This window comes from Streptomyces sp. ADI95-16, assembly GCF_003721495.1.
In the GTDB taxonomy this organism is placed as follows: Bacteria; Actinomycetota; Actinomycetes; order Streptomycetales; family Streptomycetaceae; genus Streptomyces; species Streptomyces goshikiensis.
Map to the genome: position 1 here is coordinate 3,632,293 of NZ_CP033581.1, position 227,839 is coordinate 3,860,131.

The following is a 227,839-nucleotide window of genomic DNA, read 5'->3' on the forward strand; positions in this document are numbered from 1 at the left end:
GCGGCGATCGTGTTCAGCAGGGCGGTGCCGATCGCGCCGCCCACCTGCTGCGAGGTGTTGACCATCGCGGAGGCCACACCGGCGTCGGCCGGGTTCACCCCGTGCGTGGCCAGGGACATGGCCGGCATGAAGGCCGTACCCATGCCGAGGCCGAGCAGCAGCTGCGCCGGCAGGATCAGCGCCGGGTAGGAGGATCCGACCTCCAGCTGGGTCAGCAGCAGCATGCCGACCGCGGCGAGCAGGAAGCCCGGGCCCATCAGCAGCCGCGGCGCGACCCGGGTCATCAGCCGGGCGCCGATCTGGGTGGAGCCCGTGATCATGCCCGCGATCATCGGCAGGAAGGCGAAGCCGGTCTTGACGGGCGAGAAGCCCTTCACGACCTGGAGGTAGTACGTGAGGAAGAGGAACAGGCCGAACATCGCGATGACGGCCAGACCCAGCGAGAGGTAGACACCACCGCGGTTGCGCTCCAGCAGGACGCGCAGCGGCAGCAGCGGGGACTTCACGCGGGACTCGACGAACACGAACGCCGCGAGCAGCACGGCGGAGGCGACGAACATGCCCACCGTGACCGCGTCGGACCAGCCGGCCGACTCGGCGCGGGTGAAGCCGTAGACCAGCGCGACGAGGCCGAGCGTGGACAGGACCACGCCGGGGATGTCCAGCGGCGCGCGGTTGCGGCCGCCGGCGGGCTCACGGATGACCAGCCAGGCACCCACGGCCGCGACGATCGCGAACGGGATGTTGACGAAGAAGGTCCAGCGCCAGTTCAGGTACTCGGTGAGGAAACCGCCGAGGATCAGGCCGACCGCGCCACCGCCACCGGCGATCGCGCCGTAGATGCCGAACGCCTTGGCGCGCTCCGCGGCGTCGGTGAACATGACGGCCAGCAGGGAGAGCGCGGCCGGGGCGAGCAGCGCGCCGAAGGCGCCCTGGAGGCCACGGGCACCGAGCATCATCGCCTCGCCGTTCGCGGCACCGCCGAGCGCGGAGGCCAGGGCGAAGCCGATGAGGCCGACGATGAAGGCGTTCTTGCGGCCCCACTTGTCGGCGATGCGGCCGCCGAAGAGGAGCAGTCCGCCGAAGGCCAGCGCGTACGCGGTGATGACCCACTGGCGGTTGCCGTCCGAGATGCCCAGATCGCTCTGGGCGGACGGCAGGGCGATGTTCACGATGGTCGCGTCGAGCACGACCATCAGCTGGGCCAGGGCTATGAAGACGAGTGCCTTCCAGCGGCTGGGGTCGGCAGCCAGCGGCGAGGTCGCGGCTGTTTTTGGCATGGGAATACCCACTCACTGTGCGGAATGACTGAAAGATCAGGTTTAGGGAAGGTTTTCGACGCTAGCGGGCGCGACCCGGGGCGTCACATGGTTTTCCGTCTCAGGACGTCGAGCGTGACCGCCTCGCCGGGCAGTTCCGAGCGGCCCGGGGCCCGCAACCCGTCGAGGAACAGCCCGAGGTGACGGTGTACGAAGCGGTCCACCTGCGGGCACGCCGTGCCGGGCAGCGGGCGGCTGAGCTGGGACAGCGCCATCATCAGGTCGCCGACGCCGATGTCGGCGCGGACCAGCCCGCTGTCCTGGCCGGCGGCCAGCAGCGCCTGGACCGCCTCTTCCAAGGCGTCGCGGGACGCGAGGAGTTCGGGGTGCTCGCGGTCGAAGTCGTCGGCGAGCATGGGACACAGGGCGCCGATCCGCTCGTCCGCCGCGGCGTGCGTGAAGCGGCGCAGCGCGGCGAAGGCGTCGGGCTCCTCGGCCAGGGCCCGCTCGGCGTGGGCGCTGACCCGGTCCGTCACGAAGAGCACGACGTGGTGGACGAGGGCCGCCCGGTCGGGGAAGTGCCGGTAGAGGGTGGCGTTGCCGACCCCGGCCCGGCGGGCGATCTCGTCGAGCGGGGCCTCGACACCGGACTCCACGAGCATCTCGCGGGCCGCGACCAGGATCCGCTCGCGGTTGCGGACGGCGTCGGCGCGCGGCTTGGGAACGGCGAGGACAGGAGCCGCCGGTGTGGTGGTGGGGCTCTTCATTCCGCAGGCCTCCTGGCTCTGGGTCGGGCGCTGGCGCTGGTGTCCGTACGGCCCGCGTCCGGGCGGTCGGCCCCAAACGGGGAGCCGGTCCCCGGTTCGTGGGACTCTGATGCAAACGGGGATTCCATCCCCGGTTATTTCACCCTCCCGTGTGAGCCGGCTCACAGCCCACTTCCCGTTCGGCCCCACTCGACGCGCGGGCGCGTCGCAGCCGACGGAGGGTGAGCCCACGGAGTGCAGACCGGGCCCGGCCGGCTGCCGCGGACCCCGAAGGCGATCTCCATGCCGCAGACCCGCCGCCGGATACGCAGACCACGCCGCACCCGCGCGTGCGTAGGCCTCACCGTGCTCGTCCTCGGCGTCACCGCGACCGCGAGCACCGGAATATCCACCCGGAGCCACTCCGCCGCGGGACCGGTGGCGGCGACCGCCGAATCGGCACTCGCGCCCTGCCGGATCGCCGGCACGATGGGCGTCCAGATGTCCGAGGGCCTGCCGACCCCGCCCGGGTACTCCCGGTCCACCGGCGAGGTCCGGGCGCTGAACCTGATGATCGACTTCCCGGACGCCAAGGGCGAGGGCACGGCCGCCGACCGGCTGGCCGAGTTCTTCCCGCAGACCTCCGACTGGTTCAGGACCAGCTCCTACGGGCGGCTGACCTACCGGTCCGAGGCCCCCATACGGGACTGGCTGCGGATGCCGATGCCGTTCGCGGCGTACGGGATCGAGCGCGGGTCCGCCTACGAGCCGGGCTACCGGCAGCTCGTCGAGCACATCGTGAAGGCCGCCGACCCCGAGGTGGACTTCAGCCGGTACGACCTGGTCAACATCCTGGTCACGCCGAACGCCGGGCCCTCCGCGCTGGACACCGTCCTGTCGGTGACCTTCTCCGGGAACGCCGAGGCGCCGGTCGCCGACGGGGTGCCGCTCGCCAACACGTCCTTCATCTACAGCCGGCAGGACGACGGCTCGGGCTCCTACCGGGAGACCGGCTTCCGGGTGCTCCCCCACGAGAACGGGCACGTCTTCGGACTGCCGGACCTGTACACCGCCGAGGGCGGCGGCGCGGTCGGGCACTGGGACATCATGAGCGAGGACTGGGGCGCCAACAACGACCTGCTGGGCTGGCACAAGTGGAAGCTGGGCTGGCTGGACAGCACGCAGATCAGCTGCGCCGCGAAGTCGGGCGTCAGCGACCACACCCTGTCGCCGCTGGCGGCGGGGGGCGGCATGAAGCTGGCCTTCATACCGCTGTCGGAGAGCGCCGGGTACGCGGTGGAGGTGCGGACCCAGGCCGGGAACGACCAGGCCGTGTGCGAGCCGGGCGTGCTCATCTACAAGGTGGACTCGGACGTGGACACCGGGCGCGGCCCGGTGATCGTGTCGGACAGCGCGAACACCAGCGGCGGCTGTACGCGGCGGCCCAATGTGCACGCGGAACTGTCGGACGCGCCCTTCAGGCCGGGCGAGACCTTCACCGACGAGAAGGCGGGCATCAGCGTCTCGGTCGTCGGCGAGCTGCGCAACGGGAGCTACCAGGTCCGGGTCACCCGGCCGTGACGCGGAGCCGCTCCCGGGCTCCCGCTCAGAAGCGGAACGAGGCCGCCACCGGGAGGTGGTCGCTCGACGTCGCCGGCAGGGTCCAGGCGGACACCGGCGACAGGCCGCGGAACAGGATCTGGTCGATCCGGGCCACCGGGAACGCGGCCGGCCAGCTGAACCCGAGCCCCGCGCCGGCCGCCTCCTGGGCCGGGCGCAGCCCGTTGCCGCCGAGCAGCGGGGCCACGGCGTCGTCGCGGGTGCTGCTGTTGAGGTCGCCGAGCAGCAGGGCCCGCCCGGGCGGGCCCGTACGCACCTCCTCGGCGAGGCGCAGCGCCGCCGCGTTGCGCCGGCCCGCGGTGAAGCCGGCCGCGCGCACGCGGACGGAGGGCAGGTGCGCCACGTACACCGTGACGGGGCCCTGCGGGGTCTCGGCGGTGGCGCGCAGGGCGCGGGGCAGCGGCATGACCGGGAGCGGCCGGGTGCCGGTCAGCGGGTAGCGGCTCCAGAGCCCGACGGTGCCGTGGGCGTAGTGGTACGGGTACCGCTCGGCGAGCACCCGCTCGTACGTGGAGGCCGCGGGCTCGACTAGCTCCTCGACGGCGATGAGCTGGGCCCCCGAGGCGGCGAGGGCGCGGGCGGTGCCGGCGGGGTCGGGGTTGTCGTCGTCGGCGTTGTGCGTGACGGCGGTGAGGTCGGCGGCCGCTCCGGCGGGCGCGCGGTGGTCGGCGACGAGGGCGGGACCGAACAGGGCGGCCCAGACGAGCGCGGGCACCAGGACGGCAGCCCGCGCCACCCGGGACCGCCGCACCAGCGCGGCGGCCAGCAGCGGCGCCACCGCCAGGCCGGTCCAGGGCAGCAGCGTCTGGACGAGGCTGCCGAGGTTCCCGGGCCGGTTGGGGATCCAGGCGTGCAGCAGCATCACCGCCGCCAGGCCGACGGCCGCGGCGGGGGTGAACCGCCCCCGGCCCTGGTCGCGCATCACGTTCCGGATCATGCCCTGTGGACGCCCCGCGGCGGGGTTCCCGGTTCCCGCCGCCGCGGGCCGGGCCCGGAGCGGGCGGGACGACGGGAGATGGCGGGGGTGTCGGCGTAGCCTGAGGTGGCGGCGCGAAGAGGGAGGCGGCGCATGACCGATCCGTTCGGGTTCATGAAGATCCCGCGGCGTCCGGTGCCCGCCCGTCCCGTCGAGGCCCGGCTGGGGGACTGGCGCGAGGTGTACGCGGGTCAGGCGCTGCTGCCGCTCGTCTCCGAGCAGGCCAACCGGTGCATGGACTGCGGTCTGCCCTTCTGCCACAGCGGCTGCCCGCTGGGGAACCTGATCCCCGAGTGGAACGCGTACGCGGCCCGCGGCAACTGGCGCGCCGCGTACGACCGGCTGCACGCCACCAACAACTTCCCCGAGGTGACCGGCCGGCTCTGCCCGGCCCCCTGCGAGGACGCCTGCGTGCTGGCCATCAACGACGACCCGGTGACGATCAAGAACGTCGAGCAGGCCATCGCCGACGAGGGCCTGCGCCGCGGCTACCTCGCGCCGCGCCCCCCGGAGCGGCTCAGCGGCAAGACCGTGGCCGTCATCGGCTCCGGCCCGGCCGGACTCGCCGCGGCGCAGCAGCTGACGCGCGCCGGGCACACCGTCGCCGTGTACGAGCGCTCCGACCGGCTCGGCGGGCTGCTGCGCTACGGGATACCGGAGTTCAAGCTGGAGAAGGAGCAGGTGGAGCTGCGGCTCGGCCAGATGCGGGAGGAGGGGACGGTCTTCCGTACGGGGGTGCACGTCGGCGGCCCGGCGGGCGGAGCGGGAGCCGGATCGGGAGGCGGCCCGGCGGGCGGAGCGGGAGCCGGAGCGGGCGCCGTGTCCCTCGACGCGGCGCACCTGCGGCGGCGGTTCGACGCCGTCGTCGTCGCGGTCGGCGCCCTGGAGGGCCGGGAGCTGCCCGTCCCCGGCCGCGAGCTGTACGGCATCCACCAGGCGATGGAGTACCTGACCTGCGCCAACCGGGTCCGCGAGGGCGACTACCCGGTGTCCCCGGTCAGCGCCGAGGGCCGGCACGTGATCATCGTCGGCGGCGGGGACACCGGCTCCGACTGTCTGGGCACCGCGCTGCGGCAGGGCGCGCTCTCGGTGGTCCAGCTGGACATCAACCCGCTGCCCGGCGAGACCCGGCCGGAGCACCAGCCCTGGCCGGTGTACCCCAAGGTCTACCGGATCTCCCACGCCCACGAGGAGGCGCGCGGCCGGGCCGGCACCGACCCCCGGCTCTTCGCCAGCGCCACCCTTCGCTTCGAGGGCGACGCCGAGGGCCGCGTCCGGGCCCTGCGCCTGACCGCCGTGGAACCGGTGGCCCGGCGGCCGGTCGGCGACAGCGAGCGCGTCCTGCCGGCCGAGCTGGTCCTGCTGGCGCTCGGATTCCACGGCCCGGAGCGGACCGGGGGCCTGCCCGACGGGCTCGGCCTGACCTGGGACGCCCGCGGCACCTTCGCCCGCGACGCGGCCTTCGCCGCGCTCGGCGGTCCGCGGGCATCCGGGGTCTTCGTCGCCGGGGACGCGGGGCGGGGGCAGTCGCTGGTGGTGTGGGCCATCGCCGAGGGCCGGTCGGCGGCCGCCGCCGTCGACCGCTACCTGACCGGCTCGACCGAACTGCCCGTGCCGGTCTCGGCGTACGACGTTCCGCTGACGGCCTGACGCCTGACGCCTGACGGGCTGACGGGCTGACGGGCTGACGGGCTGACGGGCCGTCGGCCTGACGGGCTGACGGGCGGGCTCCGGGGCGTTGATCGGGCGTCGATCCCGCGTCGAACGCACGTCGTTCCGGGCTTCGTACGGTTCTCACATGCCGCCGGGGACAAGCCCGGAGGACGCCGCCGGAGACGGGGGCACACCGCAATCAAGGAGACGTCATGACCAACGTCAACGAGCTGTTCGAGCTGGACATCATCGAGATCGCCGCCCCCGTCGAGGACGAGCAGGCCGACGCCCAGGCCGCGACCGGCTCCTGGCCGTTCTACTGCAAGACCACCATCTAAGGGTCGGTCCTGCAGAAGCACTAGTAGAGGCGGCCCTCCCCCGGGCCGCCTCTCTTGTTCCCCCGCTCTTTCCTGGAGGCTCCCCGTGGCGGCACCCGCTCCCCACCCGGGCGGTGACACCCCCGTTCCGTCGGCGTTCCGCTGCTCGGACACCCTGCTGTTCCGGGCCGCGCCCCGGCCGCCGGAGCCGCCCGGCACCGAGCACGACGAGGACGGCGCTCCCGACGGGCCCGGCGCCACGGAGGCGGACCTGCGGGCCCGTCTCCGCCGCGCCGCGGCCGACGCCCGGCTCCGGGAGGCGGTCTCGCTGGCGAGCCCGTCACTGAGCCGCACCCTCGACGCGGTGCTCGCCGGGGAGCCGGTCCGCGTCAAGCAACTGCGGCGCGCGGTACGGGCGCTGGCCCGCTACCGGCTGCGGATGTCCGGGCGGGCCACGCCCTTCGGCACCATGGCCGGGGTCGCCGCCATCGGCTTCGGCGAGGCGCCCAAGGCCGGCTGGGGCGAGCGGCACCGCAAGGCCGTCCGGCCCGACATGGGCTGGCTGACCGAGGTGGTGGCCGGCCTGGAGCGGGAGCCCGGCGTCCTGCGGCCGCTGCGCGTCACCGCCAACGACCTGTGCTTCGTACGGGGCGACCGGCTGGTCGTCCCGTACGTTCCCGCGCCCGGCGCGGGTTCCCGGCCGGCCGCCCAGGAGGTCTCGGTGCGGGCGAGCGAGGTGGTGCTGCGCCTGATCCGGCGCGCCGCCACCCCCGTCCGGTTCGCCGACCTGGTCCCCGAACTCGTCGCCGCCTACCCCGGGGTGGCCGCCGCGACCGTGGAGCGGCTCCTCGTCGACCTCATCGGCTCCGAGGTGCTCCTGACCGAGCTGCGGCCGCCGCTGGACGGTCCCGATCCGCTCGGCCACGTACTGGCCCTGCTGGCGCGGGGCGCCGGGGCGGGAGCGGAGGCGGAGGAGCTGCCCGAGGACGTGACCCGGACCGTCGCCGAAATGGCCGCGATCCAGCGCGAGTTGACCGCGTACGCGGTGGCCCCGCTGGGCTGCGGGCTCGACGCCCGGGACTCCGCGCGCCGCCGGATGACCGCCCTGCACCCCTGCGACCAGCTGCTCCAGGTGGATCTGGGCCTCGACGTGGACATCCGGCTGCCGGAGGCCGTGCGCGCCGAGGTGGAAGCGGCCGCCGAGGCGCTGTGGCGGCTGGCCTCCGCCCGGCCGGGCCCGGCCCATCTGCGCCAGTACCACGAGGACTTCCTCGAACGCTACGGCGCCGGGCGCTCCGTACCGCTCAAGGAACTCCTCGATCCGGACAGCGGCCTCGGCGGTCCGGCCGGGTACCGGCTGCCCGCCACCGCGCGGACCTTGCGCGGCACACCGGCGGACCCGCGCGGGCCGCAGGACCAGGACCGGCTGCTGACCGAGCTCGCCCAGGAGGCCTCCCTGGGCGGCGAGCGGGAGATCGTGCTGGACGACGTACTCCTGGAGCGGCTGGCCGGGGGCGCCCCGGACGCGCGCTCGGCGCCCCCGCCGCCCCTGCCGCCGTCGTTCGAGATCCTCGCGCAACTGCTCGCCGCCACCCCCGAGGCGCTCGCCGACGGGGACTTCAGGCTGGTCGTCACCGGTGGGGCGCGCACCGCAGGGGCGCACGCCGGGCGGTTCGGGTTCGTACTCGGCGCCGACGACGCCCGGGTCACCGAGCTGGTCCGGCAGGTGCCCGGGGCCGCGCCGGGCGCCGTCACCGCGCAGCTGAGGTTCCCGCCGCCGCGCGGCGCGACCGCCAACGTGGCGCTGGTGCCTCGGCGCCTGGAACACACCATCACCCTGGGCGCGTTCGCCGACCGCTCGGACGGGGCCGAGGGCGCCGAGGGCACCGACCGCGCCGACGGCACCGACCGCACCGACCTCGGCGCGTCCGACCTGGCCGTCGTCGCCGACGTGCACCGGCTCGCGGTGGTCGCGCCGCGGCTGGGCCGCGAGGTCGTACCCGTCGTCCCCAGCATGCTCGCGACGGTCTGGCACGCGCCGAACGCCGCCCGGTTCCTGCACGAGGTGACCGAGAACGGGCTCCCGGCCTGGCCGCGCTGGCGCTGGGGCACCGCCGACGCCCTGCCGTACCTGCCGAGGGTCCGGCGCGGCCGTACCGTGCTCTCCCCGGCCCGCTGGCGCCCGACCGACCCGGCGCTCCAGGACCGGGCCACCGACCCGGGCGCGTGGGAGCGGCTCTTCGACGCCTGGCGCTCCCGCTGGCGGGTGCCCGACCGGGTGGAGAGCGTCAGCGGCGACAACCGCATCGCCCTCGACCTGCGCCGACCCTTCCACCGGGGGCTGCTGCGCGACGAGTGGCTGCGGCGGCCCGGCGGCGTCCTCCAGGAGCTGCCGACGAGCTGCGGGTACGGGACGGGCTGGCTGGCCGAGGGGCCGGAGGGGGAGGGGCCGGAGGGCCCGGGCCGGGTCAACGAGATCGCGTTCCCGCTGGTCCGGCGGGAGCCCCCGACGGCCGCGCCGGTACGGGGATCCGCCGTCCGGCCGGTGGCCGCCGTGCCCGCGCCCCGGCGCGTCCGTACCGCGTACGGTCCCGGCTCGCGGTGGCTGTACGCCAAGGTGTACGGCTCGGCCGAGCGCCAGGACGAGCTCCTCGCCCACCGGCTGCCGAGCCTGCTGGAGGGGCTGCCCGGCGCGGTCGACCGCTGGTTCTACCTGCGCTACCGCGACCCCGACTCCCACCTGCGGCTGCGCTTCCACGGCGACCCGGCCGCGCTCACCGGGGACCTGCTGCCCCGCCTCGCCGCCTGGTCGGACCGGCTCGCCGCCGACGGGCTCGGGGGCCGGCTGGTCCTGGACACCTACGAGCCCGAACTCGAACGCTACGGGGGCCCCGCCGCGGCGGCCGCCGCCGAACGCGCCTTCCACGCCGACAGCGTCGCCTGCCTGGAGCAGGCCGCGCTGCTGGAGCGCCGCGAACTGGCGCTGGACCGCACCGTGCTGACGGCCCTCGGGTACGTCGACCTGGCCTGCCGGACCGTCGGCACCACGGAGGGCGTCCGGCACCTGATCGACCGCGCGGCGCCGCCGGGGGCCGCCGAGCCGGCCCGCGCCGCCAAGGACCTGGCGCGGGAGCTGGTCGACCCGGCCGGCGGCTGGCGGCACCTGCGCACGCTGCCCGGCGGCCCGGCGCTGCTCGCCTGCTGGGAGCGGCGCGCGCCGGCGCTGGACGCGTACGGGACGCTGCTGCGGGAACTCGGCGCCGGCCCGGGTCCGTTGGACGCGCTGCTGCACATGCACCACAACCGCCTCACCGGCATCGACCGCCCCGCGGAGGAGCGCTCCTTCGCCCTGGCCGCCGTGGCGCTGCGCAGCCGCCTCGACCGTACGAGGGCCGAAGCGTGAGCGCGCGGGAGCACGAGGCCCTGCGCGCGCGGGCCGCCGCCGCCGTGACGGCCGTCGCCCGACGCCTCGCGGACCCCGCCGCCGCGGACCACCCGACGCCGGGCGTCTCCCCGTTCCGCGCGGCCAGCCTCAGCGACGGCGCCCCGGGCATCGCCCTGCTCCACGCGGAACTCGGCGCCGTGGCGGGGGGCGATCCGGCGCACCGGGACGCCGCTCTGCGGTGGGTCCGGCGGGCCGCCGCGCTCACCGCGCTCGCCGGGAAGACGCCGGCCCCCGGGCCGCAGGGACTGTACGGGCCGCTGGCCGCGCTGTCGTTCGCCCTGCACCGGACGGCCGACGGCCCGGGCGCGCAGAGCGCGGCCCGCTCCCACCTCCGGGAACAGGTGGCGGAGCTCGCATCCGCCCGCGCCGCCCGCGAGGAACGCCGCCTCGCCGAACACCCCAACCCGGGCCCAGCCTCCGGCCCAGGCTCGGGCCCCGGCCCCGGCCCCGGCTCCGGCTCCGGCTCCGGCTCCGGCTCCGGCTCCGGCTCCGGCTTCACTACGTTCACCGCGTACGACGTGATCAGTGGGCAGACCGGGCTCGGTGCGCATCTGCTGGAGCTCGGCCGGCCGGCCGAGGCCGCCCTGGCACGGGTGCTGCGGGCGCTGGTCGGGCTCAGCCGACCGGTCCGGACCCACGACCGCGGCCTGCCCGGCTGGTGGGTGGCGCTGGACGGCGCCTCGTACCAGCCGGTGGCTCCGGCGCGCGGGCACGCCAACCTGGGCATGGCCCACGGCATGCCCGGCCCGCTGGCGCTGCTGGCCATCGCCTGGCGGGAGGGGGTCCGGGTGCCGGGCCAGCGGGCCGCCGTCACCGACCTCGCGCAGTGGCTCCTCGCGCGGCGGTGCGCGGACGCCGCGGGCCCCTGGTGGCCCGGCCAGCTGTCGCTGGGGCCCGCGCAGCCGGAACCCGGCCGCCCCTCCTGGTGCTACGGCACCCCCGGCATCGCCCGGGCCCTCCAGCTGGCGGGCCTGGCCCTGGAGGTGCCGCAGTGGCAGGAGGCCGGCGTCGAGGCCCTGCGGGCCGCGCTGGTCCGGGCCGACCCGGACGGCCCGGCCCGGGCCGGCGGGACGGCCGAGGCCGGGCTCTGCCACGGGCTGGCGGGGCTGCTCCAGATCACCTGGCGCGCCGCCCGCGACAGCGGCGATCCCGAACTCGCCGAGCGGGTCCCGCAGCTGGCGGCCCGGCTGATGGAACTCCTCGACGAGGACGCGCCGTTCGGCTTCGCCGCCGCCCCCGGCGTACGACCGCCCGAGGAGCATCCGGGCGGCTTCCTCACCGGCGCGGCCGGGGCGGCGCTCGCCCTGCACACCTTCGCCCGCGACGCCGAGCCGGCCACGCGCTGGGACCGCGCGCTGCTGCTGGCCTGACCTGCCCCCTGCCCGGCCCGGCCCGGCCCCGGCCACCTGACCCACGTACTCGACACAGAGAAGAGACCCCATGCACCGGGACGAACTCACCCGCTGGGTGGGCGACACGGACGCCTTCCTCGACGGCCACTGGCGCACCGCGCCCGCCGTCTTCCGGCCCGGCACCGGCACCAACGCCGCCGGACCCGCCGCTCCGCTCTCCCTGGAGGAGATCGACGCCGCCGTCGCGGGCGGCCTGCTGCGCGTACCGCACCTCGAACTCGCCCGGGCCGGCGACCCGGTGCACTCCTCCCGCTACACCCGGTCCCGCACCGTCGCCGGGGTCACCACCCCCGGGTACGCCGATCCGCACCGGATACGGGAGCTGCTCGCCGAGGGCGCCACGCTGGTGCTGCGCAACGTCGAGCACTGGCACCCGGCCACGCGGGCGCTGACCGGCCGGCTGGAGGGCGAACTCGGCCGCCGCGTCGAGGCGTTCTTCTTCGTCACCCCGCCGGGGGCACAGGGCCTGGACCTGCACCGCGACGACGCCGACGTACTGCTGCTCCAGGGCACCGGCAGCAAGCGCTGGACGGTGCGCGGCGGCCCCGCCGGCCCCGACTGGGGCCCCGGCGAGGTCGCCGACGCCGGCCCGGCCCTGCTCTCGGACACCCTGCGCCCCGGGGAGGTGCTGTACATCCCGCGGGGTTTCGCCCACGAGGCGGTGGGCGGCGAGGGGCTCTCCTCGCACCTCTCGCTCACGATCCGGGAGGCGGGCACGCAGCAGCTGTTCGCCTCGTTGCAGCGGCTGCTGCTGGACGGGCTGCCGCTGCCGGCCCGCCCGCTGGACGACACCGCCCTGCACGCGGCCGCCGAGCTGCTGCTGGAGCGGTTCCGGACACGGCTGCCGGAGCTGACCGCCGAGGCCCTGCTGGACCACGCGCGCCGGGCGCAGCTCGCCGAGGGCGCGGTGCCCGGGCTCGGCGCGGACCCGGGTATCGCGGCGCTGGCCGCACGGCTCGACGCACCCCGGGACCCGGCGGCGAACGCCGCGTGACCGGCGCCGCCGAAGCCCTGCTCGGCACACCGCAGGCGGGGCGCACGACCCCCGCGCCCGAGCCCGTACCCGACCTCGACCCCGACCCCACGCCCACGCCCGCTCCCTCCGGGCTGCGGCTGCTGCTGACGCGGCATCTGCGGCCCCACCGGGGGCGGCTCGTGGCGGGGGCCGGGCTCGGGCTGGCCGGCGGGCTCGCCGGGCTCGCCGAGCCGATGGCCGCCAAGGCCCTCATCGACCGGCTGGTCGCGGGCGGCTCGCCCACCGCCTCCGCGATCGGGCTGGGCGCCCTGGTGCTGGCCTCCGTACTGATCACGGCGGCCGGCTCGTACCTGCTGGAGCGGACCGCCGAGGGCGTGGTCCGCACCACCCGCGAGCGGCTCGCCGCCCGGGTGCTGCGGCTGCCGGTGGCCGACATGGACCGCCAGCGCCCCGGCGACCTGGTCGCCCGGCTGACCTCCGACACCGGCCAGCTGCGGGCGGCGGCCGGGCAGGCCCTCGCGGTCTGCGCCACCTCCACGCTGATGGTGCTCGGGGGCCTGGCCGCGATGTTCCTGCTGGACCCGGTGCTGGCGGGCGCCACCGTCGGCGTGATCGGCACCGTCTGCGGGCTCGGTTCGCTCACCCTGCCCCGGATCGGCCGGGCGGCCCGCCGCTCCCAGCAGGTCACCGGTGAGCTCGGGGCCACGCTGGAACGGGCGCTCGGCGCCTTCCGTACCGTCAAGGCGAACGGCCTGGAGCGGCGGGAGACCGAGGCCGCCCGCGAGGCCGCCCACCGAGCCTGGCGCAGCGGGGTGCGGGCCGTCGGCTGGGAGGCCGCCGTCGAGGTCGCCTCCGGGCTCTCCGTACGGCTGGCGTTCCTCACCGTGCTGGGCTTCGGCGGGACCCGGGTGGCCACCGGGCAGATGACCATGTCGGCGCTGGTCGCCTTCCTCTTCTACGTCCTGTTCATCGGCCCGCTGCTCACCCAGCTCGCCGGGAGCGCGGGGCTGGTGCAGCGGGGCTCGGCCGCGGCCCTGCGCATCCACGAGATCGAGTGCCTGGCCATCGAGCCGGTAGCGGACGCGGAGCCGTCTGCGGACCCGTCTGCGAACCCGTCTGCGGACCCGTCTGCGGACCCTGCCGCGGCCCCCGCCGCGGGGCGGGCCGCGCCGCTCGCGCTGGAGCTGCGCGGCGTCCGCTTCGGGTACCCGGGGCGGGACACCACCGTCCTCGACGGCCTGTCGCTCGACGTCCCGGCGGGCGGGCTCACCGCGCTCGTCGGCCCGTCAGGCGCCGGCAAGAGCACCGTGTTCGCGCTGCTGGAGCGGTTCTACGAGCCCACCTCGGGCCGGATCCTGCTCGACGGCCGCGACGTACGGGACTGGCCGCTGACCGGCCTGCGCGCCACCATCGGGTACGTGGAGCAGGACGCCCCGGTGCTGTCCGGCACCCTGCGGGACAACCTGCTGCGGTCGGCGCCCCGGGCCTCGCCCGAGGAGCTGCGGGCGGTCCTCGCGCTGACCCGGCTGGACGGGCTCGTGGAGCGGCTGCCCGCCGGCCTGGACACCGAACTCGGGCACCGCGGCACGGCCCTGTCGGGCGGTCAGCGCCAGCGCGTGGCCATCGCGCGCGCCCTGCTGCGCCGGCCCAGGCTGCTGCTGCTGGACGAGGCGACCTCGCAGCTGGACGCCGAGAACGAGCGGGCGCTGCGCGACGCGGTCGCGGACATCGCCCGGGAGACGACGGTCGTGGTGATCGCACACCGGCTGTCCACCGTCACCGACGCCCGCCGGATCGTGGTCCTGGAGGACGGGCGGGCGCGCGCGACCGGGACGCACCGGGAGCTGCTCGCCTCGGACGAGCTGTACGCGCGGCTGGTGCGCACGCAGCTGCTGGACCGCCCGTGACCCCGGACTCCAAGACGTTGATCCGGCATCGATCCGGGATTGACCCACGCTTCGGATACTGGTCCCGACCACGCTCCTCCGACGAAGGACTGATCGACATGACCGGTACGCAGAAGCCCACCACCGCCCCCTCCTCCCGCGTCCGGCGGGCCGCCGCCGCCCTCGTGACGGGCGGCCTGGCCCTGGGCCTCGTACTGGGCGGGGCCGCCGCGGCGAGCGCCGACGTACCGCCGCCGCCCGCGCCGTACGTCGGCGCCGAACTCGGCGACCTGGCACCCCCGCACGGCCTCCAGGAGGGGAACTGGAACAGCACGGGCTCCTGACGCGGGGCGGCGGCTCAGGCGGGCAGCCCCGCCAGGAGTTCCTCGACGTCCGCCACGTCCGGCAGGCCGAGCTTGGCGAACAGCGCCGACGCGCTGAGCAGCCGGCTCCTGGCCTCCTCGGCGCGGCCGCACTCGGCCAGCGTCCGGCCGAGCACCACCAGCGCGTGCCCGCTGTCCCGGTCGGAGCCGAGGTCGCGGCACAGCGACAGCGCCGCCTCCGCCTGCTCCTGGGCTTCCGCGTGCCGGCCCACCGCGCGCAGCGTGTCGGCCATCCGGTACCGGGCGTGCGCCACCCGCTGGCGGATTCCGGCGGGCCCGGCGACGGCCAGGCAGTCCCCGTACCGCGCGATCGCCTCCTCGTACCGGCCCGTGGCGTGCAGCGCCAGCCCGAGGACGTACAGGGCGTAACAGATGCCGTGCCGGTCGTCCATCTCCCGCAGCCCCGGCAGTACGGCCTCGCAGGCCGGGACGGCCTCGTGGGCGCGGCCGCTGCGGACCCGGGCGAGGGCCGCGTTGACGGTGGTGGCGTACTCGCCGGAGCGGTGGTCGAGTTCCCTGGCGAGCGCGATGGCCTCGTCGAAGCACGCGATGGCCTCGTCGAAGCGGCGCAGGAACTGGGCGACCAGGCCGAGGTCGTTGAGGGCCTGGCGCAGCACCACGGTGTCACCGGCCTCGCGGCAGGCCAGTACGGCGAGCCGCGCCTCGGTCTCGGCCTCCGCGAGCCGGGTGTCCTTGAGCGCGATCGTCCCGCACAGGAAGCGGGCGCGCCCCTCGGCCTTGCGGTCGCCGTGCCGGGCGGCGGCCTCGGCGAGCAGCAGGCCGGTGGGGGCGAGCTGGCCGTAGCGGGTGTCCTGGTGGAAGGGGCTCAGGGCGATCAGCAGGTCGATGGCGGCGCGCAGCCGCCCGCGCCAGGCGGGGTGGCCGGGCCGGGCGCAGGCCGCGATCTGCGCCGCCAGCGCGAGGGCCGTCTCCGATTCGGTCAGCGCCCAGGTCCGGGCGGGCTCCAGCCCGGCGAAGGACAGCGGTTGCGCGTGCAGCGGGCCGAGCGCCCCCGCGACGGGGTCGCCGGGTACGGCGTGCCGGAACGCCGCGCAGGCGGTGGCGAGGAGGTGGTCGAGGAGCCCGTCGAGGGCGCCCGCCAGCTCGGCGCGGTCGACGCCGGCGCCGGCGTCGGCACCGGCACCGGCTCCCGCTCCGGCACCGGCTCCGGCACCCGCGCACTGGCGGCCGAAGGTGCGCAGCAGGTCGTGGAAGCGGTACCGGCCGGGCGTCGGGGACTCCAGCATCGCCACGTCCACCAGGGATTCCAGTACCTCCTCCACATGGAACTCATCGGCCCCCAGTGCCGCCGCGGCGGAGGTCAGGCCGATGCCGGGGCCGTCGAGGCAGGCCAGCACCCGGAAGGCGCGCGCCTGTTCGGCGGAGAGCTGGCGGTAGCCGAGCTCGAAGACTGGGGCGATGGCCAGGTCGCCGACGCGCAGCTCGTTGAGGCGGCGGCGCTCGTCGGCCAGCCGGGCGGTGAGCAGGGCGACCGTCCAGCTGGGGCGGGCGGCGAGCCGGGCGGCCACGATCCGGACGGCCAGGGGCAGGAACCCGCAGGTGGCGACGAGCTCGCGGGCGGTGTCGGGTTCGGCGTCCAGCCGGTCGCGGCCGATCACCCGGCCGAACAGCTCCAGCGCCTCGGGGAGCTCGAAGACGTCCAGGTCGGCCTGGTGCCGGGCGGGCAGCCCCGCCAGCCGGGGCCTGCTGGTGACCAGGACGGCGCACCGGCCGGGGCCGGGCAGCAGCGGGCGCACCTGGGCGGCGTCGCGCGCGTTGTCGAGCACGACCAGCATCCGGCGGCCGGCGGTCATCGACCGGAACAGCGCCGCCCGGCCCTCGACGTCGGCGGGCAGGGCCTCGGCGGTGACCCCGAGCGCGGCGAGGAAGCCGACCAGGACGTGGCCGGGGTCGCAGGGGTCGTGGGCGTCGGTGCCGCGCAGGTCGGCGTACAGCTGGCCGTCGGGGAAGCGGTCCCGTACCCGGTCGGCGGTGTGGAGGGCGAGGGCGGTCTTGCCGACGCCGCCCATGCCGGAGATCAGCGCGACGGCCGGCCCGCTGTCGCCGGCCGGGGTCAGGGCCTCGGCGAGGCGTCGTACGAGGGCGGCCCGGCCGGTGAAGTCACCGGGTGCGCTGGGCGTCTGCGCGGGCACGGGCGGCGCCTCCGGCTCGGGCTCCGGCCCGCCCCCGCCCTCCGCCACGGCGGCGGCAGCGACACCGGCGGCGGCAGCGGCCGGCGCGAGCCCGCCCGTCAGGACGACGGCGCCGCCCCGGCGCCCGCCGTCCTCAGCCCCGGCGAGTTCCTGGTCGCCGCTCAGGATGCGCTGGTGCAGCGACACCAGCTCCGGTCCGGGCTCCAGGCCGATCTCGCTGATCAGGCCCTGGCGGGCGGTACGGAACAGGTTCAGGGCGTCGGCCTGGCGGCCCGTCCGGCACAGGGCCCGCATCAGGAGCGCCACGGGGCGCTCCCGCAGCGGGTGTTCGGAGGTCAGCAGCCGCAGGTCGGGCACGGCCGCGGCCTCGCCGCCCGCCTCGATGTCCAGCTCCAGGCGGTCCTCCAGGAGGCGCAGCCGCAGCTCCTCCAGACGGGACCGCTGGCGCTCCGCGTACGGCCCCGGCAGCGCGGCCAGCGGCTCCCCCTGCCACAGCCCGAGCGCCTCCCGCAGCAGCTTCGCGGCCGCCTCGCGCCGCCCCGCGCCCCGCTCGACGGCGGCCCGGGCGGCCAGCTCCTCGGCCTCCTGCACGTCGAGGCACGGCTTCTCCAGCACGAGCCGGTACCCGTCCCCGACGGAGACGAGCACCCCGGGCTCCGCCAGCACCTTCCGCCACCGCCAGGCGTACGTCCGCAGGGTGGTCACGGCCGCGTGCGGCGGCTCCTCACCCCACAGCGCGTCGATGAGCTCCCCGAGCCCGGCCCCGTGCCCGGACCGCAGCAACAACACGGCCAGCATGGCCTGCTGCTGCGGCGTCCCCGTCCCGAGCCGCTCGTCCCCCCGATGGGCCCGCATCGGCCCCAGCAGCTCGAACCGCAACCCTGCCGTCATTCCGCCCCCTGTAGTCGCCTGCTCCCCCGGCGTGATCCCCGATCATGTCAAGCGCCCGTCCGACCCGGCCCAACCCAGGACGCCTTGACCACAACCCCACCCCAAACCCCCGCAAACCCACACACCCCACCGCCGACCCCGAAACCCCCCGCCGCCCATCAGGAGGGCCCAAACCCCCATCGGGTTGCCTACACCCCCCAACCACTCCCGCCCCGAGGCCCCGTCGGGCGGCTCGGTGACGTCACGGAGCAGGCGAGTGTCACGCATCCAGCACGTCGTCACCGGAGCAGTGGCGAATGGCGTTGGGATAGGCGGTGCGCTCCCGATACATCACCACGCGTCCCCTGAGTGCGCTGATCTGCCAGGAACCACCGAGGTTCCGCGCAAGGAGCCGGAAGGCCGCGTCAGCGGTCAGCGCACCTTGGGGCGCCTCGAAGAGGGCCGCCTCGGAATACACGGAGTCCAATTCACCTGCGGGCGGCTGCTGAGGCTGATCCCTCGTACTCGGTTTCCACGCCCCCAGACCTCGCGCAGGCCCGGTACGCGGCTCCCATCGCGCACCAGGCCGGTGGTGTCGCCACCGAGACGCAGTCAGGCCTGTTCCCACGGTGCGGGATTCGGGCGGCGGTGCCACCACCAGCCGAGCGGCGTCTGCTCTGCGGCGCCGCCGGTCAGCTCTCTGCGGAGACTCCCTGACGGGTCATCCTCCGTCGCAGCGGTAAACCGCTTGTCCAGCTGCTCCAATGCCTCGTCGAGCAGGGCGATGACCTTCTCCCAAGCCACCAGGTTGCCCTTCGCGGTCCACACGGGGCTGCCGGTGCCGTCGTCGAGGGAAAGCCTCGCGAGGCCCGAGGCAGCCTGCCGCACCTTTGTTCGTGAAGCCTCGGCTGCAAGGCGCTCGGTGAGCTCAGCGCCATCTGGCTCGAGATCGCCCTGGGCCGTCCGCTGCTCGCGGCGTACGCCGAAGGCGTCACCTCCATACAGGCCGGTCCGGGCGCCGACGAGGCCAAAACGACTGCGCGGCATCAAGGCCCGCCAAAGCCGCTCGGCGGTCCTGGTCACCGACACCGCGTCGCCTCCTGAAGTGGCCAAGCTTCACGCCGCCTTCGGCAAGGCCCATCGCGAGGATCCGGGCGCGACAACTGGGGCCGAGCAAGGCGATCGACCGCCTGCGGCCAAGCTGCTCGGCAACACCCGGCAGAGGCTCCGCCTGGGCGAGCTGGGAATCGAGCACCAGCGAGTGCCTACTACCTGCCACTCATCCCTGGGGGTGGTGGAGAATAATCTCCCGCACATCCATCAACCATTGACGCAGCCGCACACCCTGCGGCGGGAGAATACTGAGCCCCAGCGTAGCCGCCGACTTCTTGAGCAGTTGATCCGATTCATTCAGGATCAGGAAATCTTTGATCTCGCCCGCCACCTGCCAGAGGTCACTCTCCTCAGCGCCTGAAACATAGTCGTCCAGAGCCTCTCCGTGCGATGAGTACTCCAGCGAGAAATCTTGATGGAAATACGCTGCCAACAAGTGCGAGAGCTCAGGAAAGCGTTCCCTCCATTCCCACTTGGTCTGAGGAGGCAACCCAGAGGGGGACACCGGCTCCGCAAGGAACCGACGGAGGTGCCCGCCGATTACGGCAAGGCACCCCTCCACCGTCCCCCCGCGGGGAGGGCGGATGTGAGGCAAGAGATCGACGTCATCCGCGATCTCATCATTGAACAGGCCAGTCTCTAGGAGATCGTCGATTTCCGCTGCCGCCTCGGCTGCACGCGCGGGATCGCGCGTGGCTTGCCTGAGGTAGGCACTGAGCGCAACTCCACTACGCTTCTCCGTGTCATCGAAGACATAACCAGTCTCTTCATAAGAGGACAGGAGCTCACGCAGCTCACGAAAACGGTCGTTCGAAGGTGTCACCTGTTCGTGCCTTACTCTCGCGCTACGGAATGGGATATGAAGTGAGAACTCGGTAGCCGCTCGCAGCGGATGGATCACGTTTCAGGACCACCTGCACGCCGTTCACCCATTGCGCGGCGGTTCCGCGCTTAAAGTTCTCTCGGGTGAGAACCATGCCGGTGGCGTCGTCGAAACGCATAGAGAAATCTACCTTCGTACTCTTGGGTTTAGCGAGCCATTCTTCGATTTTCCTCTGGTGTCTCAGCACCGCAGCATCAGTGAATCTCTGGGCCGAATCCTCGCCTATGTACCTTGACGCCGCATCCATCTTTGGGTTTAGTCGAAGGCGCGTACGCAGGTCACGCGTAGTCATCTTCACGTGCCGCTCAATGGTATGCGAGCCGTTGATCCCTTCGTCACCCGGGACATCGGCACGATATTTGGGATTGACTGGTCCCTTGCGTTTGTTACGAGGCCACGCGTTCGGCTCTCCGTCGCGCAGGAGCATGCCGAGATCGCCCGCTTCGGCCCCGAGCCCGCTAGGAAACGCAAATTCCGGGGTGTAGCCCGGCAGGCGTACACCGCCCAGAAGACTGCCCCAGCCGCCTCCCTCCCTTGCGAGCTGGAACGCCTTCCCGGCTCCGCCGAAGGCTCCGCCGGCGAAGGCTCCGTAGACTCCGGCATCCTGCGCCTCGTCAAGGTTGAAGCCGGTCTGGAGTCCCGTGGCTATCTTGAGCGGTTGGGCGACGGCGAGGTCGACGGTGACGGACTCGATGCCCGCGATGGCCGCAGTCGCAAAGACGGTGCCGGCGATGGCGGCAACCTCGGTCGTGAGGGCTACGCCCACGGTTGCGGCCAGCTCGACGATGGTGGCGGTGGCTGCCGCCGCGGCGACTTCGGTGGCACCAAGGGTGAAGAACGCCAGGGCCGTGCCGGCGACGATGACAGCGCCGGCGATCTCCAGTTCGCGGTCGAGCTTCTTCTTCGCGTCGGCTACGGCATCGGCGTACTGGTCGATCCCGTCTGCCAGGGAGCGGGGGCCGTCGACGAGGTCCTGGAGCCACCCCTTCTTGTCCCGGTAGTAGCGGGCCCAGAAGGGGTCGGCGAAGGCGGAAATGGCCTCGCCGGTGTTGTTGTGAATCAGCGTCTGCGCCGCCTTGTTGGCGGCTGCCGCGACGTCTTCCATGTCGTCAGCGAAGGTCCGCCAGGCGTTCGCGATGGCGCGCAGCTTGCCGACGTTGGCGGCGGGCCACTCGATTCCGGTGACGTCGGTGACGATCTCCCGGACCTTGTCACCGGTACTCACTGCTGGTGGCCCGGGCCGTCGGATCCCCCGTGGGGCGCGGGGGCGACCTTGCGGAAGATGGCCCCGACCAGGGCATCGTTCTCTATATGGCCATCTGCCATGTCGGTCATCGCCGTATGGATGCTCGCCAAGCCCTCCTGGATGATGCCTGCAGACTTCTCGATCCGGGCGGCGATGGGCCCGTACTTCTCGTGGAACTCCTTGCCTGGGCCGTCGTCTCCCCACGCGGCCCCCGCCTTCGCCAGCGACGCGGCAAGCGTGCCCAGCGCCGTGCCGAGCGCCTTGCTCTGATCGTGAAACACCGGCGCTGTCGCCTTCAGATCAGCCGTCTTGATGTCGAGGATCTCACCCTCGTCCCCCACCGCGTCCCCTCTCGTTGCAATCGCAGCCATACGACCCTAGCCGCGACCGATCGTTCGCAACTGCGGACAACTCAAAGAGCGAGCAAAGATCCACTTGTCCTGCTCAGGGGAAAGCGAGGTGGAACCGCATCAGCCGGTCCAACCGCCATCCTCGTCTGGACCCGGCGCCGAGCGATGCGTCCGAGAGGTCCGTCAGGCCAGCCCATGGACGACGAGCCGGTTCCGCTCTCCCTCAAAGATGCCGGTCAGGATGTTGGCCTCCTGCCAGTGCCCGCCGAAGAGACCCCGCTGATCGACGGCTTGCTTCCGTCATCGCAGCAGACCAACCAGCCCCGCCACGAGTCACTCACTGGCCAAGGAGAGGGCTCTAGCCGTATCGCCCTGCGCTGGCCGCCGTGTGCGTCGGGTGGCATGGTGCCCTCGGCCCGGTGGGGTCTTGCCCGCAGCCAAGATCACCCACAGAGTCGGGGCCTGAGCCAGCGCGCACCTGTCTCCGCCTACGGATCATGCACCACCCGCTACACTGACCGCGGTGGCCCGGCCTCACAGCCAGGCGTCCACGCCTCGCCTTCGTGGGATCTGTGGGAAATCAGATCGCCGCAGAACAGGGTGAATGCGCTGGCAGGCCACCAAACGCGCCAGGGCATTTTTCCCAACGAGCTTCCGGGTTCGCGCAGGTCACGCCAGGCCCCACGTCCTCCACGGGCTGCCACTTGGAGCGCTGGCTGGAGCACCTCAGCCCGACCCCCTGGACACGTCAGCTCACCCATCTGGCACCGCAGGGATTGCTACTCAAATAGCAGTACGTGAGGCTTGGGACGTGACACCACACGCCGCCCCTTGGGTGCCCTGGCCCCGCTTCGATCGCCGCGCATATCTCCTCCTGCTGGACGACCAGCGCAGGCTCCTGCTGTGCGGTGGATGCTGCGGCGGCTGGACCGTCCCGCAGGTCCGCATGACGAGCGGAACACAGTTCGTGGAGTCGGCTGTCCGATTCCTGGACGAGCAATTCGGATTGACGAATCCACGCTTCGGCTCCGTCTACGGAGTCCGACAGTCGCGCGCCGGCGACAACTGGGAGTTCGATCGCGTGACGGCGGCACGCGTCTTCATCGTCCGCATCAGCGACGCCGAGGGGGCGGCAATCGAACAGAGATCGCCCGCACACGCTCGATGGGGTGTCGCGGACCTACGAAGGCGGAGGCGGGAGATCCACCCTGAGGGCATCGTCCTGCTGACCACCGGATACGTCGAGGGGTGGATTCCCGGCGGCCCCATCTCTCTTTGTTGAGCTCCTGCGAGTTGTACCCCTGGTTGCCGGGGCCAGCACTTCACCGGGGCGTCAGAACCCGCCCTGCACGAAGAGGATGTCCGAGGGCGAGCCAGTGACCAGCTCCACCTGGTCACGCCAAATGGTCTCGACGATGTCCCTCATCCGACCACCGCGCGACCGCTGGAGCTCCCGCAGGTGGTGCTCATGTGCGCCCTCCCTGGGATGCAGCTGAGCGATGCCCGACCACCACCGCGCCGAGCTGCCGGTCGCCCCCTTCCGATGGCGGCAGGACGCGGCCGCCTTGGAGGACAGCTCCATCATGCAATCATGCACACCGGCCGCGGAGGCGAGGGGGCGCAGCCGACTCCGCAGACACCCCGCCGGGGGCATGGGCCGGCGGCCATCACTTACATGGTGCTGGCCTGGGGGTCATCGTCCCGGTCGGTCGCCAGTGCCGCCGGCAACGGCAGCCCGTACTTGTCGCACAGGAACCGGGTCTGGCAGTACCGCTGGGCGTCGGCGGCCACGCTTCCGAGGACCGCCGAATTCATGCCGGCACCGACGAGAATGCCCACGAACGGCACGACCTTGGCGACGTTCTTGACGGGCACCCTGGAGCCGGCCGGGCCCAGCTGCTGCATCAACTTCTCAAGGCTGGCCAGGAGACGGTGGTCCTGGCGGAGCTTTTGCGACCAGTTCACGCGCCCCTTGACCGCGTCCGCTGCCCGTGCGACGTCACGCAACGGCTTGGCTTTAGCCGCCTGTGCCATGAAGGACCGCTGTACAAGGCGTTCAATGAAGTCCTGCTCCTTGGGGTCCTTGGCGTCGTAGCCGTAGGAGTACGCGATGCGCGCCGCTATCGACGTGCTCAGAACCTGGATGACGAGGATGTCCGCGGTCATCGCGGCGGGGATACCGGCTACGGGGACCATGGCCAGCAGGCCCATGGCTCCGCCTTCGAATGCGCCGGCGGTCCGCCACTTGAGGGTGTTGCGGGTCAGTAGCCGGTCGCAGACCTGGAGGTCCTGCTGCCGCAGTTCGGAGAAACTGTCGATTTCGAAGCCGTGCTTGCGGGCGAGTTCCTCAACGTTCTTCGGGTTGTTGAGATCCATGGCCCAGTCGTTGACCAGCTCGAGCAATGCTGCCGCGCCTGCGAGCGCCGGCCGCAGGGCCGTGTCGGCGACCGCGTCGCCTGCGCGACGGATCGGTTCCGTGACCGCCTCCGGCACAGCGCCCTTGACCCGTCTTACGGCGTTTCCCGCGACCTCACCGGTACGACCGAGCGCGGCGCTTGCCCAGTTCGGCAGACCACGGCGGTCGTTACGGCGCTGCCAGTGCTCATTGAGCGTGTCCCATACCTGCCCCTCGTACGCGGTCATCGGGGTTGCACCGTCGACCAGTGGGTCGGCGTAAGTGCTCATTGAGGTTCTCCATTTCGACTGTGATCGCTGGGGTCCACGATGTCTTGCCAGCCGACACGTGGGTGAAGCCGCAGCAGTGCGGGGGAGGTGTCCGACGTCGACTGCACAGGCCACCTGCGGGTTGGTAATTCACCTCTACCGCCAGGCAACGGTCAGCCTTGGTGATCCTGGTCCCCTTGGGGCAAGAACAGGCCCTGGGTCTTGTTGAGGTGTCTGTACACCGTCGACCAAGGCAGATGAGGGCTCTTGTCGTCGAGCCCTCCGTACGCCTCGGAGCGGGCCTGTGCCTCGGCCTGATTGGCGATGACGTCCTTACCGCTCGCCGAGGCGGTGGCCGCCGAGGTGCCGCTCAGTTCAGCCAGTTCCGTGGTGTAGCAGTCGTATGCGTGGTCCACCGCCCGCTGCTCGCCGGCGAGGATCTCGTCCCGAGTGGTGGTGCTCATGTGCGTCCTCTCTGCGGTGCCGGGGGACACCGCCGCGAGCATGTGCCCGTACCCCGCTGAAACAACTATCAGAAACCGGACGGTGACGAACGGTCAGTGGCTCAGTTCTCGGACGAGGCCGTCGGCCTCGGTCCGCCAGGCCCGCACTTGGTCGTACGTAGGCCCGAGCTCGTACAGGTGGTAGTGGCATCCCAGACTCAGCTGGGACCAGAGCGCCTTCGCCCGCCGGGCCGTCTCGGCCGGCGCGACGGAGTACAGGAGGAGCAGCTTGGCGCGCCCCGTGGTCCGGGACAGACCGGGCGTCGCGGCTTCCAGCACCCGGTCGACGCAGAGCTCCAGCGCGGTCCGCAGCGCGAGGCAGGCGCCGCGGTGCCGACCGGCGGTAGTGGCGTCGGCGAGTTCGCCGTCGAGGAGGCGGTCGGCCGTCAGCAGCAGACCTTCGACGGAAGCAGGGGCAGGGGTGGTCATGCGGTCACCTCCGGCTTGCGGATCTTCTGCGCCAGAGCCTCGACGTCCGTGACGAAGCGGTGGGGGTTGGGGATCGAGCTGCCGTCGGGGTGGGCTCCCTTCTGGCACTGGTGGATCAGGGTGCACGCCGGGCTCCCGTAGCGGCGGCGCACCTCCTCCCTGACGTCGCTACCGCGCTCCACGTCGCCGAAGAGGGCGAAGGCCGCGACCTCGTGGAACCTCTCCGCGCTGTCGATCGCGGCCTGGAGGTCGTGTTCCGATCCGCCGGTGCGGTGGTGTCGGATCCACGCGGCCTCCAGGAAGGCGTTCTCCAGGGCGATCCGGCACAGGCCGGGCAGCACGTGGCTGTACGTCTCGGGGGGAAGGCCCCGGGTGGCGGCGATGGCCCGGGCGTCGCCGATGGCCTGCGCGACCGGGTCGTCGATGCGGTCGACCTTCACCCGAGACCTCTCGCCACGCGTCACCTGGAAGACCGTGACCGGCAGCTCCTGGTCGGTGAACGCCTTCTGCAGACGGGGGTCGTGGGTGAAGACGACGATCTGCCGGTGCCTGCCGATCTCGTGCAGCACCTGGGCGAGTCCGTGCACCTTGGTCGGGTCCATGGACTGCACGGGGTCGTCGATGACGAGGAAGCCGAACGGGCTGTCCGCGGTCGTGGCCCTCGGCAGGAAGAGGGAGAGAGCGAGGGAGTGCAGCTCCCCCTGGCTCATGACGTCGAGCGCGGGGGCGTCCTGGCCGTCGACGGAGGCCGCCATGACGAGCTTGCGGACGTTCGCCTTCTCGCTGCCCTTCAGGCTCACGGCCGTGAGGTCGACGTTGCTTTCCTGCCGCAGGCGCTCCCAAATAGCCTGCGTGGCATCGGTGAAGCGCTCCATGCGCTGCTCCCGCAGCTCGGTGGAGAGGTCCTTGAGCCACTTCACTGCCTTGCGGAGGTTGCTCAGCAGGGGCTTGTCCCGTTCGGTCTCGCGGGCTTTGTCCGCCCAGGCGGCAAGCCGGATGACGAGCGCGCGCCACCGCTCGTCGCGCTCCTCCAGCTCGCGGACTGCGTGCGTCCTCACCGTGTCGCAGGTGTTGGCGAGGACCGTGGCGGCCTCCTCGGCTCTCCGGGCGAGCTCGGCGGGGTCGGTGATCTGCCGGCAGTCGGTCCACGCCTTCCACGGGCCGGCCAGGGCCGCGGGGATCCGCTGGGGGTGCTCGATGAGGTTCTGGAGGTTCCGCGCACCCGTCCGTACGGCGGCGCGCGCGTCGTCGGCGGTCTTCGCCTCGCGGCGCAGCTCCGCCACCTGCCGGGAGGCACGGTCGCACCACTCACGTCCGAGGACCCGTTCCGTTCCGCACGCCGGGCAGACATCGTCGTCGGGGTGCCGGTCTGCGTGGGCGAGGGCCTTCTCCAGCAGGTCGGCGCGCAGCCAGGCGTTCTCGGCGTCGGTGCCGTGGAGGTCCTCCACGTCGGCGAGGGCGATCCGCAGTCGCCGGACGGCTTCCTCGACTTCCGCCAGGTCGGGCCCCTGCACCCCGGCCTCGCTCCGAAGCTCGGCGAGCCGGCTGTCGTCGGCCGGGGGAAGACCGGCGGCGAGCGCGTCGATGGTGTCGAGGTCCAGGGCGCCCGGGGTGTCCACGGCAAGCAGGGCCTGTACGGCGCGGTCGTCGTCCTCCAGCGCGTAGAGGGCGTCCCTCAGGCCGGGCAGGGCCTCCCTCGTCTCCTTCGCGACGGCAGCGAGGGCCTTCTCCCGCGCGCTCAGCCGGTTGGTCGCGGTGGAGAGCAGCTCCATGCCGAGGATGGTGGCGATCGCGTCGTACCGCTCGGACGGCTTGCCGGTGAGCATGAGGTCGAGGTCGGTGTACGAGAGGAACGGCCGGTGGTCGGCGAGGGCCGTGTCCCAGCCCGCCTCGATCAGGGGGACGGTTCCGTGGCCCGGGCGCTTGAAGGTGGCCGCGGAGCTGCCGAACTCCTCGCTCGTCCAGGTGCGGATGAGGGTGCTGTTGCCGGTGTCGCCCTCGATCGCGAGTTTGAGCTCGATCTTGGGGCTGTCGGCGTTGTGGAGGTTGTACCAGTGGCCGCCGCGCGTCGCGTCCTGGCCAGGCCGGTGGACCCGGGTGCCGGTGAAGCCGACCTCAATGGCTTCGGCGAGGCTGGACTTGCCGGAACCGTTGCGACCCACGACGAGGTTGACGCCCGGGCGGGGGGTGAGGCTCAGCCGGGCACGAGGGCCGATGCCGCGGAATCCGTTGACGGCGAGGGAGTCGAGGTAGACGCGCCCCGAGGCGGCGGACGACGTGGTGGTGCCGGCGTCGGCGGTGCCGCTGCCGAGCGCGTCGCGGAGCAGGGCCTTGACGGGGTCGGTGAGAGCCGACTCGGCCAGGCGCGTCGCCACCGTCTCGGCGAGGGGAAGCGCGGTCTGCTGGTGCTGTTCCGTCTCGGTCACGAAGGGCCTCCTGCGCGGTGTGGCGGGATGGGGCGGTGTCGTGCACCACCTGCTGACAGGACGGAACGTTAGAGAGATGGCGAGACTTATCCTCAACGACTGACTGGTAATCGGGGTTATCAACTTTCCCTTCCAGGAACGAAGTTGAGATCCGCCGCCGCCTCCTTCACACTCCTTGGCGTGACGAGGCCCTGGCGCCGGGAAGCTCGGTCGGAGCCGCAGTCGTCCGGCCCGTGCCGTCGTTCAGTCATCACACGAGGGTGAACGTGAGCCCTCCGGAACGCAGTTCGTCCTCGGTTTGGGTGAGGCCACCGCGGTGGGACACCTCCACCGTGTAGAACTTCGAGCCCTGAGGTATCCCCTCGATCGTGAACGGGAACTCGCATCCCAGCGCGGCCTTCTTCCCGCCTTCCAGTTCGCCGGTGGCGACGAGAGTGCCGTCTGCACCGGTGACGTTGACCTGCGCACCGCGCTGGATGTCCGAGTAGCCGTCCAGCCCGGTGCAGCCCTCTCCCTCCTCAAGGAAGGAGAGGGAGGAATCGGCGAGGGTGAGCGTGCCGCTCGTCCCGAAGGTCTTCTCGGCGGAGGCAGCGGCGCCGCCGGACAGGGAGACGATCAGCCAGCAGCCACCCGTGACCGCGGCGCCGAGGGCCAGGCCGACGGCGAGGATCGCAGGGCGGGATAGCCGGGACCAACGCAAGGCGTCCGCCGGGGCGTTGCGAGCGGGGGCCGGCCCTTCGCCCCCGGACACGGGCGGTTGCGGAGGCGGCGGGATGCTCGGGGGCTGTTCGGGAGGAGTGGCCATTCGGACGGTCCTTCCATCGGGGGCGCGGCGGGGGCATCGGTGGCGAGGACTACAAGCCCGGGCGCGCCCTTGGTCACCTGGTCGGTGACGATCCCCAGCCGGCCACGGGACGCGGGGCGGGGCGTCCAGGGCAAGGGGAGAACGGCGGCCCACGGTTCCTCCGGTTCGGGACGAGGGGAGCGATCGCTTCGGGCCGGAGCGAGGCAGAAGCCCGGATCGGTGGCCGGGGGCTCGTGTGCGCGCGTGGTCTCCGCGGCCCGGGAGGGCGTGGTGACCGTGGGCGCGTGCCGCTCCCGGCCGGCCTTGTCCTCGGTGGCGTCGAGGCTGCCGATCGCCACGCCGACGATCAGGGCGACGAACGCCGTCACGCCGTGGGTCAGCCACGCCTTCGCCCGGGACGGCCTGCGTGGGGGGCAGGCAGCATCGGCGGCGGCACGGGGCCCCAGCCGGGGCCGGAGTGACGGGGGCCAGACTGCATTGGGAATGTGCCGGTCATGACGGGGCTCCCTGCTTCCGGGGATCGCGTGGTCGTCACGCAATCGGCCTGGGAATGAGGGGAACCTGCCACTCCACGCGAAGGAGGCGCCTCCGTCATCTCGATAAGAGGGGTTACCAGGCAGTCGATGGATCTTTTCTTGATCGACGGTAGGCTTTCTGTCGTCCGTCGCCGACGGCTCCTGGAGCCGTCACGGCGGACGCGATTCCGCGGAGCTCCGTGGACGTCCGCGAAAGCCCACGGCACGGAGGAGGACCAATGAGCAGCCCGACGCCTGTCGACGACTCCCCCATCCTGCCGGGCCCGCTCTCCTGGCGTATCGGTTACGCCGAGATCGCCGCCCTCGCCCAGGTAAAGCGGCCCGTCCCCACCACCTGGAGCCGGCGCCACTCCGACTTCCCCGCACCGGTGACCCGCGAGAGCGGCAGCCCGCTCTTCGATGCCCGGGAGGTCGTCGACTGGCTGATCCGGACCGGCCGCGGCAACGCCGAGCCCCGCCGCCTGCGAGCCGAGGCGGCCCTGCACACCCTCTCTGCCTGGCGGTCCTCCGGCCTCTCCGCCCCCGTTCTGGTGGGTGCACTGACGGCCTTGATCTGCCTGCGCCAGCAGTACGACGCTCCCGTCAGCGAGCACGCCTGGGGCGACCTCCTCGATCAGGCCGCCGACCTCGACGCTGAGGACACCTTCCTCCTCTCCGAGCTGCGGGCCGTCCCCGACCCGGACCACCTGGGCCCGGCCCTGGGGGCGCTCGCCGACGAGCTAACCGAGGCCGCCTACACCCCCGCCGAAGCCTTCGGCTGGGTTCTGGATGCCCGCCGTCGCCTCGGCTCCCACGACCTCGCCGCCGACGAACCCACCCCTGTGGTGGCCCGCGCCCTCGCGGCCCTGGCCGGCGTCGACACCCTGACCGACGAGGCCGTCCTCGCCACCCCGTACGCCCGCAGCGGCGACCTGCTCGCCGCCCTGCACACGACGGCGCCAGAGGACTCCGGCCACACCTACCTCGCGGCGGAACCCGACTCGGCGCTCGCCCGCCTCGTCCGGCGCCGGATGCTCGTCCGGGGCGTCTTCGAGTTCTTGCTCGACGTCACCGAGGGCGAGAAGCTGTCCACGGACGACTGGGGCGACCCCGACGTACTGGTCTGCGTCCTCCCGTACGAGGCGAGCGAGACCCGCAGCGCCCGCCGGACCCTGGAGCGGATCCAGGACCTCACCGACTACCTCGGCGACAGCTCGACGGCGGTCGTCCTCGGCCCGGCCGACGCGCTCGTCCGCTCGCTGCCCCGGCACAGCGACGCGGACCGGCTGCGTCGCTCCTTCCTGGGCGAGGGCCTTCTCAAGGCGGCGATCAGCCTGCCCGACGGAGCGTTCGCCTACCGCCCCGGCTACCGCACCGCTGTCTGGATCCTCGCCCGCACCCCCGAGGACGAGCGCGCGGGCCGTGTCCTCCTCGCCGACTACTCCGCCCAGCCGCTCACCGAGCCGGTCCTCGACGTGCTCGCCGAGGACATCGCCATCTGGCGAGCCTCCGCATGGCGTGGCGACCGCCGCCACGAGTTCCGCCATGCGGTCGTCGTGCCGGCGAAGGATCTCGACGACCGGCCGGGCTCTGCCTTCACACCCCAGCACCGCTCACCCGAATCCCGGTACACCAGGGCCGTCGTAGAACGCCCCGCCCGCATCGCCGACGTGGAGCGGCACCTCGCCGAACTCGACGAGCGGGCGACGCGCCGGGCCGGCATCGACGGCCCTCTTAAGACCGGGGCCGTACTACGCCCCGAAGACCAGCCGGCCCGTCGCACGACCGTCCGTCGTCTCCTCAAGGACCGCCGCCTGCGCCGCCGCCCCGGCCACCGCATCGCCCCCGAGCACCTCGCGGCCGACGGGCACTACGCGGTGATCGGGCCGGAGGAGATCCTCGGCGCCTCGCGGTTCGGCAGCCGCCGCATCGACCGGGGCCTGGTCCTCACGGCGTACGAGCACGTCCAGTTCACCGAGCCGGGCGACCTCGTCGTCACCACCAGCCCGCGCTTCGGCGTCCACGTCGACACCGAGGGCCTGTCGGTCGTCGTCGCCCCCGCCCGCATCCTGCGCGTCCATCCCGACGCCGACCCCCCGGTGCGGCCCCGGGTCCTGGCGGCACTGCTGCGGGCTTCCGCCTACGACCACGGCCGCACCAGCGGGGCCGTACGCGCGTCGCGCGGCATCGAAGACCTGAGCGTCCCGGACCTGGGGCGCGAGGAGCTGGAACGGTACGAGGCCGTGCTCGCCGAGATCGAGCGTCGGGCGGAGCTGCTGCGACAACAGTCCGAGGAGCTCGACGACCTGGCCCGCATCACGGCCGCCGGCATGGCCGACGGCACCTTGACCATCCAGAACCTGCCCGAACTTCCCGGAACCGACGACTGAAGGAGACGGCCCACCTCATGCCCCCGCGCAAGAAGAAGCCCACCGAGCAGGAGGAGCTGTTCAGCGCCTCCACGCCCAAGGAGATCCAGGCGATCCTGTGGAAGGCCGCCGACAAGCTGCGCGGCTCCATGGACGCCGCGCAGTACAAGGAATTCGTCCTCGGCCTGATCTTCCTGAAGTATGTCTCCGACGCCTTCGAGGAGCGCCGCAACGAGCTGGCCAAGGAGCTCGCCGAGGACGGCATCTCCGAGGACCAGATCGGCGACTTCTTGGAGGACCGCGACGAGTACACCGGCGCCCACGTCTTCTGGGTCCCGGAGACCGCCCGCTGGTCCTGGATCGCAGCCAACGCCAAGAGCCAGGGCGTCGGTGAACTCCTCGACGGGGCGATGGACGCAGTCATGCGGGAGAACGCCGCCCTGACCGGCGTGCTCCCGAAGATCTTCAACCGCGACAACGTCGACCAGAAGCGCCTGGCCGAACTCGTCGGCCTCATCAGCGACGCGCGCTTCGGCGGCACCGAGGACAAGCCGGCGCAGGACGTGCTTGGCGAGGTTTACGAGTACTTCCTCGGCAACTTCGCTCGTGCGGAGGGCAAGCGAGGCGGCGAGTTCTACACCCCGCAGTCTGTGGTCCGGCTGATCGTGGAAATTCTGGAGCCGTACGAGGGTCGTGTCTACGACCCGGCGTGCGGCTCGGGCGGCATGTTCGTCCAGGCGAGCAAGTTCATCTATGCGCACCGGGGGCGCGGCCACAAGGCCGACATCGCGGTCTACGGACAGGAGCTCAACGAGCGCACCTGGCGCCTGGCCAAGATGAACCTCGCCATCCACGGCATCGACGGCAACCTGGCTGCCCGTTGGGGCGACACCTTCGCCGATGACAAGCACCCAGACCTCAAAGCCGACTTCGTGATGGCCAACCCCCCGTTCAACATCAAGGACTGGGCCCGGGACGAGAGCGACGCCCGCTGGAAGTACGGCGTCCCGCCTCGGAACAACGCCAACTACGCCTGGCTCCAGCACATGGTCTCCAAGCTGGGCGAGCGCGGCACGGCCGGCATCGTCCTGGCGAACGGTTCTGTGAGCTCGCAGCAGAACGGCGAGGGAGAGATCCGCCAGGCGATGGTGGAAGCTGACCTGGTGGCCTGCATGGTCGCGCTGCCGGCCCAGCTGTTCCGTACAACGCAGATCCCGGCGTGTCTTTGGTTCCTGGCGAAGGACAAGTCGCCGCAGGGTGAGAAGCAACTGGAAGACCGGCGGGGACAGATCCTGCTCATCGATGCCCGAGGGATGGGCGAGATGGTGGACCGGACAGAGCGCGCACTGACGGAGGCCGACCTCGCGAAGATCTCTGGCACCTACCACGCGTGGCGGGGCACAGCTTCGGCGCGGGACGAGGGGCTGACGTACGAGGACGAGTCGGGCTTCTGCTTCTCGGCGAGCCTGGAGACCGTGCGTGAGCACGGGTACGTGCTCACGCCGGGGCGGTACGTAGGGGCGGTCGAGGCGGAGGAAGAGGACGCGGAAGTGGTGGCGGCACGGATCGCCACGCTAACGAAGGAGCTGTTCGGGCTGTTCGAGCAGTCGGCGGAGCTGGAAAAGACCGTTCGCGGCCAGCTTATGGGAGTTCGCAATGGCGAATGAGCCTGCTCCCCTTCAAGAGATTCGGCGAATCCCTGGGGGCATGGATGGGGTGCCGGTAGATTGGAAATGGGCACATCTGGACACGGTATGCTTCGGCATTTTCGACTGCCCGCATTCGACGCCAAATTTGACTACGGATGGCCCTTACGTGGCCAGAACCCAGGACGTCATCACGGGAATTTTTAGGGCGGACAAAGCGGCCCACGTCTCTCCCGAAACCTATCAAGATCGCATTAGGCGGGCTGAGCCGAAGCATGGTGATCTACTATACAGCCGCGAAGGGACATACTTCGGCATCGCTGCCGAGGTTCCGGCTGACGTACAAGTCTGCCTCGGGCAAAGAATGGTCCTCATCAGGCCGAACCCGGAGAAGGTCCACTTTCGCTTCTTGCGGTACTGGTTGAACTCCCCCGTAATGGCGGCGCACGTCCACGGCCACCGGGACGGCTCCGTTGCCGAGCGCCTCAATCTCCCAACGATTCGATCCCTACCGGTAATTCTTCCCGGAGTGGCCGAGCAAGCCGCGGTTGCCTCCACTCTCGGAGCTCTGGATGACAAGATCGCCCTCAACAAGCGCATCGCGGCCGTGGCTGATGACCTCGCAATGACTCTCGTATCCGGTGGGCTTTGGCGGGAGCGTGTCCGTCTCGATGAGATCTGCAAGCTTCAGAAGGACCAGGTTGCACCACAGGGAATCACGGATGAGACCGTTGATCACTACAGCCTTCCAGCATTCGACACTGGAAAGCTTCCCGAGCGCGTATCCCCTGAATCGATCAAGAGTGGAAAGTTCACGGTAACCGAGCCGTCTGTCCTGCTCTCCAAGCTGAACCCGGATATTCCCCGGGTCTGGAACGTCACCCCGAATCCTGGAGTCCCCTCGCTGGCTTCGACCGAATTCTTGGTCCTGACTCCCCGTGGCGCCCTGTCTACTCATGAGCTGTGGTCGGTCATTGGTCAGCGGAGCTTCCTAGAGGATATTGCCTCGAAGGTGACCGGGACCTCAAAGAGCCACCAGCGTGTCCGCCCTACGGAGGTCATGACGACGGAGGTCGTTGATCCTCGCCAGTTTGGTGAAACAGGAGCACAGATCAGGAGCCTGGCCAGCCGGGCGGTAGCGGCACGGGAGGAGTCTCAGACCCTCGCCGCCCTCCGCGACACGCTTCTCCCCCAGCTCATGTCCGGCCTGCTTCGCGTCAAGGACGCCGAGAAGATTGTCGAGGACCACGCATGACGCACCCCGACAACGATGGACAGAACCACCGCCCCCACGAGTCCGACTGGGAGTTGCTCGCCCTTGATGAGCTGGGCGAGCTTGCCTGGGAGCCCGCCCCCGGCAACGAGTTCGCGCCTGGCTCCGGGCACCGGAAGTCATGGGACGACCTGATCCTGTACCCGGACCTCCGGGAGGCGGTGGAACGGCTCAACCCGGACCTGCCGCCGGACGCCGTCCGGGACGCGGTCGGTGTCGCCACGACGCCCGGCTCGCAGGACACGTACGAGGAGAACCGCACCGCGCACGGTCACCTGACCGCCGGCATCCGGTCCGTCACCTACACCGACGCGTTCGGGGCCGAGCACAACCCCACCATTCGGCTCGTCGACCTCGACGAACCGGCCGGAAACGTGTACCGCGTCCTCAACCAGGTCACCGTCATCGACGGCGAGAAGCGCCGCCGCTTCGACGTCGTGCTGTACGTGAACGGGCTCCCGCTAGCCGTGCTGGAGCTCAAGCGTGCCGGTGACGAGGACGCCACCCTCCAGGACGCGCACTCCCAGGTCACCCGCTACGTCGAGGAGTTCCCGACGGCGTTCCGGTACAACGCGGTCGTCCTCGTCTCGGACGGCATCACCGCGAAGTACGGCACACCGTTCACGCCGTACGAGCACTTCGCGCCCTGGAACACGGACGAGCTCGGCGAGCGTGTCGACCCGTTCTCCGCCGAGGGCATATGGGACTCGGGCCAGAACCTGGCCCTGCACGGCCTGTTCGCCCAGGACCGGTTCCTCTCTCTGATCAAGTCCTTCGTCAACTTCGTGCCGTCGAAGCGGATGAAGCGGATCGCGAAGCCACACCAGTACCACGCGGTGACCCGTGCCTCCGAAGCCGTGCGAGTTGCGGCTGCGAGCGACGGGAAGGCCGGCGTCGTCTGGCACACACAGGGCTCGGGCAAGTCCGAGGAGATGGTCCTCACCACCACCCTGGTGATGAAGGACCCGGCGCTCCTAAACCCGACCGTCGTCGTCATCACGGACCGCACGGACCTCGACGACCAGCTGTACTCGGTGTTCCTGGAGAGCGAGATCCTCCCGGAAACGCCGAAGCAGGTCCTCACCCGCGCTGAGCTGCGCGAGGAGCTGGCGGCGAAGCGAGTCGGCGGCATCCTCTTCACGACGCTACAAAAGTTCGGTCGTACCAAGGAGGAGAAGGAGTCCGGAGCGGACCACCCGCTCCTCTCCGACCGCCGGAACATCATCGTCGTCGTCGACGAGGCGCACCGCAGCCACTACGACAACCTCGACGGCTACGCCCGTCACCTGCGCGACGCGCTCCCGCACGCCACACTCCTCGCCTTCACCGGTACGCCGATCTCCGAGGCCGACCGCAACACTCGCGAGGTGTTCGGCGACTACATCGACGTGTACGACCTCAAGCGGGCCGCAGACGACGGCGCGACGGTCAAGGTCTTCCACGAGAGCCGGGTCATCCAGCTCGTCATGGACCGGGACGTCGACCCGACGTCGATCGACGAGGAGGCCGACCGGATCACCGACGGTCTCGACGACGTCGAGCGCACCCGTGTCGAGCAGGCCGTCGCCACGATGAACGCGCTGTACGGCGCGCCCGCCCGCATCCGGGACCTCGCCGCCGATCTCGTCCAGCACTGGGAGACACGCCGGACGGCGATGCAGCCGTTCGTCGGCGTCTCCGAGGCGGACGGCGCGACCGGCAAGGCGATGATCGTGTGCGCGACCCGCGAGATCTGCGTCAGGGTGTACGACGCCCTGCGCGAACTGCGGCCCGAATGGCACAGCGACGAGTTCGACAAGGGCGCGATCAAGATCGTGTTCTCGTCGAACACGCGTAAGGACGACCCCCCGCTCCTCGCCCACGCCTTGAGCGACAGCCGCCGCAAGGCCGTCATCAACCGGGCCAAGGCCCCGGAGGACGAACTGCAGCTGCTCATCGTCAACAACATGCTGCTGACGGGTTTCGATGCTCCGCCCGTCCACACCATGTACCTGGACCGGCCGCTCAAGGGCGCCGGCCTGATGCAGGCCCTGGCCCGCGTCAACCGGCGCTTCCGGGGCAAGGAGGACGGCCTCCTCGTCGGGTACGCGCCACTCACTGAGAACCTCCAGCGCGCGATCGCCGAGTACACCGACGCCGACCAGAAGGACCGGACGCTCGGCCAGGATCTCGACCGGGCGCTGGACGAGCTGCGCAACCAGTACGACATCCTCAACGACCTCCTCCGCGGCCTCAACTGGCGGGCCCGTCTGGACATGCCCTCCAAGACGGCGTTCATCGATGCCGCGCTCCGGGCCGCCAACTACCTCCTCGACCCGGCCACCGCGGGCAACAACCCGGAGACCCTCGACGATCCCCGTCAGACGCTCGGCCGCCGATACCGCGAGGAGGCTCACCGGCTGGAGCGCTTCTACGCGCTCTGCGGCAGCTCCACCGACATCGGCGAACGCTTCCCGGACCACCCGGCCTGGCGGCGGGACATCCAGTTCTTCGTCGAGGTCCGCGCCTACATGGCGAAGATCGACGCGATGAACCGCGAGGCCCGTGGCCTCCCCATCGCCCGCGACGTCGAGCTGTACCTGGCGCAGCTGACGTCCTCGGTCGTGGAGACCGGCGGGGTGACCGACCTGCTCGCCGAGGCAGGTCTGGAGACCGCCGACCTGACGCACCTCAACGACGCGCTCGTCGCGAAGCTGCAGAGCAGCGAGACCCCCCACCTGGCGGCAGAGGCCCTGCGGCGGCTCATCGAGCGCAAGATGCGCGAGGTGACCCGGCATAACATCGTCCGGCGCACGACCTTTTCCGAGCGCCTGCAGGACCTCATGGTCCGGTACATGCGGCAGCAGTGCACGAGCGCGGAGCTCATCGCCAAGCTCGTGGAGATGGCCAAGGAAGTCATGGAGGACGCCCGGCGCGGCGAGAAGTTCGAGCCGCCGCTGGACTGGCGCGAGCTCGCCTTCTACGACGCGGTCGCCGACCACGGCACGGCCCGCTCGGTCATGGGCGACGAGGTGCTGGCCGGCATTGCCCGCGAATTGGTCGCGGAGGTCCGCAGCAAGCTCAAGCCGGACTGGATCGCCCGCGAGCCAGTCCGCGCCCGCCTCCGCAGCGCCATCAAGCGTCTCCTGGCCCGCCGCAACTACCCGCCGGACGGGACACCGGAGGCCATCGACCTGGTCCTGAAGCAGATGGAGCACTTCGCCAACGAGTGGTCCACGAACGGCACTGGGGAGAGCTGAGCCAAGATGCGAACGCGGGCCGCTGCGAGTCAGAAGAACCATTTCGCACCGGCCCGCGCCATCCCTTGCAGCGGGGGAACTCTCGGCAATGCCTTGTGGCTTCGTGGACGAACTCCTATGGTGAGCATCCATGTGGAGTCGTCCACGAAGTCGCAACTGGGGGAGTTCGCCATGGAGCATGCGACCACGCGCGCGGCGGTTGTCGCCGCGCTCGTCGACGTCGAAGCGCTGCGCGACAAGCTGAACGGACTGCTTGCCGATATCGACGGAACCGAGACTGCTATCGACCTCGGTCGCCAAGGTCTGTGGACCAAGGCTCAGGTCTCGCTGCTGTGGAGCAGGGTGAACCATCTCCCCGGCGTCCGAGCCCTGTTCGAGGTCACTGCCGAGCGCCCCGACGAGAAGATCACCTTCACGGAGGTCCTTCAGTGCTCCGGACTTCTGGAACGTCAGCAGAGCAACGAACACGCGGCTCTCAGCCGAATCTCCGGCCAGCTGTTCAAGGAGAAGCGCTGGCCGATCGAGAACAGTCAGGGCGGCTCCGACAGCACGACGGGCAAGGCCGAAATGCTCTATTGGATGGACAGCCGCGTCGCCGCGTGGTGGCGGGACATCGCGAAGTAGCGGTTCTGGCTGGGGCCTGGTCGGGGGAGGCGGCCCGCAGGACTCAGCGGCGGTCATCGCCCAGGCCTTCTGATCACCGTAGACAGGCACTGCCGAAAGCAGCGCTCGGTAGGGGTGGGAAATGAACAGACCTCTGTCGTCGGACAGCGCGTCCGATGGGGCATCGGGTGGGGTACCGGCCGATGACGACATGGCGATACTCCAGTACCGGCCATGGGCAGAGTCGAGCCTTTGCAAGGAGACCCTGAGTCAGACGATCGAGGTCTTCTACGACACGTCGGAAGCTGCTGACCGGCTTGGCCTGCCGCACATGCGCAAGGTTTCGGAGGCGGCCTTCCGACAGGGCCAGGACCTGCCTGCGGGGCTGTACCTGTTCGAGTCACGGCGGTCTGGCGGCCGTACCGCGGCCCTTGCCCTGTACGACGGCAGCGCACCGGTGCCTACTCAACGCAAGCGGCTGCGCGACGTCGAGGATAGTCACCTGCTGCATCGCGCCCTCCTGCTGTACCGCGCGTGCCGGACTCAGCTCGAGATGCCCAAGCCCGAGGTGTCGTCGGTCGAGCCCATTCACGCCGTCGGTGACGTCGTGCGGGTCACGGGCCGGGGCAGCGCCTACACCGTCGTCCGTGCGCGCGCAGTGGGTGGGAAAGTCGTCCAGTACACCCTGCGGGGTGTCGACGGGCGATCGATCAAGGTCTTCGAGGAAGACCTCGAAGCCGTCGCCGCAGTGTGTGACGACCCCGAACAGTGGATACTCGGATCACCTGCCTCGGCGGCTGAAACCGCGCTGACGCTGACCCTGGCCAAGCTCAGCACTCCGCTCACGGACACCGTGTACTCCTTCCAGTCGAGCCGCACTGTGTTCCGCCCCTACCAGTTCCGCCCCGTTCTCAAGCTGATGAACTCGGATCGTCAGCGGCTTCTGATCGCGGACGAGGTCGGTCTCGGAAAGACCATCGAGGCAGGACTGATCTGGAACGAGCTGGAGCAGCGCACCCATCTGACGAGGCGAGCCGCACGGCGCGCCGGCACACACTTCCGAGGACTGGTCATCTGTCCGGCCGCGCTCGTCCAGAAGTGGCAGGACGAGATGGAACAGCGCTTCGATCGACGGCTGCGCCTCCTCGACAACAACGGCATGGAGGAGCTCCTCAAGACGCTGCGCCGAGGCGACGACGAGGAGCCCTTCGCCGGGGTGATCTCCTTGGAGCGCCTTCGCAGGGTGGGCCAATTGGACGAGCTCATCGAGCTCCAACCGCGCTTCGACCTGGTGATCGTCGACGAGGCCCACTACGTGCGCAATGCGCAGACCAGCAGCCATGCGGCGGTCAGCAGACTGGCCGACTGGGCAGACGCCCTTATCTTCCTATCCGCGACCCCGTTGAACCTCGGAAACCAGGATCTCTACAACCTGGTCCACCTGCTCGATCCGGGCTCCTTCCCCGATCCCCGCGTCTTCGAAGCGCAGCTGGAGCCGAATCGACACCTCAACACCGTTGCGGCCCGACTGGCCGGTGGGGTCGGCTCCACCCCTGGCGGCGCGAGCGGTCTGCTGCCTACGCTGGACCGCGTGTCGGGATCCACTTTCGGCAGATTGGTTGCGAAGCGGCCGGAGTTCACGCGTCTGCGCCGGATCCTGACGACTTCGACGCCCCTCTCGGCGCACCAGCTCTCCGAAACCAGGCGGAACATTGCGGAGCTGAATGCCCTGGCGGGCATCGTAAGCCGCACGCGCAAGGCTGACACGCCCGACGCCAAGGCTGTACGCGTGCCCGAGGACGTGAGGGTGACCTGGACCGCAGCGGAGCGTGATTTCTACGATCAACTCCACGACTGGTGCCTACGACGTGCCGCCCGCAGCGGGACGGCGTCCGCGTTCGCCGCGCAGATGTGGCTCCGGCAGGCCGCGAGCTGTATCCCCGCCATGCAGCAGAGGCTGAGAGAGCGATTCTCCGGGACGTCCGCTGGTCCAGGCACACGCGAGGCTCCCACGAACCGCCCCGGATTCCTTGATGAGGAGACGGCTCTCCTTGACGACGCTGAGGCTGAAGTCGCGCCCGAGGAGGTCAAGCAGGCTGCCGATCAGGACGGCGAGGAGCTCGCCGTCCTGCCGGGGCTGCTGCGACCGCTGGCCCAGGACAGCAAGTTCGAGGCGTTCGTCGGCATGCTGCGCGAGGCCCAGGCCAAGGGGCTGCGCCAGGCCATGGTGTTCTCCTTCTTCAAACGCACTCTGGAGTACCTGAAGGAGCGGCTCGGTAACGAATTCCGGGTGCGGGTGATGCACGGCGGGGTGCCACCGCAGGAACGTACTGCCATCATGGCTGACTTCCGCGCGGGGAAGTTCGACCTTCTCCTGGTGAGCGAGGTCGGAAGCGAGGGCCTCGACTTCGAGTTCTGCAATGTGCTGGTCAACTATGACCTGCCGTGGAACCCCATGCGCGTCGAGCAGCGCATCGGTCGGCTCGATCGGTTCGGGCAGAAGCACGAAAAGATCTTCATCTTCAACATGCAGGTGCCCGGCACCATCGAGACGGACATCTTCCAGCGCCTCTATCAGCGCATCGGCGTCTTTCAGGACTCCATCGGTGAGCTGGAGCCGATTCTCCACGGCCAGCTACGCGAACTCCATCGCGTGGTGCTGAACCCCCATCTGACCCAGAAGGAGCGCCAGCGCCAGATCGACCGCATCGATGTCGCCCGCGTCGACCGGGACAAGGACATCGCGTCGCTCGAGAAGGCCCGGGAGTACCTCACGGGCCTGGACGACCTGCTCGTGGAGGGCTTCGACCAACACACCCCCGGGCGGGGCCGATACCTGGGACCGCGGGAGATCCGCGGGCTCCTCGACGCGTTCCTCCACCAGAGCGGCGTCGGCCGGATGGATCCGGTCCCGTCCGCCGACGACCTGATGGACATCACCGGCAGCGGCCTACTGCGCCAGATCATGTACGAAGCTCAGGACGCCGGGGTCTTCGCCCTCTCCCGGGGCAGCGATCTGATGGCGAGTCTCGCGGATCGTCGTCGGTCGCTGCGCGCCTGCTTCACCGCCCAGACCTCCACGGAGACTGGTGCCCCCTTGCTCAGCGTGAGGCATCCGCTGGTGCGCACCGCCCACTGGTGGTTCGCCGAACGAACCGAGTCCACCAGTCGTTACGGAAGGGTGAGGGTGCCCGGCCTCCCGCCGGGGTCCCGATACCTGGTCGAAGTCAGACTGGCGCAGGTGGACGGTGCCCGGCCTCGACGTGAGCTTTGGACCACGGCCGTCGACACCGCGACCCTCCAGGAGGTGCCAGGGGTGGGCACCGCGCTCCTGACTTGTCTCGCCGATGGCGGGCTCGGAGGGGCGACGGAGCCGCTTCCTGCCCGGATCTCGAAACTTCTCCCGGATGTATTCGACACTGTGCAGGATCTGGCGGCAGAGAGGGAGTTCTCTGCCAAACAGACCTACCAGGCGGAGAACGTGGCCCTCGCGGCAGGTCGGCGTGCGACTGTGGAGGACACCTACCGTCACAAGATCGAGCAGGCCCGCCGGCTCGCGCAGGAGGTGGACAGTACCTCCATCCGCCGTCTCCACGCCGCCCGGGTGGGACTCCTGGAAGGTCAGCGAGACGCCCGTCTCGCTCAGATGGACCGCGACTCCCGGTTCAGCCTGTCCACCGAGACGGTTGCCCTTGTGGTGATCGAAGGCTGAGCCGGGAGGCGGGGAGCGAGCGTGGCAGCGGACTCCACCTCACGCCTACTGGTGAGGGTGCGAGTACAGATCGGTGAACTTGACGGCCCGTTGATCCGGGAGCACGTTGTGCACGGTACTCAGGCTCACGGAGTCACGCTGTCCGGCTCGCAGAATCGGCCACCGCTCCACCCGGAAGCGCGATTCCCGGTAGGCGCAGTCCTTGACGTAGATCTCTCCGGAGACCTTCAGCGTGAACGTGAAGTTGGCGAACCGTCGGAGACTGATCGGAAGATGAGGTGTCGGAACGCCATCCACGACGAAGTCGAGGGCCTTGCCGTCGACTGAGACGGCGCGGAGCGCGGCGGTGGTGTCTCCTGTAAGCCCAGGTACCTGGCTGTCGTACCGGTGGGCTAGGTCGCTCTCCCTCCGGAAGACCTGGTCGGCGGAGTAGAGCGGCTTGAACGCCGGATACAGGAGCTCACGATACGTCCTGCCGTCCCTGCCTTGCCATTCGAGCACCAGATCGAACCCTGGTCTTGGGAGATTGAGCCGGTGATACCGATCGGAGCGCACCACGAGCCCCGTCGCCACCGACTCCTCCGGAGTTTCCAGTGACTGGTCGTACTCCACCTGAGCCTGCGGGAAGAAGCGCAAGAACTCCTCACGGATCAGGGGGATCTGGGACATCCCGCCGGCCAGGAGTACGTAGTCGACGTCTCCGGCAAGCTCCTCCAATGGCATCCGGGCGAGAGCGGTCAGATCTGGCGCATTCTGACGACGCAGCCGTGCCTCGCACAGGGCGGCTCGCACGAACTCCAGAGCCCGGTTCAGCTGCGGACGGAAGGCGTTCTCCAGACGCTGCCGCGTGTACTCCAGCATGGGGAAGGAGGTGAAACCACCACCGATCGGTACGCCTTGCCTATCGAAACGGGTATCGGAAAGCAGGACCTTGAGACGGCGGGCCGCCAGCAGCAGCAGTGCTCGTACGGTCCGAGGGTCCGGCAGGCGATCGACGCGCATGCCGAGTGCCTCCAGATCCCGCTCCAGGTCAGCCGCGATCCGTCGGTCCAGCGCGTCGCCGGCCTCCGGAACGCCGCGTGCCGAGAGGACCGTCAACTCCGGTTCCAGGTCGTCCAGGTCCTCCGTCACGGACATCAGGGCGATGTCCAGCGTTCCCCCGCCGTAGTCGAAGACCAGAACGGTGCCCTCGGGCGGACGGCCGTCGCGCTCGTGGCACCCCTCCGACCAGGCCAGACCTGCCGCGATCGGTTCGTCGACGATGTCGGCGACCGTCACGGGGATGCCCGCCTCCGTGGCCAGCCGGGCCAGCCGCCTCCGGCGAGGCCCGTCCCAGATCGCGGGACAGGCCAGGCGGAACTCCGCGTCGTCGGTGTCGGCCTCGTTGGCCTTGGCCAGTAGGAGCACATGCCGGAGCAGGGAAGCGATCAGCCGGTCCGGGGTGAACTCCCACGTGCCGAGCGACAGGGGTCCGTGCATGTCGTCGGTGATGTACTGCTTGACGGACCGCACGGCGGCGGCACCACCGATCGCCTCTGCGGGCTCTCCAAAGACAAGCTCTCCCCTGGTCGTGGCGGCGACCACGCTGGGGATCCAGGAGGTACTGATTCCGATCGGCACGGTCTCGGCGAAGCCGTACGCCAGCCTCTGTGTCACCAGTGTGGTGGCCGTACCGAAATCTATGCCCACCAGGGGCCTTCCCTCACCCACGCATGTTCCCCTCCCCGCGGAGGCCCCCAGGAGACGGCGCCCCTCCGCCAATATCGAGAATTTGCTTATGCCTACTGCTCGGCGGCTCGAACCGACGCCGGCACCAGGACGACCTCCTGTGGCGTTCCGGGCTGCCACGCGAACCCTGGCCGCTCCACGACGACCCGCGCGGCGGATCCGGTCGTGGTGAACCGATGGCGCACAGGATCGAAGCCTGTCTCCTCGCCGACGACGCCGATATCCGCGACATTCGCCGCCGCAGCCTGGGTCAGGACCCGGCGGTACAAAGCATCGGCAGCAGCGGATCCGCTCATGTCCGCCGCGTGAACCACATGGTCCGCGACCTCGGCCAACACGGCTGCGAGCACCCGCAGCCCGTCCATCCGAGCCTGCCGCAACTGGGACTGCGAGACGGCTCTTCCCGCCTGACGTACTTGGCGCAGCTCCTCTTCCCTCCGCTGCACCTTGTCGGCAAGGGCCTCAGCTCGCCGATCGGCCTCCACCAGCGTCGAGGAGACGTCCGCGAACTGCTGCCTCAGAATGCCGGCCTGCTCGTCGGACCGGTTGCACTCGGCCTGCAGATCGGAGACGCGGAGACGCAACCGGTCCCGTTCCGCCCGGAGCTCTTCTGCGGCGGCTTCCTGTCGCCTCAGCGCGGCTGCATACTGATCGCGCTCGTCAGACGATAGGCCCAAGCTAGCCTCGGACAGCTCATGGATATCCGTGTGATGGCCCTCGGCCTCCTCCACCGGGCCGCCCGGAAGTACCCGGGCCTGAGAGGGTTGTTCGTCCAGAAGGCCGACGGCGCACTCCGTCCCGCCCGGTTCCGCCGCAAGCGAGGACATCGGGCTTTCCGGAGCGCTGCCCGAGCAGGGCTCTGTCTTCACCGCTGCCTCGACGTCATCGTGCTCAGCCGTGGCAACCGCGATAGACGGCATGTGCTCCTGAGGCAGGCGATCCGCCGGGAGCAGTTTCCACTGCGTTCCTCCCCTCACCTTGGTGACACGAGGATCCGTGTCCAGCTCTTTGCGCACGTTGCCCCACCAAGTGTTGTCGTATCCCCCCGCAAGCTCGAACTCACCAATCCACCGGCGCAGGTCACCGAAGGACGCGGTGCCGCCCCGCTCTCCGAGGAGGGTCACCAGGACGGAGACCGGACATTCGGCGAACTCCCGTTGAAGGGCCTCGGCGTCTCGTAGCGAGCGATGCCGTAGGGAGCCGGCAGGCGCCACCTCGATGTCGGAGGGGGCAGGGAGCGGAATCTCTGTTCGCTGACCGTCTGACCACTCCACGACCACGCGTGCGTCTCCTACGAGGCATACGATTCCGATGCCAGCTTCATCCGTACCGTCGTTCGGTCGGCTTATGACCAGGTCTCCGCTCTTCACGGCGGGCACACTACAGGTCCCTCCTCATCTGCCTGCCGCGCATCCGAGAGTGGGCCGACGGCTCGGGGGCCCAGAGGTGCAGCCTCCAGCGGCCTGCTTTAGGGGAGGCGGTAGCCAGGTGCCTTTGGGTCGCGCTTCAGAGGGTTGCCGGGGCACGCCTTCCGGTACGGCCCGCCCTTCGTAACCCAACACGCCCCCAAGGTCCGGAGTTGGGTAAAGAGGCAGGTCGTACGGCTGTCAACCCCTGACCAACGTGTCTCGACAGGGCCCCGAGAACCTCCGCCGGTGGGGGCCGGTCGCTTGACTTATCAGGCGACCGACCACCCCTGCCCGTCACTGCCTGCCTGTGCCCCGGCGCCAGTCCTCCATGACCATCCAGAAGTCACGGGGCCACGACATGGTCATCGGGTCGAAGGAGTAGTTCTCGGCCGACGTGTCCCGCCACAGGGTCTGGGCGTGTTGCACCTCGTCCGCGAGAAGTCTCGCAGTTGCCAGGTGCTCCCGGGCACAGGCGTAGTCCCTCTCCTCCGCGGCGCTCACGAACGCAGGCCACAGTTCCCACACCAGGTGATTCCAGAGTTCCCTCAGATGATCGCCTGCCTTCTGACAGAGCGCCGCTCCCACCGTCTGGTCGACTTCGTGCAATTGGTGATCGAGTTCATCAGACGGGTCGTCGTCCCAGCCGTGCTTCTCCACGAGCCCCTTCCAGACCAACCAGGAGCGCTCCGCCTCGGTCCGCGCAAACTGTTCCAGCTCCCGCCGGGAAAGCATCGGGAAGTCCTGACCCGCCGCCGCATTCGAGGGAGCTTCGTCCGGTGCCGGGTCCACCTCGCTGCCGTACCTGACGCGAGTGAGAACCTCCAGCAGGCGGAGTGCGGATTCGACATCTTCGTCACGAACCAGTCCGCAGATATCCGCCACGTCCTGGGAGACTCCCTCCCAGTCGCTCTCGGCAAGGTGATTGTCGAGCTCGTCAGCCAGCCAATCGGCTGACCCGCGACTCCGAAGGCCTCCCAGAATCTCCTCGACCTCGGACTCGAGCCGGCCCACCACGGCTTCCGGCGTCTCCCGGGCTCGCTGGGCCTCTGCTTCCCCCTGAGCCCGTTCGGCTGCTTCACGCTGTCGGTCCCGCGCCACCTGGACTGTCGGAAGACGTGTCTGACTGGCACGCATCTTCTCGGCCGCCACGATGTCGATCTCGTCCAACTCCCGGATGGCCTGCATGCGATGCCCAGCCTGGATGAGCGGGTCCGATGCGAGGCAGCACAGCAGGCTCACCGCTTCCTTGGGAGCACGTTGTGCAACGGCCACTGCCAGGGCAAGTCGGTCCGCACTCGCGGCGGCCGGGTCTGCTACCAGCTGCTCCACGGCCGAAGGTACGTAAGAGCCCGGGTACTCATACTCAGCGAGAGCGAGACCTACCCTCATACGGGTCTTCATCGGGGCGGTCTCGTCTTCGGCGAAGAGGCTCGCGGTCCACACTGCCCACCCCTCGCGCACCGCATCCGCCAACCAGCCCCATCCGTTCCGGGGCAGCAGATATCGGGCTTCCGCGTAACCCACATCACGCCCACGATCCACTAGGGCATCAGCGGCCCTGTGACGAATGCCCTTCGGCAGACCCTTGGTTCCCGCGACATAGCAGAGGCCGACGACGTATTCGGCAGAGGAATAGGAAGGCCGGTCGACACCAACCCCGGACAGGCGCAGGATGCGCTGCAAGTCCTCGTTCCAAGGTCCCGGCGTCTTGACCACGAACGACGCTGCCGCCAGTGCCGCCCCGCCACGGATCTCACACGCCCGCAGACTCGAAGTCCGCCAGTTCTCGCCGAGCGAGTCGTCAGCCAACCGGACGAGACAGGTCTGGACGACATCGTCAGGCTGTCTGAAGCGAGCAGGCACGTCGCAGTCCGGTAGCAGCTCGGGCCTTTCAACATCCCCCATGGCGCGTCCCCTTGATCGATGGCCACTAGCAGCATCCTAGTTTCGCAGCACCGGGAGGAAGCGCTCTTCGGTCCTTGCCACGGGCTGCTTGCTCTTGGCCGAGGACGAGGCTGGAGATCTCGCCGACCTCGCCACCAGATCATTTCTCTGGCCGGCGAGGCGTCGACACCCTCCTCATGAGCGAGCTTCATATCCTTGGCCTGCGTACTACCCCCGGCACATGCGGATTGGACGTATACAGACCGCAATAGCAGCCCGGTTGCCCGGGCCCTAGACAAGGCCCTGGAGTTCACAGAGGTTGACGGGAAAAGTGCCTATCGTGTGGTGACAGGTACAGGGTGAAGGCTGGTCCAAGCCACGGCGGAAGTGCGCCGCGATCAACGTGACTTCGCCATCGGAATGGGCTGTGCGTGCCCGCCCGACGGATCCTCACCAAAGGCGCGTCCCGCACCCTAGCCTCGGCAGGAGTGGCGGCGTTCCCTGCGGACACGATTCTGATTTCCCCGACGCAGTACGCACACCTCCCTGGACCTGCACCCACCTGACCGAGGATCTGGTGACTGCGCCACGCTGGGGTTGGATCCCCACACCTCCCGTCGAGCGCTGGGTGGGCGGTGTACCCGTTGGAGGCGGCGTGCATCATGGCGATCACACCCGAGCGCGATGCGGCAGTCACGGGAATCATCCGCACCACGCCTGGAACCCAGTTCAAGGCTGCATCCCAGCCCTTGGCCGGGTCGTAGGCCAACGGCACCTTCAGCTCCGCACGCGGCTTCGCCTTATAGCCCGGCTGAGGGATCCCGTTCTTGTCCTGGGCTCGGCTGTCACCATTGCCGCCGCTACTACAGCAGGCCAGCACGACCCCGCGTACCGACCTGGCCACACGCATGTTCTCTCGCTCTTCGCCCCGGTGGCCCCCATCAAGGGCGCCCGTGATCAAGCGTTTGGCGACGCTACCAGGGCTGACTACACACCCATTGCCGAAGATCATTCTCTGCTGGCGACCAGCAGCACATTCACCTGGTCATCTGGCTGGCTACGTGAAGGCGGCGTCGGTGCGCCCGGCGTAGAAGCCACGCACAGGTTGGCTGATACGAGCCGCTGTGTGGCGGGGAGCTGACCTTGACCAGGGTCCGTGAGAGCTGGTCCGCTTATGCGCGATAGGGCGTCGGATTCGGGGGTTGCGTTCGTGACCAGAGCTACAGCTGGAAGGCCGTGCCGCGCCACAGGCGGCCAGCCCGAACGGACCAATCCCTGCTCCGTCAAGACGACCCACGTATGAGGCTCCGGCGGGGGATTTCCGTCGCCGTCGTGGCCGCCGGCGGAGCCGTTACGACCATGCTCGTGGGCCTCGTCACCAACGCCGTGTCCGAGTCGCAGTGGCCCGGGTGGCTGGGGTGGTTGCAGCGGCATGGCTGGTTCTCGTTCGCTTTGCTCGGCGGGGCCATGGTCGGGCTGGCGGTGCTGCTTGCCGCGCTGTCGGAGTCGGGGGCGCCGGAACGCCGCGCTGCGCCGACGCCCCAGCCAGAGGAAGGGGCGGTGCCTCCGGGTGCTGCCCTCGTGCTGCGGTCCCTGCCGCGCGACACCACCGCGTTCACCGACCGGACCGCGGAGCTCGAGGCGCTGGTGCGGTCCGTACGGAACTCGCAGGAGAGCGGCGAGGCGCTGCCTGTGCATGTGATCGACGGAATGCCAGGAGTCGGGAAGACGACGTTCGCCGTACACGCAGGACATGTGCTGTCGGAGCGGTTCCCGGACGGCCAGCTCTTCGTGAATCTCAACGGGCACACGACAGGAAGGCCCCCCGTACAGGCCACGGAAGCGCTCGCATCGTTGCTGGCGGCGACCGGAGTGCCGGCGCAGCGGATCCCTGTCGGCGACGACCTGGGTGCGGTCACCGAGGCGAGGGCGGCCATGTGGCGGAGCCAGCTAGCGAACAAGAAGGCACTGCTCATCCTCGACAACGCGTCCAGCTATCGCCAGCTGGAGCCCCTGCTTCCCGGCGGGAGCGACTGTCTCGTGCTGGTGACGAGCCGGAAGCGGTTGGCTGCGTACGAGGAGGTGGTCCTGCCAGTGGAGGCGTTGCCGGCGGAGCATGCGGTCGACCTGTTCGTACGCCTCAGCGGGCGGTCGCCGGAGTCGCTCGATCGGTCCGTCCTCGAGCAGTTGGTGGAGCTGTGCGGGTACCTGCCACTGGGGGTGTCGTTGCTCGCCGCGCGGCTGCGCCATCGCCCGTCGTGGAGCGCCGAGGATCTCCGTGCGCGTCTGGTCACCGCCGGGGACCGGCTGGGAGAGCTCCGAGCTGGGGAGCGCGCGGTCGCCGCGACGTTCAGTCTGTCCTACCAGGACCTCACACCTGAGCGGCAGCACTTCTTCCGGTGTCTCGGCCTCTACCCTGGAACCGAGCTCGATGCCTTCTCCGGGGCCGCGCTCGGCTCGGTCTCGGTGGTGGCGGCACGCGAGGGACTCGACACGCTCTACGACGCCCATTTGATCGAGGAACACCCGGGAAGCCGGTTCCGGCTTCACGACCTTCTACGCGACTATGCCCGCGGTCTCGCCGACGAGGGAGGCAGCATGACCCCTGTTCATGCCGTTCAGCGCGTGTGCTCCTACTACCTGGCCGTCCTCGCTGTCGCGAACAGACACATTGCCCGCAACGGCGCCTCTACACCGAATTCTCTGGATGGCGCCGCCCAGGTCGAGACCCCTCCCATTGATTCACGTACGGCGGCTCTCGGCTGGCTGGAGGACGAGCGGGCCAACGTCCTGGCCTGCATCCGAAGGGCAAACGATCTCGCGCTGCACGAGTTGGTGATCCACATGGCTGCGGCGATGGCGCCCTTCCTGCGGCAGGCCGGGCCCTGGGACCAAGCCGTTGGCCTCCACCGGACCGCCGCCGAGGCCGCCCGGCACACCGGCGACCGGCGGGCGCTGGCCAACGCGCTGGCCGAGCTCGGAGTCGTCCGGCGCTTCATGGCGGCCTACCCCGAGGCCATCGAGGCACTGAACGAGGCGGTGACGGAGTACGAGGCGGTCGGCGAGAAGCGAGGCAAGGCCGACGCTCTGAACCAGGTGGGCATCGTCTGGTACATGACCGCGGACAACGACGCCTCTGCCCAGGCGCAGACCGAGGCCCTCGCGCTCTATCGGGAAGTCGGCGACCGTCTCGGCCAGGCGAACGCGCTCGCGGACCTCGGCATGGTGCGCCGCCAGACCAGCCGGTTCGACACAGCGGTGGCGGCGCAGACCGAAGCGCTGGCGCTCTACCGGGAGCTGGGCGACCAATACGGGGAGGCCAACTCACTGCGGGACCTTGGCGTCGTGCACTGTCTCCTGGGCGAGTATCAGCTGGCTGCCCAGCGTCACCGTGAGGCATTCGACATCTACCAGGAGCTCGACGACCGGGTCCACCAGGCGTACGCCCTCAACGAGCTCGGAGTCGTACGGCGCCTGACCGGCGATCCCACCGGAGCGCGGGAGGCTCACACCCGGGCGCTGGAGTACTTCACCGAGCTCGGTGAACGGTTCGGCCGCACGAACAGCGTTCGCTACCTCGGGGTACTGGGCCGCATGGACGGGAACGTCACGGAGGCGATCCGGCTGTTGGATGACGCCCTGGGCTCGTACCGCGATCTCGGCAGCCGTGGTGGCGAAGCCGCCGCTCTGGGCGAGCTGGGTGCGGCGCGCGGGGTCGCCGGCGAGCGGGACGGTGCCGTCGAGTCGTTCAGGCGGAGTCTGGACATCCTCCGAGACCTCGGCGACCGGTGCGGTGAGGCGGAGGTCCTGAACCACTGGGGGACGCTGCTGCACTCCTCCGGTGACTGGGCTGCCGCCCGCGGACTCTTCGAGCAGGCGCTGGGGCTGGCCCGCGACATCCGCTGCCCGCTTGAGGAGGCACGGGCTTTGGAGGGGATCGGCCGTTGCGACTGGACGGCCGGCGAACGGGCGCGGGGCGAAGGGGCGCTGCGTGAAGCGCGCGATGTGTACCGACGGTTGGGTGTGGGCGGGGCGGCAGATGTCGTCGAGCGGCTACTTGCGCCGCGGGCCGAGTAGCGGGGCAGGTGGCCGGATTCGATATGTTGCCGAGGGTAGCGGCGCTGCTACCTTGCGGGCTGGTCTGCCACCTCAATCACCGTTGCACTGCCCCGAGGAGCGTCGAATGCCGTCACGTACGCCCGTTCCCGCACCGCAGGCTCCGGCGCCTGTCGTCGCGGAGTCCATCAACGGTTCGGTCGTCCTGGATCGTGTCGCCGTCCGCGTACGGCGGCGGCTGGCGGCCGAGCAGACGGCGTCGAACCACGCCGGCGAGGGTGGTCACCACGCTTCGCTGATCTGGACCTGGCCTCTTTGAGCCGTTCCGCTCGATGACACCTCGCGCGGACGTTGCCCCCTTTCGGTCGTTCATCCTCAAGGTTGCCAATCGCTGCAACATCGACTGCGACTACTGCTACGTCTTCAACTCCGCTGACCAGGCGTGGCGGCACCTGCCTGCTCGGATGAGTGCGGACGTGGCCCGGGCGGCTGGGCTGCGAATCGGTGAGCACGCAGCGGTGCACGGCCTGGGGAGCGTGCACGTCGTGCTGCACGGTGGTGAGCCGTTGCTCACCGGCCCCCGGCACATGGCGGACCTGCTCGGCGCCGTACGGGAGGGTGTTCCGGCCGGTGTGGCGGTCCGTTTCGAGCTCCAGACTGAGGTTCCCCCGAGATGCGGGAAGTGGTGACAGGGGGTCAGATGGGTCTCATGAGAGGAGTCCAGACGATGCCTGCACCGAGGAAATATCCGTTGGAGTTGCGTGAGCGTGCGGTCCGGATGTATCGGACCACCGAGCCGAAGCCGGTGATCCGTCGTATGGCCGAGGAACTCGGTGTGCACCACGAGGCCCTGCGGAACTGGATCCGGCAGGCCGAGGCCGACGCCGGCGATCGAGGCGATCTCCTCACGACCGCCGAGCGCGAGGAACTGACGGCTCTGCGGAAGGAGAATGTCCAGCTCAAGCGGGCGAACGAGGTCCTGCGGACGGCCTCGGCTTTTTTCGCGGCCCAGCTCGACCCGACCCGGCCCAGGTGACGGCGCTCCTCGATGCGCACCCGCACCTGGGGGTCGAGCACGTACTCCGGGAACTGAACATTCCCTCCTCCACCTACTACCGGTGGCGCCGGGCCGAGTCCGAGCCGTGCGAGCGCCGCCGCCGGGACGCCGAGCTGACGGACCGGATCCGCAAGGTCCACGACGAGTCCGGCGGGATCTACGGTTCACCGCGCGTGCACGCCGTCCTCAAGCGCGAGGACGTCCACGTCGGCCGCAAGCGCGTCGAACGGCTCATGCGCCAGGCGGGCCTCGCCGGGATCAGCCCCCGCCGGGGCAAGGGCTTCACCCGCCGCGACCCGGACGCCGAACTGGCCCCTGACCTGGTGCAACGCGACTTCACCGCGGCCGGTCCGAACCGGCTGTGGGTCACCGACCTGACCATGATCGCGACACTGGAGGGCCCGCTGTGGCTGTCCGCGATCCGCGACGCGTTCTCCCGCCGGGTCGTGGCCTGGGAAACCTCCGCCCGCGCGGACGCCGACCTGGTCCTGACCACCCTCGAGTACGCCCTCGCCTCCCGCGAACCCGCCGCCGACGAGCTCATTCACCATGCCGACCACGGCTGCCAATACACGTCCGTGAAGCTCACAACGCGCCTGGTCAGAGCCGGGATCCAGGCGTCCATGGGATCGGTCGGCGACTCGTTCGACAACGCTCTCGCGGAGAACCTGTGGATGCTCATCAAGACCGAGTGCGTCCGCGGCCGCGTCTTCGCCACACGTGCCGAGGCGAACCTCGCGCTCTTCCAATACCTCGACGGCTTCTACAACCCACGCCGCATCCAGAAGCGCCTCGGATACCTCAGCCCGATCGAGTACGAGGAGAAGCACTACGCCACCCAGGCAGCCACCGAACAAGTGAACCTGAAACCACGTCAACCTATCCTGACCAGCTAGTCAGCACCTCCCGCACAGCGGGGGAACCTCAGACCAACGGGACACTCCTCACCCAGCCGTGGCTGGACCTCTTCGAGCGGTACGAGGTCGTCGTGGGCGTCAGCCTCGACGGACCGCCGACTGCGAATGACCGGCACCGGCTGACACACGCCTCGCGATCGAGCGCCGCCTCGGCCGTACGAGGCATCGAACTCCTGCGGTCTCGGCCGCACCTGTTCGCAGGGCTGCTCGCCGTCGTCCACCTGGCCAACGACCCGGTCGAGGTCCACGACTACCTGGCGTCGTTCGAGCCGCCTGTGATCGACTTCGGACTGCCGCACGGGACTCACGACGAGCCACCACATCGCGACGACCCGAGTGTGCCCGAGTACGGGTTGTGGATGACCCGCGTCTACGACGCCTGGCTCGCCCGGCCGGAGCAGCGGCACAGTGTGCGCATGCTGGAGGACATCGTGGCGCTGAACTCCGGGGTGCACAGCTCGGTGGAGTCCCTCGGCCTGGCCCCGCCGACGAGCATCGTGATCGAGTCGGACGGCACGATCGAGGGCGTGGACACCCTGCGGTCCGTCGAGGAAGGCGCCTCCTGGCTGGGACGCGACGTCTTCAGCCAGTCCTTCAATGAGGTCCTTCACCATCCGAAGCTCCTGCACCGGCAGAACGGGAAGGCCGCGCTCGCCGATCAGTGCCAGAGCTGTCCTCTGGTGGAGGTGTGCGGTGGGGGCTATCTACCGCACCGCTTCAGCACCGACCGCGGCTACCGAAACCCCTCGGTCTACTGCGCGGATCTGGAGTACCTCATCCGGCATGTTCAGGACTCCCTGCGCCAGCACGGCTGGGCTCCTCAGGCACTGACGCCCCCGTAGCCACGAGCCGTGCCGCCACGCCAGGATCACGTATTGAAACGAACGAGTGAAGCGATGAAAGAGCGACAGGAGATGTCGATGACCGTGACGATCCGCCCCGCCGAAAGGCGCGACACCGCGGCAGTGGCCGATCTGATCGAGGAGATCGAACGGTTCTACGGATCGACCGAGATCCAGCCGCTCGAGGAGCGCCGCTCCCAGGTGGAGGAGGCGCTCTTCGGCTCCCCGCCATTGGCGTCCGCTCTCTTGGTCGAGGACGAGGCTGGTGATCTCGTCGGGCTGGCCGCCTACTCGTTCCTCTGGCCGGCGGCTGGCTCCTCACACTCTCTGTTCCTGAAAGAGCTCTATGTCCGCGGCACCCTCCGTCGCCAGGGCATCGGCGCGCGCCTCATGGACGAGCTCCGTGCCCTGGCCGTCGCGCGTCCGGGATGCAGTCGGGTCGAGTGGATGACGGACCGCGACAACCCCGGCGCGCGTGCCTTCTACAAGTCGTTGGGGTTCGCGGAGTTCGACGGGAAGATCGTCTACCGCGTGGACACCTAATACGACGTGAGGGTGGGCTTGTGAGGTGAAACCTCCGACCGGCCTCTGGGACCGGTTTGAGCAGCAGCTACCAGGCGACCGCGACAGAGGGAAATACCGTGCGACAGACGGTGCGGCGGTGCGAGGAGTGCCAGACGATGCTGGCGTGATGTGAGCTGCCCGACGCAGATACGGTTGATCCCCTTGGGCTTGCCAGGCGAGCAGTCTGGGCGGGGCTCTCATCACCCACTACCGCCACATCCGACCGTCAATAGCGATCTGGCGCCGTTGCTTACCCAACGCCATCCGATGCGCTCGAGCCTGCGGAAGACGACCCATCCACTACATCGTTGTAGCCCTCGGGAGCCTCGCCAGGCGCAGGAATGCGCCACTCCACGTGAACGGGCCACAGCATCACGCCCAGCGCGCCCTCCAGATCGACCACGGTCAGCATGTCCGGCCAGACCGTGCCGTTGAGGACGTTCGCGATCACCTGGCGGTTGACGCCACTTTTGCGGGCGAGCGCGTTGGCGCTCATACCCCGTTCCGCCATGGCCTCGGAAAGCGCGCGGGCGATGGCCTGGGCGACGAGGGCTCCACGGTGCGCCTGCATCACGGCATGCGGCCACTCGCCGCCGCCCACGAACTCGTTCGGCCTCTTCGCACGTCTCGTTCCTCCAGGCACCTGACAAGTGTGGCGGAGTCACGCTCGCAATGCGTACCCACCCCACCCATGCTACTGATGTAGCACCCCCTGGTGAAGGGAACCAGCGAAAGGACTGCGCATGATTTCGTGTACCGATTCCCTCCCCGCCATGAAAAGCTCCGAGTCGCAAGCAGTCCACAGGCCGCCCGCTGCCCATGCAGTGGATGCGTCCGGCCGGGCATCGCGCAGCGCACGCCATGCGGCGTGGAGCCATGACCCCAACCCGGACGCAGCATGCAGGTGCACTGCCAGGGCTCAGCCGAACCGGCCCGGGATCCTGGCGCTAGAAGACGGGCAGCACGCTCCTACTGCCAGCGTGATACAGATGCCCCTCTCGCCCTGCATCTCCTCGGCCGACTACCGGACAAGCCTCAGCCGACCCGGACCACAGCACGACCCTCAGAGCCACTGCAGAGATCGCCAGCATTCACGATCGCTGCATGGTCGTTAACTACCGTTGACACATGAACCCTTGCTTCCACCTTCGTCCGGCTGCGCTGCCGGAGCCGAGGACGCGCTGGTCAACTGGCCCGTAAACAGGCAGCTTTGCGATGCCATGCAAGATCGACAGTTTTCCTGCGGAGGAAGACTGCGGTGGCTTACGCTGCGCAAGCGCCGCCCACGCGCATGTCCCAGGAGGAACCCGTGCCCACCGCCAGCAGTCGTTCGGCAGCTTCCGAACCAGCCAAACCACTGCCTCACTTCAGGGTTCCGGTGAACAGGCAGATCGCGATCATCAAGACCATCGGGTCCATGCCCCAGCCCTGCCATGTCAGAGACATCCAGGAGCGCACGAACATCGGCTCGTGGCAGGTCGGAATCGCCATGAAGTTCCTGCTGGATTGCGAACTGGCCGAGCGCGTCCCCCCTCGTGGTACCTACCGTGCCACGAAGAAGGGTGTCGCTGTCGCGCGCGCCTGGTCAGTGAGCCCGGACGAAGGCCAGCGGGCACTGCACGACGCCTGGAAGGGACTCTGGTTCGTCCGCTCCGCCCGCGAACGCCTCGCGGACGGCGCCGGGCTGCGCGCCGGACTACGGCTCCAGTTCCTCAGGCAGGTCAAGACAGCAGGCCACGAGCAGGGCGTCGACCGGCTCCTGGACCTGATGACCGCAACCGGCTTTCTCCTGGAGGAAGCCGACGGGTACATCAGGTGGCACGCAGACGCGGCAGAGCCCGCCTCCAGGGCCGAGGACGGTCAACCCGAAGCGCAGCTGGAACCGGAACAAGCCGAGACTCGGCAGGACGTTCTCGAGGCGGGCGAGCAGACACCCGCCTCGGATGCGGATGACTCCTCGACGAACCACACGGAGTACGAATCCGGGGCCGGCCAGGACGAGCGCTGCTCCGGCCATGGGGAAGACAAGCACGCGGAGACGAGCACCGGCGTTCCCGGTCCTCGCCGCGCCGCCGATAGCAGCTCAGGGCAGCCGTACCACGACCACGATGCGGGGAAGCTCCTGGCCGGGCAGCTCGACCTGGGTGACGTGTGTCATCTGACCCCCGAAGAAGCGGCTGCCCTGCACGACCACCTCACTGGACTGCTCACCACTCTGTCGGCGATGCGGACCCGTTTCCTGAAGCACGACGAGGTCCTGAACGCCGCACTCCTGACCCCCTGGAACCTGGCTGACATCGCCGCCATGGACCGGGCTGAATGGCTCAACACGCAGTATCTGGCCCGCCAGATGAGCACTGCCGCGCCCCTGAGGAGGCAGTCAACGAACGTCTAAAGACTGGGTCCGGAGGCGTCCTGCTCCTTGGCCGGTACAGACGCCTCCGGACCCCCACCGCAACCCGACACTTCCCCGCGAGGCATACGCCCGCGAGAGAGGGGGCTTTGGCGTGCCCTCACCCAAGGCGAGAGCCATCAACCACCGTAGCGCGACTGAACCGCGCTCCCCATACTTTTCCGCGAATACCGTGATCATGAGTACGTCGTGGTCAGGGCCCGGCCACCCCGCTGGAGGCCCGCATGGCTAGGGCCACCCTCCGCTCCGCCCTCCGTAAAGTCGTCCACGAATGGGACCTGCGAACACGGGCCGGCACCCTCAGCCCCCAGACGGCCGAGTCCTACATCACCACCTCTGAACGGCTCCTGCTGTACGCCACGGCCCTTGCGCTCACCCGCCTGGACGACATCAGCGACAACGTCGCTCAGGGGTTCATCGACGCCCCCGGCCACGACCGCCACGGACGGATGGTTCCCGTCCCGGCCGAAAGCACGCGGCGGGTCCGAAAAACTGGCATCGACGCCCTCTTCGTGGAAGCACGCCGGCTCGGCCTGACCACCCGGGCCCCGCTGCTCGACCTGCCGCCCATCCCCCGTTCCGCACTACGTCCCACCGGCATCCTGTCCGACAGCGACATCGACGCGCTGCGCTTCCACTCCGAACGGGGCATGCCTCAAACACGGCACGCCGCCGTCCTCGGGCTCCTTCTGTCCGGACTGCACACCAGCGAGATCGGTTTCACCAGCACCACTGACCTCGACTTTGGGCACACCCGAGTGTGGGCACTGGGTGCCACGCACGTCACCGCCCGCTACTGCCCCCTCGATGATGACTGGGCTCGCGAAGTACTGCGTCTGCGCTCGGACTTCATCAGCGGACTGGCCGCGCACCGTGGCGCCCCACGCTCCCTGGCCACGATCGCCGATTCCCCCGCCTACCGCAGGCAGGCCAGTGTCTGCACGGCGTTCGGTGAGATCGTTCGCAGCAGCGGAACCGCTCCCGATGGCAAATCCGCAAGACCTCGCGACGTCTCCAGCTGGCTCGCCGGGAAGGTCCTCGACGCTACCGGCCAGATCGCTGATGTCGCGCTGCGCTTCGGACTGTCGTCCCTTGACCGGGCCGCGCAACTCGCCGACTACCAGTGGCGCCCCCTCACCACCGAGGACGGCATCCTGTGAAACCTGCGGCCCCCAGTCGGCGCATGCCGGCCAATGCTTCCAAGCGCGCCCGGACCAATCCGGGGAGGGAGGGAAAGCCGAGGAAGAAGGAACCGGACTGGATCCTCGGCGCCGTCCCGCAGGATGCACTCAGTCCCGTCGGCTTCCGGCCCGAGCCCAAAGGAGCCGAGGCGCGCAACATCCCGGACCTCGAGCGTCTGGCGTTCCTCGTGGCCAACCCAGCCCTATACGAGGTGGCCGCGGAGGTCTTCCCGCGGAAGACCCCTGGCAACGCTGGCCGGCCTGCGCACTACCCGCCGTACATCTACCTCATCTTCGTTGCCGCCATCTCGATCTTCAGCAGTGCCCGCTCTGTCGAGGCGAATTTTCGCCTCGACTCCGTGTGGAAAATCGTCGTCGAAGGTGTGCGCCACTGCCTGGGGGACAAGGAGGCCGACTTGCTTCCCGAAACCGGGCCCGAGCGCCACCACTGGATGGACTTCCAGCCGAAGATGATCCGAGCTTTGCCTCGGCTCCGGGAAATCTCAAGGGACACGTGGATCCGCCAAGCGATCGCACAGGGACTCCTTTCCGAGGAGAGACCCCGTGGAAGCTGGCTTCGCCCTGATCGAAGCCAAGTCATCAACGGCGACGGCACCGTAGTCCGTCCCCCTTCCGACCAGACCGAAGAGTTCAGCGTCGACAAAAAGACCGGAGAAATCCGTAGGCATCGCGTTGACCCGGACGCTGGGATCCAGACAGAAGGAGACGGAAACAGCATCTACGGTAAGAAGCTGGTCGCCTTCTCCACCCGCGTCGCCGGGAAGCCCCACAGTCGCTGGTTCCTGAACGTCGACAGCGCACGCCACCGTTCTCCCGAAGAAGATCCGGACAGGGAGGAGGAGGCCTCCGTAGCCCTCCGTCTCGCCCACGAGATCATCGACCGCGCCCCTGGCGTCATCGCCGCCAGCTTCGACACCGCATGGCGAGGCGTCCACCGGACCGGACTCGTCCGCCGGGGAATCATCGTCTTCACCAGACAGCACGATGGCATCAAGCCGCACCCGCTCGAGCGATTCCGCTACCAGGACTGCACCCATGACATCTACGCCACATCCGGCCGTGCCTGCGAGCGGCAGATCACCGTCAACGGGAAAACGATGTACTCGCCGCTACCCGTCCGGGAACTCGAAGTGCGCGCCGGAAATACCTGGCGCTTCTACCACAGAGTAGAAATCCCCTGCCGCCACGGAGCGCACACCGAGCGCATCCCCGTATACGAAACACAGGAAGACCAGAGGATCGACCCCAGAACCAAACGAAAGAAGTTCAACAGGACCGAGCATCTGCGCCAAGTACCCCCGAACACCGACTACGGCGACAGGCTCCTCGGTTTCCGTCAGGACAGCGAATCGGGGAACTGCACTCTCGACTACTCGCACCGCGACAATCGTGTCCCCGCGTACGGAGCGCAGGCAGCCCTCCTCGTCTACCTCGGCTTCGCCTGGATGATCAACTCCATCTCCCTCGCCACGGCTGCGGGCCCATCCGCCTGACCGCGCTGCGGCCGGCGCGGTCCCGCCAGCGGAGCTCGCTGCGGGCCCCGGGCCTCACCGCGCCGCCGCAAGATCACATCCCTCTAATCCGACAGCAACCTACGGCCCCCACCCGCTACACTGGCGCCGGTGCGCAGCCCTGGCTGCGCACCGCGCAAGATCCTGGGACGACGTGTCTGACATCGCGGGGTTCACCCCGATTTCCTACACGTTTTCCCACAGATCCCCGCCTTCGTAGCTCAGGGGATAGAGCACCGCTCTCCTAAAGCGGGTGTCGCAGGTTCGAATCCTGCCGGGGGCACGTGGCAGAAGACCCTCAGCCGATCTTGGCTGGGGGTCTTTGACGTCTCCGGCCGGCATCGGCCGTCAGACGGCCATGGCACAGTCGCACCATGGGAGACACGCAGGAAGCAGCGGCCAGGGAACGGCTGTTGCGGACGCTCCGGAGCATGAAGGCCTACGACCCTGCGGGCGACTACTACGCCCTGACGCTTGGAGCCAACCGGCGAGGGGGGCTGTCCTGGTCAGCGCAGACGCACTGGGTGGGCTTCTCCGAACGGAACCCGCGCTGGGAGATCCGCGCCGCGCGCCTCGTCAACCCCGAATTCATCCTCAACGCCTGGACCGCCATGAAGCAGGCCTGGGTGTCGGTGCACGATGACGCCAGCCTGGCCGTCTACCTGCGACTCGGTGGGAACGCCCTGGTCGGCAGGCAGATCGCCGAAGACCGCCTGTCCAGCGTGATCGCCCCCAAGGAGTGCGTGCACGACGGCTCGGCCGAGTTCGGCGGATTCGGATTCCTCGTCACGCAACACCTTCCCGACGACGCCGTCGAGCGCCGGGCGCCCACCCGGAAGCTGCGCATGCAGGTACTCAAGCGGGACGGTTTCCGATGTGTGGTCTGCGGTCGCAGGGCGAGCGATCACACGGACATCGAGCTGCACCTCCATCACCTCGTGCCCTGGCGGATGGCCGGACCGACGGCCGAGGAGAACCTGGTCACGCTCTGCGGCACGTGCCACAAGGGCCTGGACCCGGACTTCGAACCGACGCTGCGAGAGCTTGCGGGGCTGCCCGGCCCGGCCGCGGGCCTGGACATGGACAATGCCGAGTTCGACGAAGAGGTCACCCGCTATCGCGCGCTCGCCGGGGAGGTGCTCGCTCACGTGCGTTCCGAGACGGCGAGCCGGGCGGACGAGCCGGGCTGCCGCTGAACCCGGGCCGGGAGAAGCGCGGCTGCGTCAAGTCCCCTGCGGCGGTGTGGTTTTATGGCCGGGTACCACGTGGGGCCGTCCACTGAGATGTGGGCCGGGCGGTCGCCGGGTGAGTACCCGTACGTGAAGGACCGGGTCATGGGCGTGTTCGCCACCGGCTACGGGTGAGTTCCGCGGTTGTTCCGCTGCCGTCATGCATGCGCAAACACCGCGAGAGGACCGTCACCGCGTCATGTCGTTCAACCAAGCCGTCATAGAGGAATTCCGAGCCAACGCCGGTCGGGTCGGCGGGCCCTTCGAAGGGGCCGGGCTCATCCTGCTCACCACCACCGGGGCGCGCTCCGGGCGGGAGCACACCACCCCGCTGGGGTGTCCGCGCGGGCCGGGCGGACAGGGGATGTACGTCGTCGGGTCCGCCGGCGGCTCCGACCGGCACCCGGACTGGTACCGCAACCTGCTCGCGCGACCCCTCGTACGGGTGGAGACCGGGACCGAGGTTTACGAGGCCGTGGCGGTGCCCGCCGAGGGGGCGCGGCGGGAGGAGCTGTTCGCGCACATCGTGCGGGAGGAGCCCGGGTACGGGGAGTACCAGAGGAACACCGGGCGCGTGATACCCGTCGTGGAGCTCCAGCGCACCCACGAGGCCGAGAGCGCCGAGAGCGCCGAGGACGGGGTCGCGGGCATGCTGACGCGGGTCCACGGGTGGCTGCGGGCACAGATCGCCGAGCTGCTGCGGCTGCCCGCCGGGGAGAGCGCGCCGGTCGGGATGCAGCTGCGCCAGCACTGCCTGGCCTTCTGCCAGACCCTGGAGGCTCACCACACCGGGGAGGACGCCGGGCTGTTTCCCTGGCTGGCGGAGCGGCACCCGCAGCTCGCCGGGTTCTTCCGGAGGCTGGAGGAGGAGCACCGGGAGATCGGGCGGACGCAGACGCGGATCGCCGGGCTCACCCGCAGCGGCGGCGACCAGGCCGCCGTCCGGGCGGAGTTGGAGGAGCTGAGCCGGGAGCTGCTGGCGCACCTGGACCGCGAGGAGGCCGAGCTCCTGCCGGTGCTGCGGGCGCTGACGGCGTGAGCCGGGCCGCCGGGGGCCGCAGCCGTGACCCCGTTCGTCGTACGGGCGCGGACGGCTCCGGCCGGGTCCCGGGCCGGGCGGCCGGCGGCCTCGGCGTGCGGGCTCGTGCCCTCGGCCCGCGCCCCGGGGCCCAGCGCGGGCCGAGGGCCTGCCGCGCCGGTGGCCCGGGGCTGGGCACGGCCCGGGTCACCGGCGACCGCCGGGGGGGGCGGAAGGGTCAGCTCAGGCCCCTGGTGCGTTCTCCGATGCGGTCACCCTGCGGGGTTCCCGAGCGCTTGAGCTCCGCCTTCGTGTGCGCACCGCCCTTGACCTTGCTCCGCACCGGACCCTCGAAGCCGTGCCCCTGGGCGCGCCGCGCCTGGTTCGACTCCAGCCCCTTCGCGACAGCCGTCCGGTAATCCTGCTTCTGCTCTTTGCTCATCCCGCCGTCAACTCCCTCGGGAAGCACCCAATCGGACTACTGGGATCGTATGCAGATATGCGGACCAATGCACCCGGACCGGACGTAAAGAATGTTGGATCAAGGTGGGAGCGAACGGGGAGCCAGGAGGTTTAGGGGCGGGGGGACGGGGTGGGGCGTCCCCGGGGGCCCACCGTCTGCGTGACCAGTTCCTCCGGGCAGGGCGTCCCCCGCGGGAGCTGGTACTTCGCCGCCACCCGGTACTCCCCGGGCGCCGGTGCCAGCAGCTCCGTCCACACGTCGCCGTCCACGTCCGGAACCGCCTTGAACAGGCACCCGGCCGTGTTCGGCTGCTTCCCCTGCGGCGGCGCCACCGGCTTGCCCGCCCCGTCCACCAGCCCCAGCCACGGCGAATGCGGGACCCGCACCAGCACCCGCCCGGCCTGCTTCACGTCGATGACCAGCTGGTCGGCGCTCGCCCGCACCACCGTCGCGGGCCCGGAGACCAGGTCCGTCGGCTCGTGGACCTTGAACAGCCGCCAGTTCTTGTCGCCCCACACCTGCTGGAGGTACGGGAGCCCCGCGGCCACCAGCTTCGCCTCCTCCTCGCCGCCCGAATCGGGTTTGTCGGCGGGCAGCACCACGTAGTGCACGGCCCAGCGGTCCAGCCAGGCCCGGTACGTCGTCGCGCTGAGGGTGTCGTCGTAGAAGAGCGGGTTCCGCTCCAGGTCGGCCTGCCGGTTCCAGCCGCGCGCGAGGTTCACGTACGAGGGGAAGGCCGAGGATTCGCGGTGGCTGCTGGCCGGGACCACCTCGACGCGCCCCCGGTCGGCGCCCGCCTTCTGGAGCTGGTCGACGAGCGGGGCGAGCTCCCGGTTCCAGGCCGCCACCGGGGTGGTGCGGACGATGTCCGTGACGCTGTTGGAGGTGATCCAGACGTTCAGCCCGGCGAAGGCGAGCAGCAGCCCGTACCACTGCCGCGAGCGCGGCCGCGCGTACGGGAGGGCCGCGAGGGCCACGGCCGCCCCGAACAGCATGATCATCCGGGTGACGTTCGAACCGACCTGGGAATCGATCAGCCAGGTCAGCAGCACCCCGAAGGCGTACACGCCCGAGGCGATCCGGACCGTCTTCCACCCCTTCGGCACCAGGAACAGCAACGCCACCGCGAACACGAACGGCGGCGCGGCCGAGCCCAGCTTCATCGGCTGCGTGCCGGAGAACGGGAACAGCCAGGCCGACAGCCCGACCACCGCCGCCGGCGCCAGCCCCAGCGCGTACGCGCCCGGACGCCGCCCGCTCAGGAACAGCGCGGCCGCGATCACCCCGAGGAACAGCCCGGCGACCGGGCTGGCGGCGGTGGCGAGGGCGGCCAGCGGGGCCGCCACGGCGGCCTTCGCCCAGCGGCGCTCGGCCCACTTGCGGGGCCAGCAGAAGACGGCGGCGACCGCGCCGAGCGCGAACACCACCCCGAGCCCGAAGGTGACCCGGCCCGACAGGGCGTTGCACAGCAGCCCGTACACCCCGGCGAGGGCCGGCCACAGCGGCTGCCGCACGACCCCGCGGCAGCGCGTCAGGATCAGCGCGAACAGCCCCGCCGACAGCGTCCCCGCGATCATCATCGTGGTGCGGACGCCGATCATGTACATCACGTACGGCGAGACCACGCTGTACGAGACCGGGTGCATGCCCCCGTACCAGGCGAGGTTGTACGCCGAGTCGGGGTGGCGGCCGACGAACTCGGCCCAGGCGTCCTGCGCGGCCAGGTCACCGCCGCTGTTGGCGAAGCTGAAGAACCAGACGACGTGCAGGACCGCGGCGACGGCGGAGGCGACGGCGACCGGATGCCGGTGGGCCCAGCCGAGCCCGCCGCGCGCGCGGCCCCGTATGCCGGCGCCGTCCTCGGGCACGTCGGACCCGGCCGACGGGCTCTCCCCCGGGCTGCGCCCCTGCCTCTGCTGCTCAGCGGTGGTCACTGCCGACGCACACTCCCCAACACCTGACGACTTACGAGAACGAACGAGTCCGTGTTCAAGCCCCTGGACGCGCTCCGGCGCCCCGGGGTTGCCCGGGGCGCCGGTCCACGCGGCCACCGGAAGCGGCGCCGGCATCCGCGCCGGTGTCCGCGCCGGCGCGGGCCGACGCGGGTCTGGCCGACGCGGCGCCGGCCGGCGCGGGTCTAGCCGACGCGGGTCAGCTTGCTGCCGACACCCGGTGCGACCAGGTCGCTCTTCAGCGCCACCGGCACCTTCACCTGACTCGCGCCCTCGCCGACGGTCAGCAGGCCGACCTCGGTCCCGGCCCTGGCGGTCTGCGGGAGCTTCGCGCCGTCGTCGCCCAGCTTGACGTTGACGGTGAGCGCCGGCCAGCCGACCGCCTCCACGTCGGCGGTCGCGATCACCGGGGTGTGGCCGCCGAGGCCGTTGTCGACGTACCCGACGACATCGCCCTTCTTCACGACGGGCGCGTTCGTCAGCATCTTCTGCGTGGCCAGCATGATCTGCCGGCTGGCGTCGATGGCGGTGCCGAGGATGGGCACGCCGTGCTGGCCGAGGACCGCGCCGACGACCAGCTGGTTCGTCTTGCCGACCTTCTTCTCCGCGGCGAAGAGCAGGTTGCCGCCCGCCTTCGTGGTGGAGCCGGTCTTGATGCCGAGCGAGCCGTTGAACGGAATCAGGTCGTTGTAGTTCCGCCAGGACTTGCCGGAGGCGTCGGTCCAGTTGGGCAGCCGGGTGATCGCGATCAGCTCCGGCATCTCAACGATCTTCAGACCGAGCTTGACCTGGTCCTCGGCGGTGCTGACCGTGGTCGCGTCCAGACCCGAGGGGTCCGTGTACGTGGTGTTGGTCATGCCGAGTTCCTTGGCGGCGTCGTTCATCTTCTTGACGAACGCCTCCTGGTCCCCGCCCGCGTCCCAGCGCGCGAGGAGCCGCGCGACGTTGTTGGCGGACGGGATCATGATCGCGGCGAGGGCGTCGTACTCCGAGATCTGCCCGCCCTCCTTGAGCGTGTTGACCGTCGACTCGCCCTCGGACTCCTTCTTGCCGTCTTCCACCGCGGCCTTGTCCACGTCGATCATCGCGCCCTTTTCCCCCTTCTTGAGGGGGTGGCCCTTGAGGATCACGTACGCGGTCATCGCCTTGGCGACACTGCCGATCGCGACGGGCTTCTGCTCGCCGAAGCTGCCGACGGTGCCGAGACCGGCCGCCGCCATGTAGGCCTGGCCCTCCTTCGGCCACGGCATCACCGGGGCGCCGCCGTCGAAGGTGTACGTCTTCTTCGCGGTCATCGTGAGCTTCGGCTCGGGCAGCGGGCGGACCAGCTGTACGACGGCGAGGATCACGGCGAGAAGGACGACGACCGGGGCGTAGATCTTGAAACGCCGGACGGCGGTCCGCAGGGGGCTCGGCGGCGGGGGCGGGTTGTTCGTCAGGTCCGCGAGCATGTCGAGCGGCGGCTTCGGCGGCAGCGGCTGCTGCGTGGTCCGCTCACCGGGCTCCAGGGACACCCGGGGCGCCGTTGCCTGCGGCGGGCGGGGCTCGGCGGGGGCCTTCGGCGCGGCGGTGCCGTCGCCGCGCAGCGGCACGAAGGTGCTGCCGCCGGACGTCGCGGGCTTGGCGGGCGCCGGCTTGGCGGGCGCGGCCTTGGCCGCCTCGGCCGCCTTGGCCGCCTTGGCCGCTTCCGCGGGCTTCACGGCCCGGAACACCGCGGTCCGCTCGCTGTCCGCCGGCTCGTCACCGGCGGCCGGCTTGGCCGGGGCGGGCTTCACGACACCGAATGCGGTCGTCCGCTGATCGGCGGCAGCCGGCTTGACGGAAGCGGAATCCCGCTTCTCAGCACCGGAAGCGGCGCCGGACGCGGGCTTGGCGGGAGCAGAAGCGGAAGACTCCGACTTGGCTTCGGGCTTGGCCTCAGGCTTGGCCTCGACGGGCTTCGGCGCACGGAACACAGCCGTCCGCTCGCTGTCCGCAGGCTCCCCCGTGGCGGCCGGCTTCACGACACCGAACGCGGTCGTCCGCTGATCAGCGGCAGCCGGCTTGGCAGAAGCGGAATCCCGCTTCTCGGAGCCGGAGGTGGCGCCGGACGCGGGCTTGGCGGAAGCAGAAGCGGAAGACTCCGGCTTGGCGTCGGCGGGCTTGGCGGGAGCAGAAGCGGAAGACTCCGGCTTGGACTCCGGCTTGGCGTCGGCGGGCTTCGGCGCGCGGAACACGGCCGTGCGCTCGCTGTCCGCAGGCTCCCCGGTGACGGCGGGCTTGACCACCCCGAACGCGGTCGTCCGCTGATCAGCGGCAGCCGGCTTGGCGGAAGCGGAATCCCGCTTCTCGGCGTCAGAAGCGGCACCGGACGCGGGCTTGGCGGAAGCAGAAGCGGAAGACTCCGACTTGGGCTCGGGCTTGGACTCCGGCTTGGCGTCGGCCGGCTTCGGCGCGCGGAACACCGCCGTCCGCTCGCTCTCCGCCGACTCCTCAGCGGCGGCCGGCTTCGCCGGAGCGGAATCCCGCTTCTCGGCGCCGGACGTCGCCTTGGAATCGGCCGGCTTCACGGCGCGGAACACCGCCGTGCGCTCCTCCGCGTCATCGGCAGACGGCTTCGACTCCACCCGACCGGGCGACCCGGAACCGGACACGGCCTCCGCGGCTTCCCCGGATTCCGATTCGGAGTCGGCATCGGAGTCGGGCTCGGCGTCGGAGTCGGACCCCGCCTCCGAGGCGACCCACGCCGCCACCGCTTCCCGCAACGGGTCAACGGCCTCCGGCTCCGGTTCGGGATCCCGCGGCCGGAACACCGACACCCTCGGGTCGCGCCCCTCCCCCACCGCACCTTCATCTACCGACTTGTCGGGGGACTCGCCCGCCACCAGTTCCTCCTCGATCGACGTCCGGCTGCTGTCCGAACCGTCTAACAGTGTCCCGTCTAGGGGGCATCGCTCACCCGCTAGACGAGAACGACATAGCTGCAGGTTCCCCCACAAAGCGGCCAGGCGCTCTCGACAGATGAATGTGAGAGGCGTCACCCTGTCACTCATCCACGCGGGGAGGCATGGATGGGCAGGAGCCGCAGAACAATTCCGGAGGAGCTTCTGCTGCTCGCCTTGGACCCGACCACGGGAACCACGGCGCAGCCGCAGTCGCTCGACCTCGGCCTGGCCGGGGCACAGCTAGTAGAGCTGGCTCTGGCAGGACGGATAGCCCCTGACGGGGATCGTATCGCCGTGGTGATGCCACGGCCGACAGGAGATCCGACTCTGGACTCCGCACTGGAACTGCTGCGCAGACGCGGCAGCCCGGTTCGGGCCGTCCACTGGATCGGCGGACCCCGGCTGGGGCTCCGCCAGATTTACCTCGCTCACCTTGAGCGCTGCGGCATGGTGCATGCCGTCGCGGGACAGATGTGCGGGGTGCTGCCGACGACTCGCTACCAGGCGACCGACACGGCGATCAGCCGGGAGATCCGTGCCCGGCTCGACAGTGCGATCCGCACCGGCGTACCGCCGGACCCGCGGACCGCGGCGCTTGCCGCACTGGCCCACGCGGTCGGACTCGGCAAGCACCTGTACCCCGGCAACGAGGGGCGCTCGTCCAGGTCCCGGCTGCGGGACCTGATCCGGCACGACCCGATGGGCGGTCTCGTGGCGCACGCCGTCATGGACGTCCAGAACGGTGTGGCGGCGCAGCCACGCCGCGACCGCGCACCGGCGGCCCCGCCGGCCGCCCGGGCGACGGCGAGCGGGGTTCCGCTGCAACCCCGCCGGACGGGTGCGATGGCCCGCGCGGCCGCGCACTGATCCGCACCCCGGGGAACACCCCGGTCCGCCGGCAGCACCCGAACAGCAGTGCCGGCACCACTCGCCAGACCGCCTGCCACACCCCTTGACCCGTCGGCAGGCGCCACGCACGACCGCACCGCCAGTACCGCCAGTACCGCACCGAGGTCCCCCAAGATCCGGTCGCGGAACCGCCAGCGCGCGGGGTGACGAGGCCGGTTCGCCGGCCGCGCCACCCCGCGCGTCCGCTTTTCCCGGCCGTTCTCCGGCGCCACCTGGCCCTTCGGTGGCAGTCTGCTGAACATCAGGCACGCAGAGAGAACGACAAGAAGGCGGAGGTGCCGTTCAAGTGGCGTCCAATGTCAATCCCACCGTCCGACGCCGCCGACTGGGCATGGAGTTGCGCAAGCTCCGCGAAGACAAGGGCATGACGGCCGAGCAGGTCGCCGAGCGCCTCCTCGTCTCCCAGTCGAAGATCAGCCGACTTGAGAACGGCCGCCGTTCCATCAGCCAGCGCGACGTCCGCGACCTGTGCGACGTGTACGAGGTCGAGGACCGCAGGCTGGTCGACTCCCTCATGCAGATGGCCAAGGACTCCCGCCAGCAGGGCTGGTGGCACGCCTTCGGCGACATCCCGTACAGCGTCTACATCGGCCTGGAGACGGACGCCGCCAGCCTGCGCACGTACGAGCCCCTGGTGATCCCCGGCCTGCTCCAGACCCCGGAGTACGCCCAGGCCCTGGTCCGCGGCGCGTGGCCCGAAACCGCCCCGGCCGACGTGGACAAGCGCGTCCAGGTCCGCATGCACCGCCAGAAGCGGCTCTCGGAGACCGACAACAACAACCCGGAACTCGGGCCGTTGCGCCTGTGGGCGGTCATCGACGAGGCGGCGCTGCGCCGGCACGTGGGTGACGCCCAACTGATGATCCGGCAGCTGGAGTACTTGATAGAGCAGTCGGAACAGCCGCACGTCACGGTGCAGGTGATGCCGTTCGCGATGGGGGCGCACCCGGGCGTGAACGGCCAGTACGCGATCCTGGAATTCCCGGACGCCTCGGACTCGACGGTGGTCTACATCGAGGGCGTGACGAGCGATCTGTACCTGGAGAAGGCCAACGACGTCCAGAAGTACAGCGTGATGTACGAGCACCTGCGCGCGCAGGCCCTCAACGTCGACCAGACCCGGCAGTTCATCTCGGGGATCATCAATCACTACGCGGGCAAGGAGCAGTAAAACCGGAGGAATCCGGCCAGGTGGGCGAGGGGGGCCGTACGGTACACCGTCGATCCCCGGCCACAGAAGACCTGAATGGAATATGCCACTCGGTCGGGTGAACGCCTCCTTCACCTGCCGAGTGCGGCGGGTAGCGTCGATCACGTCGGCCGGGGAAGTGGCCGGCACGTCACCGGAACTACTCGCTGAACCGGAGAGAAACATGGCTATTCGTCAGGGCGCCACGGAAATCTGGACCAAGTCCTCCTACTCCGCGAACGGTGCGTGCGTCGAGGTCAAGTCCCCCGCCATGGAGGCCATCGCGGTGCGCGACTCGAAGGCGCAGGACGGCCCGTCCCTCACCTTCGCGCCGGGCTCCTGGACCTCCTTCGTCACCGACGTCACCGAGGGTCGGCTGGGACGTCTCGCCTGAACGTCGAGGCGCACGTCCCAGCCATCGCACCACGCAGGATCAGCTCAACCCGCAGTACCCGTAGTACCCGTAGTACCTGCACTACCCGCAGTACTGACTTGAGCCCTCTCGTCCGGCCCGCCGTCCTGGCCGAGGGGGCTCGGCCATGCCCGGGCGGCCGGCGGCCAGCGGCCGGTCACCCCCGCCGCTACCGCCGCTACCGCCGCAGCCGGTCCACGTACCGGTCCGTCCCCGGCACCGTCGGGATGAACGGGGCCACCAGCTCCACCCGCCCCAGCCCCGCCCCGGCGACCTCCGCGTCCAGCCCCTCGAAGCGGTCCCAGCAGGTGCGCGGGTCGGCCTCCAGGAACCAGAGCAGGGTCAGCCGGGTGTCGACCCCCTCGACCTGCTTCACGTAGGTCATCCGGTCGCCCGGCAGCGGCGTCGGCCGGAACGCCGTCACCATCGCCGCCGCGGAGCCCGCCAGCCGCTTCGGCAGGGCCCGCGAGCGCAGCCAGTCCAGCAGCTCCGCCCGCTGCTCGGGCCCGTCGGCATCGACGACTTGGAGCACGAGCCCGGCGTACGGGTGGTCGAGGGCGTGGAAGTCCCGGGGGCCGGCGGCGCCGTCGCGGTAGACCGTCGCCACGTGGTCCTGGAAGGCCGTGAAGACGTGCGTACGGCCCTGGTAGACGCGGCCGTCGCGGCCCAGCCGCTTGTTGATCCCGACGGTCCACTTCATGTGCTCGTCGTAGCGGCCCTCGGTCACCCAGTACGTGGAGAGGTAGCACCCGGCGCCGACCGGCTGCGCGACCGCCGACTTCTCGGGGTAGCGCAGCTCCTGGAGTTCCCGGGTCGCCACCCAGCGGCGCCCGGCGTACATCCAGGGCATGGCCATCGCCCCGGCGTAGTAGTGGTCGTCCTCGTACCAGCGGTTGTACGCGTACTCGTGGCCCGGGTGCGGCTCGACCATGGTGATCAGCGCGTGGCCGGGCCTGACCCCGTACGGCCCCACGGCCGCGAGCTCCGCGTACGCGTCGGCGCGGGTGCCGCCTTCCCGCCCTGCTGTCTCTTCTGTCGCCATGGGACCGGTGTATCTGATGCTGCGTCACTTGGGGAGGGGGCGGACCGGTCGGGCCCCACTTCCTTCCGCCTGCGGGCCCGCCGCTAATGTGCCTCGCACATCACACTCAGGGGGGAAGCGCTTGATGCGCACTGCACTTCTGCGCGGGCTGACCACAGGGCTCGGCCTCGCGATGAGCGGCCTCGGTCTGGCCGCCACCACGGCGACTCCCGCCCAGGCCGCACCGGCCAAGTACGAAGACTGCCCCACCGGCTACTTCTGCGCCTGGACGAACGACAACGCCACCGGGCCCATGCTCAAGGTCAAGACGGACCAGCCGACGCTGGGCGCGTTCGACAACAAGATCCGGGCCACGAGCAATCGCACCGACAAGATCGCGTGCCTCTACTCGGAGCCGAACTACGGTTACGGCTCCTACTGGGCGGACCAGCCCAACGGCCCCGGCGGCGGCTCGTCCGGCCCCGCCGAGAGCGACAAGAGCTCGATCAAGTTCGTGCTCACCGACCGCGAGTGCGGCCTGAACGCCTACCCGAACTGGTACTCCGAGGTCTCGCCCGCCAAGGCCGGCTTCGGCGACCTCAACAACGACCGGCGCGCCGACGTCCTCGTCCGCGACGAGGTCGGCCGGCTCTGGTTCCTGCCCGGCGACGGCACCGGCAAGCAGGTCGGCACCGGCTGGAACGTCATGAGCACCCTGACCCGGCACGGCGACTTCACCCGGGACGGCAAGGAGGACCTCCTCGCGCGCGAGGCGTCCACCGGCAAGCTGTGGGCCTACCCCGGGCGGGGCGACGGCGGGTTCGACGACCGTCGGCTCATCGGCGCCAGCGGCTGGAACGGGATGTCGCTGATCACCGCGTTCGGCGACCTCACGGGCGACGGCCGCAGCGACCTGGTCGCCCGCGAGACCTCGACCGGCAAGCTCTGGCTCTACCCGGGCACCGCCTCGGGCGGCCTGGCCGACCGGATCCTGATCGGCCGCAGCGGCTGGGGCGTCATGGACGCCCTCATCGGCTCGGGCGACATGAACGGCGACGGACGTCCCGACCTGCTCGCCCGCGAGGCCTCCACCGGCAAGCTCTGGCTCTACCCGGGCACCGCCTCGGGCGGCCTGGCCGACCGGATCCTGACGGGCCGCAGCGGCTGGGGCGTCATGGGGAACTTCATCGCGGTCGGCGACTACTCGGGCGACGGCGTCAACGACCTCGCGACGATCACCAACGACAAGTACACGGCCGACGGCTGGTCGAGCCCGGGCCACTGGGGCTGGCTCCTGAGCTACGAGGGCCAGGGCAACGGCAACGGCTACGTAAAGGACCACCGCCAGGTCGACGGCGACTGGTACCGCCTCAACGGCGCGTTCTAGGGGTACGGGGGCGGGTCGGGGCGGTGTGGGGGTGAGCGGGATCCCTGCGGGGCGGGATGGGGACGGCGGCGGCGGTGCCCGTCGGGCGGGGTAGGGCTGTGCGGGATCCACCGGACCGGGATCGGACAGTGCTGGGGACTTCCCGCCAGTCTCACTGTCCTTCCGGTTCGGTCCGCCCTGTCAAGGGCGCTCCCTTCGGTCGCGTCGCTTCGCGATGGCCTTCGGCCACCCTTGACAGCCCGGCCCGCCCCGGAACGCCAAAGACTGTCGGGAACCCCCCAAAGAACGGTCAGGGGGGACCATGACCACCGAGCCGTACTGAGACGCCCGGCCGGAGCCCTGGCCTGGCGGAAACGCCGCCCTCCGGGCGGAAGCCGTTCCCGTGGCCCCGCGCTTCAGCCTCGCCGGCGTTTGAGGCGCGGGGTTCAGGGCGGAGCCCCGAGCGCAGCGAAGGGGGCCCAGCGCGCATCAGATCGCTACCCGCCTACCACTCGGCTCAGCGGCTGCGGACCGGCCGTGGCTGAACACAAGCCGCCCACACTTGCCACGCACTTCTCGCCCCACGCGGCTGCGGCCCGTCTGCGGCTGGACATAAGCCGCCCACGGCCCCGGCATGCTCCTCACCTCACGCGGCTGCGGCTTGTCTGTGGCTGGACATAAGCCGCCCACGGCCCCGGCATGCTCCTCACCTCACGCGGCTGCGGCTTGTCTGTGGCTTCTTGTAGCCAGAAGACGAAGAGATCAGCCTGGATTGCGGTCAGGGCGACCAGACAGCCCACACCCACCCACCAAACCACCCCGATCCGGACAGGATTGGGGTGGGATTGGGGTGGGATTGGGGTCTCTGGAGGTCCGATGGCCTCCAACCTGCATGAAATGACGCATCCGACCGCCTCAGGCCACACCACCCGACTACCTGCGGCCGCCGACCGGTCGCCGCTGTGTTCCGAGCATGGGCGGCTTATGCCCAGCCACAGACGGGCGGCAGCCGCCAAGCCGAGAGGCAGGCGGGTAGCGATCTGGGGCGCCTGACCGCTGCCTTGGTTGATCTGGACACCGTTTGGTGCAGGTTCGGAAGGGTTCCCGACCGAAGGGCGGCGTTTCCGCTATGCACGGGTCCCGGTCGGGCGTTTCGCGATGGCTTGGTGGTTCAGTTCCCCCCTGACCGTCTCTTTGGGGGGTTCCCGACAGTCTTTGGCATTCCGGGGCGGGCCGGGCTGTCAAGGGTGGCCGAAGGCCATCGCGAAGCGACGCGAACGCAGTGAGCGCCCTTGACAGGGCGGACCGAACCGGAAGGACAGTGAGACTGGCGGGAAGCCCCCAGCACTGTCCGATTCCGGTCCGGTGGACCCCGCACAGCCCCACCCCGCCCGACGGGCACCGCCGCCGCCGTCCCCATCCCGCCCCGCGCGGACCCCGCACAGCCCCACCCCGCCCGACGGGCACCGCCGCCGCCGTCCCCATCCCGCCCCGCGCGGACCCCGCACAGCCCCACCCCGCCCGACGGGCACCGCCGCCGCCGTCCCCATCCCGCCCCGCGCGGACCCCGCACAGCCCCACCCCGCCCGACGGGCACCGCCGCCGCCGTCCCTACCCCGCCCCGCGCGGACCCCGCACAGCCCCACCCCGCCCGACGGGCGCACCCGCCGCCGTCCCCATCCCGCCCCGCGCGGACCCCGCACACCCCCACCCCGCCCCACGGGCGTCCCCGCCGCGCCTGGGCCTTCCCTCCTTCCGGTGGACGCCATATTCTGACGCGCCGTCAGATCTACTGAGTCCGCCCACCGGAGGCACCGTCATGCCGTTGTTGCGAGGGAAGACCGTCATCGTCTCCGGCGTCGGGGCCGGGCTCGGGCATCAGGTGGCCGCCGCCGTCGTGCGGGACGGGGGGAACGCCGTGCTCGGGGCGCGGACCGAGGCGAACCTGGTCAAGTCCGCCACCGAGATCGACCCCGACGGGGCCCACACCGCCCACCTGCCCACCGACATCGCCGACGAGGCGCAGTGCGAGGCCCTGGCCGCCCTCGCGCGGGAGCGCTTCGGCGGGGTCGACGCCGTCGTGCACGTCGCGGCCTGGGACTCGTACTTCGGCGGGCTCGAAGACGCCGACTTCGGGACCTGGCAGCAGATCATCGACGTCAACCTGCTCGGCACGCTGAGGATGACCCGCGCGTGCCTGCCCGCGCTCAAGGAGGCCGGTGGCGGGTCCGTCGTCATCATCGGCACCCAGTCCGCCGTGGCCGCCCCCAACGAGGTGTGGCAGGCCGCCTACGCCGCTTCCAAGGGCGCGCTGACCTCCGCGATGTACTCGATGGCCCGCGAGCTCGGCCCGCACCGGATCCGGGTCAACACCGTGCTGCCCGGCTGGATGTGGGGGCCGCCGGTGCAGGCGTTCGTCACCTTCACCGCCCACACCGAGGGCGTCCCCGAGGCCGAGGTGCACGCCCGTCTCACCGAGCGGATGGCGCTGCCCGACCTCGCCACCGACGGGGACGTCGCCGACGCCGCCGTGTTCCTCGCCTCGGACCGGGCCAGGGCGATAACCGGCCAGTCGCTGCTGGTCAACGCCGGTGAGCTGATGCGGTGACCCGCTCCGCCCCCGCACGAGCGGATCGTATGCTCGGCCCATGACCACTCCGAGTGACGCTCCGACCGACAACGCGATGCGCCGCGCGCTCCGGCGGGCCCGCGACGGCGTCGCGCTCGACGCGACCGAGGCTGCCGTGCTCCTGCGGGCGCGCGGCGAGGCCCTCACCGACCTCGCCGCCTCGGCCGCCCGGGTGCGTGACGCCGGCCTCGCGGCCGCCGGGCGGCCCGGCGTCATCACGTACTCGCGCAAGGTCTTCATCCCGCTCACCCGCCTCTGTCGCGACAAGTGCCACTACTGCACCTTCGTCACCGTCCCCGGCAAGCTCCGCAAGGCCGGCCACGGCATGTACCTCTCCCCGGACGAGGTCCTCGACATCGCCCGCCAGGGCGCGGCCATGGGCTGCAAGGAAGCCCTGTTCACCCTCGGCGACCGCCCCGAGGACCGCTGGCCCGAGGCCCGCGAGTGGCTCGACGCGCACGGCTACGACGACACCCTCGCCTACGTACGGGCGATGGCCATCCGGGTCCTGGAGGAGACGGGGCTGCTCCCCCACCTCAACCCCGGGGTGCTGTCCTGGTCCGATCTCCAGCGCCTCAAGCCCGTCGCGCCGTCGATGGGGATGATGCTGGAGACCACCGCCACCCGTCTGTGGTCCGAGCCCGGCGGCCCCCACCACGGCTCCCCCGACAAGGACCCGGCCGTCCGGCTGCGCGTCCTTGAGGACGCGGGCCGCTCCAACGTGCCGTTCACCACCGGGGTCCTGATCGGCATCGGCGAGTCCTACGAGGAGCGCGCCGACGCCTTCTTCGAGCTGCGCCGGATCCAGCGCAGCTACCACGGCATCCAGGAAGTCATCGTCCAGAACTTCCGGGCCAAGCCCGACACAGCCATGCGCGGCATGCCGGACGCCGAGCTGGAGGAGCTGGCCGCCGCCATCGCCGTGGCCCGTCACATCCTCGGCCCGTCGGCCCGCATCCAGGCCCCGCCGAACCTGGTCGACGCCGAGTACGCCCTGCTGATCGGCGCCGGCATCGACGACTGGGGCGGGGTCTCGCCGCTCACCCCCGACCACGTCAACCCGGAGCGGCCCTGGCCGCACATCGAGGAGCTGGCGGAGCGCACCGCCGCCGCGGGCTTCGCGCTGCGCGAGCGGCTCACCATCTACCCAGAGTTCCTCCAGCGCGGCGAGCCGTGGCTGGATCCCCGCCTGCTGCCGCACGTACGCGCGCTGGCCGACCCCGAAACCGGGCTGGCGGACGAGTCGGCGGCCGTGGAGGGCCGTCCGTGGCAGGAGCCCGACGAGGGTTTCACCGCGTACGGGCGCACCGACCTGCACAGCGCCATCGACACCGAGGGCCGCACCGGTGACCGCCGCGAGGACTTCGACCACGTCTACGGCGACTGGGAGGCGCTGCGCGAGGCGGCGGCCCCCGGCATGGTGGCGCAGCGCATCGACACCGACGTACGGGCGGCCCTCGCGCAGGCCGCGGACGATCCGACGAAGCTGAGCGACGACCAGGCCCTCGCCCTGCTGCACGCGGACGGCCCGGCGCTGGACGCGCTGTGCCGGATCGCGGACGACCTGCGCAAGTCGGTGGTGGGCGACGAGGTCACGTACATCGTGACGCGGAACATCAACTTCACCAACGTCTGTTACACCGGCTGCCGGTTCTGCGCCTTCGCGCAGCGCCGTACGGACGCGGACGCGTACACCCTCTCCCTGGACCAGGTCGCGGACCGCGCGGCCCAGGCGTGGGACGTGGGCGCGGTCGAGGTCTGCATGCAGGGCGGCATCCACCCGGACCTGCCGGGCACGGCGTACTTCGACATCGCGCGGGCGGTGAAGGAGCGGGTCCCGGGGATGCACGTGCACGCGTTCTCGCCGATGGAGGTCGTCAACGGCGCGACGCGGACGGGCATGTCGGTACGGGACTGGCTGACGGCGGCGAAGGAGGCCGGGCTGGACTCGATCCCGGGCACGGCGGCGGAGATCCTGGACGACGAGGTCCGCTGGGTGCTGACCAAGGGCAAGCTGCCCACGGCGGACTGGATCGACGTGATCACCACGGCGCACGAGCTGGGCATCCGCTCCTCGTCGACCATGATGTACGGGCACGTGGACCAGCCCCGGCACTGGCTCGGCCACTTCCGCACGCTGGCCCGGATCCAGCAGCGGACGGGCGGGTTCACGGAGTTCGTGACGCTCCCGTTCATCCACACCAACGCCCCGGTCTACCTCGCGGGCATCGCCCGCCCGGGCCCGACGGTCCGCGACAACCGGGCGGTGACGGCGATGGCCCGGATCCTGCTGCACCCGCACATCACCAACATCCAGACGAGCTGGGTGAAGCTGGGCGCGGAGGGCGCGGCCGAGATGCTGCGCTCGGGTGCGAACGACCTCGGCGGGACTCTGATGGAGGAGACCATCTCGCGGATGGCCGGATCGAGTTACGGCTCGTACAAGTCGGTGCGGGACCTGATCGCGGTCGCCGAGGCGGCCGGGCGGCCCGCGAAGGCCCGTACGACGCTGTACGGGGAGGTGCCGCAGGAACGGCAGCGGGCGGCCGCGGCCTCGGACGGGCACCTGCCGGAGCTGCTGCCCGTACTGGACTGACGGCGCGGCCGAGGCGTACGGCCGACGCGTACGGCCGGCGCGTACGGAAAGGGCCCGGCCCGGGGTTGTCCGGCCGGGCCCTCGCCCGCTTCGAGCGGCGTCAGCCGACGAGCAGGTCCCGCTTCAGCTCCTTCAGCTCGCGGGCGTCGATGCCGAGCCCGTCCTTCAGGTAGCGGTCGAAGGTGCCGTACGTGGCCTTGACCTCGTCGTAGCCGGAGTTCAGGTACTCGGGGCGGACGTCGAGGAGCGGCTTGTAGACGGCGGCCTGGGCGGCCGGGAGGTGCGAGAGGATCGCGTCGTTGGCGGCCTCGCGGTAGTCGTTGCTGGCCAGGTAGTCGGCCATGACCGTCTCCTGCGGGACGCCGAGGGCGGTCAGCAGGGTGGCGTTCGCCCAGCCCGTGCGGTCCTTGCCGGCGGTGCAGTGGAAGAGGACGGAGCGGCCGCGGTCGTTCTGGACGCCCTCGAAGACCTGCGCGTACGCCTTCTTGCCGCCGTCGCCGCTGACCATGGTCTTCTCGGCGTCGATCATGCTCTTGACGGCCTCGTCCGGGGACTTCGGCAGGGTCTGGAAGGACGGGGAGCCCGCGAAGACGTCGGCGACGGCGTACCGCGCGCCGGCCGGGACCTTGTCGGCGTCCTTGGTCCGCTCGTCCTGCATGCGCAGGTCGAAGACGGTCTTGACGCGCAGCCGCCGGAGCTTGGCGAGGTCGTTGGCGGTGAGCTTGTTCAGGGCGTCCGAGCGGTAGATCTGGCCCATCTTGACCCACTGGCCGTTGGTGGTGCGGTAGCCGCCCGCGTCACGGAAGTTGGCGGTGCCCTCCAGCGCGATCAGCCGGTCGGCGAGGCGCAGGCGCTGGCCGCGCTCGGGCGTGAAGTCGAACCACTGGCGGTCGGCGGCGGGCAGCCCCTTGACCACGGCCCGGCCTTGGGCGCCGCCCTTGGCCACGACCTTGCCGTTCGCCTTGATCGCGACGCGTGCGGCGCCCTTGGCGTTCCACGTCAGCGTGTAGGAGCCGTCGGCTCCGGCGGTGACGGCGGCCTCGGTGAACGGGATGGCGGGGCGGCCGTCCCGGCCGGAGGCGGTGGCGGCCGTGGCGGCGGGGGCCGCGACCAGGGATGCGGTGAGCGCGGAGGCGACGACGGTCGCGGCGAGGAGTGCCTTCTTCATGCCGATGAGGCTGGGCCCCCGGGGGAAACCTCACGTGAACGAGGCGTGGCCGAAAACAACCGGATCGACGGACAGTGGCAAAACGTGCCATCTGATCATTACGTGACGAGAATCAGTCGGCGTGTCCTTCTCCTTCCGGATCTGATCGGGCATGTCCACTACAGTGCGCGCCAGAGCCAGCGGGGGAGGATCGGCATGGACACGACGACGGCGACGGGCGCGGCCGGCGCGGCGGGCGCACCGGCGACGGCGGGCGCGGCGAGCGCGGCGGCGACGGCGACGGCGGGCACGGCGGGCGCACCGGCGACGGCGACGGCGGGCACGGCGGGCGCACCGGCGACGGCGACGGGCTCGACGGCGACGACGGACGCGGCGGGGGCACCGGCGGCGGGCGCCACGGGCACGGTAAGCGCGACGGCGACGGGCGTGGCGACGGCGACGGGCGCGGCGACGACGAGCGCGGCAGGCGCACCGGCGGCGGGCGCGGCAGGCGCACCGGCGGCGGGCGGGGCGGGGCGTACGGCGGGTGCGGCGGCGACGGGGGCCTCCGCCCCCGTGCTCTGGGGGCGGGCCGAGCAGCAGGACTTCCGTAGCCGCGTCCGCGGCGCCCTCCTCGGCTCCGCCATCGGCGACGCCCTCGGCGCGCCCGTCGCCGGTCTCTCCCTGAACGGCATCCGCGAAACCCACGGCCCGCGGGGCCTGACCGAACTGGCCCCCGCCTACGGCCGCCGCGGCGCCGTCACCGCCGCCACCCAGCTCACCCTCTTCACCGTCGACGGCCTCATCCGCGCCCACGTACGCCGCGACACCGGCACCTGGCACCCGCCCACCGACGTCCACCGCGCCTACCTCCGCTGGGCCGCGACCCAGCGCGACTGGGGCCCCGACGAGCGGCGCGCGGACAACGGCTGGCTGGCCCGCGAGGAGTGGCTCTACGCCCGCCGCGGCCCCGGCCGGCCCTGCCTGACCGGCTTCGCCGACGACACCCTCGCCACCCTGGACCAGCCGAAGAACCCCACCGCCCGCGACGCGGCCGCCGCCGCCCGCTCGGCGCCGTTCGGGCTGCTGGTCGGCTGGGAGCCCGCCCTGGTCCTCCAGCTCGCTGTGGAGTGCGCCGTCCAGAGCCACGGCCATCCCACCGCGTACCTCTCCGCCGGGGCCTTCGCCGTGATCGTGCACGGCCTGACCCGGGGCGAGCCCCTCGACGCCGCCGTGCAGCGCGCCCTCGGCCTGCTCGGCGCCCGCCCGGGACACCAGCCCGTCACGGACGCCCTCCTTCGCGCGGCCTCCGCCGTCACCGGCGCCGCCCCCGGGCCCGAGGCCGTCGCTTCCCTCGCCTCGGGCGACGGCCGGGGCGCCGAGGACGCCCTCGCCGTCGCCGTCTACTGCGCCCTGGTCGCCGAGGACGTCCCGCACGGCCTGCGCCTCGCCGTCAACCAGGGCGGCGACTCCACCGCCACCGGCGCGCTCTGCGGGGCCCTGCTCGGCGCGCTGCACGGCGAGACCGCCCTGCCGCCCGCCTGGCTCACCGCGCTCGAAGGCCGCGCCGCCGTCCTGGAACTGGCCGACGACCTCGCCCTGGAGATGACCCAGGGCCCCGCCCTCCACGGCCCGGCCCTCATCACCCCGGCCTGGCTCGCCCGCTACCCCCGCGGCTGACCGCCGCCCGTCCGCCGTACGGGGCGCTACCCGCGCGGCACCACCCACAGCGCCTCGCCCACCGCGCAGAGTTCCCCCGCCGCGGTGGCCAGCGCCGTCCCGACGGTGTACTTGCGGCCCCCGCTCTCCCGCATCCAGGAGTACGAGACCAGCCCCGCCCCCGCGAGGACCGGCACCGGCCGCAGCAGCCGCGCGGTGAGCGCCGCCGTCACCGCCCCGGCGGGCCGCCCGTCGAGCAGCCGGCCGGCCGCGTTCCCCGGGCAGTCCAGCGCCCCCCACACCAGCTCGTCCGGCAGCACGCCCGCGGCCGTGGCGAGTTCCGCGCCCGGCGTCCACGCCGTGGCGACCAGGTCCCGCCCGGCCACCTGCCCGCAGTGCAGCCGCAGCCCCGTCCCCGGGGTCCGGTCCAGCCCGCACCCGAAGCAGTCGACCTGCCCCTCGGGCGGCGCCGCCCGGTACGCCTCGGCCGCCGCCGACGCCTCCTCCCAGGACGGCGCCCCGGGCAGTTCCCCGGCCTCCCACGGCGCCGGGGCGGCGGCGGCCAGCAGCAGCTCCCCGTCCATCAGCGCGCTGCCGCCGTCCGGGGCACCGGCGAACGACACCGCCGTCCCGGTCGGCACCGGCCGCCGGAAGTCCACCCGTACCGCCGCCGCGTCCACCCGGCCCGCCAGGACCCCGGCCACGTACCCGCCGAACGCCACGCCCGGATACCCGTGCAGCCGCTCCGGCACCGTGATGGTCTTCGCGTCCGTCCAGTCGCCCATGCCCGCCACTCCCTCGCTCGCCCCCTGTCACCCGTAGGCGGAACGCCGTACGTTGGCCGCTCCACGTATCGGAGGTGCCATCGCCCATGCGGATCGCCGCGACCATCTTCCTCACCGACCGCACCATCTCCCCCATCGGCCTCGCCCGGACGCTCGAAGAGCGCGGCTTCTGCGGCCTCTACCTGCCCGAACACACGCACATCCCCGTCTCCCGCGAGACCCCCGCCCCCATGGGCGGCGAGCTGCCGCAGATGTACGGGCGCACCCTCGACCCCTTCGTCGCCCTCGGGCAGGCCGCCGCCGTGACCGAGCGGCTGGGGCTGGGCACCGGCATCACGCTGGTCGCGCAGCACGACCCGATCGGCCTCGCGAAGCAGGCCGCCACGCTGGACCACCTCTCCGGCGGCCGCCTCACCCTCGGCGTCGGCTACGGCTGGAACGTCGAGGAGGCCGCCGACCACGGCGTCGAGTGGCGCACCCGCCGCGAACTGGTCCGGGACAAGATGGCGCTGATGCGGGCGCTGTGGGCGCCGGAACCCACCGCGTACGTGGGCCAGTTCTCCTCCGTCCAGGCGAGCTCGGCGTACCCCAAGCCGGTGCGGGCCCCGCGCGATCTCGGCGGCGGGCTCGCCCTGCACGGCCCGCGCACGCTGCTCGGCGGCGCGGCCGGCCCGAAGCTGTTCGCCGCGATCGCCGACCACGGCGACGGCTGGCTCCCGATCGGCGGGGGCGGCCTGAGCGAGTCCCTGCCGGCGCTGCGGCAGGTCTGGGAGACGGCGGGCCGGGATCCCAAGTCCCTCCAGGTGGTCCCGTACGCGGTCCAGCCGAGCCCGGGCAAGCTGGCGCACTACGCGGAGCTCGGCATCGAGGAGGTCGTCCTCCAGCTGCCGTCGGCGACCGAGGCCGAACTGCTGCCGGTGCTGGACGGCTTCGCGCAGTACCTCTGACCCCTCGCGCGGCGGCCCCTGGTACTTTGCGCTCCGCTGATCAACTCGCTCCACCAGGGGGATTTCCCGTGCTCAAGAACATCCGTGCCGTCTGCGTCACCGCCGCCGGGGTGGCGGCCGCCCTCGCCCTGACGGGCTGCGGCAGCGGCGGTGACTCCGACGGCGCCGCGCCGGACAAGAAGCCCGCCGCGACCCCGGCGGCCGGTACGCCGAGCGCCTCCGGCGCGGGCGGGGCAGCGAAGGCCGGCAGCCTGGACGGCGCCTGGGTCTCGGCGGCCAACCCGGGGGAGATCGTCATCCTCACGGTCAAGAGCCCGGTGGCGATCGTCATCGACGGCGGCAAGACCTGCAAGGGCGCCGTCAGCGGGAAGGACCTGACCCTGGTCTGCCCGTCCGGCGGCAAGCGCACCAAGGGCACGGTGGACTCCGTCGACGCCACCAGCCTGAAGATCACCTGGGAAGGCGCCGGCACCGACACCTTCCAGAAGAGCGACGCGGGCAAGCTGCCGACGGCGCTGCCGAGTTCCTGACCGGGGGGCCGGAGTTCACCCGAGGGTGAGCTCCGCCCACACCGTCTTGCCGACGACGCGGTCGCTGACGCCCCAGCGGGCGGCGACCGCGTCGACGAGCCGCAGCCCGTACCCCGACTCGGCCTGGTACGCGCGCGGCGCGACCTCCGGCCGCCGCTCCTGGCAGGCGTCGGAGACCTCGATGCGCAGCGCCCCCTCCAGGAGCGTCATCCGCAGCTCGAAGTCCCGCCCGGGAACCCAGCCGTGGACGACGGCGTTGGCGGCGAGCTCGGCGACGATCAGCCCGGCGTCGTCGCAGGCCCGGGTCCGCTCCGGGATCCCCCAGTCGTGCAGCTCGACGAGCACCAGCTGCCGGGCGAGCCGGGCACCCCGGCGGGTGGCGCTGAAACGCTGAGTGAACACGCGTACGAGGGGCCGGGAGGGGCCGGCGGGTGCGGTCATGGCGCCCAACGTCCCGCCTGACCTGTCGAGTTGCCAGCACCCCAACTACTACTTTTGAACTGTACGAGCTCACTCCCTGGACAGGCGGAGTCACTGTCCGTGAGAATTTCCGCCGGGGAGGTGACCGCCATGATGAGCGACGACGACAGCGGCGACGGCGAGGTCAGGCCCGATGAGAATCTCCGGAATTTCGGGGAGACCGTCAAGGCATTCCGTAAACGGGCCGGGATCACGCAGGAACAACTCGCGCCGCTGGTCCGGTACTCAGTGCAGTACGTGGGATCGATCGAGCAGGGCAGACGACATCCGTCGACGAAGTTCGTCCATCGGGCGGAGGAGGCGCTCGACGCGTTCGGCGTGATCCACATCGCGGCGAGGGACCTGAACCGGCGCCGGGGCATCGCTTCCTGGTTCCGCAGGTGGGCGGAGCTGGAGGACTGCGCGATCGCGCTCTGCACATACGAGTGCCGGTCGATCCCTGGCCTGCTGCAACCGGAGTCATACGCACGGGCCCAGATCGCGAACGTCCCTCCGCTGGCCACGACGGAGGAGACCGAGGCTCGCGTCGCGGCCCGCCTGGACCGGCAGAAGCTGCTCCATCGCATCCCGTACATCGTTTTCAGCTTCATCATCGAGCAGAACCTGCTGGAGCGGCAGACCGGCGGCGTGGAGGTTACCCGTGAGCTGATCGACCATCTGCTGGAGTGCGCGAAGCTGCCGAACGTCGACATCCAGATCATGCCGACGATCCAGCCCATCCACGCGGGCGCCGACGGCCCCTTTCAGCTCCTCGAAACCGATGAGCACGAGTGGAAGGGCTACAGCGAAGGACAGCAGACAGGACTCGTGCTCACTGACCCACGAGACATCAGCCTCCTCCAGCAGCGGTATGCCAAACTTCGCATCCAGGCACTCAACCCCGCTGACAGCGTGGGCCTGTTGATGCGAATGCGAGGAAGACTGTGAACGACTCCCGGCTCCGGTGGTTCAAGAGCAGTTACAGCGGTAGCCAGGGAGACAGCTGCGTCGAGGTGGCTCTCTCCTGGCACAAGTCGACGTACAGCAGCGGCGACGGAGACGACTGCGTCGAGGTCGCCTCATGCGCCGACACCGTCCACGTCCGTGACTCCAAGCTCACCGCGAGCCCCGAGCTGGCCGTCCGGCCCGGCTCCTGGACCGCGTTCCTGAGCGGCGTCACCCGCTAGGGCGGCGGAACCGGCCCCGGGGAGGTCGCACCGGGCGCCGGACGCCAAAAGCGCCCGTCGGGCAGAGCCTGACGGGCGCCGAGGAAGTAGTCCACATCGCGCTGGAACACGAGACCCGGGACGGCCCGGCACAGGTGGGGCCAGATGCTCGGCCCCACGTGGTACTCGCCGGCCACCATCCAGGGATCGTCGCCCAGCACGAACAGGTGCCGGATCTCCAGGAACTGGTCCCGGTCCAGAGAGAGGGACTGCGCTATCTCCTCGTCCGCGCCGAAGCCGGTCAGGTCCCAGACGAGGTTGTACCCGTCGGCGAATGGATAGTCGCTGCTCACGGCCTCAAGCTAGGCCGCGCCCGCCCGCACCCGCACCTGCTTTTCGATCAGCGGTTCCGGGCGGTTCACGGAAACCGGCTACGACGCCGGCCAGAACTGGGCCAGCGCCGCCTCCTTGTACGGGGCCGGGGTGACGCTCAGTTCGCCCGCGAAGGGACGGTCCAGCACCATCACCAGCAGCAGGCTGAAGCCGATCAGCCCGGCCACCGCCGACACGAACAGCAGCTGCATCCGCAGGCTCCGCAGCCCGAACAGGAACGTCAGCGGAAGGATCACCAGCGCGCCCCCGTACACCAGCACCTGCAACAGCCCGGGCAGGGACGTTTCGGCCATCATGATGCGGGCCCGGCGCTGCGCCGCGACGTCGTTGAGGTGCGTGGCGGCCTCCTGGTAGAAGGTCTCGCTGCGCGCGCCGACGGGTTCGTACGCCTGGAGGGCGGTGTACATGGCGTGTGTCTGCCGGGCGGTCGCCTCGTAGCTCGGCTCGCCCTCGCGCATCAGCGGCCACTGGACCTCGACGACGGCGTGGGCGTAGTCCCCCACGGCCCGTTCGACGCGGGCGCGGTCGGCGGGCGGGAACGCCTCGGAGCTGCGCACGACGAGGGCCAGGTCGGTGGCCTCGGTGGCCACGACGGTCTGGGTGTCCTCCAGCTGCGTCCACAGGGTGACGACGACGAACGCGAGGATGATTCCGTAGATCGCGCCGAACATGCCGAGGGCGACGCCGACCATCTCGTTGTGCTCGCCGCCCGCGAGGTGCGGGAAGCGGCGGCGGGCGGCGAGGCTGCCGAGGACGGCGAGGGCGACGAAGCCGCCGACGAGGACGAGGCCGAGCGTGGAGGTACTGAGGTGGTTGAGCAGCCAGAGGGTCATGCGCTGTTCAACGACCTCCACGGCCGGAGGGCCCGCCCGGTCGATCATCCGTGACGCGACGACCCCGGCCGACGAAGGCCTCGACGTCGGCAGGGACAGCGGCGAACCGTACATCGGCCTCGAACGCGAGGCCGGGGCCACGCCGGCCCGCGAGTAGCGGCCGCTAGACGGCCTTCGGGGCGTGGGGGAGCCCGGAGCGGAGGGCCGGGCCGGCGCCCGTGAGGGAGGAGCCCGTGGCCTGCGCGGCGGAGCCGACGGCCGTCGAGGCCGTGCCCACGGCGGTCTTGGTGTCGTGGATGGCGGAGCCGGGGTGGTCGACGATGTCGCCGACGCGCGCGGTGATCGGGGGCCCCTCGACGGCGGGTTCACCGGCGGCGTGCGCGGCGACGGGGGTCAGGGCGAGGGCGGCGCCACCGGACAGGACCAGGGCGGCGAGGCCGCGCTTGATGGGATTCATGCCCGGCCCAACGACCCGCCCACCCCGGGGGTCACCGGGGGAACGGCGCCGGCCCCGGATCGGGGGACGGCGGGGGGTCAGTCCTCGACCACCAGGGCCGGGGTGGACTTCGTCAGGACCTGGCCGCGGAAGAAGGCGGGGCTGCGGCGCTCGGTGACGAACATGATCACCAGGCCGAGGGCCAGCAGGCCGACGCCGATCACGAAGACGCTGCCGACGCCGAGGACGGTGGAGCCGGAGCCGTACGACGGATTCCACATGTCGATGAGGGTCTTGAAGAAGACGGTGGCCAGCAGCAGTCCGCCCAGCACCGGGAAGACGCCCTTGAAGAACAGGTCGCGGGCGGAGCGGCGCAGCTCGCCGCGGAAGTACCAGGCGCAGGCGAAGGCCGTCAGCGAGTAGTAGAAGCAGATCATCAGGCCGAGCGCGAAGATCGTGTCGGTGAGGACGTTCTCGCTGACCAGGGTCATCACGGTGTAGAAGACGCCGGTGGCGACGCCCGCCATGACGGTGGCGCGGCCGGGCGTCTTGAAGCGCGGGTGGACCTTGGCGTAGGAGGACGGCAGCGCCTCGTACGTGGACATGGCGAGCACCGTGCAGGCGACCGGGATGAAGGTGGTCTGGAGCGACGCGGTCGCGGAGGCCAGGACGGCGACGAAGAGCAGGATGCCGAGCAGCGGGCCCATGACGGGGCCGGCGAGGGCGGCGAAGACGTTGTCGGAGGTCTCCGGGTTGCCGAGGCCGAGGCCGCTGGTGCCGGAGCCGACGGCCATCTGCGCGGCGACGCCGGTGGCCAGGTACGAGCCGACCAGGACGACCATCGCGATGAGCGAGGCGCGGCCGGGGGTCTTGGCGGAGCCGGTGGTCTCCTCGTTGGTGGCGAGGCAGGCGTCCCAGCCCCAGTACATGAAGATCGAGAGCGAGAGTCCGGCGGTGAAGGCCGCCATGGACTCGACCGCGAAGGGGTTCATCCACTGCCAGGAGAAGTCCAGGCCGGTGTCGAAGCTGCCGGCCGAGGCCTTCTGGAAGGCCATCGCGACGAAGAGGCCGAGGACGGCGAGCTGGAGGCCGACCAGCGCGTACTGGACGCCCTTGGTGGCGGTCATGCCGCGGTAGCTGATGGCGGTGGCGGCGGCGATCAGGGTGAGGCAGGTGGCGATGTGGACGAGCTTGTCGTCGTCCAGGGCGGAGATCGAGGGGTTGTTCGTGATCTCGCCGGCCAGCAGCCAGAAGTAGGAGGTGGCGACGCCCGCCAGGTTGGAGAGGACGATGATCGTGGCGATCACCAGGCCCCAGCCGCACATCCAGCCGACCCTGGGGCCGAAGGCCTTGACGGTCCAGGTGAAGGAGGTCCCGCAGTCCGGCACGGCCTTGTTGAGCTCGCGGTAGGCGAAGGCGACCAGGAGCATCGGGAGGAACCCGGCGAGGAAGACGGCCGGCATCTGGAGTCCGACCTCGCCGGCGGTGGAGCCGAGGGTCGAGGTCAGGCAGTAGACGGGGGCGACGGTGGAGATGCCGATGACCGCGCTGCCCACCAGGCCGACGGACCCTTTGCCGAGGCCCTTGCCGCGGACGTCGCCCTCGGCCACGCCGCTTACCGTGTCTCCGACCTGAGGCCGGACGTCCAGCTGAGTCATGGGTATGGACGGTAGACGGTGCGGTTTCCATATCCGGACGGTTTTAGTCCGAATCGTGACACGGCCAAGCGCCTTGAATCTTGAGGCCGAGACGGTTCACACGCGCCTAATGCAAGGTTCGCTTCGGGATCCAGCCGCGATTCGAGAGGCGCCGGACAAGCGGTTCCATTATGCGGAAACCGCACGCATGTCCGTTTTGGGCGTTTCCAAACTTTCCCGCGCCAATTTTTGACGATCTTGCCGCGGGCATGACGATCACCTTAGAGTCACGGCCGTTCAAGGTCGTTTACATGGGGGATCACCATTCATATGCGCATCAAACCGCTCCTCGTCACCACCGCCACGCTCCTCGTCCTCACCGCCTGCGGAAGCGGGGACAGCGGGGTCGGCAGCATCGGCGGCAACCTGGCCGACGGCGGCGCGGGCATGGGCGGGTCCGCGCCCAAGAAGGGCACCGGGTTCAAGGGACTGCCCAAGGCGGGCTCCATGGCCGGGGCCGCCCGGATCGTCAACACGGTGACCCCGTGTCCCCAGGTCAGGTCCACCCGCTCGGAGTACGCGGACGACCCGAGCCGCGACCCGGACGCCAAGTACGGCAAGTCCTTCTCCGTCACCGAGCGCGGCTACTGCGGCAGCCGGGACCGGAACGTCATCTTCTTGATCAAGGACGCGAAGGTGTTCCAGGCCGCCTACAAGGCCGAGGTCGACGCCGGCGAGGGCGGCGGGAACGTCAACAGCGGGCCCGTCATCGGGCAGGACTTCGCCGCCGGATCCGAGAGCGACGACACCATGGGCGCCCTGGTCTCCCCGCAGACCGGGCTCCTCATCCTCAACTGCCACCCGAAGTTCAACCCTCCGAGCGGCTACCGCAAGGAGCCGGCCCTGGTGAAGGGCTGCGTCCTGACCGACTACTACGAGGACTGAGCCCGGCTGAGCCCGGGCTGAGGCCCGGCTGAGCCCGGCTGAGGCGCGGCTGAGCCCGGCTGAGGCGCGGCTGAGCCCGGCTGAGGCGCGGCTGAGCCCGGCTGAGGCGCGGCTGAGCCCGGCTGAGGCCCGGCCGCCCGTGGGGCCTCGGGCCGGGGCGGTCCGCCTCGGCCCGGCCCCACGGGCGGTCCGGCCTCAGCCCGGCCAGACGATCGACTGGAGCTCGCTGTAGGCGTGCAGCGCGTACGAGCCCACGTCCCGGCCGACCCCCGACCGCTTGAAGCCGCCGAACGGCGCCTCCATGTTCCGCCCGATGGTGTTGATCCCGACCCCGCCCGCCCGCAGCCGCCGCGCCACCCGGAAGGCGCGCGCCGAGTCCCCGGACCAGACGTAGCTCAGCAGGCCGAAATCGCTGTCGTTGGCGAGGGCCACCGCCTCGTCCTCGCCGCCGTCCGCCCCGGCGCCCTCGAAGGGGACCACCACCACGACCGGGCCGAAGATCTCCTCCCGGACCACCCGCATCTCGTTCGTACAGTCCACGAGGAGCGTCGGGGCGACGTAGAACCCCTTGCCCGCCTCCCCCACCACCGGGCGCTCGCCGCCGTACGCGATCCGCGCGCCCTCCTTCCGCCCCAGCTCCACGTACGACTCCACGCGGTCCCGGTGCGCCGCCGAGATCACCGGGCCGACCACCGTGCCGCGCACGGCCGGGTCCCCGACCTTCATGAAGGCCAGGTAGCCCGTCAGCTTCTCCACCAGCCGCTCGTAGACCGTCCGGTGGACGATCACCCGGGTCGGGGCGGTGCAGATCTGGCCGCTGTAGAAGGAGAAGGTGGTCCCGATCCCCAGCACCGCCGCGTCCAGGTCCGCGTCCTCGAAGACGATCGCCGCGCCCTTGCCGCCCAGCTCCATCAGCTGCCGCTTCATGGTCCGGCCGCAGACCTCGGCGATGCGCTGGCCGACGCCCGTGGAGCCGGTGAAGGACACCATGTCCACGTACGGGGAGGCCACGGCCGCCTCGCCCACCTCGACCGAGGTGCCGGAGACCACGTTCACCACGCCCGCCGGGACCCCCGCCTCGTGCAGCGCCTGCGCCATCCGGAACACCGACAGCGGGTCCTGCGGGGCCGGCTTGACCACCACCGTGTTGCCCATGGCCAGCGCCGGGGCCACCTTGCCCGCCGGGTTCGCCCACGGGTTGTTGTACGAGGTGACGCAGGTGACGACACCGACCGGCTGGCGCACCTCCAGCGCGCCCAGGATGCTCGCCCTCCCCATCGGGCCGGCCTCGGTGACCTGCGGCGCGAGGCCCCGCTCCACCGGCTCCAGGGCGCCCCTGGCGTAGCGCCGGAACCGGGAGACCCCGACGCCGACCTGCATCCCGCGGGCGATGCCCGGCGGCGCGCCCGTCTCGGCCTCGGCGAGGGCGGCCCACGGCTCGAACTCGCGCTGCATGACGTCGGCCGCCCGGTCCAGGATCGCGGCCCGCGCCTCGGGACTCGTACGGGACCAGCCCTCGAACGCCCCGGCGGCGGCCCGGGCGGCCTCCGCCACCTGATCGCGGGAGGCCTCGGGGGCCAGGCCCACCACCGATTCGTCGGCCGGGTTGACCACCTCGTAGTGCCCTGCGGCGGGCTCCACCCACTCCCCGCCGATGTACAGCCGCTGCGGTCGCTGCGGTCGTTGCTGTTCCCGCGCGGTCATCGGGTGCTCACCGTCCTCGTGTCGCGGCCCGAGCGGAGCACGATCCCGGGGACCGCGCCGGTCACCTCGTCGTCGCGGATGGTCTCCACGCCGTTGACGCGTACGGAGACGATGCCGATCGCCCGCGCGTCGAGCCGGGGGCTGTCCCCGGGGAGGTCGTGCACGAGCGTCGCCGGGCCGGCCTCGATCCGCTCCGGGTCGAAGAGCACCAGGTCCGCGTGGAACCCCTCGGCGATCCGGCCGCGCTCGCGCAGGCCGAACAGCCGCGCCGGATCGTCCGTGAGCATCCGTACCGCCTGCTCCAGCGGCACCAGCTTGCGGCCGCGCAGACAGTCCCCGAGGAAGCGGGTCGTGTACGGGGCGCCGCACATGCGGTCCAGGTGCGCGCCGGCGTCGGAGCCGCCGAGCATGACGTCCTCGTGCTGCCAGGTCTCGGCGCGCAGGGCCCAGCTGGCGGGGTCGTTGTCGGTCGGCATCGGCCACAGGACGGTGCGCAGGTCGTCGTTGGCGCAGATCTCGACGAGGCAGTGGAAGGCGTCCTGGCCGCGTTCGGCGGCGATGTCGTTCACGACGCGGCCGGAGAGGCCCTCGTTCTCCTTGCTGTACGTGTCACCGATGACGTAGCGCCCGAAGTTGGCGAGGCGGCGGAACACCCCGGCCTCCTTGCTGTCGGCGCGGCGCAGCATCTCGGCCCGTGTGGCGGGGTCGCGGAGCTTCTCGATCCGCTCGGGCACGGGCAGGGCCAGGACCTCGCCCCAGCCGGGGATCAGGTTGAGCGCGCAGAACGTGCCGAGGGACATGTTCATGGGGGTCAGGATCGGCATGGTCAGCGCGACGATCCGGCCGCCGGCCGCGCGGGCGCGCTCGCTCGGTATCAGCTGGCGCGGGACGCGTTCGGGGACGGAGGCGTCGATGGTGAGGACGTTCCAGTTCAGGGGGCGCCCGGCGGCCGCGCTCATCTCGACGAACAGGTCGATCTCCTCGTCGGAGAACTGGTCGAGGCAGCCGGCGACGATCGCCTCCAGCTGGGTGCCCTCGTGTTCGCCGACGGCCTTCGACAGGGCGAGGAGTTCGGCGGGCCGGGCGTGGCGGGAGGCGACGGGGGCGCCGGCGCCGTCGGAGTGGGTGGCCGACTGGGTGGTGGACAGGCCCCAGGCGCCGGCGTTCATGGCGTCGTGGAACAGGTCGAGCATCGAGTGGAGCTGCTCGGGGGTCGGCTGCCCGCCGATGGCGTCCTCGCCCATCACGTGGCGGCGCAGCGCGCAGTGGCCGACCATGAAACCGGCGTTGACGGCGATCCGGCCGTCGAGGGCGTCGAGGTACTCCCCGAAGGTGGACCAGGACCAGTCGACGCCTTCCTCCAGGGCCTTGAGGGCCATGCCCTCGACCTTGCTCATCATGCGGCGGGTGTAGTCGGCGTCCTCGGGGCGGGCCGGGTTGAGGGGCGCGAGGGTGAACCCGCAGTTGCCGCCGGCGACGGTGGTGACGCCGTGGTTCATGGAGGGGGTGGCGTACGGGTCCCAGAACAGCTGGGCGTCGTAGTGGGTGTGGGGGTCGACGAACCCGGGGGTCAGGACGAGACCGGTGGCGTCCTCGACGGTCCGCGCGCCCTCGGTGACGGTGCCGGGCCCGGCGATGACGGCGATCCGCCCGTCCCGGATCCCGACGTCGGCGACGTACCCGGCCGCGCCGGTCCCGTCCACGACGGTGGCTCCCTTGATCAGGTGGTCGAGCATGACGTCCCTTCCTCCTCCGCTACCGTTCCGCTACCGCTGTTCCTCACGGCACCCCCACCCCCGCCGGGGCAAATTCAGCCTCGCCGGCGCCCCTGCGCTGCCCGAGCCATCCGGTCCCGCCGGGGCAACTTCAGCCTCGCCGGCGTTTGAGGCGCGGGTCCGGGCGGAGCCCGGTGCCCGGCGGAGCCGGGTTGCCTGGGGGGCCGGTGCGGCGCCGCTGTTGGGGGCCAGCCCCCAAACCCCCGCGCCTCAAACGCCGGCGAGGCTGAGGGGGGCGCCGGCACGGCTGGGGGTGTCGGCACGGCTGAAGGGGCCAGCCAGGCCAAGGGTGGTCCGGCCGGAGGCACCGGCAGGCCGCTGCCCGCGCCTCCGGCCGGACCGGGTGCGGCGGTCCGGGAAACCGCCGCCCCCGCTGTACCGGGCCGGGGCCCGGGAACGCGCCGGCCCCGTGGCCCCGGCCAGGGCCTCGGTGGCGCGGGGTGGGCTCCCGCTGACGCCGGTCAGGCGTTCTGGCGGAAGCGGGTGGTGCGGTGCACCGGGTCCGTGTCGATCTCCGGGATGACGTGCTCCCCGATCAGCTTGATCGTCGTCATCGTGTCCTCGTACGAGACCCCCGTCGGCAGGCCGAAGGACAGCTGGTCCGCGCCCGCCTGCTCCCACCGCTTGCACTGGGCCTTGACTTCGGACGGGTCGCCGCAGATCAGCAGCTCCTCGGCGATGAGGAGTTCGATGATCTCCGCGTTGTACTCCGGCAGGGTCTCCGGCCACTGCGGGATCGCCTCCGGCCGCGGGAACGTGTCGTGGTAGCGGAAGACCAGCGACTGGAAGCGGTTCATGTTCGCGTTGACCGCGATCTCGACCGCCTTGTCGTGCGTCTCCGCGCAGATCGCCGTCGAGGTGACCATGACGTTGTCGTTGACGAACGCCCCGATCGCCTTGGCCTCCTGGATGGCCGTCTTGTACTGCTCCAGCACCCACTCCATGTCGGAGACCTTCTGGACGCTGAACCCCAGGACCCCGAGGCCCTTCTTCGCCGCCATCGCGTACGAGGAGGGCGACCCGGCGGCGTACCACATGGCCGGGTGGGCCTTGCCGTACGGCTTGGGGAAGATCTTCCGCGGCGGGAGCGACCAGTGCTTGCCCTGGAACCCCTCGTACTCCTCCTGGAGGAACATCTTGGGGAACTCCGCGATGGTCTCCTCCCAGATCTCCTTGGTGTGGTTCATGTCCGTGATGCCGGGCATGAAGCCGAGGATCTCGTGGCTGCCGGCGCCGCGCCCGGTGCCGAACTCGAAGCGCCCCCGGGAGAGGTGGTCGAGCATGGTGACCTTCTCGGCCACCTTCACCGGGTGGTTGACGGGGGCGAGCGGGTTGAAGATGCCGGAGCCGAGGTGGATGCGCTCGGTGGCGTGGGCGAGGTAGGCGAGGAACACCTCGTTCGCCGACAGGTGCGAGTACTCCTCCAGGAAGTGGTGCTCGGAGGCCCAGGCGTACTTGAAGCCGGACTTGTCGGCCTGGATGACGTACTCGGTCTCCTCGACCAGCGCCTTGTGCTCTGCCTCGGGGTCGACCTTGGACCGCGCCTCAGGCACGTATCCCTGCACGAAGAGCCCGAATTCCAAGGGGTTCACCGTCCTTAAGTTTCTGACGTGTCGTCAGATTTGATGCCCCGACTGTTCCACCGCCGGGGCGGGAGCGTCAATACCTGACGCCTCATCAGATGTGGTCGGGTCAGAGGATGCTGACGCCCGCCATCCAGCCGCCGTCGATCACGAACGGCTGCCCCGTGATGTACGAGGAGTCCTCGCTGGTCAGGAACAGGGCGAGGCGGGCCATCTCCTCCGGCCGCCCGACCCGGCCCATCGGCACCACCCGCCGGTAGAGCTCCGCCATGGCGTCCCGGGACTCGGCGGTCGGCCCGGCCGGGTCCAGCAGCCCCGGATTGGCCATCGGGGTGTCGACGGCGCCGGGGCACATCGCGTTGACCCGGATGTTCTTCGCGGCCAGCTCCAGCGCGGCGACCCGGGTCAGCCCGAGGATCGCCGCCTTGGTGGCCGCGTACGCGCCGACGTACGCCATGCCCGTGAGCCCCGTGTAGGAGGAGGTGTTGACGATCGTGCCGCCGCCCGCCGCCTCGATCTCGGGCGCGACGGCCTTGATGCCGAGGAAGGCGCCGACCTGGTTGACCTGCACGACCTGCTGGAACTCCGCCAGCGGCGTCGCGGTCAGCTCGTTGAAGCGGAGGATGCCGGCGTTGTTGACCAGGCCGTCGACCGACCCCCCGAACGCCTCCTTCGCGGTGGCGACGGCGGCGGCCCAGTCCTCCTCGCGGCTCACGTCCAGCCGTACGTACCGGGCGCGGTCCTCCCCGATGTCCTTGGCGACGGCGGCGCCCTGCTCGTCCAGTACGTCGCCGAGCAGCACCCTGGCGCCCTCGGCGGCGAAGAGCCGGGCCTCCTGCTCGCCCTGGCCGCGCGCCGCACCGGTGATGACGACGACGCGCCCGTCCAGCTTGCCCATGCCCCTGCCCCCTGCTCCTAGTCGTTGAGAAGCGGGGCGACCCCGTCCCCGAAAGCGGTGATCTGGTCGGTGAGTTCGGCGCGGTCGCGGCTGCGGAAGCGGACCTGGATCTGGTCCACGCCGAGCGCCTTGTACGCGCGCAGGGACTCGGCGAGCGCCTCCGCCTTCCCGGTGAGGGCCCGGCGGCCGGTGTCCCAGCCGGGCTCGCCCACGTAGAGCGGCTCGGTGATGGCCCCGATCTCGATGGGGGAGGTGACCCCGGCGGCCTGCCGCAGCTCCCTGATACGGGCGACCTGGGCCGGGATCCGCTCGCGCGGGTCGCCCTGCGGGAGCCAGCCGTCGCCGCGCACGGCGGCCCGGCGCACGGCGGCGGGCGAGGAGCCTCCGACCCAGACGGGGATCCGCGGCTGGGCGGGGCGGGGCAGCTGGCCGAGGTCGCGGAACGCGAACAGCTCGCCCTCGAACTCCGGGTACTCCTCGGGCCCGAGGGCGGCGCGCAGCGCGTCGAGGGTCTCGTCGAGGAGGGCGCCGCGGCGGGCGAAGTCGACGCCGAGGACCTCGAACTCCTCCTGGACGTGCCCGGCGCCGACGCCGAGGATCAGGCGGCCGCCGCTGAGGTGGTCGAGGGTGGCGTACTGCTTGGCGCTGATCAGCGGGTGGCGCAGGCCGACGATCGCGACGTGGCTCAGCAGCCGGACGCGCTCGGTGATCCCGGCGAGGAAGGAGAGGGTGGCGACCGGGTCGTACCAGACGGTGCTCATGGGGCCGGCGAGGCGGCGCGGGATGGCCACGTGGTCGCAGGTGGCCAGGTATCCGAACCCGGCCCGGTCGGCGGCCCTGGCCACCCCGGCGAGGTCGGCGGCGGTGGCCGTCGCCTCCCAGGGCTCGGCGTAGATGGTGCTCTGCGACTGGATCGGGAGCTGCATCCCGTACTCCAGCCGGCCTTCCGCAAACACGCGCGCCATGCCGTCCCCGCCCCGCTTCCGCCGTCGCCGGTGCCGTCGCCTGCGTCTGCCGATGCGTCCCATCGGCTCCGGGGGCCATCGTCGTAGCTGACGGTCCGTCAGGCAAGGGGTCCGGCAGACCGCACTGCGGGAACGCCTGGACGACGGGCCGGACCGGCGCCGCCTCGCCCGCGAGGATCCTCGTCCTGGACCTGCCACCGCGCCGGCCCCGGGCCCACGGCCCCCGGCCCCGGGCCCTCGCGCGCGCCGGGAACCCCGGGCGGCGGCCCACGGCCGGTACGCGGCGTTGCCCGCCCCGGACCGGCCCGAGGGGGCGGTCATCGCCACCGCGCCCCCGGAGCAATGGGGACCTCGCCCCCGGAACCCCGGTCAGAAGCCGGCCGGGCCCATCGCGATGACCGGGTGGGCCGCCGGGTCCAGGGACTGCAGGAGGGTCTTCATGGCCTCCTTCGGAATGCCGACGCAGCCCTGCGAGGGGCCGTCGTGGTCGACGTGGAGCCAGATGTTGCCACCCTTGTCCTCGCCGTCCGGCTGCCTCGGGTCGAGCGGGGACACCCCGCGCTCACGGTTGAAGTCGATCGCGACGACATAGTCGAAGGCACCGGCCAGGGACTCGCCGTTCACGCCCTGCCCCGAGGGGACGAAGAGGCGGCTGCGGTCGTACGGGAACTTCGTACCGGGCGGCTTCGGCAGCAGGCCGCCCGCGTCGGTCAGGGAGAACACGCCCATCGGGGTCGTCAGGTCCCCCTGCGTGCGCTCGGCGGGCGGGGACCAGCCGTGGGCCCCGTTGCGGGCCGGCCAGCTCGCGTCCGGGGCCCAGTCGGCGCCCGGCCCGGGCCGGCTGTACAGGGTCACGGTGGACTCCGAGGAGTCCTCCGCCTTTCCGGTGACCAGGACCAGCTGGCGGGCGTTCCCCGGGATCCTGGCCAGGGTCTCGTCACTGACGCCGGTCAGGCCCTGGGAGGGGTCCCGCGCAGTGCGGCCGGCCGCGCGGTCGGCCGCAGCCACCGACGCCGCGGCCGCCGTCGGGCGGTCGTCGAGCGCGCGGGCGCCGCGCGCACCGTCCGGCTGGTCGTGCGGGGCGTTGACCCAGGCCGCCGTGGCGGCCAGCAGGCCGAGCGCGGCCGCGACGGCGACGCGCTTCGACGTACGGGAGCGGGCTCGGACGTGCTGGCTCATTGTTCCGACCGTACACAGCGGATCCCCACTTCCCCGGTGGGCGCGAACTCCCGGGTGTCGCGGAACCCCGAATCGACCGACGCGAAGCCCCACGCGGATCACCGCCGAGCCGGGCGCCGGGCGGATGGCCGGGCGCCGGGGCGCGGGCCGGGCGCCGGGCAGGTCATCGCCGGGGCGGGCGCCGGGGCGCGGGCCGGGCGCCGGGGCGCGGGCCGGGCGGCGGGGCGGGCGGGCGGGCGGCGGGCGGCGGGCTCGGGGAAGCGGACGCGGACGCGGACCATCAGGCCGCCGCCCGGCGTCGGGGGGTTCGCCTCGGCCCGCAGCCTCACGCCGTGCGCCCGTGCGCCCGTGCGCCCGTGCGATCGACGCCACGATCGACAGGCCCAGCCCGGCACCCTCACCCACGGCGTGCTGCCGCTCGACGCGCCGCCGGAACGGCTCCCTCGCCCTTGGGACGACGGCCACGGCCCTCTACGCCCACACGGGCGATCTCCCCCAGGTGGTCCCCTCTGGCCCCTCACCGGAGGCTTCGCCTCCACCCCCGCGACCGGCACCCTGGCCGGCCTCTACCCGTCCACCCGAGCCACCGGCCTCTCCCCGACACTGGCGCAACAGGCGGGCAGGGGCGGGGACGGAGGGCGGGAAGGGACATGACGGGCGGGGCGGGAGTGTGCGGGGTCCACCGGACCGGAATCGGACAGTGCTGGGGGCTTCCCGCCAGTCTCACTGTCCTTCCGTGTCGGTCCGGCCTGTCAAGGGCGCTCACTGCGTTCGCGTCGCTTCGCGATGGCCTTCGGCCACCCTTGACAGCCCGGCCCGCCCCGGAATGCCAAAGACTGTCGGGAACCCCCCAAAGAGACGGTCAGGGGGGAGCGAGACCACCGAGCCATCGCGAGACGCCTGGACGGGGCCCTGGCTTGGCGGAAACGCCGCCCTTCGGGCGGACCGTTCCGAACCTGCACCACACGGCATTCCAGAGCGGCCAAGGCAGCGGTCAGGCGCATCAGATCGCTACCCGCCTACCTCTCGGCTCAGCGGCTACAGACCGGCCGTGGCTGGACACAAGCCGCCCACGGCCCCGGCATGCTCCTCGCCCCACGCGACTGCGGCCCGCCCGTGGTTGAACACAAGCCGCCCACCCTCGCCGCGCACTTCTCACCCCACGCGGCTGCGACCCGTCTGCGGCTGGACATAAGCCGCCCACGGCCCCGGCATGCTCCTCACCTCACGCGGCTGCGGCCCGTCTGTGGCTGGAGACAAGCCGCCCACGCTCGCCATACGCGTCTCGCCTCGCGCGGCTGCGGCTTGTCTGTGGCTTCTTGTAGCCAGAAGACGAAGAGATCAGCCTGGATTGCTGTCAGGGCGACCAGACAGCCCACACCCGCCCACCAAACCACCTCAATCCGGACAGGATTGGGGTGGTTTGGGGGTCCCATGGGCTTCAACCTGCATGAAATGACGCATCCGGCCGCCTCAGGCCACACCACCCGACTACCTGTGGCCGCCGGCCGGTCTGCGCTGTGTTCCGAGCGTGGGCGGCTTGTGTCCAGCCACAGACGGGCGGCAGCCGCCAAGCCGAGAGGCAGGCGGGTAGCGATCGTGGGCGGCCTATGTCCAACCACAGACGGGCCGCAGCCGCTGAGCCGAGAGGCAGGCGGGTAGCGATCTGGGGCGCCTGACCGCTGCCTTGGTTGATCTGGACACCGTGTGGTGCAGGTTCGGAAGGGTTCCGCCCGGAGGGCGGCGTTTCCGCTATGCACGGGTCCCGGTCGGGCGTTTCGCGATGGCTCGGTGGTCTCGCTCCCCCCTGACCGTTTCTTTGGGGGGTTCCCGGCAGGCTTATTGGCGTTCCGGGGCGGGCCGGGCTGTCAAGGGTGGCCGAAGGCCATCGCGAAGCGACGCGAACGCAGTGAGCGCCCTTGACAGGGCGGACCGAACCGGAAGGACAGTGAGACTGGCGGGAAGTCCCCAGCACTGTCCGATCCCGGTCCGGGAAACTGCCGCCCGGCTACCCCGGCCGGCGTCGTACGCTGCGGTGATGCGACCGAAATTCCTGCGCCCGCGTTCCCGGACTCCCCGTCAGGCGGCGCGACTTGTCGTGCTGTCGCCCAGTGGGGCCGTGTTCCTGTTCCGGGAGAACAACATCGAGGTCGGCGTGCACTGGCTGCCTCCGGGCGGGGGGATCGATCCTGGGGAGAGCCCCGAGCAGTGCGTGCGGCGGGAGCTGTGGGAGGAGACCGGGTGGACCGATCTCGCCCCGCAGCGGCTGCTGTGCACCTGGGAGCACGACTTCACCCACCAGGGCATTCCCGTCCGCCAGCACGAGCACATCTACGTCACCAGCGGCCCCGAGCGTGACCCCGTGCCGGAGTCGCCGGACGCGCACTGGCGGTGGCTCTCCCCCGAGGCGCTCGCCGGGCTCGGCGAGCCGATATGGCCGCCTCGGCTCGCCGATCTGCTCGCCGGGCCCCCGGTGGAGCCGGTGCACCTGGGGCTCGTGACGTAGCCCGCCGGCCGTCAGTGGCGGGCGGCTGGCACCCGGCGTCAGACGGCCGTCAGTGGCTAGCGTAAGGCCGCCCGGCGGGGTCAGGCCCCGGCGGCGTAGGCGGCCGTCAGTGGCTGACGCCCGGCCCCCGGCATCAAGTGGTTGGCGTTGGGTGGTCGGCATCTGGCCACCCGGCATCACCGTCAGCGGCTGACGCCCGTCGACCGTCAGTGGGCGGCCTGCGCCCGCAGGTCAGCGTCAGGCTGCGGCAGCAGCCGCCCCCGGCCGGCGCTTGTCAGCCAGCGCCCTCCGGCGGGCGCCAGGCGTCAGCAGATGACATCAAGCGCCAGTCGGCCGGCGTCGAACGGCAGGCATCAGGCGACAGGCTTCAGGCACCGAGCCTCAGACGGGCGGCACCCGGCGTCTGTCACCCGGCGCCCCTACGGCAGGCGTCAGGCTGCGGCAGCAGGCGCGCGCCGGGCGGCGCTTGTCAGCCGGCGCGCCTTCGGCGGCGTCAGGCTCAGCAGTCAAGCTCCACATCAAGTGCCCGCCGGCTGGCATCAGGTGGCCGCCGGGCGTGCAGCGGGCGGCGCTGAAGCCCGGCGGCGGGCGGGCGTCAGTGGCGGGGGGCCGATGCGGCCTTCGTGTACAGGTCGGCCGCGTACGGGCCCAGTACCGTGCTGGTGGAGACGTCGTCGGTGTCGCCGCCCGTGAGGATGCCGATGATTTTGCCGTCGCGGGCTATCCAGGCGCTGCCGCTGGTGCCGCCCGGGAAGTCCGCGCAGTCGAAGCGCTGTTCCTTCGTCCCCTGGCGGACCGCGACGGCCGTGCAGGTACGGGGGACCTTGCGGTCGGCGGGGTAGCCCGTCACCGTGACCTCCTCGCCCGCGCGGCCCGAGGTGTCCAGGTCCGCCCCGCCGGTGAGGTCCTCTATGTTGCGGCCCGAGGCGTCGGGGGCGAGGCGGGCGAAGGCGAGGTCGTAGTCCTCGTCGCCGCCGGAGGACCAGCGGGAGTCCTCGTAGACCTCCTCCAGCTTCCACGTACCGAACGGCGCCTTCCCGTTCGCGTATGCGGGTGCGAAGACGGCTCCGCCGACGCCCGAGGTCCCGGAGAGCAGGCAGTGCCCGGCGGTGACGATCAGGTTGCGCCCGGGGCTGCGTACGACGGTGGCCGTGCAGAAGTGGTCACCCTCCAGGCCGCCCGCGAACAGCGCGCCGGTGAAGGTGGCGGCGACTCCCGGGGCGGGCGAGCCCGGGCCTGGGGAGGCCCCCGGGGAGGCCGCCGGGGAGGTGCTCGGCGTGCCTGCGAGTTGGGGTTGTTTCGGTGATTGCGATGGCGAAGACGCCGTGGGGGTGGGCGTACCCTTCGGGCCGGTCTTCGGCTGGGCCGTCACCCGGCTCTCCGCCGGTGGCACCACCTTCGTCATGGCCGCCGACGCCCCCAGCGCCGCCGCCACGCACAACACCGCGGTCACCACGGTCCGCTTGTCCACCACAGACACCCCTCCACCTTTGCTCTGGCGAAGCATGCCCCGGCGGCACTTCCGCCGCAAGGCTCAGTCAGGCCAGAGCGGGCGCCGGCCGCCGGACACCCCCCATCTCACCCTTCACGCACGGGCGTTGACAGACCGAGACCCCGGCTCGACAATAAACCGCATACACCGGACACAGTTTTAGGGGAGACCATGCTCGGGACCGTCCTCACCACCGCCGCCACCGTCGCGGGCGCCCTCGCCGTCCCCGGTGCCGGGCTGTTCGGGCACCGGGCGCTGCGCCGGTCGGGGAACGCGGCCCTGATGCGGATCGACTCCCCCGACGGCATCGACGAGCAGGGCTTCGTCCGGATCGGCGGCATCGAGCAGTGGGTTTCGGTGCGCGGCGAGGACCGGTCCAACCCGGTCGTCGTGGAGGTGCACGGCGGGCCCGGCGCCACCAACTCCCCTTACGGGATACGCACCCGCTCCTGGGAGCGGCACTTCACGATCGTCCGCTGGGACATGCGCGGCGCGGGCAAGACCTTCGGCCGGGGCGGCCCCGAGGGGCAGGGCGAGACCACCTTCGAGCGGCTCTACGAGGACGCCCTGGAGGTCACCCACCACGCGTGCGAGCGGCTGGGCGTGGCGCGGGTCGTGCTGCTCGCCAACTCCTTCGGCACCACCTTCGGGCTGCGCCTGGCCCGCGACCACCCCGAGCTGTACTCGGCGTACGTCGGCACCGACCAGAACGTCCACGACGGCGGCCGCGACACCGGCGGTCACCGGGCGCTGCTGGAGCGGCTGCGCGCGGCGGGCCGGACGAAGGACGCCGCGGTGGTGGCGGCTATGGGTCCCGACCGGCGCCGCTGGACGGCGAGGCAGCGGGCGGCGTACGACAAGCTCTGCACGGCGAGCGACCCGCTGACCCTGGACACGCTCAAGAAGGTGGTCCTGGGGTCGATGTGGCTATCGCCGCTGCACTCGCTGCGGGACCTGCGGGACTTCTTCCGCGGTCAGTCCTTCTCCGAGCGGATCACCCCGGGGACCGCCGGGTTCGACGACTGGGCCGACGGCACGGTTTTCGAGGTGCCGTTCTTCCTCTTCCAGGGCGACAGTGACGTGATCACCCCGACGGAGCGCGCCCGGGCGTTCTTCGACGACGTGGAGGCCCCGGTCAAGGGGTTCGCGCTGATCGAGGAGGCCAGCCACTGGGCGGCCCTGCGCCACCCGGAGGTGTTCCTGGACCTCCTCCTGACCCGCGTCCTCCCGGTGATCACGTCCCCGGCCGCGACCCCGGCCGTGACCCTGACCCCGGCCCCCGCCTCCTCCGGCCCCGGCGACCCGGCGTAGGGGCCGTCACACCCCGGCCGCTCGCTGCGCCCCCGCCCACAGGCCTTCCGGGGTCAGTCCCAGCAGGTCGATGGCGTTGCCGCGGACGATGCGGTCGACGACGTCCGGCGGGAGGTGGGCCATCTGGGCCTCGCCGACCTCGCGGGACTTCGGCCAGGTCGAGTCGGAGTGCGGGTAGTCCGTCTCGTAGAGGACGTTCCCGACGCCGATCGCGTCCAGGTTCCGCAGTCCGAAGGCGTCGTCGAAGAAGCAGCCGAAGACGTGCTCGGCGAAGAGTTCCGACGGCGGGCGCAGCACCTTGTCCGCGACGCCGCCCCAGCCGCGGTTCTCCTCCCAGACCACGTTCGCCCGTTCCAGGATGTACGGGATCCAGCCGATCTGGCCCTCCGCGTACATGATCCTCAGGTTCGGGAAGCGCTCGAACTTGCCGCTCATCAGCCAGTCGACCATCGAGAAGCAGCAGTTGGCGAAGGTGATGGTGGAGCCGACGGCCGGCGGGGCGTCCGCCGAGGTGGACGGCATGCGCGAGGAGGAGCCGATGTGCATGGCGATGACCGTGCCGGTCTCGTCGCAGGCCCGCAGGAAGGGGTCCCACTCGTCCGTGTGGACGGACGGGAGGCCCAGGTGCGGGGGTATCTCGGAGAAGGCCACCGCGCGCACGCCGCGGGCCGCGTTGCGGCGGACCTCGGCGGCCGCGAGGCCGGCGTCCCAGAGCGGGATCAGGGTGAGCGGGATCAGCCGGCCCGCCGCGTCGGGGCCGCACCATTCCTCGACCATCCAGTCGTTGTAGGCCCGTACGCCGAGCAGTCCCAGCTCGCGGTCCCGGGCCTCGGTGAAGGTCTGGCCGCAAAAGCGCGGGAAGGTCGGGAAGCAGAGCGCCGACTGGACGTGGTTGACGTCCATGTCCGCGAGGCGCTCGGGAACCGAGAAGGACCCGGGGCGCATCTGCTCGTACGTGATGACCTCCAGCTTGATCTCGTCGCGGTCGTACCCGACCGCGGTGTCCAGCCGGGTGAGCGGCCGGTGCAGGTCCTCGTAGACCCACCAGTCGCCGATCGGTCCGTCGTCGCCCTTGGCCCCCATCACGGGGGCGAACTTGCCGCCGAGGAAGGTCATTTCCTTCAAGGGGGCGCGGACGACGCGGGGTCCGGTGTCCCGGTATCTGGACGGGAGCCGGTCCCGCCAGACGTGGGGCGGTTCCACCGTGTGGTCATCCACCGAGATGATCTTCGGGAAGGTCTCCATGTGGTCTACGGTAGCGCCGATCTGACGAACCGTCAGCTAGTTGGGAAGGGATCGCTCCGCCACGGGCTGACGGGTACGCGCAAGACAGGGCAGACTGACCCTTACACCGACGGAAGGCAGGGGGGACGACAGATGGACGGCATACCGGCCATCCCGCACCAGCGGAACCACCCCGAGGCAGCCCCCCAGGCAGTAGAGGCGGCACAGGCCGTACGCGCGGACACCCCCCAACCGGCCGCGGCCGCCGAACTCGCCCCCGGCGGCGCCCGGTTCGCCGTCCTCGGACCCATCCGGGCCTGGCGCGGCCGCGAGGCCCTGCCCTCCGGCAGCCCCCAGCAGCGCGCCCTGCTCGCCGTGCTCCTGCTCCGCAACGGCCGGACCGCCACCGCGCCCGAGCTCATCGACGCGATCTGGGGCGAGGACCCGCCCCAGCAGGCCCTCGCCACCATCCGCACCTACGCGTCCCGGCTGCGCAAGGTCCTCGACCCCGGGCTGCTCGTCAGCGAGTCCGGCGGGTACGCCATCCGGCTGCGCCACATGGAGGCCCTCGACCTCGGCGTCGCCCGCGCCCTGGCCGCCGACGCCGAGAAGGCCCGCGCCGCCGGGGACCGCGCCCTCGCCCGCACCCTCCTCGCCCGCACCCTGGACCTCTGGGACGGCGAACCCCTCGCCGGAGTCCCCGGCCCGCACGCCGAGACCGAGCGGACCCGGCTCGCCGAATGGCGCGTCCAGCTGCTGGAGACCCGCCTGGACCTCGACCTGGAGGTCGGCCACCACGCCGAGGCCGTCTCCGAGCTCACCGCGCTGACCGCCGCCCACCCGCTGCGCGAACGGCTGCGCGAGCTGCTGATGCTCGCCCTCTACCGCAGCGGACGCCAGGCCGAGGCCCTCGCCGTCTACGCCGACACCCGCCGGCTCCTCGCCGAGGAACTCGGCGTCGACCCGCGCCCCGAGCTCTCCGCCCTCCAGCAGCGCATCCTGCGCGCCGACGCCGAACTCGCCCGCGCCGAAGACCCCGCACCGGCCGCGGCCGCCGTCCACGTGAGGCCCGCCCAATTGCCCGCCACAGTGCCGGACTTCACAGGACGCACCCCGTTCGTCAGCGAGCTCGGCGCGATCCTGTCGGGCGCCGAGGGCCAGGTCATGGCCGTCTCCGCGCTCGCCGGCATCGGCGGCGTCGGCAAGACCACCCTCGCCGTGCACGTCGCGCACGCCGCCCGCCCGCACTTCCCCGACGGCCAGCTCTACGTGGACCTCCAGGGCACCGAGCCGCGCCCCGCCGAACCCGAGGCCGTCCTCGGCTCCTTCCTGCGGGCCCTCGGCACCCCCGACACCGCGATCCCCGACTCCCCCGCCGAACGCGCCGCGCTCTACCGCTCCGCCCTCGACGGCCGCCGCGTCCTGGTCCTGCTCGACAACGCCCGCGACGCCGCCCAGGTACGGCCGCTGCTGCCGGGCACCGCGGGCTGCGCCGCCCTCGTCACCAGCCGGGTCCGCATGTCGGGCCTCGCCGGGGCCCATCTCGTCGACCTCGACGTGATGAGCCCCGAGGAGGCCCTGCAGCTGTTCACCCGGATCGTCGGGACCGAGCGCGTCGCCGCCGAACGCCAAGCCGCCCTCGACGTCGTCGGCGCCTGCGGGTTCCTGCCGCTCGCCATCCGCATCGCCGCCTCCCGGCTCGCCGCCCGCCGCACCTGGACCGTCTCCGTCCTGGCCGCCAAGCTCGCCGACGAACGCCGCCGCCTGGACGAGCTCCAGTCCGGCGACCTCGCCGTCAAGGCCACCTTCGAACTCGGCTACGGCCAGCTGGAACCCTCCCAGCAGCGCGCGTTCCGCCTCCTCGGCCTCGCCGACGGCCCCGACATCTCCCTCGCCGCCGCGGCCGCCGTACTGGACCGGCCCGAACACGACACCGAGGACCTCCTGGAGGCCCTCGTCGACTGCTCCCTCATCGAATCCGCCGCGCCGGGCCGTTACCGCTTCCACGACCTCGTACGCCTCTACGCCCGCGCCTGCGCCGAACGCGACGAGCAGCCGCCCAGCGAGCGCGACACCGCCCTGTCCCGGCTGCTGGACTTCTACCTGGCCACCGCCTCCCGGGTGTACGCGCTGGAGCGCCCCGGCGACCGTACGGTGGACCACCTGCCGCCCACCGACCGCGCCGGGCTGGTCTTCGCCGGCCGCCCCGCCGCGCTCGACTGGCTCTACGGCGAGGCCGACTGCCTCCTCGCCTGCGTCCAGCAGTCCGTGGGCCGGGGGCAGCTCGACCGCTCCGTCGGCCTGCTGATGGCCGCCAAGGACCTCGCCGAGTCCGGGGCCAGTTCCCGCATGTACGAGAACGCGGCCGTCATGGTCCGCGACGCCGCCCGCTCCCTGGGCAACGCCCGCGCCGAGGGCCGGGCCCGCACCACGCTGGCGCAGGCCCAGATCACGGCCGGCCGCTTCGACGCCGCCGCCACCGAGGCCAATACCGCCATGGAGCTCGGCCGGCTCGCCGAGGACCCCTGGACCAGCGGGAACGCCCCCAACGAGCGGGGCATCATCGCGATCTACCGCAAGGAGCACTCCGCCGGCGAGGAGGCCCTGAGCCAGGCCCGGGAGGCCTTCCGCGCCGACGGGAACCGCCCAGGCGAGGCCAGCGCCCTGTGCAACCTGTCGCGGATCCACCTCGCCCAGGACCGCACGGGCAGCGCCGTGGAGCTGGCCCGGCAGGGCATCGAGATATACGCCGAACTCGGCCTGGAACTGCGGCTCGCCAACGGCCGGTACGCGCTGGGTCTGGCGCTGAGCCAGGCCGGTCGCTTCCTGGAGGCGCTGGCCGAGTTCACCCAGGCGCTGGAGATCTTCCGCGACAACCGCCAGCCCCTGTGGGAGGGCGTGACACACTTCCGGCTGGCCGAGGTGCACCTGGCCGCCGGCCGGGCCACCCTGGCCGCCTCGCACGCGGAACAGGCCATCGCGCTGCGCGGCATCGGCGGGGTGTGGCGGCGCGGTACCGTCCTCCAGGTCCTCGGCAAGGCGCTGACGGTGCTGGGGCAGCCGGACCGGGCGAGCGCCTGCTGGCGCGAGGCGCTGGCGATCTACGAGGGGCTGGGGTCGCCGGAGGCGTCCGAGGTCAGGATGCTGCTGGCGCTCGCCGCGGCCTCGTGAACGCGCGCGTTCATCATTCGTTTATCGCCGGCCGTCATTCTGTAGTTGTCGATCCGCGCAGACGGCGGGTGGACGGCCCGACACAACAGGAGGGCACCTCCCAGGTGCCGAATCCGCGAAGATCCGTCCGGCGGCCCTCGGGGGAGTCGCCGGGCGGGTCCTCCCGGACGACGAACCACATACTTCCAGGAGTGCGCCATGACTGACGCGACCACGCCGCAGACGCCGAAGGACCCGTCCAAGCCGCTCGACAGCCACGCCTCGGGCGCGGAGGCCGTCGTGGACATCCAGACCATGGACAGCCACGCGTCGAGCGAGCCGATCGACCTTCCGCTCCCGCCGGCGAAGCCGCCGGTCAAGCCGGTCGGGCCGCAGGACAGCCACGCGTCCGGCGAGCCGCTCCAGGCCATGGACAGCCACGCCTCCAGCGAGCCGTTCAAGCCGTAACCGGCCGGGTCCGGGCTCCGGCCGCGGGCCACCAGAACCAACGGGGGAAGCGCCTCGGGTCCTACGGGGGGAACCGATAGGGATCAGGAGGCGACGGGGGAAGACGACGACCGCGGTGGCCCGGAGGGGGAGCCACCGCGGCCGTCGTATCCGCGTGTCCGGACACGGGGGCAGCCCCTAGGGTGGAGGCGTGTTCACCTCCCAGGGACCCACCGCCCGCGAGCTGGCCGTGCAGGCCCTCTCCTCCGTCGAGCGCGGCTACGACCTGCTCTCGCCCAAGTTCGACCGGACGCCCTTCCGCACCCCGGACCGGATGCTCGACGCCGTCGAGGAGACCCTGGCCGGGCGGGAGGGCTCCTTCGGTGCCGGGCTCGACGTGTGCTGCGGCACCGGCGCCGGGCTGGGCATGCTGCGGCGGCTGTGCCGGGACCGGGTGACCGGGGTGGACGTCAGCGCCGGGATGCTGGCACAGGCCGCGCTGGCGCACCCGGACGGGGTGGACTTCGTACGGGCCGACGCGCTGGCGCTGCCGCCCGCGCTCGGGAACTCCTACGACCTGGCGGTCAGCTTCGGGGCCTTCGGGCACTTCCTGCCGGCCGAGCGGCCCGCCCTGTTCGCCGGGGTCCGCGCGGCGCTGCGCCCCGGCGGGCTGTTCGCCTTCCCGATCGGGGCGCCGTTGCCGCCGAGCTCGCGGGTCTGGTGGATGGTGGCGGGCTTCGACGCGGCGATGCGGGTGCGCAACGCGGTGTGGCGGCCGCCGTTCGTCATGTACTACCGGACGTTCCCGCTGAGCGGTGTCCGCGCGGACCTGCGGGCGGCGGGGTTCACGGTGGAGACGGTCCCGCTGGAGCACTTCGGGCGCCGGGAGGACGGCAGTCCGCACTGGCGGCTGGTCCTGGCCCGGCGCCCGTGACGTCTGGCGGCCGCGGTCAGCGCGCCCTCAGCTCCCGCTTGAGGACCTTGCCGCCGGCGTTGCGCGGCAGTTCGCCGACGAACTCCACTTCCCTGGGCACCTTGTAGTTGGCCATTTCCCGGCGCGACCAGGCGATCAGGTCGTCGGCGGTGACGGTGGCGCCGGGGCGGCGCACCGCGTACGCCTTGCCGACCTCGCCGAGCCGGGGGTCGGGGACTCCGACGACCGCGACGTCCGCGATGTCCGGGTGCAGGCCGAGGAGTTGCTCGATCTCGGCGGGGTAGGCGTTGAAGCCGCCGACGATGAACATGTCCTTGATCCGGTCGGTGATGCGCAGGTTGCCGTCCGCGTCGAGGACGCCGACGTCGCCGGTGCGCAGCCAGCCGTCGGGGGTGATGGCCCGCGCGGTCTCGGCGGGGTCCTCGAAGTAGCCCCGCATGACGTGGTGGCCGCGGACCCACACCTCGCCCGCCCGGCCGGCCGGCAGGGGCGCCCCTTCGGGGTCCGCGATCCGTACCTCGGTGCCGGGGACGGGCCGCCCGGAGGTTTCGGCGATGACCTCGGCCGGGTCGCCGCGCCGGCACATGGTGACGATGCCGCTGGCTTCGGAGAGTCCGTACGCGGTGAGCACGGTGGCGATCCGCAGTTCGCCGCGGAGCCGCTCCACGAGGCGCAGCGGGACGACGGCCGCGCCGGTGACGACGAGGCGGAGCGCCGACAGGTCGTGGTGGTCGCGGTGGGCGTGGTCGAGGAGGGACTGGTGCAGGGTGGGCGGTCCGGGGAGTACGGAGATCCGTTCGGCTGCGACGTTGGCGAGGACGGTGTCCACGTCGAAGACGGGCTGCGGGACCATGGTGGCGCCTCGGGTCAGGCAGGCGATGATCCCGGCCTTGTAGCCGAAGGTGTGGAAGAAGGGGTTCACGATCAGGTAGCGGTCGCCCTCGCGGAGTCCGGCGAGTTCGCTCCACACGTCGTAGCAGCGCAGGGTCTGGGCGTGGGTGATGACGGCGCCCTTGGGGCTGCCGGTGGTGCCCGAGGTGAAGATGATGTCGGAGGGGGCGTCGGGGCGGATCGCGGCGGCGCGTGCGCGGACGGCTTCGGCGGGTACCCGGCCCCCGCCGGCCAGGAAGTCCTTCCAGGTGCGGAAGGAGGCCGGGGCGTCCTCGGCGAGGACGACGACCTGTTCCAGGTGTTCCAGGCCGGGGAGCGGGCCGGTGCCGGGGCCTTCGGCGGCGGCGCGGCGCAGCGAGGCGACGTAGGAGGTGCCGAGGAAGGTGCCGGTGACGAAGAGGAGCCTGGCGCGGCTGCGCCGCAGGACGTACGCGGCTTCGGCGCCCTTGAAACGGGTGTTGAGGGGGACGAGGACGGCGCCGGCGGAGACGGCTCCGAGGGCGCAGACGATCCATTCCAGGGTGTTGGGCGCCCAGACGGCGACCCGGTCGCCCGCCTCGACCCCGGCGGCGATGCAGGCGGCCGCGGCCCGTTCGACGCGCTCGCCGAGCTGGGCGTAGTCGATCCGGACGCGGCCGTCGACGACGGCTTCGCGCTCCGCGTAGCGTTCGGCGGCGTCGCGCACCAGTTCCGCGACGCTGCCCCAGCGCAGATCCCCCCGCACGTCTTCGCTCATCGCGCTCCCCTCCCAGTAGCTGACTATCCGTCAGATTAGCTGTAGCCTTCGCGGCTGTCAGTACTGGCGCGGGCCCGGAGGTGGCGATGGCGGCAACACTCAAGGACGCTACGGCGATAGTCGGGATCGGCCAGACCCCCTTTGCCAAACGGCTCCCGCAATCCGAGAAGGAATTGGCCTGCCGTGCGATTCTGGCCGCCCTCGCGGACGCCGGCATCGCCCCGTCCGAGGTCGACGCCTTCGCCTCGTACACGATGGAGGAGACCGACGAGGTCGAGGTCGCCAAGGCCATCGGCGCGGGCGACGTCACCTTCTTCTCCAAGGTCGGCTACGGCGGCGGCGGCTCCTGCGCCACCGTCGGCCACCTCGCGGCCGCCGTCGCCACCGGGCAGGCGGGCGTGGGCGTCGCCTGGCGCTCCCGCAAGCGCGGCTCCGGGCCGCGGCCGTGGAAGAACACCGCCGTCCAGCTGCCCACCCCCGGCCAGTGGACCCGCCCGTTCGGGCTGCTGCGCCCCGCCGACGAGATCGGCATGCTGGCCCGCCGCTACATGCACGAGTACGGGGCCACCCGCGACCACCTCTTCAACGTCGCGATGGCCTGCCGCAACCGGGCCAACGAGAACCCGGCCGCGATGATGTACGAGCGCCCGCTGACCCGCGAGATGTACATGACCGCCCGCATGATCAGCGAACCGCTCTGCCTCTTCGACAACTGCCTGGAGACGGACGGGGCGCTGGCCTGCGTGATCGTCTCCGCCGAGCGGGCCCGGGACTGCCGGCACAAGCCCGTGTACGTGCACTCCGTGGCCCAGGGGCTGCCCGCCCAGCACCACGGGATGGTCAACTACTGGAACGACGACCCGCTGTCCGGGCCCGCCTGGACCGCCGCCCGGCACCTGTGGAAGCAGTCCGACTTCGGGCCGCAGGACGTGGACGTCGCCCAGATCTACGACGCGTTCACCCCGCTGATCCCGCTGTCCCTGGAGGGCTACGGGTTCTGCGGGCGCGGCGAGGGCGCCGCCTTCACCGAGGGCGGAGCGCTGGAAATGGGCGGCCGGCTGCCCATCAACACGGGCGGCGGCGGACTCAGCGAGGCCTACGTGCACGGCTTCAACCTGATCAACGAGGGCGTCAAACAGCTGCGGGGCGTCTCCACCGCGCAGGTGCCGGACGCCGCGACCTGCCTGGTGACGGCGGGCGAGGGAGTCCCGACGTCCGCGATCCTGCTGCGAGCCTGAGGAGCGAGCGACGATGACCGCCACTGCCGACGAACTGCTGCTCCCCGTACCCGACGAGGACGGCGCCCCCTTCTGGGAGTACGCCGCCCGCGGCGAACTGCGGATCCAGGCCTGCGCCTCGTGCGGCAGACTCCGCTTCCCGCCGAGGCCGTGCTGCCCGCACTGCCAGTCCTTCGACTCCGAGTGGCGCCCGATGAGCGGGCGCGGCCGGATCTGGTCGTACGTCCGGCCGCACCCGCCGCTGCTGCCCGCGTACGCGGCGCAGGCCCCGTACAACGTCATCCTCGTGGAGCTCGCCGACGCGCCGGGGATCCGGCTGGCCGGGAACCTGGTGGCCGCCGCCGGGGCCCCGCTCGACTCGGTGGACCCGGGGCGGCTGCGCATCGGGGCGAAGGTCCAGGTCACGTTCACCGAGGTCGGCGGGATGGCCGTGCCGCGCTGGCTGCTGGAGCGGTCGTGACGGTACGGGTCGAGCGGGACGGGGAGAGCGGCGTCGCGGTCGTCACCCTGGACCGGGAGCGCCGGCACAACGCCATCGACCTGGAGACGGCCGCCGAACTGGCTTCCGTGTGGCGGGGGTTGCGGTACGAGGACGCGGTGCGGGCGGTGGTGGTGACGGGCGCCGGGCGCGCCGCGTTCTGCACCGGCATCGACCGCGCGGTGGAGGTTCCCCAGCCGGGCTCCCCGTACTCGGTCGACGATCCGCTGACGGAGATCGGCCCGAAGGCCAACGACCTGTGGAAGCCGGTGATCGCCGCCGTCAACGGCATGGCCTGCGGCGGCGCCTTCTACGTCCTGGGCGAGGCGGAGTTCCTGATCGCCTCGGAGACGGCCGTCTTCTTCGACCCGCACACCACGTACGGGATGGTCAGCGCCTACGAGGCCGTCTACATGGCGCAGCGGATGCCGTTCGGCGAGGTCGCCCGGATGTCCCTGATGGGCACGGCGGAACGGCTCTCCGCGCGCCGGGCCCACGAGATCGGCCTGGTCTCCGAGCTGACGGCGCCCGAGGAACTGCTCCCGGCGGCGCTGCGGGCGGCGCGGACGCTGGCCGGGTTCCCGACGGAGGGCGTGCAGGGCACCGTACGGGCGCTGTGGTCGGCGAAGCGGGCGGCGCTGCGGCAGGCCCTGGACCAGGCGCCGGCACTGATCACGCTGGGGAACCTGGCGCCCGAGCGGCAGGCCGAACTGTTCGCGGGGCGGCGCGGGGCGCCGGAGCCCAGGGTGCGGTGACTCAGCGGGTGCGCTTGGGGTTCGGCTTGGAGGTGGACTTCGGCTTGGGCTTGGACCCCGGCTTGCCGATGCCGGAGCCGGAGCCAGTGCCGGAGTCGGAGCCGTCGGAGGTCCCGGTCGGGCTCGGGCCGTCGGCCGGGACGGTGTCGATCCGCCCGACGGCGCAGCCGCGTACGTCCTCGGCCTGGGCCGGGAGGGTCATCGCCACCTCCACGGTCCGGCTCTCGCGCGCCTCCAGCGCGACCTCGACGGAGGCGGAGTCGACGGGCCCGGCCGCGCCCTCGAAGACCAGCGGCACCCGGAAGGTGCGGGCGCCCGCCACGTCGGAGGTGACCTTGAGGGTGGCCTTCGTCCGGCCCTGCCCGGCGCAGGTGACGACCTCGGCGTGAGCGGGCGGCGCGGCCGGCGACCCGGTGGGGGTGGCCGATGCGGTCGCGCTGCCGCCGCCGCTGCCGCTGCCCCCGTGGGACTTCTTCTTCGGCTTGCCGCTCTTGGAACTGGAGCATCCGCCGCCGCTGCTGCTCTTGCTCTTCCCGTTGCCGCTGCCGTTGCCGCTGCCGCCGCTCGACGAGAAGCCCGTCAGCGCCAGTACGGCGAAGGCGAGCACCGCCGCGAACCTGATCCGACGTCCAGCCACCATGGCCTGAATCCCTCCCCCAGGGCTAACGGCGGGCCACGCTATCAGGCCGGGGTGCGGGCGCTCGCGCGCGCCGGGTGCGGCGCTCAGCGCGGGGGGTCCGCCGCCAGGCCGCGGGTGCGTAGGTCCGCCAGGGAGTCGGTGTACTTGAGCATCAGGCGGGCGAAGTCGAGGCGGTCCCGCTCCGCCCAGTCGGCGGTGATGTACTCGAACGCCGAGCGCTGGTGGCGGCGGAAGCGGGCCATGAGTTCCCGGCCGGCCGGGCTGAGGTGGAGCACCGTGCGGCGGCCGTCCCGCTGCGAGGCGCCACGGATGACGTAACCGGCCTTGATGGTGTCGCTGACCATGCGGCTGGCGACCGAGGGGTCCACGCCGAGCAGTTCGGCGACGCCGCCGACGGTGATCTCCCGGTCGGGGTCCTGCGTGGCCTCCAGGACGTGGTTGAGGACCAGCGTCCGGCTCAGGTCCTTCGCCGAGATCGGGTTCTCGACCTCCAGCAGCGAGGTGCGGCGCAGCTTGGAGAACGCCGGACCCACGGCGTCCAGCAGTTCGTCGGCCGTCTTCGGGGCGTCCGCCGGCTCGTTCCTCGTCATGCGCTCACCCTACCTCCGTGAGTTCGCGCAGACATGTGTTGACCTGAAAACGTGTGCATGCAAGCATGCATATGTACGCAGCGATGTAATGACCGTCCGAGCGGAGATCCCCGTGACCACTCTCATCACCGGCGCCCGCGGCAAGGTCGCCCAAGCCGTCATCCAGCGCCTGCACTCCGCCGGCACCCCCGTGCGGGCCGCCAGCGCCCGGCCCGCCGAGCTGACCGTCCCGGCCGGCGTCGAAACCGCCGAACTCGCCCTGAACCGGCCCGAGACCTTCGGCGCCGCGCTCACCGGCGTCCGCAGCGTCTTCCTCTACCCCGAGCCCGCCGGCATCCACGAGCTGGTCAAGGCCGCCGGGGCCGCCGGGGTCGAACACGTCGTGCTGCTGTCCTCCGCCTCGGTCCTCGCGCCCGGCGCCGAGACCGATCCGCTGGCGTCCCACAGCCTCCGGGTCGAACGCGCCCTGGCCGGAGCCGGCTTCACCGTGACCCTGCTGCGCCCCGACGCGTTCGCCGCAAACGCCCTCGGCTGGGCGTACCCCATCGGCCGGGACCTGCCGGTCCGGCTCGCCTACCCCGAGGCCACCCTCGCGCCGATCCACCCCGCCGACATCGCCGACATCGCCGTCCGCGCCCTGACCGGCGACGGCGGCTCCCTCGCCGGCCGCGCCCTGACCCTGACCGGCCCCGAGCAGCTGACCTTCCGCGAGCAGCTCGCCGTCGTCTCCGACGCCATCGGCCGCGCCGTCCCCGTCGAGCGGATCACCCGCGAGCGGGCCGCCGAGGAGATGGCCGGCCACATGCCCGCCGCGATGGCCGGCTCGCTCCTCGACCTGTGGGCCGCCGCCACCGCCACGCCCGTGGCCGTCGCCGACACCACCGAGAACCTGCTCGGCGCGCCCGCCCGCACCTTCCGGCAGTGGGCCCGCGAGAACGCCCCCGCCTTCCGGGCGCCCGGCAGGTGATCCGTCCCGCGCCCGGACATGACGGCGGCCCCGTCCCACGGGGGGACGGGGCCGGCCAGTCGTGACAGGCGGAAGCGTGATCAGACGGCTTCGACGACGCCGGAGGCGGCGATCTCGACCTTGCCCTTGGGGGCGCCGGACTGGGAGCCCAGGGCCTCGATCTGGTCGACGAGCTCCTGGCCTGAGACGACCTCGCCGAAGACGACGTGCTTGCCGTCGAGCCACGGGGTGACGACGGTGGTGATGAAGAACTGCGAGCCGTTGGTGTTGCGGCCGGCGTTCGCCATCGACAGCAGGTACGGGCGGTCGTGCTTCAGCTGGAAGTTCTCGTCGGCGAACTTCTCGCCGTAGATGCTCTTGCCGCCGGTGCCGTTGTGGTTGGTGAAGTCGCCACCCTGCAGCATGAACTGCGGGATGACGCGGTGGAAGCCGGAGCCCGCGTAGCCGAAGCCGTTCTGGCCGGTGGCCAGCTCGCGGAAGTTCTTCGCGGTCTGCGGAACGACCTCGTCGAAGAGCTGGAAGACGATGCGGCCGGCCGGGGCGCCGTTGATGTTGATGTCGAAGTAAACGTTGCTCATGGGGTCCATCCTGTCACTCCCGGTGCCGTACGCGACCCAGCGGGGCCCGAGCACCGCCCGAACAGGGCACCGGACCGGGCACCGGACCGGGCCCGGGCCGGGCGACGTCCCAGGTCAGGTGCTGGTACGGGTGCCCGTCCCCTTGGCCGCGTCCAGGGCGTACACGCAGCGGTCCTTGCTGCACGCGTACACCACGCCCGCCTCCGCCACCGGGGCGCCCGCGATCTCCCCGCCCGTGGCGAGCTTCCAGCGCAGCTGGCCCCCCGCCGCGTCCAGGGTGTACAGGCAGTGGTCCGCCGAGCCGAAGTGCACCCGGCCGTCCGCGACCGCCGGCGGGCCGGTGATCTCCCCGCCCGCCGCGAACCGCCACTTCGGGGTGCCGGTGACCGCGTCGAGCGTGTACAGGGCGCTGCCCGCCCCGAGGTGGACGTTGCCGCCGACGACCAGCACCGGGTCCGCCGAAGGCCGCGGCTCCGTCGCGATGCGCCAGCGGTCCTTGCCGGTGACCGCGTCCAGGGCGTAGACGGTGCCCAGGTGGTCGGCGAGGTAGACCCCGCCGCCCGTCACCGCCGCGCCCGGTGCGAAGGCCGGGGCCGCCAGGAACACCGCGGGGGCCTCGAAGTGCCAGCGGACCCGGCCCGAGGCCCGGTCCACCGACAGCACCCGGGTGCCCGCGGCGACGTACACGTTGCCGTCCGGCGCCGGGGTGACCCGTACGGGCACGTTCGCGCAGGACGCCGCGTCGCCGACGGGGTACGACCAGGACTCCCGGCCGGTGCGGGCGTCCAGGGCCCGCAGCCGGGCGTCCTGCCACACGTACACCGTGCCGTCGTGGAGGACGGGGGCCGCCTCCGGGGTCTCGAAGTCGGTCTGCGCGCCGGTCAGCTCCCACAGCTTGTGGCCGTTGGAGGCCTCCCAGCCCTGGACGCCGCCGCCGCGCGTGGCGGTGACGACGGTGCCGTGCTCGGCGCGCAGCGCGTACACCCAGGCGTCGGCGGACACCCGCCACCGCTCGGAGCCGTCGGTGGCGTCGAGCGCGAAGAGCGAGGGGCCGTCGGAGGCGTGGATACGGCCGTCCGCGACGGCCATGGACCAGGCGACGTCGCGCGTCTTGAACTGGCGCCGGCCGCTGGCCACGTCGAGGGCGTGCACCTCGAAGGAGGTGACGTACAGCAGGTCACCGGCGACGGTCGGGGTGCCCCACACCTCGTTGGACATGCGGAAGCGCCACGGCCGCCAGCGTCCGCTGTCGGGCGCCGGGCCGGTACGGGCGTCGGTACGGGCGTCGATGCCCGAGGCCGGGCCGGGGACGCCGGCGGCGGCCTCCAGCACGGCCCCCGAGGAACCGCCCGGCGGGCGCACCCACCCGGTCGCCGAGTCCGCCGCGGCCTGCCCGGACGGGGCCGCGGCGCCCGCCCGCGGCCCGGGCCCGATCGGCACCGGCGAACCGCCGAGCCGCACGGGCACGCCCGAGGGCGCCGGCGACATCGGCGGGTGGTGCGGGCGCGGCGGGGCGGCGTGCCCGGTGCGCGGGTCCGCGTACGGCTCGACGCCGCGCGGGCGGCGGTGCGTGGCGACCTCGGACCCGGAACCGGAACCGGAACCGGAACCGGAACCGGAGCCGACCCCGGATCCCGGGGACGGGCGGCGCGGGACGGGCATCGCCGGAGCGGTGCGCTGCCCGGCGCGGCGGGCCTCGATCATCGCGACGGCCCGGCCGGGCAGCCACGCGGAGGCGGTGCCGCTGTCGTCTCCGCCGTCGAAGAGGTGTGGGGCCAGCTGCGCCTGGAGGTCGGCCGGGGTGGGCCGCTGCGTGGCGTCCATCTGCATGCAGGACTCGATCAGCGGCCGCAGCTCGTCGGGGAGCCCCTCCAGGTTGGGGCCCTCGCGGAGCAGCATGAACACCGTCTCCACCGGGTTCGCCCCGTGGTACGGAGGGTGTCCGGTCGCCGCGAAGACGAGCGTCGAGCCGAGCGAGAACACGTCGCTGGCGCCCTTGACGCTGCGCGAGTCCTTCGCCTGCTCGGGTGACATGTACGCGGGGGTGCCGACGGCGACGTTCGTCATGGTCAGGCGGGTGTTGGAGACACCGCTCGCGATGCCGAAGTCGATCACGCGGGGGCCGTCCTCGACGACCAGCACGTTGGACGGCTTCAGGTCGCGGTGCACCAGCCCCGCCCCGTGGATGGACTGCAGCGCCTCGGCGATGCCGGCCGCGAGCCACCGTACGGCCTGGGCGGGCATCGGCCCGCACTCGTTGACGATCTCCTCCAGGGAGGGCGCCGGGACGTACGCGGTCGCCAGCCACGGCACGGCGGCGCGCGGGTCCGCGTCGACGACGGCCGCCGTGTAGAAGCCGGACACCGCGCGCGCGGCCTCCACCTCGCGGGTGAAGCGCACCCGGAACAGCTGGTCCTCGGCGAGCTCGGTGCGCACCGTCTTGATCGCCACTCTGCGTCCGGACGCCGACCGTGCGAGATAGACCAGCCCCATGCCGCCGGCGCCGAGCCGTCCCAGCACCTCGAAGGGGCCGATCCGTCTCGGGTCGTGCTGCGTCAGCTGCTCCACCACTCGCCTCCACACCTCCCCGTACGGGCCCTCGCCGGGCCCGTCTTTCCACCGGTCGCGCGGCGGCACGCGGCGGTCGGCCCCGTGCAGCGTCTCACTCCGGGACGCCGCCCGGGTCGCGCAACCCCGATTCTGTCAGGCCCGCGCCTGCTCCGGTCCCTGCTCAGGCCGTGCTTTCGCACGAGGCTCCGAGAGGATCCCGAAGACGGCCCCCTGATTGTCGGCGAGGACGGCGATCCGCCCGTACGGCGTATCGAAGGGATCGGCGGTGACCCGGCCGCCGAGGCGCTTGGCCGTGGCGACCGTCTGGTCGCAGTCCGGGACGGCGAAGTAGAGCAGGAAATGGGCCGGCATGATCTCCGGGAAGGCGTCGGTGATCATGGTCCGGCCGAGGACGGCGGTGTCGGAGCCGGGCACGCTGCCGGGCGGGGACCAGACCCGGTACTCGACGCCGCTCTCGGGGTCGTCCTGGTCCTCGGGGACGTAGCCGAAGACCTTGGCGTAGAAGACGTCGACCGCGTCGCGGGCGCGGGTGTAGACCTCCGACCAGCAGTACGTGTAAGGCTCCTGCTGGGCGTCGAACCCGTGGTGGGTGCCGGGCTGCCAGAGGCCGAAGACGGCGCCGCCGGGGTCGGCGGCCATGGCGGCCGTGCCGTAGGGGCCGACGGGCTGGGGGTCCATCACCATCTGGCCGCCGGCGGCGCGGATGCGGGCGGCGCACGCGTAGGCGTCCGAGGTGTAGAGGTACACCCCCCAGACGGTGGGCATCCGGCCGTCGGGCTTGGGGGCGAGGGCGGCGACGTTGCGGCCGAGGCTGTAGGCCTGGGTGTATCCGCCGTACTGGGGTCCCGCGCCGGGGCCGAAGGTCCACCCGAAGAGCTCACCGTAGAAGCGCTTGCCCGCCTCGACGTCCGGGAGGGAGGCGTCGACCCAGCAGGGTGCGCCTTCCGCGAATGCGGCCATGAGCCCGGTTCCTTCCGTCGTGCCCCTGAAACAGGATGTGCCCGAAAACTTGTCCACAGCCTGTTGATAAGACTATTCGGGGGATACGCCACGATACGTACCGGATGCCGTCGCCGCGCGAGCGGGGCCGGGCGGAGGGCGGGCTAAGGGCGGGCGGAGGGCGGGCCGGGCGCCGGGGCAGGCGCCGGGCGGGGCGCTCCGGGCAGGCCGGAATCCGACCCCTCGGTCCTCCCGGAGCCGCTCCCCGCCCGGGTCTGAGCCCGGACAACCCCATTTGCAGGCGGCCGAATCGCGCCGGGATCACCCCTCGGTAAGCTGACGGCATGACAGGACAAGTACGCACCGTCGACGGGCGTGTCGCCGGCCGGCGCGGCCAGGCGACGCGGCAGAAGCTGCTCGACTGCCTCAGCGAGATGCTCAGCTCCTCGCCGTACCGCGACGTCAAGGTGATCGACGTCGCGCGCAAGGCCGGCACCTCCCCCGCGACCTTCTACCAGTATTTCCCGGACGTCGAAGGCGCCGTCCTGGAGATCGCGGAGCAAATGGCCACCGAGGGCGCGCAGTTGACGGCGCTCGTCGAGGGCCGGAACTGGGTCGGCAAGGCAGGCTGGGCGACCGCCGAGGAACTCGTCGAGGGATTCCTGGACTTCTGGCGGGCCAACGACGCGATCCTCCGGGTCGTCGACCTCGGCGCGGCCGAGGGCGACAAGCGGTTCTACAAGATCCGCATGAAGATCCTGAACTCCGTCACCAACTCCCTCACGGAGTCGATGAAGGAGCTCCAGGCCAAGGGCAAGGTCGACAAGGACCTCAGTCCGGCGGCGATGGCGGGATCCCTCGTCGCGATGCTGGCCGCGGTCGCCTCGCACCAGAAGGGCTTCCAGACCTGGGGCGTGAAACAGGCCGAGCTCAAGCCGAACCTGGCGCTGCTCGTGCACCTGGGCATCACCGGCAAGAAGCCGACCAAGTAACGGCGGACCCCGGATCACCTCCGGGGGTCCGCCGCGGTCAAAAGCCTGTGGTCAGGCGCTTGTGGTCAGGCGTTGCGGTCAGGCGCCTGCGGTCAAAACGCCTGCGGTCAGCGACGCTCCAGGCGGAACAGCCGGATCTCGCGCTCGATGCGCGCCTGGTACGTCGCGTACGGCGGCCAGAAACCCAGCACCGCCCGCCACGCCGCCGCGCGCTCCTCGCCCTCCAGCAGGCGGGCTCGTACGGCGATGTTCCGGCCTTTCCAACTCACGTCCGCGTCGGGGTTCTTGAGCAGGTTCCCGGTCCACGCCGGGTGTCCCGGGCGGCCGAAGTTGGAGCCGATCAGCAGCCAGGTCCTGCCGCCGTCCTCCGGCATGCAGGCGAGCGGCGTGGTGCGCGGCTCGCCGGTCCTGGCGCCCTTGGCGGTGAGGATCACGCCCGGGAGCATCTGGGCGCTGAGCATGACCTTGCCGCGGCTCAGCTTGTGCACCGCCTTGTCCAGGGCGGGGATGAAGTGCGGGGCGAGCTTGGCGAACAGCACGGTCGAGGAGATCTTCTGCATGAGCTTGACGCCGGGAGCCATCAGACGGCCACCCTTTCCCTGGTCGGCCGGTGGTCCCGGTCCGGCGGGCCGCCGAACAGGCCCGCCCGGTCGGCGGCGTGCGCGCGCAGCCGGTGGACGGGGCCGAACAGCAGCTCGTCGGCGGCGGCCCGCTTGAAGTAGAGGTGCGCGTCGTGCTCCCAGGTGAAGCCGATGCCGCCGTGCAGCTGGATCGCCTCGCCGGCGGTCGTCCGCAGCGCCTCCAGCGCCTGGGCGAGCGCGAGGCCGCCCTGCTCCGGGTCCCAGGCGGCGTAACAAGCCGCGGAGCGGGCCGCCTGTACCTGGACGTAGAGGTCGGCGAGCCGGTGTTTGACGGCCTGGAAGGAGCCGATGGCCCGGCCGAACTGTTCGCGCCCCCGGACGTACTCGACCGTCCGGGCGAGGGCCGCTCCGGCCGCGCCGACCGCCTCGGAGGCGAGTACGGCGGCGGCGGTGCGCCCGGTGGCGGCGAGCGCCCCCGGCACGTCGCCCTCCGGGTCGCCCAGCAGCTCGGCGGGGACGTCGCGCAGCTGCACCCGCGCCTGCGGCCGGGTCTCGTCGAGGGTGGTCTGCCGGGTCCGTACGAGGCCGGGCGCGTCCTCCCGTACGAGGAACAGCAGGATCCGGCTGCGGGCGAAGCCGCCGGTGTGCGCGGCGACGAGGAGCAGGCCGGCGCTATGCCCGTCGAGCACCTGCGCGGCCTCTCCGTAGAGCCGCCAGCCGTCCGGGGCGGTGCCGGCGCGGGCCTGGACCCCGCCGGCGCGGCCGCCGCCGGCCCATTCGCCCGGGGTGTTGTCGCCGGTCAGCGCGAGGGCGGTGGCGAGGGCGGGGCCGGGGACGGCGAGGGCCGCGGTGAGCCCGCCGGTGGCGAGCGGCGGCAGCAGGGCGGACCGCTGGGCGGCGGTGCCGAGCGCGGTGACCAGCGGCACGGCGAGCGCGGCGGTGGCCAGCAGGGGCGAGGGCAGCAGCGCCCGCCCGGTCTCCTCGCAGGCCAGGGCCAGGTCGGCGGGGGTGCAGCCGACGCCGCCGTACTCCTCGGCGACGGCGAGGCCGGGCAGGCCGAGCCGCCGGGAGAGCTGCTGCCACAGCTCCAGGTCGTATCCGGCGGCGGTGCGGACGGCGGCCTTGACCTCGTCCGGACCGCAGCGTTTGCCCAGGATCTCGCGCAGGGTGCGGCGCATCTCGTCCTGCTCCGCGGTGAAGGCGGCGTCCATCGTCGGGCTCCTCCCCGTATCTGACGGGCCGTCATGTTAGGGCGGGCGGGGCGAGATGCACAGGGGGCGGGGCGGGTCGTCGCGCACTAGAAACTGACGTGGCGTCAGATGTACGGTCGCTCCATGTCTGGACTCCTCCACGGCCCCACCGCCGAACCCGCCGCCGCGCCGCGCCGCCGCCGGGTCGCGGTCGTCGGCGTCGCCCTGTCGGACTGCGGCCGCGTGGACGGCCCCACCCCCTACGCCCTGCACGCGCAGGCCGCCCGCCGCGCCCTGGCCGACTCCGGCCTCGACCGCCGCGTCATCGACGGCTTCGCCTCGGCGGGCCTCGGCACGCTCGCGCCCATCGAGGTCGCCGAGTACCTGGGGCTGCGCCCCGCCTGGGTCGACTCCACCTCGGTCGGCGGCGCCACCTGGGAGGTCATGGCCGCGCACGCCGCCGACGCGATCGCCGCCGGCCACGCGAACGCCGTGCTCCTGGTCTACGGCTCGACGGCCCGGGCCGACATCAAGGCCCGGCGCCGCACCTCGAACCTCTCCTTCGGAGCGCGGGGACCGCTCCAGTTCGAGGTGCCGTACGGGCACACCCTGATCTCCAAGTACGCGATGGCGGCCCGCCGCCACATGCACGAGTACGGGACGACCCTGGAGCAGCTCGCCGAAGTGGCCGTCCAGACGCGGGCGAACGCGGCGGCCAACCCGGACGCCATGTTCCGCGACCCGCTGACGGTCGACGAGGTCCTGGCCGGCGAGATGATCGCGGACCCCTTCACGAAGCTGCACTGCTGCATCCGCTCGGACGGCGGCTGCGCGGTCCTGCTGGCGGCGGAGGACTACGTACCGGACACCGCCAAGGCCCCCGTCTGGATCCTGGGCTCGGGCACCTCCGTCTCGCACACCACGATGTCGGAGTGGGAGGACTTCACCGTCTCCCCGGCCGCGGTCTCCGGCCGCCTGGCCTTCGAACGGGCGGGCCTGACCCCGGCGGACGTGGACCTCGCCGAGATCTACGACGCCTTCACGTACATGACCCTGGTGACGCTGGAGGACCTCGGCTTCTGCGGGAAGGGCGAAGGCGGCGCCTTCGTGGAGAAGGGCCGGCTCCTGCGCGGCGGCGAGCTCCCGGTCAACACGGACGGCGGCGGCCTGTCGGCCTGCCACCCGGGCATGCGCGGCCTCTTCCTCCTGGTCGAGGCCGTCCGCCAGCTCCGCGGCGAAGCGGGCCCGGACCGCCAGGTCACGAAGCCCGGCGGCCACGGCCACCTCCCGGAGGTGGCCCTCGCGTCGGGCACGGGGGGCTGGTTCTGCTCGTCGGGCACGGTGATTTTGGGGCGGGGGTAGGGGCGGCGCCTGCGGGGCGGGACCGACCCATAGACCGGGGCCGGGGCCGGGGAGTGCCCGCGGGACGGGGCCGGACTGTGGCGCGTCGCCGGTGGGCCGGGGCAAGACGGGCGGGGTCCACTGGGACGGAATTGAACCGTGCTGGGGGCTTCCCGCCAGTCTCACTGTCCTTCCGTGTCGGTCCGCCCTGTCAAGGGCGCTCCTCCTCGTTCCTCGTCGTCGCGTCGCTTCGCGATGGCCTTCGGCCACCCTTGACAGCCCGGCCCGCCCCGGAACGCCAAAGACTGTCGGGAACCCCCCAAAGAAACGGTCAGGGGGAAGCGGATCACTGCCCGGAAGCAAGACGCCCGACCGGGTCCCCTGCCTAGCGGATACGCCGCCCTCCGGGCGGAACCCTTCCGAACCTGCACCCCACGGTGTCCAGATTGACCAAGGCAGCGGTCAGGCGCATCAGATCGCTACCCGCCTACCACTCGGCTCAGCGACTGCGGACCGGCCGTGGCTGGACACAAACCGCCCACGCTCGGAACACAGCGCAGACCGGCCGGCGGCCTCAGGTAGTCGGGTGGTGTGGCGTGAGGCGGCCGGATGCGTCATTTCGTGCAGGTTGAAGCCCATGGGACCTCCAAACCACCCCAATCCTGTCCGGATTGGGATGGTTTGGTGGGTGGGTGTGGGCTGTCTGGTCGCCCTGACCGCAATCCAGGCTGATCTCTTCGTCTTCTGGCTACAAGAAGCCGCAGACAAGCCGCAGCCGCGCGAGGCGAGACGCGTATGGCGAGCGTGGGCGGCTTGTCTCCAGCCACAGGCGGGCCGCAGCCGCGTGAGGTGAGGAGCATGCCGGGGCCGTGGGCGGCTTGTGTCCAGCCACAGGCGGGCCGCAGTCGCATGGGGCGAGAATGTCGGGGCCGTGGGCGGCTTGTGTTCAGCCACGGCCGGTCTGCAGCCGCTGAGCCGAGAGGTAGGCGGGTAGCGATCTGGGGCGCCTGACCGCTGCCTTGGCCGCTCTGGAATGCCGTGTGGTGCAGGTTCGGAACGGTCCGCCCGAAGGGCGGCGTTTCCGCCAAGCCAGGGCCCCGTCCAGGCGTTTCGCGATGGCTCGGTGGTCTCGCTCCCCCTGACCGTCTCTTTGGGGGGTTCCCGACAGTCTTTGGCATTCCGGGGCGGGCCGGGCTGTCAAGGGTGGCCGAAGGCCATCGCGAAGCGACGCGAACGCAGTGAGCGCCCTTGACAGGCCGGACCGAACCGGAAGGACAGTGAGACTGGCGGGAAGCCCCCAGCGCTGTCCGATTCCGGTCCGGTGGACCCCGCACAGCCCTACCCCGCCCGACGGGCACCGCCGCCGCCGTCCCCATCCCGCCCCGCGTGGACCCCGCACTTCTCCACCCCGCCCGACGGGCGCCCCCGGCCCCGGGCCGCCCGGCGGCGGCGCGCTACCAGGCCAGGCGCGCCAGTGGGCGGCCGGTCGGGGCTATCGGGATGTCGTGGGCGCGGTGGTCCAGGTCGATCAGGCGGATCGTGTCCCGGGTGAGCCATTCCGCCTGGAGGATGCCCTTGGACCAGTCCGCGTCGTCGTACCGGGCCACCGGCCAGCGGCGGGCGGCCGGGAACGGGCCCTGGTCCACGTAGACCTCCCAGCCCGGGTCCGCCAGCGGCGAGACGCGTTCCACCACCAGGCGGCGGGGCGCGCCCGCGCCGCCCGGGGCCGTGACGTCGTACTGCCGCGCGGGGAAGGGGTCGGCCGCCATCAGCCCCAGTGGGACGACCAGGGCGGCCAGGATCCCCGCGCCCGCCAGGGCGGCGACCGCCTTGTCGGCGCCGGGGCCGCGCGAGCGCAGCGCGGCGCCCGTGGCGAGGGCGGCGGCGGCGAGGGGGACGAGGAGCCACGGGCTGTTCAGCTCGGCCACGACGGCCAGGCCGCCCGGACGTTCGTACAGCCGGCCGGCGATCGCGGCCACCGCGCACATGCCGGCGAGGGCGATCAGCCCGAGCCCCGCACCTCGGCGTATCTTCATGGACCCGCACCCTAACCTGACCCCATGACCAGCGACTTCCACGCCACCTTGCACTCCCTGCGCGTCTGGGACGGGGCCCTCCCCGGCTTCGACACCGACGTCGCGCCCGCCGAGCCGCTCCCCCTGTTCCGGGAGTGGTTCGTGCACGCCGCGCGGGCCGGGCAGCAGGAGCCGCACACGATGAGCCTGGCGACCGTCGACGCCGACGGGCGGCCCGACGTACGCACGCTGATGCTGCACGACGCCGACGCCCGCGGCTGGCACTTCGCCACGCACGCCACCAGCGCCAAGGGCCGCCAGCTGGCCGGGCACCCGGACGCCGCGCTGGGGTTCTACTGGCCCACCGTGGCGCGGCAGGTGCGGATCCGGGGCCGGGTCGGCGCCTGTGGCCCGCGCGAGAGCCGGGCCGACCTCGCGGTGCGGTCGCGGGGTGCGCTCGCCGCCGCGCTGACCGGACGGCAGAGCGAGGTGCTGGGCTCCGTACGGGAGCTGGCCGAGGCCTCGGCGGCGGCGTGGGAGCGGGCCGGCGCGGAGCCGGACGCCCCGGCTCCGACCTGGACGCGGTACGTACTGGACGCCGCCGAGGTGGAGTTCTTCCAGGGCGACCCGATGCGACGGCACATCCGGCTCCGGTACCTGCGCACCGGCGACGGCTCCTGGACGCGCGACCTCCTCTGGCCGTAGCCCGTCGCGGCCCCACCGCCCCGGCTCACACCGGCCGGAACACCGCCACCGCGATCCCCGGGGCCGCCTCGCGGAAGGTGGCCTCCAGGGGCATGCCGACGCGCAGGCCGGCGTGCTCGCACTCCACGACCTCCGTCATCATCCGGGGCCCTTCCGCCAGGTCGACCACGGCCGCCACGTAGGGGACCCGGGCCCCGAACGGCGGCAGGTCGTTGCGGTGGATCACCGACCAGGTGTAGAGCGTGGCGCGGCCGCTCGCCGCCTCCCACGTCACCCGCTCCTCCCCCGCCCAGCAGAACGGGCAGAACTCCCTCGGGTAGTGGTGCGCGCGCCCGCACTCCGCGCAGCGGCGCAGCAGCAGCCGTCCCCCGGCGGCCGCGTCCCAGTAGGGGCGGGTGAACTCGTCCACGTCGGGCAGGTCGTAGCGGGCGGCGGAGCCGCCGCCGGCGGCGCTCACCGGAACAGTCCGATCGCCGCGTCGAGCGACCAGGTCTGCCAGGCCATCGCGAAGAGCGCGACGAGCGAGATGAGCGCCATCATCGCGTTCTGTCCCTGCTCGGCCCAGTCGTGGATCATCAGCACCAGGTAGAGCAGGTTCAGCAGCAGTCCGCCCACCAGCGCGACCGGGGTCAGGAACCCGAGCACCAGGCCCAGTCCGAGGGCGAGTTCCGCGTAGACGACGACGTACGCCATCAGGCGCGGCCTCGGCCGGACGACCTTCTCGAAGCCGCCCTTCACGAACGGCCAGCGGTGCTTGCCCGCGACGTCGGCCGCCCAGGCGATGCCGGTGCCGCGCTCGAACCAGCCCTTCTTGTCCTTGTGCCGCCAGCTCTCCAGCCACCACAGGCCGAGGCCTATCCGGAGCACGGCGAGCCATTCGGCCCCGCTGAGCCAGATGGTCCGCATCGGCGTCCACCCCTCCCCTGTCGCTGGATCTGACGGTACGTCAGTTCACCGGATGCCGGACGATCCCGCAAGACCTCCGGCCCTTCCCGCTCCCGTGATCGATCCGCAATCGATTCCCCGCCCGTCCGAGACCCATCAACCCAGCGTGGCGATACGCTCACACCTCATGCCCGGAGTCCCCGCAGCACCCGACATGAGCACCCAGCCCCGCCCCGTCTACGTGATCGGCGCCGGGCCCGGCGGCCTCGCCGTCGCCGCCGCGCTGCGCGCCCGTGGGGTGCGCGCGGTGGTCGTCGAGAAGTCCGACGGCGTCGGCGCCTCCTGGCGGGGGCACTACGACCGGCTCCACCTGCACACCACCCGCCGGCTCTCCGCCCTCCCCGGGCTGGCCATTCCGCGCCGGTTCGGGCGGTGGGTGTCGCGGGACGACGTGGTGCGGTACCTGGAGAAGTACGCCGAGTTCCACGAGCTGGAGCTGGTGACCGGAGTCGAGGTGACCCGGATCGAGCGCGCGCCCGCCGGAGACGACACCGGGGGCGCCGCCGGCGAGGGGCCCGGCTGGCTCCTGCACGCCAGCGGCGGCCGGGTGCTCGCCGGGCGGGCCGTGGTCGTGGCGACCGGCTTCAACCACACCCCGCGCCTGCCGGACTGGCCCGGCCGGGACACGTACACCGGCGCGCTCGCGCACGCCGCCGCCTACCGCGACCCGAAGCCGTACGAGGGCCGGGACGTGCTGGTCGTCGGCGCCGGCAACACCGGCGCCGAGATAGCCGTCGACCTGGCCGAGGGCGGGGCCGCGCGGGTCCGCCTCGCCGTGCGCACCGCCCCGCACATCGTGCGCCGCTCCACCGCCGGCTGGCCCGCCCAGCGCACCGGGATCCTGGTACGGCGGCTGCCCGTGCGCCTGGTGGACCGGCTCGGCGCGCTCACCGCGAAGGCCTCCGTCCCGGACCTGACGGCGTACGGGCTCCCGCGCCCGGAGTCCGGCCTGTACAGCAGGGTCCGCCAGGGCGCGATCCCGGTGCAGGACGTCGGCCTGATCGCCGCCGTCCGGGCGGGCACGGTGGAGCCGGTGGCCGCCGTCGAGGCCTTCGACGGCGCCGAGGTGGTGCTCGCGGACGGCTCGCGCATCACCCCGGACGCGGTGGTCGCCGCCACCGGCTACCGGCGGGGCCTGGAGGGGCTGATCGGCCACCTCGACGTACTCGACGAGCGCGGGCGGCCGCTCGCGCACGGCCGGCGCACCCCGGCGCAGGCCCCCGGCCTGTACTTCACCGGCTTCACCAACCCCATCAGCGGGATGTTCCGGGAGATGGCGCTGGACGCCGAGAAGATCGCCAAGGCGGTCGCCCGCCGGCTCGGCGTCCGGGCCGCGGCCCGGCGTGCGGCCGCGCACCTGCCGGACACCGGCCTGCGTCCGGTGGACCCCCCGGCCTGACCGCTCCGGCCGGGGGCGACTCCACGGCCCGCCTCCCCCGACCCGACCACCCGCGGCGCGCCACGCCGCGATGCGCGAGAGCGGCCGAATCGCACCCTGGACCGCTCCCCGGGGGATCTGCGACCGTTCCACACATCACCTCCACCAGCTTTCCCGCGCAGGCCTGTTCCTGACGGCGCGTCAGTTCAGTAATCTGACTACGCGTCAGTTAAGGAGTTCACGGAGATCTTCGAGCAGGGAGCGGGCGGAACGATGCTTGGATCTACTCACGGCACCCTCACCACCGACTTCCGCGCACGCGTCGAGGCCTGCGGGGAGACCCCCCGCACGGCGGTCCACTCCACCGCGGCGCCGTCCGCCGAGGACACCGCCGCGCTCGACGTCAGCGGACGGCCCCTGCGCTCCGACGTGCCCGACCTGGACCGGTTCTTCCGGCCCGAGTCCGTGGCCGTCATCGGCGCCTCCGACACCGAAGGCAGGCCCAACACCGGCATCACCCGGCAGCTCATCGCCTGGGCGCAGCGCGTCGGCGCCCGGGTCCACCCCGTCCACCCCACCCGTACCAGCGTCTTCGGGCTGCCGTGCCGCGCCTCGGTGGCCGAGCTGCCCGAGCAGGTGGACCTCGCGGTGCTGCTCGTCGCCGATCCGCTGCCCGTCGTCGAGGAACTGGCCGAGGCCAAGGTGAAGTTCGCCGTGGCCTTCGCCTCCGGTTTCGCCGAGACCGGCGACGCGGGCGCCGCCGCGCAGGCGCGGCTCGCCGCCGCCGTGCGGCGCTCCGGCCTGCGCCTGCTCGGCCCGAACACCAACCTCAACGCCTTCGAGCGGTTCCGCGACGACCTCGACGGCCCGGCCATCGCGCTGATCACCCAGTCCGGCCACCAGGGCCGCCCCGTCTTCACCCTCCAGGAGCTCGGCATCCGCCTCTCCCACTGGGCGCCGACGGGCAACGAGGCCGACCTGGAGACCTCCGACTTCATCTCGTACTTCGCGGAGCGGCCCGAGGTCGGGGCCATCGCCTGTTACGTCGAGGGCCTGAGGGACGGCCGCCAGTTCCTCCTCGCCGCCGACCGGGCCGCCCGCAACGGGGTCCCCGTCGTCGCCGTGAAGGTCGGCCGCACCGAGACCGGCGCCCGGACGGCCGCCTCCCACACCGGGAAGCTGACCGGCGCGGACACCGTCGTGGACGCCGCCATGCGGCAGTTCGGGGTGATCCGCGTCGACGGCCTCGACGAGCTCCAGGACACCGCCGCGCTGCTGGCCCGGGCCCGTAAACCCCTGGCCGACGGGGTGGTCGTCTACTCCATATCCGGCGGCACCGGCGCGCACTTCTCGGACCTGGCGAGCGAGGCGGGCCTGAGCCTGCCGACCCTCTCGCGGGCCAAGCAGGACGAGCTGCACCAGTGGATCCCGGAGTACCTGAACGTCGCCAACCCCGTCGACAACGGCGGTCACCCGGTGGGCGACTGGCGCGGCCGCAAGATCATCGACGCGATCCTCGCGGACCCGTCCGTAGGCGTGCTGATCTGCCCGATCACCGGCCCGTTCCCGCCCATGAGCGACAGGCTCGCGCAGGACCTGGTGGACGCGGCGGAACAGAGCGACAAGCTGGTCTGCGTGATCTGGGGATCCCCCGTCGGCACCGAGGAGGCCTACCGCACCACCCTCCTCGGCTCCTCCCGGGTGGCCACCTTCCGTACGTTCGGCAACTGCATCACCGCCGTACGGGCCTACCTCGGCCACCACCGGTTCACGGCGGGCTACCGCTCCCCCTTCGAGGACGCGCCGCGCACGCCCTCGCCCTCGTACCGCAAGGCGCAGGCCCTGATGCGGCCGGGCCAGCAGCTCAGCGAGCACGCGGCGAAGCAGCTGCTGCGCGCGTACGGGATACGGGTGCCCCGCGAGCAGCTCGTCACCAGCGCGGCGGCCGCCGTGCGCGCGGCGGGGCTGGTCGGGTACCCGGTGGTGATGAAGGCGTCGGGCCCGCAGCTCGGGCACAAGACGGAACTCGGGCTGGTGAAGATCGGCCTGACCTCGGCGAGCCAGATCCGGGACGCCTACCGGGAGCTGACCGACATCGCCCGCTACGAGAACGTCCCGCTGGACGGGATCCTGGTCTGCCAGATGGTGGAGCGGGGCGTCGAGATGGTCGTCGGCGTCACCCGGGACGACCTGTTCGGCCCGACCGTGACGGTGGGCCTCGGCGGGGTCCTGGTGGAGGTCCTGCACGACGCGGCGGTACGGGTGCCGCCGTTCGGCGAGGACCAGGCGCGGGCGATGCTGACCGAGCTGCGCGGCCACGCGCTGCTGGAAGGCGTACGGGGCGCTCCCCCGGCCGATGTCGACGCCCTGGTGGAGGTCGTCCTGCGGGTCCAGCGGATGGCCCTGGAGCTGGGCGACTCCCTCTCGGAGCTGGACATCAACCCGCTGATGGTCCTGCCGCGCGGCCAGGGGGCGGTGGCGCTGGACGCCCTCGCCGTCTGCCGCTGACGCCCTCGCCGCTGCCGCTGATGTCCGATGCCCTTGGTGCCACTGGCAGCCCTGGCACCGCCGGCGCCGCTGGCACCGCCGGCGGCCCTGGCACCGCGTGCCCGTCGGGGCGCCGGTGCGCGGAGCCGCGTCCGGGGCTCGCCCCTTCCTTGCACCGGGGCGGGCCCGGGGCCCCGTACGTGCGCCGCGCGGGCGCCCCGCCCCGCCCCACCCTTCCGAACGGGAGTTCACCGTATGACCGGCATCTCCGAGGACGACGTACTGCACCGCTTCGAGGGCGGGGTCTCGTGGATCACGCTCAACCGGCCCGAGGCGATGAACGCCGTCACCTGGGAGCAGCGCGAGCGCGTCATCGCGCTGCTCGGGGCGGCCTCGGCCGATCCGGGCGTGCGGGCGGTGGTGGTCACAGCTACCGGGAAGGGGTTCTGCGCGGGCGCCGATCTGCGCGGGGCGCCGGCCACCGGGGAGCGGGTGGCGGGTGACGTGGCGCGGATGATCCGGCTGGGGGCGCAGCGGCTGATCACGGCGGTGCTGGACTGCGAGAAGCCCGTCATCGCCGCCGTCAACGGCACGGCCGCCGGGATCGGCGCCCATCTGGCGCTCGCCTGCGACCTGGTCATCGCCGCGGAACCGGCCCGGTTCATCGAGGTGTTCGTCCGCCGCGGGCTGGTGCCGGACGGCGGGGGCGCGTACCTGCTCCCGCGCCTCGTGGGCCCGCAGAAGGCGAAGGAGCTGATGTTCTTCGGCGACGCGGTCCCGGCGGCCGAGGCCGAGCGGCTGGGGCTCGTCAACCGGGTGGTCCCGGCCGAGGCCCTGGAGGAGAGCGCCCGCGAGTGGGCGGAGCGCCTCGCGCAGGGGCCGACCCGCGCCCTGGCGATGACGAAGCAGCTGGTCAACGCCTCCCTCGACGGCGACCGGGCGACCGCGCTGGCCGCGGAGGCGACCGCCCAGGAGCTCAACATGAGCACCGCCGACGCGAACGAGGGCGTGGCGAGCTTCGTGGAGCGCCGTACGCCCAAGTACCTCGGCCGCTGAGCCGCCGTCCGTCCCGCGGCCCCGCCCGGGCTACATCCGCGGGTCGGGCTTCAGCAGCGCGAACACCGCGCCGTAGGGGTCGGCGAGCCAGGAGATCCGGCCGACGTCCGGGACGTCGGCCGCCGGCATCAGCACGGATCCGCCCTTCGCCGTGGCCGTCGTGACGGTGGCGTCGACGTCCTCGGCGTGGAAGTACGGCACCCAGCGGGGCCGCTCGACCCCGCCGCCCGCGCCGTCGCCCATCGGGGCGACCCCGCCGAAGGAGGCCGTCTGCTGGTCGCCGTCCTTGGTGCTCAGCACCCGGTACGTCATTCCGGGCGCCTGCATGTCCTGGCTGCGCCAGCCGAAGAGGCCCTCGTAGAAGGTGATGGCCGCGAGCGGGTCGGGGACGTGCAGCTCCGCCCAGATCAGGGTGCCCGGGGCGGAGGTGAGGCCCAGGCCGGCGGTCTTCCCGGGCTGCCAGAGCGCGAACTCGGCGCCCTGCGGGTCGGTGGCCTGGGCCAGCCAGCCCTCGCCCATGACGTCCATGGGCTCCATCCGGACGGTGCCGCCGCCGGCGGTGACGGCCGAGGCGGTGGCCCGGATGTCATCGGCCTTGAAGTGGATCATCCAGGCGGAGCCGGCCCCCTGCTCGGTGAGCGGTCCGAGGGCGGCGACGGTCTTCCCGTCGACCTGGAAGAAGCCGTACCCGCCGGCCTCGGGCCCGGCGGAGACGAACTGCCAGCCGAAGACGGCGCCGTAGAACGCGGCGGCCGCGTCGGTGTCGGGGCTGCCGAGGTCGAGCCAGTTGGGCGATCCGGTACTGAAGTCGGTGCCGAGCATGGGTCCTCCTGGAGGGCGGGTGGGTCGGGCCGGGGGCCGGCCCCGGTCGGCCACGATGCCGACCCCGCCGGGGGCCGTCCGCGTACGAGCACCGGCGGGACGCCGGTTCCACCCGTACGGGCGCAACCCGCTGCCGGCCTACGGGCGGTGCAGCGTGATGACCCGCCGGCTGTCCGACGCGTCGACGACGGTGAACAGCTCGGGCCGGCCGGCCGTGCCGCCGATGCGCCAGTCGAGCATGCGGCCGCAGCCCTCGATCGTGAGCGTGACGCGGTCCCGCGCCCCGCCGGAGGGGCCCGGGCCGCCGGCCGCGCCCTTCGGTTCGAACGCCCAGGTCCCGGTCCCCGAGCACGCGCCCCACAGCGTGGTGGCCCGGTCCTCCATCGGCAGGTTGCCGGCCTCCGCCCCGCCGTTCCCGTCCAGCCGCAGCCGGTGGGCGCCGCCGCTCCCGACCCAGGTCCCGGCGTACTGGTCCCGCTCCAGCCGGGGCGGTTCGTACCCGAGCCAGCCCGTGCGGGCCTGGAGGAACGCGCCGACGAGGGCGGCGAGCAGGGTGATCCCGGTGAGCGCGCCGATCCGGGCCAGCATCCCGCCCCACCACAGGGACCGGCGGCGCGCGTGCCAGGCCGCCACGAGCGGCAGCGCCCCGGTCCCCGCGATCCAGGCCGCCGCCCGGCCGAAGGGGACGTCCCACAGCGCGGTGACCCACCACGCGTGGGCCGCGGTGACCGCGGCCGCGCAGAGCGCCACCCGGGCCGTCTCCCGCCTGCGGCCGCCCGTGAGCCGCGCCAGCGCCGTCGCGGGCAGGCTGAACAGCGCCCAGTGCAGACATCCGGCCAGGAGCAGCAGGGGCAGACCCCCCACGAGGGCCTTCAGGACTTCGGCGCCGGCCGCGAAGCCGGTCCCGTGGTCGTCGCGCATGCCGGAGGTGGCGAGGAACACCGCCGCCGCGACGATGACCTGCGCCATGAAGGCCAGCTCGGCGCCGGTCGCCAGCCGCGCCCATCTCCCGCCGCGCACGGCCGCTTCCGGCGTGGGTTTCCCGTACACCTCTGGCGTCACCATGGCCCCCGCCCCACCAATTGAACACGTTCAATCGATGGGGACCATACACCTTTTCGGGCCACCCGTCCGCACCCCTTCCCATCTGACGGACCGTCAGCTTCAATCGGCCGTGTGATGGGACACGCAGGGATGGCGGCCACCGTCGTCCGATACCTCAGGTCAGCCGGCTCCCCCACCTCCGCCGCCACGTCCGCGGCGCGGGAACCCAGCCGGATCGACGCACTGCCGCGGCCCGACCTGCGGGCGGTCGGGGAGGACGAGCGCGCGCCCGTCAGCCCCGCCGAATTCCGGGCCGTCCTCGGGAACTTCGCCAGCGGGGTCACCGTCATCACCGCCCCGGGCACGGAGGAGGAGGACGGCCCGGCGGGATTCGCCTGCCAGTCCTTCGCCTCGCTGTCCCTGGACCCGCCCCTGGTCACGTTCATGGTGGCCCGTACGTCGACCACCTGGCCCCGGATCGCCCGCGCCGGGGTGTTCTGCGTGAACATCCTCGGCGCCGAACAGGGCGGCCTGTGCCGCTCGTTCGCCGTCAGCGGCGCCGACAAGTTCGCCGGCGTAGCCCACACCCCGGCCCCGGCGACCGGATCCCCGCAGCTGGACGCGGTACCGGCCTGGATCGACTGCCGCATCCACGCCGTACACACCGGCGGCGACCACCTGATCGTCGTGGGCCGCGTGGAAGCCATGGGCGCGGCCGGCGAAGGCGCCCCCCTCCTCTTCCACAAGGGCCGCTTCGGCCGCCTGGCGGACTGACCCCGCCGGAGCGCCGCCCCGTTCGGGCGGGCTCCGGAAGGGGGGTGGACAGGGGGCCGGGGTCAGAAGGTGAGGACGGCGCGGGCCACGCGGCCGTGGGAGGCGTCGGCGGCGGCCTTCGCGAAGTCCTCGATCGGGTAGACCTCCGTCACCAGCTCGTCCAGGAGCAGCTTGCCCTGCCGGTACAGCTCCGCGTACAGGGCGATGTCGCGCTGCGGACGGGAGGAGCCGTACCGGCAGCCCATGATGGTCTTGTCCAGGTACATGGAGGAGACCAGGAACGAGGCCTCCTCCCGGAAGCCGGGCACCCCGAGCAGGATCGCCTGGCCGCCGCGGTCCAGGAGGTCGACGGCCTGGCGGATCAGCTTCACGTTGCCCACGCACTCGAAGGCGTGGTCGGCGCCCGTCGGGAGGATCTCGCGGACCGCCGCCGAGGAGTCGGCGACCGCGGACGCGTCGATGAAGTGCGTCGCCCCGAACTGCCGGGCCACCGCCTCCTTCGCCGGGTTCGCGTCCACCGCCACGATCGTCGTCGCCCCCGCGATCCGGGCGCCCTGGAGGACGTTCAGCCCGATGCCGCCCGTGCCGATGACGACCACCGAGTCCCCATGATCGACCTTCGCCCGGTTCAGTACGGCGCCGACCCCCGTCAGGACCCCGCACCCGATCAGCGCCGCCGACGTCAGCGGGATGTCCGCCGGGATCTTCACCGCCTGCACGGCCTTGACGATCGTCCGCTCCGCGAACGCCGAGTTGGAGGCGAACTGGAACAGCGCCGCGCCGCCCCGCGAGAACGGCCGGCCCGGCATCCCGATCGCCTTGCGGCACATCGTCGGACGGCCCCGGTCGCAGTCCGCGCACGCCCCGCAGTTGGCGAGGGTGGACAGGGACACGTGGTCCCCCGCCGCCACGTGCGTCACCCCGGATCCGACCGCCTCCACCACCCCCGCGCCCTCGTGCCCCAGCACCACCGGCGGCGGGAACGGGATCGTCCCGTCGATCACCGACAGGTCGCTGTGGCACAGCCCGGCCGCCGCGATCGCGACGAGCACCTCCCCCGGCCCCGGATCGCGGACCTCCAGATCGTCGACCACCCGGGCCTGCTTGCCGTCGAACACGACGCCTCTCACCTGGACTCCTTAGGCAGGCCGAGCACGCGCTCGGCGATGATGTTCCGCTGGATCTCGTCCGAGCCGCCGTAGATCGTGTCGGCGCGGGTGAACAGGAACAGCCGCTGCTCCGCGTCGAGCCCGCGCTCGTAGGGCAGTTCCGGCGACCAGTTCGCCACCCCGGCCGAGGCAGCCGCGCCGCGCACCGCCACCGCCAGTTCGCCGAGCCGCCGGTGCCAGCCGCCCCACAGCAGCTTCGCCACGCTCGGCGCGCCCGGATCCCCCGAGCCGCCCAGCGTCCGCAGCGCGTTCCACCGCATCGTGCGCAGCTCGGCCCACTGCCGTACGAGGAGGTCCCGCAGGACGGGGTCCGCCGAGGCCGCGCCCGAGGCCGCGCACGAGGCCGTGTACGCGGCGAGGACCCGTTCCAGTTCCGCCGCGAAGCCGATCTGCTGGACCAGCGTGGACACGCCCCGCTCCAGGGCGAGCAGCCCCATGGCGACCGCCCAGCCGTTGCCCTCGCCGCCGACGGTCTCCGCCGCGACCGCCCCGTCGAAGAAGACCTCGTTGAACTCCGCGGTCCCCGACAGCTGCCGGATCGGCCGGACCTCGACCCGGCCGGGCTGGTCCATCCGTACCAGCAGGAACGACAGCCCGCGGTGGCGCCGGGAGCCGGGCCGGGTGCGCGCGAGGACGAAGCACCAGTCCGCCTCCCGGGCGAGCGAGGTCCAGATCTTCTGCCCGGTGACCCGGAAGCGCCCGTCCGAGGCCGGGCCGGTGTCCCGTACCGCCGCCGTACGGATGCCCGCGAGGTCGGAGCCGGCGCCGGGCTCGGAGTACCCCTGGCACCACAGCTCCTCGCCCCGCGCGATCCCGGGCAGGTAGCGGTCCCGCTGCTCCCGGCTCCCGTGGGCGATCAGCGTCGGCGCGAGGAGGTTCTCGCCGATGTGGCCGACCCGGCCGGGGGCGCGCAGCGCAGCGTACTCCTCGGCCCACACCACCTGCCCGGTCAGGGAGAGCCGCTGCTGCCCGTACGCCCCGGCGGGGACCTCCCAGCCCTGCCCGATCCAGCCGCCGCGGCCGAGCTCGCGCTCCCAGGCCCGCCGCTCGTCGACCCCCTCGTGCTCGCTGCCCGGCCCGCCGAGGCCGGCCGCCCGCGCGTACGGGCCGACGAGGTGCTCCGTCAGCCACGCGCGGGCGCGCCCGCGCAGCTCCTCGTCCCCGGCCCCGAAGCTGAAGTCCACCGGATCCCCTTCTTACGCGTTGGGGCGGTCCTTGGCGGCCGCCGCCCTGGCCATGGCCTCCAGCTGGACCAGCATCGGCATCGGGTCGGTGCCCACCGTCCCGGGCAGGAAGTCGGCGATCTTCTCCGGGGTCCAGGCGCCCTCCGCGTACCCGGCGCGCAGTTCGCGCGGCTGCGCCCAGACGGCGATCTTCGGGCCGGCGATCGTGTAGACCTGCCCGGTGATCCGCTCGCCGCCGACGGCGACGGCCTTGTCGCTGAGCAGGTAGGTGACCAGCGCGGCGACGTCCTCGGGTTCGCCGATCTCCTTGAGCTCCATGGGCACGTTGGCCGACATCCGGGTGCGGGCGACGGGCGCGACGGCGTTGGCGGTGACCCCGTACTTGTGCATGCCGAGGGCGGCGGAGCGGACGAGGGAGATGATCCCGCCCTTGGCGGCGCTGTAGTTGGCCTGGGCCACCGAGCCCTGGTGGTTGCCGCTGGTGAAGCCGATGAGGGTGCCCGAGCCCTGGCGGCGCATGACGGCGGAGGCGGCGCGGAAGACGGTGAAGGTGCCCTTGAGGTGGGTGGCGACCACGGGGTCCCACTCCTCCTCGGACATGTTGAACAGCATCCGTTCGCGCAGGATGCCGGCGACGCAGACGACGCCGTCGATGCGGCCGTACCGGGCGAGGGCGGTGTCGACGATGCGCTGCCCGCCCTCCATGGTGGAGATGTCGTCGGCGACGGCGACGGCCTCGCCGCCGGCCGCGACGATCTCCTTCACCACGGCCTCGGCGACCTCGCTGGTGGGTTCGCCGCCCTCGATGCCGACGCCGTAGTCGTTGACGACGACCCTGGCGCCCTGCGCGGCGGCGGCGAGCGCCACGGCCCGGCCGATGCCCCGGCCCGCCCCGGTGACCGCGACGACCTTGCCGGCCAAGAAGTTCCCCACGTTGCCCACGTACGGCCCCTTCCCACGTTTTCTGACGGACCGTTAGATTCTATGGGCAGTCAGATACCGCTGCACAAGCCCTCGTTGGGCTTCGTGTGTCGAACGGCAAGGAGCTGGTGATCCAGATGGGCATGCCCGCCGAATTCCACGACATCGCCAAGCGCGTCAACAACTGGGGCCGCTGGGGCGCCGCCGACGAGATGGGCACCCTGAACCTGATCACCGACGAGGTCGTCCGCGCGGCCGCCGCCGAGATCCGCACCGGCCGCCGGATCCCGCTCGCGCTCCCGCTCAAGGAGGACGGCGTCCAGGTGGGCATGATCCCCGGCCGGGTCAACCCGCTGCACACGATGGTGCAGATCAACCAGGAGCTCTTCGGCCCGGGCACGGTGGCGTGCAGCGACGACGCCGTGACGATGGGCCTCCAGTGCGCGACCCACTGGGACGCCCTGACCCACGTCTCGCACTCGGGGAAGATCTACAACGGCCGCCCGGCCGGGACGATCACGGCGCACGCGCGGGCCGAGTTCAGCGGCATCGAGAAGGCCGGCCCGATCGTCTCGCGCGGGGTCCTGCTCGACGTGGCCCGCTCGAAGGGCCTGGACCGGCTGCCCGGGGGCCACGCGGTGACCCCGGGGGACCTGGCGGAGGCGGAGGAGTTCGGCGGGGTCACGGTCCGCGCCGGGGACATCGTGCTCGTCCGCACCGGCCAGATCCAGCTCTACCTGGCGGGCGACAAGCACGGCTACGGGTTCCCCTCACCCGGGCTGTCGGTCCGTACGCCGCAGTGGTTCCACGCGCGGGACGTGGCGGCCGTCGCCAACGACACGCTGACCTTCGAGATCTTCCCGCCGGAGATCGAGAACCTGTGGCTGCCGGTGCACGCGCTCGACCTGGTCGAGATGGGCATGCACCAGGGCCAGAACTGGAATCTCGAAAAGTTGTCCACAGCCTGTGCGGAAGCGGGCCGCTACGCGTTCCTGCTGTCCGCGATGCCGGAACCCTTCGTCGGCGCCGTCGGCACTCCGGTCTCGCCGGTCGCCGTCCTGTGAGGGCGCCGACGGGCCGGACCTAGAGGTCGAGGACCAGGCGGCCGCCTCGTGAGCGGCCGACGCAGATCATCATCGTGTTCCCGGCCGCCTTCTCCGCCTCGGACAGGACCGAGTCCCGGTGGTCCGGCGCGCCGGCGAGGACCTTCGTCTCGCAGGTGCCGCAGATGCCCTGCTCGCAGGAGGAGGGGACGGAGGGCACGGCTTCCCGTACGACGTCGAGCAGGGTCCGCCCCGGCGGCACGTGCAGGACCGCGCCGCTGCGGCGCAGTTCCACCTCGAACCCGCCCTCGTCCGGGCCGGAAGCGGAACCGAGGGCGGCGTCCGGGGCCGCCGTGAAGCGTTCCACGTGCGGGGCGCGCGCCGGGAACAGGGCCGCGCAGCGGCTCTCGACCGCCGCGATGAGCCCGGCCGGGCCGCAGCAGTAGACGGCCGCGGTGTCCGGCAGGCCGCGCAGCACGGAGTCGATGTCCAGGCGGCCGTGGGTGTCCTCGGGGGCGAGGACGAGGTTCCCGCCGCCGAGGGCGGCCAGTTCGTCCCGGTAGGCCATGGACGTCAGCGTCCTGCCGCCGTAGAGCAGGGACCACGCGGAGCGGCCGGCCGCCGCCTCGCGGACCATCGGCAGCAGCGGGGTGATCCCGATGCCGCCCGCGATGAAGGCGTACCGCTCGGCCGGGACCAGGGGGAACCGGTTGACCGGGCCGCGCACCTCCAGGAGGCAGCCGGCGAGGACGCTCGTGTGGATCTCCTCCGATCCGCCCCTGCCGCCCGGATCGCGCAGGACGCCCAGCCGGTACGTCCTCAGGTCGCCCGGATCGCCGGACAGGGAGTAGTGGCGTATCCGGCCGGAGGGGAGGCGCACTTCGAGGTGGGCCCCGGGCTCCCACGCGGGCAGCCGCGCCCCCCAGGGGTCGGTGAGGAGCAGCCCCAGGACACCGTCCGCCTCGCGGACGGTGTCCTGGACCCGGAGCCGCAGCGCGGGAGGCGGGGAAAGGACGTCGGCCATCGGAAACCTTCCTGTCGGCGCGGCTCGTTGGATTCGGTTCGATGCGGGTCCGGTTCGGTGCGGGTCCGGTTCGATGCGGGTCCGGTTCGATGCGGGTCCGGTTCGATGCGGGTCCGGTTCGCACCGGGTCCGGTTCGCACCGGGTCCGGTCGGGTGCGGTCCGGCTCAGCCCGGCTCCACGCAGGTGGCGGGCTCCGGCCACCGCCGGCACAGCGCCGTGTACACGGCGGCCGCCACCGCGAAGGAGACGGGCAGACTGAGGTCGACCCCGCTGGTCAGCTCGGCCAACGGGCCGACGTACAAAGGGTTGTTGACCCACAGGACACCCACGAGGGAGCCGGTCGCGAACCCGGCCAGCGCCCGGAGGTTGACCCCGTTCCCGTACCAGTAGAGCCCGCCGCCACCGGTGGTGAAGGTCCCCAGGTCCAGGGGCCGGTAGCTGCCCCGGTGCAGGCGGTAGCCGGCCATGAGCACGGCAGCCCACGGAGCGATCACGGTCAGCAGCAGCGTCACGAACGCGCCCATGGACTCCATGGCGTCGTAGACGACCGCGCCCAGGTACAGCACGACCAGTGCCAGCGCCGCGACCGCCGCCGTGACCACGGAGCGCGAGGCGCGCCAGAACACCGAGTTGGCGGACAGGCCGGCCGCGTAGAGGCACAGGGCTCCCTGCGGGATCGTCCCGGCGAAGCCGAAGACCACCACGATGACCGCGAACCAGCCCGGGACCGCGTCGGTGAGCCCTTGCAGCCAGGGGACGTCGGGGCCGGCGAGCAGGGTGCTCACGTAGGCGCCCGTGCCCAGCGCGACGACACTGCTGGCGGCCATGGCCGCGCCCGAGTGCCGCACCAGCTTCCCCGGCGGGGTGCCGGAGGGCATGTAACGGGTGTAGTCCCCCTGGAACGTGGCGTACGAGAGGGGAACGGTCGCCGAAGCGGTCGCCGCCAGCAGCCACGTGTGGAGCGGGCCGGACAGTACGTAGTCCCCGCCCGCGTATCCGGCGCTGAACCGCGGCGAGAGCACCAGGACCGTGCCGACGAGCACGATCCCGCCGATCACCGCCGTGATCCGGTACGTACGGACCATGAGGGCGTGCCCGCGCACGGCGACGAACGTCACCACCAGCGCGGTGGCCGCCATGGCCGCGGTCAGGGCGCCGGGCCCCGTCGGCGTGGAGGCCAGCCGGTTGCCCGCGACCATCACGGCCGTGCCGCCGGTCCACACCGCGATCGCGAAGAACCCGAGCGCGGTGACGATCGTGAGGACGTTGCCGATGACACGGCCGCGCACCCCGAAGTGCGCCCCGGACGCGATCGGGTCGTTGGTCCCCGTCCGGACCCCGAGGCGGGCCAGCGGCGCGAGCAGGGCGGTGCCGACCGCGACCCCGGCCACGATGGCGCTGATGGCGCCCCACCAGCCGAGACCGAAGACGACGGGCAGGGCGCCCAGCACCACGGTGCCGAACGAGAACTGCGCCGACGGCCAGATCCACCAGAACTCGGACGGCCGGGAGGTCCGCTCGGCCTCGGGGATCGGCTCGATGCCGTCCACCTCGGGCCGCGGCGGGCGGGGCGGCGCCGTGGCCGGCGCCACCCCCTCGTGGAGCGTGCTCATGCGCCGGTCCGTCCCGTCTCCGCCGCGTCCTGGGCGGGCAGCGTGTCCACGATCCGCAGCGGGTCGCAGGCCGGCCCCGCCGTACGCTCCCCGGTGCCCAGGTCGAAGGTCGAGTAGTGCAGGGGGCAGGTGATCCTCATCCGGCCCCCGTCGAGGTGGGCGAACTTCAGCTTGCCCTGCCGGTGCGGGCAGCGGGCCGACACCAGGACCTTGCGGCCCGCCAGCTCGACGAGCACCAGGTCCTCGCCGACCTCCCTGATCGTGCCCTCGGTGGCCATCAGAGGGAGGCCTTGCGCGCGCGGGTGATCGCCGCCTCGGTGGCGGTCCCGACGATGTCGCTGGCCAGCCGTACACCGGCCCAGATCTTCGCCAGGTCCGGTTCCTCCAGCGCCCGGATCGCGGTACGCATGTGATTGCTGTGGTACGAGTCGATGTACAGGTGCTCGGTGTAGTACGCGTCCTGCTGGATCCCGAGACGCTTGGCGGCCCGGGCGAAGCTCTGGAACCCGTACAGCACGCTGGACTCGAAGTACCCGTACGCGCCCAGGAAGTACTGCGGGGAGGGAGCGCGGCTGGCCAGCCAGTGGAACATGTTGACGTAGGCGTAGCACTCCGGGCCCGTGGAGTCGAGGTAGCTGTCCGGGTCGGTGCTCATGCCCAGTTCGAGCAGCAGGTCGCGGTAGAGCTGGGAGTGCGACTTGTCGTCGTTGCCGCAGCCCAGCTCGTCGATCAGGACCCGGAAGACGGCCATCCCGGACCGGTAGGGCAGCCGGGGCACGACCGGCAGCAGCGACTCCGACTCGGTGAGCCCGTCGAGCGCGAACTCGCCCACCACCACCTTGAACTGACCGAGGGTGGCCTCGTTCGCCAGGAACCGCTGGTTGTCGGAGATGTCGGCCTCCTCGGCGGCGAGGAAGTCCTTCAGCCCGGCCAGCAGCTCGCCGGCGGAGGCGAAGTCCGGCGCGTCCGCCTCGTAGGCGCGGGCGGCCGGCAGGATCCACTGCTCCTCGATGGCGAGCATGGCCGCGTAGCCGTCGAGGTCGGGGACCCGCCCGTAGAGCCCGTGCAGCTCGCGCTGCGTCCGGTCCCGCTGGAGCCGCGCGGCGACGGTGGCCGGGTTCATCGCAGGTCCTTGTGGACCGCGGGCGAGGAGATGATGCCCCGGGTGTGGAGCTCCTTCTTGACCCACCGGTACCAGTCGTCCTTGAACACGCCGTACTTCTCGCAGACGGCGTCGACCTCGGCCTGACGCTCGGGGGTGGGGTCGACCAGGATCGCGTTGCACAGGCCCGGTTCGAGGTTGGCCAGCGGGCCGATGAACCCGTTGATCCCGCTGGCGGCGGAGATCAGGTTCTCCCAGCCCTCGAAGACGGGGATGCCGGTGGCGGCCTCGGCCATCTTGCGGGTGAAGGCCGCGTCGCCGCTGGACTCCTTGATGCCGACGATCCCCGGTATCTCGCACAGGGTGAGCAGGGTGTCGTACTCGATCTTGTTGCCCGACAGGGCCTCCTCGTTGTAGAGGAAGATCGGAGCGCCGGTGGCGGCCCGGATGGCCCGGTAGTACTCGACGATGTCGTCCTGGGTGACGCCGGCGCCGAACGGGGTGGTGACGACCACCGCGTCCACTCCGATGTCCATCGCGCGGCGGGCCCGCTCGATGATCTGCGCGGTCTCGGGCAGCTGGATCCCGGCGAGCACCGGAAGGTCGCCGGAGTGGCGGACGGTGTAGGTGACGATGTCCGTCCACTGTCTCTCGTCCAGCTTCCAGCCCTCTCCGGAGGTGAGGGCCGGCATCAGGCCCGAGACCTCGGAGCGGACGTGGTCGATGAGGCGGGCCGTGCTCCGCTCGTCGACGGTCTCGTCTTCGTTCAGCGGCGTCATCAGGGGAACGATCGTGCCGGAGTACATGGCCGGGCTCCTCACAGCGTGTGCGAATCGACGGTCAGGACGAGGGAGTCCTGGTAGAGCTTTTCGAGGTGGCCGGGGAAAACGTCCTCGGCGCCCTCGCCCGGCGCCGCCGGGACGGCGGCGACGGGGAGTCCGGAGCGGCCGGTCAGGCGGGGGCTCGCGGTGTACAGCAGTCCGGAGCGCGAGAGGACCTGGCCGAGCAGCAGCCGTTCGTGGCTGGGAAGGCCTTCCAGGGCCGTCGTCGTGAAGGCCAGGCGGGTGTCCTCCTCGCCGTAGCCGACGCGGGCGATCGCCATCTCCGTGTGCAGGACGTCCATGAACGGGTAGTACGCGTCCTGGACGTCCCGGGCGTAGCCCCACACGAGGTCGTCGCAGCGGCCGACCTGCTCCCAGCTCATCGTGACGCCGCCGGCGAGCCGCTCGATGAAGAACCGCTTGCACGCCCTGCGGACGGCCTGGTCGCCGCTGTGCATGCCCATGAAGACGGTGGCGTCGATGAAGACGTCGGACGGGTCAGCGGGCATAGCGCTCAAGCACCTTCTTCATGCGGTCCATCGCGCCGGCGAACACCTCGGGGTTGCGGGCCAGCGCCAGGCGCACGTAGCGCTCGCCGCGCGCCGGGGTGTCCCAGTAGAAGAAGGTGCCGGGCAGGACGTAGACCTCCTCGTCGAAGAGGACCGCCTGGAGTTCGGTGGCGGTGAGGTCCTCGGCCAGGATCTTGAACCAGGCGACGGAGGTGCCGACGACCGGCTCCTGGAACTCCAGGACGGTGCCGTCCATGGCCTCTCGGGCCGCCGTGCCGTTGGTGGTGATGATCTCCCGCACCGAGGCGAAGCCGTCGGCGATGGAGTCCTCGACGTACTCGGTGACCATGTTCAGGACGAAGGGCGAGACGTTCAGCAGGACGCTGGTGTGGAGGTTGTAGACCTCCTCCTGGATGTCCCGGCTGGCCGTGATCATGGCGCACTTGGCGTCCTGGATCGGCCAGGTCTTGCCGGTGTCCTCCATCACCATGTAGGTGACCCCGGACTCCTCCAGCAGCTTGTAGATGTCCACGCGGCCGATCGTGTCGTCGCACAGCGCGAACGAGGCGAAGCAGAAGTCCATCACCAGGATCTTCCCGTGGTCGACGCAGTAGCGCACGACCTCGCGGAAGCCGTCGAGCTCCTGCGCCAGCAGCGTGAACCCGGTGGGGTTGTTGGGGTCCACGAGGTAGATCGCGTCGGCCGTGACGTTCTCGACGAGCCGGTCGTAGATCTGCTCGGTCTGGTGCAGCGCCTGCTCGGGGAGCGCGGAGATCGGCACCTGCATGTTGCGCAGGAGGTCGACGAGGTTGTCGAAGCAGGGCTCGACGAGCGCCACCGACATCTCGCGCTTCTTGAGGTACATGCCGGCGACCATGGTGGAGACGCTGGCGGAGTACGAGAGCAGGGTGCGGCCCATGGCGCGGGCGGTGGGCTGGCGGTGCAGGCGGAAGAAGGCGTCGAGGAACTTCGCCTCGAAGTGGGCCTGCTGCTTGGACTCCGACTCGTACCACAGCTCGGGGAGGCGGGCGACGATCGCGTCCTGGCTGGGGGACTGCCGCTGATGGGTGTGCGCGTCAGCGAGGTTGTACCGGGTCTTGAGCGCTTCGATCTCGTGCTGGGTGAGGTCGACGAAGGTACTGACATCTGCCTTCATGAGAATTCTCCCTGCTAGTTCCCAATGGAAAGTCCGGGCTCAGACGGCCGAAAACAGCCGCCCTCCGCAACACGCAGGAAACGCTACAGAGATCACTCGAACGGGTGAATCACGCCAGAGTTACGAAATTCATAATCACCGTGATGCTTTACGCGAAAACAAAAACGGCCGAGAACTCCAGGTGCTGGAATTCTCGGCCGTCTCGGTGTTTCATCCAAAGAGCTGCGGCTACCCGGTGGCCGCGTTCAAAAGGAGTTCCTCGTAGATCTTCGGGTCGTCGGATTCGATCACCGGGAACCCGATGCCGTACGCGCCTTCCCAGCGGACCTCGATCCCGGGGTTGGCCACGTCGCTGCCGTCGGGCAGGAACAGGTGCGGGCTGCAGCTGACGGCGTCGGTACGGGCCACGGCCGCCTGCGCCGACAGGGTGGCGCGCGCCCGGCCGTCGTCCAGGGCCTCCGCCAGCGCCGCGACGTCGACGGCTCCGGTCTCCGCCGCGACGTCCAGGATGACCTTGCGGTGGCTGACCGACCTCGACTCTGCCCAGAAGGCCTTGCGCAGGCCCAGGTCGAGCTGCTCGGAAGCGGCCAGGGACTGCGCCTTGACGGCCTGGACCGCCTCCAGCGCGGGCAGCATCGTGGACGGGTAGAGCCAGTCCTTGGCCTGCCAGAGCTGCCAGCCGGCCGCCGGCTCCAGGCTGGCCATCCGGCCCACCTCGCTGTCGGTTCCGGGACGGGGGCTCGGCGCGTCGTTGAGCAGTTCCAGCGGGAAGGAGCGCAGGTCGAAGGCGACCTGGTCCTCCAGGCCCAGCCGCTTGCGGGTGGCGTGGAGGCGGTGGACGGCGATGTGCGCGAAGGAACACCAGATGTCGGCGAAGACGGTGACCACGCCCGGCGGCGGGGTCAGGGATGCGTTGGTCAACGGTGGCTCCGATTCATACGGGGAGGGAGGGGCGGGGTCAGGGGCGGGTGGGTCACGCGGCGCCCGCGGCGGGGACGCCCTGCGCGCCCTGCGCGTCGAGCGCGTCCAGCGCGGCTTCCAGGTCGACGTCGGCGCCGGGCAGCCAGGCGGGCAGGAACGGGATGCGGGCCATGGCGTCCATCAGGGACTCGACCGCCGGGCCCGCCACCGTCGGCCCGTGGGCGGACAGCAGCCGGGCGGGGGCGAGCGAGGCCAGCGCCTGGACGGAGCGGTGGAACTTCTCGGCGTCCACCAGGGCCGTCCACGGGGCGATCGCCCGGTTCAGGACGTCGAAACCCTCGAAGAATTCCTTCGCGTCGGCGTCGTCGAAGTGCGGCACGTTCTCCGGAAGGACCGTCCCGAAACTGTCGGAACTGAAAAGCGTCCCGGCGCCGTGGTCGAACAGCGCGAGCGTACCGGGGGAATCGAATGTCGGCGGCCGGTGGAAGCTGAGCACCCGGTCGCCGATCCGGATTCGGCTTCCCGGGTTCACCGTCACCACCCGTTCACTCGGAATTTCGAATTCCTCGGACAGTCGGGTGAGGGATATCCCGTTGGTGACGAGCTTGGCCCCGGGGGCGCGGCGCAGGAGGCTGACCAGACTTCCGGTGTGGTCGCGGTCGTCGTGGGTGACGGCGATCCAGCGCAGGTCGCCGGGGTCCACCAGGGACCACAGGGCCTCCTCGAACGCCTCGCGGTCGACGGGCATGCCGGTGTCCACCAGCATCGGCTGCTCACCGCGCAGCAGGAAGGCGTTGACCGGCTGTAGGCCGAGGTCGGGTATCGGCAACTCGGAGGTAAGGACGCTGAGTTCAGGTCCCGCGGAATGGGTTTTCAGCACCGTGGACAGTCCTCTCCCGGCGTCAGACGAGTTGGATGGCGAGCGAACCGGCGAGGAGCAGGCCCAGCCCGGTCAGGCGGGGGGCGGTCAGCACCCGGGTCGGCAGCCGGAACATGCCCCGGTGGTCGATCAGGGCGGAGGTCAGCTGCTGGCCGGTGACGGTCAGCCCGACGGTCACCGCGGCGCCGATCTCGGGGATCAGCAGGAAGGTGCCGGTGACGTAGCCGGCGGCGCAGGCTCCACCGAGCCAGCCCCACCAGGGCATCTGCTTGAGCGGTGCCAGCTGCGGCTTGGGGGTCTTGCCCGTGAGGCGCAGGACCAGCAGGACGACGGCGATCGTGAGGGTCGCCACCGTGAAGCTGAAGGCCGCGACGGTGATCGGGGCGCCCAGGCCGTGCCGGAGCTTGGCGTTGACCGCGCCCTGGACCGGCAGGACCCCGCCGGCGATGATGCCGAGCGCGATCCATCCGGCGCGGCCGGGGCCGGACATCACCGGGGCCCCGGGCGGGGCGGTGGCCTTCTGGCCCCTGATGATCACGACGATGCCGAGGAGCACGGCGAGGGCGCCGAACGCGATGCCGGGGCTCAGGCCCTTCTTCTCCAGGCCGAAGAAGCCGCCCAGGTCCAGGACCAGGGAGGAGAACATCTGCCCCGTGACGAACAGCCCGACGGAGGCCAGGGCCCCGAGGCGGGGGAAGAGCAGGATGCCGCTGGTGATGTAGAGGGGGCTGGCCAGGCCGCCCAGTAAGTGCCACCACTCGACGTCGGGGAGCTTTCCGAGCGCGCCGAGCGAGCCCGTGACCGCCGCGATGACGAGCAGGAGTCCGGTGGCCACGCTCAGTTGCACGGTGGAGGCACCGTACGGCGTCCCCACGGCCTTGTTCAGTTGCAGGTTCACCGACGCTTGTACGGCCAGGAGGCACCCGACCAGGAGGGCTGCCGCGAGCAGCGCAGCGTTCATCTTCTACTCCCACACATCAAACGGACGGTCGTCCCACTTAAGATAGAGGTGTTCAGCCCAAACGGACAAGGCGTCCACTTAATCTTTCGGGAAGTAAGGTGATCCGCATGAGCAACGGCGCCGAGAACCCCGCCCCGCCCGTAGTCCTGCGCGGCGATCTCCAGGCCCCGACCGGGCCCGTGGCCGCGCCCCGGCAGCGGGCCGACGCGCTGCGCAACCGCGCGCAGATCCTGTCCGCCGCCGAAGCGCTCTTCACCGCCACGCCCCATCCGCGCGGCGTGACCATGGAGCAGATCGCCAAGGCCGCGGGCGTCGGGCGGGCGACCCTCTACCGCTCGTTCCCCGACCCGTCCGCCGTCGCCATGGCCCTCCTGGACGAACACGAGAAGCGGCTCCAGGGCCAGATGATCTACGGCCCCCCGCCGCTGGGCCCCGGCGCGCCGGCCGGCGAACGGCTGGCCGCCTTCTACATGGCGTACCTGGACCTGCTGCGGCGGCACCTGCCCCTCGCGCTGGGCGCGGAGACCGGCCCCGCCCGCTACGAGACCGGCGCCTACTCGTTCTGGCGCCTGCACGTGCGTACGCTGCTCACCGCCGGCGGCGTCCAGGATCCGGACGCCCTCGCCGACATCGCCCTCGGGCCGCTCGCCCCCGAGCTCTACCACCACCAGCTCAAGACCCTGGGCATCCCCCACGAGCGCATCGCCCAGGCCCTCGTCCTGTCCGCGCGCCGACTCCTGAGCCCCACCCCGCCCTGACCGCCGTACGGCCACCGGACGCCCGGGAGGCCCGGCGGGCAGCGGGCCCGGCGGGCCCCGCGCTCTAGCGCGCCGCGGCGGGCACCGGCCCGCCGAGGACGGGCAGCAGCAGCGTCCAGATCCGCTCCAGCTGCACCTGCGCCGCCCCGCACAGCGACCCGGCCTCACCGAGCCAGGGCTCGTCGGCGGGCGGGGGCGTGCGCCGCATCGCGAGTTCCACGCCGCTGACCACATAACTGACCAGCGCCGCCAGCGTCGCGGCGTCCGCTCCCGGGCTCAGCAGACCTTCGGCCTCCACCGCCCGGGACAGCCGCGCCACTTCGCGGCGCCACGGGCACTCCTCGCCCGGATCCGCCTGCGGCTTCAGCTCCCGGGCCAGCCGCTCACCGGCCCGCACCACCTCGTCGGTCTCGAACAGCGCGATGAGCGTGCGGGTGACGGCCATCAGCTTGCGCACCGCCCCCGACACCTCGTACGCCGCCCACTGGACGGCCTCTCGGGTCACCGTCCGGGATCGCTGCCTGACCGCCTCGGCCAGTTCGGCCTTGGTGGCGAAGTGGAAGACCACGGCCCCCGTGGTCACCTTCGCCCGGGCCCCGATGCGACTCAGCGACGTACGCTCGTATCCGCCCTCATCGAACTCACTGGCTGCCGCCCATAAGATGATCTGCTTGGTTCTCGCCGCACGCTGCTGGATTGCCACCGACACTCCCCATCACGGCCAACTAGCCCTGAAGTAACCCGAGTTGAACGTTCCAGTGCTACACATCATAGGGTACTCAAATGAACCGCACCGTCTAATGTATTGGACGAGACGCGTTGGACATGGACCAGCTCTCACAGTCACTCGCCCGGAACCTCAAGCACTGGCGGACCCGTCGGGGGCTCACTCTGGACGGCCTGGCCGCCCGGGCCGGGCTCAGTCGCGGCATGGTCATACAGGTCGAACAGGCCCGCACCAACCCCAGCCTGGAGACCATGGTCAAGCTCGCCGACGCCCTCGGCGTCGACATGACGGCCCTGCTCGACCTCAACCAGGAACCCCACGTCCGCATCACGCCCCCGGGCCGGGCCGTCCGCGTCTGGTCCACCGACTCGGGGAGTTTCAGCACGCTCCTGACCGGGCGCTGCAACCAGGGGGCCATCGAGCTGTGGCTCTGGCGGCTCGAACCCGGCGAGATGTCGGAGTCCTCCCCGCACCCGCCGGGCACGACCGAACTCCTGCACGTCACCGCGGGTGAGCTCACGCTGATCGTGGACGGGGAGACCCATACGCTGCCGGCCGGCTACTCGGCCGCGCTCGCGGCCGACGTTCCGCACGGGTACCGCAACGACCACGCCGAGGCCGCCGAGATGACACTGACCGTGTACGTCCCGCACGACCGGCGCGCCGAATAGGCGCGGGCGGGCAGACCTGCGGGTGGCGGCGTGCGTCCATGCACGCCCCGAGCGCGGCACGGCAGCCGCCACCCCACGACCCGCACTCGTCAAGGCAAGGACCCTTGGCGTCCCCTCGCGACGAATCGTTCACCACCAGGGTGATCAACACATGACGGTCCGTCAACACCTCGTTAGAGGTACACGCGCGGTTCCCGGATCTGGCCACGCGTTTCCGGCGGCTCCTCGGAGCAGGCGTCCGGGCGGCCGGCCGCGCGTTTCCCGTCCTTCTCCGCGCGGTCGATCTCGCACCAGATCCGCTTGCCGGCGCCCTCGCGCTGCCAGCCCCAGCGATCGGCCAGGCCGTCCACCAGCTCCAGCCCGCGCCCGCCCGTATCGTCCCCGGCGGCCTGCCGCCGGGCCGGTCCCCGGGCGCTCGCGTCGGCGACCTCGACCCGCACCCCCGGGCCCCCGAACAGCATGCGCAGCACGGCCGGACAGCCCGTGTGCACGACCGCGTTCGTGACCAGCTCGGAGATCAGCAGGATCAGTGTCTCGGCGAGCGGCTCGTCCTCCCCTATGCCGCAGCCCGCCAGCCGGGAGCGCGCCCATCGGCGGGCCCGGCCGACCTCCGCGGGGTCCGGTCCTACCTCCAGCTGAACCTGAAGCACCTGCACCGCTCACACCATCCGAACCGGCGGACACTTCGCCTCACGACGGAACGGGATCACGATCCGTGACCCCCTTGCGGAGCAGCATGGTTGACATACAGTCACCACAACAAGCGCTTCGGGCATATTCCAGCGCGAAGGAGTAGGCGTGGTGCATACTGTGCGACGCTCACGCCGCTCAACCGCTCGCATTCCCGGGAGCGTACCGGAGCAGGCCCCCGACTCCCGGCCGCAATGAGTCGGGCGAAGGACACAAACCGATATCAACTCTCTGTAATCAGACATGCGTCCCGCACCGTCCTTCCCGTAACACTGGGCGACCGCCTACCGGCCCCGCACGTGATCGTTCCCGCTACCGGGCCTCTCCACCCGTCGCAGTGCGCGACAGTTCCGCCGCCAGCGCTTCCTCCGCCTCCGCGGCGGTGACCCACTGCTCGGCCCGCACCCACGCCCGCTTCAGGTGCAGGTGCACGTCCGCCTCCCAGGTGAACCCCATCCCGCCGTGGACCTGGAGGCAGTCCCGGGCGTTTCGTACGGCCGCCTCGTCCGCCAGCAGCTTGGCCGCCGCGATCTCCCCGGCCACCTCCGCGGCCTCCCCGTCCGCCGCGTCGGCCCCGTCGGCCCCGTCCGCCGCCTCCGCCGTGACCGCCGCCGCATACACGGCCGTACGGGCCAGCTCGGCCCGCACCAGCATCCCCGCGCACAGGTGCTTGACCGCCTGGAACGCCCCGATCGGCTGCCCGAACTGCTCGCGCTCCCCCGCGTACCGCACCGCCAGCTCCAGCGTCCGCAGCGCGCTGCCCACCTGGAGCGCCGCCGTCAGCAGCGCGCCCGTGTCCCGGTACGCCGAGACGTCCGCGGGCCCGCCCCCCGTCACCCTGTGGAGCGGGGTCAGCGGGTCCGCCGAGCGCACCGGCTCACCCGGGGGGAGGCGCGCCGCGCCCAGCACCGCGTCCGCCTCCGCGAGGTACGACACCAGTGGGCCGCCCCGCTCCCCGAGGTCGAACGCCGTCACCACGGCCGTCCCGGCCGCCGCCCCCGGGACCGCCCCGGCGGCCAGGTGCGTGGCCACCAGCGGCCCCGGCAGCAGCGCCCGCCCGGCCTCCTCGAAGACGAGCACCGCCTCCGGGAGGCCGAGCCCGACCCCGCCCTCGGCCTCCGGGAGCCGCAGCGCGAAGAACCCGGCCGCGCCGAGCTCCCGCCACAGCTCCCGGTCGACGGCGCTCCCGCCGTCGACGGCGGCCCGCAGCGCGTCGCGCCCGTACCGCCCGGCGAGGAGCTCGCGCACGCCCGCGCGCAGGTCCCGCTGGTCCCGCGTCGGCTGGAAGTCCACGGCCGCTCACCGCCCCTTCGGGAGGCCGAGGATGCGCTCGGCGACGATGTTGCGCTGGATCTGCGAGGTGCCCGCCGCGATCGTGTACGAGAGGGAGGACAGCCGGTCCGCCGTCCACTCCTCCTCCAGCGAGAGCGAGTCCGCGCCGAGCACCTCGGCGGCGGTGTCGTAGAGCTCCTGCCGCGCGTGCGAGTACGCCAGCTTGAAGACGCTGCCGCCCGTGCCCGGGACCCCGCCGGACCTCTGCGACTCGCTGACGTTCCACTGCGTCAGCCTCCACAGGGCGCCGAACTCCCCGTACAGGCGCCCCAGTTTCCTGCGCAGGACGGGATCGTCCCAGCGGCCGCCCGCGCGAGCGGCGCGCGCCAGCCGTGCGAGGGTCCGCCGGCAGGCGACGACCTCGCCGACGAAGGCGGTGCCCCGCTCGAAGGACAGGGTGACCATGGTGACGCGCCAGCCGTCGTTCTCGTCCCCGACCCGGTTCGCGACGGGCACCCGGACCTCGTCGAGGAACACCTCCGCGAACTCGGCCGATCCCGCGAGGGTGCGCAGGGGCCGGACGGTGATGCCGGGCGCGTCCATCGGCATGGCCAGCCAGGTGATCCCGCGGTGTTTCGGGGCCGCCGGGCCGGTGCGCACGAGCAGCTCGCACCAGTCGGCCACCTCCGCGTGCGAGGTCCAGATCTTCGACCCGGTGACCACGTAGTCGTCGCCGTCGCGGACCGCGCGGGTGCGCAGCGCGGCCAGGTCGGAGCCGGCGTCCGGCTCGCTGAACCCCTGGCACCACACCTCGTCGCCGCGCAGGACGGGCGGCAGCCAGCGCGCCCGCTGGGCGGCGGTGCCCTCGGCGGCGATGGTCGGGCCGGCGTGCAGCAGCCCGACGAAGTTCGCGCCGACGTAGGGGGCGCCGGCCCGTTCGGTCTCCTCCAGGAAGATCAGGTGCTGGGTCGGGGTGGCCCCGCGGCCGCCCGCGTCGAGGGGCCAGTGCAGTCCGGCGTACCCGGCGTCGTACAGCCGGCGCTGCCAGCCGGTGTCGTAGGCGCGGCGGCCGGGCCAGTCGTCGGGGGACGGCCGGGCGGCCAGCTCGGGCAGCACCTTGGCGAGCCAGGCGCGCAGCCGGGCGCGGAACTCCCGCTCCTCCTCGGTGTAGGTGAGGTCCATCAGCGGATCCCGCGGTCCTGGTCGAGGGAGAGGCCGAGCATCCGGATGGCGTTGCCGCGCATCAGCTTGTAGACCGTCTCGTCGTCGAGGCCCTTGACGTGGTCGAGGGCGACCTCCTTGGTGTGCGGGAAGGTCGAGTCGACGTGCGGGTAGTCGGTCTCGAAGGTGGCGTTGTCGCGGCCGACGACGTCGAGCGAGGCGATGCCGTGCTTGTCGCGGAAGAAGCAGCAGAACATCTGCCGGTAGTAGTACGTGGACGGCGGCTCGGGGATCAGGTCGCGGACCCCGCCCCAGGCGCGGTGCTCCTGCCACACGTCGTCGGCGCGCTCCAGGGCGTACGGGATCCAGCCCATCTGGCCCTCGCTGTACGCGAGCTTCAGGGTCGGGAACTTCACCAGCACCCCGCTGAAGAGGAAGTCCATCATCGAGGCCATCGCGTTGTTGAAGCTGAGCGAGGCCTGGACGGCGGGCGGGGCGTCGGGGGAGGCGGCGGGCATCTGCGAGGAGGACCCGATGTGCATGTTGACGACGGTGCCGGTCTCCTGGCAGACGGCGAAGAAGGGGTCCCAGTAGCCGGAGTGGATGGAGGGGAGCCCGAGGTAGGTGGGGATCTCGGAGAAGGTCACCGCCCTCACCCCGCGGGCGGCGTTGCGCCGGATCTCGGCGACGGCGAGGTCGATGTCCCAGAGCGGGATGATGCACAGCGGGATGAGCCGGCCGCCGCTGTCGCCGCACCACTCCTCGACCATCCAGTCGTTGTAGGCGCGCACGCAGGCGAGGGCGACCTCCTTGTCGTGCGCCTCGGCGAAGGTCTGGCCGCAAAAGCGCGGGAAGGTCGGGAAGCAGAGGGACGCCTCGACGTGGTTGAGGTCCATGTCGGCGAGGCGGGCCTTCGGGTCCCAGCAGCCGCGCCGCATCTCCTCGCGGGTGATGCCCTCCAGGGTCATCTCGTCGCGGTCGAAGCCGACGGCGGCGATGTTGCGCTTGTACGGGAACTTCAGGTCCTCGTAGATCCACCAGTCGGTCGGCGGGCCGTCCGGGTCCATGGTGATCACGTACTTGCCGCCGGTGTAGGCGAGCTCGCCGATGCCGGCGGTCAGCGGCCTCGGCCCGCGGTCGCGGTACCTGGCGGGCAGCCACACGTCGAAGAGGTGCGCGGGCTCGATCACGTGGTCGTCCACGCTGATGATCCGAGGCAGTTCCATGGTGTCCCCTCGCCGCAAGCGGATGGCCGTACCCGATGCCATATCTGATGAACCGTCAGAAACAAGCTAGCTCCGCGACCCCTGGACCGACAAGCGCCCGCGCCCTACGCTCTGCGGTTGACCTGACTGTCCGTCAGCTATGGGGAGGTTGGGATGTCGGACACCACCGGTACGGCCGACACCGCGCGGGATCTGAGCGGGTCCGGGACCCTGTGGGCGCTCGTCGCCCGGCGCGCCGCGCTGACGCCCGACGCCCCCGTCCTCATCGAGGCCGCCGACGACCCCGCGCGGGACCGCACCCTCACCTTCGGCGAGCTCCAGGGCCGCTGCGAACGCGTCGCCGCGGGCCTGTACCGCATGGGCGTCCGCCCCGGCACCGTCGTCGCCTGGCAGCTCCCGACCCGCGTCGAGACGGTGCTGCTCTCCCTCGCCCTCGCCCGGATCGGGGCCGTCCAGTCCCCGGTGATCCCCTTCTACCGGGACCGGGAGGTCGGCTTCGCGCTGCGCGAGTCGAAGGCCGAGTTCTTCGCCGTCCCCGGCGTCTGGCGCGGCTTCGACCACACCGCCATGGCCCGGAGGCTCGGCGCCCGGGGCGTCTTCGAGGCCTACGACTCCCTCCCGGCCGGCGACCCCGCCACCCTGCCCCCGCCGCCGCCCGACGGGACCTCCGTGCGCTGGATCTACTGGACCTCCGGCACCACCTCCGACCCCAAGGGCGTCCTGCACACCGACCGCTCCCTGATCGCCGGCGGCTCCTGCCTGGCCCACGCCCTGCGCCTCGGCCCGGCCGACGTGGGCTCGATGGCGTTCCCCTTCGCGCACATCGCCGGCCCGGACTACACCGTGATGCTGCTGCTCTACGGGTTCCCGGCGGTGCTGTTCGAGAAGTTCGCCATGCCGAACGCCCTCGACGGGTACCGCCGCCACGGCGTCACGGTCGCCGGCGGCTCCACTGCCTTCTACTCCATGTTCCTGGCCGAGCAGCGCAAGGCCCCGGAAACCCCGCTCATCCCCACCCTGCGCCTCCTGGCGGGCGGCGGCGCCCCCAAACCCCCGGAGATCTACCACGCGGTGGTGCGGGAGCTGGGCTGCCAGCTCACCCACGGCTACGGCATGACCGAGGTCCCGATGATCACCATGGGGGACCCCCGGGACACGCCCGAGAACCTGGCCACCACCGAGGGCCGGCCCCCCGCCGGCATGTCGATCCGCGTCACCGCGCCCGACGGCACCCCGCTGCCCGCCGGCACGGACGGCGAGGTCCGGCTGCGCGGCGAGGCGGTGTGCCGGGGCTACCTCGACCCCGGCCAGAACACCGGCGCCTTCGACCCCGACGGCTACCTGATCACCGGCGACCTCGGGCACCTCACCGGGACCGGCCACCTCGTCCTCACCGGCCGCAGCAAGGACGTCATCATCCGCAAGGGCGAGAACATCTCCGCGAAGGAGATCGAGGACCTCCTCCACCAGCTCCCGGGCATCACCGACGTGGCCGTCATCGGCCTCCCCGACCCCGCCCGCGGCGAACGCGTCTGCGCGGTGGTCGAACAGCCGGCGGACGCCGATCCCCTGACGCTGGAGCGGCTGACGGCGCACCTGCGGGCCCAGGGGCTGTCCCCCCACAAACTCCCCGAACAGCTGGAGCTGGTGGACGCCCTGCCCCGCAACGACGCCCTGCGCAAGGTGCTCAAGTACAAGCTCCGCGAGCGCTTCGCATAACCGCCGGGGCGGACGGGGCCGATGAGGCCGACGCGTCAGCCGGGGCAGCGGCCGCGGCGGCTACGCGTCCGGGGCCTCGACGCCGCAGTAGCCCGAGAAGGCCGCCAGGATCTCGCCCTCCGAGACGTGGCCGTCGCCGTCCCCGTCCAGGGCCGCCGCCACCTGGGCGGACAGCTCGGCCGGGGTCCCGAGGACACCGAGGACGCGGGCGACGGCCTCCGGGGTCGCGCCCGTACGGGCCGCGTCCGGCGCGGTCACCGCGATGACGGCCCGCAGGAACGGGCGCGCGATCTCCGCGAACCGGTCCGGGCTGTCCCGCAGCCGCTTCGCCGCGCCGGTGATGAACTCCTCGCGGGACACCCGCTGGTCACCGTCCACGTCCGCGATCCCGGCCATGCCCTGCCAGAACGCCTCGGCGCCCGCGAAGACGGCCTGGCCCTTGTCGGACCGCGCCGTGACCCCGAACTCGGCCAGCACGGCGCGCGCCGCCGCGCTGAAGTCCTCCCGGTCGATCGAGCCGCTCCCGTCCTGGTCGAAGGTGGCGAATCGGGAGGCGATCTTGCGCTCGTACTCTGCGCTGTCCATATTCGTGTTCCGCCTTACCTATGCGGTGGGTGCCCTGTTCAAGACGAGGCTTCAAGTCAAGGCAGGAGCGTAAGCCCTCAGTGGCCTGCGCGTTAAGCGAAGCGGACAAGCAGGCGGCCGCATCGAACCCGCGCACGGGAAGCGCGCCACGGCGCGCACGGGTGTGCCCATGTGTCGTCCCTAGCACGGAGATCGGAGCCGGAGACGGGATTCCCTCAAAACGGGCGGGATCCACCCCGTGGCCATTACATTCGTAGTGTCGACACACCGCTGGGGGCACGATGCCGAAGGACGTACCACCGCGCTGGGACCGCCGCATGCAGCAGCGCCTCGCCCGCGGCGAGGCCGCCGCGCTCGGGGAGCTGTACGACCGGTTCGCCTCGCTCGTGCACAGCCTGGCGCACCGGGTGCTCGGCGACGAGAGCGCCGCGGACCGGATCACCCGTGAGGTCTTCGGCTACATCTGGGAGAACCCGGACGCCTACGACCCCAAGCAGGGCTCCATGCGGTCCTGGGTCGCCCGCGTCACCCAGGGCCAGGCCGTGGCCCGGCTGCGCCAGGCCGAGTTGGGGCGCGGTTCCCGCGAGGACCTGGAACGCAAGGTGGCCGGCGCCAACGCGGCCGCCCGCGCGGACTTCATCGTCACCTCCATGCCCGCGCCGCTGCGCGCCGCGCTGGAACTCGCCTACTTCAAGCGGCGTGACTACCGGCAGGCCGCCGCCGACCTGAAGATCAGCGAGGACGAGGCGCGGCGCCGGCTGCGCCTGGGGCTGCAACTGCTGTCGACCGCCAACACCCTCCCCCGGGAGGACATCGCCCCGCCCGGTTACGGAGGCTCCCGATGACCGGTCCCTCCGGCGCGCCCGGCGACGGGTACGACGACGGGCCCGGCGACGGGTACGAACTCCCCGGCGGCGGGAGCCGGATACCGGGCCCGCGCGGGGCCGCCGACGACCTCGACCCGCGGTACGCGCCCGACCCGCCGCCCGTCGCCGCGCCGCCGACGCACAGCGTGCTGAAGTCCCTCCTCGGGGCGTGGGCGCTGGCCGCGTGTTCCGCGGAGGAGACGCAGGCCGTGGAGGACCACCTGACGGAGTGCGCGCCCTGCGCGGAGGAGGCGCTGCGACTGCGCGACGCGGTGGGGCTGCTGCACCCGGCGGACAGCCTGGACCTGAAGCCGCTGCTGCGGTCGCGGGTGCTGGAGGACTGCCTCGGGAGGCGGCCGGCGCGGATCCCGGTGCCGGCGTGGGCGACCCCGTACGACACGGAGACGGCGCGGCTGGACGCGCTGCTCCAGGACTTCGGCGACGCGGAGTGGCACACGCCGGTCCGGCTGAAGTGGTTCGAGGGCGAGCGGGGCCAGTCGCGCCGCACGACGGTCGCCGGGGTGATCGGGCACCTGCTGACGGTCGACGGCATGGTCGCGACGGCGCTGGGGCTGGACGACCCGCTGGGCCCGGACGCGCCGCAGGGCAATCCGTCGAAGCGTACGGAGCTCTTCTGGGGCGGCTCGGACCGGCCGGTGACGCGGCAGGTCCGCGAGCCGTGGCGGGAGCAGGGCCACACCCTGGTCCGTACGGTGTCCTTCGCGGGGCGCGGGGTCGCGGAACTGTCCGTCGACTACGGGCCGTTCGCGCTGCCGCTCGGGGACGCGTTCCTGGAGCGGGCCTTCGAGTGCTGGGTCCACGCGTGGGACATCGCGGAGGCGGTGGACTACCCGTACGACCCGCCGTCGGGGCCGGACATGCACCGCATGATCGACCTGGCGGCGCGGCTGCTGCCGGGGGCACTCGCGCACCGGCGCCGGTCGGGGCTGGCCGCCCCGCCGCGCGGCCTGGTCGCGGCGGGCGCGCCGGGGCGGACCCTGCACCTGGAGATCGAGGGCTCGGGCGGCGGGAGCTGGGACATCGCCCTGGACTCCCCGGCGGCGAAACCGTCGCCGGAACACCGGGTGGCGCACATCGCGCTGGACGGCGGCGAGTTCTGCCAGCTGGCCGCCGGCCACATCTCCCCGGAGGAGGCGGCCATCGGCCAGCAGGGCGACCGCGAAGCCATCCGCGACGTCCTGTTCACCGCCGCCTCCCTCAGCCGCCTGTAGCCTCCGGCGGTTCCCCGGAGCCGTTTCAAGCCCGGCCGGGGCCGCTTCAGCCCCGGCGGAGCCGTTTCAGCCCCGTCGGCTCCACCCAGCCCCGCGGGGGCCGTTTCAGCCTCGCCGGCGTTTGAGGCGCGGGGTCTGGGGCGGAGCCCCGGGAAACCCGGCTCCGCCGGGCACCGGGCTCCGCCCGGACCCGCGCCTCAAACGCCGGCGAGGCTAAAGGCGCAGGGCTAGGCGAAGACGACCGTGCGGGAGCCGTTCAGGAGGACGCGGTGTTCGCTGTGCCACTTCACCGCGCGGGCCAGCGCCTGGCACTCCACGTCGCGCCCGACGGCGACCAGCTGGTCCGGGGTGACCTCGTGGCCGACGCGCTCGACCTCCTGCTCGATGATCGGGCCCTCGTCCAGGTCGGCGGTGACGTAGTGCGCGGTCGCGCCGATCAGCTTCACACCGCGCGCGTGCGCCTGGTGGTACGGCTTCGCGCCCTTGAAGCTCGGCAGGAACGAGTGGTGGATGTTGATGATCCGCCCGCTGAGCTCCTTGCACAGGGTGTCCGACAGCACCTGCATGTACCGCGCGAGCACCACCAGCTCGACGTCCTGCTCCCGCACCAGCTCCAGCAGCCGCTGCTCCGCCGCCGCCTTCGTGTCCTTCGTCACCGGGATGTGGACGAAGGGGATGTCGTACGAGCCGACGAGCTCCTCGAAGTCCGTGTGGTTGGAGACGACCGCCGCGATCTCCACCGGCAGCGCCCCGATGCTCGCGCGGAACAGCAGGTCGTTCAGGCAGTGCCCGAACTTCGACACCATCAGCACGATCCGCATCCGCGCGTCCGAGCGGTGCAGCTCCCAGTCCATCCGGAAGGAGTCGCCGATCGCCGCGAAACTGGCCCGCAGCTTGTCCAGCGTCACGGGCGCGTCCGCCGAGAAGTGCACCCGCATGAAGAACAGGCCGGTGTCGTGATCGCCGAACTGGCGGCTGTCCTCGATGTTGCATCCGGTCATGAACAGGTAACTGGACACGGCATGCACGATGCCCTGCTTGTCGGGGCAGGACAGGGTGAGAACGTACTGCTGGGGGGCCTGGGGCTGCGGGTCTTCGCTCATGACCCCACAGCCTTTCACACCGCGCGGGTGAGCATCCTCAGCACTTCCAGCGACCGCGGCCGTACGTCCGGATCGTCCCCGTCCGCGAGCGTCAGCCGTACGTGCGCCTCGCGCGCCGCGCGCACCGCCTCGGGCCACGCGTGGTGCTCCAGGTAGCTGGAGACGGGCGCGTCCGGACCGATCTGGTGCAGGATCCGCAGCACGCGCAGGACGGCCAGGTCGACGAGGGCCGCCTCCTGCGAGTCCCGGAAGATCGTCCCGACGTACTTGTCGGCGGACCAGCTGTCGAGCCAGGTGTCCTCGACGAGCCGGTACACGGCGTCGGTGACATCCCCGTACCCCTCGGCGCCGGCCAGCCAGGTGTCCTCCTGGAACTCCGGGTCGGAAAGCATGTGCAGCGCCGAGCGCACGTTGCTGCGCCAGCGCCACCACGGCATGTCGTTGAGGGGCATGCCGCCCATGGTGGAGGAGCGGCCGCCGCGACGGGAAGGGTTCTTCGAACCTTGGGCGATTGTCACGCTTTCGATCGTACGTTCCGCCATTTCGTGATCTTCAGGCAGCTCTGCGTGATCACCCCCGGCAATTCACCTGGGCGTCACCGGATGTTGTGTACACCTCAGACTCCAGTTACCCGTGGGGCGGCATGGTGCATGGACATGACCGATTGGCGACGCGCAGCAACCCTCTCCCGCACCTTCCTGGCCACGGCGACGGGCGCCGCTCTCGTCGTCGGCTGCGGGGCCATACCCGGCGGCTCGGGTGGTCCCGGCGACACCCTCACGGTCATGACCTTCGCCCCGGAGGGCACGAAGGCGACCAACATGCCCGGAATGACCGCCATGGCCAAGACGTACGAGCGCTGGGTCAACTCCAAGGGCGGCATCAACGGCCGCAAGCTCCGGGTCCTGACCTGCAACGAGCGCAACACCCCGGCCGGCGCCGCCGACTGCGCCCGCAAGGCCATCTCCGAGAAGGCGGTCGCGGTCGTCGGCTCGTACAGCCAGCACGGCCGTGCCTTCATGGCCCCGCTGGAGGCCGAGGGAATCCCCTTCATCGGCGGCTACGGGGTCTCCTCGGAGGAGTTCCAGAGCACCCTCTCCTACCCCGTCAACGGCGGCCAGCCCGTGCTCCTCGCCGGCGCCGGACACCAGCTCGGACGCGCCTGCGGCCAGGTGTCCATCGTCCGCCCGGACACCCTCGCCGGGGACTCGATGCCCGTGCTGCTCAACGCCGGCCTGAAGGCCAACAAGGCGCCCGAGGCCTCCGACATCCGCGCCGCCGAGGACACCGCCGACTTCTCCGCGCCGGCCCGGGAGGCCCTCGCCGACACGGGCGGGGCGGGCGGGGCGGGCGGGGCCGGTGGGGCCGGTGGGGCGTCCGCCAAGGAGAGGGACAAGGACAAGGAGAAGGGCTGCGTCACCGCCGTGCTCGGCGAGCGCACCGAGACGTTCTTCGACGCCTTCCGCCGCGCCGCCGCCGAGAAGCAGCGCACGCCGCAGATCTCCTCGGTCCTCGGCAGCGTCAGCCAGGCCCTGGTCAACCGCACCGGCGGCAAGGAGAGCCCCTTCGAGGGCGCATACCTCACCAGCTGGTACCCCGTCTCGAACGATCCGCTGTGGGACCCGATGCGGAAGGTGATCGCCGAGCACTCCTTCGGCGACGACGGAGTGGACCCCGACGACAGCGGGGCGCAGACCACCTGGATCGCGTACACGGTGCTGGACGAGGTCGTGAAGCGGTTCAAGGACGGCGAGGACATCACGGCGCGGAAGGTCGCGCGCGTGCTGAACCAGTCGGAGAAGATCCGGACGGGCGGCCTCACGCCGGACCTGTCCTGGCGCTACCAGGACATGCGGGCCGTCGCCGGGTTCCCGCGCATCGTGAACGGGCAGGTCACCTTCCAGATCGTCCGGTCGGGCCGGCTCGTGGCGCAGCCGGGCGAGGAGTCCATGGACATGACCCCGACCCTGGAGCAGGCCCCGCGCGCGGCGTAGCCGCCCGTCAGAGCTGGGACTTGTCCCGCTTGGTGAGGCCGTACTTGGCCGCGATCGAGTTCCACATGGCCGCGGCCGAGTCCTTGGCCCGGGTGGCCTCGCCGCTGGACTTGTTGCCGTCCACGGCGTGCGGGGTGGCCTTGGCCTGCCCGTCCTTGCAGTTCTTCTTGCCGTCGCCCACGTCGTCGGCCCAGGCCGCGTAGCTGTTGTCGGCGTCCGCCGAGGACTTCCAGGCCTTGGTTAGCGCCGCGGACAGCTTCGCGTGGTCGGGGAGCTTGTCGAGCTTGAGTTCCTGGAGCCGGGTGACGAGCTCCTCGCGCTGGCGGGCGGCGTCGCGCAGGTCATCGCCCGCCTGGCCGAGGTTGCGGCAGCCCTTGATGTCCTCGACGGCCTTGATCACCGAGGCGCGGCTGTCGTTGCTGTCCGCGAGCAGCTTGTCGAGCTGGACGGCCTGGGGGCGGGCCGGGTCCACCGGGGCCTCGCCGCCGGCCGCGGCGGAGCCGGAGCCGGTGGGGGCGGCGGGGGCGGCGCCGGGGTCGGTGTTCTGCGGCTTGTCGTCGCTGAGCAGCGCGCCGACGCCGAGGCCGACGACGGCGAGACCGACGACGACGGCCCCGATGATCAGGGGCGAGACCCGACGGCCGGGCTCGGCGGGCGGCGGCGGCGCGTACTGCTGCGCGGCGGGCTGGGGGTGGGGGTGGGGGTGTGCCTGCTGCTGCGGCTGCGGCTGCGGGTAGGCGCGCGGCGGGGGCTGCTGCCGGCGCACCGGTGCCTGGACCGGCGGCAGGTGCTGCGTCTGCCCGGCGGCGGCGTCGTTCCGGAACAGCCCGTCGAACCCCTCGGCGGCGTTCGGCGCGGGGCCGGGCGGGACGGGCGGTATGTACTGCGTGGCCGCGTCATGCTGCCCGGAGCCGGGGCCGGGGCCGGAGCGAACCGGCGGAATGAATTGCGTCGCCGCCTCGTGCTGCCCGGGCCCGGGGCCGGGGCCCGACGGAACCGGCGGAATGAACTGCGTCGCCGCCTCGTGCTGCCCGGAGCCGGGGCCGGGGCCCGACGGAACCGGCGGGATGAATTGCGTCGCCGCCTCGTGCTGCCCGGAGCCGGGGCCGGGGCCGGACGGAACCGGCGGAATGAACTGCGTCGCCGCCTCGTGCTGCCCGGGGCCAGGGCCGGGGCCGGACGGAACCGGCGGAATGAACTGCGTCGCCGCCTCGTGCTGCCCGGAGCCGGGGCCGGGGCCCGACGGAACCGGCGGAAGGTACTGCGTGGCCGCCTCGTGCTGCCCAAGCCCGGGGCCGGGGCCCGGCGGAACCGGCGGAAGGTACTGGGTGGCGGCCTCATGCTGCCCGGAACCAGGGCCGGGGCCGGACGGAACCGGCGGGATGAACTGCGTCGCCGCCTCGTGCTGCCCGGGGCCGGGGCCCGGCGGGACCGGCGGGATGTACTGGGTGACGGCCTCGGGCAGCGGCGGGTAGCCGTACCCGTGCGGTTCGCCGGGCCCCTCGAAGCCGGGCCCCACGACGTGCCCGGGCTCGGGTTCGGGCTGCGGGTACCCGTAACCGGGCTGCCCCCACGGCTCACCGCCCTGCGGGACGCCAGACTGCGGGGCGCGGTGCTGACCGCTTCCCTGTCCGCTCTCCGTCACCGGGACTCCTTCTCCGACTCGCCCGAACCTTCGGAACCGTCGGGTCACGCTACCCGGTCACCGCCCTCCCCGGGCAGCCCGCACCCCGGGGACCCGGCCGAGGGGGACGCCTCCGGGGGTTCCGCGACGGGCGGGGAGGGCCCTGACCACAGTGGCGCCCGGCCGGCGCCACTGTGACGGCAGGACCTGCTACGCCACCGACACCGCCTCCAGCCGCGCGCCGAACTCCCGCGCCGCCGCCTCCTCCCGGTACGGCTCCAGACGGACGCGGAAGTCGTCCAGGTACTCGGCGCCCCGGCGCGAGCGCAGCGTCCCCAGCAGCTCCGCCGCCTTCGTCGCCGTCTGGCAGGCCTGTTCCACCTCCCGCTGCTGCACCTGCGCCGCCGCCAGCAGCAGCAGCCCGATCGCCCGGCGGCGCGCCTTCGTCTCCGGGAGCCCCCGCAGCGCCTCCTCCGCGCGCCGCGCCGCCGCCTCCGCCTGGCCCAGGTCCCGGTGGCAGTGCGCCAGTTCGTCCGCGAGGTAGGCCCCGTCGAAGTGCCGGATCCACACCGGGTCGTCCCCCGACTCCGGTTCGGCCCGCTCCAGCGCCGTCACCGCCCGCCCCGACAGCACCGCCGTCGCCCGGTTGTCCCCGAGCAGCGCGTGCCCGCGCGCCTCGGCGGCGTAGAACATCGCCTCCACCCGGGGTGTGACCTGCCCCCTCGTCCCTTCCTGCGCGGCCCGCGCCAGTTGCGCGATCTCCCTCGGGTTCCCGAGCTCCGCCGCGAGGTGGCTCATCGACGCGGCCAGCACGTACCCCCCGTACGCCCGGTCCCCCGCCGCCTGGGCGAGTCGCAGCGCCTGGATGTAGTACCGCTGTGCGAGCCCCGGCTGCCCGGTGTCGACGGCCATGTAGCCCGCCAGTTCCGTGAGCCGGGCGACCGCCGCGAACAGCGCCCGCCCGACCGGCTCCCGGTACGAGCCGCCGATCAGCCCGGACACCACGGAGTTCAGGTAGTGCACCACCACGGGCCGGACGTGCCCGCTGCCGAACCGGTGGTCGAGGTCCTTGAGCGCCTCGGTGGTGGCCACCACGGCCTCCACGTCCGACATCCCGACGCGCGCGCCCCCGCTGCGGGCCACCTGCGCGTCCGCCCCGGTGATCAGCCAGTCGCGGCTCGGCTCGACGAGCGCGGACGAGGCCACGCTCGCCCCGGTCAGGAAGTCGCGCCGGCCCACGTCGCTGCGGTACAGCTCGCAGACCTGCTCGATGGCGCCGATGACGGTCGGGGAGAACTGCAGGCCGATGCCGGAGGCGAGGTTCTTGCCGTTGGCCATGCCGATCTCGTCGATGGTGACGGTCCGGCCGAGTTTGCGGCCGATCGCCTCGGCGATGATGCCGGGAGCCCGGCCGCGCGGCTGCTGGCCGCGCAGCCAGCGGGCCACGGAGGTCTTGTCGTAGCGGAGATCGAGGCCGTGCTCGGCCCCGCACATGTTCACGCGCCGGGCTAGCCCGGCGTTGGAGCACCCGGCTTCCTGGATGAGCGCCTGGAGCCGTTCGTTCGGCTGGCGCGCGACGAGAGGCCTGGCTGCCATGAAAACCCCCTGAGGCCGCGGGTGAGCATTGGAATGATCACTTCCCGCCTGATGTGCGGAGAATCTTCCCCTCTGCGTGGTGTGGCTACCCACGCGCGGCGCCCCGACCTCCCACGCGCCCCCGCTCATGCACCCATGCGCCCCGTTTGCAGGATCGATGCTCCGGCCACCGGCCGGTTTGCGGCCGTAACCACCGGTGGGCGCGAGAGTTGTGATGGGCGTGGAAGAGACCATCGGAGTCACGGAGACCGCACCCATCCCCGAGCAGCGCGGCGAGCGGCTGCTGGACCATGCCGTGCGGTACGCGGAAGAACGGCACTGGGACGTCTTCGCCGGCACCTGGCTGGAGCCGGGCGAAGGGCGGGAACTGTGCTCCTGCGGGGCCGCGGACTGCTCGGCTCCGGGGGCCCACCCCGCCGTCAAGGACTGGCAGGCGCTGGCCTCGGGCAGCGCGGTGCAGGTCCGGCGGATCTGGGGGAAGCAGCCGAACGCCTCGATCCTGCTGCCGACCGGCCGGACCTTCGACGCCATCGACGTACCGGACTCCGCCGGGTTCCTGGCGCTGGCGCGGCTGCACCGGATGAACCGCACCGTCGGCCCGGTCACCCTCAGCCCCGATCACCGCATGCTGTTCTTCGTCCTGCCGGGCGCCGGGGCGAAGCTGGAGGACCTGGTGAGCAACCTCGGCTGGTCCCCGTCCGCGCTGGACCTGTTCGCGCGCAGCGAGGGGCAGTACGTGGCCGCTCCCCCGACGCGTTTCGGCGGCCGGGGCTCCGTCCAGTGGGCGCAGGCCCCGACGGCGGCGAACCGGTGGCTGCCGGACGTGGAGGAGCTGATCGACGGGCTGGCGTACGCGTGCGGCCGGGACGCGGCGGAGGCCCGCGACCGCAAGTCGGCGTAGCGGGCCGTACCGGCGGTTCGTACCGGCGGTTCGTACCTGCAAGTTCATGACATTCGTAACTGCTCGACCCCTTCCCCCTCCTCCTATCGTGAAGAACGCAGGAGCGTAGGACCTACGCATACGGGGACACAGGAGAGGCGGGCGCATGCCTGACCAGGGTGATGCGGCGGGCCGGACGGACGGGGCGGCAGGGGCGGACGGAGCGCGACCTGCGCCGTCCGCCGTCCCCGCCGTGCGGGTCGAGGGGCTGTGGAAGCGGTTCGGTGAGCAGGTGGCCGTCGCGGGGATCGATCTGGAGCTGCCGGCCGGGCAGTTCATCGGGCTCGTCGGGCCGAACGGGGCGGGCAAGACGACGACGCTGTCGATGGTGACCGGGCTGCTGCGCCCGGACATGGGGCGGGTCTTCGTCGCCGGGCACGACGTCTGGGCGGACCCGGCCGAGGTGAAGTCCCGCATCGGCGTGCTGCCGGAGGGGCTGCGGCTCTTCGAGCGGCTGTCCGGGCGGGAACTGCTCGGCTACATGGGCCGGCTGCGGGGGCTGCCGGGCGAGGAGACGGACAAGCGGGCCACCCAGCTGCTGGACGTACTGGACCTCGCGGGCTCCCAGAACAAGCTGGTCGTGGACTACTCGACGGGCATGCGGAAGAAGATCGGCCTGGCGGCCGCGCTGCTGCACAACCCGGAAGTGCTGTTCCTGGACGAGCCGTTCGAGGGCGTGGACCCGGTGTCGGCGCAGACCATCCGCGGGGTGCTGGAGCGGTACACCTCCTCCGGCGCCACCGTCGTCTTCTCCTCCCACGTGATGGAGCTCGTCGAATCGCTGTGCGACTGGGTGGCCGTGATGGCGGCCGGCCGGATCCGCGCGGCGGGCCCGCTCGCCGACGTACGGGGGGAGGCGCCCTCGCTGCAGGCCGCGTTCCTGGAACTGGTCGGCGCGCGGGGCCGGGACTCGGGCGACTCCCTGGAGTGGCTCGGCGGCGGGGCGGCCGCGCGATGAGCACCCTCGCACCGGGGCGGGAACGGGCCGCCTCCCTGACCCCGGTCTTCGTCCGCCTCAAGCTGTCGCTGATCAGGAACGGGCTCAAGGGCTCCTCGAAGCGCAAGGCCGCCTACGTCTCCAGCCTCGTCTTCGCGCTGGTCGTCGCCTTCTTCGTCACGCTCGGCCTGGCGATGCTGCACGGGAACGCCCACGCCGGGACGGTCGTCGTCCTGCTGGCGGCGATCCTCGCGGTCGGCTGGGCCTTCATGCCGCTGTTCTTCCCCACGGGGGACGAGACCCTCGACCCGAGCCGGCTCGTCATGCTGCCGCTGCGGCCGCGGCCGCTGGTGCGGGCGCTGTTCGCGTCCTCCCTGGTCGGCATCGGCCCGCTGTTCACCCTGTGCCTGGCGGCCGGATCGGCCATCGCGGTGGCCCGGGGGCCCGTCGGCGCGCTGGCCGCGGTACTGGCCGCGCCGCTGCTGCTGCTGGGCTGCGTGGCCCTCGCCCGCGCCGTGGCCACGGCGAACGTCCGGCTGCTGACCAGCCGCAAGGGGCGCGACCTGGCCGTGCTCAGCGGCCTGCTGATCGCGGTGGGCGGGCAGGCCGCCAACTTCGGCAGCCAGCGCCTGTTCCAGAGCGGCGGCCTGGCGCAGCTGGAGCCCGCCGAGGCGGTGGTGCGCTGGCTGCCGCCCGCGACCGCCGTCGGCATGGTGGACTCGGCGAGCGAGGGCTCGTACGGGGTGGCCGCGGCCCAGCTGGCGGTGACGCTGGCGGCGCTGGCGCTGCTGCTGTGGTCCTGGGAGCGCAGCCTGACGAAGCTGATGGTCTCCCCGGACGGTTCGACGCTCTCGGTCGCGGAGTCCGCCGCGTCGGGCAAGGCCGAGCGGGACGGCGGCTTCTGGTCGCTGATGCCGGGCGGCCGCACGGGCGCGGCGATGCGGCGCACGCTGCGGTACGCGGTCCGCGATCCGAAGACCAAGTCGGCGTGGGTGACGGCGCTGGCGATCGGGGTGATCGTCCCCGTCGCCAACGCCCTCCAGGGCACCGGCTCGCTGTACCTGGCGTGCTTCGGCGCGGGCATGCTCGGCATCCAGATGTACAACCAGTTCGGGCAGGACACCTCGGCGTTCTGGATGGTGGCGCAGACCATCTCGACCCCGCGCGACGCGTTCGTGGAGCTGCGCGCCCGGTCGTACGCGCTGGCGCTGGTCACCGTCCCGTACACGGTGCTGCTCACGGTGGTCACGGCCGCGCTCGTCGACAACTGGCGTGACTTCCCGGCGGCGACGGGGCTGGCGCTGGCGCTGCTGGGGTCGATGCTGTGCACGGGCGCGCTGGCCTCGGCCCGCTTCCCGTACTCCATCCCGTCGGACGGGGCCTTCAAGAACGTCGCGCCGGGGCAGGCGGGGCTCGCCTGGATCGGCATCTTCGGCGGCATGCTGACGTCGGCGCTGATCTGCTCGCCGGTGATCGCTCTGACGGTCTACGCGGACGTCGCGGACCAGGGATTCCTGGCGGCGCTGCTGCTTCCGCTGGGCGCGGGCTGGGGCGTGCTGGCCACGTGGGCGGGGCTGCGGCTGGCGGCGCCGACGGTGGCGCGGAAGCTGCCGGAGATCCTGGTGGCGGTCAGCAAGGGCTGAGCGCCCCGCACCGTACGGACGCTAGGCCGGCCTCCGCTCCGGTGGACGGTCGGCGGTCGGCCCGGTGCGCGGGGCCCGGTGCGCGCAGTCGGCGCGGTGGAGAGCGCGGTCGAGCGCGGGGCCGCTGCGGCGGCGGGGGCGGCTACTCCCAGGCGGTGGTGTTCTTGCCCGCCGGGGCGGTCTCCCAGGCGGTGGTGGCGAAGACGTGGCCGGTCTGGCCGGCGCTGTGGGCCGTCAGGGCGGGGGCGAAGGCGGCGAGGGCGAGGGTGGTGACCGCGGCGGCCTTGACGAGGCGGGTGCGAAGCATGGCAGTGGTCCTTTGCGAGAGCCGGAACGAGGCGGTGGTGGTCCGGATTCGCGTCCCGCGGTGACGTTTCCTCCGGTGGCGCCGGCCGGGTTCCGTGTGGCTCCCTGCCGGCAATCACTACTCTCGTCGCAGGTCAGGACGGGTGGAAGGGGGTTCAGTTGGACGGAAGCGGCCCTGACCCGATCCGGCCAGCGGGGCCGGAAGAGGACAGCAGCAGCTGCTCGTAGTACGGCGTGACCAGGGGCGCCCCGACCCGGGTGAGCCGCCAGCCGCGCAGCGCGGGCACCACCGCCAGGGCGCGCCGGAAGAGGGTCTCCGCAGTGCGCTCCGCCTCGGCGAGGCCGTCGGCGACCAGGAAGACGCCCACGACGGGATCGGGCAGGGCGTCAGGATGCGCCGAGACGTGCTCGGCGGGAGGGCCGTCGGTGTCGGCGACCGAGCGAATCAACTCTGCCGTCTCGGACGGGAGTTGGGATCCGGGCTCGGCAGCCCGAAGACCTGCGTGAACGAGGTACATGTGCCCCATCCTGGCGAATGACACGCCTCCAGCGAAGCCCCTGCGGTGGACACTTCGGGCCTTGGACGGAACCGTCCATCCGATGGTCCGCCAGACCCCTGCGTGCGATAATCCGACCAACTTTGATCATTACGGCACACACCGGGGGGGACTGTGCTGGCCACTCTGGGCCTCGACACGACTGCGGAGGCCGTCTACCGCGCCATGCTCGCGGTGCCGCGCGACGGGGTGAAGGCACTCGCCGCCCGCCTCGGGGTGTCCGAAACCGATGTACGGCGCAGCCTGGACACGCTCAGCGAGCTCGCACTGATCCGGCCGTCCTACGACCACGCCGGAGAGCTCCGCGCCGTCTCGCCCGAGGTCGGCATGGAGATCCTGATGGCCCGCCAGCAGGCGGAGCTCGCGGCCCAGCAGCTGCGGATCGAGGCCTCGCGCGCGGCCGCCGCGCAGCTCATCGCGGAGTACGCCGACCTGAGCCCGGCCGCCGCCAGCCCCGGGGTCGAGCAGCTCGTCGGCCTCGACGAGATCCGCAACCGGATCTCCGGCCTGGCGCACGGACTCCAGACCGAGCTGATGAGCTTCGCTCCGGGCGGGGGCCACCGGCCGGAGACCCTGGAGGCCTCGAAGCCGAACGACGCGGCACTGCTGGGGCGCGGGGTGCGGATGCGGTCGCTGTTCCAGGACAGCGTGCGCAACAGCCAGAGCACCGTGGCGTACGCGACGTGGCTGAGCGAGCTCGGCGGCGAGGTCCGCACCGCCCCCGACCTGCCGACCCGCATGATGATCTTCGACGGGGCCACCGCGGTGATCCCCGTCAGCAGCGAGGACAGCGCGGCGGCCGCGGTCGTCCTCACCGGGCACGGGACGCTGACGGCCCTGTGCGCGCTCTTCGAGAACGTCTGGGCCGGGGCGCGCACGCTGGGCACCTCGGAGGAACGGGACGAGGGCGGCCTCAGCTCGCAGGAGCGCACGGTGATCCGGCTCCTGGCGCAGGGCCTGACCGACGAGGCCATCGCCAAGCGCCTCGCGGTCTCCCCGCGCACGGCCCGCCGGCTGGCGAACGGCCTGATGGAACGCCTGGGCGCCGCGAGCCGCTTCGAGTTCGGCGTCCGAGCGGTCCAGCGCGGCTGGCTGCCCCGCACCGAATAGCTCACGGGCGGGGCCCGCACTCCACCCAGAGCAGCTTGCCGCCCTGCCCGCTGTCGAGCCGGTACGAGCCGTATTGCTCGGCGCACAACCGCACGAGGAGCAGCCCGCGGCCGCCTTCCGCCTCGACCGGCGCCATGGCCGCCTCGGCGCCGAAGGCGGCGGGGACGTCCGGCCCCGTGTCCCACACGCCCACCCGCAAGCGCCCGCCCGGCGCCGCCCGCGCAGGGCGCAGGGCCCTCGGGTGTGCCGGTAGGCATTGCCGACGAGCTCACCGGCGACCAGCTCGGCCGTTTCCGCAAGCCCGTCCAGATCGTGGCTGCGCAGGACGGCACGCAGCGTGGTCCGGGCGATTCCCGCTGCCCGCGGATCGTGCGGAAGGTGGAGGGTGTAGGCCCAGGACGGCGTTACCGTTGCCATGGAAGTCTCCGATCAAGGAGGAGAGTTGACCCATGCTTGTGCAGTGCCTGGTGACCAGGTCGCTCCGTCGAGCGGGGTGCTTCCAGGCGGTGGCCTGGCACCCAAGATAGGGAGCTACGCCTAACTATTTAGGCGGTTCCCGCTAAATGCACGCAACGCCCACTCGTGTGGGTGACACTTCCTCGCGGAGGAACGCACGATGCCCATTCGCAGCAGCCCCACCGCGCGTCAGCTGCGCTTCGCAGCCGAGCTGCGCAGGATGCGCGAGCGTGCCGGACTGACGTCGGCCGAGGCCGCCGGTCGACTCGGCGTCAAGCCGAACCAGATCAGCAACATGGAGGCCGCCAGATTCGGCGTCAGCCCCGAGCGGGTACGCACGCTGGCCTGCCACTACGACTGCGCCGACACGGAGTTGGTCAATGCGCTGGTCGCGATGACGGGCGAGCGCAAAGGCGGCGGCTGGTGGGAGGACCACCGGGAAACCCTCCCGGCGGCATGGCTTGACCTGGCCGAACTGGAGCATCACTCGCGCATGCTCCGGGGCGTGTTCACTGCTCACATCCCGGGCCTGCTCCAGACACCCGAGTACGCCCGCGAGATCTTCCGCCAGGCAGTTCCCTCGCTCCCACCACCGGACATCGAGGACCGGGTCTCGTTCCGCGTGAAACGTCAGCGGATCCTCTTCCGAGACGACCCTGCCCCGTACCAGGCGATCGTCCACGAGGCAGCACTGCGCATCGCCGTGGGCGGACCCGAGATCGCGGGCATCCAGTTGCAACATCTTCTCGACATGAGCGAGCGCGACTACGTCACGATCCGCGCCATACCCTTCTCGGCGGGTGCCTTCCCGGGTTCAGGCCAGTCCATCTTCTACGCGCACGGGCCGGTCCCCCAGCTAGACACCATCCAGCTCGACCAGTCACACGGCGTCGTCTTCCTCGATGCGGAATCCCAACTGAGCAAATACCGCACGCTCTTCGAGCGGCTGGAGGCGATGGCCCTCGATCCCGCGCGTACCCGCGACCTCATCCATACCGTCACCCGGACCTGGTGAAAGGCGCCCGCATGACCCCATCCCACTGGAAGCGATCCTCCCATTGCGCGGAGGGCAACGCCTGCGTCTACGTCGCCACCGGCCCCGCCGGCCACGTACTCGTGGCCGACAGCGGCGAACCTGGGGGCCGAGTGCTCGCACTGACCCCCGTCGCGTGGGGCTCCCTGGTCGGGTGGCTCAAGGCCAAGCGGGGCTGAGCCGTCAGCCGGAGAGGCGGACCAGCATCTTGCCGGTGTTGGCGCCCGTCAGGACGCCGAGGAAGGCGGCGGGGGCCTGTTCGATGCCCTCGGCGACCGTCTGGCGCGTGCGCAGGGTTCCGTCGGCCAGCCACGCCGAGGCCTTCGCGATCCACTCCGGGAACAGGTCGAAGTGGCTGGAGACCAGCATCCCGCGCAGGGTCGCCTCCCGGGCCGCCGCGCGGAAGAGGTTGTCCGGCCCCGGCGCCGGGGCAGCCGCGTTGTAGCCGCTGATCGCGCCGACCATCGCGATGCGGCCGCCCTGCCGGATGGCCCCGATGGCCGCCTCCAGGTGGTCGCCGCCGACGGCGTCGAGGTAGACGTCGATGCCCTCGGGGGCGGCCTGCGCCAGCTGGCCGGGCAGATCGCCCTGCCGGTGGTCGATCGCCGCGTCGTAGCCGAAGGAGTCCAGCAGTTCCTTCGTCTTGTGCGGGCCGCCCGCCGAGCCGATGACCCGGGAGGCCCCCAGCCGCCGCGCCAGCTGGCCGGCGACGCTGCCGACCGCCCCCGCCGCCGCGGAGACGAACACCACGTCCCCTTCCTGCACCGGCGCGGTCCGGGTGAGCGCGGCGTACGCGGTCAGGCCCGTGGTGCCCAGCGGGCCCAGGTGGTCCGCCGGCGCGGCGGTGCGGGTGTCGACGACGATGGCCGCCGCCGCGTCCAGCACCGCGTACTCCCGCCACCCGAGGAAGTGCGAGACGGTCGAGCCGACCGGCACCGACGGGTCCCGCGAGGCGATCACCTCGCCGACCGCGCTGCCCTCCAGCGCGGCGCCGAGGGCGAACGGCGCGATGTAGGACGGGGCGTCGTCCATCCGGCCCCGCATGTACGGGTCCACCGACATCCAGGTGTTGCGGACCAGGACCTGCCCCTCGGCCGGCTCCGGGACCCCGGTGGTGACCAGCTCGAAGTTCTCGGACACCGGGGCTCCGACGGGGCGGGAGGCGAGGCGGATCTCGCGGGACACGGCCTGGGTGGCAAGGGTGCTCATGGTCAGGGGTTCCTTTCGGGTGCGGACCGCTCGGTCTCGGTCACGGGAACACCATGCGGGGGGCCGCGCACGAACCGCTGACGGTCCGCGCACGGCCCCCAAGTACCGTGGCCCGCATGCGTTTCGAGGTGCTCGGACCAGTGACCGTACGGACGGACGACGGGACCCCCGTCCCCGTTCCCGAGGCGAAGGTGCGGGCGCTGCTCGCCGCGCTGCTGGTGCACCACGGGCGGCCCGTCGCCGTGGACCGGCTGATCGACGACCTGTGGGGCGAGGACGCCCCCGGCAATCCCGCGAACACCCTCCAGACCAAGGTGTCCCAGCTGCGCCGCACCCTCGCCGGGGCCGAGGACGGCGGCCGCGCCCTGGTCGGGTTCGGCCCGGCCGGCTACACCCTGCGGGTGTCCGGGGAGGCGGTGGACGCGGCCCGCTTCGAGGAACTCGCCGCCCGCGCTCGCGCGGAGGGCGACCTACGGGCCAGGGCGGGCCTGCTGACGCGGGCGCTGGGGCTGTGGCGCGGGCCCGCGTACGACGACGTACGGGACGCCGCCTTCGTACGGGCATCCGTCGCCCGCCTGGAGGAGCAGCGGGTCACGGTACGGGAGGAGCTCGCGGAAGCCCGCCTGGAGCTCGGCGAACACGCCGCCCTCGCGGACGAGTTGACCGCCCTGGCCGGTGAACACCCGCTGCGCCAGCGGCTGCGGGCCGCGCAGATGCGGGCGCTGTACGGGGCCGGCCGGCAGGGCGAGGCCCTCGCGGTCTACGGGGAGGTGCGGGCCCGGTTCGCGGAGGAACTCGGGATCGACCCGGGGCCGGAACTCGGCGCGCTGTACGAGGCGATCCTGCGGCAGGACCCGCTCGTACGGCCGGCGGCGCCGGTGGCGGCGGCGGCGGCGGGGGCGGCGGCGCCCGACGGGGCGGGCGTCGCGCGGCCCGCGCCGCGGCTGCCCACCCCCGTCGGGTCGCTCGTCGGGCGGGAGGAGGCGGTCACCCGGGTGTGCGCGGCCGTCACGGCGGGCCGGCTCGTCACCCTCACCGGGCCCGGCGGAGTCGGCAAGACCCGCCTCGCCCTGGCGGCGGCGGCCCGGCTGGCGCAGGCGCCCTCGTACGCCGACGGGGTGTGGTTCGTGGAACTCGCCGGTGTGCGCGGCGGGGTGGCCGGGGTGATCGCCGCCGCGCTCGGGGTGCGCGAAGACGCCGACAGCGGTGGCGGAGCCGGGGCGGGGGGCGAGGACGCCGCCCGGGAGCGGCTGGCCGGGGCGCTCGCACCGCGCGGGCTGCTCCTCGTACTCGACAACTGCGAGCACGTCGCCGAAGCCGTCGCCACGCTGACCGGGGAACTGCTGCGGCGGGCTCCCGGGCTGCGGGTGCTCGCCACCAGCCAGGAGCCCCTGGCGCTCTCCGGCGAGGTGCTGGAGGCGGTCGAGCCGCTCCCCGAGGCCGACGCCGTGCGGCTGTTCGCGGCCCGCGCGGCCGCCGCCGCGCCCGGATTCGCGCTGGGCCCCGACAACTCCGAGGCCGTGGCGCTGGTCTGCCGCCGCCTCGACGGGATACCGCTCGCCCTCGAACTGGCCGCCACCCGGGTCCGGGCACTGGGGGTGCACGCGCTGGCCGACCGCCTGCACGACCGGTTCCGGCTGCTCAACCAGGTGCGGCGGGACGCCCCGGCGCGGCAGCGCACGCTGCGGGCGGTCATCGACTGGAGCTGGGAGCTGCTGGGGCCGGGCGAGCGGGTGGTCCTGCGGCGGCTCGCGGTGTTCTGCGGCGGGTTCACCCTGGAGTCCGCCGAGGCGGTGTGCGCGGGCGGGGAGATCGGCGCGGAGGAAGTACTGGACCTGGTCGCGCGGCTCGTGGACTGTTCGCTGGTGTCGGCGGACCACCCGGACGGGGAGGACGGCACCGCCCGCTACCGGACGCTGGAGTCGGTGACCGCGTACGGCCTGGAGCGGCTGGCGCAGGCGGGCCCGGCCGAGGCGTCGGCGGTCCGGCTGCGGCACGCCGAGCACTGCGCGGGCCTCGCCGAGCGGGCGGCGGCCCACCTTCACGGCCCCGGGCAGCGGCGATGGCTGCGCCGGCTGGACCGCGAGGCCCTCAACCTGCGGGCCGCGCTGGACCACGCGGCGGCGGCCGGGACTGGCGGAACCGCCGTCCGGCTGGTCAACGCCCTGTCCTGGTACTGGTGCCTGCGCGGCCGCATCGCCGAGGCCCGCGAGGCGCTGGACGCGGCGCTGGCATGCGCGACCGGCGCCGCCGGGACGGAACTCGCCGGAGCGCGCCGGTCGGCCTCCGGCGGGAGCGCGCGGGACGCTGCGCCGGCATGCGCGACCGGCGCCTCGGGGGCGGCGCTCGCCGGAGCGCGCGCCCGCCGGGCGGCGTTCGCGACCCTCGCGGGCGATCCGGAGCGCATCCCCGACCGGGACGCCGAGACCGCCGACGCGCGGGGCCTGTGGCTCCTGGAATTCGCCCGCCTCGGCTTCGCGACCGGCGGCGACGGTGACGGTGACGGCGGCAGCGGGGACGTGCTGGGGCGGCTGGCCGGGGCGTTCCGGGAGGCGGGCGACCGGTGGGGGGAGGCCGCCGCGCTCAGCGGGCTCGCCACCCGGGCCCTCTACCGCGGCGACCTCGCGCGGCTGCGGCACCACGCGGAGGCGAGCGCCGCGCTGTTCGCGGAACTCGGTGACCGGTGGGGCCAGTTGCAGGCGTCCGAGCAGCTGGGCGTCCTCGCCGAGCTGGCCGGCGACTACCACGGCGCCGCCCGCCTGCACCGGGAGGGCGAGCACGACGCCCGGGAGCTGGAACTCTGGACGCAGGTCTCCTTCCGGCTGGCACGGCAGGGCCGTATCGCGCTGCTGACGGGTGACACCGCGCTCGCGGCGGAACTCCACGAGCGGGCCCGGCAGCTCGCCGTGGAGCAGTCGCACCGCCCCGCCGAACAGTTCGCGGAGATCGGTCTGGCGCTCGGCGCCCGCCGGGACGGCGACCTGGACGCCGCCGAGGCCCGGCTGCGGCCGTGGCTGGACTGGAACCGGCGGCTCGGGGTGGATTCCGGGGCGGCGCTGATCCTCGCGCAGCTCGGGTACGTGGCCGAGCTGCGGGGCGACGCCGGGCGCGCCGAGGCGCTCCACCGCGAAGGCCTCGCCGCGGCCCGCCGCACCGGCGACCCCCGAGCCCTGGCCCTGGCCTACGAAGGCCTCGCCGCCGCCCTGGCCGCACCCCGAACCAACCACCCGGACGCAACGGACCCGGCCGACGCGGCCGACGCGGCAGACCCGGCCGACGCAGCAGACCTGGCCGTCCCGGCGGACGTGGCGGACCCCGCCGACGCGGCAGACCCGGCCGATGGGGTAGACGTGGCAGACCCGGCGGACGCGGTGGACCCAGCGGACCCGATCGACCCAGCGGGCGCGGCTGACCTGGCGGACGCAGCCGACCTGGCGGCCCCAGCGGGCCCGGCGGACCCGACCGACCCGACCGACCCAGCGGACCCGGCGGATCCCGCCGACCCCGCGGAGCGTGCCGCGGCGTTGCTTGGGGCGGCTGCGGCTCTGCGGGAGTCCGCCGGGGCGCCGTTGCCGCCGGCGGAGCGGGGCGACGTGAGCCGTGCGGCGGGCCGTCTGCGCGCTGCCCTCGGGGAGGCGGCCTTCGCCGCCGCCTTCGCCCGGGGCCACGGCCACCCCGCCCCGGAAAGATGAATCTCCACGGGCCGTCACATCCGCGGCGTCCGGTCCGTCAGTGCGGTGTCGAGCAGAAACCGCCGCAGCCCGCCTGACGAGGAGCACCTCTCATGTCCGTCGCCGCCACCGTCGTCACCGTTCTCGCCGCCGCCATGTCGGGCTTCTCGGGGTACTCGCTCCTCTCGCGCGCCCCGTGGGTCGTGGAGGCCATGACCGAGTACCGCGTCCCCCGGAGCTGGTGGACCCGGCTCGGCGCCGCCAAGGCCGCGGGCGCGGCGGGGCTGCTGCTCGGGCTGTTCGTGCCCGTCATCGGCGCCGTCGCCGCGGTCGCCCTGGTCCTGTACTTCACCGGCGCGGTCATCACCGTGGTCCGCGCCCGCTCCTACGCCCACATCCCCTTCCCGCTGCTCTACGCGGCGCCCGTCATCGGCGCCCTCGTACTCACCGCCTGAGCCCGAGCGGCCCGCGAGCCCGCGCCCCGTCCAGCCCCGGGGGCGGGCTGCGCGGGTCACGGGCCGCTCTTGACCCCGTCCAGGAACGGCTCCAGCGCCGCGCGCCACGCGGTGGGCTGGTCGTAGTGCAGGTAGTGCCCCGCGTCGGGGATCTCGGCGTACTGGCCGGCCGGGAGGACCCGGACCATCTCCTGGGCCTCGGCGCGGCCCAGTTCGCCGTCCAGCCCCCGGACGACCAGCGTCGGGCAGCGGACCTGCGCGAGCTCCTCCCAGTGCGCGTCGTGCACCCAGGTCTCGCGCGCGGTCAGCATCTGGCGGCGGGAGAACAGCGGGCGCCAGCCGTCCGGCGCCTGGTGCATGACCTCCGCGAAGAAGGCGCCTCGGCCCGGATCGGGGCGCTCCACCCGAGGGTCGTCCTCGCCGAACCAGCGGCGGGCGGCGTCCTGGGTGGGGAAGGGCAGGGGCCAGCGGTGGAACCACTCCTCCCATTCCTGCTGGGAGGCTTCACCGAGGGCGGAGGCCCGCATGTCGCAGATGACGAGCGCCCGCACCAGATCGGGGTGGCGGGCGGCGAGCTGCCAGGCGGTGAGGGCGCCCATGGAGTGGCCGATCAGGGTCACGGGGGCCAGGCCCAGCTGCTCCATCACGGCCTCCGCGTCGGCGACGAACGCCTCGCGGGTGTACGGGCCGGTGGCCGGGCGGTCGCTCTGGCCGTGCCCGCGCTGGTCCAGGGCCACGACGCGGTGCCGCTCGGCGAGCCAGCGGGCGGTGCCGGCCCAGTGGAAGGCGCGGCCCATCAGCCCGTGGAGTAACAGCACGGCCGGCCGCTCCGGATCCGGCGCACCCTCGGTGGCTCGTTCCCGGAACTCCCAGGCGGCCAGGCGGACGCCGCCGGACCCTGTCACATCGATGCGCTGTACCACCGCAGATGCACCCCCTTCGCTCCCGGCCAGACTATCGAACCCGTATTCGAAAACGCCTGTCTCGCCGCCAACACCGCTCTTTCGAGTGACCTTCCTCAAGGATTGGCCGCCGCTACCGAGGGGATCTTTCCAACGGGGAGGCGGGCCGCTCGGGGAAGACGGTCCGAGGGGATGACCTTGAGAGCTCGGGGCTCCAGGTCACCAGGGGAGGACCGGCCCCGGCGCCGTAAAAGGCGCCGGGGCCGTCCACATGTGCGGGCCACCCGCAGCGGGGAGGCCACGCGTCCACGCGCTCCGTCGGGCGGCCGCCGGCCGCCCCCCGGTCAGCGCTTCGCCACGAACACGTGCGAGGCGATCTCCGCGTCGAGCTCGGCGGCCTCGCCGCCGCTGCCGACCAGCACCCCGCCCGGGGACTCGGTCACGCTCACCACCGAGCCGGGCTGCACGCCCGCCCGCCGCAGCGTGTACATCAGCTGGGCGTCCGTCTGGATCGGCTCCCCGATCCGCCGTACGACGACGGTCTTGCCCTCGGCGCCCGGGTCCAGCTCGTTCAGGCTGACCATGCCGTCCTCGATGAACGGATCGGCCTCGGCCTTCTCCCCCAGTTCCTCCAGGCCGGGAATCGGGTTCCCGTACGGCGACTCGGTCGGGTGGCGCAGCAGCTCCAGCACCCGCCGCTCCACCGCCTCGCTCATCACGTGCTCCCAGCGGCAGGCCTCGGCGTGCACCTGCTCCCACTCCAGGCCGATGACGTCGACGAGCAGGCACTCCGCGAGGCGGTGCTTGCGCATCACGCGCGTCGCCAGCCGGCGGCCCTCCTCGGTCAGCTCCAGGTGCCGGTCGCTGGCGACCGCCACCAGGCCGTCGCGCTCCATCCGCGCCACCGTCTGGCTCACCGTCGGGCCGCTCTGGTCGAGCCGCTCGGCGATACGGGCGCGCATGGGGACCACGCCTTCCTCTTCCAGTTCGAGGATGGTGCGGAGATACATCTCCGTGGTATCGATCAGTCCGGACATTCGTGCCCCTCGGATTGCGTGCGCTGGCCCTGCCCCCAATTCTGACGCATCACGCGGACAACCGTCCCGTGCCGAGCGTCAAGGGCAGTCCTGGACATCCGGCGATCACCCGGCGACCGCCCCCCGGACATCTCCCCCGTCCCTCCCTCCCCTTCAGCCCCGGGATTGACGGCCGTATTGACACGCCCTTGGTCCAGACCGCACGGTGAGCGGCGAACACGGGCACCACACAGGCGCACACCCACCGCATCGCACCTCCGAAAGGGCCATCGGCGTATGAGCGAGAGCAAGCTGGCCGGGCAGTTCTTCGACGCCGCCATCGGCCTGCTGGAGCGGGTGCGGGACGAGGAGGGCGAGCGGGTGTCCGAGGCGGGCGCCGTGATCGCCGAGGCCGTCGCGGCCGGAAACCGGCTGTTCGCGTTCGGCGCCGGCCATTCCTCGCTCCCCGCCCAGGACGTGGTCTACCGGGCCGGCGGGCTCGCCCTGATGAACTTCCTCGCCGTCCCCGGCACCGTCGGCATCGACGTCATGCCGGCCACCCTCGGCAGCGCCCTGGAGCGGGTCGACGGCCTCGCCGGGGCCGTCCTGGACAGCAGCCCGGCCACCGCGGGCGACGTGCTCGTGATCATCTCCCTCTCCGGGCGCAACGCCCTGCCGGTCGAGATGGCCATGAACGCCCGCGCCCTCGGCCTCAAGGTCATCGGGGTCACCTCGGTGGCGTACGCGACCGAGACCAAGTCGCGGCACGCGTCGGGCAGCTACCTCAAGGACCACTGCGACATCGTCCTCGACAGCAAGATCACCGTCGGTGACGCCGAGCTGAGCCTGGACGGCATCGACGCCCCGTTCGCCCCCGCCTCCACCGTCGTGACCAGCGCGATCATGCAGGCCGTGATGGCGGCGGCGGCCGGCGAGCTCGTCGCGCGCGGCGTGGAACCCCCGCTGCTGCGCTCGGGCAACGTGGACGGCGGCCACGAGTGGAACGGGCGCGTCCTCAAGCAGTACGGCGACCGCATCTTCTTCCGCCACTGATTCCGCCACTGATTCCGCCACTGGTTCCGCCACTGGTTCCGCCACCGACCCGCGCCGGACCTGGCTACGCCGGACCCGGCGCGGCCAGGTCCAGGTCGGCGGCGACCCGGGCCGCGACCTCCTCCGCGTAGAGGGCGTCGGCGCGCTCGAACGCCGGGCGCGAGGGCCCCCGCAGGAAGGTGAGCGCGCCCAGGGTGCGCCCCCGGCTGCGCAGCACCGTGGACAGCGCGTGGGCCGCGCCCTGCGGCCACTGGCGGGCCCGCGCCCAGGCCTCGTCTGCCTCACCGCGCGGGGAACTGCTGCGCACCGGGCCGATCCGGTCCAGCGCCTGCAACGCCGGGTGCCCGGCCTCGTACCGCAAGGGGATCGCGCCCCGCCCCGGCAGCAGCAGGGTCATCCCGGACGGCGAGACGGCCGCCCGGACGAGCCGCGGCCGCACGGAATCCGGGCCGCCGGGCCGCTCCAGTACGTCGACCAGCGCGTGTTCCGCGAACCCGGCGAGCGCGAAGTCCAGGCGTACGGCCGCCGCCTCGGCGGGATCCTCGCACTCGGCGGCGGCCCGCCCCGCCCGGTACAGCTGGTTGGCCCGGAACCGCAGCTGGCCGGTGTCCAGCTCGGCTCGGCGCGCCTCGGTGACGTCCTGGAACAGCAGGCCGACGCCGAGCGGCACCGGTTCCTCCGCCAGCGGGGAGCCGAGCCGGAGGAACCCGCACCGCCAGCAGCGCCGCCGCACGCCCTCCGGGGTGCGCACCGACACCCACAGCTCCACCGGCGCGGGCGGCGCCCCCTCGGCCAGTACGTGCTGGAGCGCGCCCTCCAGCTCCTCCACGCCCTCGGCCAGCAGCTCCCCGAGCGGGCGCCCCAGCAGCGCGGTGCGCCCGGTTCCGAAGGCGCGGGCGGCGTGCGCGTTGACCACCGCCGGGCGCAGGTCGACGTCGACGAGGACGACGCCCCAGGAGGCGTCGTCCATCAGGGCCTCGCTGAGGGCGATGGAGCGTTCCAGGTCGATCTGCGCGTGCACCTCGCTGAAGGCGCAGTACACCCCGGCGGGCTTTCCGTCCGCGCCGGGCACGGCGGCGGACTGGGTGCGGACGAGGACGCGGCCGCCGTCCTTGGTGAGCAGGGCGAACTCGTGCACTTGGCGGCCCGGCGCGTCCTGGGCGGACATCAGGCGGTCCTGTACGTCGTGGGCGTCGGCGGGTCTCACCGCCCACCCGGCGAACCCGTGCCGCCCCACCGCCTCGGCGGCGGACCAGCCCAGGATCCGCTCGGCCTCGCGGTTCCAGTGGGTGATCACGCCGCCGGCGTCGAACGCGCACAGGGCGGCGTCCATCCCGTCCAGCAACGCCGCGAGCAGATCGTCGGCGGTCTCGTTACGCCCGGAAGCACTCACCTGGCACCCCCCGCAGGTGTTCGCGTGTGCGGCACGTCAGATCATTCAACTGGAACGTGACGCAGCCCACACACGGTTCTTTGAATCATCCCGTTTTGCCCCGAGAAATAAATCCCTTGAGCGCGCGGGAAGGGGCTCGTATGCTCGGCGTACACGAGAAGGGAGGTGGTTCCCGAAATGTACGGAAACCGGACGCGTGAGGTGGCTGCGGGCTAAACGCCCGTCGTCGCACGCACCCAGTGCGGTGCCCGGCGGGATCGCCAGGCGCCAATCCCAAGCAGTCACCCGACCCGCGGGCTCGCCGGTACGTCCGGCCGGCTCCTCTCACTGCAGGAGAGGAACCAGAGCCCGCGGGTCGCCTGCGTTCCGGCCCCGGGCCGGACGCCCGGGGCCGGACGTGCCCCGCCCGGCGGCTACGGGCAGAGGCGCTCCACGAGCCACTTCCCGCCGTCGCTGACGTAGCGCAGGCGGTCGTGCAGCCGGTTCTCGTGGCCCTGCCAGAACTCCACGGCGTCGGGGACGACGCGGTAGCCGCCCCACTCCGGCGGGACCGGCACCTGCTCGCCCTCCGGATAGCGCTCCTCCAGCTCCGCGTAGCGGCGGTCCAGCTCGGCGCGGGAGGCGATCACCCGGGACTGCTCGCTGGCCCAGGCGCCCAGTTGGGAGCCGTGCGGGCGGGAGCGGAAGTAGGCCGCCGTCTCGTCGCGGCCGGTACGGGAGGCCGTGCCGGTGACGATGACCTGGCGGGCGATGGGGTGCCAGGGGAAGAGCAGCGAGACGTACGGGTTCTCCGCGAGCTCGCGGCCCTTGCGGGAGCCGTAGTTGGTGAAGAAGACGAAGCCCCGGTCGTCGAACTGCTTCAGCAGCACCGTGCGGGAGCTGGGCCGGCCGTCGGAGGTCGCGGTCGAGACGACCATCGCGTTCGGTTCGAAGAGGTGCGCGTTGGCCGCCTGCTGGAACCACCGGGTGAATTGCCGCATGGGGTCGTCTTCGAGGGATTCCTCGGCGACGATTTCCGAGCGGTACTGCTTGCGCATGAGGGCGGGATCAAGGTCCTGATGGGTCACGCCGGCCATCCTGCCGCAGGACGGCGCCCGGCAGTGTGCCGTACGTCACGCTTCCGCCCGCCATCGGGAACCGCCAAAATCTTGGGGCCGGTCCGAGGGGCCCCCGAGGGGTCACCGACGGCCGTGCCGGGCATCAACGGGGATGACCGCGCCGGACCGCGAATCACGCCGGGAGCCGCGCGTGTTCGCACTATCTGAGGAGCCGCCTGATGTCCGACTTCGTACCCGGGCTCGAAGGGGTCGTCGCGTTCGAAACCGAGATCGCCGAACCGGACAAGGAAGGCGGATCGCTGCGCTATCGCGGCGTCGACATCGAGGACCTCGTCGGGCACGTGTCCTTCGGGAACGTGTGGGGTCTGCTGGTCGACGGCGCGTTCAACCCGGGCCTGCCCGCCGCCGAGCCCTTCCCGATCCCCGTCCACTCCGGGGACATCCGCGTCGACGTGCAGTCCGCGCTCGCGATGCTCGCCCCCGTGTGGGGCCTGAAACCGCTGCTCGACATCGACGAGCGGACCGCCCGCGACGACCTGGCGCGCGCGGCCGTGATGGCGCTGTCGTACGTCGCCCAGTCCGCGCGCGGGCAGGGCCTGCCGATGGTGCCGCAGAAGGAGATCGACAAGGCCGAGTCGGTCGTCGAGCGGTTCATGATCCGCTGGCGGGGCGAGCCGGACCCGAGGCACGTCAAGGCCGTCGACGCGTACTGGACCTCGGCCGCCGAGCACGGCATGAACGCCTCGACGTTCACGGCCCGGGTGATCGCCTCGACCGGCGCGGACGTCGCCGCCGCCCTGTCGGGTGCCGTCGGCGCCATGTCCGGGCCCCTGCACGGCGGGGCGCCGTCCCGCGTGCTGGGCATGATCGAGGAGATCGAGCGCACCGGCGACGCCGTGGCGTACGTGAAGAAGGCCCTGGACAAGGGCGAGCGGCTGATGGGCTTCGGGCACCGCGTGTACCGCGCCGAGGACCCCCGCGCGCGCGTGCTGCGGCGCACCGCCAAGGAGCTGGACGCACCGCGCTACGAGGTGGCGGCCGCGCTGGAGAAGGCCGCGCTGGAGGAGCTGCACGCGCGCCGTCCCGACCGGGTGCTCGCGACGAACGTGGAGTTCTGGGCCGCGATCATGCTGGACTTCGCGGAGGTCCCGGCGCACATGTTCACGTCGATGTTCACCTGCGCCCGGACCGCCGGCTGGTCGGCGCACATCCTGGAGCAGAAGCGCACGGGCCGCCTGGTGCGGCCGTCGGCGCGGTACATCGGACCGGGGGTGCGCAACCCGCGGGAGATCGCCGGTTACGAGGACATCGCCGCGACGGCCTGAGCGCGCGGAAGGCGCCGCACCCTACGGCGGGGTGCGGCGCCTTCGGCGTGCCCGGCGTGCCCGGCGTTCGCCGCGCTCAGCCCAGGGCGGCGTCCAGGATGCGGGACCACTGGGCGACGACGCGGGCGCGGCGGGCCGTGTCGTCGGTGAGGACGTTGGCCAGGCCCAGACCGCGGGCCATGTCGAGCAGGCCCTGCACGGTCTCCCGTACGCCCGGTGCGGACTCGTCCGCACCGAGGAGTTCCACGGCGATGCGGTGGGTCTCGCGGCCGACCCGGGCTTCGAGTTCGGTGACCTGGGGGCGCAGCTGGTCCTCGTTGGAGGCGGCGACCCACAGTTGCAGGGCGGCGCGGAAGAGGGTGCCGGTGTAGAGGTCGACCAGGGCCTCGACGACCGCCGGGCGCGGGGCGGGGCCCGCGTGGAAGAGCTCGCGCAGCGCGGCGGAGCGTTCCTCGGCGACGTAGGCGACGGCGGCGGTGAAGAGGTCCTCGCGGGTCGGGAAGTGGTACTGGGCGGCCCCGCGCGAGACGCCGGCGCGTTCGGCGACGACGGCGACGGTGGAGCCGGCCCAGCCCTGTTCGGCGAGGCAGGAGACGGCCGCCTCCAGGAGGTGGCGGCGGGTGACCCGGCTGCGGGCCTGCTTGGGTCCGGCGGCGGCCCTGGGGGCGCTCTCGGTGCCGGGGCCGCCGCTCACAGCGCCCATGACGGATCCCGGCGCGCGAAGCGGGCGCCGATGCCCTCGCGGGCCTCGTCGGAGGCGAAGTGGCGGGCGGACAGCTCCGTCAGGGCGGCGCCGTCCCGGTCGAGGGCGGCCCGTACGGGGGCGGTGACCAGCCGCTTGGTCTCGGCGAGGGCCTGCGGGCCGGCCTTGCGCAGGCCGGCGAGGACGGGTGCGAGGACCTGGTCCACGTCCTCGCCGTGCAGGGTGAGCAGGCCGATGCGGGTCGCCTCGGCCGCGTCGAAGGCCTCGGCGGTCAGGAAGTACCGGGCGGCGGCGCGCGGGTCCAGGCGGGGCAGCAGCGGTGCGGAAATCACGGCCGGGACGACGCCCAGGTGGGTCTCGGTGAAGGCGTACGTGGACGCGGGCCCGGCGGCGGCGATGTCGCAGGCGCCGAGCAGGCCGAGGCCGCCCGCGCGGACGTGGCCGGTGACGCGGGCGACGACGGGCTTGGGCAGTTCGGCGATCTCCCGGAGCAGGGCCAGGAAGTCGGCCGGGTCGCAGGGGGACTTGAGGTCGGCCCCGGCACAGAAGGTGTTGCCGGTGTGGGTGAGGACGACCGCCCGCACGGCCGGGTCCGCGCCCGCCGCGGCGAGGGCCGCCCGCACCTCCCCGACCAGGGCCGCGGAGAGTGCGTTGCGGTTGGCCGGGGAGTCGAGCGTGAGGGTGGTGACGCCGTGCGCTTGCGCGGCGTGCACGAGTGGGGCCATGTCTCCTCCGGAGCGGTGTATCGGTCGGGCGGGATCCTCGGGGAGGGTATGCGGCGCGGGGGCCGCCCGCCGGAGCCGGGGCCGCCCCGGCCCCGGCACGGGCCGTCCCCGACGGCAGGCCTAGTAGGACTTGGGGAGACCCAGGGTCTGGTGCGAGACGAAGTTGAGGATCATCTCGCGGCTGACGGGGGCGATGCGGGACACCCGCGAGGCGGTGATGAGGGACGCCAGACCGTATTCGCGGGTGAGACCGTTGCCGCCCAGCGTGTGGACGGACTGGTCCACCGCCTTCACACAGGCCTCGGCGGCAGCGTACTTGGCCATGTTCGCGGCCTCCCCCGCGCCCATGTCGTCGCCTGCGTCGTAGAGGTGGGCGGCCTTCTGCATCATCAGGCGGGCGAGTTCCAGCTCGATGTGGGCGGCCGCGAGGGGGTGGGCGATGGCCTGGTGGGCGCCGATGGCCTCCTTCCACACCTGGCGGGTCTTCGCGTAGTCGACGGCCTTGGCGAGGGCGTGGCGGCCCATGCCGATGGCGAACGCGGCGGTCATGATGCGCTCGGGGTTGAGTCCGGCGAACAGCTGGAGGAGGCCCGCGTCCTCGTCGCCGACCAGCGCGTCGGCGGGCAGCCGGACCTCGTCGAGGACGAGTTCGAACTGCTTCTCCGCCGCCTGGAGCTCCATCTCTATGACGGAGCGGGAGAAGCCGGGGGTGTCGCGGTCGACGATGAACAGGCAGGGCTTGAGGCTGCCGGTCCTGGCGTCTTCGGTGCGGCCGACGATGAGGGTGGCGTCGGCGATGTCCACGCCCGAGATGAAGACCTTGCGGCCGGTGAGGACCCACTCCTCGCCGTCGCGGCGGGCGGTGGTGGTGATGCGGTGGGAGTTGGAGCCGGCATCGGGCTCGGTGATGCCGAAGGCCATGGTGCGGCTGCCGTCGGCGAGACCGGGGAGCCAGGCCCGCTTCTGGGCCTCGGTGCCGAAGCGGGCGATGACCGTGCCGCAGATGGCGGGTGAGACGACCATCATCAGCAGGGGGCAGCCGGCGGCGCCCAGTTCTTCGAGGACGATGGAGAGTTCGGCGATGCCGCCGCCTCCGCCGCCGTACTCCTCGGGGAGGTTGACCCCCAGGTAGCCGAGCTTGGCCGCGTCGGCCCACAGCTCGTCGGGGTGGCCGCCCTCGCGGGCGACGCGGGCGAGGTAGTCACGGCCGTAGCGCCGCCCGAGGGCGGCGACGGCGGTACGCAGGGCCTTGTGCTCTTCGGTTTCGACGACGGAGCTCATGCGGGCGTTTCCTCCTGGACGACGGCGAGCAGGGCGCCGAACTCGACCTGGCGGCCGGTGGCGGCGTGGAGCGCGGTGAGCGTGCCGGAGGCGGGCGAGACGATGCGGTGCTCCATCTTCATGGCCTCCAGCCAGAGCAGGGGCTGCCCGGCGGTGACGGGGCTGCCGGGGGCGAGGCCCTCGGCGACACGGACGACGGTGCCGGGCATGGGGGCGAGCAGCGAGCCGGGCGCGGTGCGGTCCTGGGGGTCGGCGAACCGGGGCAGCCGGGTCAGGGTGTGGGCGCCGAGCGCCGAATCGACGTGGACCTCGGGGCTGTTCGATTCGTGTTTCACGTGGAACATCCGCCGGATCCCGTCGACTTCGAGGGTGACGAGAGCGGGTCCGGTGGCCAGGACGCGCACACCGGGCTGGTCGACGGGGACCGGGGGCCCGCTGCGGGCGGGGTGGTAGCGGATCTCGTACGTGGTCTCGCCCGACCGGTAGGAGCGGGTCTGCGGCTGCGACGGCACGTTGCGCCAGCCGCCGAGGCGGGCGGCGAGCGGGGCGTCCGGGGCCGGGGCGGCGTCGGCGAGGGCGGCGGCGAGCGCGGCGAGGGCGAGGGCGCGAGCGGTGTCCGGGGTGTCCTCGGTGAGGGCGGCGAGGTGGCGGTCGTAGAAGCCGGTGTCGAGGCGGGCGGCGGCGAACTCCGGGTGCCGCAGGGACCGTACGAGGAGTTCGCGGTTGGTTGTCAGCCCGTGGATCCGGGCTTCGGCGAGGGCCCGGGCGAGGGCGCGGACGGCCTCGGCTCGGGTCGGGGCGTGGGCGATGACCTTGGCGAGCATGGGGTCGTAGTGGATGCCGACGGTGTCCCCGTCGGCGAAGCCGGTGTCCACGCGGACCCGGCCGGGGACGGCGAGGGTGCGCAGGACGCCGGTCTGCGGGCGCCAGTCCCGCGCGGGGTCCTCGGCGTAGAGGCGGGCCTCGACGGCGTGCCCGCTGGGCTCGGGGGGCGCCGGGGGCAGCGCCGCGCCCTCGGCCACGCGCAGCTGGAGGGCGACGAGGTCGAGGCCGAAAACGGCCTCGGTGACGGGGTGTTCCACCTGGAGGCGGGTGTTCATCTCCAGGAAGTACGGGCGGCCGTCGGCGGTGACGAGGAATTCGACGGTGCCGGCGCCCCGGTAGGAGACGGCGCGGGCGGCGGCCGTGGCGGCCTGGTGGAGGCTCTCGCGCAGGGCGTCCGGGAGGCCGGGCGCCGGGGCCTCCTCGATGACCTTCTGGTGGCGCCGCTGGAGGGAGCAGTCGCGGGTGCCCAGCGCCCAGACGGTGCCGTGGGCGTCGGCGAGGACCTGCACCTCGACGTGGCGGCCGCGCTCGACGTAGGGCTCCGCGAAGACCTCCCCGTCGCCGAACGCGGAGCGGGCCTCGGCGGACGCGGCCTCCAGCTCCTCCTTCAGCGCGTCGAGGTCGCGTACGACGCGCATGCCGCGGCCGCCGCCGCCCGCGGCGGCCTTCAGGAGCAGGGGCAGGTCGGCGGCGGTGGCGGTCGCCGGGTCCACGGGGTCGAGGAGCGGGACCCCGGCGGCGCGCACGAGTTCCTTGGCGCGGGTCTTGGAGGCCATGGCCTCGATGGCCTCGGGGGGCGGGCCGATCCAGGCGAGGCCCGCGTCCTCGACGGCCCGGGCGAAGCCGGCGTTCTCGGAGAGGAATCCGTAGCCGGGGTGGACGGCGTCGGCGCCCGCCGCGAGGGCGGCCGCGATGATCAGGTCGCCGCGCAGGTAGGTGTCGGCGGGGGCCGCCCCGGGGAGCCGTACGGCGGCGTCGGCGTCCCGGACGTGCAGGGCGTCGGCGTCCGGGTCGGAGTGGACGGCGACGGTGGCGAGGCCGAGGGCCCGGGCGGTACGGAAGATCCGTACCGCGATCTCGCCGCGGTTGGCCACCAGGAGGGAAGTCAGGTTCGTCATGTGCGGGCTCACATCCGGAAGACGCCGAAGCCGCCGCGGGCGCCCTCGACGGGGGCATTGTGGACGGCCGACAGGCACAGGCCGAGGACGGTACGGGTGTCACGCGGGTCGATGACCCCGTCGTCGTACAGCCGCCCGGACAGGAACATCGGCAGGGACTCGGACTCGATCTGCGCCTCGACGAAGGCGCGCATCCCGGCGTCGGCCTCCTCGTCGTAGGGCAGCCCCTTCGCCTCGGCGGACTGCCGGGCGACGATGGAGAGCACCCCGGCGAGCTGCTGGGGGCCCATCACGGCCGACTTGGCGCTGGGCCACGCGAACAGGAACCGGGGCTCGTAGGCCCGCCCGCACATGCCGTAGTGGCCGGCGCCGTAGCTGGCGCCGATGAGGACGGACAGGTGCGGGACACGGGAGTTGGAGACCGCGTTGATCATCATCGAGCCGTGCTTGATGATGCCGCCCTGCTCGTACTCCTTGCCGACCATGTAGCCGGTGGTGTTGTGGAGGAAGAGCAGCGGGATGTCGCGCTGGTTGGCGAGCTGGATGAACTGGGCGGCCTTCTGCGACTCTGCGCTGAACAGCACCCCCTGGGCGTTGGCGAGGATGCCGACGGGATACCCGTGCAGGGTGGCCCAGCCGGTGACGAGGCTGGTGCCGTAGAGGGGCTTGAACTCGTCGAAGTCGGAGGCGTCGACGAGACGGGCGATGACCTCGCGCGGGTCGAAGGGGGTCTTGAGGTCGGCGGGCACGATGCCGAGGAGCTCCTCGGGGTCGTACACGGGCTCCTCGGCGCGCGGCGGGGCGGGCTGCGGCTTGCGGTGGTTGAGGCGGGCGACGACCCGGCGGGCCTGGCGGATGGCGTCGTACTCGTCGAGGGCGTAGTAGTCGGCGAGACCGGAGGAGCGGGCGTGCATGTCGGCCCCGCCGAGGGACTCGTCGTCGCTCTCCTCGCCGGTGGCCATCTTGACGAGCGGCGGACCGCCGAGGAACACCTTGGAACGGTCCTTGATCATGATGGTGTGGTCGGACATCCCGGGGATGTACGCGCCTCCGGCGGTGGAGTTGCCGAAGACTACGGCGACGGTGGGGATCCCGGCGGCCGAGAGCCGCGTCAGATCGCGGAACACGGCCCCGCCCGGGATGAAGATCTCTTTCTGGGAGGGGAGGTCCGCGCCGCCGGACTCGACGAGGCTGATGCAGGGGAGCCGGTTCTGGCGGGCGATCTCGTTGGCCCGCAGCGCCTTCTTGAGGGTCCAGGGGTTGGAGGCGCCGCCCCGGACGGTCGGGTCGTTGGCGGTGACCAGGCACTCGACGCCCTCGACGGTCCCGATGCCGGTGACCATGGACGCGCCGACGGGGTAGTCGCTGCCCCAGGCCGCGAGGGGGGACAGCTCCAGGAACGGGGTGTCGGGGTCGAGGAGCAGCTCCACCCGCTCCCGGGCGAGGAGTTTGCCGCGGGTCTTGTGGCGGGCGGTGTACTTCTCGCCGCCGCCGGCGAGGGCCTTGTGGTGTTCGGCGGCGAGCCCGTCGAGACGTTCGAGCGCGGTGGCGCGGGCCTCGGCGTACTCGGGGGCGAGGGGGTCGACGGCGGTGCCGAGACGGGTCATGGGGTGGCCTCCGGGGCCGGGAGGAGGTCGAGGGGGATGTCCGTGTGGCGGGCGCGCAGCCATTCGCCGAGGGCCTTGGCCTGGGGGTCGAAGCGGTGGCCGGAGGCGACGCCGTCGCCGAGGAGGCCGGGGACGGTGAAGTTCAGGGCGCGGAGGTGGGGAAGGACGTGGCGGGCGACGGGGAGAGGGGCCGTCTCGGGGAGCAGGGCCTGGAAGGCGTCGACGGTGAGGGTGGCGTGCAGCCAGGCCCACGCCGCGTCGCTCTCGACCCACACGCCGACGTTGGCGTCCCCGCCCTTGTCCCCGCTGCGCGCCCCCACCAGCGCCCCGAGCGGCCCGCGCCTGGTCGGCCCCGTCGGAGCCGGCGGCGGTACGGGCCCGCCCCCGGACCCCCGCGCCCCGGACGCCGGCGGGGCGGGAGATGGCAGGGCCGGAGAGGGCAGGGCCGGAGATGGCGGCGGCGCCGCGATGGCCGGGGGGACCGGCAGGCGGGTGCCGTTGGGGAGCACCGCCGTGTGGGGGACGGACGCGGCCGGGACCTCGGCCGAGGTGAAGACGCCGTACGGCTGGGCCGGCCCCGGCGCGGCCGTCACGTGGAAGCCCGGATAGCTGGCGAGCGCCAGCTCGACCGCGGCGGCGGTCAGGCTCCGGCCGACCGGGTCGGGGGACGGATCCCGCACCACCAGCCGCAGCAGCGCGCTCGACGTCTCCTGCGTCGCCGCGTCCGCGTGGTCCGTCCGGGCCAGCGTCCAGTCCACCTCCGCGACGTCCCGCAGCGCGTCCGCCAGCTGCGCCCGCACCAACTCCTCCTTGGCCTCGATGTCCAGCCCCGTCAGGACGAACACCACCTCGTTGCGCCACCCGCCGATCCGGGTCACGCCCACCTTGAGCGTCCCGGGCGGGGCCTCCCCGCGGACCCCCGAGATCCCGATCCGGTCCGCCCCGACCGACAGCAGCCGCACCGTGTCCAGCCGGGCCGTCACGTCCGGGCCGAGGTACCGGACGCCCTGCGTCTCGTACAGGAGTTGGGCCGTGACCGTACCGACGGAGACCACCCCGCCGGTGCCGGGGTGTTTGGTGACGACCGAGGAGCCGTCCTCGCAGACCTCGGCCAGCGGGAATCCCGGCGCGCGGACGTCGTGCCGGGTGAAGAAGGAGTAGTTGCCGCCGGTGGCCTGGGTACCGCACTCCAGGACGTGGCCCGCGACCACCGCGCCCGCGAGCCGGTCGTAGTCGTCGGGGGCCCAGTCGAACCACCACGCCGCCGGGCCGCTGACCAGCGCGGCGTCGGTGACCCGGCCGGTCACCACGATGTCCGCGCCCGCCCGCAGGCAGGCCGTGATCCCGGCCCCGCCGAGGTACGCGTTCGCCGTCAGCGCCCCGTCCTCGTACGGCATCAGGTCGTCGCCCTCCACATGGGCCACCGAGGCGGGGATGCCCAGCTTCGCCGCGAGGGCCCGGACCGCGTCCGCCAGGCCCGCCGGGTTCAGGCCGCCCGCGTTCGTGACGATCCGTACGCCCCGCTCGTGGGCGAGCCCGAGGCACTCCTCCAGCTGGCGCGGGAAGGTCTTGGCGTAGCCGAGCCCCGGGTTCTTCAGCCGGTCGCGGCCGAGGATCAGCATGGTCAGCTCGGCCAGGTAGTCGCCGGTCAGGACGTCCAGCGGGCCACCGGTCAGCATCTCGCGCAGGGCGGCGGAGCGGTCGCCGTAGAACCCCGAGGCGTTGCCGATGATCAGGGGCCGCCGGGTCACCGGGAGGCCCCCGGGGCGCGGCCGGGGCCCGCCGGGCCCGCGAAGGCCTGGGCGATGTCCAGCCAGCGGTCCGCTTCCGGGCCGGTGGCCGTCAGGGCCAGGTCGGCGCGGTGGGCCCGCTGGGTCACCAGCAGGCAGAAGTCGAGCGCGGGGCCGGTGACCCGCTCGGCCGCCTCCGCCGGGCCGTACGTCCACGTCCCGCTCCCGTCGGGGGCGGTCAGCTCGATCCGGAACTCGGCGGCGGGCGCCGGCAGGCCCCGTACCGCGTAGGCGTAGTCCCTGGCCCGCACCCCGATCCGCGCCACGTGCCGCAGCCGGGCCGTGGGCGTACGGCGCACCCCCAGCGCGTCGGCGACGTCCTGGCCGTGCGCCCAGGTCTCCATCAGCCGGGCGCTGGCCATCGAGGCGGCCTTCATCGGCGGCCCGTACCAGGGGAACCGGGTGTCGGGCGAGGCGACGGCGAGCGCCCCGTCGAGGACGGTACGGGTCTCCCGCCAGCGGGCGAGCAGCTCGGCGGGCGCCAGCCGGGCACCCTCGGCGGCGCCTTCGTCGACGAAGCTCTCGGGCGCGGCCACCGCCTCCCGGACCATGCGCCCGAAGCCGGCGGGATCGGTGAGCGACAGCAGCGCGGCCCGGTCGGTCCAGTGCAGGTGGGCGATCTGATGGGCGATGCTCCACCCGGAAGCGGGCGTGGCCTCGGCCCACTCCGGCGCGGGCAACTCCCTTACCAGAGCTTCGAGTTCGCTCCCCTCCTCCCGGAGATCTGCGAACACGGCGACGGCGGACGGATCGGGCACGGTGCGCTCCCCTTCTCGGCGTGAGGGGAACACTGACAGCCCGACCCAAAACAATCAAGCATGCTTGCATGATTTTCCGAGCACCTGTCGGGAACCCGCCGCGGGCTTGTCGCGATCGCGCCAGGCGCGACGAACACCGCGTATCAAAAGGGACTTGACGCACCGCCCGCTTCGGGCAGGCCCGGGCGGGCGCCGGGCCATCGGGTGGGCGGGGGTGGATTCGGACGTGCGGCGGGAAGGCGGGGAACGGGGTCGGTGGCGCGCCGATACTGAAGGCTCCGCTCCGGGCCCAGAGCGCGCACACGTTCATGTCACTCGACGCAGAGGATGAACTGACGTGGCCTCAGCCGATTTCACCCGCTCTCCCGCACCGCTCCCGCCCGTCTCGCTGTACCCCGAGCTCGACGCGGCCGCCCTCACCGCCTACGCCGCCGCCCTCGAAACCGGTGAAGCGCGCGGGCTCTCCCCCGCGCGGGCCGCCGAGATCGAGGAGTTCCGGTCCGTCGCCGTCTTCAGCCGCGGCAAGGTCACCGGCGCCGACGGGGACCTGCTGGACGCCGCGCTGTGGCGGCACACCGGGCCCGAGCCGCGGGCCGTGATCGTGATGCCCTCGCCGTGGACGGACCTCGGCTGGCTCTCGTACGCCGTGCAGGCCACCCTCTTCGCGGCCCGCGGCTACGACGTCCTCGCCTACACCGCCCGCGGGTTCGCCGGCTCGCTCGGCGAGGTCGACGTCGCGGGTCCGCTCGACGTCGCCGACGGCAGCCGCGCCCTGGACCACCTCGTCGAGCGCTGTGCCGGCCCGGTCACCAAGGTCGGCTTCCTCGGGGACTCGTACGGCTCCGGCATCAGCCAGCTCGTCGCCGCGCACGACACCCGCGTCGACGCCGTCGTGGCGCTCAGCACCTGGGGCGACCTCGCGGAGGTGTTCTACGAGAACTCCACCCGCCGCACCGCCGCCGTGCGGGCACTGCTCGACGCGGCCGCGCGGGCGCGGCTGAGCCCGCAGACGCGCAGCGTGTTCGAGAACGTCCTCGCCGACCGGGACGTCCAGGGCACCCTGCGCTGGGCGGAGACGCGCTCGCCCTTCAGCCACGTCAAGGAGCTCAACCGGCGGCAGGTGCCGGTGTTCTTCTCGCACGCCTGGCACGAGACGCTCTTCCCCGGCAACCAGACGCTCAAGACGTTCAACGAGCTCACCGGCCCCAAGCGCCTCGACTGTTCCATCGGCGACCACTGCGGCCCCGAGATGTCCGGCCTGCTCGGCCTGCCCAACCGGATCTGGACGGACGCCCACCGCTGGTTCGACCAGCACCTGCGCGGCATCGACACCGGCATCGCGGACGAGGGCCAGGTGATCGGCGAGGTCATGTGGAGCCGGGCCCTGGAGCCGCGCCCCGGCTGGCACTCGCTCCCCGAGGGGATCCGCCGCCTCTACCTCGGCTCCGGCGGGGAGCTCGCGGGCCGGCCCGAGGCCGGCTGGAGCACGCCCGTGCTGTGCGGCGTGGACACCCCGGCGACCGTCGCCGACGCGATCGTGCGGGCCGGGTACGCGGAGATGGCCGGGCGCCCGAAGAGCTACCCGGCCCGCGACATCGACCGCACCGTCGCGGCCGTGTGGGCGACGCCGCCGGTGGAGGAGACCACCCGGCTGCGCGGCGTACCCCGGCTGCGGGTCACCTACCGGGCCGCGAACCCGGGCTCCAGCTTCGTCGCGTACCTCTTCGACCAGGCGCCCGACGGCTCGGCGCACATCGTCACGCACGCCCCGTACACCGACCGCGGCCCCGAGCCGGACCGCCTGGTCGGCGCGGACTTCGAGCTCCAGGCCACGGCGTACGACATCCCGCGCGGGCACCGCCTGCTGCTGGTGCTCGCCGCGCTCGACCCGTTCTACGGGGACGCCAACCTGCCCCGCGCGACCCTGGCGTTCACCTCGCCGGAGGCGACGCCGAGCTGTCTGGAGCTGCCGCTGGGAGGCTGAGGCTGCGGCTGACCGGCGGCCCGTGGATCACGCCCGCCCGGCCGGACCCCCGCGGCCGGGCGGGCGGCCGGGCGGGCGGGGGCGCGCCGGCGTCAGGCGTCCGGCGCGCGCCGGCGGCGGGTCTGGGAGCGGACCGCGCCCATGCTGGCCGCGATCACCAGGGCGATCGCCAGCGCGTCCAGGCCGGACATGGCCTGGTGGAGGACGAGGAAGCCGGCCGCGGCGGCGATCGCCGGTTCCAGGCTCATCAGGATCGCGAAGGTCGGGGCCGGCAGGCGCCGCAGGGCGAGCAGTTCCAGGGTGTACGGGAGGACGGACGACAGCACCGCCACGCCGACGCCGAGGGCCAGGGTGCCCGGGAGCAGCAGGTCGGAGCCGGCTTCGAGCGCGCCCAGCGGGAGGGACAGCAGCGCCGCCACCGCCATGGCCAGGGCGAGGCCGTCCGCCTGGGGGAAGCGGCGGCCGGTGCGGGCGCTGAAGACGATGTACGCCGCCCACATCCCGCCCGCGCCGAGGGCGAAGGCGGCGCCGAGGGGGTCCAGGCCGCCGAAGCCGCCGCCGCCGTGCGTGGACAGCAGGACCACCCCGGCCAGGGCCAGACCGGCCCAGAGCAGGTTGACCAGGCGGCGGGAGACGGCGACGGAGAGCGCCAGCGGGCCGAGGACCTCCAGGGTGACGGCCGGGCCGAGCGGGATGCGGTCGATGGCCTGGTAGAAGAGGCCGTTCATGCCCGCCATGGTCACGCCGAACCAGACGACGGTGGTCCAGTCCGAGCGGGAGTACCCGCGCACCTTGGGGCGGCAGATCAGCAGGAGGACGACGGCCGCGGCGGCGAGGCGCAGCGTGACGACGCCTGCGGCGCCGACCCGGGGCATCACCATGACCGCGAGGGCGGCGCCGAACTGCACCGAGATCCCCGCCGAGACCACCAGCGCGACCGGGCCCAGCGGGGAGGGGCGGGCGCTGCCGCCGGCTCCGGTGGCCCGGGCGGCGGTGGCGGCGTGCGTCGGGGACGGGGAAGGTGCGGGCATTTGTCCAGACTAAGGGGTATGTACGGGCCGCTCGATCGGGAGGCCGTCGGCCAGGAGTTCCGCGAGGTGGTGGGCCCGGTACGGGGAGAGCTGCGCGATCTGCGTCCGGCAGGAGAAGCCGTCGGCCAGGATCGCGGGCCCGCTGTCGCGCGCCGCGTCGAGGGACGGCAGGAGCTGCTCCCGCGCGCACGCCACCGAGACGGCGTGGTGGCCCGGCTCGAAGCCGAAGTTGCCCGCGAGGCCGCAGCAGCCGCCGCTGAGCTCGCCGGTGAGGCCGGCGCGCTCGCGCAGCCGGCGGTCGGCGGCGTCGCCGAGGACGGCGTGCTGGTGGCAGTGCGTCTGCCCGACGACCGGCCGGTCCAGGCGCGGCGGCCGCCAGTGCGGGGCGTACTGCTCCAGGGCCTCGGCGAAGGTGCGGACGGCGGCGGCGAGGCGGTGGGCGCGGGGGTCGTCGGGGAGGAGGGCGGGCAGGTCGGTGCGGAGGGCCGCGGCGCAGCTGGGTTCGAGGACGATGACGGGGCGGACGGGGGCGTCGCCGGGGGCGCCGGGGTCGTCGGGGTCGTCGCCGAGGCGGGTGAGCGTGCGGCGCAGGACGGTGCGGGCGCGGTCGAGGCGGCCGGTGGAGACGTAGGTCAGCCCGCAGCAGACAGGGCCCCGCGGGACGGTGACCTCCAGGCCGGCGGCCTCCAGTACGCGGACGGCGGCGCGGCCGGTCTGCGGGGAGAGGTACTCGGTGAAGGTGTCGGGCCACAGGGTGACGGCGGTGGCCCCCGGGCCCTGCGGGCGGCTCCCCCCACCCCGCCCCTTCCCGAAACCGGGCTCCGCCCGGCCCCGCGCCTCAAACGCCGGCGAGGCTGAAGACTCCCCGGCCCCGTCCCCGGCGGCGGACGCCGAAGCCGCCCCGTCCCCCGCTGCGGACGCCGAAGACGGTCCGCCCCCGGCGGCGGACGCTGAAGGCTCCCCGTCCCCCGCGGCGGACGCCGAAAACGCCCCGCCCCCCGCTGCGGACGCCGAAGACGGCCCGCCCCCGGCGGCGGACGCCGAAAGCTCCCCGGCCCCGTCCCCGGCGGCGGACGCCGAAAGCTCCCCGTCCCCGGCGGCGAAGGCTGGAGGCGCCACGGCGCGCGAGCGCCACCAGCGGGTGAACGGGGTGCGGGCCAGGGGTGGCAGCGGGCGCTCCCGGGTCAGGCCCGGGGGCGGGAGGCGGCGGGCGGCGGCGTTCAGCGGGGCCGCCGCCCGCAGCAGCGCGACCGTGCGGAGCAGCCGCGGCAGGCCGCCCAGCAGGTAGTGGGCCGGCGGGCGGATCCGGCCCGACCAGTGGTGGTGGAGGAACTCCGCCTTGTACGCGGCCATGTCCACCCCCACCGGGCAGTCGCTGCGGCAGCCCTTGCAGGACAGGCACAGGTCCAGCGCCTCGGCGACCTCCCGCGAGCGCCAGCCGTCCGTGACGACCTCGCCCGCCAGCATCTCGTGCAGCAGCCTCGCCCGGCCCCGCGTGGAGTGCAGCTCCTCCCCCGTCGCCCGGAACGACGGGCACATCACCCCCGGGCCGCCCACCTCCGTGGTCCGGCACTTCGCGACCCCGACGCACCGCGCCACCCCGTCCGACAGGTCCCCGCCGTCCGGCGGCAGCACCGCGAAGCGGAGGTTCTCGTCCAGGCGGGCCGGGCGGACCAGCATCCCCGGGTTCATGCCGCCCGCCGGGTCCCACACGTCCTTGTACGCGCCGAAGAGGGCGATCACCTCCGGCCCGTACATCCGGGGAAGGAGCTCCGCCCGCGCCTGCCCGTCGCCGTGCTCCCCCGACAGGGAGCCCCCGTGGGAGACGACCAGGTCGGCGAGCTCCCCCGAGAAGGTCCGGAAGCGGGCGATCCCCGCCGGGGACACCAGGTCGAAGTCGATCCGTACGTGCACGCAGCCCTCGCCGAAGTGCCCGTACGGCGTCCCGCGCAGCCCGTGCGCCGCCAGCAGGGCGCGGAACTCCCGCAGGTACGCCCCCAGCCGGGCCGGCGGGACCGCGCAGTCCTCCCACCCGGGCCAGGCCACTCCCCCGTCCGGGGTCCGCGTCGCCGTGCCCGCCGCGTCCTCCCGGATCCGCCACAGCGCCCGCTGCCCCGCCGGGTCCGTGACCAGCAGGGAGTCAACGGCGTCGGCGCCCCGTACGAGGGAGCGCGCGGCGCCCTCGTCCCGCATCTCCACGAACAGCCAGGCGTCCCCGCGCGGCAGCCCGGCCGCCGCCGCGCCCGGCACCAGGTCCCGCGCCATGCCCTCCACCGTCAGCGGCCCGGCCCCGAGCAGCCCCGCCGCCGCGTCGGCGGCCGCGCTCTCGTCGGCGTACCCGAGCACCGCGAGCACCGGCGCGCTCGGCGCTTCCACCAGGCGCACCACCGCCTCGGTCACCACCCCCAGCGTGCCCTCGCTCCCGCAGAACGCCCGGGCCACCCGCACGCCCCGCTCCGGCAGCAGCGCGTCCAGCCCGCCGTAGCCGGAGATCCGCCGGGAGAACCCGCCGGCCAGGCCCGTGCGCAGCACCGCCAGGTTCCCCGCCACCAGTTCCCGCAGGCCCTCGGGCGCGCCCGCCCAGCCCGTCCCGAGCCGGTACGAGGAGCCGCCGTACGCCGTCACCGACAGCTCCGTCACGTTGTCGGCGGTGGTCCCCCAGGCCACCGAGTGCGCCCCGCACGCGTTGTTGCCGATCATCCCGCCCAGGGTGCAGCGCGCGTGCGTGGAGGGGTCCGGCCCGAAGGCCAGCCCGTACGGGCGCACCGCGTCCCGCAGCCGGTCGAGCACCAGCCCCGGCTGCACCACGGCCGTCCGCGCCGCCGGGTCCACCGACACCAGCGCGTTCATGTGCCGGGTGAGGTCCAGGACCACCCCGACGCCCGTGGCCTGGCCCGCGATGGACGTCCCGCCGCCGCGCGGCACGACCGGGAACCCGGCGTCGGCGCAGATCCGCAGCGCGGCCGCCACGTCCCCGGCGTCGCGCGGGGCGACGACCCCGGCCGGGACGCGCCGGTAGTTAGAGGCGTCCATCGTGGTGAGGGCCCGCGCGGCGGCCCCGAAGTCCACCTCCCCGCGCAGCTCCGACCGCAATGTCCGTTCGAGTTCCCCGGGTGACGTCACGCGCCCACCCTGCCACCGGCCGGGCCCGTCTCACCGGGTGGACGCGCCTCCGAGGCGTGGACCGGGACCCGATACGCTCCGCTCGTGGCTGAGATCCAGATTCCCGCTGACATCAAGCCCGCCGACGGACGCTTCGGCGCGGGCCCCTCCAAGGTGCGGACCGAGGCGCTGGACGCCCTCGCCGCCACCGGTACCTCCCTGCTCGGAACCTCACACCGCCAGGCCCCGGTCAAGAACCTGGTCGGATCGGTGCGCCAGGGCATCCGGGACCTCTTCTCGCTGCCCGAGGGTTACGAGGTGATCCTGGGCAACGGCGGCTCCACCGCCTTCTGGGACGTCGCGACCGCCGGTCTCATCGAGCGGAAGTCCCAGCACCTCACGTTCGGCGAGTTCTCCTCCAAGTTCGCCAAGGCCGCGAAGCTCGCGCCGTGGCTGGACGAGCCGTCGGTGATCTCCTCGGAGCCGGGCACCCACCCGGACCCGGTCGCCGAGGCCGGCGTGGACGTGTACGCGTACACCCACAACGAGACCTCGACGGGTGTCGCCGCGCCGATCAAGCGCGTCGCGGGCGCCGATGCCGGTTCGCTCGTTCTGGTGGACGCGACCTCGGGCGCCGGCGGTCTGCCGGTGGACATCACCGAGACCGACGTCTACTACTTCGCCCCGCAGAAGTCCTTCGCCTCCGACGGCGGCCTGTGGCTGGCGGCGTTCTCCCCGGCGGCCCTGGAGCGCGCGGCCCGCGTGCACGCCTCCGGCAGCCGGCACGTCCCGGAGTTCTTCTCGCTGCCGACGGCGATCGACAACTCGCTGAAGAACCAGACGTACAACACCCCGGCGCTGTCCACCCTCTTCCTGCTGAACGAGCAGCTGGAGTGGCTGAACGGCCAGGGCGGCCTGGAGTTCGCGACCGGACGTACGGCGGCCAGCGCGCGGAACCTGTACGGCTGGGCGGAGGCGTCGAAGTACGCCGCCCCGTTCGTCGTGGACGCCGACAAGCGCTCCGCCGTCATCGGCACGATCGACTTCTCCGACGACATCGACGCGGCCGCGATCGCCAAGGTGCTGCGCGCCAACGGCATCGTGGACACCGAGCCGTACCGCAAGCTCGGCCGCAACCAGCTCCGCATCGCGATGTTCCCGGCGATCGACCCGGCGGACGTGCAGGCGCTGACCGCCTGCATCGACCACGTCATCGAGAAGCTCTGACCGCACGGCGCTCCCGCGAAGCCCCCGGTGACCACCGCGTCCCCGGGGGCTTCGCCGTGTGCGGCGAGGGCGCGGCGACGGCGCGGCCGGGTGGCGGGCACCACCGGCGAAACCCCGTGCGCCCGGCCGCGATACCTTCGGGACGTTCAGGGCTCGGCGATTCTTGGAGGCAGCGGCGTGAGCGTGCGAGTGACAGCGGCACAAGGCGGCGTGGACCCCTTCGGCACGGCCCGGCTGCGGCGCGGGGTGCTCGACACGTGGGGCGCGGGCCCGGCCCGGTTCCGCGAGGACGCCAACGCCGAGGAGGACCTGGCGCTCGGCGGCTACCGGGACCGGCTGGTGGTCGAGCTGGCGCAGAACGCCGCCGACGCGGCCGCCCGGGCCGGGGCGGCGGGGCGGATGCGGCTCACCCTGCACCCCGGTGACGGCGGGCACGCGGTGCTGGCCGTCGCCAACACCGGTGCCCCGCTGGACGCGACGGGCGTGGAGTCGCTGAGCACCCTGCGCGCCTCCGCCAAGCGTGAGCCCTCGACGCCGGGCACCGAGACCGGCTCCGGCGCCACCGTCGGCCGGTTCGGCGTCGGCTTCGCCGCCGTCCTCGCCGTGTCCGACGAACCGGCGGTCCTGGGCCGCCACGGCGGGGTCCGCTGGTCCCTCGCCGAGGCCCGCGAACTCGCCCGGGACGCCGCGGGCGGCAGCCCCGGCCTCGGCGACGAGCTGCGCCGCCGCGACGGCCACGTCCCGCTGCTGCGCCTGCCGCTGCCCGCCGAGGGCACCGCGCCCGAGGGGTACGACACGGTCGTGGTCCTCCCGCTGCGCGACGCCGCCGCCGAGGACCTGGCGGAGCGGCTGCTGGCCGGCATCGACGACGCGCTGCTGCTCACCCTGCCCGGGCTGTGCGAGGTCGTCGTCGACACCCCGGCCGGCGGCACCCGGACGCTGCGGCGCCGCGACGAGGGCCCGTACACCGTCATCGAGGACTCCCGCACCGGCACCCACCGCTGGCGCACCGTCCGCCACAGCGGCGCCATCGAGCGCGCCCTGCTCGCCGGCCGCCCGGTCGAGGAGCGGCTGCGCCCCGTCTGGACGGTGTCCTGGGCGGTCCCCGTCGACTCCGACGGCGCGCCCGTCCGCCCGGCCACCGCGCCCGTGGTGCACGCGCCGACCCCGACCGACGAACCCCTCGGCATCCCGGCGCTGCTCATCGCGACCCTCCCGCTGGACACCGCCCGCCGCCACCCCGCGCCGGGCCCGCTGACCGACTTCCTCGTGGAGCGCGCGGCGGACGCCTACGCCGAACTCCTGGGCGTCTGGGAGCCGGTGAGCACCGCGCTCGTGGACCTCGTACCCGGGCCGCTCGGCAAGGGCGAGCTGGACGGGGCCCTGCGCGCGGCGGTGCTCCAGCGGCTGCCCCGGACGGCGTTCCTCGCGCCGGCGGCGCCCGCCCCGGCCTCCTCCGGCTTCGACGCGCACGCCGAGCCCGGCCCGGTCTCCGACTCGGTGTCCGACTCCGTGTCCGACACCGAGCGCGACGGCCGCGCCGCCCTGCGTCCCTTCGAGGCGGAGGTGGTGGAGGGCGCGGGCGCCGACACCGTACGGGTCCTCGCGGAGGTGCTGCCGACCCTGCTCCCGGCCGGGCTGGAGCGGCGCTCCGAGCTGCGCGCCCTGGGCGTGGGCCGGCTCCCGCTGGGCGACGCCATCGAGCGGATCGCCGGCATCGAGCGCACCCCGGACTGGTGGCACCGGCTCTACGACAGCCTCGCCGGGGTGGACCCGGACCGGCTGTCCGGGCTCCCGGTGCCGCTCGCCGACGGCCGGACCGCGATCGGGCCGCGGCACCTGCTGCTGCCCGGCGCGGACACCCCGGAGAGCCTGGCCCGGCTGGGGCTGAAGGTGGCCCACCCGGACGCCGCGCACCCGCTGCTGGAGAAGCTGGGCGCGCTCCCGGCGACGCCCCGCGCGGTCCTGACGACCCCGCAGGTACGGGCGGCCGTCGCGGCCTCGCTGGACGCGGGGGAGATCTGGGACGAGGACGCCCTCGACGCCGACGAGCTGGCCGAGGTGGTGCTCGCCCTGGTGCGGGGCGCCGGTCTGGCCCCCGGTGACGAGCCCTGGCTGGGCGCGCTGGCCCTCCCCGACGAGGACGGCGAGCTGACCCCGGCGGGCGAACTCCTGCTGCCGGGTTCCGCGTTGGCCTCGGTGGTGCGGGAGGACGAGATCCCGTACCTGGACGCCGAGCTGGCCGCCCGGTGGGACGCGGACACGCTCACCGCCGTGGGCGTACTGGCCGCCTTCCAGCTGGTCCGCGCCACCGACGTGGTCCTCGACCCGGACGAACTGGAGCCCCGTGACGGGGACTTCGCCGAGCCGGACGACGCGGGCCTGCTGGACGCGGTGGACGTGTGGTGCGAGGACCTCCTGGACCAGCTGCCGCAGACACCGGTGCCGCCGGTGGCCACGGAGCTGATCGCCGTCCGCGACCTCGACCTCGTCGACGACGACTGCTGGCCGCAGGCACTGGCCATGCTGGCGCAGCCGCCGCTGCGCGACGCGCTGACCCAGCCCGTACGGATCCTGCTGCCGGACGGCACCACCCGGTCGGTGCGCTCGTACACCGCCTGGTGGCTGCGCGACCACCCGGTGCTCGACGGCCGCCGCCCGGCCGGGCTGCGCGCGGCGGGCGGGGACCCGCTGCTGGCGGGCCTGTACACCCCGGCGGACGCCACCGGCTTCGAGGACGAGCAGGTCCTGCGGGCGCTGGGCGTACGCACCAGCGCGTCGGCCCTGCTGGAGGAGCCCGGTGGCGCGGCCGAGCTGCTGGGCCGTCTCGCCGACCCGGACCGCGAGGTGTCCGACCGGCAACTGCACGCCCTGTACGGGGCGCTGGCCGACCTGGATCCCGAGCAGGTGACCCTCCCGGACGAGCTGCGGGCGGTGGTGGACGGGGAGGTCCGCGTGGTGGACGCGGCCGACGCGGTCATCGCGGACGCCCCGGACCTGCTGCCGCTGACGGCGGGGCTGGCGCTGCTGCCGGTCGCCCCGGAGCGGGCGGCCGACCTGGCGGAGCTGCTCCAGGTGCGGCGGCTGTCGGAGACCGTCCCGGCGCAGGTCACGACGCCGGGCGAGGAGCACGACGTACCGGAGGCGGTACGGGTCCTGCTGGGCGCGGCGACGCCGGTGACGTACCTGGAGCACGAGGAGCTGATCGCGGGCGGCGTCGAGCTGGACTGGCGCCGCACCCCGGACGGCACCCTGCACGCGGCCACCCTGGAGGGCGTGGCGGCGGGCCTGGCGTGGGCGGCGGGCCAGTGGCCGCGCCGCTTCGAGGTGGCGGCGCTGCTGGAGGACCCCTCGCGCACGGCGGAACTGGCCCGCGACCGCTGGTTCGACTGACCGGCGCGGGCTCTGGCGCACGCGCTGCGGGCCGCGGGCTCCGGGCCGCGAGCTCCGGGCCGCCGTCTCCGGGCTGCGGGCCGCGCGCTCTAGGGCGCGGCCTGCGGGGTCAGCAGCGCGTCCGCGACGGCCGTCCGGGCGTAGAGCACCGAGCTCCGGGCCGCGAGCCGCGCGCTCTAGGGCGCGGGCTCCGGGCCGCGAGCTCCCGGCCGCCGTCTCCGGGCTGCGGGCCGCGCGCTCTAGGGCGCGGCCTGCGGGGTCAGCAGCGCGTCCGCGACGGCCGTCCGGGCGTAGAGCACCGAGCGGCCGTTGCGGTGCCCGGTGACCAGGCCGGCGTTGCGCAGGGCCGTGAGGTGCTGGGACACCCCGGCGGCGGACAGCCCGCAGCTGCGGGCGAGCTGGGTGGTGGAGGCGGGGACGTCGAGCTCGGCGAGCAGCTGCGCGCGGGAGCGGCCGAGCACGGCGGCGACCGCGTCGGCGGCCGGGCCGGGGGTCCGGGGCTCCCACAGGGAGCCGATGCCCCGGGCGGGATACGCCAGTTGGGGCGGCTCGGGCGGCACCGAACGGGTCAGCACGCGGGGCCAGGCGAAGGCGGAGGGCACCAGCAGCAGCCCCGATCCGGCCTGGTCCCGGGTCAGCTGGTACTGCCTGCGCACCATGCGCAGGGTTCCGGCGTCCCAGCGCACCGATTCGTGGAGCTCGCCCAGTACGCGGGCGGAGCCGTGCTCGGCGACCTGCCGGGCGCGGTGGAAGACATCGGCCTCCAGCAGCTGCCGCACCCGCGGCCAGTACGGGGCGAGGGCCAGCTCCCAGTACGTCTCGATCTCCGCGGCCACCTTCTCCAGCGCGGCCTCGGGCTCCTCGTGGAGCAGCCTGCGCCGGGGCGAGGGGCCGGACTTGCGCAGGAGCGTGGCGATGTCCGCCCGGACCTGCTCCGGGGTGCTGCGCCGGATGGCGGTCAGTTCCTCGGCGAGTTCGGGGAAGGGCCCGGCGGGGGTGGGGGTGAGGAAGTCGGCGAGGTAGCCGTCTCCGGGGACGAGGGCGGCCAGCCAGCCCCGGTCCAGGCCGGCGCGCAGCAGCCGGGGGCGCACCTGCGCGGCCCAACGGCGGTGCATCGCAGGCTCGGCGGGCCGCTTCAGCAGCAGGTAGCTGGTGACGACCTCCCACATCGGGGAAACCGCGAACCTGGTCTGCGCCAGATCCGTCGCGGAGAAGCTCAGTTCGGATTCCATACCGCCCCCGGTGGCTCGTTGGATTCGGTCTGAGCTTAATCAATTGGGGGCCGGGGCGGTGGGCCGCAGGCTCCTGCCATGCCCTCCACCTTCCGCGGTCTACCGCCCACCGTCTGGACGCTCTTCGCCGGCACGATCGTCAACCGCCTCGGCCACCTGGTCACCCCGTTCCTGGTGTTCCTGCTGGCCGACCGGGGCGTCACCGGCCCCGAGACCTCGTACGTCCTCGGCGCGCTCGGGGCCGGCAACCTGCTCGGCCCGGCGCTCGGCGGGGTGCTCGCCGACCGGATCGGCCGCCGCCCGACCATGCTGATCGGGCTCCTCGGCGCGGCGGCCGCCCAGGGCGCGCTGTTCCTCGCCCCCGGCCTGTGGACGATGGCGACGGCCGCGCTGCTGCTCAGCGTCGCGTCGGCGACGGTGGGCCCCGCCGCGTATGCGCTGATGGCCGACTCGGTGTCCCCGGAGCGGCGCCGGAGCGCGTACGCCCTGTTCGGCTGGGGCGTCAACATCGGCACCGCCGTGGCGGGCGTGCTCGGCGGCTTCCTCGCGGCGCACGGCTACTGGCTGCTCTTCGCCGTAGACGCGGGAACCCTGCTGGTCTACGCGACGGTCGTGGCGACCCGGCTGCGCGAGCCGGCCCGCATCCCCGCCCCCATCCCCACAGCCGCTCCCGCCGCCGCCGGCGCCCCCGCAGCCGCAGCCGCGGCCCCGGGCGAGGAGTACACCGGCATCGGCTACGGGGTCGTCTTCCGCGACCGGCTGATGCTCGCCCTGCTCCCGCTGTTCGGCATCCAGCTGTTCGTGTACTCGCTGACCGAGGTCGCGCTGCCGCTGGCGGTGCGCGACAGCGGCCTCTCCCCCGCCGTGTACGGGGCGATGGCGGCGGTCAACGCCGTGCTGGTCGTGGCGCTCCAGCCGGTGGTGACGGCCCGCCTCTCCCGGCTCCCGCAGCTCCCGGTGCAGGCGGCGGGCAGCGTGCTGATCGCCGCCGGGGTGGCGCTGACCGGCTTCGCGGACTCCGTCGCCGGGTACGCGGCGTCGGTGGTCGTCTGGTCCGTCGGCGAGGTGGTGGTCGCCGGGATCGCGGTCTCGGTGGTCGCCGGCCTCGCCCCGGCCGCCGCGCGCGGCCGCTACCAGGGCGCCTTCGGCTGGACCTGGGGCCTCGCCCGCTTCTGCGCCCTCACCCTGGGCGTCACCCTCTACACCGGGGCCGGTGCGGCGGCCCTGTGGTGGACGGCCCTGGTGGCAGGCCTCCTCTCGGCGGCCGCCACCCTGGCGCTGCGCACCCGCGTCGCGGCCCGTACGGCCCACGGCCTCGCGGCGTGACGCCCTGAGCACCCGGGCGCACCCGGGAGGAGACGGTCCGGACCGCGCGGGGGCACGGCCCGGCCCGTCTCCTCCCGGGTGCCCCCGCGGCGCGCGCTCAGGCGGGGAACCTGTGGTCGACCCAGCGGAAGGTGATCTCGATGAGGAACGCCGCGAACGCCGCGATGGCGACCGCCGTCCACGGCATCGTCGTGCCGATCAGCTTCAGCTCGAAGAACGTCTGCAGCCAGGGCACGGCCAGCACGATCAGGAACGCCAGCCCCATCGCCCCGACCAGCCCGACCCGCCACCACGTGTACGGGCGGGCGATGATCGCCAGGACCCACATCGAGGTCAGGAACAGCGTCAGCGTCGCCGCGCTGGACTCGGCCTCCAGGGCGCCGGCGCCGGTGTAGTGGTGGCGGGCCACCAGGTACGTCACGAAGGTGGCCACCGCCGCGATGACCCCGCCGGGGATCGCGTACCGCATGACCCTCTTCACGAAGTGCGGCTTCGCCCGCTCCTTGTTCGGGGCCAGGGCCAGGAAGAACGCCGGTACGCCGATGGTCAGCGTGGACAGCAGCGTCAGGTGGCGCGGCAGGAACGGGTACTCCACCTGGGAGCAGACCACCAGGATGGCCAGCAGCACCGAGTACACCGTCTTCGTCAGGAAGAGGGTGGCGACCCGGGTGATGTTGCCGATGACGCGCCGGCCCTCGGCGACCACCGAGGGCAGCGTCGCGAAGCTGTTGTTCAGGAGGACGATCTGCGCGACCGCGCGGGTGGCCTCGGAGCCGGAGCCCATCGAGACGCCGATGTCGGCGTCCTTGAGGGCGAGGACGTCGTTGACGCCGTCGCCCGTCATCGCGACGGTGTGGCCCCGGGACTGGAGGGCTGCGACCATGTCCCGCTTCTGCTGCGGGGTGACCCGGCCGAACACCGCGTTCCCGTCGAGTGCCTCGGCCATCCCGGCCCGCTCGGCGGGCAGCTTCCGCGCGTCGACCGTGTTCTCGGCGCCCGGCAGGCCGAGCTTGCCGGCCACCGCGCCGACGGAGATCGCGTTGTCGCCGGAGATGACCTTCGCCCGGACGTTCTGGTCCTCGAAGTAGCGCAGCGTGTCGGCGGCGTCGGGGCGCAGCCGCTGCTCCAGGACGACGAGCGCGGCCGGTTTCACGCCGGTGGCGACGGCCGCGTCGTCGAGTTCGCGTCCGGAGCGGGCGAGCAGCAGGACGCGCAGGCCCTGCTCGTTGAGGCCGTTGATCTCGTCGAGCGCCGGGTCCCCGGCGGGCAGCAGCACGTCGGGGGCGCCGAGCAGCCAGGTGGAGTTCTCGCCGTCGCCCTCGCTGAAGCTCGCGCCGCTGTACTTGCGGGCGGAGGAGAACGGCAGCGACTCGGTGCAGCGCCAGTCCGCGCTGTCGGGGTAGGCGTCGATGATGGCCTGGAGGCTGGCGTTGGGGCGCGGGTCGGACTCGCCGAACGCGCCGAGCACCTTCTTCACGTACGCGGGTTCCGCGCCGCCGAGGGCCCGCAGTTCGGTGACGTCCATGCCGCCCTCGGTGAGGGTGCCGGTCTTGTCGAGGCAGACCACGTCGACGCGGGCGAGGCCCTCGATGGCGGGCAGTTCCTGCACCAGGCACTGTTTGCGGCCGAGCCGGACGACGCCGATGGCGAAGGCGACGGAGGTGAGCAGGACCAGGCCCTCGGGGATCATCGGGACGATCCCGCCGACGGTGCGGGCGATGGAGTCCTTGAGGTTGTTGTCCTTGACGACGAGCTGGCTGATGATCAGGCCGATGGAGGTCGGGATCATCATCCAGGTGACGTACTTGAGGATGGTGGAGATGCCGGAGCGCAGCTCGGAGTGGACGAGCGTGAACCGGGTGGCCTCCTCGGCCAGCTGGGCGGCGTAGGCCTCGCGGCCGACCTTGGTGGCGGTGAAGGCGCCGCCGCCGGCGACGACGAAGGAGCCGGACATGACGGGGTCGCCGGGCTTCTTCAGGACGGGGTCGGCCTCGCCGGTGAGCAGGGACTCGTCGATCTCCAGGCCGTCGGCCTCGCCGACGGTGCCGTCGACGACGACCTTGTCGCCCGGGCCGAGTTCGATGACGTCGTCGAGGACGATCTCGGAGGTGGAGATCTCGGCGGTCGTGCCGTCGCGGCGGACGCTGGGTTTGGCCTCGCCGATGACGGCGAGCCCGTCCAGGGTCTTCTTGGCGCGCAGCTCCTGGATGATGCCGATGCCGGTGTTGGCGACGATCACGTAGCCGAAGAGGCTGTCCTGGAGCGGCGCGACGATGAGCATGATCACCCACAGGACGCCGATGATGGCGTTGAACCGGGTGAAGACGTTGGCGCGGACGATGTCGGAGGTCGAGCGGCTGCTGCGGACGGGGACGTCGTTGACGTCGCCGCGGGCGACGCGCTCGGCGACCTCGGCGGTGCTCAGCCCGCCGGGCTCGAACCGCGGCGCGGGCGGCCGGACGGGGTGTACGGGGTCGAGCTCGGCTCCGGCGTCGATGGCGCCGGAGCCGCCGCGCGACTCGGGTCCGTCGGGTCCGTCGGATTCGATCTTCGCCCGCTGCGTCATGCTTTCGACGTTAAAGGGGCTCGGGGCGCTTCACCCGCCGAGATGTCCGGATATCCGACTTCAGGATGAGCCGAATCGTCCCCGGGTAGTGCCCCCGGGCGGCGGTCAGCCCTGCGCCGGGCCGGCGTCGGTGTCGGGGCCGGGGGCGGAGGGGCCCGCGGGTCCCGGCTGCGTCCCCCGCGCGGCCAGCGCATCGGCGTGGCGCGTGAGGGCCGCCTCGCGGCCGCGGACGTACCAGAGGCCGATCAGGCCGAGGACGCCGCCGGCCGCGCAGCACCAGACCCACCACAGCAGGTCCCGGTCGGCGAACCACCCGTAGAAGGGGAGCTGGACGAGGAAGAGGGCGAACCAGACGATCGTGCCGCCGGTGACGGTCGCGACGACGGGGCCCTCAAGGGGCTCGGGCGCCTCGTGCTTCGCAGTCCATTTCGCCATGCCCTCAAGTCTAGGTGCGCGCGAACGGGGTCTACGCGCGGAGATGGACGGCCTTTCGTTCATGTGTTCATACTGAAACGGTTTGGGCGTGGCCCAATTTCTTCGTATGAACACCCCAATGAGGACGTTGAGGACCGTATGAGCACGTCGGCCCCCGCCCCCGCCACCGCGGAATCGCCCCAGCCCTCCGGCCCCCAGGGCACCTCCGGACTGGACCGCTACTTCAAGATCTCCGAGCGCGGTTCGACCGTGGGCCGCGAGTTCCGCGGCGGCCTGGCGACCTTCTTCGCGATGGCCTACATCATCGTGCTGAACCCGATCATCCTCGGCAGCGCCAAGGACATGTACGGGCACCAGCTCGACGGCGGCCAGCTCGTCACCGCCACCGTCCTGACGGCGGCGTTCTCCACGCTCCTCATGGGCGTCATCGGCAACGTCCCGATCGCGCTCGCGGCCGGCCTCGGCGTCAACACCGTGGTCGCGCTCCAGCTCGCCCCCCGGATGAGCTGGCCCGACGCCATGGGCATGGTGGTCCTGGCCGGCCTCGTGGTGATGCTGCTGGTCGCCACCGGCCTGCGCGAGCGGGTCATGAACGCCGTCCCGCTGGGCCTGCGCAAGGGCATCGCGATCGGCATCGGCCTGTTCATCATGCTGATCGGCCTGGTCGACTCGGGCTTCGTCACCCGCATCCCGGACGCCGCGCACACCACGGTCCCGCTCCAGCTCGGCTCCGACGGCCACCTGCACGGCTGGCCCGTCCTGATCTTCGCCGTCGGCGTGCTGCTGACCCTGGCGCTGCTGATCCGCAAGACGCCCGGCGCGATCCTGATCTCCATCGTGGCCATGACCGTCGTCGCCGTCGTCGTCCAGCTGATCGTCCAGCTGCCCGACACCGGCTGGGGCCTGACCGTGCCCGAGTGGCCCGGCAACCCGGTGGCCGCGCCCGACTTCGGGCTCGTCGGCCAGGTCAGCCTGTTCGGCGGCTTCGACAAGGTCGGGGTGCTGACCGGCGTCCTCTTCGTCTTCACCGTGCTGCTGTCCTGCTTCTTCGACGCGATGGGCACCATCCTCGGCGTCGGCGACGAGGCCAAGCTGATCGAGCCCGACGGCACCTTCCCCGGCATCAACAAGGTCCTGCTGGTCGACGGCCTCGCCGTCGCCTCGGGCGGCGCGACCTCCTCCTCCGCCACGACCTGCTTCGTGGAGTCCACGGCCGGTGTCGGCGAGGGCGCCCGTACGGGCCTGGCGAACGTGGTCACGGGCGGCCTCTTCGCCGTGGCGCTGTTCCTCACCCCGCTCGCCACGATGGTCCCGTCCCAGGCGGCCACCCCGGCGCTCGTGGCGGTCGGCTTCCTGATCCTGGCGGGCTCGGTCAGGGACATCGACTGGAGCGACCTCACGATCGCCGTCCCGGCCTTCCTGGCGATGGTGATGATGCCCTTCACCTACTCGATCACCAACGGCATCGGCATCGGCTTCATCAGCTTCAGCGTGCTGCGCCTGGTGACGGGCCGGGGCCGTGAAGTCCCCGTGGCCATGTACATCGTGTCGGCGGTGTTCGTCTTCTACTACGCGATGCCCGCGCTGGGCCTCACATAAGGCCGTAGAACTTCTCCGTCTCGTCGACGGCGGACTTGAACCGCTCGTCGAAGTCATCGCGAATGAGCGTCCGGACGACATAGTCCTGGACGCTCATTCCGCGTTTGGCGGCATGGTGGCGGAGCCGCTCCAGCAGCTCCCCGTCTATGCGCATGCTCAGCACATGTGTCCCCATGCCGAAAGGGTCGGGGCAGAGGGCGTGGGCGCGTGCCGCTTTCCCGAACCCACTCACCCTTACGAGTGATGAGGGTCTCCCCGGGCAGGGCCCAATCCGTTTTCCTTAGCTAGGGTAATGAGTTATTCTAAGGACATGCGTGACCTTTCCCATGGCGACGACGCTGCCGCCGTGAACGATCTCCGCTCCGCCGTCATGCGGCTGGGCCGGCGCCTGAAGCACCAGCGCGTCGACGAATCGCTGAGCCCGACCGAGATGTCGGTGCTCGGCACCCTTGCCCGTTGCGGCCAGGCCACCCCCGGTGAGCTGGCCCGACGCGAACACGTACAGCCGCCTTCGATGACGCGGATCGTCGCGCTGCTCGAAGCCAAGGGACTGGTCACGCTGGAGCCGCACCCCGACGACCGCCGCCAGAAGGTGGTCCGCCAGACCGAGGAAGCCGAGGCGATGCTCGAAGAGAGCCGTCGCAAGCGCAATGCCTTCCTGGCCGGGCTCGCGGCCGAGCTCACCGAGGACGAATGGGCCAAGCTGCGCGCGGCCGCGCCCGTCCTGGAGAAGCTCGCGCACTTGTAACCGCAGACGCCAGGAGGCGACCCTTTTGAGTACGGGATCCGGAGCAGACTCCGCCCCCGACCACACACCCGCTCCCAAGAATTCGATGTTCTCGTCGCTGAAGGTCCGTAACTACCGGCTCTTCGCGACGGGCCAGGTGGTCTCGAACACGGGCACCTGGATGCAGCGCATCGCCCAGGACTGGCTGGTCCTCTCCCTGACCGGCTCGGCCTCCGCGGTCGGCATCACGATCGCCCTGCAGTTCCTCCCGATGCTGCTGTTCGGCCTCTACGGAGGCGTACTCGCCGACCGGCTGCCCAAGCGGCCGCTGCTGATCGGCACGCAGACCGCGATGGGCCTGACCGGCCTCGCGCTCGCCGCGCTCACCCTCGCCGGACACGTCCAGGTCTGGCACGTCTACCTCGCGGCCTTCCTGCTCGGCCTCGTCACCGTCGTGGACAACCCGGCCCGGCAGACGTTCGTCTCCGAGATGGTCGGCCCGGCGCAGGTCGCCAACGCGGTCAGCCTGAACTCCGCCAACTTCCAGTCCGCGCGGCTGGTCGGCCCGGCGCTGGCCGGCGTGCTGATCACCGCCGTCGGCTCCGGCTGGGCCTTCCTGCTGAACGGGCTGTCCTTCGCCGCCCCGGTCGCGGGCCTGCTCATGATGCGGGCGCACGAGCTGTACCCGGTGCGGCCGCGGCCGCGCGCCAAGGGGCAGCTGCGCGAGGGCCTGCGCTACGTCGCCGGGCGCCCCGAGCTGATCTGGCCGATCGTGCTGGTCGGGTTCATCGGGACGTTCGGGTTCAACTTCCCGATCTGGCTCTCGGCGTACGTCAGCGACGTGTTCCACGGGGACGCGGGCACGTACGGCCTCTTCAACACCCTGATCGCGGCGGGCTCCCTGGCGGGCGCGCTGCTGGCGGCACGGCGCGGCCACTCGCGGCTGCGGCTGCTGGTCGCGGCGGCGGCGCTGTTCTCCGCGCTGCTGGTGGTGACGGCCTTCGTCCCCGACTTCTGGCTGTTCGCGGCGATGCTGGTGCCGATCGGGATGTTCGGGCTGACGGTGAACGTGACCGCCAACTCCAGCGTGCAGATGGCGACCGACCCCGAGATGCGGGGACGGGTCATGGCGCTGTTCATGATGGTGTTCACCGGGGGCACCCCGGTGGGGGCCCCGCTGGTGGGCTGGATCACGGACACGTACGGCGCGCGGATCGGCATGGCGACGGGCGGCCTGATCTCCCTCGCCGGCGCCCTGACGATCGCGGTGATCCTCTCCCGCGTCGGCAACCTGCGCCTGCGCGTCTCCCGCCACCACGGCCTCGCCCTGGTCCCCCGCACCCCCACCCTCGCCCGAGCCGCCTGACCCGGCGGGGGTCGTTAGGGTCGGGGGATGAGACTCTTCGCCGCCGTGTTGCCGCCGGCGCGGGCCGTGGACGAGCTGCGCGAGGCCGTGCGGGCGCTGCCCGCGGACGGCCGGCTGCGGTGGACCGGGGAAGCGGGGTGGCACCTCACGCTCGCCTTCATGGGCGAGGTCGACGACCGCGTCCTGCCCGACCTGCGGGAACGGCTGCGCCGGGCCGCCGCGCACACCGACCCCTTCGGGCTCCGGCTGCACGGCTGCGGGCACTTCGGCGACCGCGCCCTCTGGGCCGGGGCCGCCGGGGAGCTCGACTCGCTCCGGATGCTCGCCGAGCGCGCCGACGCGGCCGCCCGCCGGGCCGGGGTGCCCATGGAGCAGCACCGCCGCTACACCCCGCACCTCACCCTGGCCCGCTGCCGCGAGGCGGTCGACCTGCGCCCGTACCTCGAAGCGCTCGGCCCCTTCGAAGGGACCCGCTGGCAGGTCGGCGAGCTGAGCCTGGTCCGGAGCGACCTGCCCGTCTCCGGGGTCCCGGGCGAGCGGCCCCGCTACGAGGTCGTCGCCGCCTGGCCCCTCGGCGGCGGGGCGTAGGCCGGCCCGCGACCGGCCCGGGCCCCCTCCGTACGGGGGGCCGGGCCGGTCGCGTTAGGCTCGACGGGTGGACCCCAAGACCAGAAACCGTGTCATGGCCGGTGTGCTCGTACTGATGTTCGTCGTCGTGGCGGTGGCCGCCGCCGTCGGGCAGTAGCCTGCCCCGCCCCTACCAGGCGAAGGCCTCCGGCGACGGCCCCGGACCCGGGAAGATCTCGTCCAGGCCCGCCAGGACCTCCTCGGACAGCTCCAGCTCCACCGCCCGCAGCGCGGACGCGAGCTGCTCCGGCGTACGCGGGCCGACGATCGGGCCCGTGACCCCCGGCCGGGTCAGCAGCCAGGCCAGTGCCGCCTCGCCCGGCTCCAGGCCGTGCTTGGCCAGCAGGTCCTCGTACGCCTGGACCTGCGCGCGTACGGAGCTGTTCGCCAGCGCGTCCGCCGAGCGGCCGGAGGCCGTCCGACCGGATTCGGCCGCCTTGCGGATCGCGCCGCCCAGCAGGCCCCCGTGCAGCGGGGACCACGGGATGACGCCGAGCCCGTACGCCTCGGCGGCCGGGATGACCTCCATCTCCGCGCGCCGCTCCGCGAGGTTGTAGAGGCACTGCTCGCTGACCAGCCCGAGCCGGCCGGACCGGGCGGCCGTCTCGTTCGCCTGGGCGATCTTCCAGCCGGGGAAGTTGGAGGAGCCCGCGTAGAGGATCTTGCCCTGCTGGACCAGGACCTCGATGGCCTGCCAGATCTCCTCGAAGGGCGTCCGGCGGTCCACGTGGTGGAACTGGTAGACGTCGATGTGGTCGGTGTTCAGCCGCTTCAGGCTGGCGTCGACGGCCCGCCGGATGTTCAGCGCCGACAGGCGGTCGTAGTTGGGCCACGACTCGCCCTCGGCGGCCATGCTCCCGTAGACCTTGGTGGCGAGGACCGTCTTCTCGCGGCGGCCGCCGCCCTGGGCGAACCAGGTGCCGATGATCTCCTCGGTGCGGCCCTTGTTTCCGCCCCAGCCGTAGACATTGGCGGTGTCGAAGTAGTTGATGCCCGCGTCGAGGGCGGAGTCCATGATGGCGTGGCTTTCGGACTCCCCGGTGAGGGGGCCGAAGTTCATGGTGCCGAGTACGAGTCGGCTGACCTTGAGACCGGTGCGTCCGAGCTGTGTGTACTTCATGGGCCACTAGCCAACTGCCTGGAGTGCGCTCCAGGCAAGGGCGCCCGGCGAACGGCGTGTTACGGGTCCCGGTCCGGCCGGTACGGCGCGCCGATGCCCCACGCCTGGTGCAGGACCGACGCGAACTCCCCGGCGATGCGGTGCTCGCCGGAGGCGTTGGGGTGCGTGCCGTCGTAGGTGTCGTGGTGGATCTCGTACGAGGAGGGCCGCGCGCCCAGCAGGATCGGCGAGGCGTCGGTGCTCAGGTCGGCGGCGGCCTTGGCGAGGAGCTCGTTGAAGCGGGCGACCTCGGAGGCGAACGGCGCGTCGGACTCGGCGCGGACGTTCGGGATGACGGGGAGCAGGACCATCCGGATGCCGGGGCGGCCGGCGCGGGCCTCCTCGACGAAGCGGCGGACGTTGGCCGCCGTCTGGAGGGCGTCGGTGTAGAAGCCGAGGTCGATGAGACCGAGGGAGACGAGCAGTACGTCGGCCTTGCCGGCGCGGGCGGCGGGCCCGATGAGGGGGACCATGTGCTGCCAGCCCTCGCCCCAGCCGGCGAGATGGCGGCGGGCGTGGTCCGGGAAGCCGGGCTCGGCGTACTCGTGGCTGGTGGGGGCGTCGGCGAAGGTGTCGTACACCTCGCAGCGCGGGCCGACGATCTTGTACGGGCCGCCGAAGGTCGCGTTGAGGTGCTGCCACATCCGGTAGCGCCAGGTGTAGTCGCCGGCGCGTCCGATGGTCATGGAGTCGCCGACGAACATGAAACGCATCCCGTCATCATCGCGGATCGCGCGGCGTGGGCCGCTGTGATGCCGGACACTCGGGGCGTGCTGGCAGGCTTGGGTCATGCGCCTGCTCCCGCCGCCCGCCGCGTTCTCCGCCGCCGTCGTCTCCGCCGCCGTCTCCGCCGCCGTCGTACTGCTGCCGGTGGCTCCGGCCTTCGCCGCCACGGGCGGCCCGTCGGGCTCCGCTCCGTCGGGGTTCACCATCACCGACCCCAGGATCAAGGAGTCGAGCGGGCTCGCGGCCAGCCGGATCCACCCGGGCGTCTACTGGACGCACAACGACAGCGACGACGGCCCGTACGTCTACGCCGTGGACTCGGCGACCGGGAAGACGGTGGCGCGGGTGACGCTGACGGGCATCGGGAAGCCGCGCGACGTCGAGGCGATCTCGCTGGGGCCGGACGGGGCGCTGTACGTCGGCGACATCGGGGACAACCGGGACGGCACCTGGGACCACGTGTGGATCTACCGGTTCCAGGAGCCGAAGCAGCTGGCCGACGCCACGGTCAAGGCGGAGCAGTTCACGGTGCGGTACGAGGACGGGCCGCGCAACGCGGAGGCGCTGATGGTGCATCCGGTGACGGGGCGGGTGTACATCGGGAGCAAGAGCGAGGACAAGGGCGGGCTGTACGAGGGCCCGGAGAAGCTGTCCGCCTCGGGCCCGAACGTGTTCCGCCGGGTCGCCGGCCTGCCGTGGGTGACCGACGGGGCGTTCTCGCCGGACGGCACGCGGCTGACGGTACGGGGCTACTTCCTGGCCCGGACCTACCCGTGGAAGGACGGGCGGCCGCAGGGCGAGGGGGAACGGATCGACGCGCCGTGGCAGGGGCAGGCGGAGTCCGTGACGTACACGGCCGACGGCTCCGCCCTGATGTTCGGGGCGGAGGGGGCGGCGAGCCGCGTGGTGGCGGTCCCGGTGCCGGGGGCCGGGGGCGGGACCGGGGCGTCGGGTGGTGCGGACGCGCCGACGGGTGCGGGCGGCGGCCAGGCGGGCGCGGGCCGGTCCTCCGCCGGGGAGGGCAGCTTCACGAAGGGCGCCCTCGTGCTGGCCGGCGCCACGGCCGCGCTCTTCGCCGCGAAGCGGCTCTTCCGGCGCCGCCCCAAGCCGTGACCCCGCGGGGCGGGGCGGGGAGGGACTCCCCGCCCCGCCCTTTCACCGTTCCCGCGCGCTGCCCGGACCCGCGCCTCGAACGCCGGCGGGGCTGGAAGAGCCGGCCGCGCCCGAGGGGGGCTACTCGTCCGTGACCGGGATCGGCTGGACCGGGACCGGGAACGGGATCGGCGGGGCCGGGGCCGGGGCCGAGTTCGGGTTCTGGGGCGGGGTCATCGAGGAGAGGAGCTGGCGGGCCAGGCCCAGGCCGGTGCCGCCCATGGTGAGGGCCTTCGCGAACATCTCCGACATGCCCTCGGCCCCGTTGAGCAGGACCATGTGCTCGACGTTGCCGAAGGCACCCGCTCCCGCCTGCACGATCGCCGGCCAGTTCTCCGCCAGCTGCTGCGCGACCACCGCCTCCTGGTTCTCGGCCAGCGCCGCGGCCCGCGCCTTGATCGCGTCCGCCTCCGCCAGACCCTTCGCCTTCGCCGACGCCGCCACCGCGAGGCCCTTCGCCTGCGTCGCCGCCGCTTCCGCCTCGCCCGTCGCCCGGGTCGCCTTCGCCGCCGCGAGGCCCCGCGCCTCGGTCGCCGACGCGTCGGCCGTCGCGGCCGTCGTCACCCGGGTGGCCTCCGCGGCCGCCGCGAGCTCCGTCTCCTTCGCCTTCGCCTGCGCCGCCGAGATCCGCGCGTCGCGCTCGGCCTCGGCCCGGGTCCGCGTCTCGTACGCCGCCGCGTCCGCCGGCTTGCGCACGTCCGCCTGGAGTTGCTGCTCGCGCCGGTGCGCCTCCAGCTCCGCGACCCGCGTCTCCTGGACGACCACCTCCTGCTTCGCGGCCGCCTCCGACAGCGGGCCCGCCTGCCGGGCGGTCGCCGCCGCCTTGTCCCGCTCGGCCTGGTAGCCCGCCTGGAGGATCTCGCTGTCGCGGGTGGCCTCCGCCATCCGCGCGAACGCCGTCTGCTCCGCCTCCGTCGCCAGCCGGTTGGCCTCGGCCTGCGCGATGCGCGCGTCCCGCTGCACGGCCGCCGCGTGCGGCATCGCCAGGTTCTTGATGTATCCCGTCGGGTCCTCGATCTCGTGGATCTGCAGCGAGTCCACGATCAGGCCGAGCTTCTCCATCTCCGTACCGCAGGCCGCCCGGGTCTGCCCGGTCAGCTTCTCGCGGTCCCGGATCATGTCCTCGACCGTCAATCCGCCGACGATCGAACGCAGATGGCCCGCGAAGACGATGTGCACCCGCTCCGGCATCATCTTCTGCTGGTCCAGGAACCGGCGGGCCGCGTTCGCGATCGACACGAGGTCGTCGCCGATCTTGAAGATCACGACGCCCTTCACCCGCAGCGGGATGCCCTGGTGCGTCACGCAGTCCACGTTCAGCTGGGTCTCGTTGAGGTCCAGCGACAGTTTCCGTACCGCCTGCACGCCCGGAAGCACGAGCGTGCCGCGCCCGGTGACGATCCGGAAGCCCATGCCCTCGCCGAGACCCTCGGTCTTGTGCGTGGAACCGGAGATGACCAGTGCCTCGTTGGGCTCGGCCACCCGCCACATGAGCTTGAACAGGCCGATCAGAGCGGTGATGGCAGCGAGGACGATCCCCGCCACGACGCCGATAGCCATCGGCAACTCCCCCTTATCGCGGCACCGTTCGGCGCCGACGAAGGCGAGTGTGCGCCTGTCGCGGCATGCCGTGAAGACGTCGGCGGGATCTTGTCGCCATCTTGATACGCACAGGTGGGCGCGGCCGGGCGCGGGGTCTCAGCCGTCGTAGGCGGCCATCACGTACACCGTGCGCGGCGGGAGGTGCTCGACGACCGTCACCACCGTGCCCACGGGCAGCCGGTCCGGGCCCGAACCGGGTGCCGGGTGGGCCAGGAAGTGCTCGGCCCCGCCCCGGATCCGCACGATGACCTCGCCCACCAGGCCCGGTCCGACCGTGCCGGTCACCCGGCCGGTCATGCCGATCATGTCCTCGTCCCCCATGGGCCGAGGGTAACGGCCCGGGCCCGTCCGGGCCCCTCCTAGGAGTGGCCCAGGTCGGCGGCCGGCAGGTCCGAGACCGGCACCGAACCCGTGTCGCCGGCGGGCGCCGGCCGCAGCGGGAACTCGTCGGTGGCCATGGAGTCCAGTACCGGCGGGGCGGGCCGCAGGGGCTTCGGCATGACCGCGGCCTCCGAGTGGCCGCCGCAGCCGTACGAGAGCGACACGAGGCGGCCGTCGGCCGGGCTGAACTCGTTGGCGCAGACGCCGAAGGCCTGGCCCAGCGAGCCGCCGATCGCGACGAGGAAGCCGCAGGAGACGCAGGAGGCGGGGGCCGCCTGCGCCATCGGGGTCTTCGCGCCGAACGACTCGTCCCAGCGGTCGGCCGCGCTGTGCAGCCCGTAGCGGGACAGGACGCGGGCGCGCCGCATGCCGAGTTCCTCGGCGACGGCGGCGATGGAGCCGCGTACCGGCACCACGGTGCGGTCCGTGACGTCGGCGTCCTCCGCCTCGACCAGTTCGGCCATCTCGGTGGAGACGACGGAGTTCGGCGGCGGGACGTCCTCGCCCGACCAGCCCGGCTCCAGGCGCAGGTCCTCGGCGTCGGTGGGCAGCAGGTCGCCGGGGCCCATGTCACCCGGGCGCAGCCGCTCGCTCCACGGCACCCATTCGGGGGCCAGCAGGGCGTCGTCGCCGGGCAGGAGCACCGTTTCGTTGAGGGTGACGAGCTTCGCGCGGGACGCGCGGGTCACGGTGACGGCCCAGCGCCAGCCCCGGTAGCCGGGGTCCTTGCACTCGAAGAGGTGCGTGACGACCCGGTCGCCCTCCGCGATCGCGGAGACATGTTCGCCCACCACTCCGGGAGCAGCGGCTTCCTCGGCCGCCGTGCGGGCGAGGTCTACCGCCTCGGCGCACAGGCGGTCGGGGGTACGGCTTCGCGTCGTCGCAGCACTCACAGGTCTCGTTCTCTCCTACGCCGTCTCACGAGTGCGCCGTCCGTACTGTCGTCCTGAACGACCCGTCGGTCCTGTCCGTACGAGGCGCGGGCGGAGCGGACCAGAGGGCCGCGTCGACGTCCGCACCCGATCGGCCTCGGGCGCACCCACCTGCGATCCATTCTGCGGGATCACGAAGAGGCGCGCGGCCAAGAGCAACCGCCGGTGGCGCGCTACGCACGCTACCTCCTCCGACGCCTTCGGCCCACATGCAAGGTCCGATTCGCGGACAAGCCGGTGGCCCGAGGGGCTTCCGGACGCGCCGGAACGGCCCCGGGACGGGTCCGCGCGACCCGAGTGGGGCACTATGTCGAGTGTGGCACCCGTACGGTCGTCCGACGACGGCTCGGGACCGGCCAAGAGGGCCGGCCGGGCCGTCGGGCGTGCCCTGCACCTCCCCATCACCGGTACGGCGCGCGGGATCCGGCGGGCCACGCACGCGCACGGGGCCGGTGAGTCGGGCCTCGGCAGACTGATCGAACTGCACGCGATCAACGGCGCCGGCGATGTGATGATCACGGTGGCGCTGGCCTCGACGGTGTTCTTCTCGGTGCCCACGGACGAGGCGCGCGGCCGGGTGGCCCTGTACCTCGCGATCACGATGGCCCCGTTCACGGTGCTTGCCCCGGTCATCGGCCCGCTGCTGGACCGGCTGCCGCACGGGCGGCGCGCCGCGATGGCGGCGGCGATGCTGGCGCGGGCGCTGCTCGCGCTGATGATGTCGGGCGCGGTCGCCACGGGCGGGCTGGAGCTGTACCCGGCGGCGCTCGGGGTGCTGGTGGCGTCGAAGGCGTACGGGGTGGTGCGCAGCGCGGTGGTGCCGAGACTGCTCCCGCCGAAATTCTCACTCGTCAAGGCGAACTCGCGGGTCACGCTGGCCGGACTGCTGGCGACGGGCGCGGCGGCGCCGGTCGCCGCGGGGCTGCACACGATCGGGCCCGCATGGCCGCTATACGGGGCCTGCGTGATCTTCGTGTGGGGGACGTTCGCGGCGTTCTCGCTGCCGCCCAAGGTGGACGACGCGAAGGGGGAGAGCCGGGCGCGGCTCTCCACGCACGAGGCGCACTCGCGGCGGCCGGGGCTGCGGACGGTGTCCCCGTCGGTGCTGTGCGGGCTGCTGGCGAACGCGGCGATGCGGATGCTGTCGGGGTTCCTGATCTTCTTCCTGGCGTTCCTGCTGCGGGAGCACCCGCTGGCGGGGCAGAGCGCGGCGGTGTCGCTGGGCATCGTGGGCGTGTCGGCGGGCGTGGGCAACGCGTGCGGCACGGCGGCGGGGGCGTGGCTGCGGGCCCGCGCCCCGGAGGTGATCATCGCGGCGGTGCTGTCGATGACGCTGGGCGTCGCGGTCCTGGCGGCGGTGTTCTTCAGCGGGCCGCTCGTGGCGGTGCTGGGCGCGACGGCGGGGTTCTGCCAGGCGCTGGCGAAGCTGTCGCTGGACGCGATGATCCAGCGGGACGTGCCGGAGGCGGTGCGGACCTCCGCGTTCGCCCGTTCGGAGACGCTGCTGCAGATGGCGTGGGTGCTGGGCGGGGCGATCGGCATCGTCCTGCCGCTGAACGGGGTCCTCGGGATGTCCGTCGCGGCGGCCATCGTCGCCCTGGGCACGACGATGGCCCTGCGCGGCCTCATCGCGGCCCCCCGCGGCCCCCACCCGTCCTCCCCACGACCCCGCGTGGCCTGACGCGGGGCCCGTCCGGCCTGACCGCGCGGGCCCGCCCCGCCTGACGCGCGGGCCCGCCCCGCCTGACGCGGGGGCCCGTCCCGCCTGACCGCGCGGGCCCATCCCGCCTGACCGCGCGGGGCCATCCCGCCTGACGCGGGGGCCCATCCCGCCTGACCGCGCGGGCCGATCCCGCCTGACCGCGCGGGCCCATCCCGGCTGACGCGCGGGGCCATCCCGGCTGACGCGCGGGGCCATCCCGGCTGACGCGCGGGGCCATCCCGCCTGACGCGCGGGGGCCGTCCGGGCGCCCGTCTGCCACGCCCGGGGGCGCCGCGCCGGGGGTCGGAGGACCCCGTGCGGCGGGGGAGGGGGGTGGCCCGATAGCCTTCGGCTCATGACCGCACCGCTTTTCTCGGGTAGGGGCCGCCGCAGCGTCGCGGCCCTCGGAGCCGTGTCCGCCGGCCTCCTCCTCCTCTCCGCCTGTGACAAGCCGACGCCGCTGGCGACCGTGACGGTCGGCACCTCGTCGGTGTCCGCCGAAGCCGCCTGCCAGGGCGACGGCAAGGAGCTCACCATGGACAAGGTCCAGGAGTGCTTCACGAACCACACCGACGCCAAGACGATCGAGTACGCGCGTGGCGACACGCTCCGTCTCGGTGTCGAGCCGGAGGTCGTGGAGGACGGCAGCAAGTGGCAGGCGGTCCTGGACGGCCAGCCCATCACCGAGCCCTCCTCGAACACCTACCGCAGCTTCCCGGGCGCCGACCTGTTCGCCACCGGCGGCCAGGGCGAGGCCCCGTCCTCGAAGAAGCTCTCCTTCGTCCAGGTCTCCGAAGGCGGCAAGCCCCAGGCCGTCTGGAACTTCACCGTCAAGCTCAAGTAACCCGGCGGCGGCAACGGTGCGCGCGCTCATCGTGACCGCGGTGGCGGCGGAGGCAGACTCCGTCGCCGCCGGTCTCACGCCTCCTCATCAGGACCCGGTCACCCCGGAGCCGCGCACCCTGCCCGGCGGGTACCGGATCTCGCGCCGCGACCTGCCCGGTCTCGCCGCCGACGTGCTCGTCGGCGGGGTCGGACCGGCCGCCGCCGCGGCCGCCACGGCCACCGCGCTCGCGCTGGCCGACTACACCCTCGTCATCTCCGCCGGCATCGGCGGCGGGTTCGCCCCCGCCGCCCCGCCCGGCTCGCTCGTCGTCGCCGACGCCGTCGTCGCCGCCGACCTGGGGGCGGAGGGACCCGACGGGTTCCTGCCCGTCGACGCGCTCGGCTTCGGCCGCAGCGTGCACCTGCCCCCCGCCGAGCTCGCCGCCCGCGCCGCCGAGGCGACCGGCGGCCTGCTGGCACCCGTACTCACCGTCTCGACCGTCACCGGCACCGCCGCCCGCGCCGCCGAGCTCGCCGCCCGGCACCCCCTCGCCGGGGCCGAGGCCATGGAGGGCTTCGGGGTGGCGGAGGCCGCCGCCGCGCACGGGCTGCCCGTACTGGAGATCCGCGCCGTGTCCAACGCCGTCGGCCCGCGCGACCGCGACGCCTGGCGGATCGGGGACGCGCTGGCCGCGCTGGCCGGCGGATTCCGCGTCCTGGGACCCGTACTCGTCCACTGGGGAGGACAGCATGAGCAGCAGCGACAGCACCACGGCTGAGCCGGAGCCGCTCCGCATCGCCTATTCGCCGTGTCCCAACGACACCTTCGTCTTCGACGCCTGGGCGCACGGCCGGATCCCCGGCGCGCCCGCCCTCGACGTCACCTTCGCCGACATCGACCTCACCAACGGCATGGCCGAGCGCGGCGAACTCGACGTCCTGAAGGTGTCGTACGCCGTACTGCCCTGGGTGCTGGAGGAGTACGCGCTGCTCCCCTGCGGCGGCGCGCTCGGCCGGGGCTGCGGACCGCTGGTGCTCACGCGCGAGCCCGGGCTCGACCTCACCGGCAAGACCGTCGCGGTGCCCAGCGAACGCTCCACCGCCTACCTGCTGTTCCGGCTCTGGGCGGCGGAGGTGCTGCCGGCCGGCGTCGGCGAGGTCGTCGTGCTGCCGTTCCACGAGATCATGCCGGCGGTGCGCGACGGCCGCGTCGACGCCGGACTCGTCATCCACGAGGCCCGGTTCACCTACCAGGACTACGGGCTGCACTGCCTGGCCGACATGGGAGAGCACTGGGAGGCCACCACCGGCCTGCCGATCCCCCTCGGCGCGATCATCGCCAGGCGCTCGCTCGGCGCCGAGACCCTGCGCGCGCTGGCCGAGACGGCCCGGACGTCGGTGCGGATGGCCTGGGACGACCCCGAGGCCTCGCGCCCGTACGTCCGCGAGCACGCGCAGGAGCTGGACCCGGCCGTCGCCGACCAGCACATCGGGCTCTACGTCAACGAGTTCACCGCCGGCCTCGGTGACGCCGGCTACGCGGCCGTCCGCGGGCTGCTGACCCGCGCCGCCGCCGAGGGACTGGTTCCGGCCATCGCGCCGGACGCGCTGGCCTTCCCGTAGGCCGCGGGGACGCGCGTACGACGGTGCCCCGCCCCTCCGGAGAGGGACGGGGCACCGTCGTACGGGGGTGCGCGCCGCTCAGACGTCCAGCTGGTCGGCGACCGCGCGCAGCATGCCGGCGATCTTCCCGCCGTGCGCCTTGTCGGGGTAACGGCCCCGCTCCAGCTGCTGCGTGACGTTCTCCAGCAGGGTCGTGAGGTCCTGCACGATCGAGGCGAGCTCGTCCGGCTTGCGGCGCTGCGCGGCCGCGACGGACGGCGCCGGGTCCAGGACCGTCACCGAAAGCGCCTGGTCACCGCGCTGGCCGGCGACCACACCGAATTCGACGCGCTGACCGGGCTTGAGCGCGTCCACCCCGTCGGGGAGCACCGACGAGTGGACGAAGACGTCGCCGCCGTCGTCGCGGGAGAGGAAGCCGAAGCCCTTCTCGCTGTTGAACCACTTGACCTTGCCGGTAGGCACGTCCGTCCTCTGTCCTTGTGCTCGTCGGGTCCGGTTCGCCGCCCTGGCGGCTCCGGATAGCAGTACAGCGGGTCACCGACCCGCCACACCTCCAGGCTAATGGTCCGGAGACGGGTGACAAGTCGTTCCCCGGTCCTTCGCGGTCGACCGCTTCGGCCAGGGAACTACCCTGGTGGGGTGACTGTTACTCCTCAGACCGACGAAGCACGGCCCGGCGACGCGCTGGTCCGGGCCGGCGGCATCGTGTTCATCGTCGGCGCGGTGGCGACCCTGGCGACGATGGCCCCGCTGTTCCTCGACGTCGACCCGTTCCCGGCGTACGCGTGGGCCGTGTGCATGCTCATGGGCGTCGGCTTCGCCATCTCGGCGGCGGGCGTGCTGCGCTCCGCCTCGGCGCAGCGCAGGGCCGCCAAGGCGTCGCAGGGCTCCTAGGGCCTGTCTGCCGTGCCGTCAGACCTCGCGCGTACGGACGTACTCCGCGAGCCACGCCGGCAGCGCCGTGAGGTCCGGCAGCACCACGTCCGCGCCCGCCGCCAGCAGCTCCGGCTCCGGGCACGGCCCCGTCGGGACGGTCACCGACACCGCGCCGGCCGCCCGCGCCCCGCGTACGTCGCCCACGTGGTCGCCGACGTAGACCTGCGCCCCGTACTCGCGCAGCGCGCCCGCCTTGGCCTCCGCCCACAGCCAGCCGATGACGGCGTCCGGCTCGATGCCGAGGTGCTTGAGGTGGAGGCGGGCGTTGGGCTCGTGCTTGGCCGTGACCACGATCGCGCGGCCGCCGAGCGCCTGGACCGCCTCGATCGCCTCGCGGGCACCGGGCATCGCCGGCGTCGGGTCGATGGCGTACGCCGGGTACATCGCCCGGTAGCGGTCCGCCATCGCCGGGATCTCCGCCTCCGGGAACCAGTACGCGAGCTCCTCGTCCAGCGGCGGACCGAGCCGCGTGATCGCCTGCTCGGCGTCGATGAACGTACCGGTCTCGGCCGACAGGGCCTCGTAGGCGGCCTTGATGCCCGGCCGCGAGTCGATGAGGGTCATGTCGAGGTCGAAGCCGACCGTCAGCGGCGGGGCGGTGGTCTCGGCGGTGGTCTCGGGGCTCAGGGTCATACCGGCCATTGTGCCCAGCCGGGCTCGCGGACCGGGAACGCGGACTGATCCCCGCCTTACCGGAGGGTGAAATCCGGTGACGCGCGGGCCCCGGAGGAGTCAGCGGCGGCGGGCCCGCCAGACGAGGTAGAGGGCCGAGGCCAGACCGGCCCCGCGGGCCAGCCACGGCCACATGCCCGGGAGGACCTCCGAGAGGCCGCCGTCGGGCAGCGGCTCGCCCCAGCGCCCGTTCTGGCGGCCCCACAGCCACACCACCGCGCCCGCGAACACCGCGCCCGGCAGGCCGAAGACGGCCACCTTCCGCTCCGTCGGCCCCAGCACCCGCGACGCGTACACCGCCAGCCAGCCCAGCCCGAGCAGCAGCCAGTACCCGCTCACCGCGCCCGCCACGAGGATCGCCGCCGCGAGCAGGAGGAACGCGTTCGCCTTCGGCCGCACGGCGGCGACGGCGACGGCGGCCCCGGCGGCCCCCGCCGCCGCGCCCGGCTTCTTCCCCGCGCCCAGCCCCGCGCCCAGCCGCTCCCGCGCGAAGCGGGCCAGCCGCCGCCCCCGGGACGCCGCCGGCGCGGGCTCCGGCTCCGCTGCCGCCGCCGGCTCGTCCTCCTCCGGCTCCTTGAACAGGTCCGGGAGCTCGATGCCCCCCGCGAAGCCCTCCACCTGCGGCCCGCCCGCGCCGAACGGCCCCGGCGTGACGCGCCACCAGTCCGGCCCGGCCCCGCCCGACGGCCCGAGTTCGTCGAGCCCCGCCAGGTGCGGCGGCACGTTCACCGCCGCGCGGGCGCCCGGCCCCCGCTGGGCGGGGACCCCCGGCGCGATGTCCGGGGCCGCCGGGCCCGACAGCGCGCCCAGCGTGTCCAGCACCTCCTCGGGGGTGCCGATCCGCTCCAGGATCTTCCGTACCGACGCCTGGGTCTCCGGTTCGTACTTGGCGCGCCGACGGTCGATCTCGTCCCGCAGCCCCGCCACCAGTCGCATCCGGTCACCGGAAGGCAGCTGCCGCCGCTGAGCCAAGTCCCCTACGCGGCTCAGATATTCGTAGACCAGCTGGTCGCTCTCGATCCCCATGCCCAGGCTCCTCCCGTACCGCCTGCCGGAAAGGTAGCGCGTGCGGGCGTGGAGCTGCCCCGGGCGCAGCGGATACCGTTGGCCGGATGGGGACCGGCCGACTGACCGGCCGACGCGACCAGGAGGCGACTGTGCCTGAGCCAAGCACCGGGCCGAGCACCGGCACCACGGAAAGCGCCGCCCCGCGCTCCCTCGCCGAGGCCCTGCGCGCCCGCGACGACGACTCGCTCGCCGCGCTGCTGCGCGCGCGCCCGGACCTGCTGAACCCGGTGCCCGGCGACATCACCCAGCTCGCCACCCGCGCCGGCACCCGCGCCTCGGTGGTGCGGGCCCTGGACCGGCTCGACCGGTTCGCGCTCCAGAGCGCCGAGGCCCTCGCCGTCGCCCCGGACCCCTGCCCGTACCCGGTGCTGGAGTCGCTGCTGGCCGGCGAGCACGGCACCACCGGCGGCGCCGACAACGGCTCCCGCGCCGCGCTGCCGCGCGCCCTGGGCACCCTGCGCGAGCAGGCCCTCGTATGGGGCGACGACGAGCGGCTGCGGCTGGTGCGCACCGCCCGCGAGCTCCTCGCGCCGTCCGCCACGCGGCCCTCCCCGACCGGGCTCGGCCCGACCGTCGCCGAGGCCACCGCCGGGATGTCACCGACCCGGGTCCAGGAGATCGTGGCGGCCGCCGGGCTGCCCGGCACCCACGACCCGGTGTCCGCCGTGGCCGCGCTGACCGGCCTGTTCACCGACCCGGAGCGGATGGCGGCGCTGCTCGACGAGGCGCCGGCGGAGGCCCACCAGGTGCTCGGCCGGCTCGTGTGGGGGCCTCCCTACGGGGAGGTGACCCCCCAGCCGACCCCGCCGGTGCGCTGGCTGCGCGACCGGGGGCTGCTGCTCCCCGCCACGGCGCGGACCGTCGTACTGCCCCGCGAGGTGGCGCTGCACCTGCGCGGCGGGCTCGCGCACCGCGTCCCGGAGCCGGTGGCGCCGGCGGTGCCCGCGCACCGCGAGCACCGTCCACACCTTGTGGACGCGAACGCGGCCGGGCAGGCGCTGGCCGCCCTGGCCACCGTCGAGGAACTGGTGAAGTCCTGGGAGCACGCGGGCCCGGCGGTGCTGCGGGCCGGCGGACTCTCCGTACGGGACCTCAAGCGGACCGCCGCCACCCTGGACGCCACCGAGGGCGCGACCGCGTTCTGGATCGAACTCGCCTACGCGGCGGGCCTGCTGGCCGGCGACGGCGAGGCCGACGAGCGGTACGCGCCCACCCCCGCCTTCGACGACTGGTGCGAACTCCCGCCCGCCGAGCGGTGGTCGGCGCTCGCCGCGGCCTGGCTGCCCGCCACCCGCACCGCGGGCCTGGTCGGCGAGCAGGACGCCAAGGCCCGTACGTTGTCGGTGCTGGGCCCGGACCTGGACCGATCCGCCGCGCCCGAGGTGCGCCGCCGCGTCCTCGACCTCCTCGCCGAGCTCCCCGAGGGCGGCTCCGCCGACCCGGCGGCCCTCCTCGCGCGGCTCGCCTGGGAACGCCCGGTGCGCGGTACGAGCGACCTGCGGGCCCGCCTCGCGCACTGGGCGCTGACCGAGGCCGAGGTCCTCGGCGTCACCGGCCGGGGAGCGCTCTCCGCGCCCGGCCGGGCCCTGCTGGAGGGGCGCGACCCGGCGCCGCCGCTCGCGCCGCTGCTCCCCGAACCGGTGGACCACGTCCTGTTGCAGGCCGATCTGACGGCGGTGGCGCCGGGGCCGCTGCGCCGGCCGCTCGGCGACACCCTGGCGGTGCTCGCGGACGTCGAGTCCAAGGGCGGGGCGACGGTGTACCGCTTCACGCCCGGGTCGGTACGCCGGGCCCTGGACGCCGGGCACACCGCCTCCGACCTGCACGCCTTCCTCGCCGAGCACAGCCGCACCCCGGTGCCGCAGCCGCTGACGTACCTGATCGACGACGTCTCGCGGCGGCACGGGCACCTGCGGGTGGGCGCCGCCTCCTCGTACGTGCGCTGCGACGACGACGGCATGCTGAACGAGATCCTGGCCGACAAGCGCTCCGCGGGGCTCGGGCTGCGCCGCCTCGCCCCGACGGTGCTGGCCGCGCAGGCCGAACCCACCACCCTGCTCGACGGGTTGCGGGCCATGGGGTACGCGCCGGCCGCGGAGTCCCGTACCGGCGACGTCCTGGTGGCCCGGGCGGACGCCCGCCGGACCGCGCCGCGCTCGGCGCCCGAACCGGTGCCGGACGGCCCGCCGGTGGCGGACGCGACGCTGCTGGGCGCGGCCGTACGGGCCATCCGCGCGGGCGACCGGGCGGCGACGGCGGTGCGCAAGGAGCCGGCCGAGCCGTCGGCGCCGGCCCCGGCGGCGGGCGAACTCCCGCGCACCAGCGCGGCGGAGACCCTGGCGACGGTGCAGGCGGCCGCGCTGACCGGGTCGGCGGTGTGGATCGGGTACGTCAACGCGGACGGGGCCGCGAGCCAGCGGGTCATCGCGCCGGTACGGGTGGAGGGCGGCTTCGTCACCGGGTACGACCACACGGCGGACGAGGTGCGGACGTACGCGCTGCACCGCATCACGGGCGTGGCCGAACTGGCGGAGGACCAGGTCTGAGCGGCCGTAATCCGCTGGCCGGCGCGGCGCCCCGCCGGGCACCCTGAACGGCATGCCCGAAACCCCGGACCCCGCGCCTCTGCCCGTACCCGTGCCGAACCGTGCCGTCCGGGCCGCCCACACCGCCCGGACGGTCACCGTCTACCAGGCGTACGCCCCGCACCTGGGGCTGCCGGCGGCGCGGGACGGCCGCTTCCCGCCCGCCTGGAAGCGGGAGCGGATGACATGGGTCAAGCCGTCGTTCCTGTGGATGATGTACCGCTGCGGCTGGGCCACCAAGGCCGACCAGGAAACGGTGCTGGCGGTCGAGATCACCCGCGAGGGCTTCGACCACGCGCTGCGCCACGCCTGCCTGTCGCACTTCGAGCCCGGCACCCACGCCGACCGGTCCTCCTGGCAGCGGGCACTGCGCGGGGCGCCGGCGCGCGTGCAGTGGGACCCCGAGCGCGACCTGCACCTGAACCCGCTGCCGTACCGCTCGCTCCAGCTGGGCCTGTCGGGTCCGGCCTCGCGCGCCTACGCCGACGAGTGGACGCTCTCCATCCGCGACGTCACACCGCTGGCCCGGGAGGTCCACGGCCTGCTGCGGACCGGGAACGCGGACGCGGCGCGCGCCCTGCTCCCACGGGAAACCCCGTACCCGTCGCCGCCCCTGCCGCACCTGGGCGCGTAACCACCGGGCCGGGGCGACCACCCGCCGCGGGAGCCCGTCACCGGAGGGCGGCCCGGCCGGGCCGCGGGCAGAATCTCCCCGCCCGCGGAGCGATACGGCAGACTGGAGGTTTGGCCGCCCGCGTCCGGGTGGTCACCCCACGCCGAAAGGGACGTGTGTGAACGGGCCCCTCATCGTCCAGAGCGACAAAACCCTCCTGCTGGAGGTCGACCACGAGCTCGCCGGAGCCGCGCGGCGCGCCATCGC

Annotated in this window: 194 protein-coding genes and 1 tRNA gene (2 of these 195 running past the window's edge); 91 read left to right on the top strand and 104 right to left on the bottom strand. The window is 72.6% G+C overall.

All coding sequences use genetic code 11. The features are described 5' to 3' along the window. Together EES41_RS15900 and EES41_RS15905 are read right to left on the bottom strand one after the other, a co-directional pair. Positions 1-1,280: the 5' portion of an MFS transporter gene (locus EES41_RS15900; RefSeq protein ID WP_123079013.1), read on the bottom strand. The gene continues 259 nt to the left of window position 1, outside the view; the window shows 1,280 of its 1,539 coding nt (coding positions 1-1,280); its start codon is at positions 1,278-1,280; the stop codon falls past the left edge of the window. Positions 1,281-1,363: 83 nt separating this feature from the next. Beyond that, positions 1,364-2,026, bottom strand: coding sequence for a TetR/AcrR family transcriptional regulator (locus EES41_RS15905; RefSeq protein ID WP_123079015.1), 663 nt, complete (start codon positions 2,024-2,026; stop codon positions 1,364-1,366). A 282-nt stretch (positions 2,027-2,308) separates the two neighbouring features. Here EES41_RS15905 and EES41_RS15910 point away from each other — a divergent pair, with 282 nt between their 5' ends. Next, complete coding sequence (locus EES41_RS15910) at positions 2,309-3,586, top strand: M6 family metalloprotease domain-containing protein (protein ID WP_123082493.1); 1,278 nt, start codon at positions 2,309-2,311, stop codon at positions 3,584-3,586. Between the two features lie 25 nt (positions 3,587-3,611). Here EES41_RS15910 and EES41_RS15915 read toward each other — a convergent pair whose 3' ends face one another. Further along, positions 3,612-4,562: an endonuclease/exonuclease/phosphatase family protein gene (locus EES41_RS15915; RefSeq protein WP_254211456.1), complete on the bottom strand. Its 951-nt coding sequence runs from the start codon at positions 4,560-4,562 to the stop codon at positions 3,612-3,614. A gap of 132 nt (positions 4,563-4,694) precedes the next feature. Between EES41_RS15915 and EES41_RS15920 the strand changes: the two genes are divergently transcribed. From EES41_RS15920 to EES41_RS15945, 7 genes are all read left to right on the top strand, one after another. Continuing rightward, complete coding sequence (locus EES41_RS15920; protein WP_123079017.1) at positions 4,695-6,251, top strand: glutamate synthase subunit beta; 1,557 nt, start codon at positions 4,695-4,697, stop codon at positions 6,249-6,251. A gap of 215 nt (positions 6,252-6,466) precedes the next feature. After that, the gene (locus EES41_RS43830; RefSeq protein WP_284681868.1) at positions 6,467-6,592 is read left to right on the top strand and encodes a hypothetical protein; all 126 of its coding nucleotides are present in this window, start codon (positions 6,467-6,469) and stop codon (positions 6,590-6,592) included. Positions 6,593-6,677: 85 nt separating this feature from the next. Continuing rightward, entirely contained in the window at positions 6,678-9,974 is a 3,297-nt protein-coding gene (locus EES41_RS15925) for a lantibiotic dehydratase (protein WP_123079019.1), read from the top strand. Continuing rightward, positions 9,971-11,386 (top strand): lanthionine synthetase C family protein, encoded by a 1,416-nt coding sequence (locus EES41_RS15930; protein ID WP_123079021.1) that lies wholly within the window; start codon positions 9,971-9,973, stop codon positions 11,384-11,386. Before EES41_RS15925 ends, EES41_RS15930 begins: the two co-directional genes overlap by 4 nt. A 70-nt stretch (positions 11,387-11,456) precedes the next feature. Then, entirely contained in the window at positions 11,457-12,422 is a 966-nt protein-coding gene (locus EES41_RS15935) for a cupin domain-containing protein (protein ID WP_123079023.1), read from the top strand. Continuing rightward, the gene (locus tag EES41_RS15940) at positions 12,419-14,311 is read left to right on the top strand and encodes an ABC transporter ATP-binding protein (protein ID WP_254211457.1); all 1,893 of its coding nucleotides are present in this window, start codon (positions 12,419-12,421) and stop codon (positions 14,309-14,311) included. Before EES41_RS15935 ends, EES41_RS15940 begins: the two co-directional genes overlap by 4 nt. 98 nt (positions 14,312-14,409) lie before the next feature. Further along, entirely contained in the window at positions 14,410-14,634 is a 225-nt protein-coding gene (locus EES41_RS15945) for a hypothetical protein (RefSeq protein ID WP_123079025.1), read from the top strand. A gap of 14 nt (positions 14,635-14,648) precedes the next feature. On the opposite strand, the gene EES41_RS15950 is transcribed toward EES41_RS15945, so the two are convergent. The 6 genes from EES41_RS15950 to EES41_RS15980 all read right to left on the bottom strand — a co-directional run bounded on the left by EES41_RS15950 (position 14,649) and on the right by EES41_RS15980 (position 21,279). Continuing rightward, the gene (locus EES41_RS15950) at positions 14,649-17,717 is read right to left on the bottom strand and encodes a BTAD domain-containing putative transcriptional regulator (protein WP_254211458.1); all 3,069 of its coding nucleotides are present in this window, start codon (positions 17,715-17,717) and stop codon (positions 14,649-14,651) included. Positions 17,718-17,976: 259 nt separating this feature from the next. Next, positions 17,977-18,174, bottom strand: coding sequence for a hypothetical protein (locus EES41_RS15955; RefSeq protein WP_164495846.1), 198 nt, complete (start codon positions 18,172-18,174; stop codon positions 17,977-17,979). Between the two features lie 134 nt (positions 18,175-18,308). Continuing rightward, positions 18,309-18,785 carry a hypothetical protein gene (locus EES41_RS42330; protein ID WP_216827258.1) on the bottom strand — a complete coding sequence of 159 codons (477 nt, stop codon included), beginning with the start codon at positions 18,783-18,785 and terminating at the stop codon, positions 18,309-18,311. Between the two features lie 190 nt (positions 18,786-18,975). Next, positions 18,976-19,632, bottom strand: coding sequence for a contact-dependent growth inhibition system immunity protein (locus EES41_RS15965; RefSeq protein ID WP_123079030.1), 657 nt, complete (start codon positions 19,630-19,632; stop codon positions 18,976-18,978). 22 nt (positions 19,633-19,654) lie between these two features. Then, on the bottom strand, positions 19,655-20,917 hold the full coding sequence (locus EES41_RS41435) for an RNase A-like domain-containing protein (RefSeq protein WP_164495847.1): 1,263 nt from the start codon (positions 20,915-20,917) through the stop codon (positions 19,655-19,657). Continuing rightward, positions 20,914-21,279, bottom strand: a complete 366-nt coding sequence (locus EES41_RS15980) for a hypothetical protein (protein ID WP_254211459.1) — start codon at positions 21,277-21,279, stop codon at positions 20,914-20,916. Before EES41_RS15980 ends, EES41_RS41435 begins: the two co-directional genes overlap by 4 nt. An 820-nt stretch (positions 21,280-22,099) precedes the next feature. On the opposite strand from EES41_RS15980, the gene EES41_RS15985 reads away from it, so the two are divergent. Further along, positions 22,100-22,570 carry a hypothetical protein gene (locus tag EES41_RS15985; RefSeq protein WP_164495848.1) on the top strand — a complete coding sequence of 157 codons (471 nt, stop codon included), beginning with the start codon at positions 22,100-22,102 and terminating at the stop codon, positions 22,568-22,570. 51 nt (positions 22,571-22,621) lie between these two features. On the opposite strand, the gene EES41_RS15990 is transcribed toward EES41_RS15985, so the two are convergent. The 6 genes from EES41_RS15990 to EES41_RS16015 all read right to left on the bottom strand — a co-directional run bounded on the left by EES41_RS15990 (position 22,622) and on the right by EES41_RS16015 (position 28,115). Continuing rightward, positions 22,622-22,870: a hypothetical protein gene (locus EES41_RS15990; protein WP_164495642.1), complete on the bottom strand. Its 249-nt coding sequence runs from the start codon at positions 22,868-22,870 to the stop codon at positions 22,622-22,624. A gap of 89 nt (positions 22,871-22,959) precedes the next feature. After that, entirely contained in the window at positions 22,960-23,973 is a 1,014-nt protein-coding gene (locus EES41_RS15995; protein ID WP_123079040.1) for an EcsC family protein, read from the bottom strand. Between the two features lie 152 nt (positions 23,974-24,125). After that, on the bottom strand, positions 24,126-24,416 hold the full coding sequence (locus EES41_RS16000; RefSeq protein WP_164495849.1) for a hypothetical protein: 291 nt from the start codon (positions 24,414-24,416) through the stop codon (positions 24,126-24,128). Between the two features lie 93 nt (positions 24,417-24,509). After that, positions 24,510-24,884: a hypothetical protein gene (locus EES41_RS16005; protein ID WP_164495850.1), complete on the bottom strand. Its 375-nt coding sequence runs from the start codon at positions 24,882-24,884 to the stop codon at positions 24,510-24,512. After that, positions 24,881-27,310, bottom strand: a complete 2,430-nt coding sequence (locus EES41_RS16010; RefSeq protein WP_123079047.1) for an AAA family ATPase — start codon at positions 27,308-27,310, stop codon at positions 24,881-24,883. Before EES41_RS16010 ends, EES41_RS16005 begins: the two co-directional genes overlap by 4 nt. 250 nt (positions 27,311-27,560) lie before the next feature. Beyond that, complete coding sequence (locus EES41_RS16015) at positions 27,561-28,115, bottom strand: hypothetical protein (protein ID WP_164495851.1); 555 nt, start codon at positions 28,113-28,115, stop codon at positions 27,561-27,563. 754 nt (positions 28,116-28,869) lie between these two features. Between EES41_RS16015 and EES41_RS16020 the strand changes: the two genes are divergently transcribed. The 6 genes from EES41_RS16020 to EES41_RS16045 all read left to right on the top strand — a co-directional run bounded on the left by EES41_RS16020 (position 28,870) and on the right by EES41_RS16045 (position 41,472). Further along, the gene (locus EES41_RS16020) at positions 28,870-31,020 is read left to right on the top strand and encodes a hypothetical protein (RefSeq protein WP_123079051.1); all 2,151 of its coding nucleotides are present in this window, start codon (positions 28,870-28,872) and stop codon (positions 31,018-31,020) included. Between the two features lie 17 nt (positions 31,021-31,037). Further along, positions 31,038-32,666, top strand: a complete 1,629-nt coding sequence (locus EES41_RS16025) for a class I SAM-dependent DNA methyltransferase (RefSeq protein ID WP_123079053.1) — start codon at positions 31,038-31,040, stop codon at positions 32,664-32,666. A 148-nt stretch (positions 32,667-32,814) separates the two neighbouring features. Then, positions 32,815-33,900, top strand: a complete 1,086-nt coding sequence (locus EES41_RS16030; RefSeq protein WP_164495852.1) for a restriction endonuclease subunit S — start codon at positions 32,815-32,817, stop codon at positions 33,898-33,900. After that, positions 33,897-37,157, top strand: coding sequence for a type I restriction endonuclease subunit R (locus tag EES41_RS16035; protein ID WP_123079057.1), 3,261 nt, complete (start codon positions 33,897-33,899; stop codon positions 37,155-37,157). Before EES41_RS16030 ends, EES41_RS16035 begins: the two co-directional genes overlap by 4 nt. A gap of 171 nt (positions 37,158-37,328) precedes the next feature. After that, on the top strand, positions 37,329-37,781 hold the full coding sequence (locus tag EES41_RS16040; protein ID WP_123082497.1) for a hypothetical protein: 453 nt from the start codon (positions 37,329-37,331) through the stop codon (positions 37,779-37,781). Between the two features lie 190 nt (positions 37,782-37,971). Beyond that, positions 37,972-41,472 carry a DEAD/DEAH box helicase gene (locus EES41_RS16045; RefSeq protein WP_164495853.1) on the top strand — a complete coding sequence of 1,167 codons (3,501 nt, stop codon included), beginning with the start codon at positions 37,972-37,974 and terminating at the stop codon, positions 41,470-41,472. 45 nt (positions 41,473-41,517) lie between these two features. Here EES41_RS16045 and EES41_RS16050 read toward each other — a convergent pair whose 3' ends face one another. From EES41_RS16050 to EES41_RS16060, 3 genes are all read right to left on the bottom strand, one after another. Next, on the bottom strand, positions 41,518-43,056 hold the full coding sequence (locus EES41_RS16050) for an Hsp70 family protein (protein WP_164495854.1): 1,539 nt from the start codon (positions 43,054-43,056) through the stop codon (positions 41,518-41,520). A gap of 197 nt (positions 43,057-43,253) precedes the next feature. Further along, a complete protein-coding gene (locus EES41_RS16055; protein ID WP_123079063.1) occupies positions 43,254-44,480 on the bottom strand; it encodes a hypothetical protein in 1,227 nt (408 codons plus the stop codon). 423 nt (positions 44,481-44,903) lie between these two features. Continuing rightward, positions 44,904-46,514, bottom strand: coding sequence for a hypothetical protein (locus tag EES41_RS16060; RefSeq protein ID WP_164495855.1), 1,611 nt, complete (start codon positions 46,512-46,514; stop codon positions 44,904-44,906). A gap of 1,278 nt (positions 46,515-47,792) precedes the next feature. Here EES41_RS16060 and haaT point away from each other — a divergent pair. From haaT to haaN, 7 genes are all read left to right on the top strand, one after another. Further along, positions 47,793-50,570 (top strand): cyclophane-containing RiPP biosynthesis TPR protein HaaT, encoded by a 2,778-nt coding sequence (gene haaT / locus EES41_RS16065; protein ID WP_174261692.1) that lies wholly within the window; start codon positions 47,793-47,795, stop codon positions 50,568-50,570. A gap of 106 nt (positions 50,571-50,676) precedes the next feature. Then, positions 50,677-50,868, top strand: a complete 192-nt coding sequence (gene haaA / locus EES41_RS16070; RefSeq protein ID WP_123079067.1) for a HaaA family cyclophane-containing RiPP peptide — start codon at positions 50,677-50,679, stop codon at positions 50,866-50,868. A gap of 145 nt (positions 50,869-51,013) precedes the next feature. Then, positions 51,014-51,238, top strand: coding sequence for a hypothetical protein (locus EES41_RS43000; protein ID WP_254211461.1), 225 nt, complete (start codon positions 51,014-51,016; stop codon positions 51,236-51,238). Positions 51,239-51,276: 38 nt separating this feature from the next. Further along, entirely contained in the window at positions 51,277-51,585 is a 309-nt protein-coding gene (locus tag EES41_RS16080) for a transposase (RefSeq protein WP_302186139.1), read from the top strand. Then, positions 51,582-52,502, top strand: coding sequence for an IS3 family transposase (locus tag EES41_RS16085; RefSeq protein ID WP_164495652.1), 921 nt, complete (start codon positions 51,582-51,584; stop codon positions 52,500-52,502). Before EES41_RS16080 ends, EES41_RS16085 begins: the two co-directional genes overlap by 4 nt. A 92-nt stretch (positions 52,503-52,594) precedes the next feature. Then, positions 52,595-53,365 carry a hypothetical protein gene (locus EES41_RS16090; protein WP_254211462.1) on the top strand — a complete coding sequence of 257 codons (771 nt, stop codon included), beginning with the start codon at positions 52,595-52,597 and terminating at the stop codon, positions 53,363-53,365. Positions 53,366-53,443: 78 nt separating this feature from the next. Next, positions 53,444-53,908, top strand: coding sequence for a cyclophane-containing RiPP N-acetyltransferase HaaN (gene haaN / locus EES41_RS16095; protein ID WP_123082499.1), 465 nt, complete (start codon positions 53,444-53,446; stop codon positions 53,906-53,908). A 271-nt stretch (positions 53,909-54,179) separates the two neighbouring features. On the opposite strand, the gene EES41_RS16100 is transcribed toward haaN, so the two are convergent. Then, the gene (locus EES41_RS16100) at positions 54,180-54,530 is read right to left on the bottom strand and encodes a helix-turn-helix transcriptional regulator (protein WP_254211463.1); all 351 of its coding nucleotides are present in this window, start codon (positions 54,528-54,530) and stop codon (positions 54,180-54,182) included. Between the two features lie 708 nt (positions 54,531-55,238). On the opposite strand from EES41_RS16100, the gene EES41_RS16105 reads away from it, so the two are divergent. The 6 genes from EES41_RS16105 (at position 55,239) to EES41_RS16130 (ending at position 61,323) form a co-directional block, all read left to right on the top strand. Continuing rightward, complete coding sequence (locus tag EES41_RS16105; protein WP_164495856.1) at positions 55,239-56,324, top strand: hypothetical protein; 1,086 nt, start codon at positions 55,239-55,241, stop codon at positions 56,322-56,324. 242 nt (positions 56,325-56,566) lie between these two features. Continuing rightward, entirely contained in the window at positions 56,567-57,502 is a 936-nt protein-coding gene (locus EES41_RS16110) for a hypothetical protein (protein ID WP_123079071.1), read from the top strand. A 23-nt stretch (positions 57,503-57,525) separates the two neighbouring features. Beyond that, a complete protein-coding gene (locus EES41_RS16115) occupies positions 57,526-59,037 on the top strand; it encodes a hypothetical protein (RefSeq protein WP_254211464.1) in 1,512 nt (503 codons plus the stop codon). A gap of 228 nt (positions 59,038-59,265) precedes the next feature. Further along, positions 59,266-59,338, top strand: a tRNA-Arg gene (locus tag EES41_RS16120). 148 nt (positions 59,339-59,486) lie between these two features. Continuing rightward, on the top strand, positions 59,487-60,251 hold the full coding sequence (locus EES41_RS43005) for an HNH endonuclease (protein ID WP_254211465.1): 765 nt from the start codon (positions 59,487-59,489) through the stop codon (positions 60,249-60,251). 232 nt (positions 60,252-60,483) lie between these two features. Next, complete coding sequence (locus EES41_RS16130; RefSeq protein WP_254211466.1) at positions 60,484-61,323, top strand: nitroreductase/quinone reductase family protein; 840 nt, start codon at positions 60,484-60,486, stop codon at positions 61,321-61,323. A 217-nt stretch (positions 61,324-61,540) separates the two neighbouring features. Here the strand turns inward: EES41_RS16130 and EES41_RS16135 are convergent, their stop codons facing one another. From EES41_RS16135 to EES41_RS16145, 3 genes are all read right to left on the bottom strand, one after another. Then, positions 61,541-61,744: a hypothetical protein gene (locus EES41_RS16135; protein ID WP_250569136.1), complete on the bottom strand. Its 204-nt coding sequence runs from the start codon at positions 61,742-61,744 to the stop codon at positions 61,541-61,543. A gap of 131 nt (positions 61,745-61,875) precedes the next feature. Then, positions 61,876-63,612, bottom strand: coding sequence for an MFS transporter (locus EES41_RS16140; protein WP_367995811.1), 1,737 nt, complete (start codon positions 63,610-63,612; stop codon positions 61,876-61,878). A 290-nt stretch (positions 63,613-63,902) separates the two neighbouring features. Then, the gene (locus EES41_RS16145; RefSeq protein ID WP_123079077.1) at positions 63,903-66,581 is read right to left on the bottom strand and encodes a hypothetical protein; all 2,679 of its coding nucleotides are present in this window, start codon (positions 66,579-66,581) and stop codon (positions 63,903-63,905) included. Between the two features lie 186 nt (positions 66,582-66,767). Here EES41_RS16145 and EES41_RS16150 point away from each other — a divergent pair, with 186 nt between their 5' ends. From EES41_RS16150 to EES41_RS16160, 3 genes are all read left to right on the top strand, one after another. Further along, positions 66,768-67,508 carry a GPP34 family phosphoprotein gene (locus tag EES41_RS16150; protein ID WP_073774551.1) on the top strand — a complete coding sequence of 247 codons (741 nt, stop codon included), beginning with the start codon at positions 66,768-66,770 and terminating at the stop codon, positions 67,506-67,508. 328 nt (positions 67,509-67,836) lie between these two features. Continuing rightward, entirely contained in the window at positions 67,837-68,721 is an 885-nt protein-coding gene (locus EES41_RS16155; RefSeq protein ID WP_123079079.1) for a helix-turn-helix transcriptional regulator, read from the top strand. Between the two features lie 202 nt (positions 68,722-68,923). Further along, on the top strand, positions 68,924-69,133 hold the full coding sequence (locus EES41_RS16160) for a DUF397 domain-containing protein (RefSeq protein WP_123079081.1): 210 nt from the start codon (positions 68,924-68,926) through the stop codon (positions 69,131-69,133). A gap of 196 nt (positions 69,134-69,329) precedes the next feature. Here the strand turns inward: EES41_RS16160 and EES41_RS16165 are convergent, their stop codons facing one another. Next, positions 69,330-70,193, bottom strand: a complete 864-nt coding sequence (locus EES41_RS16165; protein WP_123079083.1) for a hypothetical protein — start codon at positions 70,191-70,193, stop codon at positions 69,330-69,332. Between the two features lie 124 nt (positions 70,194-70,317). Between EES41_RS16165 and EES41_RS16170 the strand changes: the two genes are divergently transcribed. The 3 genes from EES41_RS16170 (at position 70,318) to EES41_RS16180 (ending at position 76,763) form a co-directional block, all read left to right on the top strand. Then, positions 70,318-71,559, top strand: coding sequence for an FG-GAP-like repeat-containing protein (locus EES41_RS16170; RefSeq protein WP_123079085.1), 1,242 nt, complete (start codon positions 70,318-70,320; stop codon positions 71,557-71,559). A 1,798-nt stretch (positions 71,560-73,357) separates the two neighbouring features. Beyond that, positions 73,358-74,146 carry an SDR family oxidoreductase gene (locus tag EES41_RS16175; protein WP_123079087.1) on the top strand — a complete coding sequence of 263 codons (789 nt, stop codon included), beginning with the start codon at positions 73,358-73,360 and terminating at the stop codon, positions 74,144-74,146. A 40-nt stretch (positions 74,147-74,186) separates the two neighbouring features. After that, positions 74,187-76,763 carry a bifunctional FO biosynthesis protein CofGH gene (locus EES41_RS16180; protein WP_123079089.1) on the top strand — a complete coding sequence of 859 codons (2,577 nt, stop codon included), beginning with the start codon at positions 74,187-74,189 and terminating at the stop codon, positions 76,761-76,763. Between the two features lie 100 nt (positions 76,764-76,863). Here the strand turns inward: EES41_RS16180 and EES41_RS16185 are convergent, their stop codons facing one another. Together EES41_RS16185 and EES41_RS42335 are read right to left on the bottom strand one after the other, a co-directional pair. Next, on the bottom strand, positions 76,864-77,931 hold the full coding sequence (locus EES41_RS16185; protein WP_123079091.1) for a tyrosine-protein phosphatase: 1,068 nt from the start codon (positions 77,929-77,931) through the stop codon (positions 76,864-76,866). Positions 77,932-78,089: 158 nt separating this feature from the next. Then, on the bottom strand, positions 78,090-78,329 hold the full coding sequence (locus EES41_RS42335) for a hypothetical protein (RefSeq protein ID WP_216827259.1): 240 nt from the start codon (positions 78,327-78,329) through the stop codon (positions 78,090-78,092). A 157-nt stretch (positions 78,330-78,486) separates the two neighbouring features. Between EES41_RS42335 and EES41_RS16190 the strand changes: the two genes are divergently transcribed. Then, positions 78,487-79,590: an ADP-ribosylglycohydrolase family protein gene (locus EES41_RS16190; RefSeq protein WP_254211765.1), complete on the top strand. Its 1,104-nt coding sequence runs from the start codon at positions 78,487-78,489 to the stop codon at positions 79,588-79,590. Positions 79,591-79,616: 26 nt separating this feature from the next. Here the strand turns inward: EES41_RS16190 and EES41_RS16195 are convergent, their stop codons facing one another. Further along, on the bottom strand, positions 79,617-80,354 hold the full coding sequence (locus EES41_RS16195) for a hypothetical protein (RefSeq protein ID WP_254211468.1): 738 nt from the start codon (positions 80,352-80,354) through the stop codon (positions 79,617-79,619). Between the two features lie 86 nt (positions 80,355-80,440). Between EES41_RS16195 and EES41_RS16200 the strand changes: the two genes are divergently transcribed. Then, positions 80,441-81,301 (top strand): TIGR03619 family F420-dependent LLM class oxidoreductase, encoded by an 861-nt coding sequence (locus EES41_RS16200; RefSeq protein WP_123079095.1) that lies wholly within the window; start codon positions 80,441-80,443, stop codon positions 81,299-81,301. 68 nt (positions 81,302-81,369) lie between these two features. Then, positions 81,370-81,831, top strand: coding sequence for a hypothetical protein (locus EES41_RS16205; protein ID WP_229895552.1), 462 nt, complete (start codon positions 81,370-81,372; stop codon positions 81,829-81,831). Positions 81,832-81,846: 15 nt separating this feature from the next. Here the strand turns inward: EES41_RS16205 and EES41_RS16210 are convergent, their stop codons facing one another. After that, a complete protein-coding gene (locus EES41_RS16210) occupies positions 81,847-82,272 on the bottom strand; it encodes an ATP-binding protein (RefSeq protein ID WP_123079097.1) in 426 nt (141 codons plus the stop codon). A gap of 132 nt (positions 82,273-82,404) precedes the next feature. Between EES41_RS16210 and EES41_RS16215 the strand changes: the two genes are divergently transcribed. Together EES41_RS16215 and EES41_RS16220 are read left to right on the top strand one after the other, a co-directional pair. Then, positions 82,405-83,238 carry a helix-turn-helix transcriptional regulator gene (locus EES41_RS16215; protein WP_123082506.1) on the top strand — a complete coding sequence of 278 codons (834 nt, stop codon included), beginning with the start codon at positions 82,405-82,407 and terminating at the stop codon, positions 83,236-83,238. Beyond that, a complete protein-coding gene (locus EES41_RS16220; RefSeq protein WP_123079099.1) occupies positions 83,235-83,477 on the top strand; it encodes a DUF397 domain-containing protein in 243 nt (80 codons plus the stop codon). The genes EES41_RS16215 and EES41_RS16220 overlap by 4 nt, the downstream gene beginning before the upstream one ends. Here EES41_RS16220 and EES41_RS16225 read toward each other — a convergent pair. Then, positions 83,474-83,809 carry a hypothetical protein gene (locus tag EES41_RS16225; protein ID WP_008740696.1) on the bottom strand — a complete coding sequence of 112 codons (336 nt, stop codon included), beginning with the start codon at positions 83,807-83,809 and terminating at the stop codon, positions 83,474-83,476. The two genes, EES41_RS16220 and EES41_RS16225, sit on opposite strands and share 4 nt — an antisense overlap. A 78-nt stretch (positions 83,810-83,887) precedes the next feature. Then, entirely contained in the window at positions 83,888-84,682 is a 795-nt protein-coding gene (locus EES41_RS16230) for a DUF4239 domain-containing protein (protein ID WP_123079101.1), read from the bottom strand. Here EES41_RS16230 and EES41_RS41440 point away from each other — a divergent pair. After that, positions 84,681-84,839, top strand: coding sequence for a hypothetical protein (locus tag EES41_RS41440; RefSeq protein ID WP_164495857.1), 159 nt, complete (start codon positions 84,681-84,683; stop codon positions 84,837-84,839). The genes EES41_RS16230 and EES41_RS41440 overlap by 2 nt on opposite strands. A gap of 6 nt (positions 84,840-84,845) precedes the next feature. On the opposite strand, the gene EES41_RS16235 is transcribed toward EES41_RS41440, so the two are convergent. Continuing rightward, entirely contained in the window at positions 84,846-85,139 is a 294-nt protein-coding gene (locus EES41_RS16235) for a hypothetical protein (protein ID WP_123079103.1), read from the bottom strand. Positions 85,140-85,216: 77 nt separating this feature from the next. Then, a complete protein-coding gene (locus tag EES41_RS16240) occupies positions 85,217-86,776 on the bottom strand; it encodes an APC family permease (protein WP_123079105.1) in 1,560 nt (519 codons plus the stop codon). A gap of 309 nt (positions 86,777-87,085) precedes the next feature. Between EES41_RS16240 and EES41_RS16245 the strand changes: the two genes are divergently transcribed. Beyond that, positions 87,086-87,700, top strand: coding sequence for a hypothetical protein (locus EES41_RS16245; RefSeq protein ID WP_123079107.1), 615 nt, complete (start codon positions 87,086-87,088; stop codon positions 87,698-87,700). A gap of 195 nt (positions 87,701-87,895) precedes the next feature. On the opposite strand, the gene EES41_RS16250 is transcribed toward EES41_RS16245, so the two are convergent. The 6 genes from EES41_RS16250 to EES41_RS16280 all read right to left on the bottom strand — a co-directional run bounded on the left by EES41_RS16250 (position 87,896) and on the right by EES41_RS16280 (position 95,804). Beyond that, positions 87,896-89,404, bottom strand: coding sequence for an aldehyde dehydrogenase family protein (locus EES41_RS16250; protein ID WP_123079109.1), 1,509 nt, complete (start codon positions 89,402-89,404; stop codon positions 87,896-87,898). Next, a complete protein-coding gene (locus EES41_RS16255) occupies positions 89,401-91,140 on the bottom strand; it encodes an amidohydrolase family protein (RefSeq protein ID WP_123079111.1) in 1,740 nt (579 codons plus the stop codon). Before EES41_RS16255 ends, EES41_RS16250 begins: the two co-directional genes overlap by 4 nt. Positions 91,141-91,640: 500 nt before the next feature. Beyond that, positions 91,641-92,762, bottom strand: a complete 1,122-nt coding sequence (locus tag EES41_RS16265; RefSeq protein ID WP_123079115.1) for an LLM class flavin-dependent oxidoreductase — start codon at positions 92,760-92,762, stop codon at positions 91,641-91,643. 109 nt (positions 92,763-92,871) lie between these two features. Then, positions 92,872-93,660, bottom strand: coding sequence for an SDR family NAD(P)-dependent oxidoreductase (locus EES41_RS16270; RefSeq protein WP_123079117.1), 789 nt, complete (start codon positions 93,658-93,660; stop codon positions 92,872-92,874). Between the two features lie 17 nt (positions 93,661-93,677). Next, positions 93,678-94,625 carry an LLM class F420-dependent oxidoreductase gene (locus tag EES41_RS16275; RefSeq protein WP_174261693.1) on the bottom strand — a complete coding sequence of 316 codons (948 nt, stop codon included), beginning with the start codon at positions 94,623-94,625 and terminating at the stop codon, positions 93,678-93,680. A gap of 369 nt (positions 94,626-94,994) precedes the next feature. Next, positions 94,995-95,804, bottom strand: coding sequence for a L,D-transpeptidase family protein (locus EES41_RS16280; protein ID WP_164495858.1), 810 nt, complete (start codon positions 95,802-95,804; stop codon positions 94,995-94,997). Between the two features lie 2,038 nt (positions 95,805-97,842). Here EES41_RS16280 and EES41_RS16285 point away from each other — a divergent pair. Continuing rightward, positions 97,843-98,310 carry an NUDIX hydrolase gene (locus EES41_RS16285; RefSeq protein ID WP_123079119.1) on the top strand — a complete coding sequence of 156 codons (468 nt, stop codon included), beginning with the start codon at positions 97,843-97,845 and terminating at the stop codon, positions 98,308-98,310. 595 nt (positions 98,311-98,905) lie between these two features. On the opposite strand, the gene EES41_RS16290 is transcribed toward EES41_RS16285, so the two are convergent. Then, positions 98,906-99,790, bottom strand: coding sequence for a serine protease (locus EES41_RS16290; protein WP_254211469.1), 885 nt, complete (start codon positions 99,788-99,790; stop codon positions 98,906-98,908). A gap of 183 nt (positions 99,791-99,973) precedes the next feature. Between EES41_RS16290 and EES41_RS16295 the strand changes: the two genes are divergently transcribed. After that, entirely contained in the window at positions 99,974-101,113 is a 1,140-nt protein-coding gene (locus tag EES41_RS16295) for an alpha/beta fold hydrolase (protein WP_254211470.1), read from the top strand. A 6-nt stretch (positions 101,114-101,119) separates the two neighbouring features. On the opposite strand, the gene EES41_RS16300 is transcribed toward EES41_RS16295, so the two are convergent. Further along, entirely contained in the window at positions 101,120-102,358 is a 1,239-nt protein-coding gene (locus tag EES41_RS16300; RefSeq protein WP_123079123.1) for an amidohydrolase family protein, read from the bottom strand. Between the two features lie 132 nt (positions 102,359-102,490). Between EES41_RS16300 and EES41_RS16305 the strand changes: the two genes are divergently transcribed. From EES41_RS16305 to EES41_RS16315, 3 genes are all read left to right on the top strand, one after another. Further along, positions 102,491-105,508, top strand: a complete 3,018-nt coding sequence (locus EES41_RS16305; RefSeq protein WP_123079125.1) for a BTAD domain-containing putative transcriptional regulator — start codon at positions 102,491-102,493, stop codon at positions 105,506-105,508. 198 nt (positions 105,509-105,706) lie between these two features. Further along, positions 105,707-105,955, top strand: a complete 249-nt coding sequence (locus EES41_RS16310; RefSeq protein WP_073774966.1) for a hypothetical protein — start codon at positions 105,707-105,709, stop codon at positions 105,953-105,955. A gap of 190 nt (positions 105,956-106,145) precedes the next feature. Continuing rightward, positions 106,146-106,868: a class I SAM-dependent methyltransferase gene (locus tag EES41_RS16315; RefSeq protein ID WP_123079127.1), complete on the top strand. Its 723-nt coding sequence runs from the start codon at positions 106,146-106,148 to the stop codon at positions 106,866-106,868. A gap of 16 nt (positions 106,869-106,884) precedes the next feature. Here EES41_RS16315 and EES41_RS16320 read toward each other — a convergent pair whose 3' ends face one another. Further along, complete coding sequence (locus tag EES41_RS16320; RefSeq protein WP_123079129.1) at positions 106,885-108,495, bottom strand: FadD3 family acyl-CoA ligase; 1,611 nt, start codon at positions 108,493-108,495, stop codon at positions 106,885-106,887. An 86-nt stretch (positions 108,496-108,581) separates the two neighbouring features. Here EES41_RS16320 and EES41_RS16325 point away from each other — a divergent pair, with 86 nt between their 5' ends. From EES41_RS16325 to EES41_RS16335, 3 genes are read left to right on the top strand one after another with little or no spacing between them, the layout of a single operon-like run. Then, positions 108,582-109,733: a lipid-transfer protein gene (locus EES41_RS16325; RefSeq protein ID WP_123079131.1), complete on the top strand. Its 1,152-nt coding sequence runs from the start codon at positions 108,582-108,584 to the stop codon at positions 109,731-109,733. 13 nt (positions 109,734-109,746) lie between these two features. After that, entirely contained in the window at positions 109,747-110,193 is a 447-nt protein-coding gene (locus tag EES41_RS16330) for a Zn-ribbon domain-containing OB-fold protein (RefSeq protein WP_123079133.1), read from the top strand. Beyond that, positions 110,190-110,966, top strand: coding sequence for an enoyl-CoA hydratase/isomerase family protein (locus tag EES41_RS16335; RefSeq protein WP_123079135.1), 777 nt, complete (start codon positions 110,190-110,192; stop codon positions 110,964-110,966). The genes EES41_RS16330 and EES41_RS16335 overlap by 4 nt, the downstream gene beginning before the upstream one ends. A 1-nt stretch (position 110,967) precedes the next feature. On the opposite strand, the gene EES41_RS16340 is transcribed toward EES41_RS16335, so the two are convergent. Both EES41_RS16340 and EES41_RS16345 read right to left on the bottom strand, forming a co-directional pair. After that, entirely contained in the window at positions 110,968-111,606 is a 639-nt protein-coding gene (locus tag EES41_RS16340; RefSeq protein ID WP_123079137.1) for a hypothetical protein, read from the bottom strand. Between the two features lie 83 nt (positions 111,607-111,689). Then, on the bottom strand, positions 111,690-112,196 hold the full coding sequence (locus tag EES41_RS16345) for a MarR family winged helix-turn-helix transcriptional regulator (protein ID WP_123079139.1): 507 nt from the start codon (positions 112,194-112,196) through the stop codon (positions 111,690-111,692). A 112-nt stretch (positions 112,197-112,308) separates the two neighbouring features. Between EES41_RS16345 and EES41_RS16350 the strand changes: the two genes are divergently transcribed. After that, on the top strand, positions 112,309-113,163 hold the full coding sequence (locus EES41_RS16350) for an SDR family oxidoreductase (RefSeq protein ID WP_123082510.1): 855 nt from the start codon (positions 112,309-112,311) through the stop codon (positions 113,161-113,163). A gap of 80 nt (positions 113,164-113,243) precedes the next feature. On the opposite strand, the gene EES41_RS16355 is transcribed toward EES41_RS16350, so the two are convergent. From EES41_RS16355 to EES41_RS16365, 3 genes are all read right to left on the bottom strand, one after another. After that, positions 113,244-113,741 (bottom strand): peptidylprolyl isomerase, encoded by a 498-nt coding sequence (locus EES41_RS16355; RefSeq protein WP_123082511.1) that lies wholly within the window; start codon positions 113,739-113,741, stop codon positions 113,244-113,246. A 114-nt stretch (positions 113,742-113,855) separates the two neighbouring features. Beyond that, the gene (locus EES41_RS16360; RefSeq protein WP_174261694.1) at positions 113,856-116,312 is read right to left on the bottom strand and encodes a PQQ-binding-like beta-propeller repeat protein; all 2,457 of its coding nucleotides are present in this window, start codon (positions 116,310-116,312) and stop codon (positions 113,856-113,858) included. A gap of 132 nt (positions 116,313-116,444) precedes the next feature. Beyond that, positions 116,445-117,272, bottom strand: a complete 828-nt coding sequence (locus tag EES41_RS16365; protein WP_123079143.1) for a VOC family protein — start codon at positions 117,270-117,272, stop codon at positions 116,445-116,447. 323 nt (positions 117,273-117,595) lie between these two features. Here EES41_RS16365 and EES41_RS16370 point away from each other — a divergent pair, with 323 nt between their 5' ends. Further along, positions 117,596-118,243, top strand: a complete 648-nt coding sequence (locus EES41_RS16370; RefSeq protein WP_123079145.1) for a TetR family transcriptional regulator — start codon at positions 117,596-117,598, stop codon at positions 118,241-118,243. A 107-nt stretch (positions 118,244-118,350) separates the two neighbouring features. Here the strand turns inward: EES41_RS16370 and EES41_RS16375 are convergent, their stop codons facing one another. Together EES41_RS16375 and EES41_RS16380 are read right to left on the bottom strand one after the other, a co-directional pair. Continuing rightward, a complete protein-coding gene (locus EES41_RS16375) occupies positions 118,351-118,824 on the bottom strand; it encodes a nitroreductase family deazaflavin-dependent oxidoreductase (protein ID WP_123079147.1) in 474 nt (157 codons plus the stop codon). Further along, positions 118,824-120,035, bottom strand: a complete 1,212-nt coding sequence (locus tag EES41_RS16380; RefSeq protein ID WP_123079149.1) for an acyl-CoA dehydrogenase family protein — start codon at positions 120,033-120,035, stop codon at positions 118,824-118,826. The genes EES41_RS16375 and EES41_RS16380 overlap by 1 nt, the downstream gene beginning before the upstream one ends. Before the next feature lie 123 nt (positions 120,036-120,158). Between EES41_RS16380 and EES41_RS16385 the strand changes: the two genes are divergently transcribed. Further along, positions 120,159-121,376, top strand: a complete 1,218-nt coding sequence (locus tag EES41_RS16385; RefSeq protein WP_123082512.1) for an acetyl-CoA acetyltransferase — start codon at positions 120,159-120,161, stop codon at positions 121,374-121,376. 1,433 nt (positions 121,377-122,809) lie between these two features. Here EES41_RS16385 and EES41_RS16390 read toward each other — a convergent pair. Beyond that, positions 122,810-123,391: a hypothetical protein gene (locus tag EES41_RS16390; protein ID WP_123079151.1), complete on the bottom strand. Its 582-nt coding sequence runs from the start codon at positions 123,389-123,391 to the stop codon at positions 122,810-122,812. Between the two features lie 24 nt (positions 123,392-123,415). Here EES41_RS16390 and EES41_RS16395 point away from each other — a divergent pair, with 24 nt between their 5' ends. Next, positions 123,416-124,075 carry a pyridoxal 5'-phosphate synthase gene (locus tag EES41_RS16395; protein ID WP_123079153.1) on the top strand — a complete coding sequence of 220 codons (660 nt, stop codon included), beginning with the start codon at positions 123,416-123,418 and terminating at the stop codon, positions 124,073-124,075. Between the two features lie 25 nt (positions 124,076-124,100). Here the strand turns inward: EES41_RS16395 and EES41_RS16400 are convergent, their stop codons facing one another. Both EES41_RS16400 and EES41_RS16405 read right to left on the bottom strand, forming a co-directional pair. Beyond that, positions 124,101-124,532 (bottom strand): Zn-ribbon domain-containing OB-fold protein, encoded by a 432-nt coding sequence (locus EES41_RS16400; RefSeq protein ID WP_174261695.1) that lies wholly within the window; start codon positions 124,530-124,532, stop codon positions 124,101-124,103. Continuing rightward, on the bottom strand, positions 124,529-124,981 hold the full coding sequence (locus EES41_RS16405) for a DoxX family membrane protein (RefSeq protein WP_037797783.1): 453 nt from the start codon (positions 124,979-124,981) through the stop codon (positions 124,529-124,531). The genes EES41_RS16400 and EES41_RS16405 overlap by 4 nt, the downstream gene beginning before the upstream one ends. Positions 124,982-125,147: 166 nt before the next feature. On the opposite strand from EES41_RS16405, the gene EES41_RS16410 reads away from it, so the two are divergent. The 3 genes from EES41_RS16410 (at position 125,148) to EES41_RS16420 (ending at position 129,941) form a co-directional block, all read left to right on the top strand. After that, positions 125,148-126,419 carry an NAD(P)/FAD-dependent oxidoreductase gene (locus EES41_RS16410; protein WP_123079155.1) on the top strand — a complete coding sequence of 424 codons (1,272 nt, stop codon included), beginning with the start codon at positions 125,148-125,150 and terminating at the stop codon, positions 126,417-126,419. A gap of 252 nt (positions 126,420-126,671) precedes the next feature. Continuing rightward, complete coding sequence (locus EES41_RS16415) at positions 126,672-128,906, top strand: acetate--CoA ligase family protein (protein WP_123079157.1); 2,235 nt, start codon at positions 126,672-126,674, stop codon at positions 128,904-128,906. A 234-nt stretch (positions 128,907-129,140) separates the two neighbouring features. Beyond that, positions 129,141-129,941, top strand: coding sequence for an enoyl-CoA hydratase/isomerase family protein (locus tag EES41_RS16420; protein ID WP_123079159.1), 801 nt, complete (start codon positions 129,141-129,143; stop codon positions 129,939-129,941). Between the two features lie 30 nt (positions 129,942-129,971). On the opposite strand, the gene EES41_RS16425 is transcribed toward EES41_RS16420, so the two are convergent. Then, positions 129,972-130,763 carry a VOC family protein gene (locus tag EES41_RS16425; protein WP_123079161.1) on the bottom strand — a complete coding sequence of 264 codons (792 nt, stop codon included), beginning with the start codon at positions 130,761-130,763 and terminating at the stop codon, positions 129,972-129,974. A gap of 138 nt (positions 130,764-130,901) precedes the next feature. Further along, the gene (locus tag EES41_RS16430; RefSeq protein ID WP_164495859.1) at positions 130,902-131,828 is read right to left on the bottom strand and encodes a hypothetical protein; all 927 of its coding nucleotides are present in this window, start codon (positions 131,826-131,828) and stop codon (positions 130,902-130,904) included. A gap of 129 nt (positions 131,829-131,957) precedes the next feature. Here EES41_RS16430 and EES41_RS16435 point away from each other — a divergent pair, with 129 nt between their 5' ends. Continuing rightward, a complete protein-coding gene (locus tag EES41_RS16435) occupies positions 131,958-132,581 on the top strand; it encodes a flavin reductase family protein (protein WP_123079165.1) in 624 nt (207 codons plus the stop codon). Between the two features lie 62 nt (positions 132,582-132,643). On the opposite strand, the gene EES41_RS16440 is transcribed toward EES41_RS16435, so the two are convergent. From EES41_RS16440 to EES41_RS16450, 3 genes are read right to left on the bottom strand one after another with little or no spacing between them, the layout of a single operon-like run. After that, entirely contained in the window at positions 132,644-133,711 is a 1,068-nt protein-coding gene (locus EES41_RS16440) for a Zn-dependent alcohol dehydrogenase (RefSeq protein WP_123079167.1), read from the bottom strand. Beyond that, positions 133,708-134,934: an acyl-CoA dehydrogenase family protein gene (locus EES41_RS16445; protein WP_123079169.1), complete on the bottom strand. Its 1,227-nt coding sequence runs from the start codon at positions 134,932-134,934 to the stop codon at positions 133,708-133,710. Before EES41_RS16445 ends, EES41_RS16440 begins: the two co-directional genes overlap by 4 nt. A gap of 12 nt (positions 134,935-134,946) precedes the next feature. Further along, positions 134,947-135,867, bottom strand: coding sequence for an SDR family NAD(P)-dependent oxidoreductase (locus EES41_RS16450; RefSeq protein ID WP_123082514.1), 921 nt, complete (start codon positions 135,865-135,867; stop codon positions 134,947-134,949). Between the two features lie 125 nt (positions 135,868-135,992). Between EES41_RS16450 and EES41_RS16455 the strand changes: the two genes are divergently transcribed. Beyond that, a complete protein-coding gene (locus EES41_RS16455; protein ID WP_123082515.1) occupies positions 135,993-136,919 on the top strand; it encodes a cyclase family protein in 927 nt (308 codons plus the stop codon). A 19-nt stretch (positions 136,920-136,938) separates the two neighbouring features. Here the strand turns inward: EES41_RS16455 and EES41_RS16460 are convergent, their stop codons facing one another. The 10 genes from EES41_RS16460 to EES41_RS16505 all read right to left on the bottom strand — a co-directional run bounded on the left by EES41_RS16460 (position 136,939) and on the right by EES41_RS16505 (position 145,886). After that, on the bottom strand, positions 136,939-137,922 hold the full coding sequence (locus EES41_RS16460) for a PDR/VanB family oxidoreductase (protein WP_123079171.1): 984 nt from the start codon (positions 137,920-137,922) through the stop codon (positions 136,939-136,941). Between the two features lie 165 nt (positions 137,923-138,087). Then, a complete protein-coding gene (locus tag EES41_RS16465; RefSeq protein ID WP_123079173.1) occupies positions 138,088-139,536 on the bottom strand; it encodes a cytosine permease in 1,449 nt (482 codons plus the stop codon). After that, the gene (locus EES41_RS16470; protein ID WP_123079175.1) at positions 139,533-139,814 is read right to left on the bottom strand and encodes a Rieske (2Fe-2S) protein; all 282 of its coding nucleotides are present in this window, start codon (positions 139,812-139,814) and stop codon (positions 139,533-139,535) included. The genes EES41_RS16465 and EES41_RS16470 overlap by 4 nt, the downstream gene beginning before the upstream one ends. After that, a complete protein-coding gene (locus tag EES41_RS16475) occupies positions 139,814-140,659 on the bottom strand; it encodes an iron-containing redox enzyme family protein (RefSeq protein ID WP_123079177.1) in 846 nt (281 codons plus the stop codon). The genes EES41_RS16470 and EES41_RS16475 overlap by 1 nt, the downstream gene beginning before the upstream one ends. Beyond that, a complete protein-coding gene (locus EES41_RS16480) occupies positions 140,656-141,444 on the bottom strand; it encodes a dihydrodipicolinate synthase family protein (RefSeq protein ID WP_123079179.1) in 789 nt (262 codons plus the stop codon). The genes EES41_RS16475 and EES41_RS16480 overlap by 4 nt, the downstream gene beginning before the upstream one ends. Before the next feature lie 11 nt (positions 141,445-141,455). Next, positions 141,456-141,968 (bottom strand): DUF6190 family protein, encoded by a 513-nt coding sequence (locus EES41_RS16485; protein WP_123079181.1) that lies wholly within the window; start codon positions 141,966-141,968, stop codon positions 141,456-141,458. Further along, positions 141,958-143,124 carry an aminotransferase class I/II-fold pyridoxal phosphate-dependent enzyme gene (locus tag EES41_RS16490; protein WP_123079183.1) on the bottom strand — a complete coding sequence of 389 codons (1,167 nt, stop codon included), beginning with the start codon at positions 143,122-143,124 and terminating at the stop codon, positions 141,958-141,960. The genes EES41_RS16485 and EES41_RS16490 overlap by 11 nt, the downstream gene beginning before the upstream one ends. 228 nt (positions 143,125-143,352) lie before the next feature. After that, on the bottom strand, positions 143,353-144,045 hold the full coding sequence (locus EES41_RS16495) for a DsbA family protein (RefSeq protein WP_047960609.1): 693 nt from the start codon (positions 144,043-144,045) through the stop codon (positions 143,353-143,355). 52 nt (positions 144,046-144,097) lie between these two features. Then, positions 144,098-144,874 carry an MBL fold metallo-hydrolase gene (locus EES41_RS16500; RefSeq protein ID WP_254211471.1) on the bottom strand — a complete coding sequence of 259 codons (777 nt, stop codon included), beginning with the start codon at positions 144,872-144,874 and terminating at the stop codon, positions 144,098-144,100. Positions 144,875-144,947: 73 nt separating this feature from the next. Continuing rightward, positions 144,948-145,886: a DMT family transporter gene (locus EES41_RS16505; RefSeq protein ID WP_123079185.1), complete on the bottom strand. Its 939-nt coding sequence runs from the start codon at positions 145,884-145,886 to the stop codon at positions 144,948-144,950. 107 nt (positions 145,887-145,993) lie between these two features. Between EES41_RS16505 and EES41_RS16510 the strand changes: the two genes are divergently transcribed. Then, complete coding sequence (locus tag EES41_RS16510) at positions 145,994-146,644, top strand: TetR/AcrR family transcriptional regulator (protein ID WP_123079187.1); 651 nt, start codon at positions 145,994-145,996, stop codon at positions 146,642-146,644. Positions 146,645-146,708: 64 nt separating this feature from the next. On the opposite strand, the gene EES41_RS16515 is transcribed toward EES41_RS16510, so the two are convergent. Beyond that, the gene (locus EES41_RS16515) at positions 146,709-147,347 is read right to left on the bottom strand and encodes a TetR/AcrR family transcriptional regulator (RefSeq protein ID WP_123079189.1); all 639 of its coding nucleotides are present in this window, start codon (positions 147,345-147,347) and stop codon (positions 146,709-146,711) included. Between the two features lie 122 nt (positions 147,348-147,469). Between EES41_RS16515 and EES41_RS16520 the strand changes: the two genes are divergently transcribed. After that, entirely contained in the window at positions 147,470-148,042 is a 573-nt protein-coding gene (locus EES41_RS16520) for a helix-turn-helix domain-containing protein (RefSeq protein WP_037794271.1), read from the top strand. Between the two features lie 173 nt (positions 148,043-148,215). Here EES41_RS16520 and EES41_RS16525 read toward each other — a convergent pair whose 3' ends face one another. The 4 genes from EES41_RS16525 to EES41_RS16540 form a co-directional block, all read right to left on the bottom strand. Then, on the bottom strand, positions 148,216-148,698 hold the full coding sequence (locus EES41_RS16525) for an ATP-binding protein (RefSeq protein WP_073775025.1): 483 nt from the start codon (positions 148,696-148,698) through the stop codon (positions 148,216-148,218). 346 nt (positions 148,699-149,044) lie between these two features. Beyond that, complete coding sequence (locus EES41_RS16530; RefSeq protein WP_123079191.1) at positions 149,045-150,025, bottom strand: acyl-CoA dehydrogenase family protein; 981 nt, start codon at positions 150,023-150,025, stop codon at positions 149,045-149,047. A 6-nt stretch (positions 150,026-150,031) separates the two neighbouring features. Next, positions 150,032-151,186, bottom strand: a complete 1,155-nt coding sequence (locus EES41_RS16535) for an acyl-CoA dehydrogenase family protein (RefSeq protein ID WP_123079193.1) — start codon at positions 151,184-151,186, stop codon at positions 150,032-150,034. After that, a complete protein-coding gene (locus tag EES41_RS16540) occupies positions 151,186-152,391 on the bottom strand; it encodes an amidohydrolase family protein (RefSeq protein ID WP_123079195.1) in 1,206 nt (401 codons plus the stop codon). The genes EES41_RS16535 and EES41_RS16540 overlap by 1 nt, the downstream gene beginning before the upstream one ends. 153 nt (positions 152,392-152,544) lie before the next feature. On the opposite strand from EES41_RS16540, the gene EES41_RS16545 reads away from it, so the two are divergent. Next, complete coding sequence (locus tag EES41_RS16545) at positions 152,545-154,110, top strand: AMP-binding protein (RefSeq protein ID WP_123079197.1); 1,566 nt, start codon at positions 152,545-152,547, stop codon at positions 154,108-154,110. Positions 154,111-154,170: 60 nt separating this feature from the next. Here the strand turns inward: EES41_RS16545 and EES41_RS16550 are convergent, their stop codons facing one another. Continuing rightward, entirely contained in the window at positions 154,171-154,695 is a 525-nt protein-coding gene (locus EES41_RS16550; RefSeq protein ID WP_123079199.1) for an EF-hand domain-containing protein, read from the bottom strand. A 281-nt stretch (positions 154,696-154,976) separates the two neighbouring features. Between EES41_RS16550 and EES41_RS16555 the strand changes: the two genes are divergently transcribed. Together EES41_RS16555 and EES41_RS16560 are read left to right on the top strand one after the other, a co-directional pair. Continuing rightward, a complete protein-coding gene (locus EES41_RS16555; protein ID WP_123079201.1) occupies positions 154,977-155,540 on the top strand; it encodes a sigma factor in 564 nt (187 codons plus the stop codon). Continuing rightward, on the top strand, positions 155,537-156,793 hold the full coding sequence (locus EES41_RS16560) for a maleylpyruvate isomerase N-terminal domain-containing protein (protein ID WP_123079203.1): 1,257 nt from the start codon (positions 155,537-155,539) through the stop codon (positions 156,791-156,793). Before EES41_RS16555 ends, EES41_RS16560 begins: the two co-directional genes overlap by 4 nt. Before the next feature lie 227 nt (positions 156,794-157,020). On the opposite strand, the gene purU is transcribed toward EES41_RS16560, so the two are convergent. Both purU and EES41_RS16570 read right to left on the bottom strand, forming a co-directional pair. Beyond that, a complete protein-coding gene (purU, locus tag EES41_RS16565) occupies positions 157,021-157,896 on the bottom strand; it encodes a formyltetrahydrofolate deformylase (protein WP_123079205.1) in 876 nt (291 codons plus the stop codon). A 14-nt stretch (positions 157,897-157,910) separates the two neighbouring features. Further along, complete coding sequence (locus EES41_RS16570; protein WP_123079207.1) at positions 157,911-158,438, bottom strand: hypothetical protein; 528 nt, start codon at positions 158,436-158,438, stop codon at positions 157,911-157,913. 114 nt (positions 158,439-158,552) lie between these two features. On the opposite strand from EES41_RS16570, the gene EES41_RS16575 reads away from it, so the two are divergent. Next, the gene (locus EES41_RS16575) at positions 158,553-159,890 is read left to right on the top strand and encodes an ABC transporter substrate-binding protein (RefSeq protein WP_164495860.1); all 1,338 of its coding nucleotides are present in this window, start codon (positions 158,553-158,555) and stop codon (positions 159,888-159,890) included. A 7-nt stretch (positions 159,891-159,897) separates the two neighbouring features. Here the strand turns inward: EES41_RS16575 and EES41_RS16580 are convergent, their stop codons facing one another. Together EES41_RS16580 and EES41_RS16585 are read right to left on the bottom strand one after the other, a co-directional pair. Then, positions 159,898-161,535 carry a hypothetical protein gene (locus tag EES41_RS16580; RefSeq protein ID WP_254211472.1) on the bottom strand — a complete coding sequence of 546 codons (1,638 nt, stop codon included), beginning with the start codon at positions 161,533-161,535 and terminating at the stop codon, positions 159,898-159,900. Positions 161,536-161,724: 189 nt separating this feature from the next. Beyond that, positions 161,725-163,110: a transcriptional regulator gene (locus EES41_RS16585; RefSeq protein ID WP_123079211.1), complete on the bottom strand. Its 1,386-nt coding sequence runs from the start codon at positions 163,108-163,110 to the stop codon at positions 161,725-161,727. A gap of 220 nt (positions 163,111-163,330) precedes the next feature. Here EES41_RS16585 and EES41_RS16590 point away from each other — a divergent pair, with 220 nt between their 5' ends. The 3 genes from EES41_RS16590 (at position 163,331) to EES41_RS16600 (ending at position 166,630) form a co-directional block, all read left to right on the top strand. Next, complete coding sequence (locus EES41_RS16590) at positions 163,331-164,011, top strand: bifunctional DNA primase/polymerase (RefSeq protein ID WP_123082518.1); 681 nt, start codon at positions 163,331-163,333, stop codon at positions 164,009-164,011. 145 nt (positions 164,012-164,156) lie between these two features. Further along, positions 164,157-165,008, top strand: coding sequence for an ABC transporter ATP-binding protein (locus tag EES41_RS16595; RefSeq protein ID WP_123079213.1), 852 nt, complete (start codon positions 164,157-164,159; stop codon positions 165,006-165,008). Further along, positions 165,005-166,630, top strand: a complete 1,626-nt coding sequence (locus tag EES41_RS16600; protein WP_123082519.1) for a transporter — start codon at positions 165,005-165,007, stop codon at positions 166,628-166,630. Before EES41_RS16595 ends, EES41_RS16600 begins: the two co-directional genes overlap by 4 nt. A 142-nt stretch (positions 166,631-166,772) precedes the next feature. Here EES41_RS16600 and EES41_RS41445 read toward each other — a convergent pair whose 3' ends face one another. Both EES41_RS41445 and EES41_RS16605 read right to left on the bottom strand, forming a co-directional pair. Next, positions 166,773-166,937 (bottom strand): hypothetical protein, encoded by a 165-nt coding sequence (locus EES41_RS41445; protein WP_164495862.1) that lies wholly within the window; start codon positions 166,935-166,937, stop codon positions 166,773-166,775. A 154-nt stretch (positions 166,938-167,091) separates the two neighbouring features. After that, a complete protein-coding gene (locus EES41_RS16605; protein ID WP_047960610.1) occupies positions 167,092-167,454 on the bottom strand; it encodes a hypothetical protein in 363 nt (120 codons plus the stop codon). A gap of 153 nt (positions 167,455-167,607) precedes the next feature. Between EES41_RS16605 and EES41_RS16610 the strand changes: the two genes are divergently transcribed. Further along, a complete protein-coding gene (locus tag EES41_RS16610; protein WP_123079215.1) occupies positions 167,608-168,603 on the top strand; it encodes a LuxR C-terminal-related transcriptional regulator in 996 nt (331 codons plus the stop codon). A 1-nt stretch (position 168,604) separates the two neighbouring features. Here EES41_RS16610 and EES41_RS44190 read toward each other — a convergent pair whose 3' ends face one another. After that, the gene (locus tag EES41_RS44190; RefSeq protein ID WP_367995778.1) at positions 168,605-168,790 is read right to left on the bottom strand and encodes a hypothetical protein; all 186 of its coding nucleotides are present in this window, start codon (positions 168,788-168,790) and stop codon (positions 168,605-168,607) included. A gap of 429 nt (positions 168,791-169,219) precedes the next feature. Here EES41_RS44190 and EES41_RS16620 point away from each other — a divergent pair, with 429 nt between their 5' ends. After that, positions 169,220-170,074 (top strand): helix-turn-helix transcriptional regulator, encoded by an 855-nt coding sequence (locus tag EES41_RS16620; RefSeq protein ID WP_123079217.1) that lies wholly within the window; start codon positions 169,220-169,222, stop codon positions 170,072-170,074. An 11-nt stretch (positions 170,075-170,085) separates the two neighbouring features. Continuing rightward, positions 170,086-170,271, top strand: a complete 186-nt coding sequence (locus tag EES41_RS16625) for a DUF397 domain-containing protein (protein WP_123079219.1) — start codon at positions 170,086-170,088, stop codon at positions 170,269-170,271. A gap of 4 nt (positions 170,272-170,275) precedes the next feature. Here the strand turns inward: EES41_RS16625 and EES41_RS16630 are convergent, their stop codons facing one another. Beyond that, a complete protein-coding gene (locus EES41_RS16630; RefSeq protein WP_123079221.1) occupies positions 170,276-171,301 on the bottom strand; it encodes an NADP-dependent oxidoreductase in 1,026 nt (341 codons plus the stop codon). A gap of 116 nt (positions 171,302-171,417) precedes the next feature. Here EES41_RS16630 and EES41_RS16635 point away from each other — a divergent pair, with 116 nt between their 5' ends. Together EES41_RS16635 and EES41_RS16640 are read left to right on the top strand one after the other, a co-directional pair. Then, on the top strand, positions 171,418-174,993 hold the full coding sequence (locus EES41_RS16635; RefSeq protein WP_123082520.1) for a BTAD domain-containing putative transcriptional regulator: 3,576 nt from the start codon (positions 171,418-171,420) through the stop codon (positions 174,991-174,993). Between the two features lie 92 nt (positions 174,994-175,085). Further along, positions 175,086-175,427, top strand: a complete 342-nt coding sequence (locus EES41_RS16640; protein WP_123079223.1) for a DoxX family protein — start codon at positions 175,086-175,088, stop codon at positions 175,425-175,427. Between the two features lie 56 nt (positions 175,428-175,483). Here EES41_RS16640 and EES41_RS16645 read toward each other — a convergent pair whose 3' ends face one another. Both EES41_RS16645 and EES41_RS16650 read right to left on the bottom strand, forming a co-directional pair. After that, positions 175,484-176,350: an alpha/beta fold hydrolase gene (locus EES41_RS16645; protein WP_123079225.1), complete on the bottom strand. Its 867-nt coding sequence runs from the start codon at positions 176,348-176,350 to the stop codon at positions 175,484-175,486. 323 nt (positions 176,351-176,673) lie between these two features. Next, positions 176,674-177,366 (bottom strand): metal-dependent transcriptional regulator, encoded by a 693-nt coding sequence (locus EES41_RS16650; protein ID WP_123079227.1) that lies wholly within the window; start codon positions 177,364-177,366, stop codon positions 176,674-176,676. A 276-nt stretch (positions 177,367-177,642) separates the two neighbouring features. On the opposite strand from EES41_RS16650, the gene EES41_RS16655 reads away from it, so the two are divergent. Then, positions 177,643-178,398, top strand: a complete 756-nt coding sequence (locus tag EES41_RS16655) for an SIS domain-containing protein (RefSeq protein ID WP_008742687.1) — start codon at positions 177,643-177,645, stop codon at positions 178,396-178,398. A 64-nt stretch (positions 178,399-178,462) separates the two neighbouring features. On the opposite strand, the gene EES41_RS16660 is transcribed toward EES41_RS16655, so the two are convergent. Together EES41_RS16660 and pdxH are read right to left on the bottom strand one after the other, a co-directional pair. Next, the gene (locus EES41_RS16660; protein ID WP_123079229.1) at positions 178,463-179,791 is read right to left on the bottom strand and encodes a PAS domain-containing protein; all 1,329 of its coding nucleotides are present in this window, start codon (positions 179,789-179,791) and stop codon (positions 178,463-178,465) included. 413 nt (positions 179,792-180,204) lie between these two features. Beyond that, complete coding sequence (gene pdxH, locus EES41_RS16665) at positions 180,205-180,867, bottom strand: pyridoxamine 5'-phosphate oxidase (RefSeq protein ID WP_254211473.1); 663 nt, start codon at positions 180,865-180,867, stop codon at positions 180,205-180,207. Between the two features lie 200 nt (positions 180,868-181,067). Here pdxH and EES41_RS16670 point away from each other — a divergent pair, with 200 nt between their 5' ends. Next, a complete protein-coding gene (locus tag EES41_RS16670) occupies positions 181,068-182,174 on the top strand; it encodes a citrate synthase 2 (RefSeq protein WP_037794287.1) in 1,107 nt (368 codons plus the stop codon). Positions 182,175-182,250: 76 nt separating this feature from the next. On the opposite strand, the gene EES41_RS16675 is transcribed toward EES41_RS16670, so the two are convergent. From EES41_RS16675 to EES41_RS16705, 7 genes are all read right to left on the bottom strand, one after another. Further along, complete coding sequence (locus EES41_RS16675) at positions 182,251-182,877, bottom strand: TetR/AcrR family transcriptional regulator (protein ID WP_123079231.1); 627 nt, start codon at positions 182,875-182,877, stop codon at positions 182,251-182,253. Further along, positions 182,865-183,602, bottom strand: a complete 738-nt coding sequence (locus EES41_RS16680) for an enoyl-CoA hydratase family protein (protein WP_123079233.1) — start codon at positions 183,600-183,602, stop codon at positions 182,865-182,867. Before EES41_RS16680 ends, EES41_RS16675 begins: the two co-directional genes overlap by 13 nt. A 120-nt stretch (positions 183,603-183,722) precedes the next feature. Beyond that, positions 183,723-184,883 carry an acyl-CoA dehydrogenase family protein gene (locus EES41_RS16685; protein WP_123079235.1) on the bottom strand — a complete coding sequence of 387 codons (1,161 nt, stop codon included), beginning with the start codon at positions 184,881-184,883 and terminating at the stop codon, positions 183,723-183,725. Next, positions 184,880-186,826: a biotin carboxylase N-terminal domain-containing protein gene (locus tag EES41_RS16690; protein ID WP_123079237.1), complete on the bottom strand. Its 1,947-nt coding sequence runs from the start codon at positions 186,824-186,826 to the stop codon at positions 184,880-184,882. Before EES41_RS16690 ends, EES41_RS16685 begins: the two co-directional genes overlap by 4 nt. Before the next feature lie 8 nt (positions 186,827-186,834). Further along, positions 186,835-188,433 carry an acyl-CoA carboxylase subunit beta gene (locus EES41_RS16695; RefSeq protein WP_123079239.1) on the bottom strand — a complete coding sequence of 533 codons (1,599 nt, stop codon included), beginning with the start codon at positions 188,431-188,433 and terminating at the stop codon, positions 186,835-186,837. Beyond that, complete coding sequence (locus tag EES41_RS16700) at positions 188,430-190,184, bottom strand: acyclic terpene utilization AtuA family protein (protein ID WP_123079241.1); 1,755 nt, start codon at positions 190,182-190,184, stop codon at positions 188,430-188,432. The genes EES41_RS16695 and EES41_RS16700 overlap by 4 nt, the downstream gene beginning before the upstream one ends. Beyond that, the gene (locus EES41_RS16705) at positions 190,181-190,981 is read right to left on the bottom strand and encodes a TIGR03084 family metal-binding protein (RefSeq protein WP_123079243.1); all 801 of its coding nucleotides are present in this window, start codon (positions 190,979-190,981) and stop codon (positions 190,181-190,183) included. Before EES41_RS16705 ends, EES41_RS16700 begins: the two co-directional genes overlap by 4 nt. 337 nt (positions 190,982-191,318) lie before the next feature. Here EES41_RS16705 and EES41_RS16710 point away from each other — a divergent pair, with 337 nt between their 5' ends. Next, positions 191,319-192,965 carry a CocE/NonD family hydrolase gene (locus EES41_RS16710; protein WP_123079245.1) on the top strand — a complete coding sequence of 549 codons (1,647 nt, stop codon included), beginning with the start codon at positions 191,319-191,321 and terminating at the stop codon, positions 192,963-192,965. Positions 192,966-193,057: 92 nt separating this feature from the next. On the opposite strand, the gene EES41_RS16715 is transcribed toward EES41_RS16710, so the two are convergent. Further along, positions 193,058-193,996, bottom strand: a complete 939-nt coding sequence (locus EES41_RS16715) for a DMT family transporter (protein WP_123079247.1) — start codon at positions 193,994-193,996, stop codon at positions 193,058-193,060. 9 nt (positions 193,997-194,005) lie between these two features. Further along, a complete protein-coding gene (locus EES41_RS16720) occupies positions 194,006-197,029 on the bottom strand; it encodes an FAD-binding and (Fe-S)-binding domain-containing protein (RefSeq protein WP_123082522.1) in 3,024 nt (1,007 codons plus the stop codon). A 174-nt stretch (positions 197,030-197,203) separates the two neighbouring features. Here EES41_RS16720 and serC point away from each other — a divergent pair, with 174 nt between their 5' ends. Further along, entirely contained in the window at positions 197,204-198,325 is a 1,122-nt protein-coding gene (gene serC, locus EES41_RS16725) for a phosphoserine transaminase (protein ID WP_123079249.1), read from the top strand. 177 nt (positions 198,326-198,502) lie between these two features. Next, entirely contained in the window at positions 198,503-201,718 is a 3,216-nt protein-coding gene (locus EES41_RS16730; protein ID WP_164495863.1) for a sacsin N-terminal ATP-binding-like domain-containing protein, read from the top strand. A 239-nt stretch (positions 201,719-201,957) separates the two neighbouring features. Here EES41_RS16730 and EES41_RS16735 read toward each other — a convergent pair whose 3' ends face one another. Continuing rightward, on the bottom strand, positions 201,958-202,950 hold the full coding sequence (locus tag EES41_RS16735; RefSeq protein ID WP_123079253.1) for a DUF5937 family protein: 993 nt from the start codon (positions 202,948-202,950) through the stop codon (positions 201,958-201,960). Between the two features lie 78 nt (positions 202,951-203,028). On the opposite strand from EES41_RS16735, the gene EES41_RS16740 reads away from it, so the two are divergent. Next, on the top strand, positions 203,029-204,276 hold the full coding sequence (locus EES41_RS16740) for an MFS transporter (RefSeq protein ID WP_123079255.1): 1,248 nt from the start codon (positions 203,029-203,031) through the stop codon (positions 204,274-204,276). A gap of 97 nt (positions 204,277-204,373) precedes the next feature. Here the strand turns inward: EES41_RS16740 and EES41_RS16745 are convergent, their stop codons facing one another. Both EES41_RS16745 and EES41_RS16750 read right to left on the bottom strand, forming a co-directional pair. After that, positions 204,374-206,842: an HAD-IC family P-type ATPase gene (locus EES41_RS16745; RefSeq protein ID WP_123079257.1), complete on the bottom strand. Its 2,469-nt coding sequence runs from the start codon at positions 206,840-206,842 to the stop codon at positions 204,374-204,376. 105 nt (positions 206,843-206,947) lie between these two features. After that, positions 206,948-207,277: a DUF2530 domain-containing protein gene (locus tag EES41_RS16750; protein WP_123079259.1), complete on the bottom strand. Its 330-nt coding sequence runs from the start codon at positions 207,275-207,277 to the stop codon at positions 206,948-206,950. Between the two features lie 138 nt (positions 207,278-207,415). Between EES41_RS16750 and EES41_RS16755 the strand changes: the two genes are divergently transcribed. Beyond that, positions 207,416-208,876 (top strand): NCS2 family permease, encoded by a 1,461-nt coding sequence (locus EES41_RS16755; RefSeq protein WP_123079261.1) that lies wholly within the window; start codon positions 207,416-207,418, stop codon positions 208,874-208,876. On the opposite strand, the gene EES41_RS16760 is transcribed toward EES41_RS16755, so the two are convergent. Further along, positions 208,869-209,051 (bottom strand): hypothetical protein, encoded by a 183-nt coding sequence (locus EES41_RS16760; RefSeq protein WP_008743884.1) that lies wholly within the window; start codon positions 209,049-209,051, stop codon positions 208,869-208,871. The genes EES41_RS16755 and EES41_RS16760 overlap by 8 nt on opposite strands. A 135-nt stretch (positions 209,052-209,186) precedes the next feature. Between EES41_RS16760 and EES41_RS16765 the strand changes: the two genes are divergently transcribed. The 3 genes from EES41_RS16765 to thpR all read left to right on the top strand — a co-directional run bounded on the left by EES41_RS16765 (position 209,187) and on the right by thpR (position 211,557). Then, positions 209,187-209,624 carry a MarR family winged helix-turn-helix transcriptional regulator gene (locus EES41_RS16765; RefSeq protein ID WP_073799612.1) on the top strand — a complete coding sequence of 146 codons (438 nt, stop codon included), beginning with the start codon at positions 209,187-209,189 and terminating at the stop codon, positions 209,622-209,624. 85 nt (positions 209,625-209,709) lie between these two features. After that, positions 209,710-210,969, top strand: coding sequence for an MFS transporter (locus EES41_RS16770; protein ID WP_123079263.1), 1,260 nt, complete (start codon positions 209,710-209,712; stop codon positions 210,967-210,969). Positions 210,970-210,996: 27 nt separating this feature from the next. After that, positions 210,997-211,557, top strand: a complete 561-nt coding sequence (thpR, locus tag EES41_RS16775) for an RNA 2',3'-cyclic phosphodiesterase (protein WP_123079265.1) — start codon at positions 210,997-210,999, stop codon at positions 211,555-211,557. Positions 211,558-211,726: 169 nt separating this feature from the next. Here the strand turns inward: thpR and EES41_RS16780 are convergent, their stop codons facing one another. Continuing rightward, positions 211,727-212,716, bottom strand: a complete 990-nt coding sequence (locus tag EES41_RS16780) for an aldo/keto reductase (protein WP_008743880.1) — start codon at positions 212,714-212,716, stop codon at positions 211,727-211,729. 59 nt (positions 212,717-212,775) lie between these two features. After that, on the bottom strand, positions 212,776-213,468 hold the full coding sequence (locus EES41_RS16785) for a GDSL-type esterase/lipase family protein (RefSeq protein WP_123079276.1): 693 nt from the start codon (positions 213,466-213,468) through the stop codon (positions 212,776-212,778). A gap of 76 nt (positions 213,469-213,544) precedes the next feature. Here EES41_RS16785 and EES41_RS16790 point away from each other — a divergent pair, with 76 nt between their 5' ends. Next, positions 213,545-214,594, top strand: a complete 1,050-nt coding sequence (locus tag EES41_RS16790) for a WD40 repeat domain-containing protein (protein WP_123079278.1) — start codon at positions 213,545-213,547, stop codon at positions 214,592-214,594. A gap of 120 nt (positions 214,595-214,714) precedes the next feature. On the opposite strand, the gene EES41_RS16795 is transcribed toward EES41_RS16790, so the two are convergent. The 3 genes from EES41_RS16795 to EES41_RS16805 form a co-directional block, all read right to left on the bottom strand. Further along, positions 214,715-216,193, bottom strand: a complete 1,479-nt coding sequence (locus EES41_RS16795; RefSeq protein ID WP_123079280.1) for a flotillin family protein — start codon at positions 216,191-216,193, stop codon at positions 214,715-214,717. 138 nt (positions 216,194-216,331) lie between these two features. After that, on the bottom strand, positions 216,332-216,556 hold the full coding sequence (locus EES41_RS16800; protein ID WP_123079282.1) for a hypothetical protein: 225 nt from the start codon (positions 216,554-216,556) through the stop codon (positions 216,332-216,334). 38 nt (positions 216,557-216,594) lie between these two features. Beyond that, a complete protein-coding gene (locus EES41_RS16805; protein ID WP_123079284.1) occupies positions 216,595-217,509 on the bottom strand; it encodes a DUF3027 domain-containing protein in 915 nt (304 codons plus the stop codon). Between the two features lie 346 nt (positions 217,510-217,855). Between EES41_RS16805 and EES41_RS16815 the strand changes: the two genes are divergently transcribed. From EES41_RS16815 to EES41_RS16830, 4 genes are all read left to right on the top strand, one after another. After that, the gene (locus tag EES41_RS16815; RefSeq protein WP_123079286.1) at positions 217,856-219,229 is read left to right on the top strand and encodes an MFS transporter; all 1,374 of its coding nucleotides are present in this window, start codon (positions 217,856-217,858) and stop codon (positions 219,227-219,229) included. A gap of 376 nt (positions 219,230-219,605) precedes the next feature. Continuing rightward, positions 219,606-220,094 carry a DUF2771 domain-containing protein gene (locus tag EES41_RS16820; protein ID WP_123079288.1) on the top strand — a complete coding sequence of 163 codons (489 nt, stop codon included), beginning with the start codon at positions 219,606-219,608 and terminating at the stop codon, positions 220,092-220,094. 16 nt (positions 220,095-220,110) lie between these two features. Then, positions 220,111-220,854 (top strand): futalosine hydrolase, encoded by a 744-nt coding sequence (locus tag EES41_RS16825; RefSeq protein WP_123079290.1) that lies wholly within the window; start codon positions 220,111-220,113, stop codon positions 220,852-220,854. After that, a complete protein-coding gene (locus EES41_RS16830; protein WP_123079292.1) occupies positions 220,826-221,698 on the top strand; it encodes a 1,4-dihydroxy-6-naphthoate synthase in 873 nt (290 codons plus the stop codon). The genes EES41_RS16825 and EES41_RS16830 overlap by 29 nt, the downstream gene beginning before the upstream one ends. A 78-nt stretch (positions 221,699-221,776) precedes the next feature. On the opposite strand, the gene EES41_RS43835 is transcribed toward EES41_RS16830, so the two are convergent. After that, a complete protein-coding gene (locus EES41_RS43835) occupies positions 221,777-222,160 on the bottom strand; it encodes a cold-shock protein (protein ID WP_037797809.1) in 384 nt (127 codons plus the stop codon). Between the two features lie 177 nt (positions 222,161-222,337). Here EES41_RS43835 and EES41_RS16840 point away from each other — a divergent pair, with 177 nt between their 5' ends. Continuing rightward, positions 222,338-222,592, top strand: a complete 255-nt coding sequence (locus EES41_RS16840) for a hypothetical protein (protein WP_123079294.1) — start codon at positions 222,338-222,340, stop codon at positions 222,590-222,592. Between the two features lie 18 nt (positions 222,593-222,610). Here the strand turns inward: EES41_RS16840 and EES41_RS16845 are convergent, their stop codons facing one another. Both EES41_RS16845 and EES41_RS16850 read right to left on the bottom strand, forming a co-directional pair. Then, on the bottom strand, positions 222,611-223,276 hold the full coding sequence (locus EES41_RS16845; RefSeq protein ID WP_123079296.1) for an HAD family hydrolase: 666 nt from the start codon (positions 223,274-223,276) through the stop codon (positions 222,611-222,613). 90 nt (positions 223,277-223,366) lie between these two features. Beyond that, positions 223,367-224,332 (bottom strand): hypothetical protein, encoded by a 966-nt coding sequence (locus EES41_RS16850; RefSeq protein ID WP_123079298.1) that lies wholly within the window; start codon positions 224,330-224,332, stop codon positions 223,367-223,369. 86 nt (positions 224,333-224,418) lie between these two features. On the opposite strand from EES41_RS16850, the gene EES41_RS16855 reads away from it, so the two are divergent. The 3 genes from EES41_RS16855 to EES41_RS16865 form a co-directional block, all read left to right on the top strand. Further along, positions 224,419-226,920 (top strand): helicase C-terminal domain-containing protein, encoded by a 2,502-nt coding sequence (locus EES41_RS16855; RefSeq protein WP_123079300.1) that lies wholly within the window; start codon positions 224,419-224,421, stop codon positions 226,918-226,920. A gap of 52 nt (positions 226,921-226,972) precedes the next feature. Then, positions 226,973-227,593 carry a DUF4291 domain-containing protein gene (locus tag EES41_RS16860; protein ID WP_123079302.1) on the top strand — a complete coding sequence of 207 codons (621 nt, stop codon included), beginning with the start codon at positions 226,973-226,975 and terminating at the stop codon, positions 227,591-227,593. A 157-nt stretch (positions 227,594-227,750) separates the two neighbouring features. After that, positions 227,751-227,839: the start of a DNA repair helicase XPB gene (locus EES41_RS16865; RefSeq protein ID WP_073775117.1), read on the top strand. Its footprint extends 1,555 nt past the window's final position; the window shows 89 of its 1,644 coding nt (coding positions 1-89); its start codon is at positions 227,751-227,753; its stop codon lies beyond the right edge, outside the window.

What these genes read in the sequence shown, in the direction of transcription:
- EES41_RS15905 (WP_123079015.1), bottom strand. Translation starts at nt 2,026, where the DNA reads ATGAAGAGCCCCACCACCACACCGGCGGCTCCTGTCCTCGCCGTTCCC.
- EES41_RS15910 (WP_123082493.1), top strand. Translation starts at nt 2,309, where the DNA reads ATGCCGCAGACCCGCCGCCGGATACGCAGACCACGCCGCACCCGCGCG.
- EES41_RS15915 (WP_254211456.1), bottom strand. Translation starts at nt 4,562, where the DNA reads ATGATCCGGAACGTGATGCGCGACCAGGGCCGGGGGCGGTTCACCCCC.
- EES41_RS15920 (WP_123079017.1), top strand. Translation starts at nt 4,695, where the DNA reads ATGACCGATCCGTTCGGGTTCATGAAGATCCCGCGGCGTCCGGTGCCC.
- EES41_RS43830 (WP_284681868.1), top strand. Translation starts at nt 6,467, where the DNA reads ATGACCAACGTCAACGAGCTGTTCGAGCTGGACATCATCGAGATCGCC.
- EES41_RS15935 (WP_123079023.1), top strand. Translation starts at nt 11,457, where the DNA reads ATGCACCGGGACGAACTCACCCGCTGGGTGGGCGACACGGACGCCTTC.
- EES41_RS15945 (WP_123079025.1), top strand. Translation starts at nt 14,410, where the DNA reads ATGACCGGTACGCAGAAGCCCACCACCGCCCCCTCCTCCCGCGTCCGG.
- EES41_RS15950 (WP_254211458.1), bottom strand. Translation starts at nt 17,717, where the DNA reads ATGACGGCAGGGTTGCGGTTCGAGCTGCTGGGGCCGATGCGGGCCCAT.
- EES41_RS15990 (WP_164495642.1), bottom strand. Translation starts at nt 22,870, where the DNA reads ATGGAGCTGTCCTCCAAGGCGGCCGCGTCCTGCCGCCATCGGAAGGGG.
- EES41_RS15995 (WP_123079040.1), bottom strand. Translation starts at nt 23,973, where the DNA reads ATGAGCACTTACGCCGACCCACTGGTCGACGGTGCAACCCCGATGACC.
- EES41_RS16000 (WP_164495849.1), bottom strand. Translation starts at nt 24,416, where the DNA reads ATGAGCACCACCACTCGGGACGAGATCCTCGCCGGCGAGCAGCGGGCG.
- EES41_RS16005 (WP_164495850.1), bottom strand. Translation starts at nt 24,884, where the DNA reads ATGACCACCCCTGCCCCTGCTTCCGTCGAAGGTCTGCTGCTGACGGCC.
- EES41_RS16015 (WP_164495851.1), bottom strand. Translation starts at nt 28,115, where the DNA reads ATGGCCACTCCTCCCGAACAGCCCCCGAGCATCCCGCCGCCTCCGCAA.
- EES41_RS16020 (WP_123079051.1), top strand. Translation starts at nt 28,870, where the DNA reads ATGAGCAGCCCGACGCCTGTCGACGACTCCCCCATCCTGCCGGGCCCG.
- EES41_RS16025 (WP_123079053.1), top strand. Translation starts at nt 31,038, where the DNA reads ATGCCCCCGCGCAAGAAGAAGCCCACCGAGCAGGAGGAGCTGTTCAGC.
- EES41_RS16035 (WP_123079057.1), top strand. Translation starts at nt 33,897, where the DNA reads ATGACGCACCCCGACAACGATGGACAGAACCACCGCCCCCACGAGTCC.
- EES41_RS16040 (WP_123082497.1), top strand. Translation starts at nt 37,329, where the DNA reads ATGGAGCATGCGACCACGCGCGCGGCGGTTGTCGCCGCGCTCGTCGAC.
- EES41_RS16045 (WP_164495853.1), top strand. Translation starts at nt 37,972, where the DNA reads ATGGCGATACTCCAGTACCGGCCATGGGCAGAGTCGAGCCTTTGCAAG.
- EES41_RS16060 (WP_164495855.1), bottom strand. Translation starts at nt 46,514, where the DNA reads ATGGGGGATGTTGAAAGGCCCGAGCTGCTACCGGACTGCGACGTGCCT.
- haaT (WP_174261692.1), top strand. Translation starts at nt 47,793, where the DNA reads ATGAGGCTCCGGCGGGGGATTTCCGTCGCCGTCGTGGCCGCCGGCGGA.
- haaA (WP_123079067.1), top strand. Translation starts at nt 50,677, where the DNA reads ATGCCGTCACGTACGCCCGTTCCCGCACCGCAGGCTCCGGCGCCTGTC.
- EES41_RS43000 (WP_254211461.1), top strand. Translation starts at nt 51,014, where the DNA reads ATGAGTGCGGACGTGGCCCGGGCGGCTGGGCTGCGAATCGGTGAGCAC.
- EES41_RS16080 (WP_302186139.1), top strand. Translation starts at nt 51,277, where the DNA reads ATGCCTGCACCGAGGAAATATCCGTTGGAGTTGCGTGAGCGTGCGGTC.
- haaN (WP_123082499.1), top strand. Translation starts at nt 53,444, where the DNA reads ATGACCGTGACGATCCGCCCCGCCGAAAGGCGCGACACCGCGGCAGTG.
- EES41_RS16110 (WP_123079071.1), top strand. Translation starts at nt 56,567, where the DNA reads ATGGCTAGGGCCACCCTCCGCTCCGCCCTCCGTAAAGTCGTCCACGAA.
- EES41_RS16115 (WP_254211464.1), top strand. Translation starts at nt 57,526, where the DNA reads ATGCCGGCCAATGCTTCCAAGCGCGCCCGGACCAATCCGGGGAGGGAG.
- EES41_RS43005 (WP_254211465.1), top strand. Translation starts at nt 59,487, where the DNA reads ATGAAGGCCTACGACCCTGCGGGCGACTACTACGCCCTGACGCTTGGA.
- EES41_RS16130 (WP_254211466.1), top strand. Translation starts at nt 60,484, where the DNA reads ATGTCGTTCAACCAAGCCGTCATAGAGGAATTCCGAGCCAACGCCGGT.
- EES41_RS16135 (WP_250569136.1), bottom strand. Translation starts at nt 61,744, where the DNA reads ATGAGCAAAGAGCAGAAGCAGGATTACCGGACGGCTGTCGCGAAGGGG.
- EES41_RS16150 (WP_073774551.1), top strand. Translation starts at nt 66,768, where the DNA reads ATGGGCAGGAGCCGCAGAACAATTCCGGAGGAGCTTCTGCTGCTCGCC.
- EES41_RS16160 (WP_123079081.1), top strand. Translation starts at nt 68,924, where the DNA reads ATGGCTATTCGTCAGGGCGCCACGGAAATCTGGACCAAGTCCTCCTAC.
- EES41_RS16165 (WP_123079083.1), bottom strand. Translation starts at nt 70,193, where the DNA reads ATGGCGACAGAAGAGACAGCAGGGCGGGAAGGCGGCACCCGCGCCGAC.
- EES41_RS16170 (WP_123079085.1), top strand. Translation starts at nt 70,318, where the DNA reads ATGCGCACTGCACTTCTGCGCGGGCTGACCACAGGGCTCGGCCTCGCG.
- EES41_RS16175 (WP_123079087.1), top strand. Translation starts at nt 73,358, where the DNA reads ATGCCGTTGTTGCGAGGGAAGACCGTCATCGTCTCCGGCGTCGGGGCC.
- EES41_RS16180 (WP_123079089.1), top strand. Translation starts at nt 74,187, where the DNA reads ATGACCACTCCGAGTGACGCTCCGACCGACAACGCGATGCGCCGCGCG.
- EES41_RS16185 (WP_123079091.1), bottom strand. Translation starts at nt 77,931, where the DNA reads ATGAAGAAGGCACTCCTCGCCGCGACCGTCGTCGCCTCCGCGCTCACC.
- EES41_RS16195 (WP_254211468.1), bottom strand. Translation starts at nt 80,354, where the DNA reads ATGGGCGACTGGACGGACGCGAAGACCATCACGGTGCCGGAGCGGCTG.
- EES41_RS16200 (WP_123079095.1), top strand. Translation starts at nt 80,441, where the DNA reads ATGCGGATCGCCGCGACCATCTTCCTCACCGACCGCACCATCTCCCCC.
- EES41_RS16210 (WP_123079097.1), bottom strand. Translation starts at nt 82,272, where the DNA reads ATGACCGCACCCGCCGGCCCCTCCCGGCCCCTCGTACGCGTGTTCACT.
- EES41_RS16215 (WP_123082506.1), top strand. Translation starts at nt 82,405, where the DNA reads ATGAGCGACGACGACAGCGGCGACGGCGAGGTCAGGCCCGATGAGAAT.
- EES41_RS41440 (WP_164495857.1), top strand. Translation starts at nt 84,681, where the DNA reads ATGCGCTGTTCAACGACCTCCACGGCCGGAGGGCCCGCCCGGTCGATC.
- EES41_RS16230 (WP_123079101.1), bottom strand. Translation starts at nt 84,682, where the DNA reads ATGACCCTCTGGCTGCTCAACCACCTCAGTACCTCCACGCTCGGCCTC.
- EES41_RS16235 (WP_123079103.1), bottom strand. Translation starts at nt 85,139, where the DNA reads ATGAATCCCATCAAGCGCGGCCTCGCCGCCCTGGTCCTGTCCGGTGGC.
- EES41_RS16240 (WP_123079105.1), bottom strand. Translation starts at nt 86,776, where the DNA reads ATGACTCAGCTGGACGTCCGGCCTCAGGTCGGAGACACGGTAAGCGGC.
- EES41_RS16245 (WP_123079107.1), top strand. Translation starts at nt 87,086, where the DNA reads ATGCGCATCAAACCGCTCCTCGTCACCACCGCCACGCTCCTCGTCCTC.
- EES41_RS16250 (WP_123079109.1), bottom strand. Translation starts at nt 89,404, where the DNA reads ATGACCGCGCGGGAACAGCAACGACCGCAGCGACCGCAGCGGCTGTAC.
- EES41_RS16255 (WP_123079111.1), bottom strand. Translation starts at nt 91,140, where the DNA reads ATGCTCGACCACCTGATCAAGGGAGCCACCGTCGTGGACGGGACCGGC.
- EES41_RS16270 (WP_123079117.1), bottom strand. Translation starts at nt 93,660, where the DNA reads ATGGGCAAGCTGGACGGGCGCGTCGTCGTCATCACCGGTGCGGCGCGC.
- EES41_RS16275 (WP_174261693.1), bottom strand. Translation starts at nt 94,625, where the DNA reads ATGGCGCGCGTGTTTGCGGAAGGCCGGCTGGAGTACGGGATGCAGCTC.
- EES41_RS16280 (WP_164495858.1), bottom strand. Translation starts at nt 95,804, where the DNA reads ATGAGCCAGCACGTCCGAGCCCGCTCCCGTACGTCGAAGCGCGTCGCC.
- EES41_RS16285 (WP_123079119.1), top strand. Translation starts at nt 97,843, where the DNA reads ATGCGACCGAAATTCCTGCGCCCGCGTTCCCGGACTCCCCGTCAGGCG.
- EES41_RS16295 (WP_254211470.1), top strand. Translation starts at nt 99,974, where the DNA reads ATGCTCGGGACCGTCCTCACCACCGCCGCCACCGTCGCGGGCGCCCTC.
- EES41_RS16300 (WP_123079123.1), bottom strand. Translation starts at nt 102,358, where the DNA reads ATGGAGACCTTCCCGAAGATCATCTCGGTGGATGACCACACGGTGGAA.
- EES41_RS16305 (WP_123079125.1), top strand. Translation starts at nt 102,491, where the DNA reads ATGGACGGCATACCGGCCATCCCGCACCAGCGGAACCACCCCGAGGCA.
- EES41_RS16310 (WP_073774966.1), top strand. Translation starts at nt 105,707, where the DNA reads ATGACTGACGCGACCACGCCGCAGACGCCGAAGGACCCGTCCAAGCCG.
- EES41_RS16320 (WP_123079129.1), bottom strand. Translation starts at nt 108,495, where the DNA reads ATGAGCGAAGACGTGCGGGGGGATCTGCGCTGGGGCAGCGTCGCGGAA.
- EES41_RS16325 (WP_123079131.1), top strand. Translation starts at nt 108,582, where the DNA reads ATGGCGGCAACACTCAAGGACGCTACGGCGATAGTCGGGATCGGCCAG.
- EES41_RS16330 (WP_123079133.1), top strand. Translation starts at nt 109,747, where the DNA reads ATGACCGCCACTGCCGACGAACTGCTGCTCCCCGTACCCGACGAGGAC.
- EES41_RS16340 (WP_123079137.1), bottom strand. Translation starts at nt 111,606, where the DNA reads ATGGTGGCTGGACGTCGGATCAGGTTCGCGGCGGTGCTCGCCTTCGCC.
- EES41_RS16345 (WP_123079139.1), bottom strand. Translation starts at nt 112,196, where the DNA reads ATGACGAGGAACGAGCCGGCGGACGCCCCGAAGACGGCCGACGAACTG.
- EES41_RS16355 (WP_123082511.1), bottom strand. Translation starts at nt 113,741, where the DNA reads ATGAGCAACGTTTACTTCGACATCAACATCAACGGCGCCCCGGCCGGC.
- EES41_RS16365 (WP_123079143.1), bottom strand. Translation starts at nt 117,272, where the DNA reads ATGGCCGCATTCGCGGAAGGCGCACCCTGCTGGGTCGACGCCTCCCTC.
- EES41_RS16370 (WP_123079145.1), top strand. Translation starts at nt 117,596, where the DNA reads ATGACAGGACAAGTACGCACCGTCGACGGGCGTGTCGCCGGCCGGCGC.
- EES41_RS16375 (WP_123079147.1), bottom strand. Translation starts at nt 118,824, where the DNA reads ATGGCTCCCGGCGTCAAGCTCATGCAGAAGATCTCCTCGACCGTGCTG.
- EES41_RS16380 (WP_123079149.1), bottom strand. Translation starts at nt 120,035, where the DNA reads ATGGACGCCGCCTTCACCGCGGAGCAGGACGAGATGCGCCGCACCCTG.
- EES41_RS16385 (WP_123082512.1), top strand. Translation starts at nt 120,159, where the DNA reads ATGTCTGGACTCCTCCACGGCCCCACCGCCGAACCCGCCGCCGCGCCG.
- EES41_RS16390 (WP_123079151.1), bottom strand. Translation starts at nt 123,391, where the DNA reads ATGAAGATACGCCGAGGTGCGGGGCTCGGGCTGATCGCCCTCGCCGGC.
- EES41_RS16395 (WP_123079153.1), top strand. Translation starts at nt 123,416, where the DNA reads ATGACCAGCGACTTCCACGCCACCTTGCACTCCCTGCGCGTCTGGGAC.
- EES41_RS16405 (WP_037797783.1), bottom strand. Translation starts at nt 124,981, where the DNA reads ATGCGGACCATCTGGCTCAGCGGGGCCGAATGGCTCGCCGTGCTCCGG.
- EES41_RS16410 (WP_123079155.1), top strand. Translation starts at nt 125,148, where the DNA reads ATGCCCGGAGTCCCCGCAGCACCCGACATGAGCACCCAGCCCCGCCCC.
- EES41_RS16415 (WP_123079157.1), top strand. Translation starts at nt 126,672, where the DNA reads ATGCTTGGATCTACTCACGGCACCCTCACCACCGACTTCCGCGCACGC.
- EES41_RS16420 (WP_123079159.1), top strand. Translation starts at nt 129,141, where the DNA reads ATGACCGGCATCTCCGAGGACGACGTACTGCACCGCTTCGAGGGCGGG.
- EES41_RS16425 (WP_123079161.1), bottom strand. Translation starts at nt 130,763, where the DNA reads ATGCTCGGCACCGACTTCAGTACCGGATCGCCCAACTGGCTCGACCTC.
- EES41_RS16430 (WP_164495859.1), bottom strand. Translation starts at nt 131,828, where the DNA reads ATGGTGACGCCAGAGGTGTACGGGAAACCCACGCCGGAAGCGGCCGTG.
- EES41_RS16435 (WP_123079165.1), top strand. Translation starts at nt 131,958, where the DNA reads ATGGCGGCCACCGTCGTCCGATACCTCAGGTCAGCCGGCTCCCCCACC.
- EES41_RS16455 (WP_123082515.1), top strand. Translation starts at nt 135,993, where the DNA reads ATGGGCATGCCCGCCGAATTCCACGACATCGCCAAGCGCGTCAACAAC.
- EES41_RS16460 (WP_123079171.1), bottom strand. Translation starts at nt 137,922, where the DNA reads ATGGCCGACGTCCTTTCCCCGCCTCCCGCGCTGCGGCTCCGGGTCCAG.
- EES41_RS16465 (WP_123079173.1), bottom strand. Translation starts at nt 139,536, where the DNA reads ATGAGCACGCTCCACGAGGGGGTGGCGCCGGCCACGGCGCCGCCCCGC.
- EES41_RS16470 (WP_123079175.1), bottom strand. Translation starts at nt 139,814, where the DNA reads ATGGCCACCGAGGGCACGATCAGGGAGGTCGGCGAGGACCTGGTGCTC.
- EES41_RS16475 (WP_123079177.1), bottom strand. Translation starts at nt 140,659, where the DNA reads ATGAACCCGGCCACCGTCGCCGCGCGGCTCCAGCGGGACCGGACGCAG.
- EES41_RS16480 (WP_123079179.1), bottom strand. Translation starts at nt 141,444, where the DNA reads ATGTACTCCGGCACGATCGTTCCCCTGATGACGCCGCTGAACGAAGAC.
- EES41_RS16485 (WP_123079181.1), bottom strand. Translation starts at nt 141,968, where the DNA reads ATGCCCGCTGACCCGTCCGACGTCTTCATCGACGCCACCGTCTTCATG.
- EES41_RS16490 (WP_123079183.1), bottom strand. Translation starts at nt 143,124, where the DNA reads ATGAAGGCAGATGTCAGTACCTTCGTCGACCTCACCCAGCACGAGATC.
- EES41_RS16505 (WP_123079185.1), bottom strand. Translation starts at nt 145,886, where the DNA reads ATGAACGCTGCGCTGCTCGCGGCAGCCCTCCTGGTCGGGTGCCTCCTG.
- EES41_RS16510 (WP_123079187.1), top strand. Translation starts at nt 145,994, where the DNA reads ATGAGCAACGGCGCCGAGAACCCCGCCCCGCCCGTAGTCCTGCGCGGC.
- EES41_RS16520 (WP_037794271.1), top strand. Translation starts at nt 147,470, where the DNA reads ATGGACCAGCTCTCACAGTCACTCGCCCGGAACCTCAAGCACTGGCGG.
- EES41_RS16535 (WP_123079193.1), bottom strand. Translation starts at nt 151,186, where the DNA reads ATGGACCTCACCTACACCGAGGAGGAGCGGGAGTTCCGCGCCCGGCTG.
- EES41_RS16540 (WP_123079195.1), bottom strand. Translation starts at nt 152,391, where the DNA reads ATGGAACTGCCTCGGATCATCAGCGTGGACGACCACGTGATCGAGCCC.
- EES41_RS16545 (WP_123079197.1), top strand. Translation starts at nt 152,545, where the DNA reads ATGTCGGACACCACCGGTACGGCCGACACCGCGCGGGATCTGAGCGGG.
- EES41_RS16550 (WP_123079199.1), bottom strand. Translation starts at nt 154,695, where the DNA reads ATGGACAGCGCAGAGTACGAGCGCAAGATCGCCTCCCGATTCGCCACC.
- EES41_RS16555 (WP_123079201.1), top strand. Translation starts at nt 154,977, where the DNA reads ATGCCGAAGGACGTACCACCGCGCTGGGACCGCCGCATGCAGCAGCGC.
- EES41_RS16560 (WP_123079203.1), top strand. Translation starts at nt 155,537, where the DNA reads ATGACCGGTCCCTCCGGCGCGCCCGGCGACGGGTACGACGACGGGCCC.
- purU (WP_123079205.1), bottom strand. Translation starts at nt 157,896, where the DNA reads ATGAGCGAAGACCCGCAGCCCCAGGCCCCCCAGCAGTACGTTCTCACC.
- EES41_RS16570 (WP_123079207.1), bottom strand. Translation starts at nt 158,438, where the DNA reads ATGGCGGAACGTACGATCGAAAGCGTGACAATCGCCCAAGGTTCGAAG.
- EES41_RS16575 (WP_164495860.1), top strand. Translation starts at nt 158,553, where the DNA reads ATGACCGATTGGCGACGCGCAGCAACCCTCTCCCGCACCTTCCTGGCC.
- EES41_RS16585 (WP_123079211.1), bottom strand. Translation starts at nt 163,110, where the DNA reads ATGGCAGCCAGGCCTCTCGTCGCGCGCCAGCCGAACGAACGGCTCCAG.
- EES41_RS16595 (WP_123079213.1), top strand. Translation starts at nt 164,157, where the DNA reads ATGCCTGACCAGGGTGATGCGGCGGGCCGGACGGACGGGGCGGCAGGG.
- EES41_RS16600 (WP_123082519.1), top strand. Translation starts at nt 165,005, where the DNA reads ATGAGCACCCTCGCACCGGGGCGGGAACGGGCCGCCTCCCTGACCCCG.
- EES41_RS41445 (WP_164495862.1), bottom strand. Translation starts at nt 166,937, where the DNA reads ATGCTTCGCACCCGCCTCGTCAAGGCCGCCGCGGTCACCACCCTCGCC.
- EES41_RS16605 (WP_047960610.1), bottom strand. Translation starts at nt 167,454, where the DNA reads ATGTACCTCGTTCACGCAGGTCTTCGGGCTGCCGAGCCCGGATCCCAA.
- EES41_RS16620 (WP_123079217.1), top strand. Translation starts at nt 169,220, where the DNA reads ATGCCCATTCGCAGCAGCCCCACCGCGCGTCAGCTGCGCTTCGCAGCC.
- EES41_RS16625 (WP_123079219.1), top strand. Translation starts at nt 170,086, where the DNA reads ATGACCCCATCCCACTGGAAGCGATCCTCCCATTGCGCGGAGGGCAAC.
- EES41_RS16630 (WP_123079221.1), bottom strand. Translation starts at nt 171,301, where the DNA reads ATGAGCACCCTTGCCACCCAGGCCGTGTCCCGCGAGATCCGCCTCGCC.
- EES41_RS16635 (WP_123082520.1), top strand. Translation starts at nt 171,418, where the DNA reads ATGCGTTTCGAGGTGCTCGGACCAGTGACCGTACGGACGGACGACGGG.
- EES41_RS16640 (WP_123079223.1), top strand. Translation starts at nt 175,086, where the DNA reads ATGTCCGTCGCCGCCACCGTCGTCACCGTTCTCGCCGCCGCCATGTCG.
- EES41_RS16650 (WP_123079227.1), bottom strand. Translation starts at nt 177,366, where the DNA reads ATGTCCGGACTGATCGATACCACGGAGATGTATCTCCGCACCATCCTC.
- EES41_RS16655 (WP_008742687.1), top strand. Translation starts at nt 177,643, where the DNA reads ATGAGCGAGAGCAAGCTGGCCGGGCAGTTCTTCGACGCCGCCATCGGC.
- pdxH (WP_254211473.1), bottom strand. Translation starts at nt 180,867, where the DNA reads ATGGCCGGCGTGACCCATCAGGACCTTGATCCCGCCCTCATGCGCAAG.
- EES41_RS16670 (WP_037794287.1), top strand. Translation starts at nt 181,068, where the DNA reads ATGTCCGACTTCGTACCCGGGCTCGAAGGGGTCGTCGCGTTCGAAACC.
- EES41_RS16675 (WP_123079231.1), bottom strand. Translation starts at nt 182,877, where the DNA reads ATGGGCGCTGTGAGCGGCGGCCCCGGCACCGAGAGCGCCCCCAGGGCC.
- EES41_RS16680 (WP_123079233.1), bottom strand. Translation starts at nt 183,602, where the DNA reads ATGGCCCCACTCGTGCACGCCGCGCAAGCGCACGGCGTCACCACCCTC.
- EES41_RS16685 (WP_123079235.1), bottom strand. Translation starts at nt 184,883, where the DNA reads ATGAGCTCCGTCGTCGAAACCGAAGAGCACAAGGCCCTGCGTACCGCC.
- EES41_RS16690 (WP_123079237.1), bottom strand. Translation starts at nt 186,826, where the DNA reads ATGACGAACCTGACTTCCCTCCTGGTGGCCAACCGCGGCGAGATCGCG.
- EES41_RS16695 (WP_123079239.1), bottom strand. Translation starts at nt 188,433, where the DNA reads ATGACCCGTCTCGGCACCGCCGTCGACCCCCTCGCCCCCGAGTACGCC.
- EES41_RS16715 (WP_123079247.1), bottom strand. Translation starts at nt 193,996, where the DNA reads ATGCCCGCACCTTCCCCGTCCCCGACGCACGCCGCCACCGCCGCCCGG.
- EES41_RS16720 (WP_123082522.1), bottom strand. Translation starts at nt 197,029, where the DNA reads ATGGACGCCTCTAACTACCGGCGCGTCCCGGCCGGGGTCGTCGCCCCG.
- EES41_RS16735 (WP_123079253.1), bottom strand. Translation starts at nt 202,950, where the DNA reads ATGGAATCCGAACTGAGCTTCTCCGCGACGGATCTGGCGCAGACCAGG.
- EES41_RS16740 (WP_123079255.1), top strand. Translation starts at nt 203,029, where the DNA reads ATGCCCTCCACCTTCCGCGGTCTACCGCCCACCGTCTGGACGCTCTTC.
- EES41_RS16745 (WP_123079257.1), bottom strand. Translation starts at nt 206,842, where the DNA reads ATGACGCAGCGGGCGAAGATCGAATCCGACGGACCCGACGGACCCGAG.
- EES41_RS16750 (WP_123079259.1), bottom strand. Translation starts at nt 207,277, where the DNA reads ATGGCGAAATGGACTGCGAAGCACGAGGCGCCCGAGCCCCTTGAGGGC.
- EES41_RS16755 (WP_123079261.1), top strand. Translation starts at nt 207,416, where the DNA reads ATGAGCACGTCGGCCCCCGCCCCCGCCACCGCGGAATCGCCCCAGCCC.
- EES41_RS16760 (WP_008743884.1), bottom strand. Translation starts at nt 209,051, where the DNA reads ATGGGGACACATGTGCTGAGCATGCGCATAGACGGGGAGCTGCTGGAG.
- EES41_RS16765 (WP_073799612.1), top strand. Translation starts at nt 209,187, where the DNA reads ATGCGTGACCTTTCCCATGGCGACGACGCTGCCGCCGTGAACGATCTC.
- EES41_RS16770 (WP_123079263.1), top strand. Translation starts at nt 209,710, where the DNA reads ATGTTCTCGTCGCTGAAGGTCCGTAACTACCGGCTCTTCGCGACGGGC.
- thpR (WP_123079265.1), top strand. Translation starts at nt 210,997, where the DNA reads ATGAGACTCTTCGCCGCCGTGTTGCCGCCGGCGCGGGCCGTGGACGAG.
- EES41_RS16780 (WP_008743880.1), bottom strand. Translation starts at nt 212,716, where the DNA reads ATGAAGTACACACAGCTCGGACGCACCGGTCTCAAGGTCAGCCGACTC.
- EES41_RS16785 (WP_123079276.1), bottom strand. Translation starts at nt 213,468, where the DNA reads ATGCGTTTCATGTTCGTCGGCGACTCCATGACCATCGGACGCGCCGGC.
- EES41_RS16790 (WP_123079278.1), top strand. Translation starts at nt 213,545, where the DNA reads ATGCGCCTGCTCCCGCCGCCCGCCGCGTTCTCCGCCGCCGTCGTCTCC.
- EES41_RS16795 (WP_123079280.1), bottom strand. Translation starts at nt 216,193, where the DNA reads ATGGCTATCGGCGTCGTGGCGGGGATCGTCCTCGCTGCCATCACCGCT.
- EES41_RS16800 (WP_123079282.1), bottom strand. Translation starts at nt 216,556, where the DNA reads ATGGGGGACGAGGACATGATCGGCATGACCGGCCGGGTGACCGGCACG.
- EES41_RS16815 (WP_123079286.1), top strand. Translation starts at nt 217,856, where the DNA reads ATGTCGAGTGTGGCACCCGTACGGTCGTCCGACGACGGCTCGGGACCG.
- EES41_RS16820 (WP_123079288.1), top strand. Translation starts at nt 219,606, where the DNA reads ATGACCGCACCGCTTTTCTCGGGTAGGGGCCGCCGCAGCGTCGCGGCC.
- EES41_RS16830 (WP_123079292.1), top strand. Translation starts at nt 220,826, where the DNA reads ATGAGCAGCAGCGACAGCACCACGGCTGAGCCGGAGCCGCTCCGCATC.
- EES41_RS16845 (WP_123079296.1), bottom strand. Translation starts at nt 223,276, where the DNA reads ATGGCCGGTATGACCCTGAGCCCCGAGACCACCGCCGAGACCACCGCC.
- EES41_RS16850 (WP_123079298.1), bottom strand. Translation starts at nt 224,332, where the DNA reads ATGGGGATCGAGAGCGACCAGCTGGTCTACGAATATCTGAGCCGCGTA.
- EES41_RS16855 (WP_123079300.1), top strand. Translation starts at nt 224,419, where the DNA reads ATGGGGACCGGCCGACTGACCGGCCGACGCGACCAGGAGGCGACTGTG.
- EES41_RS16860 (WP_123079302.1), top strand. Translation starts at nt 226,973, where the DNA reads ATGCCCGAAACCCCGGACCCCGCGCCTCTGCCCGTACCCGTGCCGAAC.